This is a genomic window from Flavobacterium covae (assembly GCF_001534645.1).
Lineage (GTDB): Bacteria > Bacteroidota > Bacteroidia > Flavobacteriales > Flavobacteriaceae > Flavobacterium > Flavobacterium covae.
In genome coordinates, this window is the sequence record NZ_CP013992.1 from 3107538 (window position 1) to 3321600 (window position 214063).

163 protein-coding genes, 3 tRNA genes, 1 pseudogene and 1 riboswitch are annotated in these 214063 nt (G+C 31.3%); of the genes and pseudogenes, 89 read left to right on the forward strand and 78 right to left on the reverse strand.

Annotated elements, in window-relative coordinates; translation table 11 throughout:
* Positions 1-118: 118 nt before the first annotated feature.
* From AWN65_RS13660 to tssD (AWN65_RS13695), 8 genes are all read right to left on the reverse strand, one after another.
* Positions 119-484: a hypothetical protein gene (locus tag AWN65_RS13660; protein ID WP_158447622.1), complete on the reverse strand. Its 366-nt coding sequence runs from the start codon at positions 482-484 to the stop codon at positions 119-121.
* A gap of 1 nt (position 485) precedes the next feature.
* Entirely contained in the window at positions 486-4910 is a 4425-nt protein-coding gene (locus AWN65_RS13665; protein ID WP_081078459.1) for a DUF6531 domain-containing protein, read from the reverse strand.
* Positions 4911-4928: 18 nt separating this feature from the next.
* A complete protein-coding gene (locus tag AWN65_RS13670; protein WP_014165943.1) occupies positions 4929-6272 on the reverse strand; it encodes a hypothetical protein in 1344 nt (447 codons plus the stop codon).
* A gap of 6 nt (positions 6273-6278) precedes the next feature.
* Positions 6279-8384: a type VI secretion system Vgr family protein gene (locus tag AWN65_RS13675; protein ID WP_014165944.1), complete on the reverse strand. Its 2106-nt coding sequence runs from the start codon at positions 8382-8384 to the stop codon at positions 6279-6281.
* A 53-nt stretch (positions 8385-8437) separates the two neighbouring features.
* On the reverse strand, positions 8438-8824 hold the full coding sequence (tssD, locus tag AWN65_RS13680) for a type VI secretion system tube protein TssD (RefSeq protein WP_060383639.1): 387 nt from the start codon (positions 8822-8824) through the stop codon (positions 8438-8440).
* Between the two features lie 5 nt (positions 8825-8829).
* Positions 8830-9546, reverse strand: a complete 717-nt coding sequence (locus tag AWN65_RS13685; RefSeq protein WP_060383640.1) for a hypothetical protein — start codon at positions 9544-9546, stop codon at positions 8830-8832.
* Positions 9543-10226 carry a hypothetical protein gene (locus tag AWN65_RS13690; protein WP_060383641.1) on the reverse strand — a complete coding sequence of 228 codons (684 nt, stop codon included), beginning with the start codon at positions 10224-10226 and terminating at the stop codon, positions 9543-9545. Before AWN65_RS13690 ends, AWN65_RS13685 begins: the two co-directional genes overlap by 4 nt.
* 116 nt (positions 10227-10342) lie before the next feature.
* A complete protein-coding gene (tssD, locus tag AWN65_RS13695) occupies positions 10343-10729 on the reverse strand; it encodes a type VI secretion system tube protein TssD (protein WP_060383642.1) in 387 nt (128 codons plus the stop codon).
* A gap of 797 nt (positions 10730-11526) precedes the next feature.
* On the opposite strand from tssD (AWN65_RS13695), the gene AWN65_RS13700 reads away from it, so the two are divergent.
* From AWN65_RS13700 to AWN65_RS13735, 8 genes are all read left to right on the forward strand, one after another.
* A complete protein-coding gene (locus tag AWN65_RS13700) occupies positions 11527-12831 on the forward strand; it encodes a tyrosine-type recombinase/integrase (protein WP_060383643.1) in 1305 nt (434 codons plus the stop codon).
* Between the two features lie 28 nt (positions 12832-12859).
* Positions 12860-13747, forward strand: coding sequence for a hypothetical protein (locus tag AWN65_RS13705; RefSeq protein WP_060383644.1), 888 nt, complete (start codon positions 12860-12862; stop codon positions 13745-13747).
* A gap of 88 nt (positions 13748-13835) precedes the next feature.
* A complete protein-coding gene (locus tag AWN65_RS13710) occupies positions 13836-14120 on the forward strand; it encodes a helix-turn-helix domain-containing protein (RefSeq protein ID WP_158447624.1) in 285 nt (94 codons plus the stop codon).
* Between the two features lie 10 nt (positions 14121-14130).
* Positions 14131-14436, forward strand: a complete 306-nt coding sequence (locus AWN65_RS13715) for a hypothetical protein (RefSeq protein ID WP_060383646.1) — start codon at positions 14131-14133, stop codon at positions 14434-14436.
* Positions 14437-15873 carry a hypothetical protein gene (locus tag AWN65_RS13720; RefSeq protein ID WP_060383647.1) on the forward strand — a complete coding sequence of 479 codons (1437 nt, stop codon included), beginning with the start codon at positions 14437-14439 and terminating at the stop codon, positions 15871-15873.
* A gap of 13 nt (positions 15874-15886) precedes the next feature.
* A complete protein-coding gene (locus AWN65_RS13725) occupies positions 15887-16468 on the forward strand; it encodes an antA/AntB antirepressor family protein (protein ID WP_060383648.1) in 582 nt (193 codons plus the stop codon).
* A gap of 1 nt (position 16469) precedes the next feature.
* A complete protein-coding gene (locus tag AWN65_RS13730; RefSeq protein ID WP_060383649.1) occupies positions 16470-16808 on the forward strand; it encodes a helix-turn-helix domain-containing protein in 339 nt (112 codons plus the stop codon).
* Positions 16809-17332: 524 nt separating this feature from the next.
* Positions 17333-17557 (forward strand): hypothetical protein, encoded by a 225-nt coding sequence (locus AWN65_RS13735; protein WP_060383650.1) that lies wholly within the window; start codon positions 17333-17335, stop codon positions 17555-17557.
* Between the two features lie 222 nt (positions 17558-17779).
* Here AWN65_RS13735 and AWN65_RS13740 read toward each other — a convergent pair.
* Positions 17780-17861 (reverse strand) — tRNA-Leu (locus AWN65_RS13740).
* Positions 17862-18036: 175 nt separating this feature from the next.
* Here AWN65_RS13740 and AWN65_RS13745 point away from each other — a divergent pair.
* Positions 18037-19425 carry a dipeptidase gene (locus AWN65_RS13745; protein WP_060383651.1) on the forward strand — a complete coding sequence of 463 codons (1389 nt, stop codon included), beginning with the start codon at positions 18037-18039 and terminating at the stop codon, positions 19423-19425.
* Positions 19426-19718: 293 nt separating this feature from the next.
* Here AWN65_RS13745 and AWN65_RS13750 read toward each other — a convergent pair whose 3' ends face one another.
* The gene (locus AWN65_RS13750; protein WP_060383652.1) at positions 19719-21977 is read right to left on the reverse strand and encodes a TonB-dependent receptor; all 2259 of its coding nucleotides are present in this window, start codon (positions 21975-21977) and stop codon (positions 19719-19721) included.
* Positions 21978-22070: 93 nt separating this feature from the next.
* Between AWN65_RS13750 and AWN65_RS13755 the strand changes: the two genes are divergently transcribed.
* Genes AWN65_RS13755 through AWN65_RS13765 form a run of 3 tightly spaced genes read left to right on the forward strand, consistent with a single transcriptional unit; the run spans position 22071 to position 25005 of the window.
* The gene (locus AWN65_RS13755; protein WP_060383653.1) at positions 22071-22730 is read left to right on the forward strand and encodes a metal-dependent transcriptional regulator; all 660 of its coding nucleotides are present in this window, start codon (positions 22071-22073) and stop codon (positions 22728-22730) included.
* A complete protein-coding gene (locus tag AWN65_RS13760; RefSeq protein WP_060383654.1) occupies positions 22727-24601 on the forward strand; it encodes an Nramp family divalent metal transporter in 1875 nt (624 codons plus the stop codon). Before AWN65_RS13755 ends, AWN65_RS13760 begins: the two co-directional genes overlap by 4 nt.
* An 8-nt stretch (positions 24602-24609) precedes the next feature.
* Positions 24610-25005 carry a hypothetical protein gene (locus AWN65_RS13765; protein WP_060383655.1) on the forward strand — a complete coding sequence of 132 codons (396 nt, stop codon included), beginning with the start codon at positions 24610-24612 and terminating at the stop codon, positions 25003-25005.
* Positions 25006-25186: 181 nt separating this feature from the next.
* On the opposite strand, the gene feoB is transcribed toward AWN65_RS13765, so the two are convergent.
* The 9 genes from feoB to AWN65_RS13805 form a co-directional block, all read right to left on the reverse strand.
* The gene (gene feoB, locus AWN65_RS13770) at positions 25187-27280 is read right to left on the reverse strand and encodes a ferrous iron transport protein B (RefSeq protein ID WP_060383656.1); all 2094 of its coding nucleotides are present in this window, start codon (positions 27278-27280) and stop codon (positions 25187-25189) included.
* Positions 27280-27516 (reverse strand): FeoA family protein, encoded by a 237-nt coding sequence (locus AWN65_RS13775; protein WP_060383657.1) that lies wholly within the window; start codon positions 27514-27516, stop codon positions 27280-27282. The genes feoB and AWN65_RS13775 overlap by 1 nt, the downstream gene beginning before the upstream one ends.
* Before the next feature lie 769 nt (positions 27517-28285).
* On the reverse strand, positions 28286-28513 hold the full coding sequence (locus tag AWN65_RS15330) for a hypothetical protein (RefSeq protein ID WP_235588329.1): 228 nt from the start codon (positions 28511-28513) through the stop codon (positions 28286-28288).
* Between the two features lie 88 nt (positions 28514-28601).
* On the reverse strand, positions 28602-28820 hold the full coding sequence (locus tag AWN65_RS15335) for a hypothetical protein (protein WP_060383658.1): 219 nt from the start codon (positions 28818-28820) through the stop codon (positions 28602-28604).
* Between the two features lie 3 nt (positions 28821-28823).
* On the reverse strand, positions 28824-29012 hold the full coding sequence (locus AWN65_RS13785) for a hypothetical protein (RefSeq protein ID WP_060383659.1): 189 nt from the start codon (positions 29010-29012) through the stop codon (positions 28824-28826).
* 84 nt (positions 29013-29096) lie between these two features.
* The gene (locus tag AWN65_RS13790) at positions 29097-29636 is read right to left on the reverse strand and encodes a hypothetical protein (RefSeq protein ID WP_060383660.1); all 540 of its coding nucleotides are present in this window, start codon (positions 29634-29636) and stop codon (positions 29097-29099) included.
* A gap of 2 nt (positions 29637-29638) precedes the next feature.
* Positions 29639-32335: a hypothetical protein gene (locus tag AWN65_RS15340; protein WP_235588330.1), complete on the reverse strand. Its 2697-nt coding sequence runs from the start codon at positions 32333-32335 to the stop codon at positions 29639-29641.
* Between the two features lie 61 nt (positions 32336-32396).
* Positions 32397-36017 carry a hypothetical protein gene (locus AWN65_RS15345; RefSeq protein WP_235588331.1) on the reverse strand — a complete coding sequence of 1207 codons (3621 nt, stop codon included), beginning with the start codon at positions 36015-36017 and terminating at the stop codon, positions 32397-32399.
* 77 nt (positions 36018-36094) lie between these two features.
* Positions 36095-37132: a patatin-like phospholipase family protein gene (locus AWN65_RS13805; protein WP_060383661.1), complete on the reverse strand. Its 1038-nt coding sequence runs from the start codon at positions 37130-37132 to the stop codon at positions 36095-36097.
* 367 nt (positions 37133-37499) lie between these two features.
* Here AWN65_RS13805 and AWN65_RS13810 point away from each other — a divergent pair, with 367 nt between their 5' ends.
* Positions 37500-38195, forward strand: coding sequence for a S24 family peptidase (locus AWN65_RS13810; RefSeq protein ID WP_060383662.1), 696 nt, complete (start codon positions 37500-37502; stop codon positions 38193-38195).
* A 292-nt stretch (positions 38196-38487) separates the two neighbouring features.
* On the opposite strand, the gene AWN65_RS13815 is transcribed toward AWN65_RS13810, so the two are convergent.
* The 11 genes from AWN65_RS13815 to AWN65_RS13865 form a co-directional block, all read right to left on the reverse strand.
* Positions 38488-39255 (reverse strand): amidohydrolase, encoded by a 768-nt coding sequence (locus AWN65_RS13815; protein ID WP_060383911.1) that lies wholly within the window; start codon positions 39253-39255, stop codon positions 38488-38490.
* Positions 39256-39264: 9 nt separating this feature from the next.
* Positions 39265-40416, reverse strand: coding sequence for a polysaccharide deacetylase family protein (locus AWN65_RS13820; RefSeq protein WP_060383663.1), 1152 nt, complete (start codon positions 40414-40416; stop codon positions 39265-39267).
* A complete protein-coding gene (locus tag AWN65_RS13825) occupies positions 40379-41542 on the reverse strand; it encodes a tetratricopeptide repeat protein (RefSeq protein WP_060383664.1) in 1164 nt (387 codons plus the stop codon). The genes AWN65_RS13820 and AWN65_RS13825 overlap by 38 nt, the downstream gene beginning before the upstream one ends.
* Positions 41543-41555: 13 nt before the next feature.
* Entirely contained in the window at positions 41556-42128 is a 573-nt protein-coding gene (locus AWN65_RS13830) for a hypothetical protein (RefSeq protein ID WP_060383665.1), read from the reverse strand.
* 11 nt (positions 42129-42139) lie between these two features.
* Positions 42140-42811 (reverse strand): hypothetical protein, encoded by a 672-nt coding sequence (locus tag AWN65_RS13835; RefSeq protein ID WP_145902572.1) that lies wholly within the window; start codon positions 42809-42811, stop codon positions 42140-42142.
* A 45-nt stretch (positions 42812-42856) separates the two neighbouring features.
* A complete protein-coding gene (locus AWN65_RS13840) occupies positions 42857-43570 on the reverse strand; it encodes a hypothetical protein (protein WP_060383667.1) in 714 nt (237 codons plus the stop codon).
* A gap of 24 nt (positions 43571-43594) precedes the next feature.
* Positions 43595-44107, reverse strand: a complete 513-nt coding sequence (locus AWN65_RS13845) for a thioredoxin family protein (protein WP_060383668.1) — start codon at positions 44105-44107, stop codon at positions 43595-43597.
* An 89-nt stretch (positions 44108-44196) separates the two neighbouring features.
* Positions 44197-44958, reverse strand: coding sequence for a succinate dehydrogenase/fumarate reductase iron-sulfur subunit (locus AWN65_RS13850; protein WP_060383669.1), 762 nt, complete (start codon positions 44956-44958; stop codon positions 44197-44199).
* Between the two features lie 93 nt (positions 44959-45051).
* Positions 45052-47061 carry a fumarate reductase/succinate dehydrogenase flavoprotein subunit gene (locus AWN65_RS13855; RefSeq protein ID WP_060383670.1) on the reverse strand — a complete coding sequence of 670 codons (2010 nt, stop codon included), beginning with the start codon at positions 47059-47061 and terminating at the stop codon, positions 45052-45054.
* Positions 47062-47080: 19 nt separating this feature from the next.
* Entirely contained in the window at positions 47081-47911 is an 831-nt protein-coding gene (locus tag AWN65_RS13860) for a succinate dehydrogenase cytochrome b subunit (RefSeq protein ID WP_060383671.1), read from the reverse strand.
* Positions 47912-48049: 138 nt separating this feature from the next.
* Positions 48050-50713 (reverse strand): VPS10 domain-containing protein, encoded by a 2664-nt coding sequence (locus tag AWN65_RS13865; RefSeq protein WP_060383672.1) that lies wholly within the window; start codon positions 50711-50713, stop codon positions 48050-48052.
* Positions 50714-50801: 88 nt separating this feature from the next.
* Between AWN65_RS13865 and AWN65_RS13870 the strand changes: the two genes are divergently transcribed.
* The 4 genes from AWN65_RS13870 to AWN65_RS13885 all read left to right on the forward strand — a co-directional run bounded on the left by AWN65_RS13870 (position 50802) and on the right by AWN65_RS13885 (position 54859).
* Positions 50802-51368 (forward strand): Crp/Fnr family transcriptional regulator, encoded by a 567-nt coding sequence (locus AWN65_RS13870; protein WP_060383673.1) that lies wholly within the window; start codon positions 50802-50804, stop codon positions 51366-51368.
* 115 nt (positions 51369-51483) lie between these two features.
* Positions 51484-52776 carry an aminopeptidase P family protein gene (locus tag AWN65_RS13875; protein ID WP_060383674.1) on the forward strand — a complete coding sequence of 431 codons (1293 nt, stop codon included), beginning with the start codon at positions 51484-51486 and terminating at the stop codon, positions 52774-52776.
* A 196-nt stretch (positions 52777-52972) separates the two neighbouring features.
* Positions 52973-54040, forward strand: a complete 1068-nt coding sequence (locus tag AWN65_RS13880) for a DUF2891 domain-containing protein (RefSeq protein WP_060383675.1) — start codon at positions 52973-52975, stop codon at positions 54038-54040.
* Positions 54041-54076: 36 nt separating this feature from the next.
* A complete protein-coding gene (locus AWN65_RS13885) occupies positions 54077-54859 on the forward strand; it encodes an alpha/beta fold hydrolase (protein ID WP_060383676.1) in 783 nt (260 codons plus the stop codon).
* Here the strand turns inward: AWN65_RS13885 and AWN65_RS13890 are convergent.
* The 4 genes from AWN65_RS13890 to AWN65_RS13905 all read right to left on the reverse strand — a co-directional run bounded on the left by AWN65_RS13890 (position 54856) and on the right by AWN65_RS13905 (position 63620).
* Positions 54856-57615 carry a PD-(D/E)XK nuclease family protein gene (locus tag AWN65_RS13890; RefSeq protein ID WP_060383677.1) on the reverse strand — a complete coding sequence of 920 codons (2760 nt, stop codon included), beginning with the start codon at positions 57613-57615 and terminating at the stop codon, positions 54856-54858. The two genes, AWN65_RS13885 and AWN65_RS13890, sit on opposite strands and share 4 nt — an antisense overlap.
* Before the next feature lie 62 nt (positions 57616-57677).
* Complete coding sequence (locus AWN65_RS13895; RefSeq protein ID WP_060383678.1) at positions 57678-59084, reverse strand: OmpA family protein; 1407 nt, start codon at positions 59082-59084, stop codon at positions 57678-57680.
* A 105-nt stretch (positions 59085-59189) separates the two neighbouring features.
* Positions 59190-60383, reverse strand: coding sequence for a glycine C-acetyltransferase (kbl, locus tag AWN65_RS13900; RefSeq protein ID WP_060383679.1), 1194 nt, complete (start codon positions 60381-60383; stop codon positions 59190-59192).
* 78 nt (positions 60384-60461) lie between these two features.
* Entirely contained in the window at positions 60462-63620 is a 3159-nt protein-coding gene (locus tag AWN65_RS13905) for a UvrD-helicase domain-containing protein (protein ID WP_060383680.1), read from the reverse strand.
* Between the two features lie 176 nt (positions 63621-63796).
* On the opposite strand from AWN65_RS13905, the gene AWN65_RS13910 reads away from it, so the two are divergent.
* Positions 63797-64402 (forward strand): superoxide dismutase, encoded by a 606-nt coding sequence (locus AWN65_RS13910; RefSeq protein WP_060383681.1) that lies wholly within the window; start codon positions 63797-63799, stop codon positions 64400-64402.
* Positions 64403-64516: 114 nt separating this feature from the next.
* Here the strand turns inward: AWN65_RS13910 and AWN65_RS13915 are convergent, their stop codons facing one another.
* Positions 64517-65083, reverse strand: coding sequence for a 5-formyltetrahydrofolate cyclo-ligase (locus AWN65_RS13915; RefSeq protein WP_060383682.1), 567 nt, complete (start codon positions 65081-65083; stop codon positions 64517-64519).
* Between the two features lie 61 nt (positions 65084-65144).
* On the opposite strand from AWN65_RS13915, the gene uvrC reads away from it, so the two are divergent.
* From uvrC to AWN65_RS13930, 3 genes are all read left to right on the forward strand, one after another.
* Positions 65145-66935: an excinuclease ABC subunit UvrC gene (uvrC, locus tag AWN65_RS13920; RefSeq protein ID WP_060383683.1), complete on the forward strand. Its 1791-nt coding sequence runs from the start codon at positions 65145-65147 to the stop codon at positions 66933-66935.
* Between the two features lie 4 nt (positions 66936-66939).
* Complete coding sequence (locus AWN65_RS13925; RefSeq protein WP_060383912.1) at positions 66940-69174, forward strand: patatin-like phospholipase family protein; 2235 nt, start codon at positions 66940-66942, stop codon at positions 69172-69174.
* 97 nt (positions 69175-69271) lie between these two features.
* Positions 69272-70717, forward strand: a complete 1446-nt coding sequence (locus tag AWN65_RS13930) for an amino acid permease (RefSeq protein ID WP_060383684.1) — start codon at positions 69272-69274, stop codon at positions 70715-70717.
* A gap of 369 nt (positions 70718-71086) precedes the next feature.
* Here the strand turns inward: AWN65_RS13930 and lepA are convergent, their stop codons facing one another.
* Positions 71087-72883 (reverse strand): translation elongation factor 4, encoded by a 1797-nt coding sequence (gene lepA / locus AWN65_RS13935; RefSeq protein ID WP_060383685.1) that lies wholly within the window; start codon positions 72881-72883, stop codon positions 71087-71089.
* 801 nt (positions 72884-73684) lie between these two features.
* Here lepA and dusB point away from each other — a divergent pair.
* Complete coding sequence (gene dusB / locus AWN65_RS13940; protein ID WP_060383686.1) at positions 73685-74668, forward strand: tRNA dihydrouridine synthase DusB; 984 nt, start codon at positions 73685-73687, stop codon at positions 74666-74668.
* 76 nt (positions 74669-74744) lie between these two features.
* Here the strand turns inward: dusB and pckA are convergent, their stop codons facing one another.
* The gene (gene pckA, locus AWN65_RS13945; RefSeq protein ID WP_060383687.1) at positions 74745-76370 is read right to left on the reverse strand and encodes a phosphoenolpyruvate carboxykinase (ATP); all 1626 of its coding nucleotides are present in this window, start codon (positions 76368-76370) and stop codon (positions 74745-74747) included.
* Positions 76371-76438: 68 nt separating this feature from the next.
* Entirely contained in the window at positions 76439-76825 is a 387-nt protein-coding gene (locus AWN65_RS13950) for a DUF423 domain-containing protein (protein WP_060383913.1), read from the reverse strand.
* 123 nt (positions 76826-76948) lie between these two features.
* Here AWN65_RS13950 and AWN65_RS13955 point away from each other — a divergent pair, with 123 nt between their 5' ends.
* Positions 76949-78301, forward strand: a complete 1353-nt coding sequence (locus tag AWN65_RS13955) for a saccharopine dehydrogenase family protein (protein WP_060383688.1) — start codon at positions 76949-76951, stop codon at positions 78299-78301.
* Positions 78302-78719: 418 nt separating this feature from the next.
* Positions 78720-79190, forward strand: a complete 471-nt coding sequence (locus AWN65_RS13960) for an Lrp/AsnC family transcriptional regulator (RefSeq protein ID WP_060383689.1) — start codon at positions 78720-78722, stop codon at positions 79188-79190.
* Between the two features lie 67 nt (positions 79191-79257).
* Here the strand turns inward: AWN65_RS13960 and AWN65_RS13965 are convergent, their stop codons facing one another.
* The 5 genes from AWN65_RS13965 to AWN65_RS13985 all read right to left on the reverse strand — a co-directional run bounded on the left by AWN65_RS13965 (position 79258) and on the right by AWN65_RS13985 (position 84789).
* Positions 79258-79956, reverse strand: a complete 699-nt coding sequence (locus AWN65_RS13965; protein ID WP_060383690.1) for a zinc metallopeptidase — start codon at positions 79954-79956, stop codon at positions 79258-79260.
* A gap of 126 nt (positions 79957-80082) precedes the next feature.
* Complete coding sequence (locus AWN65_RS13970; protein ID WP_060383691.1) at positions 80083-81720, reverse strand: S41 family peptidase; 1638 nt, start codon at positions 81718-81720, stop codon at positions 80083-80085.
* 64 nt (positions 81721-81784) lie between these two features.
* On the reverse strand, positions 81785-82534 hold the full coding sequence (gene mtgA / locus AWN65_RS13975; RefSeq protein ID WP_060383692.1) for a monofunctional biosynthetic peptidoglycan transglycosylase: 750 nt from the start codon (positions 82532-82534) through the stop codon (positions 81785-81787).
* Positions 82535-83647: an NAD(P)/FAD-dependent oxidoreductase gene (locus tag AWN65_RS13980; protein ID WP_060383693.1), complete on the reverse strand. Its 1113-nt coding sequence runs from the start codon at positions 83645-83647 to the stop codon at positions 82535-82537.
* Entirely contained in the window at positions 83638-84789 is a 1152-nt protein-coding gene (locus tag AWN65_RS13985) for a sensor histidine kinase (RefSeq protein WP_060383694.1), read from the reverse strand. The genes AWN65_RS13980 and AWN65_RS13985 overlap by 10 nt, the downstream gene beginning before the upstream one ends.
* A gap of 96 nt (positions 84790-84885) precedes the next feature.
* Between AWN65_RS13985 and AWN65_RS13990 the strand changes: the two genes are divergently transcribed.
* From AWN65_RS13990 to aat, 3 genes are all read left to right on the forward strand, one after another.
* A complete protein-coding gene (locus tag AWN65_RS13990; RefSeq protein ID WP_060383695.1) occupies positions 84886-85758 on the forward strand; it encodes a flavin reductase family protein in 873 nt (290 codons plus the stop codon).
* A gap of 15 nt (positions 85759-85773) precedes the next feature.
* Positions 85774-86163 carry a DUF3127 domain-containing protein gene (locus tag AWN65_RS13995; RefSeq protein ID WP_060383696.1) on the forward strand — a complete coding sequence of 130 codons (390 nt, stop codon included), beginning with the start codon at positions 85774-85776 and terminating at the stop codon, positions 86161-86163.
* Positions 86164-86279: 116 nt separating this feature from the next.
* Positions 86280-86918: a leucyl/phenylalanyl-tRNA--protein transferase gene (gene aat / locus AWN65_RS14000; protein WP_060383697.1), complete on the forward strand. Its 639-nt coding sequence runs from the start codon at positions 86280-86282 to the stop codon at positions 86916-86918.
* A 365-nt stretch (positions 86919-87283) separates the two neighbouring features.
* Here the strand turns inward: aat and AWN65_RS14945 are convergent, their stop codons facing one another.
* From AWN65_RS14945 to AWN65_RS14020, 5 genes are all read right to left on the reverse strand, one after another.
* Positions 87284-87427 carry a hypothetical protein gene (locus AWN65_RS14945; protein WP_158447625.1) on the reverse strand — a complete coding sequence of 48 codons (144 nt, stop codon included), beginning with the start codon at positions 87425-87427 and terminating at the stop codon, positions 87284-87286.
* A 151-nt stretch (positions 87428-87578) separates the two neighbouring features.
* On the reverse strand, positions 87579-87845 hold the full coding sequence (locus AWN65_RS14005) for a hypothetical protein (protein ID WP_060383698.1): 267 nt from the start codon (positions 87843-87845) through the stop codon (positions 87579-87581).
* 237 nt (positions 87846-88082) lie between these two features.
* The gene (gene leuS / locus AWN65_RS14010) at positions 88083-90914 is read right to left on the reverse strand and encodes a leucine--tRNA ligase (protein WP_060383699.1); all 2832 of its coding nucleotides are present in this window, start codon (positions 90912-90914) and stop codon (positions 88083-88085) included.
* Between the two features lie 62 nt (positions 90915-90976).
* Positions 90977-91732 (reverse strand): phosphatase PAP2 family protein, encoded by a 756-nt coding sequence (locus AWN65_RS14015; RefSeq protein WP_060383700.1) that lies wholly within the window; start codon positions 91730-91732, stop codon positions 90977-90979.
* A gap of 7 nt (positions 91733-91739) precedes the next feature.
* Positions 91740-92741, reverse strand: coding sequence for a phosphatase PAP2 family protein (locus AWN65_RS14020; RefSeq protein WP_060383701.1), 1002 nt, complete (start codon positions 92739-92741; stop codon positions 91740-91742).
* Between the two features lie 123 nt (positions 92742-92864).
* On the opposite strand from AWN65_RS14020, the gene AWN65_RS14025 reads away from it, so the two are divergent.
* The 4 genes from AWN65_RS14025 (at position 92865) to truB (ending at position 95617) form a co-directional block, all read left to right on the forward strand.
* The gene (locus AWN65_RS14025; protein ID WP_060383702.1) at positions 92865-93740 is read left to right on the forward strand and encodes a cell division protein FtsX; all 876 of its coding nucleotides are present in this window, start codon (positions 92865-92867) and stop codon (positions 93738-93740) included.
* A gap of 72 nt (positions 93741-93812) precedes the next feature.
* Complete coding sequence (locus AWN65_RS14030) at positions 93813-94043, forward strand: DUF3098 domain-containing protein (RefSeq protein WP_060383703.1); 231 nt, start codon at positions 93813-93815, stop codon at positions 94041-94043.
* A 61-nt stretch (positions 94044-94104) separates the two neighbouring features.
* A complete protein-coding gene (locus AWN65_RS14035) occupies positions 94105-94914 on the forward strand; it encodes an undecaprenyl-diphosphate phosphatase (protein WP_060383704.1) in 810 nt (269 codons plus the stop codon).
* Between the two features lie 4 nt (positions 94915-94918).
* On the forward strand, positions 94919-95617 hold the full coding sequence (truB, locus tag AWN65_RS14040) for a tRNA pseudouridine(55) synthase TruB (RefSeq protein ID WP_060383705.1): 699 nt from the start codon (positions 94919-94921) through the stop codon (positions 95615-95617).
* Between the two features lie 200 nt (positions 95618-95817).
* On the opposite strand, the gene AWN65_RS14045 is transcribed toward truB, so the two are convergent.
* On the reverse strand, positions 95818-96447 hold the full coding sequence (locus AWN65_RS14045) for a thioredoxin family protein (protein WP_060383706.1): 630 nt from the start codon (positions 96445-96447) through the stop codon (positions 95818-95820).
* Positions 96448-96595: 148 nt separating this feature from the next.
* Between AWN65_RS14045 and AWN65_RS14050 the strand changes: the two genes are divergently transcribed.
* The 13 genes from AWN65_RS14050 (at position 96596) to AWN65_RS14110 (ending at position 108137) form a co-directional block, all read left to right on the forward strand.
* Positions 96596-97156, forward strand: coding sequence for a DNA-3-methyladenine glycosylase I (locus AWN65_RS14050; RefSeq protein ID WP_060383707.1), 561 nt, complete (start codon positions 96596-96598; stop codon positions 97154-97156).
* Between the two features lie 44 nt (positions 97157-97200).
* Positions 97201-97295: riboswitch (TPP riboswitch) on the forward strand.
* A 55-nt stretch (positions 97296-97350) separates the two neighbouring features.
* A complete protein-coding gene (thiS, locus tag AWN65_RS14055) occupies positions 97351-97557 on the forward strand; it encodes a sulfur carrier protein ThiS (protein WP_060383708.1) in 207 nt (68 codons plus the stop codon).
* 56 nt (positions 97558-97613) lie between these two features.
* A complete protein-coding gene (gene thiC / locus AWN65_RS14060; RefSeq protein WP_060383709.1) occupies positions 97614-99428 on the forward strand; it encodes a phosphomethylpyrimidine synthase ThiC in 1815 nt (604 codons plus the stop codon).
* 247 nt (positions 99429-99675) lie between these two features.
* On the forward strand, positions 99676-100248 hold the full coding sequence (locus AWN65_RS14065) for a thiamine phosphate synthase (RefSeq protein WP_060383710.1): 573 nt from the start codon (positions 99676-99678) through the stop codon (positions 100246-100248).
* Positions 100215-100967 (forward strand): hydroxymethylpyrimidine/phosphomethylpyrimidine kinase, encoded by a 753-nt coding sequence (locus AWN65_RS14070; protein WP_063744162.1) that lies wholly within the window; start codon positions 100215-100217, stop codon positions 100965-100967. Before AWN65_RS14065 ends, AWN65_RS14070 begins: the two co-directional genes overlap by 34 nt.
* Positions 100957-101589 carry a thiamine phosphate synthase gene (gene thiE / locus AWN65_RS14075; protein ID WP_060383712.1) on the forward strand — a complete coding sequence of 211 codons (633 nt, stop codon included), beginning with the start codon at positions 100957-100959 and terminating at the stop codon, positions 101587-101589. Before AWN65_RS14070 ends, thiE begins: the two co-directional genes overlap by 11 nt.
* A complete protein-coding gene (locus AWN65_RS14080) occupies positions 101582-102340 on the forward strand; it encodes a thiazole synthase (RefSeq protein ID WP_060383713.1) in 759 nt (252 codons plus the stop codon). Before thiE ends, AWN65_RS14080 begins: the two co-directional genes overlap by 8 nt.
* A 143-nt stretch (positions 102341-102483) precedes the next feature.
* Entirely contained in the window at positions 102484-103599 is a 1116-nt protein-coding gene (gene thiH / locus AWN65_RS14085) for a 2-iminoacetate synthase ThiH (RefSeq protein ID WP_060383714.1), read from the forward strand.
* Between the two features lie 555 nt (positions 103600-104154).
* Positions 104155-104865: a HesA/MoeB/ThiF family protein gene (locus tag AWN65_RS14090; protein ID WP_060383715.1), complete on the forward strand. Its 711-nt coding sequence runs from the start codon at positions 104155-104157 to the stop codon at positions 104863-104865.
* Between the two features lie 60 nt (positions 104866-104925).
* Positions 104926-106047: a M48 family metallopeptidase gene (locus tag AWN65_RS14095; protein ID WP_060383716.1), complete on the forward strand. Its 1122-nt coding sequence runs from the start codon at positions 104926-104928 to the stop codon at positions 106045-106047.
* Between the two features lie 4 nt (positions 106048-106051).
* On the forward strand, positions 106052-106714 hold the full coding sequence (locus AWN65_RS14100; RefSeq protein WP_060383717.1) for a TIGR00266 family protein: 663 nt from the start codon (positions 106052-106054) through the stop codon (positions 106712-106714).
* A gap of 9 nt (positions 106715-106723) precedes the next feature.
* Positions 106724-107446, forward strand: coding sequence for a TIGR00266 family protein (locus AWN65_RS14105; protein WP_060383718.1), 723 nt, complete (start codon positions 106724-106726; stop codon positions 107444-107446).
* 7 nt (positions 107447-107453) lie between these two features.
* Positions 107454-108137 (forward strand): TIGR00266 family protein, encoded by a 684-nt coding sequence (locus tag AWN65_RS14110; RefSeq protein ID WP_081078461.1) that lies wholly within the window; start codon positions 107454-107456, stop codon positions 108135-108137.
* Positions 108138-108503: 366 nt separating this feature from the next.
* Here the strand turns inward: AWN65_RS14110 and AWN65_RS14115 are convergent, their stop codons facing one another.
* The 9 genes from AWN65_RS14115 to AWN65_RS14155 form a co-directional block, all read right to left on the reverse strand.
* Positions 108504-108953: a GNAT family N-acetyltransferase gene (locus tag AWN65_RS14115; RefSeq protein ID WP_060383719.1), complete on the reverse strand. Its 450-nt coding sequence runs from the start codon at positions 108951-108953 to the stop codon at positions 108504-108506.
* Positions 108954-109005: 52 nt separating this feature from the next.
* Positions 109006-111042 carry a LysM peptidoglycan-binding domain-containing protein gene (locus tag AWN65_RS14120; RefSeq protein WP_060383720.1) on the reverse strand — a complete coding sequence of 679 codons (2037 nt, stop codon included), beginning with the start codon at positions 111040-111042 and terminating at the stop codon, positions 109006-109008.
* A 106-nt stretch (positions 111043-111148) separates the two neighbouring features.
* Positions 111149-112336 (reverse strand): phosphoglycerate kinase, encoded by a 1188-nt coding sequence (locus tag AWN65_RS14125; protein ID WP_060383721.1) that lies wholly within the window; start codon positions 112334-112336, stop codon positions 111149-111151.
* A gap of 101 nt (positions 112337-112437) precedes the next feature.
* Positions 112438-113430, reverse strand: a complete 993-nt coding sequence (locus tag AWN65_RS14130) for a PorP/SprF family type IX secretion system membrane protein (RefSeq protein ID WP_081078462.1) — start codon at positions 113428-113430, stop codon at positions 112438-112440.
* 15 nt (positions 113431-113445) lie between these two features.
* Positions 113446-127653 (reverse strand): T9SS type B sorting domain-containing protein, encoded by a 14208-nt coding sequence (locus AWN65_RS14135; protein ID WP_060383722.1) that lies wholly within the window; start codon positions 127651-127653, stop codon positions 113446-113448.
* Between the two features lie 98 nt (positions 127654-127751).
* Positions 127752-131930, reverse strand: a complete 4179-nt coding sequence (locus AWN65_RS14140) for a PorP/SprF family type IX secretion system membrane protein (protein WP_060383723.1) — start codon at positions 131928-131930, stop codon at positions 127752-127754.
* Between the two features lie 17 nt (positions 131931-131947).
* Complete coding sequence (locus tag AWN65_RS14145) at positions 131948-133357, reverse strand: T9SS type B sorting domain-containing protein (protein ID WP_060383724.1); 1410 nt, start codon at positions 133355-133357, stop codon at positions 131948-131950.
* Positions 133358-133528: 171 nt separating this feature from the next.
* Positions 133529-134812: a hypothetical protein gene (locus tag AWN65_RS14150; protein WP_060383725.1), complete on the reverse strand. Its 1284-nt coding sequence runs from the start codon at positions 134810-134812 to the stop codon at positions 133529-133531.
* 72 nt (positions 134813-134884) lie between these two features.
* Positions 134885-135322, reverse strand: a complete 438-nt coding sequence (locus AWN65_RS14155) for a hypothetical protein (protein ID WP_060383726.1) — start codon at positions 135320-135322, stop codon at positions 134885-134887.
* A 592-nt stretch (positions 135323-135914) separates the two neighbouring features.
* On the opposite strand from AWN65_RS14155, the gene AWN65_RS14160 reads away from it, so the two are divergent.
* Positions 135915-137063, forward strand: a complete 1149-nt coding sequence (locus AWN65_RS14160; RefSeq protein ID WP_060383727.1) for a DNA polymerase III subunit — start codon at positions 135915-135917, stop codon at positions 137061-137063.
* Between the two features lie 4 nt (positions 137064-137067).
* Positions 137068-137451 (forward strand): hypothetical protein, encoded by a 384-nt coding sequence (locus AWN65_RS14165; protein WP_060383728.1) that lies wholly within the window; start codon positions 137068-137070, stop codon positions 137449-137451.
* 44 nt (positions 137452-137495) lie between these two features.
* Here the strand turns inward: AWN65_RS14165 and AWN65_RS14170 are convergent, their stop codons facing one another.
* The 5 genes from AWN65_RS14170 to AWN65_RS14190 all read right to left on the reverse strand — a co-directional run bounded on the left by AWN65_RS14170 (position 137496) and on the right by AWN65_RS14190 (position 147220).
* Positions 137496-138077 (reverse strand): OmpH family outer membrane protein, encoded by a 582-nt coding sequence (locus AWN65_RS14170; RefSeq protein WP_060383729.1) that lies wholly within the window; start codon positions 138075-138077, stop codon positions 137496-137498.
* Between the two features lie 2438 nt (positions 138078-140515).
* Positions 140516-141367, reverse strand: coding sequence for a class I SAM-dependent methyltransferase (locus AWN65_RS14175; RefSeq protein WP_060383730.1), 852 nt, complete (start codon positions 141365-141367; stop codon positions 140516-140518).
* A gap of 94 nt (positions 141368-141461) precedes the next feature.
* A complete protein-coding gene (gene mnmG, locus AWN65_RS14180) occupies positions 141462-143333 on the reverse strand; it encodes a tRNA uridine-5-carboxymethylaminomethyl(34) synthesis enzyme MnmG (RefSeq protein ID WP_060383731.1) in 1872 nt (623 codons plus the stop codon).
* 124 nt (positions 143334-143457) lie between these two features.
* Positions 143458-143880: an rRNA maturation RNase YbeY gene (gene ybeY / locus AWN65_RS14185; RefSeq protein WP_060383732.1), complete on the reverse strand. Its 423-nt coding sequence runs from the start codon at positions 143878-143880 to the stop codon at positions 143458-143460.
* The gene (locus tag AWN65_RS14190; RefSeq protein WP_060383733.1) at positions 143867-147220 is read right to left on the reverse strand and encodes a DUF4175 family protein; all 3354 of its coding nucleotides are present in this window, start codon (positions 147218-147220) and stop codon (positions 143867-143869) included. The genes ybeY and AWN65_RS14190 overlap by 14 nt, the downstream gene beginning before the upstream one ends.
* A gap of 171 nt (positions 147221-147391) precedes the next feature.
* On the opposite strand from AWN65_RS14190, the gene gltX reads away from it, so the two are divergent.
* Together gltX and AWN65_RS14200 are read left to right on the forward strand one after the other, a co-directional pair.
* Positions 147392-148894, forward strand: a complete 1503-nt coding sequence (gene gltX, locus AWN65_RS14195; RefSeq protein ID WP_060383916.1) for a glutamate--tRNA ligase — start codon at positions 147392-147394, stop codon at positions 148892-148894.
* A 113-nt stretch (positions 148895-149007) separates the two neighbouring features.
* Positions 149008-149988 carry an SPFH domain-containing protein gene (locus tag AWN65_RS14200; protein WP_060383734.1) on the forward strand — a complete coding sequence of 327 codons (981 nt, stop codon included), beginning with the start codon at positions 149008-149010 and terminating at the stop codon, positions 149986-149988.
* Between the two features lie 201 nt (positions 149989-150189).
* On the opposite strand, the gene AWN65_RS14205 is transcribed toward AWN65_RS14200, so the two are convergent.
* A complete protein-coding gene (locus tag AWN65_RS14205; protein WP_060383735.1) occupies positions 150190-150945 on the reverse strand; it encodes a T9SS type A sorting domain-containing protein in 756 nt (251 codons plus the stop codon).
* A gap of 91 nt (positions 150946-151036) precedes the next feature.
* On the reverse strand, positions 151037-152725 hold the full coding sequence (locus tag AWN65_RS14210) for a glutamine--tRNA ligase/YqeY domain fusion protein (RefSeq protein ID WP_060383736.1): 1689 nt from the start codon (positions 152723-152725) through the stop codon (positions 151037-151039).
* A 118-nt stretch (positions 152726-152843) separates the two neighbouring features.
* Between AWN65_RS14210 and folB the strand changes: the two genes are divergently transcribed.
* Both folB and AWN65_RS14220 read left to right on the forward strand, forming a co-directional pair.
* Positions 152844-153200, forward strand: coding sequence for a dihydroneopterin aldolase (folB, locus tag AWN65_RS14215; protein ID WP_060383737.1), 357 nt, complete (start codon positions 152844-152846; stop codon positions 153198-153200).
* 57 nt (positions 153201-153257) lie between these two features.
* Positions 153258-153328 (forward strand) — tRNA-Cys (locus AWN65_RS14220).
* A gap of 168 nt (positions 153329-153496) precedes the next feature.
* Here AWN65_RS14220 and AWN65_RS14225 read toward each other — a convergent pair.
* From AWN65_RS14225 to AWN65_RS14240, 4 genes are all read right to left on the reverse strand, one after another.
* Positions 153497-153581: transfer RNA gene (locus AWN65_RS14225), tRNA-Ser, on the reverse strand.
* Positions 153582-153727: 146 nt separating this feature from the next.
* Positions 153728-154393, reverse strand: coding sequence for a GldM family protein (locus tag AWN65_RS14230; RefSeq protein WP_060383738.1), 666 nt, complete (start codon positions 154391-154393; stop codon positions 153728-153730).
* A gap of 102 nt (positions 154394-154495) precedes the next feature.
* Positions 154496-155182, reverse strand: coding sequence for a LysE family translocator (locus AWN65_RS14235; RefSeq protein WP_014165837.1), 687 nt, complete (start codon positions 155180-155182; stop codon positions 154496-154498).
* 111 nt (positions 155183-155293) lie between these two features.
* The gene (locus AWN65_RS14240; RefSeq protein ID WP_060383739.1) at positions 155294-155974 is read right to left on the reverse strand and encodes a head GIN domain-containing protein; all 681 of its coding nucleotides are present in this window, start codon (positions 155972-155974) and stop codon (positions 155294-155296) included.
* Between the two features lie 36 nt (positions 155975-156010).
* Here AWN65_RS14240 and AWN65_RS14865 point away from each other — a divergent pair, with 36 nt between their 5' ends.
* Complete coding sequence (locus AWN65_RS14865; protein WP_145902573.1) at positions 156011-156250, forward strand: hypothetical protein; 240 nt, start codon at positions 156011-156013, stop codon at positions 156248-156250.
* A gap of 77 nt (positions 156251-156327) precedes the next feature.
* On the opposite strand, the gene rnr is transcribed toward AWN65_RS14865, so the two are convergent.
* Positions 156328-158505, reverse strand: coding sequence for a ribonuclease R (gene rnr / locus AWN65_RS14250; RefSeq protein ID WP_060383741.1), 2178 nt, complete (start codon positions 158503-158505; stop codon positions 156328-156330).
* Between the two features lie 811 nt (positions 158506-159316).
* On the opposite strand from rnr, the gene rpiB reads away from it, so the two are divergent.
* The 5 genes from rpiB to AWN65_RS14275 all read left to right on the forward strand — a co-directional run bounded on the left by rpiB (position 159317) and on the right by AWN65_RS14275 (position 162065).
* Positions 159317-159748: a ribose 5-phosphate isomerase B gene (gene rpiB, locus AWN65_RS14255; protein WP_060383742.1), complete on the forward strand. Its 432-nt coding sequence runs from the start codon at positions 159317-159319 to the stop codon at positions 159746-159748.
* On the forward strand, positions 159748-160089 hold the full coding sequence (locus AWN65_RS14260; protein ID WP_060383743.1) for a hypothetical protein: 342 nt from the start codon (positions 159748-159750) through the stop codon (positions 160087-160089). The genes rpiB and AWN65_RS14260 overlap by 1 nt, the downstream gene beginning before the upstream one ends.
* A gap of 1 nt (position 160090) precedes the next feature.
* The gene (locus AWN65_RS14265; protein ID WP_060383744.1) at positions 160091-161005 is read left to right on the forward strand and encodes a cation diffusion facilitator family transporter; all 915 of its coding nucleotides are present in this window, start codon (positions 160091-160093) and stop codon (positions 161003-161005) included.
* An 82-nt stretch (positions 161006-161087) separates the two neighbouring features.
* Positions 161088-161846 carry a hypothetical protein gene (locus AWN65_RS14270; RefSeq protein ID WP_060383745.1) on the forward strand — a complete coding sequence of 253 codons (759 nt, stop codon included), beginning with the start codon at positions 161088-161090 and terminating at the stop codon, positions 161844-161846.
* 27 nt (positions 161847-161873) lie between these two features.
* Entirely contained in the window at positions 161874-162065 is a 192-nt protein-coding gene (locus AWN65_RS14275) for a hypothetical protein (RefSeq protein ID WP_060383746.1), read from the forward strand.
* Positions 162066-162162: 97 nt separating this feature from the next.
* Here the strand turns inward: AWN65_RS14275 and AWN65_RS14280 are convergent, their stop codons facing one another.
* Positions 162163-162765, reverse strand: coding sequence for a trimeric intracellular cation channel family protein (locus AWN65_RS14280; RefSeq protein WP_060383747.1), 603 nt, complete (start codon positions 162763-162765; stop codon positions 162163-162165).
* A gap of 94 nt (positions 162766-162859) precedes the next feature.
* Between AWN65_RS14280 and AWN65_RS14285 the strand changes: the two genes are divergently transcribed.
* Entirely contained in the window at positions 162860-163906 is a 1047-nt protein-coding gene (locus AWN65_RS14285) for a hypothetical protein (RefSeq protein WP_060383748.1), read from the forward strand.
* A 117-nt stretch (positions 163907-164023) separates the two neighbouring features.
* A complete protein-coding gene (locus AWN65_RS14290; RefSeq protein WP_060383749.1) occupies positions 164024-165160 on the forward strand; it encodes an ATP-binding protein in 1137 nt (378 codons plus the stop codon).
* Positions 165161-165199: 39 nt separating this feature from the next.
* On the opposite strand, the gene AWN65_RS14295 is transcribed toward AWN65_RS14290, so the two are convergent.
* A complete protein-coding gene (locus AWN65_RS14295) occupies positions 165200-165460 on the reverse strand; it encodes a DUF1294 domain-containing protein (protein ID WP_060383750.1) in 261 nt (86 codons plus the stop codon).
* 110 nt (positions 165461-165570) lie between these two features.
* On the opposite strand from AWN65_RS14295, the gene AWN65_RS14300 reads away from it, so the two are divergent.
* Both AWN65_RS14300 and AWN65_RS14305 read left to right on the forward strand, forming a co-directional pair.
* Positions 165571-167775 (forward strand): TonB-dependent receptor, encoded by a 2205-nt coding sequence (locus AWN65_RS14300; protein ID WP_060383751.1) that lies wholly within the window; start codon positions 165571-165573, stop codon positions 167773-167775.
* Positions 167720-168601 (forward strand): DUF4249 domain-containing protein, encoded by an 882-nt coding sequence (locus AWN65_RS14305; protein WP_158447627.1) that lies wholly within the window; start codon positions 167720-167722, stop codon positions 168599-168601. The genes AWN65_RS14300 and AWN65_RS14305 overlap by 56 nt, the downstream gene beginning before the upstream one ends.
* Before the next feature lie 32 nt (positions 168602-168633).
* Here the strand turns inward: AWN65_RS14305 and AWN65_RS14310 are convergent, their stop codons facing one another.
* Positions 168634-169971 carry a hypothetical protein gene (locus AWN65_RS14310; protein ID WP_060383753.1) on the reverse strand — a complete coding sequence of 446 codons (1338 nt, stop codon included), beginning with the start codon at positions 169969-169971 and terminating at the stop codon, positions 168634-168636.
* 114 nt (positions 169972-170085) lie between these two features.
* Here AWN65_RS14310 and AWN65_RS14315 point away from each other — a divergent pair, with 114 nt between their 5' ends.
* A complete protein-coding gene (locus AWN65_RS14315) occupies positions 170086-172209 on the forward strand; it encodes a Tex family protein (RefSeq protein ID WP_060383754.1) in 2124 nt (707 codons plus the stop codon).
* Between the two features lie 105 nt (positions 172210-172314).
* Here AWN65_RS14315 and AWN65_RS14320 read toward each other — a convergent pair whose 3' ends face one another.
* From AWN65_RS14320 to AWN65_RS14330, 3 genes are all read right to left on the reverse strand, one after another.
* Positions 172315-174813 (reverse strand): T9SS type A sorting domain-containing protein, encoded by a 2499-nt coding sequence (locus AWN65_RS14320; RefSeq protein WP_060383755.1) that lies wholly within the window; start codon positions 174811-174813, stop codon positions 172315-172317.
* A gap of 590 nt (positions 174814-175403) precedes the next feature.
* Entirely contained in the window at positions 175404-176867 is a 1464-nt protein-coding gene (locus tag AWN65_RS14325; protein WP_060383756.1) for a polysaccharide biosynthesis protein, read from the reverse strand.
* A gap of 3 nt (positions 176868-176870) precedes the next feature.
* A complete protein-coding gene (locus tag AWN65_RS14330; RefSeq protein WP_060383757.1) occupies positions 176871-177827 on the reverse strand; it encodes a CZB domain-containing protein in 957 nt (318 codons plus the stop codon).
* Between the two features lie 627 nt (positions 177828-178454).
* On the opposite strand from AWN65_RS14330, the gene AWN65_RS14335 reads away from it, so the two are divergent.
* From AWN65_RS14335 to argH, 8 genes are read left to right on the forward strand one after another with little or no spacing between them, the layout of a single operon-like run.
* The gene (locus tag AWN65_RS14335) at positions 178455-179027 is read left to right on the forward strand and encodes an N-acetyltransferase (RefSeq protein WP_232533622.1); all 573 of its coding nucleotides are present in this window, start codon (positions 178455-178457) and stop codon (positions 179025-179027) included.
* The gene (locus tag AWN65_RS14340; RefSeq protein WP_060383917.1) at positions 178996-180207 is read left to right on the forward strand and encodes an argininosuccinate synthase; all 1212 of its coding nucleotides are present in this window, start codon (positions 178996-178998) and stop codon (positions 180205-180207) included. Before AWN65_RS14335 ends, AWN65_RS14340 begins: the two co-directional genes overlap by 32 nt.
* The gene (gene argC / locus AWN65_RS14345) at positions 180194-181156 is read left to right on the forward strand and encodes an N-acetyl-gamma-glutamyl-phosphate reductase (protein ID WP_060383758.1); all 963 of its coding nucleotides are present in this window, start codon (positions 180194-180196) and stop codon (positions 181154-181156) included. Before AWN65_RS14340 ends, argC begins: the two co-directional genes overlap by 14 nt.
* A gap of 36 nt (positions 181157-181192) precedes the next feature.
* A complete protein-coding gene (locus AWN65_RS14350) occupies positions 181193-182317 on the forward strand; it encodes an aspartate aminotransferase family protein (RefSeq protein WP_060383919.1) in 1125 nt (374 codons plus the stop codon).
* Positions 182318-182351: 34 nt separating this feature from the next.
* Positions 182352-183299, forward strand: a complete 948-nt coding sequence (locus tag AWN65_RS14355) for an N-acetylornithine carbamoyltransferase (protein WP_060383920.1) — start codon at positions 182352-182354, stop codon at positions 183297-183299.
* A 3-nt stretch (positions 183300-183302) separates the two neighbouring features.
* Positions 183303-184076: an acetylglutamate kinase gene (gene argB / locus AWN65_RS14360; RefSeq protein ID WP_060383759.1), complete on the forward strand. Its 774-nt coding sequence runs from the start codon at positions 183303-183305 to the stop codon at positions 184074-184076.
* Between the two features lie 3 nt (positions 184077-184079).
* Positions 184080-185174, forward strand: coding sequence for a M20 family metallo-hydrolase (locus AWN65_RS14365; RefSeq protein WP_014165814.1), 1095 nt, complete (start codon positions 184080-184082; stop codon positions 185172-185174).
* The gene (gene argH, locus AWN65_RS14370) at positions 185146-186456 is read left to right on the forward strand and encodes an argininosuccinate lyase (RefSeq protein ID WP_060383760.1); all 1311 of its coding nucleotides are present in this window, start codon (positions 185146-185148) and stop codon (positions 186454-186456) included. The genes AWN65_RS14365 and argH overlap by 29 nt, the downstream gene beginning before the upstream one ends.
* Here the strand turns inward: argH and AWN65_RS14375 are convergent.
* Both AWN65_RS14375 and tatA read right to left on the reverse strand, forming a co-directional pair.
* Positions 186453-186914 (reverse strand): Lrp/AsnC family transcriptional regulator, encoded by a 462-nt coding sequence (locus AWN65_RS14375; RefSeq protein ID WP_014165812.1) that lies wholly within the window; start codon positions 186912-186914, stop codon positions 186453-186455. The genes argH and AWN65_RS14375 overlap by 4 nt on opposite strands.
* 23 nt (positions 186915-186937) lie before the next feature.
* Positions 186938-187117: a twin-arginine translocase TatA/TatE family subunit gene (gene tatA / locus AWN65_RS14380; RefSeq protein WP_060383761.1), complete on the reverse strand. Its 180-nt coding sequence runs from the start codon at positions 187115-187117 to the stop codon at positions 186938-186940.
* Positions 187118-187265: 148 nt separating this feature from the next.
* On the opposite strand from tatA, the gene AWN65_RS14385 reads away from it, so the two are divergent.
* The 20 genes and pseudogenes from AWN65_RS14385 to AWN65_RS14485 all read left to right on the forward strand — a co-directional run bounded on the left by AWN65_RS14385 (position 187266) and on the right by AWN65_RS14485 (position 214048).
* Positions 187266-187748, forward strand: coding sequence for a hypothetical protein (locus AWN65_RS14385; RefSeq protein WP_060383762.1), 483 nt, complete (start codon positions 187266-187268; stop codon positions 187746-187748).
* The gene (locus AWN65_RS14390) at positions 187748-189229 is read left to right on the forward strand and encodes a GH3 auxin-responsive promoter family protein (RefSeq protein WP_060383763.1); all 1482 of its coding nucleotides are present in this window, start codon (positions 187748-187750) and stop codon (positions 189227-189229) included. The genes AWN65_RS14385 and AWN65_RS14390 overlap by 1 nt, the downstream gene beginning before the upstream one ends.
* 167 nt (positions 189230-189396) lie before the next feature.
* Positions 189397-193779: a type II CRISPR RNA-guided endonuclease Cas9 gene (gene cas9 / locus AWN65_RS14395; protein WP_060383764.1), complete on the forward strand. Its 4383-nt coding sequence runs from the start codon at positions 189397-189399 to the stop codon at positions 193777-193779.
* Between the two features lie 1099 nt (positions 193780-194878).
* A complete protein-coding gene (locus tag AWN65_RS14400; RefSeq protein WP_060383765.1) occupies positions 194879-195928 on the forward strand; it encodes a hypothetical protein in 1050 nt (349 codons plus the stop codon).
* 33 nt (positions 195929-195961) lie between these two features.
* A complete protein-coding gene (locus AWN65_RS14405) occupies positions 195962-196747 on the forward strand; it encodes a DUF4280 domain-containing protein (protein ID WP_060383766.1) in 786 nt (261 codons plus the stop codon).
* Positions 196748-196765: 18 nt separating this feature from the next.
* Positions 196766-199219: a hypothetical protein gene (locus tag AWN65_RS14410; RefSeq protein ID WP_060383767.1), complete on the forward strand. Its 2454-nt coding sequence runs from the start codon at positions 196766-196768 to the stop codon at positions 199217-199219.
* A gap of 2 nt (positions 199220-199221) precedes the next feature.
* Positions 199222-200091 (forward strand): hypothetical protein, encoded by an 870-nt coding sequence (locus AWN65_RS14415; RefSeq protein WP_060383768.1) that lies wholly within the window; start codon positions 199222-199224, stop codon positions 200089-200091.
* A 433-nt stretch (positions 200092-200524) separates the two neighbouring features.
* The gene (locus AWN65_RS14420) at positions 200525-202015 is read left to right on the forward strand and encodes a hypothetical protein (RefSeq protein WP_060383769.1); all 1491 of its coding nucleotides are present in this window, start codon (positions 200525-200527) and stop codon (positions 202013-202015) included.
* Positions 202016-202023: 8 nt separating this feature from the next.
* Complete coding sequence (locus tag AWN65_RS14425; protein ID WP_060383770.1) at positions 202024-202866, forward strand: SH3 domain-containing protein; 843 nt, start codon at positions 202024-202026, stop codon at positions 202864-202866.
* A 57-nt stretch (positions 202867-202923) separates the two neighbouring features.
* Entirely contained in the window at positions 202924-203328 is a 405-nt protein-coding gene (locus AWN65_RS14430) for a hypothetical protein (protein ID WP_060383771.1), read from the forward strand.
* A gap of 703 nt (positions 203329-204031) precedes the next feature.
* A complete protein-coding gene (locus AWN65_RS14440) occupies positions 204032-205336 on the forward strand; it encodes a L,D-transpeptidase family protein (protein WP_060383773.1) in 1305 nt (434 codons plus the stop codon).
* A 12-nt stretch (positions 205337-205348) separates the two neighbouring features.
* Positions 205349-206521 carry an SH3 domain-containing protein gene (locus AWN65_RS14445; RefSeq protein WP_081078465.1) on the forward strand — a complete coding sequence of 391 codons (1173 nt, stop codon included), beginning with the start codon at positions 205349-205351 and terminating at the stop codon, positions 206519-206521.
* Between the two features lie 335 nt (positions 206522-206856).
* On the forward strand, positions 206857-208197 hold the full coding sequence (locus AWN65_RS14450; RefSeq protein WP_060383775.1) for a C40 family peptidase: 1341 nt from the start codon (positions 206857-206859) through the stop codon (positions 208195-208197).
* Between the two features lie 10 nt (positions 208198-208207).
* Positions 208208-209428 carry a hypothetical protein gene (locus AWN65_RS14455; protein ID WP_145902574.1) on the forward strand — a complete coding sequence of 407 codons (1221 nt, stop codon included), beginning with the start codon at positions 208208-208210 and terminating at the stop codon, positions 209426-209428.
* A gap of 1 nt (position 209429) precedes the next feature.
* Positions 209430-209792 (forward strand): YARHG domain-containing protein, encoded by a 363-nt coding sequence (locus AWN65_RS14460; RefSeq protein ID WP_060383777.1) that lies wholly within the window; start codon positions 209430-209432, stop codon positions 209790-209792.
* Between the two features lie 390 nt (positions 209793-210182).
* Positions 210183-211481 (forward strand): CHAP domain-containing protein, encoded by a 1299-nt coding sequence (locus tag AWN65_RS14465; RefSeq protein ID WP_145902575.1) that lies wholly within the window; start codon positions 210183-210185, stop codon positions 211479-211481.
* A 2-nt stretch (positions 211482-211483) separates the two neighbouring features.
* The gene (locus AWN65_RS14470) at positions 211484-212395 is read left to right on the forward strand and encodes a hypothetical protein (RefSeq protein WP_060383779.1); all 912 of its coding nucleotides are present in this window, start codon (positions 211484-211486) and stop codon (positions 212393-212395) included.
* 55 nt (positions 212396-212450) lie between these two features.
* Complete coding sequence (locus tag AWN65_RS14475) at positions 212451-212735, forward strand: hypothetical protein (protein ID WP_060383780.1); 285 nt, start codon at positions 212451-212453, stop codon at positions 212733-212735.
* Positions 212736-212914: 179 nt separating this feature from the next.
* Positions 212915-213163 carry a hypothetical protein gene (locus AWN65_RS14480; protein ID WP_145902576.1) on the forward strand — a complete coding sequence of 83 codons (249 nt, stop codon included), beginning with the start codon at positions 212915-212917 and terminating at the stop codon, positions 213161-213163.
* 53 nt (positions 213164-213216) lie between these two features.
* Positions 213217-214048 (forward strand): annotated as a pseudogene (locus tag AWN65_RS14485) (IS982 family transposase).
* The last annotated feature ends 15 nt before the right edge of the window (positions 214049-214063 follow it).

Genomic DNA, 214063 nt, shown 5'->3' on the forward strand with positions numbered 1-214063 from the left:
TTATTATTTCATAACTCTCTTTATAAGGGACTCTTTTTTATAAAAAGATCGTAGGAGTAGCACTGCTCAAAAAAAGTTAGATACTATTTGGAGAGAGTACATATTAGCCTCTTTTTTATTAATCAATTGTAACTAAATAATCTTGGGTAAGTTTATCTTTAAAAAAGAATTTATCAAATTCTATGAAATTGTTTAAAAAATCATTAGTAACTATTTCTTTTTCATATTCTGTAGTTTCAAAAGTGTCATACTTAATACTTATAGCCCAATGATAACTTGGTTCACTAATTAAGAAATAGACATCTCCATAATCTTCAATATCTTGTAAAAAATTACAGAACTTTAGATATGTTTTGTTTTCAGAAAAAGATGAATGAAAAAAATCGGTGATTATCGATATGATATATTCTTTATACAGTTCTCTGTTAAAGATTTTCTTTCTATCATTATCTGTTTCATCAATAAATATAAACTCCTTTAACATATTAATCATTACATTTTATGAATTTCGAAAATAATTTTGATGCAGTATCACTATTAATAGTTATTTGTGTTTCTTTTAGTGCTCTTGGAGCTTCTAACCCCCTTAGCACTTTGTCAGGATTTGCTAATTTAGGACCTATCACCATATCATAATCATGTATTAAATCTCCTTTTCGAGCTTTTGTTACAAAATCTGCCCATTCATCATTTGGTGTATCAAAGGTTTTAATTTTTAAATTAGTTAGTTGATCATCAGGAATATCAAATTTCACAATATCTGTCACTCCTCTTCCCATTTTTTCTAATCGTGCGTTATATTTTAAAGTTTCTTCTAAAGATGAGCTGGTATATAAAGCTCCTTTGCCTGATGAATTAAAGTCTAAATTAGGCCTATTTTTTGATAAATCTATCCCATTGACCCTTATTGATTCAGCACCTGCTTTACTCGTTCCATGGAATAATTCAATTAGACCAAATAAATCTACAAATACATTGCAGTCTTTAACAAAAATATAAAATTTAGAGACATTTCCATTATAACGTAGAGGATCTTGAGAGATATAATTTCCAATAGTACAATCGTAATATCGAAACCTGTTGTAATAAAGACCTTCTAATTCGGGGTCTTCATACTGTCCGAGTTGTCTAAAAGGAATAAAGTCTGGGGTTAGATTAATAGGCGAGCTAAAATTGCGTAAACCTCCATAAATATCATAGTCTGTGCTCCATATTAAAGAGCCCTTTTCGTTATAACATTGTAGGGGTCTGCCTATATAATCAGAAATTATACTAAATTGCTCTTCTCCTTGTATTTTAGCACTAGGTACAAAGCTATTTTCTTGGTAAATCCAAGTAACTAAATCCTCTACGGTTTCTTTTTGACTTAGATAAACTTCTCCTAGATCGTTAACAGAAGTTTCTGCCTCCTGCCCTTTTAGATATGTCCACTCATGTAAAAGAACGTTTCCATCCCAAAGATAACGATTTGTTTTTTCATTACAAATCTTTTTTATTCTTCTTCCTAAAGCGTCATATTCCATGGTTACAAGGGTGCCATCGGGTTTTTTTACACTTTTTAGCATCCCGTTGCCATACCAGTTGTATTCCCAATCGCCTCGTTGCCATTGTTGGTTGTTTCTTTCTTCTAGTTCTTGTTTTTCTTTTAATCGGGTGTATTCTTGTTTTTCTTCTTTTGTATAAATACGGTCTGTTTGTAAGTAGTAGGCTAGTTCTCCTCGTTTGGGTTTGGTGTCTGAAATTTCTTCTATAAAGAAAGAAAATCGGGCTGGTTTTTCTTTTTCTTTTTCCTCTTGACGTTTTTGTATTTGTGCTTGTGCTACGTTGCGTTTGCTTTTTAGGCGCAGGTTTCCTTCGGCATCGTATAGGTAGTGCCAGTCTAGGTCTTTTAGGAGTTTGCCTCCTTTGCCATATACGCGGTCTTTTTGTTCTTTGGTTTTATAAAGGTTGCCTACTTCATCGGGTAGTTTGTAGTCGTAGCTTCCGTCTTCGTATTGGGCGGAGGCAAGGTTGCCAAAACGATCGTATACATATTGTACTTGTCCTCCTGTAAGGGCGTTTATGGTTTGTTGCAATCGGTGGTTGGCGTTCCAGGTATAGGTACGATGATAGGTGTCTTTATGTCCTCGGTGTACTTTTTGGGCAATGGGTCTTCCTGCGGCATCATACTGCATACTTAGGGTAAGCCCTCCTGTAATGCTTCGTTCTATTTCTTGTCCTAGGGCATTGTGTTTGAGCTGGGTTTCCCAGGCTTGTTTTTGGGCTTCTTTTAGAGCGGTTGTTTGGGCTGTAATTTTTTCTAAAAGACCTTTTGGGTTATAGGTGTTTTGTACTTGGGCTCCTAGGGAGGAGGTCATCTTGATGCGGTTTCCGTTGCGGTCGTATTCAGAAATGATTGTAAATCCTTGATCGCCCTTGAAGTCACTGGTTTGGGTTTCTTTTATAACGCGTCCCATTTTGTCTCGTTCTAAAAGAATGCTGACATCTTGGTTTTTGGCATGTAAGAGTTGGCCTAGCTTGTTATACGCAAAACTTTCCCAAGTTCCGTCGTTATGGTGGGCTCGTACAATGCGTCCTAGGGCATCGTACTGGTATTCAGACCATCGGTTTTCGGGTCTTTGGGTTCGTACTACCCATCCGTTTGCGTTGCGCTGGTATCTTCTGGTTAGGGCATCAAATCCTTCTTCTTGGGTAATGTGTCCTGCTTTGTTTCTTGTAAAACGGTATTTTTCGTTGTGTTCGTTGGTAATGCTTACCAATTGTTCCATTTTGTCGTAGTCAAAAAATACTTTGGTTTTGTTTTCCTCACGCATTTTAAGACTTCCTAGGGGGGTATAATCAAACTTTATGGTATGATGTTGGTCTTGTGCTTCTATTACTTCATCGTAGGCGTTGTATACGAGTGTTGTAACGTTGTGGTCGGCTCCTTTTATGGAGGTAATTCTACCTAAGATGTCGTACCCAAAGGTTTGTGGATTGCTTCCTGGGCTTTGTGCGCTAATGACTTCTCCACGGTAATTGTAGTCCCATAGGGTAGCATTTCCTTCATGATCGGTAAAGGAAATAAGGTTGTGTTGGGCGTCGTATTCTAGTTTAGATCGGTTGCCTTCTTTGCTTATTTCGCTAATGAGTCCTTTTGGGTTATAATCAAGTTGGGTAATGCCGTTATCGGGTTCTATAATACTGTTAAGGAGGTATTTTTGATTTTTTTTGTAGGTATAGGTGGTTTGATTGCCTTCGGGATCTATTACAATAGATAGGCGTTGTTCTTTGTCGTAAATATATTGGGCTACGCTGGCATCAGGATATACTATAGAGGTTTTGTTTCCAAATTCATCATAGGTATATCCGGTCATGTGGCCTTCTGGGTCTATCTGACGATAGATTTCCATATACTCGGTATATTCGGTAAAATGGCTGTTTCCAAGAGGATCTGTAACTTGGGTTACGAGCTGATTAGGTTCGTAGTAGTAGGTGGTTACGGCTTGGTTAGCATCTCTAACAAGGTTGTATCCTTTTTCAGGAAAATACTCTATCCAGCCTTCTTGCCAACCGCCATCGCCCCAAGTGTGGGTACATTTTGCACCTGTTTTGGTACCGTCGTATTCCCAATAGAAAGTCTGCCCGTTTCGGTCGGTTTTTTCGATCATGAGATGATTTTGGTATTTTATATGGGTGCTTTTTTGCAAAGCATCTGTAATACGAATCATGTTGTGATCTTGGTCGTAGGAATAGGATATTAGTAGGTCTTCTCCTTTTTGATGAATGAGGGAGAGTTGTGTAATGAGTCCTATGCTATTGGTATAGGCTTTTATTTTTCTACCCGCACAGTCTTCTATCATTAGAAGATGGTCTCCGTTTAGATAAAGTCGGGTTGTAAGTCCTGCTTTGTCTATAATTTGGGTCATACGGTATTGGTTATAACCGTTATAATGATCAAAAATATAGGTGGTAAAAGAGGTATGATCAAAAGCTTGGTAATGGTTGGAATAACGGGTAACGGTGATTTTTTCTTGTCTAAGATAAAAATCATCACCTATTTCTAGTAGGGGAAAAGCAACAATTCTGCCATCTTCTAATCGTAATCCTAGGGCTTCTTCTTCTGGAAATAATTCTACGCAACGGTCGTAATTACAATGTACCCCATGTCCTAACCAGCCTTTAAAGGCGGAGTCTGAATACCATTGTCTTTCCCATTTTATGGGTTGAGGCGATGGGATTTCAAAATCGGTTCCTTCATAAAAAACAGCTCCGTTGATAAGATTAATAGGCTCAAATCCTGCTTTACAAAGTAGTTTGCTAAGCGAGTTGGGACCAACGGAATTTTTTAGTAAATGATTGAATGCTTTTTTCCCGTATTTCATTAGGGTACTAAAACCTATACTGGATAGGAGTCCTGTTAAGGCTCCTCCCCAGTCAGGTACATAAGGTCCCCCCACCATCACAGGGGGTCCTGTAGGAATAGGTATAGAAAAAGAGGTTGGGGCAAATAGGGTAGGCGCAAAAGGAATCATCTTTTTGCCAATTTTAGTTTTTCCTAAACTAAGGGAAAGAGGAATTCCTATATCATTACAGGTCATTACGGAATACCCTTTGGGGCTTAATCGGGTTCCGTCTGCATATACATTTTGTGATGAAAAAAAGTTCATACTTTCATGTCCAATAATGGGGGTCATCAACCAAGGAGGCGTAAAGAGAGGGATATGTACTAAGGGTATAATAATACCACTGGTGTCAGAAACACCTCTTTTCATACCATTAACATGTACGGTAGCTCCTACAAAAGGAATGTAGTCTGCTGGATCTATAACAATACCTATATAGGGGTGAAAGGGATTGAAAGGAGGCAGCGTTGTAAAATGAATATCTATACCTATTACGGGTGTAAAGTGATTATCTGCTAATAACATACTTGAAATGTGTTTTTTTTAAGTGTTTTCATAGACTGGTTGGGTAGATGAGGATATTTTTTTGGCATATTCTCTCCACTCTTTACCGTAAATGGATTGCATTCTTTCTTCTATCTGATGTTTTTCAGATGTTGTAATATTTGTACTATTTATATAAAGGTATTTTTCTGTGATAAATGCAAAATTGATAACCTTTAATAATTCGTCCGAGAGGTGGTATCCTTTTTCAAAACTATTTTTGATGATTTTTTGGTATAAATGATTACTGTCATTTTTAATGAGTAGTAGTGCATAAATATTGGCTAAAATCATCTGTTCTATCATTTCAACGTTTTCGGCTATTTGAGCTTGTTTGATAAAGTTTTGTATAGCTTCCTCTTTTTTTCCTGTCATACTGTAATAAGAAGCTTTGTAGGAATAGAGTTGTATGAGTGTGCCTGCTAATTCAGGTTTTTTTTGATAGTTTGCTTCTGCTATTAGAATACCTTTGTCTAGTAAACGTAAGGTTTTAGCATCATCTTTGAATTGAAATAAAAAACCAGCGTAAATCAAATGGGCAGATGCCCAAAAAGAAGGGTCTCCTGTAGATTGTGTTAGGGTAAGCATTTGTTTTCCCCAATAATGTACTTGTTCTTTGTCATTTTTAGATGCGCTTTCGCCTATTTCAAAAAGATACTTTCTGAATTTAACTTGTGGATCGTTGGGATTTCCTTGCGTGGCTAATTCTTTATAAGAACTTGCCATATTTTGATCGGGAACGTCTATTGTGACAGCCAGGGTGTCAAGATTATCTACAAGTTTTGTATGTTTTTCTTTTCCTTTGAAATCAATCAAAAGTATTCCGTAATCCTTAAGGATGGGTGAAAGGAGTTGTTTTATAAAAAGATGATAATTTTCATAATTAGATACTTTTTTAGGAACCAGACTTATAATGATTAGATTCTCTTTTTTGGATTCAAATTTTTTAAAACTTACAAGTAGTCGAATAAAAAAATCTTTCAGTTCATTTGAATTTTTATGAGATATTGTATAAAATTCTTTTTTTAATTCTTCAAATTCTATCCAATTCCAATGAGGATAACTTTGTAAATCTCTATCAAAAGAGGTTATCCATTCGTTTGTAAAATCATAAATGTACTGATTTTCGTTTTCAAAATCAATGGAAAAAAGAAGGAAAGAATCAGGACTTTTGCCATGTTCTGATGCTTCTATTTGAATAAATCCATTAACTAAAATAAAGTCTTCTTGGTAGCATACTAGTTGAAACAACCTAGCTTTGGGTTTGTTTTTTCTGGCATTAGTCCAAAGCTTGGCTATTTTACTTATGCGAACGGCAATAGGGTTGTGTTCGTTGCTTTGCATATTAGGTTAGTTAAGGTTTACAATTCCTCCTTTTACATTGGTCATGGCAGAGCCATTTACGTTAACGGTTGTAGATTCTATAGCTACTTCTGTTTCTCCGTTTATTCCTATTTTAGGTGCTTTTTCTTCAATAAGGGATTCGCTGTTGGTTTTTACAGAGGTGGTACCTGTTATTTCTGCTTCTTTTGTTTCTATTTTTACTTTTACATCGCCGCTAATTACAATTGTACCGTCTTTTGTCATTTTAATTTCTGCTCCTCCACAAGTAAATGTAATGCTTTCATTGGCATTAACAGTGGCATTTCCTGCTCCGTCAAATTTTAAATCAACACTGCCTTTATCGGTAAGGTGTACACTTCCCGCATTATCGTCCATGTGTAATTTGTTTCCGCTGGCTGTTTGCAAACCTTTGATGTAGTTGCCTGATCCGCCTTTGCCTGCGCTAGCTTTGCCATTAAACATGGCTCCAAATACAAAGGGTCTTTCGGCATTGCCATTGTCAAATCCTACAATTACTTCTTCTCCTACTTCAGGAATAATGTGCATTCCTTTGCCCTTTCCTGCATAAGGGGTTACGACTCTTAACCAAGGAGTGGTTAATCCTTTTTTCTTTTGCCAAGGAAATTGGACCTTTATCATTCCTTGTGGGTTGTCATTTTGCATGACAATGGCTGATTGTTCTTCGCAGGTAGGAAAAGCGTCTTCATCAAAGAATGGTGAAATAAAGATATCAGGTATGCCTACAAATTCGTTGTAATATTCACTGCCATCATGGTAATGATAGATTTCAATGATGCGGTAGGTTTCCATGGCTTTGGCATTGATGTCGGATATTTTGGCTTTACCTCCTATTCTTAGTTTGGGATCACGGCTTCTTCCTCTTACTTGCATAGTGTGTTCACGACTTTCTTTCTGACGACGTGCCATTTCTTTTAGATCTTTTTCTACGGTTTGTTGTGAGGTGGCATTAAAAAGCATTTCAGATTTTTTTCGGAATACTTTTTCAGAGGCTTCTATTGCTGCTTGTTGAAAGGGGTTTGTTTTTCGTTGAACGTTGTTTTTTACAGCGTCTGAATCTTTTTCTTTTACTTCGGCTGAAATACTGTCGTATGATAAATATTTGAAAAGTTGAGGTTTGATCATCATTTCAAATTCTATGTCTATTAAATCTATGTTTTCACCTAATTCTATGGTGTCTTTGATTTCGTTTCCAAAAATTAGACTTTGGCCGTCGTAATAAAAGTATTCGCCATATCTGTGGGCTAATCTTTTAATGAACTGGTAGTCTGATTCTTTGTATTGTACACAATACGGAATGGTGTAATCTGTATTGATGTTTTTAGTAGATATTGCTACTTCTCCGTTGTACTCCGCTAGGGCTTGTTTAATGATTTCGTCTAGTTTTTTATTTTCATAGCTTTGGCAATCTTTGCCATTTTCTAATAGTATGCTAGGAGAATGCCCTGTGATGTAGAGTTTTCCATACCCACCTCCTTCGTCTTTTTTATTACGAATATTGGCTATTATTCCGGTAAAAGTTTGTGTAATGCTACCAAAACGATGGAAATTAATACTTATTTTTTTTCCTAATATGTTTTTAGAATTTTCCATTACGTAGCCTTCGAAACTGTCTAGAGAGTCGTCGGGTGTAATGATTGTAAAGATATCATGTTCGTTGGTAAATTGTTTTAAATCAACTGTATATGTATTTTTTGCTAAAAAATCTTTGCCATCTATACGAAGGGTGCAATAAACTAAAGGACTGTCTTTGTCGTTTAAAAAATCATGAAATGTTTTTTTTGAAAAATGTTTTTTAAGGTCATCAGGATGGTTTAATCTTCCTATTAACCCATCGTTTTTTTGGGGATTCTCAAAACTTCCCATTTCCTCTGTTTTTTGATTGTTTAAATAGTGCCCTGCGTTTTTAATAGTGTCTTTGTTGGCTACTAATTGGTTAAATGCGGGGCTGGATAATTGCTCAGAAGCTTTTTGAGTTGCTTCTGTTTCGATGGTTTTTATGGATTCTTGTTTTAGTTGTTCAACAAGTTGTGTTTTAACTCCGTCTAATCCATTTTTTATCGGATTTTTTGAATCTGTATCTTTAAGCGGCATATCCTTAGTTTTTAGAGTTTAATTATGATATCTTTATTGTTAAAAGAAATGAATTATCGCCACTTTTTATCGTGTGATACGCCATTTACGTCAAAGTTCTTAGCAACAATACGAATGGATATTTGTAAGGGCTCTTTGCTTTCTGAAGTAAAATGTTCTTCAAAAAAGATGCAATATCCTTTTTCAAATTGTAATTCTTGCAATTTGCTCATGGCATCTCTACGATAAAATATTATCTTACCGTCTTTTGCTTTATTGTGATCTAACATCCAATCTAGGAAGTCGGGTTTTCCAGTACTTTCAATACGAATAAAAATTTCACCTCCTTGTGGCATTCCTTGAGGTTTACCTGTGTTATCTATTGTTTGTGTAAAATTGTACTTACATTCTAGAATGTTGTACATGTTACCGTCTAATTCTAATTTAGCTAAAAATGACATATATATTAATTTTTAAAATTTTCTATTTTTGTTTGAATCAAACTGTCCTCTTTATAATAATTGCATTGTTTTTCTATCACTTTTCCTTCATATCCAATTAGATATTCATAATGCCAGCCAACTTTTTTCTTGTTTTTAAACCTACCTTCCCAGATAAGAAAATGATCTTTATCATAGTATTTTATATATCCTGTTCCTGTTTTTCCTAAAAAGGATTGGTAAACTTTTTTTCCTTCTTTAGAGAGTACGGTATAATTATTTATAAAACTTCCATTTTGATCTGTTTCAAAGCGTATGTGTAATTTTCCTGTTGGGTAAAAATCTTGTTGTATTCCAACTAAATTATCATTGAGATAATTTTTGTCTTCTATCATTTTATGGGTTTTAGGATCCCATATTTTGGCATTTATTAAATCTCCTTTTTGTGAATAGTTGTATTCTTCATGTATTGTATTTTGATTTGATAGATTTAGATATTTTTGCCATTTTCCAACTTTAATTCCATTGACAATTTTGCCTTGTTCGAAAGACTTTTTATCTGGCTCTATTATTTTAACGAAATGTTCTTGTTTGATTTGTTGTAAACTATCAATAAATAAAGAATCTTCTTTTTGTGTAAAGGAAGAATCAGTATAGAATAAAACGGTGTGTTTTCTTTTTTCTTGCTTACATGCGATTGCTATAGAAAGGAGTAAGAATAATAATAATTTATATGTTTTCAAGGTCTAAAAAATTTGATGTTATCATTATCTATTTCTCTACTTCCCCACCAACTGTTTGCATCGCATTTTTCAGTACCATTGTCAGTAGCTCCTCTTCCAGCTCCTCTGGAACAAAATTCATCGTCTTCAAATAATTGTCCTCTACGTACTTGTGTAACAATTTCTACGTGGGTTCCTCCAAAAGCAACAATGTCTCCTCTTTGTACGTCTTGTTTTTTGACCGATTTTAATTTTTCTCCGTTCCATATTTGTCTAGCGGATAAATATTTGCCATTAGACAGAATATTATAACCTGCCATAAATAAAGCTTCTCCTACAAATAAATTGCAAGACCATTTGGCATCTTCTCCATAAAAAACTACATAATATCCTGATTCCCAATTATTATAAGCTTGTTTTAGGGCAGAATAATCCGAATCGGTTACTTTTTTATCTTTGTCAAATCGTGCTAATAAAAGTAAATATTTTCTTTGGGTCAGGACAAACCAAGAACTGTCCATCCATTTCTTGCTAAATCCATTAGATGTTGAAGGAAAATGAAGAGGTTTTCTTTTGGCATTTGCTAATCCTCCATTTTTTGTTAGGAAATAACCTTTATTTTCATAAAAATCTTTGTAACTATTTATTATGATTTCATCATTGGCTATTCTTTCTGCTTCTCTAGCTATTTTTTCACTCATAATTTTAAAGATTTAAAAAATATCCTGATTTTAACTTTTATTATAACTGATGTATTCAAAAAATTAATGTTTTGGTAAAAAAGAGTAACAAAAACTGTTACTCTTTTTTAATTTTACTATACCCATTCGTTTTCGTAAGCTCCAGAACCTAATTCAATTTTTTTAGCTGAAATAGTAAAGGTTTCAGTTAGTGGATTTACGCCTGTAGAATCAAAGTTTTCTCTGAATTTTACTACGTAAGCTTCTGAGAATTTTAATTCTTTTAGAACAGCATCGCTATCTCTTTTGAAGAATTTTACGCTACCGTCTTTTCTTTCAAATGAATTCGTTATCCATTCAAAGAAAGAGGTATCCGCTGTACCTTCAATAGTTAACTCAATTTTACCACCTCTGGTAACAGTAGAAGGTCTACCTGTTGCATCTGTTTCCTGAAACAGACCATAATTTACATTTAGTACTGTGTACTCTTTTCCTGCTACTGATAGTTTTGTTTTAAATGACATGTTATAATTGATTAAAAAATTACAAATGAAAATACACTTTTAAATAGAGTGTAAAAGGTTGTTATAAAAGGAGGAATATTAGTTAGTTTGTATAAACCAACTTTAAAAAGACTATTTTGGGATTGAAGCATCATTTATATATTTATTTTTAACAATAAAAACCACTTATGGAAACATATACACTCCAAATTTAACAAAATACATTTTAAAAAACAAATTTATTTATATTTAAATTTAAAGATTAATTTCTTTTATATCTAATAATAATATACAAGATCTTCTAATTTTATACTACTTTAATAAGAATAAAAAAAGAATACTTATTATTTTTTAAGATTTTATAACTTGTTTTTTTAATGAAAGATTTTTACTTGACATGATTCTTTAAGCCAAAAACAGAAATACCTAGAAGTTAGCTCAAGACTAGAGGTTATAGCGAATTTTTAGTAAAATTCTTTCTTTTTAGATTTGCAATTTTATATGCCTAATTTATCAAATCCACAGGTTTTGGACTTGATCCTTGATCTCTTGATACTAAATATTGAATAAATTTAAAATAAAAAACCCTCAATCTCTTAAAGATCAAGGGTTTTAGTGCGGGTGATAGGACTAACAAAGCATTAATCTTGTGTTTTTTACAATCTCAATAAATCAATTGAAAATCTATTAAACTTTACTGTTTATAAGGCTTAGCGATAGTTTGCTTAGTTAAGTTAGATAAAGTAAGATAAAAGTAAATATAAAATTTGTTGGCAAAATATCGGCAAAACATTATTTTTGTATTAAACAAAGTAAAGATGAAAGTCAAATATTTTTTAGTTGAAAGTCAAGGCAAACAAAAAAACGCATATAGCAATATTTATATACGTTTTTGGGTAGGTCGTGAGTATGATTTTAAGGCAAATACAAAAATCAAAGTTTTATTTGATAGTTGGGATAACAATAAACAAAAATTAAAACAAAGAGCATCAACAATAAATAAAGATTTAATTAACTCCCAATTAAAAGAATTAGAAAAGGTAATATTTGATAAATGGACTTTAGACACACTTAATAAGTCGAATATCACAAAAGACTGGTTAAAAGATGTAATAAATGTTTTTTTTGGTCGTGCAAAATCAGATGAATTATATAAAATTTACTTTGTAGACTGGGTAGAAAAGTTTATTGACGATAGCCCAAAAAGACTATATAAAGGCTCTCCTATTGCTGAGAGAACGATAAAGCATTATAAAACTACTTTGTACAAAATACAAGGCTTTGAAAGTCATAATAAAGTAAAATTAAGATTTGAGAATATTGATTTAAAATTTTACAGGGACTTTATAGACTATTGCCGTACAGTTGAAAAGCTTGGAAACAACACTATAGGCGGTTATATAACTAACTTTAAAATGTGGTGCAAAAATATAGAGCTGGAGGGATTGCCTATAAACCCACAATACAAACACTCGGAATTTATGGCACTATCAAACAAAACAAAAGACACCTATTTGAATGAAAACGAAATAGATAATATTTATAATTTCAACTTTGACGATTCGGAGCGATTAGATAATGTAAGGGATTTATTTGTAATAGGCTTGCGTACTGGTTTACGAGTATCCGATTTTCTTTACCTAAAGGAAATTAGTATTGAAAAGGGATTTATTGAGATTGAAACGGCTAAAACTGGGACGACTGTAGTAATACCACTACACCCACAAGTTAGGGCTATAATTCAAAAGCGACACGGTCAACTGCCTTACACTATATCGGAACAAAAATTCAATCTTTACATAAAGGAAATATGCAAAAAAGTAGGGATAACAGAAGAAATAGAGGGCGCAAAAATGAACCCCGACACCAAGCGAAAAGAAGTAGGGGTTTATCCTAAGTATGAGTTGATAAGTTCGCACACCTGTAGGCGTTCTTTTGCTACTAATTTATACGGCAAATTACCCAATATGACTATAATGTCTATAACAGGACACGGCACAGAAGCGGTTTTCTTGAAATACATTAAGATTACGAAAAAAGAACATGCCGAAACCCTTAAAAGATTTTGGGCAAACGAACAAGAAAGCCAAGGACTTACAACGGTTTTAAGAGCGGTGAAATAATTTAAAAGAGATTTAAAAGAGGTTTAAAATGGGTGAAAAAATAAACGCTTATTCAACTTTGGTTGATATGGTAAACGAAACAATAAAGGAAAAGAAAATTATTAATTTGGCTTATCCAAATGACGTTTTTCAATTCGCAATCAAAAGTAAAGAGATAATCCAAGGCGTAAACTCTAATATAACACAGAATGGAGAAACAATTAATCCATCACCAATATTAAAAGAGGCAATCAAACAAAAGGAAATATACCAAGTGTCAGGCTCTATCAAAAAAATGTTTGACGATTTTATAACACCCTCATTAATATATAAAAGGATGTTTAATTGGCACGAGGAAATAAAAAGAAATTCTTTAGAATTCGAAAAACAACAAAAAGAATTAAAAGAGTATTGGGTTTATAATCTAATGGTTAAAGAGCTGGAAACAATTAAACAACAATTAGAAGAAAAAACAAAAGAGTTAGAAGACTTTAAAGCTGATTTTAGAAAATTTTACGAACGCTCAAAACCATCACTACCAATACAAGAAAAACAGCCAATTGAAGTTGGAAATTATTCTTTAGAATGTGAACTTAATAAATTTGAGATAATTAGTTTATATGAAAAGTTTATAAAAGAGATATTTGATTGTAGTATTGACGATGCGATGAATCTATTGAGTGAGAAAATAACAACAAAAATAAAAGTAAAAGATAATGTTAAACTTATAGACACTATAGCGTTTTTTAAAGCTTTATACGATTTAAAAATTATTAAAACTGCCCAATGGGCTAATGTTATAGATAAAACAGAATGTATAATTTTCAATAATAAATATATTAAATCAAAACAAATAAAAGATGCTAAAAAACAACTAAAGATGAGTTTTAAGGATATAGATATTAAGAATGCTATTGAAGATAACATAAAAAAGTAAATTATTTTACCCACCACACCCCCCGAAGTGGGTAAGGTGGGGTTTAAGTTAAACAAATATTTGCATATCAAAATTAAACGATATGCAAATGAATGATTTCACCACACTACAAGTACAAGGTATTTCAGCCGAAATACTACTACAAAAATTTGACAGTCTTGAAAGTCAAATAAAAGAACTAAAACAACAATCTCAACCGACTAGCGAAAGACTAATAACAAGGGACGAAACCGCAAAAATTTTAGGGGTTTCTATTGTTACTATTCATAACTGGGTCAAGTCTAACGTATTGAAAGCGTATAGAGTTGGGAACAAGATACGTTTCAAAGAAAGCGAAGTATTTAACGCTTTACAATCTATTAACTGTAAATAATTGTAAAGCTATGAAAACGGAATCCCTTACCTTAAAAATTACTGACAGCTTAGACTTATTGGCTGGTTTTCAATTCCTTTCTACCAAAGAGCAAAAAGAAGCTTTTGTTTTGGTTGTAGATTGCTTATGTGGTTACCCTAAGCCAACTAAAAAAGAATGCCCTGCGCCCGCTCCTGCTCACCTGTTAGGTGCTTATTTATACGTTAGTAACGCCCGAAATGCTTGTAAGTTAGCAAGCTTGGGTTATACCGATAATATTACGGCTAGTTACTTAATTACAGCAAATCTTGAAAACGCTTTAACGCTATTATCATAAATGATTGACGGGGTTAAAATAAAGTGCATAGGCACGGACACAAGCGACTGGGAGCGTTCTCCTTTGCTGAAATTCTGCACTAAGGTAGATACTACCACGGGCGAAATTTTGGCAAAAAATAGAGTCGCTTTTTACCGTGGTTTATCCTTTCATATTACCCCATCGACCATAACAGATAAGAATCATTTATTTATCCGTGGTTCTTTGGCTACTTACTACAACCAAGGCAAACACAATGCCTACGACTTCACCCGTGAAATGTTAATAGAAGTATTAGCCGAACTACAAGAAGAATTTAAAATAAACCCACAAACAGCAGTAATACAGTCGTTTGAATATGGTGCTAACATAGCTACAGAAAAGCCAGTAAAAGCAATCGTAAACGGTTTGCGAGCCTACCAGTCCGACCGCTTTACGATGTTGAAAATAGAGGGTAAACCCAATGGATTACAATTGGATAGGAGTAAAACAGCGGTTAAATTTTACGACAAAGCCAAACAAGCCAATTTAAAAGACTCTAATCTAATGCGTATCGAATACGTGGTTAAATATCATCAAACAGCCGTACAACACGGATTTAATGTATTAGCGGACTTCTTAGCCCTAGAAAAGCTAAACAACCTTAAACCCTATTTGTTGGAGGTTTGGAGAAACACCATTTTTCACGACGACGGTATGCGCTGGCGTGAAATGAACACCAAGCAAAAAGAAAAGATGCTTTACTACTTGGATGCGAACAACTGGGAACGATTTAACAAAGGGCAAAGACAAAAGGCACGGGTAAAATTTAGGGCGTTATACAATATGTTTTGCAGTTCAAAAACTCAGATTGAAATAGGGAATTTATTAAGTGAAAAATTGAACGAATTGGAAGCTAAAAAAGGATACCATTTTCAAAACTTTTCAGATGAATTTGGAAGCCAAAACGAGATGCCAAAAAAGATACCCTTTTCACCTTTAGATGAACTTGAAAAAGGTATCCAAAATACATCCAAAAATGACACACAAACTGAGAGTATAGAATTTCAAAATAATACAACAAAAACAACCCCTAAAAAATGCCTCAAATGTGGGGCAGTTTTGAAGCATAAAAACAGCAATTCAAAATACTGTTCTAAGAAATGTAATAACAGTATTCAAGCAGAAAATAGAAAGATGAAAAGAGAAAATATAAAAACCCTCGAAAATGAGATTTTAAGAACATTAATACAAAACCTCAGCCGTTCAAATTTTGAACTTCTAATTGAATACTCCACCCAAACGGGCACGTATTCCGACCAATTAGAACAAGCAGAAATAAACGCCCCGAAAGAATGGAGCTTAAAAGTAACAAGGGTTACAATATTACAAAAGCCTAAAAACCTCGTTCTAACCAGCTGGAGAGCAAAGAAGCTGATAAAACTAATATCTAAACAAAACAATAAAGTAACAATTTAAAAATCAATATATTATGAATCAATTGCAGATTATCCAAAATGAAGACGGTAAACAAGCCGTACAATGTAGCCAACTTTATAAAGCCTTGGGGCTGGATGCAAATAAATTTTTGCGCTGGACGGCAAAGAATATTATAGACAATCCTTTTGCAATCGAGGGCGAAGATTATATTCTATTATCTAGCCCTAAGGGCGAATTAAGAAACAAAAGGCGTTCCTTAACTCGTCATTATGACGAGATAAACAACTTAGTGACTCCCTTAAACTCCCCTAATGGGAGGATAAGAACACGCAAAAGAACAAAAGACTTTGTCTTAACCCTCGACTTTGCTAAACGTTTGGCGATGATGTGCCGAACTGAACAAGGCGAAAGAGTAAGAAGATACTTTTTAGAATGCGAAAGAATAGCCAAAGAAAAAGAAAGCCTAATAATTGAGGCACTACAAAAGCGATTAAGCGCATACGAACGCTTAGAACAAATAAGACTTGTAAGGCTTGAACTTTTAAAAGAAGTAAAAGAACTTAAAGCGGTTCTAATTACAACCCCGCAACTTATAGACCTTTTAACCAATCAATTAACTTTTAACTTTAACTAAAATGAAACAAGTAAACTACGGATATAACGAAACCCAGCCCACAATGCCAAAAAATAAAGGAGGACGACCATCCACCGAAGCCACTAGCAAGAAAAAAGAACAATTTATAAAACTAATAAAGTCAGGAGCAACGCAAAGGCAGATTTCTATAGAACTCGGGATAAATGAAAAAACAGCGGGTATATGGGCTAAAGAATACCGAGAGGGGGGCAATAGGCTTGACCCTATGGAAACAATGTTTAATCAAAGAATCAAGCTACTACTAAACGACCCTAACGCCTCAATAATTGATATTAAAAACCTTGTAAGTGCATTGAATGATTATAAAAAAGGGATATAGCTTAAAATAAGCAATTCTAAAGCGTTAAAAGTCTTAGGGGGCGGTGTATGTCCAAAATTATTAAAAACCCTCGTAAATAAAGGGCTGACAGGTTTAAAGAAATGATAATAACAGATATTTACTACATTTATTGTACTGCTATCTGCTTGCTTTTATCCTCAAAACTACATAAATGAAGCCCTTTTTTGCTGATTTAAGACAAAAAGAGATGAGTTACTACTACTTTTCTTACTGACTTGTTAATAATAGCTTAGAGGTTCTTATTTTGCCTCACCCGATTTGGGGAGCAAAATATAGAATAACTCATTCCTGAGTAAAACCCAAAAACTAAATTTTTTAAACTTCTCTTAGGTTCTTTTACTGCATTTTCTATATTTGCACCTCCTAAAACTTAATGATTATGAATTTTACACAAACTTCTGCCCGTGTGGTATGGTGGCGGTATTGGAAACAACCGCAAACGCTCATTAAGGCGTTAGGACACCTAACCTATGCGGGTTTTATATTTCCTAAAACTTAATAAAATGAAAAATTCAGAAGTTCCAAGAAAACTAGAGTTTGAATTAGAGCTAAAAAATGCTAAACTCGAGCTTCAACAGACTACTATAGAGAGTTGGAAAGATTTAAGTAACTCTTTGAAGACTTGCAATGAGCTATTAAGAGAAACCTTAGAGCGCAAAGAAAATGAAATAATAAGACTTAAAAGCATACTTAACAACACTAAAAATATAAGATTGGAGCGATTATAAATAAAATTTGTTCAAGATAAAGGCGGTAATCATTTAGTTACTGCTTTTTTTATGCTTAATATTTTGCTTCATAAAATTATGAATCAACAAATGAGGTTTTTTATTTAGTTCAAAATATACTTGAAAAGTTGAGTTTTAGAAATTGTCGGCAAATTGTCGGCAAAAGAAAAAATAAAAAAGCCTTAAAATATTGATATTCAATAGATTAAGGCTTAATGTTTGTGCGGGTGATAGGACTCGAACCTACACGTCTTGCGACACCAGATCCTAAGTCTGGCACGTCTACCAATTTCGCCACACCCGCGAAATTTACAATCTTAAACCTCATCTATTTTGGTTGCTGATTGCGAGTGCAAATATAAGCATATTTTTTAATTGACAAATATTTTTTTTATTTTTTTTGATTAAATTTTTAAAACGTCCTTTTGATTATTTGATTATGCAATTTGTATATTTGACTTTTACTTTATGAACTGAACATGGAAAATATTAAAAAGTACGTTCAAGATAACAAGGAACGTTTTATTAACGAACTAATTGACTTATTAAAAATACCTTCAGTAAGTGCTGACAGTGCTTATTCACAAGATGTAGTTGATACTGCTGATGCCGTAAAGAAGAGTTTAGAAAATGCGGGATGTGATTTCGTAGAACTTTGCGAAACACCTGGTTATCCAATTGTCTATGGTGAAAAAATAATAGATAAAAACCTACCAACCGTATTGGTATATGGTCATTATGATGTGCAACCTGCTGATCCTATTGAATTATGGGACTCTCCTCCTTTTGAACCTGTAATAAAAAAAACGGATCTGCATCCTGAGGGAGCTATTTTTGCGCGTGGTGCTTGCGATGATAAAGGACAAATGTATATGCACGTAAAAGCTTTTGAATACATGATCCAAAACAACTGCTTGCCTTGTAATGTAAAATTCATGATTGAAGGAGAAGAAGAAGTAGGCTCAAAAAGCTTAGGCTGGTTCGTTGAAAGAAACCAAGACAAATTGGCCAATGACGTAATCTTAATTTCGGATACTGGAATGATTTCAAATCAACAACCGTCAATTACTACAGGATTAAGGGGATTAAGTTATGTGGAGGTAGAGGTAACAGGACCAAACCGTGACTTGCATTCTGGATTATATGGTGGAGCAGTAGCCAATCCTATTAATATTCTAACTAAAATGATTGCGTCTTTACATGACGAAAATAATCATATTACAATACCTGGATTTTACGACAAAGTACAAGAACTGTCTACTGAGGAAAGAACGCAAATGGCAAAACGCCCTTTTAGTCAAGAAGCTTACAATGAAGCGTTAAACATAGCTGAAGAATATGGTGAAACAGGATACACCACTAACGAACGTAATTCTATCCGACCTACTTTAGATGTAAACGGTATTTGGGGTGGCTATACAGGAGAAGGAGCAAAAACAGTAATAGCAAGTAAGGCTTATGCTAAAATTTCAATGCGATTAGTACCTAATCAAGATTGGGAAGATATTACCCAATTATTTCAAAATCATTTTGAACGTATAGCCCCAAAATCAGTTAAAGTAAAAGTAACTCCACATCACGGAGGACAGGGTTACGTAACACCAATTGATAGTATAGGATATCAAGCAGCAGCTAAAGCTTATAATGATTCATTTGGTATAGAACCTATTCCTGTCCGATCAGGGGGTAGCATTCCTATTGTTGCTTTATTTGAAAAAGAATTAAAATCAAAAACGATTATGATGGGATTTGGATTAGATAGTGATGCTATTCATTCACCTAATGAGCATTATGGTATTTTTAATTATTTAAAAGGTATTGAAACAATCCCTTTATTTTATAAATATTTTACCGAATTAAGTAAATAATTAAAATTGACTTATATTGTGTAAACTATAGAATAGGAATATTTTTTTGGTATTCAAATTGTCATGTGAAATGTAGTTTGAGGTTTTGTTTCTAATTAAGTCGATTTGTTTGTTTTATGACCAAAATAAGAGTTTTTATAGTACTTAAATATGTTTTAAAAAACAAGAAGACCAAAGGGAATTATTAAAATTTATACCCTGTTTTTGATTGCTTTTCTTCAAAAACAGGGTTTCTTTTTTGAGTAACAAATTTTGAATTAAGAATGAAATCTTAAAAAAACAAGAATTTATTCTTAATTCATGAAATATCTGATTCCTATAAAGCTTCTAATTCCTTGATTAGGCCCATAGACATAAGTAGGATCAAATGTAAGGGAATATGGATTTTCAGGAGTTGCCATTACATTACCATTAATATCATATTGAATATTTTTATCAAAAGGATCATGAGAACGGGCAATGATAAAAGGATTGCCTTTATTGGGAGTCCAGTTTAATAAATTTTTAATTCCTAAATAGATTTCGAGGTTTTTAATTTTATTAATAGTACACTGAATGTTTTGAATACTATAAGTTGATGAATTAGGCTTTCTCGGATCTGTGTCACTTAAAAGAGGTAATTTCATAGGGCCATATATATTTCCTGTGTAGTCAAATGATAAAAACCATTTAGGAATAGCATAGGATATGGACCATGTTCCCGAAAAACGCTCTGTTAATAACTGTCTTTGTTGAATGCCTTTTGCGGTCTTAGATACATCCATAAAAGTAGCTCCTAAACTTACTTTTAGTCCACTACCAAGAATTAGATCAAGGTTACTACTTATTCCTTTTGATTCAGCAAAACCATCTAAATTTTTATATATAATGGCATTTGTATTCGTTTCGTAATCTGGTAAAATGGTATTGGTAAAATAAGTATACCAAATAGAGTTTTCCCAACTAATAAAACTTCCGTTCTTTAAATACCATTTACGCAATACGTTTAAGTTAGCATTGTAGGACTGCTCAGGTTTTAATTTTTCTGTTATAATAATCTCTCTAGCACCTGTTAAGGCTGCATGTTCTTCTGTAAATAAATTTACTACCCTAAAACCTGTTCCAGCATTAATTCTGGCGACTGTATTATTGTTGGGTTTCCATTTATAAGCAAATCTAGGTGTAAAGATATTTTCATGATTTTTATTAAAATCATATCGTGTGCCTAACAATATAGTATGATGATCATTCCATTTTATATCGTTTTGTAAAAAAATACTTGAAATCCAGTTTGTGTTTTCTGAAAATGTGGCGGGTGTATTATCGTCATAAAATTGATAACGTGTAGCGAGTCCAAATAGTAAATAATGTTTTTTAATAACCTTGTCCCAAGTTAATTGTCCAAATCCAATATTTTGTTGTGCTAAATATAATGTTTTGCCATAAGCAGAATTTTGATTATGATTGGTATAAGAAAAATTTATTTTCATTTTTTCTTTTATAGGGAGTTCATATACTCCGAGTATTTCATAGCGTTTGGTATAAATACTTTCACCATATACTTGATCACTTCCTCTAAATGACTTATTCCACTGCATTTCACCACCCCATCTGTCTTCATAAGAATAACGACCCGCAAGTGAAAGAAGTTTTTTTGAATTTCTTTCAAAATTCCACTTTTGAAAAATAGAAATACGATCTTGTAAAGTAACATCTGTAAAATGATCTTTATTATTATCTATTGGATTTGAGTAATTAAAATAATTAATTCCAGTTAATACTGAAATTTTTTTAAGATCAAATTTAAATCCAAAATCTAAATTTGCTTCTCCCCAACTTGTCGAAAACCCATCTAAAGATACTATGGGTACATTTTTAGGATTTTTAGTGATGATATTTATTAAGCCTCCTACCGCTTCGCTACCATACAATGAAGAGGCAGGTCCTTTTATAATTTCTATACGTTCTACTAAAGAATTAGGTATTCCTGAAAGGCCATAAACTGTAGATAATCCACTTACAATAGGCATTCCATCTATTAACACGAATGTGTAGGGACCTTCCAAACCGTTGATATGAATATCTCCTGTGTTACAAATATTGCAGTTGAGTTGAGGTCGAATACCGTTAATATTTTGTAATCCCTCAAAAATATTGGAAACGGGATTTTTTTTAAAGAAAGAAGATTTAAAAACTTCAACAGGTACTGCGCTATCTAGTCGGCTTACAGGTTTTAATGTTCCTGTTACAACAACTTCTTCTATATTATGCTGTTTTTCTTTTATAGCTATAAGTTCGATATTTAATAAAATAGGTATTCCATCTTCTATATTAACTTCTTTTTTGAATTTTTTAAAGTTTTTTTCAATAATTTCTATTTCATATTTCCCTTGTTTTAATACCGAGGTTTTAAAATACCCTATTGAATCTGTTGTTGTAATCTGCTTTTTATTTATTAGAATTTGTATAGAAGATAACGCTAGATTTTCTGTACGCACAATACCTTGTATATAGGCTTGAGAGAAGGTTGTTAGGGAGTAAAAACAAAATATTAATAAGTGGTTAAATTTCATTTTTTTAATTTTAAAAATAATTTTTAGACAAATCTAAAAATTATATTATCTCAAAACAAAATTTATAATTATATTTGTGTAAAATAAATACAAATGACTCATTCTGAAGAGAATTATCTCAAGGTAATATATCATTTAAATGGTGCTTCACACAAAGGAGTTAACACGAATGCTATAGCCTTAATGATAGAAACAAAGGCTTCCTCTGTGACGGATATGTTGAAAAAATTAGCTGAAAAAGGATTAGTAGATTATCAAAAATATCAAGGAGTTAGCTTAACAGATAAAGGATTGCATACCGCTAAGATGATTATTAGAAAACATCGTCTTTGGGAAGTTTTTTTAGTAAACAAACTAGGTTTTGCTTGGGATGAGGTACATGAATTGGCGGAGGAGTTAGAACATATAAAATCTGAAAAACTTACTGATAAATTAGATGAATTTTTAGATTTTCCTGCTTTTGATCCTCATGGAGACCCGATACCTAATAAAAATGGCGAAATTAAATGGACTCATGAATTACTTCTTAGTGAAGCAGAGTTAGCAACCTCTTATCTTTTTGTTGGGGTTAAAAATTCATCAGTAGAGTTTTTACAATACTTAGACAAACAAAATATAGCATTAGGTTCAACGATTAAGATAATAAGTAAAGAAGAATTTGACGCATCACTTCATATCAAAATAGAGGATCGAGACTTAATGATTTCAAATAAAATTGCAGAAAATTTATTCATTAAACTAAAACAATTATGAGTAAATCGTTAGAAGAAGTACACGAAAGTGTATCTATACAAAATAAAACGTCATGGTTTAAACGAACCTTAGCCTTTTTAGGTCCTGCCTATTTAATTAGCGTTGGTTATATGGATCCTGGTAACTGGGCTACTGATTTAGCAGGAGGAAGCCAGTTTGGATACAGTTTATTATGGGTTTTATTAATGAGTAATCTAATGGCTTTGTTGTTACAAAGTCTTAGTGCCAGATTGGGCATTGTAACACAGCGTGATCTAGCACAAGCTTCTCGTGAAACCTATTCGCCTCTTATAAACCTATTTTTATATATATTAGCAGAAATTGCCATAGCTGCTTGTGATTTAGCAGAGGTTTTAGGAATGGCAATTGGTATTAATTTATTGTTTGGAGTTCCTTTGTTGCAAGGTGTTCTGATTACAGTTTTAGATACTTTTTTATTACTATTTTTAATAAATAAAGGCATTCGAAAAATGGAAGCTTTTGTTATAACATTAGTGGCTATTATAGGTTCTTGTTTTGTTTTTGAAATGATATTTGCTGAGCCTGAAATTACAAAAGTAATGAGTGGACTGATTCCTTCTATTCAAAATCAAACTGCTTTATATATAGCTATTGGAATTATAGGAGCTACCGTTATGCCTCATAATTTATACCTTCACTCTTCTTTGGTTCAAACACGTAAATTTGAAAGAAGTAAAGCAGGAATTAAACAAGCTATTCGATATAATATCATAGATTCAACCATTGCATTAAATTTAGCTTTTTTTGTTAATGCAGCCATACTAATTTTAGCAGCGGCCACATTTTATAAAAATGGATTTTATGAAGTAGCTGAAATACAAGATGCACATCAATTATTAGCCCCTGTACTGGGTACTAAATGGGCTGCTTCGTTATTTGCTATTGCTTTAATAGCCGCCGGACAAAGTTCAACTATTACGGGTACATTGGCTGGACAAATTGTAATGGAAGGTTATCTAAATTTGCGTATTCAACCATGGGTACGACGTATCTTAACCCGATTGATTGCCATAGTACCTGCTGTTATTGTTATTACCTTATTTGGTGAAGAGGTAACAGGCAAAATGCTTATTTTGAGTCAGGTTATTTTGAGTATGCAATTGGGATTTGCCATTATTCCTTTAATTCATTTTGTGAGTGATTCAGATAAAATGAATGGTTTTGAAATAAATAAACTTACACAGGTTGTGGCGTGGATTATAGCACTTATTATCGTAGGGTTAAACGCTAAATTAGTCTTTGGAGAAATACAAAACTTACTTCAAGCATATAATAATGCTATTGCTTTATGGGTAACTGTGATCCCTATTTCTGTAGGTTTTGGAGGATTACTTTTGTATATTATATTCAAGCCTTTGCTAAAACCTACATTTACAGAATATAAACATACTACTCATCAAAATATCAATATAGAATTCAATCCTAACCATCCTATTTATAGGAAAAATATTGCTATTGCATTGGATTTTTCAACTGCGGATGAGTTAGCCGTAAATCATGCTATTGAGTTAGGAGGAAAGGAGGCTGATTATACATTAATACATATCGTGGAAAGTGTAGGAGCTATTTTTTATGGTCAACATATAAAGGATCAAGAAACAAAGATTGATAAAAAAATATTAAACAGGTACCGTGATAATTTAGTACAATTAGGATACAAAGTAGAATATCAACTCGGGTTTGGTAAACCAACAAAAGCGATAGCGGATATTGTTAATACAAATAAATTTGATATTTTAGTAATGGGAACGCATGGACATACGGGATATAAAGACATACTCTTTGGTACGACTGTTAATAAATTAAGGCATGCCATATCAATTCCGTTATACATTGTTAAAAAAGAATAAAAGAGTATATGAAAAACACGTTAAATCTATTGTTGTTTGTTATCATTTTGATTAGTTGTGGCAGTAATCGTTCGATTTCCCAAATAGATCAAAAATTAAATCATACAAAAGGAAAGGAGATTGTTTTACAAAAAGTGTTAAATGACTCAAGATGTCCAGAAGGAGTACAATGTATTTGGGAAGGAGAAGTAGTAATACAGGTAGCTTATTTTGAAAATGGGCAAATTAAAGAAGAAAAACAATTTACGTTAAGATCAAATGACCAAGAAGAAATTATAGAATGGTTTCGCTTACATTTGCCTAAATCTAAAAAAACTTTACAAACAGTAAGTGTTTTGCCTCTTAGAAAGAAAAAAGAAAGACAAATTCTCCCGATTGAATATAGTATAATATTAGGATATTAGTGACAATTGCAGTCATTACTACAAGAATTCTTTGGTTTCTTTTTACCAAAGAATTTTTTATATAAATAAGTTATAGCTAAAATTAAGAGCAAAAAAGCAACTATTTCTTGTATCATAAAAATGGTCTCATTAAATTTTTAAATGTTATTGGAATGATGTTTATAGTTCATTTTTTTAATTTTCAACTCAAAACTTGATAGGCAATAAAAGCCACTAGATAAGCAAATCCAGACATAAAAAAGAGCTGTATTGCAGGCCATTTCCAACCATTTGTTTCCTTTTTGGTAATAGCCAAAGTGCTTATACATTGCATAGCAAAAGCGTAAAATAATAATAATGAAACCCCAGTGGCGGTATTAAATAATTTTTCACCTGTATTAGGGTTTATTTCCTCTGCTAAACGATTTTTAACGGTTGCTTCTTGATCTTCAGAATCTCCAATACTGTAAATAGTAGCAAGAGTACCTACAAAAACTTCACGTGCGGCAAATGAAGAAATTATGGCAATTCCAATTTTCCAATCATAACCTAGTGGTTTAATTATAGGCTCTATACCTTTCCCAATTTTACCAATATACGAATTTTCAAGCTTATAGGAAGCAATTTGGTTTTCTAAATCCTCCATAGATTTAGTTTGTTCTGTTATAATCTTTTCGGCATTTTTAAAGTTTTCACCAGGACCATAAGAAGCCAAAAACCATAAAATAATAGATAATGCTAAAATAATCTTACCAGCACCTAACACAAAGGATTTCGTTTTTTCAATTACGTTAATTGCAACATTTTTAAACATTGGCAATTTATAATTAGGCATTTCAATGACAAAATAAGAATTAGAAGGTATATGTAATGATTTATGCAAAACCCAAGCAGAAACAAGAGCCATTAAAAATCCTATTAAATACATTGTCATTAAAGCAAATCCTTGCATATTAAAAACATACAAAATGCGTTCATTAGGAACAATTATAGAAATAATAATAGCATATACAGGCAAACGTGCTGAGCAAGTTGTAAAAGGAGTTACTAATATAGATATTAAACGTTCTTTCCAGTTTTCAATATTTCTCGTGGCCATAATAGCTGGAATAGCGCAAGCAGTACCAGAAATGAGAGGAACTACACTTTTTCCAGAAAGTCCAAATCGACGCATTAGTTTATCCATAATAAAGACTACTCGACTCATATAACCGCTTTCCTCTAGAATAGAAATAAACATAAAAAGAAAGGCTATTTGCGGTATAAAAATAATAATACCTCCTACTCCTGGTATAATACCTTGTGTAATCAAATCTGTCAAGACCCCACTAGGCATTATAAAGGCTACCCAACTAGCTAAAGAAGCAAAAGTATGATCTATAAAATCCATAGGAATACTTGCCCAATCAAAAATAGATTGAAAAATAAGCATCAAAATAAAAAAGAAAATAAAATATCCCCATACTTGATGCATTAGTATACGATCTAAGCGACTACGTAAATCTTTAGCTTGATTAAGATCAATTTTTTGACCTATTTTGAGTGTTTGATTAATGAATTGATAACGTTTGATAGTTTCCTTATGTTGAAGGTGCTTTAACTGATCTTTTGATTTAGTGAATGAAGGATCTGGTAATTCTATACGATCTAAATTAACAAAATTTATATCTTGGGTAATCACTAACCACAACTTGTACAATAATTGGTTGGGAAATGCTTTTTGTAAATCATTAAAATACTCTAGATCAATTTCAGAAGCATTCAAACAAGGTTCTATAGGCAAATTTTTATAATTAATAATTAAATCCTTTAGGTCTTCTATACCTTCTCCTTTGCGTGAACTCACTAAAGCAATTTTGGTTTTAAGTGTTTTTTCCAAGTAAGGAATATCTAATGAAATTCCTTTATAAGACATTCTATCCGCCATATTAATAACTAAGATGGTCGGAATTTCTAAATCTTTAATTTGAGTAAATAGTAATAAATTTCGCTTTAAGTTTTCAACGTCTGTAACAACTATAGCTACATCTGGGTAATCTTTATCGTTTTTATTTAAAAGAAGTTCAATTACTACATTTTCGTCTAATGAACTTGCATTTAAGCTATAGGTACCCGGTAAATCTAATATAGTAGCCTTTAAATTAGAAGCTAATTTACATATCCCTACTTTTTTTTCAACGGTTATTCCTGGATAATTACCGACTTGCTGATTTAATCCTGTTAGTTGATTAAAAACAGACGTTTTTCCTACATTGGGATTACCAATTAAAGCAATGTTAATATTACCAACTTTCATTACTCAATATCAAAAAGGGTTACTTGAATAGCATCAGCTGTTTCTTTTCGAATAGCTAAATGTGAGTCATTTACTAATAAATACAAAGGATCTCCTAAAGGAGCTATCTGTAACAATTGAACTTCATTACCAGGAAGACATCCCATTTCTAATAATTTTAATGGGACACTATCAATATCAAAATCGTCAATTCTTGCTTTTTGACCTTGCCTTAGTTGAGATAGGTTAATCTTCACTTATTTATTTAGATTGAATTAAGATTGTAAAAATAGGAAAATATATTCATCAAAATGCTATAAAAATGATTTGATGAATATAAAACTTAATCTCTTATTTTCAGATCCAGATTCCGTATTAAAAAAATAATTTAATTTTAAGGGATAAATCTTAATTTTTAACGTTAGAAAAAAATGACGTATTTGTTTCGAGTCATCCTTTATAAGCAAGAAAATTACACCTTGAAGATGAATATTTTTTAAAGCAAATATTCATCAAAATTGACTTTTGAGGCTAAAATGGAATAATCTATGACTTTTTCCTCACAAAATACTAACAGGGAATATGGTATTAAATTGATAATCAAAATATTTAATTACGAGTGTTTTATACCATTTAAACTTTAAAAATACTGGATTAAAAGTAAAATTCTCGATATGATTTTTTTCATTTTAAAACAACTCAAACAAACGGTTGAGTATATAATTGAAATCATCGTTAGTTCGAGCGCGAAGCGCATCGAGAATCAACACTCATTTTTATTGCTTTTGTAGAATAATGTCTAAATAAAATGTAGTTTGTCACTACGTAAGGAGGCCCCTCTTAATCAACATTATCTGATTCCTCCCTTTGGTCGAAATAACAAGATTGCGAACTTTTTGGACAGTCTTTTCTTAAGTTAATTAATCTAATATAATGGATTTAGAAATATTAAATTTTACTAGCAATCACCAATATCGTGAATTTGCGGCATAAAAAAAGCTGCCCTTTTAGGACAGCCTCATATTATTAAAATCCTAAATCATCAAAAGGCATTGCAGTGTTAATATATAAAGGTTCGCCACTGTCGAATAAATTTTTTATATAGAGATAGCAATTATTAAATTCATACGCTACTCTCCATAAACTATGCCTCATACGGAATATATAATTTTCTCCTAAAACCTCGTGAACTTCATCATAGCGATGTGCGTCGTGAAAATAGTCTTCATCAGTAAATAGATTTCTATAGTTCACTTTTCTATATTCATCAAGTTTATCGTAGTATTCTTTTGGTACTTTATGCTCTTTTTCTAAAAGTGTACGTAATGTTTTTTCGTAGGCTTCAATAATATTGCCATACGAACCCGCTTCTAAAAAAAAACTCTTTTTTGCCTAAATCTTCTCCAAAAAATGATTTGAAAATTTCTGTTTCTAAATAAGCTTGATCTTGAATTGGACGATTTAGGGTGAGTATTATACGAAATTTCTTAGTTCCATTCATACCTATATTTTGGTAATTTTTTGTCGAAACTAAAACATAATCATTTATTTTTTCTTCCATATATTATTTTTTAAAAGTAAATACTATTTCTTTTAGGTCTTCGATATTTTCAAGTTTTTCAATTAACTTCATTTGTTCACTAGCATCATACAATTCTGCCTTCCCATATCCTTTACTTTTAGCCCATTTTCCTGTAAAAGTTTTTAAAGCAGCTGCTTCAAGGTTTTCCTTGGTAATTGGTTTGCCTAACATTTCATACTTTAGGGTGTGTAAATTTACTGATTCTTCAATCTTTTTATAAACAAAAACCGCCTCTAGAAAGAGACGGTTACATTATTAAAAACCTAAATCATCAAAAGGCATTGCAGTGCTAATATATAAAGGTTCGCCACTGTCGAATAAGCGTTTTATATACAAGTAACAATTATTAAAATTGTAAGAAACTCTCTGATAATCACCTCTCATTTGCAAAACATAATAATCACCTAATATCTCGTAAACCTCATCATGACGATGTGCATCGTGAAAATAGTCTTCATCAGTAAACAGATTTCTATAGTTCACTTTTCTATATTCATCAAGTTTATCGTAGTATTCTTTAGGTACTTTATGCTCTTTTTCTAAAAGTGTACGTAATGTTTTTTCGTGTGCTTCAACAATGTTTCCATAGGAACCTGCTTCTAAAAAAAACTCTTTTTTGCCTAAATCTTCTCCAAAAAATGATTTGAAAATTTCTGTTTCGAAAAATGTTTCATCTTCAAATTTTGGTTTTAAGAATATTGAAGTGAAATATTGTGGTTTTGTTGCCGCTTTCATTCCTTCTGTCTTGTAGTTTTTAGTTGAAACTAATACTATATAATTTATTTCCTTTTCCATATTTATTGCTTAAAAATGAATACTATTTCATTTACTTTTTCAATATCTCCTAATTTTAATAACTCCCGAATTTGATTATCAGCATTATAAAGTTCAGGTTTCCCATATCCTTTACTTTTAGCCCATTTTCCTGTAAAAGTTTTTAAGGCAGCAGCTTCAAGGTTTTCCTTGGTAATTGGTTTGCCTAACATTTCATACTTTAGGGTGTGTAAATTTACTGATTCTCCCCCAGGATAATCTACATAACTACTGTTTTTTTGCCATACCCCAAAAATACCGTCCAATTCTTGTCCTGCATCTTTACTTAAAGCAGCAAACCCATCATTAATAATTGTTTCTCCTAAACTAAGATCTGTCAATCCTGTCTTGTTTGCTTGCAAAGTTGCATTCAAATTAGGTGGTATAAAAATATCAGCATAAAAATACTTTTTATTTTCGATTAAAGGGTAAGTTCTTGAATCTGCAAAATGAATTTCACAACTAAAAATATCTTCTTCAATTTTATCATAAGGAGTCCAATTTTTTTTCCCTAGTTTGAAATCGTGTAATTCATAATAATATTTTCCATTACCTCCACCTCTGAAAAGCTCTCCAACTGGTGTTTCACCAGTTTGCGAATGTAACAGCCTTGTTTTTCCAGAGGCTCTTTCGGCAAAAAAGAAGTTTTCCATTGCTACTTGACCTTCATTTTTATATACATCTAGAGCCTTTTCCATAAACTCTTGTGCGCCTTTCTTACTACCAGAGTAAATTTCAGCACCTTTAAAAAATATGGTTGTAGAAAAAGCACTTTCAATTACTTTTTCTATATAAAATAGGATTTTACGTCCTGTTTTTATAGTATATAATGCTAAAATAGTTTCAGGAAATTGAACATAAAGTACTTTTATAGATAGTGGTTTATATATTTTTGATGTTCCTTTAATGAATTTTACTCCATCTATTGTAGCTTCATAAGGTTCAAGATTAATTTGTTTTGCCTTGATTCTTACTTGAAGTTCTTTTGCTATACCGCGAACATTAATTAAGTCAGAAATCAGTCTTACCCACATCGCATAATGTATATACTCCGTAAGTATTGGATGTCCTTTTTTGAATTCTTTGAACAATGTTGCCCCAAAAGCTACATCTATAGTTACCCCTGTGGCGGCATAGGCTACCCCTAAAGTACTTCCTGCTTCTACTGCCGCGATTATCTCGCCTACTCCAATTAAACAAAAAGCAAGTTGAAATGTGACCTCGGCAGCTAGTATGGCCGTTTCCCAACTTTCTTCGTGATATAATAGATATACGAAGCAGGCAGGTAGCATATACACTTCACCCCCTTTGAGCTCATATTTTTCAATATCCTCGACAGGTGTAAAACTTACAAGATCTAGTGGGTTACAAAGAATTGGTTTTTGTAAATCTTCTTCTCTTATTTTTGATAAAAATGGAGCCGCTTCCGTTGTTTTTGCATATTTTAAAAAAACATTTAATTCAGTAGTAAATTTTATTTTTCTATTTTCAACGTCAAATTCTTCAATGTTATGATTACCAAAACTATGATTATCAAATAATAATTGTCTACCAAATTTTATTGCCTCAGCATACTTTTTGCTAACTTCCCCTTTCTTAATATAAGTCATATAGACACTTGTAATAGTCATACAGACTTTTGAGAAAGCGCCAATTTTTAAATTATTAAGCAAGTGAAATAATTTTCCTTCTTGTTCCAAACAAATTATAATATCAAAAAGATCTTGTTTGTTTGTACAGGTTCTAAACAAAGCTTCCACTATATCTCCGTTTAGTAAATTATCACCAACGCTAAACCTAGGATAAGCAGATTCGTCCTTAGTACAATACATTTCGATGTATTTTAGCCTGTGCTCTTTGCTTAGGTTAAAAAAAGGCGTATCTATAAACCATTTAAATTTAGTTCCTCCAGCAGTCAGATGCTTTTTGACTAAATTTTTCATTTCCTCAATGTTTTTAACTCTACCTTCTGTGAGATCTTTTAAATAGGTTTTATACCATTGTAGTTGTTCGATTAATAATTTTAAGTCTTTTGAGGTATAGTTTTTTTCATTATTATAAATTATACCAAAATAATTATATGGGTCAGCTTTTGAAATTATCCATTCATTATAAGTATGTTTTTCCTCAGCGCGCATTTTAGCAATAGTTCTATTGACTTCTTGCAACAGTTTTACAACCCCTTTTTCCTTTAGATTTACTCTACTTTTTAAAATCTTACTTGTAGCAGTAAAATTACTTTCTTGTTTTGTATTTTGCTCACTTATAATAAATTTATAATCAGCGATAGCATTATTTAATGCTTCAAGGATTTCATTATAATTAAAAAGAAAAGCTTGCTTTTGAAGGTTCAAAATGGTATTTACAACATAATCCTTATAAGTCATCTTACCTTTTATGTTTTTAAATTCAAAAGTATTATCAGATGATAACCTTGTATAAAAGGATGCTGAATAGCCCGTAATCCTTATGTATAATTCGTTTTTACTACCCAAAACATAAAATATCAGTAAATCAGCTTTGTTTTGTTTTTTTAAAAAACTTGGATCGTCATATTCATCTAATAATTTATCTAAACCACTGTAGGATAAAAATTGTAAATAATAGGGAATTGATTCATCATTTTCTAAAGCGTTTTTATTTTTAGTTAATCCTAATGCTTTTATTTTATCTAGTTTCATATTTTTAAGGATTTATTGTTTTAAAAAATGGTGGCTATACACCACCATTCTGTTAAACTATTTAATTTAGAGTACTCTCTGTTTCTTCCCCTCTTGACAGTTTGGCTTCGTCTAATCTGAAACTTGAAGCACCTTCCAACTCACCAGGATTTTCACAATCGGTAGGGTTGTTTTCAGGGAAAATAGGCAGCGGTTGTTCTACTGGTAAGCCGGTTGATTTATCCTGTAAAATAGTCAGTGCTGTAGGGATTTTAGTAATCCAGTATTTACCCTGAGGTTCTCCTACAGGAGCACGCATTTCGTCTGCGATACTCATGTATAGTGGATCACCAATTACGGGTACTTCGCCACCGTTCCAGATTTTTCCAGTAGTCATAAAGAATTGTACGGCATCTTCAAAACCAGGTTTTACCGTTACAATAATTCTTGCTAATCCTGCTTGTAAAAAACTTCTGAATAAAGGGTCTACCGAATTAGAAATATACATTTCTTGCCATTTTTCTCTTTTTCCCCAATAGTAAGGATAAAAAGTATAATCCATAATTTGCCATTCAAACGCCTGTTCCATAAATTTTGCCAATGCAGTATATTTATCAAGATCTTTATCTAAAAGTACTTGAAAGTCTTCCATTTTATCTCCTATGGAAAAACTGGCTCCTAAAGTGCCTATATAATCTTGTAGTAAATAAGCTATACAGTTGTGTTTTAACACATCTTGCTCCATGAAGCGATAAAAGTTACTCATTTGTTCTTTTGCATTTTTTTCTTTTTTCTTTTGTTCTTCATCTAACTTTGCTTGTTCTTCTTGAAATTTTTTATAGGCTTCTTCATAGGCTTTGATTATTGCATTGAAATTTTCGGTTTGCCAAGCTTCTAATTTGTTAGGATTTATTTTTAAATTGAAATACATATTGTATTCAATTTCACCTAAGTTATAACCTGAGTTTTTTAAGCTAAAAGTATCTGATAGGTTTAGGTCATCAATTGCTATTGTTCCAGATATTGTTTCAAACCAAAATTCTTTGTTAATACCATTGCTAAAATCTAAATTAATTCTGCTGGAAGATCCTGAATCTTCTCTCCAATAAGTGAAGTCAATTTTCACTGATTTAGCTACATATCCATCATTTAATTTTATATTTCTTTGATATACAGGACAATTACCTCCATTGTTAAATTTTTCCACAAAAGAATAATGTTGTGTATCTGTTTCTTTTAAAGGGGTCAACTCTACTTTGTAGATTTTAGCCCAATATTCTAATAATTTTCTTGTTGCCTCTTTTCCAGTTGCCATTTTTAATTCTCCTGTGGCATTTCTAGGGTCTACAGGAGTTGTAAGTATTTGACCTTTAGAAACCATAAACGCTAAACGATGCAGCCTTGCTGGTTCTGGCACCATAAATTCAAACATGGTTCTTTTACCATAATTATAAATTTGATTTTTATATTTAATGTCTATCCATCTATATACACCTGAAATGTGTTTAGGTCTAATGCTTTTTGGGTTATTGATTTCAGATACTTTTCCTCTGTTATCAAATTCATGTACATTTGTTTCTGTATATTCTTTGATAATTTTTTGAACGCGTTCTTCTGAAACTCTGCTCACTACTTTTTCCATTGCTTTTTCCGTAATTTCTTGGGACTTCATAACGGCTTGACGAATGCTGTCTTGCTGAGCTGAATTGTTAGCATAACCACCTGTCATTTCAAAATTATAAGCTCCTGTATTATAACTAAATCGTGTATTTGAGGTTATATTTTGTTCTTTCTTAATTTCTTTTGCAATTTCAGTTTGCATATCAGCTCTTGATGTTTTAGAGGTATCTGATAATTTTTCCGATTCTTGATATTTTGAGGTTGTATCTGTAATTTCAGAGTAATCTCTAGAAACGGATGATTTATGTCGTAACTCACTAGCCATTATGTTTTCAATGTTTGAAACTAACCCTGGCACGTAGGCATGAACACTTTGAACTACTTTTAGGTAATCTGCAATACCCACTCTTTTTATACCGAAATTATTTCTTTTAGAGCGAATATTTTCTTTATGAACGGGGGTTAACATTCCTACTTTTCCATCAGAAAACGCAAGTTTATCTATTTGGGCATAATATTCTTTATTATCTGAAAAAATTAGCTCTACTCTAAAATTAGCTACGGATTGAAATTTTCTAACTAAAATGGGTGGAAATATTATTTTTTGATCTTTCCCTTGAATATTGGTATAAATTTCCTCAAAATGTCCTAAATCAGTATCTGCAATAATTTTAGCTTTTACAAGCATGGGATCAAGTTCATAAGTATCAAATAAAAAACTCACAAAAGAACCTGAATCTCCCGAACCAACTGTTGCATGGTATCCAAAAGGAATAATTTTATTATTGTTATTGTGTACTGGAATTGTTGCTCCTTCTAGATTTATGTATTGTTCTTGAACTAATGGTGTATTGTCTAAAATAATTTGATCAAGATTTGATATTTTATCTTGTATTTTTGTTAGTATATCTTCTATGGTTTTTAATGTATCATCTAATTGAATTACATTTTCTCCTAATTGTATTTCTCTACTCGACACATTTTCTGGCTTTAACATGGTCTTTTGAGTTAAGAAAACAGAAGGTTTTGAATTTGTAAAGGATCCTATTAGGGTATCAAATGATTCTGAAGATAGTTTAGTCTTAAATACAGCTAAATCTATTTCATTTTTATATTCAAATTCGTATGGAACAATTTCTATTTTTTTCAATTTATCATATAAAGGCTGTAATTCTTCTTCTGATGCTTTTACATTAATTAATTTATTAATTTCGGATGATACGAGATCTTGTTCTTGAAATTTTAATTGGTTTTGCTCTGCGTAATTACGATATGTTCTCTTATAAGTTTCTTCTCTTTCTTTAAAATAGTCCTGTTGAACGGATTTTAGCTCTAAATCTAATTTTTTGAGTTCTTCTCTTTTATAAATAGCGGTTTGAATCGTTAAATTATTTTGTGCATATAATCGTAGTTGTGTTTGATCAACTCTGGACAACCTAGGATCATTTGTTTCTTCATTTGTTTCTTTAACTGTTTCTTCATGTAAAAACAATTCTTTGGGAATTACTATTTTTCCATTCAAGCTATTTTTTGCAGGATCTTCACCATTTATTTTTACAAATTCTTCGTCTATTTGCATATTTTGCGCAAAGCCTGTGTGAATAGCTTTTAGTATATCGCAAAGAGCTTCTTTTATATAAAAGTTTTTTTGGGTTATTATTTGATAAATTAAATTATCCCAAAGTATTGTTAATTTACTAATGGCTTCTGAGGTTAATCCTCTGTTAGAATCCATCATTTGTTTGTAATAATAATCAGTCTTTTCCCAATCTTGGTCTGTAATTTCTTCTCTTTTTGTAATTTTTCTACCAATAGATAGTAACTGTTCATAATTCTCATTTTTTAATTCTTCTTCTGAATTAAAAGGAATGAATTTTAGTCCTTTTCTTTCAATAAAATCTTCTATTGCCTTAATTTTTGAGGTGTTTTGAGGGCAGTTCATAATTACTTCATCAAAAACTCCTTTTACTACTTTAGGTCTTTGTATGAAGCTTAAATTTTTTATTTTAGTTTCTGTTAATTGTGGGTTTCTTAAACTCACCATTCTAAAAAGCGTCTGTGACGCATCATTTCTTGTACTCATTTTTTATTATTTAAAATTACTAATGAATTATTATTTTTGTTTGTGTTTATGATAGATGGAGGGATAGGCAAAACGGATCATTTGTTTTTCACCAACTTTTTTACTATCTCATCTAGTTTTTCTCTATTTTGGTCTACATAGTACATTCCCGCTTGTATAAGCTCATAAATATTCTTTTCTGTAGTATTATCCATTTCAGGAGAAGCGTTTCGTAATAAAGGGGCTAAGCGATAATAGTTTTTACGGTTACGCGTACCTAATGCCTGATACATTGTGCTTAAATGATAATTAACTGTTTCAGCATTTGAAGACAATAAAATATCTATCAATGGACTAATCCATTTAATTTTACCTGCCTCTTGAAACTTTTCAAAAACATAGGGTTTTAACACCTCTCCAGTTCCAATGGATACAATGATCAGATCTTTAACCTCAGGATAATCTACTTTATTCGGGTTATTAAGAATTTTTGAAAATGGAATTTTACTAGCTTCGGCAAAGGCGCATAAAGCAGGGTTATTAGCATAAACGCCTCCATCAATTAATGTAAATTCTTGACCATACAGTGATTTAATTTTTGCTGGTTCAAAATAGGTAGGAGCTGCGCTTGTGGCTCTACAAACATCTTTTACATAAAAATTTTCTAAATCAGTATGCGCTTCATGACTACAAAAAAACTTAGCTTTTCGTTGATGGATATCATAAGAAGTAATAAGACATGGTTTTATTAGTTTTTTAAGTTCTGTTTTTCCAAAAATAATATCCAGTTCTTTTTCAATATTTTTCTGAGATATTTTTTCATTAAATAGACCAAATGGATTAAATATTCCTTCCCAAAATGAAGTGTTAAATATTTTTTCGCCTTCTTTTTGGTATAAATCCATGGCTTTGTTAACCGAAAATAATGCTTGATTACTATTATCAGGATGTAAAAGAAAACAAGCTAATAACCCTCCTGTGCTACTACCTGCTATTAAATCAAAATAATTTCCAATTTTAGCATTAGGATTATCTTCTTTTTGCAATTGTTCTTCTATATACTTAAGAATAACACAGGTTATAATACCTCTTATTCCGCCTCCATCTAAACTTAAAATTCTTATTTTACTAGACATCTTTTTATCGTTTATCTTTTTTTATTTTTAAAATAGACACAAGAATTCCTATCGGAATAATTCTAGTCTTAAGAACTATCCCAGTACTTTATTTGTTTCATACAATAATTTTTTATACTAAAATGATTTAAAAAACTTTTTGACTTATACAGCTTTTATTCGGTATTTAGACGATTATAATCTTAACAAGTAGATCAAAATCTTTCAACAGTACAAATATATAAGATTATTTTCATAACACAAAACAATATTTAGATTATTTTCTATTTTTAGAAGAAATAAATCAACTTAAAAAAGGTTTATAAGATTTTAAACCACTATGTAAAGATTTTTTTCATATTTTTACCTCAAATTTCACGATTATAGTATGGTTTCAGAACGATTAGGACATTATTTGGATAAAAAAGGAATTAGTTTTTATGCTTTTGAAAACAGTTTAAATGCTGGAAGAGGAAGTATTTCTAAAGCCGTAAAAGAAGGAAAAAGCATTGGTTCAAGTATGCTAGAAAATATTCTTTCATTATACAATGATTTAAATCCTACATGGCTCTTAACAGGAGAGGGAAATATGCTAAAGGATGATGATTTTATCTTAAATAAATCTATCCAAGCTTTTCCTTTAAAAACAGATAATTCTGTTCATTATCAACAAATCCCTTTATATGACATTGAGGCTACAGCTGGTTTAGTTCCTTTATTTTCGGAGTCTTCAAACAATGTCCCATTAGATTATATTTCGATTCCTAACTTACCTAAATGTGATGGTGCTATTTATGTAACAGGTGACAGTATGTATCCTTTACTAAAAAGTGGTGACATTGTATTATACAAGGAAATAAATGATATTCAAAATGAAATATTTTGGGGAGAAATGTATTTGTTAAGTATTGAAATGAGTGGTGAAGAATTTGTAATGGTTAAATACATTCAAAAATCAGAAAACGCAAACTTTGTAAAATTAGTTAGTCAAAACAAACATCACCAAGACAAGGAAGTAGAAATAAGCAAAATAAGAGCTCTAGCCTTAATTAAAGCCAGTATACGAATTAATTCTATGAATTAATCCGATCCCTGTTTTTAAATTTGTTTAATCTAAATTATGCGTTAGACTTTGTCTTGAAGATAGAAGTACACGTTTTTTTATCACAACTATCGTTATACTATATTGAACACAAAAAATGGAGTACTTTTTTTAGATTGAAAGTTATTTTTATCTACACTAAATTTATAATATATAATCTGGGCTTAAAATCAATTAATAAAAATTATACAAAAAGTAAAATTACCAATACCATTTATTACTAAAGTTTCAAACGATGAAGTCTTCCAAAGTCTTTATCTAATTATATATTCTTTTAAGAAATAAGACAAAAAGAATCCTTATCATTCAGAAAATTCAAACGACTTCTTGTGTCCAAAAGTGCTTCTTTATCCAAGGTTACTAATTGCACTTCTGAAGTTTCAAAAGGTTCAACTATATAATTTCCTAGATAGTCAACCACTTGCGAATGTCCTACATATTCCAGTTGACTGCCATCAGTACCTATACGATTAACGCCTATCACATACGAAAGATTTTCTACCGCACGGGCGCGCAATAAAATATCCCAAGCTTGTACTCTTGGTTTCGGCCAACTGGCTACATAAATGAGTACATCATAGTTTTCGACATTACGGGCGAATACTGGAAAACGTAAATCGTAACAAATTTGGAGACAGATTTTCCAGTTTTTATATTCTACAATTACTTTTTCTTTACCCGCAGTAAAAACAGCTTCTTCTTTTGCCAAAGTAAACAAGTGACGCTTGTTGTAATACTGCATACTCCCGTCAGGATGCACAAAAAGCATACGGTTGTAGTAATTCCCTTCTTCTTCAATCACCACGCTTCCTGTAATCGCACAGGCATTTTGTACAGCTAGTGCTTGCATCCATTGCACGGTCGCACCCGTCATGGTTTCGGCAATCACTGAAGGATTCATTGTAAAACCCGTGGTAAACATTTCTGGCAACACGATTAAATCGGTAGCTTCTTGAATGGCATTGATTTTTTCTTCTAAATGCTTTCGATTAGCTTGAGGATTTTCCCAAACTAAATCAGATTGTATTATGGCGATTTTCATTTTCATCACTTAAATTTCATTTGGTTGTATCCATTGTATTCCTGAACCTTTAAAATAATTCAGAATATAAGGTACTGCTGTTTGTGCTTTTTCATGAACATCGTGGAAAAGCAAAATCCCTCTTCGCCACAATAACATCAAACTTATTTGTCTGTCTGCCACTTCCCTAGCGGTGATATGTGTATTCCAATCTTGTGAATCGATATTCCACAAAACCACTTTAGACTGCGTAGCCCCCAAACTTTTAGCTAATTCTTCCGTTCTTTGACCATACGGCGGACGAAAATATACGGGTTTATCAGAGTCGGTCAATTGTTGAATTAAATCACTGGTATACGTAAGTGACGTCTTCCATTCTGCTAATCTCTGGTGTGAAACATGCGTTTTTCCATGCGATGCCAACAAATGTCCTTGATATAAATTTTGAATTTGTTTATCCGTCTGCATTCGTTTTTGTAAGGCGTCACCAAGAACAAAGAAAACACCTTTTTGATGTTGCTCATTGAGCACTTTAACCATCTTATCCGTATTCCCATTTTTTACCGTTGGCCCATCATCAAAGGTTAATAAGAATTGCTTTGCAGGCAAATTAAAACCATTGATTTCATTTTTTGCCATCAACCCTATTTCACTCGTAATTCTAGGATACAGAGAAGCTAAACGACATTGCTCATACAGATATTTATCATAAAAATTCAAACTGGCTTGATACCACGCTTTCAAAGCAGAAGGCATTTTTACTTCTGGATGTATTTTAGCAACATCTTCCCATGTATTGATTTCATTTATTGCAATCAAATCTTGAAGCGAAGCTTTCGTTAACGACTTAAAATTAGCTAGAATGATTTGCTTTGTTTTTGCTTCCCATTCCCGAACGGAAGTCACCGATACTTTTTTCAAATCAAGTTTTTGTTGCAATTCAGCTTCATTAAGTCCTTCATAAACTTTAAATGCTTTTGAAAAAGCTATCATTTCACACTTGGATGCCACATCAAAATTATGCGCACTATGGATAGGATAGGGCCATAAAGCCCTATCTATTTTTGCAATTTTATCGGGTCCGTTACTTGCCAAACAAAAATTCGTCAGCAACAAGAATCCAATAACTATTGTTTTAGCAAGCTTATAAACGTTGTTGTACTCTGCTAATCGCTTTGTCATACACTGGATTTTGTTTGTGTTGTTTAGCCAATTGATAATTTTCTAATGCTTCCTGGAAATGATTTTTCGCTTCATAAATACGAGCAATATTATAATAAGAACCAGCTTTCACCGTATTAGCCATAGCGCCATTAGCTAAGGCAATCGCTTTACGATTTGCCCATAAAGCCTCTGCTTCTCTCCCTGATTTTTGAAATACCAATCCTAAATTACCGTAAAACAATCCTTCTGTAGGATTCAATTCGATAGCATCCTGATAATAACCTATCGCAGTTTCATAATTCCCTGCATGGTATTGTTCTTCACCTCTTTTATTAATTTGTTTTGCGGTTGCAACATCACCGGCAGAAACCACTGTTTGCTGTTCTGAAGGGCGGTATTCACGTAGTATTGAACGTACCCCTTCCCAAGACGAAGCATCTCTATAATCATTAATGTCAACTAAATTTCCATTTTCATCAATGATAAAAGGAATCCAAACGGTTCCTACTTTACCTGCTTGTGGCGTATAGGTTTTGATTAAAGTATTTCCAATGTACACATATACTTTTGCTCTACTGATGTTGGCCAAATTTGCATTATTTGGATTATCCTTATCAGAAAAATTATGCACCGCATACACATACTTTTTACCTTGTAATTTTTTAGAAATAGTGATGGTTTCCGGTCCAAAACTGTCTGTGTCGTCCACGTCTAATTTGGCATTCACCGCATCCATTTGGTAATAACACACGTATCCTCCTTGATAAGACAAGTGCGAATCAATATCCAACGGTCGTTGTCCCCAACTTAACACGATACGCATTCCGTCTAATTCAGTCATAAACGGGCTGATGGCATAAGTTAAACCTCCACAAGGACATTTAGAAACCAAGGTGGAATACCCTTCTTTTTTAATAATAATGGTTAAGTCATTGGTATTTCGAAATTCCTCTGGAATCATCACTTTTCCAGCCGAATTGGTCATTCGTGTTAAGGAAGTTTCACCATTTTTTTGAAAGATAACTTGAGCATTCGGAATCACTTTATCTTTTACCACGGCACTCAACACAAGAATTTCATTATTGTTTTGTGCTAAGAAAGTTTGAACAATAAAAAATAGAGCAATACTTAAAATTTTTTTCATGATTTTTAACTGTTTAATTTGCTTTGTCTAATGTATTCCAAAATGCTAAGAAATCCTTTTTTACCTTTTCGGGCAAAGTCGAAAAATGAGCATCGTATTTTGTTTCTGTAAAATTATCTTCGGCGGTCACCCAAAGTTTGTAAGCCACATTCTTGTAAACAAGTACGCCCCAAACTTTTTGTAATGGACTTTCAGGTCCTGCCTCATTTTCGTCAACTACCAATAACATTTCGGCATTACCATCCTTATCGGCATCGCTATACATCATCCTATTATTAACAAAAGCCAAGGATTTATTTACGGGATGTGTAAATACGGTAGAAAAAGATTTGGTATAGCCTTCTGGAGTTTTGGTGAATTTTTCGATAAAAAGTTCGTCGTTCGCAGCACCAGATTTGTTTTTAGAAACTACCAAAACATTCTCGGTTCGGGTATCATTGATTCCTGTGGCAAACATTTTTCGGTCGCCTTGAAAAGGAAGGTCATTCTTGGTCAGATTTTGTGTAAAAGCACTGACTACAGTGGTTACTTGTGCCTGAAAGGAATTCGTAATCCAGAGAGTAGCCAATAAAAATAGTTTTTTCATTGTTTATTTTTTTAGAAACCAAATTTAAGAATTTGTTGGGCAAAAAGTTCCATAGGGTTTACTTTCTCAAAAGCTAGTTTCAAAGGGGCAAAATTTTTTACTTCAGTTTCTGAGGGCATATCCTCTTTCATGGTATTTACTTGGGTCATTTCAATCTTACCAGTCATCACCTCATAATTAGCGATGGTTTGCCCTCCAGCCCCTGCATGAAAACTTTCCATCGACTTAAGAAATAATCCTCCATTTTCAAATTGAAAAATTATAGTGGTCGTACCTGAAGGTCCCAGTCCCGAAAGCTCCATCATCAACTGATTTTCCTCTATAGATATGGTTTCGGAGTCATAAATTTTATATCCTTCATCACTATATTCAACAGGAAAGACGAGCTCTGACTGCTGGAACAACTGCCTTCCTTTTTCCTTATCACCCAAAAACACTAAGGTCTTTCTAGCCCTAGTATCTTCTTCTATATTTCTGAGCACATAAGCATAATCTTTTAACCCATCCTGATTCAAATCGCCATCACATTCGTACTGAATTTCAAAACCCTCAGGAATATACTCTTGAATGTCATTTTGAATTTGCGGAGGATTAGGGTTTTCTTTGGCTACTTTAGGTTGAGGCTTAGTAACCTCTGCAATGGGTTTATCGTTTTTACAGCTTCCTAGCAAAAAACAAAGCATAGAAATACTGAAAATAGTTTGTTTCATTGTTTAGCTATTTAAAGTTTACGGAAATAGGACTAAAATATCATTCCCTAAATCGTAAGCATACAAATCATCTTTTTCAGCATCATAATACAACCATTTAATTTTAGTCATTCTACCTTCAAAAGAAGTACCTAAACCAATAAGCGTATAGGTTTTACCTTCACGTTCTTGCTGTTCGATGGAATACTCTAACGCATCTCCTGCTTCGAGATGTGCCTTTAATAATTCATTATCTGAATTGGCCACATAATATTCGACCCAGGTATATAGTTGTTTCAAATATTCTTCAGAATATTCATTTTCATTAAACCAATGGTATTTGAACTCTTTTTTGTAAGTTTTACGAAATTGAGACAGTTTTCCTTCCTTCATTTTCTTAAAGGAAACCAACCACTCCGCCAGCTCAGGTGTTTCACCATCACCTGCAATATAAATAGTGTCCATTTTCCAATGCACTTCTACTTTATCACCTCGAAGTAATGTTCTATCGTCGTTAGTATCATTGATAAAACTGTATATTTTAGCATTCTTTCTGAAATTTATCAGCTGGTAATCTCCATCATCATTATAATTAACAAATTCAAAAACATCTGAAAACAACTTAGAAGCTTTCTTTTTATCAGTCTTGGATGATTGCTGTTGTGGTGCTTTTTGTAATGTGGCTGTGTTGTCCTTGCAACTGCACAAACAAACAATCAACAAGGTTACGAATACATTTTTTAGAAATTGCATATATTAGTTTAGTTTTTAGTAAGCTTAATTAGAAGCATTTGATGCTAAAAATGTCTTTACTTTTTCAAAGCTATAGCCCTTTCCTTCTTCTAAAGAACCTGTTTCTTGCACCTTAAGCAATTTACCTGATGCCTCTAAAATCATAAAAACGGGGTAACCGTGTTTTTCTCCTGGATTGCCCTCATATTGACTAAAGAACTTTTCGTTTTTATTCTTAGGAGACCAATTCAAATGATAATACAAATAATTAGTATCAACCAGTTGTTTCAATGTCTCATTTTTATTGATAAAATCATTCAATCGTAAACACCAAATACACCAGTTTCCTCCTACTTGAATTAAGACTTTCTTGTGTTCTTTTTGGGCAACAGCCAGCAATTCTTTTACTTTAAGAGAGGCATCTTCCTCTTCATGATACGGTTTGGCTAAAACCGCTTTTTCCTGTTCCACTTTCTTTTTAGCTTCTGTTTTTTCATCGGTGGTTTGAGCGAAGTTAGCTTGACCTATTAAAAGCAAGCATAGGATTAACTTTTTCATTTATAAAAAATTTTACGTGAATATACTAAAAAAAGAAAACCCTTTCAGTCAAGATAGGCCGAAAGGGTTATAAACTTATGTTAAAGCGATTATTTCAAACTCGCTTTTAAGTATTCACTATTCATACGAGCGATATTTTCTAATGAAATACCTTTTGGACATTCGATTTCACAAGCACCTGTGTTTGTACAGTTACCGAATCCTTCTTCATCCATTTGACGTACCATGTTTAATACACGTTGGGTAGCCTCAACTTTTCCTTGTGGTAACAAAGCATATTGAGAAACTTTTGCCCCTACGAATAACATCGCAGAACCATTTTTACAAGTTGCCACACAAGCACCACAACCAATACATGCCGCAGCTTCGAAAGCTTTGTCAGCATCTACTTTAGGTACAGGAATTGTATTTGCATCAATCGTGTTACCAGAAGTGTTCACAGAAACGAATCCACCCGCTTGTTGGATACGGTCAAAAGCTGTTCTGTCTACTACTAAGTCTTTGATTACAGGGAAGGCTTTACTTCTCCATGGCTCTACATAAATTGTATCGCCATCGTTAAACATACGCATGTGTAACTGACATGTAGTAATTCCAGTGTCAGGACCGTGCGCACGACCATTGATAAACATAGAACACATTCCGCAAATACCTTCGCGACAATCGTGGTCAAAAGCAATAGGCTCTTTCTTTTCAACGATTAATTGCTCGTTTAATTGGTCCATCATTTCTAAGAATGAACTGTCTGTAGATACATTGTTTAATGAGTAATCTACCATTTGTCCTTTGTCAGAAGCTTTTTTCTGACGCCAAACTTTTAATTTTATATTGATGGTTTTCTTTGATGCCATAATTTTATTTTTTAAGTGATTAGTGACTAGTAAAAAGTGATTAGCACAATCTAAACTTCTATTTACTTTTCACTATTTACTTTTTACTATTTACTACTTATAATTACGAGCTGCAATTTTAATGTATTCGTATTTCAACTCTTCCTTATGTAACACCGATTGGTTGATGTCTGCTCCTTGATATTCCCATGCGCCTACGAATGAGAAGTTTTCATCATCACGTAAGGTTTCTCCTTCAGCATCTTGGTACTCTTCACGGAAGTGACCTCCACAAGATTCTTTACGTTGTAACGCATCCATTGCCATTAATTGACCTAACTCCATAAAGTCAGCTACACGTAATACTTTTTCTAGCTCCGTATTCATTTCATCAGCAGCTCCTGGAACATACACATCAGCATAGAACTCTTTACGTAACGCGTCAATTTCAGCAATGGCTTCTGTTAAGCCTTGAGCATTACGTCCCATACCTACTTTATTCCACATAATAAGTCCTAGTTTTTTATGGAAATAATCAACCGATTTAGAACCGTTATTATTTAAGAACGCATTGATTTGATCTCTAACATTTTTCTCTGCTTCAACGAATTCAGGTAAATCAGTAGAAATCTTACCTGTACGAATTTCATCTGCTAAATAGTTAGAAACTGTATAAGGTAATACAAAATAGCCGTCTGCTAAACCTTGCATTAAAGCGGATGCTCCTAAACGGTTTGCTCCGTGGTCAGAGAAGTTAGCTTCACCTGCTACGAAACATCCAGGAATAGTAGACTGTAAGTTATAATCAACCCATACACCACCCATAGTATAGTGTACTGCTGGGTAAATTTTCATTGGGGTTTCATAAGGATTTTCATCCGTAATTTTTTGGTACATGGTAAATAAGTTACCATATTTTTCTTCTAACCAAGCTTTCCCTAAAGTAATGATTTCTTCTTGAGAAGGATTATGATTTCCTTTTGCATAAGCAGCTTGTTTCCCTTTTGCAATTACTTCTGAAGCGAAATCTAAATAAACCCCTTCATTAGTGTCGTTAGCTTCGATACCAAAACCAGCATCACAACGCTCTTTTGCTGCACGAGAAGCTACGTCACGAGGTACTAAGTTACCAAACGCTGGGTATCTTCTTTCTAAGAAATAATCTCTATCTTCTTCTGCAATTTGAACGGGTTTTAATTTACCTTCACGGATAGCTTCTGCATCTTCTTTTTTCTTTGGAACCCAAATACGACCTGAGTTACGTAATGATTCTGACATTAACGTTAACTTCGATTGATTGGTTCCGTGTACTGGAATACAAGTAGGGTGAATTTGTACATAACAAGGGTTTGCAAAATAGGCTCCTTGTCTGTGGATTTTCCACGCTGCCGTTACGTTACTTCCCATCGCATTAGTAGATAAGAAATATACGTTACCGTATCCTCCCGATGCAATAATTACAGCGTGTGCTGAATGTCTTTCAATTTCACCAGTAATTAAGTTACGAGCAATGATACCACGTGCTTTACCATCTACTTTTACTAATTCTAACATTTCGTGACGGTTGTACATTTTAACACGTCCTAAACCGATTTGACGAGATAAAGCAGAATAAGCTCCTAATAATAATTGTTGTCCTGTTTGACCCGCAGCATAGAATGTACGTTGTACTTGTGTACCTCCGAATGAACGGTTGTCTAACATACCTCCGTATTCGCGAGCAAATGGAACTCCTTGTGCCACACATTGGTCGATGATATTACCTGAAACCTCAGCTAAACGGTGTACGTTAGCCTCACGAGCACGGTAATCTCCACCTTTGATCGTATCGTAGAATAAACGGTATACTGAGTCACCGTCATTTTGGTAATTTTTTGCTGCATTCACCCCTCCTTGTGCTGCAATAGAGTGCGCACGACGTGGTGAATCTTGGAAACAAAATGCTTTTACATTATATCCCATTTCTCCTAATGAAGCAGCAGCCGAAGCACCTGCTAAACCTGTACCAACCACGATAACATCGATTTTTGGACGGTTGTTTGGAGCAACTAATTTTAAATTATTTTTATGATTTGTCCATTTCTGAGAAATGTGACCTTCAGGTATTTTAGAATCTAACTTCATATCTTATATAGTAAGCTGATTATTTAACAAAGTGAATATAAACCGGAATGATAGCAAACAATAATGGAACGATGATTGCAAATAATTTTCCGAATGTTTTGATAGCTGGCGTGAATCCGTTGTTAACTCCTAACGATTGGAAAGCACTTTGGAATCCATGTAATAAGTGGAAAGCCAATACAGCCATAGCTAACACATATAAAATAGTAGCAATCAAACCAAAAGAAGGGTTTTTGAAGAACTCAATCGTGATTTTGTGTAAATCTTTGTAGCCTTCACCTACTTTGATGTTTGCCATTTTGTTGTAAATATCTTTCCCATTTTTGATTTCCATCCCTTGTTGCTCTAACAACATTTTGTCTGCTGGGAAAAACTGACCTGCTTGTGTACCAATGATGTAATCTGCTTTTTGCCCCATTTGTTCCACCGTAATGGTTTGTAATGGCATTTCAGAAAAGTGCATTTTAGCCCAAAAGTTTGCCATGTGTGTAATAATAAAAACTAAAATCAAGGTTCCTAAAACCGCCATGTTTCTTGAAGCTAAAGAACTGCTATTTTGAGGATTACTCATAGCATAAGCTACAGGACGTGCTTTTTTGTTTTGAATGGTTAACATAATCCCATCCACAGCATGGAACAAGATTGAAAAATAAGTTACATAAGAAAGTAATTTTACCGCTGGATTGGTAGTCATAAATAACGCATACTGATTAAACTGTAACGCATCGCCAAAGATTAGCTGTAAGTTACCCGCTAAATGACCAGCCAAAAACAAGCATAAAAATAAACCTGTAAGAGCCATCCAGTATTTTTTTGCAATAGATGACTTTAGAAGTGCAGATTTTGCCATAGTATTAGATTGATTGTATAGTTTTATAAAAAATCAAGCAAAAATAAAGGAATTTAGGGGTAAATACAACCCAGTAAATGTTATTTATAATGAATATAAAAAGGAGGTTTTTAAAAACCTCCTTTTTAAAACAGTAATTCATTCAGATGCTATAATTTCTACAATGGTTTCTTCTTTTATTCCCTCTGATTCTAAGATTAGTTGACAATTGGATATGGGTAAATAAAATTGATTATTTTTTGCTTTTGGGATTTTTATATTGGGATCTTTTTTCTTCCATTTTTCAACTATAGATTCTGGCAATTGAAAATTATAATCTATTTTGTTCAATCCTGGCATTGCTTCAATTTCTTGTGAAAAAACAATTTGATTAACGTTATTTTTTAGTTTTAATTCAACTTTTCTTATTTTGTTTGAATAAAACCAAAATTCTGTTTTAGGTTCAAATATCTTTTCCCAATTACTCCAAGCACTTCCCCAGTGTTCGCTTTTAAAAATTGGTTTTATTGGGCAAAGTATAATATCTTTCGCATGTATCTGGTCTTTTATTTGTTGTACTTTTTCTACATTTACTTTGTAAAGTGAACGTCCATGTGTTCCTATAACTAAATCATTTGATTTTTTTTGTAAAACTAGATCATGTATAGCAACTTTTGGCATACCTGATGTAAAATCTTGCCAGACTAAACCTCTATCTAAGGTAATGTATAAACCATTATCTGTTCCTACGTACAGAATATTTTCATTTTTATGATCTTCTATAATAACATTTACTGGACTATTTGGCATATTAGATGCGATAGCTTTCCAAGTTTGTCCATAATCATCTGAAATATAAATCATGGTTGTAAACACATCGTTTCTATATCCATTTAAAGTAGCATATACCCTTTCTTTAGTATGAATTGATGCTACTATTCTTGATACCCAAAAATTTTGGGGTAAAGAGTCGGATATTTTACGCCAACTAGCTCCTCCGTCTTTTGATATATGTATTAAACCGTCATCGCTACCTGTATATAGCAATCCAAATTGTAATTTACTTTCGGATATAGTGGTAATAGTACCAAAAGTTATGTTTCCTTCTTTAGCTCCTTTTGTTAAATCGGGTGAAATAATTTCCCATGTATCGCCTTGATTCATTGAACGATGTAAGAAATTAGAGCCCATATATAGTATATCTTGATTATGAGAAGATAATAAAATAGGGGTTTGCCAATTAAAACGATAAGGTTTTTCCTCTTTATTGGGTTTAGGTGTTATGCTTACTGATTTGTTTTTAGCTCTATCCATTCTTTGGTAATATCCAAATTGAGAACCTGTAATGATGATATTAGGGTTTCTATTATCAATCTGGACTTGCATTCCATCTCCTCCTGACAAAAACTGATACGGATATATCCCTTCTTGTTGCCAATCTAAAGAATGTTTATAATCATTAGGTCCAACCCAAACGCCATTATCTTGTAATCCTCCATATACGTTATAAGGTTCTTGTTCGTCTACATTTACAGTATAAAATTGACCTACTGCTTGATTATTACATTTTAACCAATTTTTTCCTGCATCGTATGAAATATTTACACCTCCATCATTTCCATTAATGATATGATTAGAATTATTAGGATTTATCCAAATTACATGATGATCTGCATGTACATTATCTCCTTGTATGGATCTAAATGTCTTCCCTCCATCTTCGGATAATATTATGGAAACACCTCCTGTAAAAATATGATTTGGATTTTTTTTATCTACCGAAATATTTGCAAAATAATAACCATAGGTATAGAATAAATCATCTATATATTTTTCATTTGTTTTTTCCCAGGTTTTTCCACCATCTTCTGTTTTATATACTTCTGCTCCTATTATCTCTGTTTCTAATAAGGTTTTGTTAAGGTCTTTTGGATTTATGTTTTGTAGACTAGGTCGTTTGTTTTGATTATCTAAAATAGCGTATATAACATTTTCATTGTACGAAGCTAGACCAATACGTCCTATACCTTCATTATGGGGAAATCCGTTATCTCCATTAGTCACACAATACCAAGTGGTGCCTCCATCCGTGCTTTTATAGATTCCAGAAGAGATACCACTACCTGAAAAGTTCCACGCTTTTCTATCACGTTGCCAGACGGAAGCGTATTGAATGGAAAAGTCATTAGGCGCATAAGTAACATCTATAACACCTGATTCATCATTTACAAATAATGTTTGCTTCCAGGTTTTGCCTCCATCGAGGGTTTTAAAAACACCTCTTTCATTATTTTTAGTATATAAATGACCAATAACTCCTACTATAATTTCATCTGAATTATCTGGATTTATAAGAATCTTACTGATATGATGTGATTCTTTTAATCCTACATTTTCCCAAGTTTTACCTTTGTCTTTAGATTTTAACAAGCCTATTCCTGCATAAGAAGAACGAGATGAATTAGCTTCCCCAGTACCTAACCAGATTGTTCCTGATCTCCAATCAACTGATACTGCTCCACAATTTTGTGTTGGAGCAGTATCTAAAATAGGTTCAAATGAGTTTCCATTATTATTTGTATACCAAAGTCCTCCTGAAGCATAAGCCACATAAAACTCCGTTGGGTTTTGAGGATTAACGGCAAGATCCACCACACGACCGCTCATAATAGTAGGGCCTATATTTTTTAAAATAAGCGATTTAAACCAAGAAGTTTTTTCTAATTCTTGTTTTTGTTTCCATGATTTATGAACTTCGTCACTATTTGTTTGTGTGTAAAGAATAGTTGACATAAACAAAAATAAAGGAATATAGAATTTCATTTTTTTATTGTTTTTAAGAATTTGTATAAAATTAATACAATAAACCTTTATAAATTTACAACTTGAAGAAGTTTAACTTTTATAGTCTATGGTTAAAACTAATAAACTACTTACTACAAATGATATTGATTTTTCAGATGTTATAAAACAATTTCAAAGTCATTTCAAACCACTATACTTAAAAAAGAATACGTTTTTTGTGGAACAAAACGAAATCTGTCGCTTTTTTTGTTTTATTACTTCTGGAATCTTACAACATGCTATAGAAATAGATCATGAAGAAAAAACAACTTATTTATCTCTAAAAAATACTTTTACAGCTTCTCTAAAGAGTTTTTTAACCCAAAGTCCTTCTCGAAAGCACATCAAAGCGCTTGTAAACACAGAACTATTGGTTATATCTTTAGAGGATTTTATGAAACTGAAAGAGGAAAATCCTGTTTTTAATCAATTTTATTATGATCTAATCGAAAGACAAAGTTGTCTAATAGATGATTATCGCATTGATTTATTAGCTTTAAGTCCAGAAGAACGATATAAGAAACTTTTAGAAAACGAACCTAAATTATTAAATGAAGTTCCTTTACATTACTTGTCCTCTTTTTTAGGAATTTCAAATAGGCACATGAGTAGAATAAGAAAGAATAGTTTATAAATAGCTGTAACAGATAGTCTTTTTTATAGCTAATATTAAAATTAAAAATTGCGCCATTTGGCTACTTATAAATAAAATCCGTTTGAGTACTTTTGGTTATCTAAAAAACATACAAATGAAATACTTACCAATAAACCGAGAGCTGTACATCAAAAATCGTAAAAACTTTATGGCTCAGATGAAATCAAACGGAGTAGCTGTATTTAATTCTAATGACATCTATCCTGTTAGTGCTGATAGTACTTTACCATTTGCACAACACCGTGATATTCTTTTTTTATCGGGTGTTGATCAAGAAGAAAGTATTCTAGTATTATTTCCTGATGCCCCTTATGAACATTTAAGAGAGATTTTATTTTTAAGAGAAACCAATGAGCATATTGCTATTTGGGAAGGAGAAAAATTAACTAAGGATCGTGCTTTTGAAATTTCAGGGATCAAATCTGTGTACTGGTTACAAGATTTCCATAAGGTATTGAAAGAGGTGATGATGTATGCGGATACAATGTACATTAACACAAACGAGCACTATCGGGCAAGTGTTGAAACAGAAACTCGTGAAGACCGCTTTATCAAATGGTGGAAAAACGAATATCCAGCGCATAAAGTTGAAAAATCAAATCCTATTCTACAAAGATTACGTTCTATAAAAGATTCTATTGAATTAGAATTAATACAAACTGCATGTAATATTACAGAAAAAGGAGTCCGTCGTATACTAGGTTTTGTAAAACCTGGCGTAACAGAGTATGAAATTGAGGCTGAATTTGCTCACGAGTTCTTACGAAACCGTTCTAAGGGTTTTGCTTATACGCCAATCATAGCTTCAGGAGCTAACGCTAATGTATTGCATTATATAGAAAACAACCAAATTTGTAAAGATGGCGATTTATTATTGTTAGATGTAGGGGCTGAATATGCTAATTATTCATCAGACTTGTCACGTACTATTCCTGTAAATGGTCGTTTTACTGAAAGACAAAAAGCTGTTTATAATGCTGTTTTAAAAGTAAAAAACGAAGCTACTAAATTATTGGTTCCAGGTGCTTTATGGAAAGAGTATCATGTAGAGGTTGGTAAAATAATGACATCTGAACTATTAGGCTTAGGTTTATTAGATAAAGCGGATGTGCAGAACGAAAATCCAGATTGGCCCGCTTATAAAAAATATTTTATGCATGGCACCTCACACCACATGGGACTAGACACCCATGACTATGGCTTGTTACACGAACCTATGCAAGCAAATATGGTATTTACTGTTGAACCAGGTATTTATATTCCAGCGGAAGGTTTTGGTATTCGTTTAGAAGATGATGTGGTTATTCAACCATCTGGTGAACCATTTAATTTAATGAAAAATATCCCTATTGAAGTGGATGAAATTGAGAGTTTGATGAATACTTAATTTTTAAATAACAAAAAAGGGAGGTGTCCTAAAAGAACGCAATCTTGTCATCTTGTATTAACAAAGAAAGGCTTGAACGAAGTGAACAAACGAATCACATAGTACTATCCGATCGTAGAAGTGACAAACTAGATGTTAACTTACACTTTTTAGACACCCCTTTTTTTATTTTTACCAAAATAAAAAAGCAATAGAAATGAAATATCTTGGAATTTTACTTATATTCTTAATCCCTTTTTCTTTACATTCTCAAGAAAAATTAACGCAAGATCTAGCTTTAAAGCTAAGTAAAATGCCATTGCATTGCATCAACACTCAATTTCCAAATAAAACTAATCATCTTTCAGATTCTGAGAAAGATGCTCTTTTATTGCCGAAAGATTTACACCCTTCCTTTTATGGTTGTTTGGATTGGCACAGTAGTGTACATGGTCATTGGATGTTGGTCAAACTTTTAAAAGATTTTCCGTCCATTGAAAACAAAAATGAAATAATCAATATTTTAAACCATTCTTTTCAAAAAGATAATATTCAAATAGAATCTGAATATTTTGGAAAATATACTGCTTCAAAAGGATTTGAAAGAACGTATGGTTGGGCTTGGCTTTTAAAATTAGATTTAGAATTAAGCACTTGGAATAACGATTTGGGGCAAAAATGGCATCAGGAATTACAGCCACTTACTCAAAAAATAGTAACCCTCTGGAAAGAATATTTACCCAAACAAACCTATCCTAATCGTACAGGAGTACACCCTAATACAGCTTTTGGATTATGTTTTGCTTATGATTGGGCTCATCACAACAAGGAACATGCTTTTTTAAATTTAATCATTAAAAAAAGCAATGATTTTTATTTAAAGAATATTCAAATACCATCACATTTAGAACCGGATGGTTCTGATTTTTTTTCACCAAGCTTACAAGCTGCTGACTTAATGACTAGAATACTTTCTATAAAAGAATATGAAACTTGGTTGGCAAAGTACTTAACAAAACAGGGTATAGAAAGACTATGCCAATCTCCTACTGTGAGTGATAGGAATGATTACCAAATAGTACATCTTGACGGATTGTCTTTTAGTCGTGCATGGAATATGAAAAAAATTGCCAAAAAATTACCCGATAATAACAAACTAAAGTTGAGGTTAAACACAACTGCTAACCAATTCATCAATAACTCTTTAAAGGTTATTTTTGATGGTGGGTATGGCGGGGAACATTGGTTGGCATCTTTTGCTATTTATGCTCTTTCTATAGAGTAATTAAAATTATAGATACTACTTTACTATTTTTGTAACATGAATTTCATTACTTACAAAAACACAAAAATTGCTTATTCCATTCAAGGAAACGGTTCAACTATAGTTTTACTCCATGGTTTTCTAGAAAATTCAAGCATGTGGGATTTTTACAAAGACGAGTTTTCTAAAGAATATCAAGTAGTTTGTATTGATTTATTAGGTCATGGAAAAACTGAATGTATAGGCTATATTCACACTATGGAGGATATGGCAGAAGTGGTATTTGCTATTTTATCTAGTTTAAGTATTAAAAAGGCAACTTTTGTAGGCCATTCCATGGGAGGATATGTTTCTTTAGCTTTTGCAGAAAAATACGCTGAAATGACAAGTGGTTTAGTCTTATTAAATGCTACAGCTTATGCTGATGATCACGAGCGCAAAATAAATCGTAATAGAGCCATCAAGATGGCACAAAAAGAATACAATTCTTTAATACAAATTTCTGTAGCAAATTTGTTTAGTACGGAAAACAGAGAACAACTTAGTAACGAAATAAACCAAGTAAAATTAGAAGCTCTTAAGACTCCTTTACAAGGTTATATTGCTTGTCAGGAAGGAATGAAAGCAAGAAAAAACCGTGTTAAGATTTTACAAACTGCATTCTATCCTACGTTACTCATTTTAGGTAAAAAAGACGGTATTCTTAATTACGATGAAAGTATTAAACAATTAGAAAATACTTCAACCGAATTAGTTACTTTGCCTGATGGACACATGAGTCATATTGAGAATAAAGGGGTGCTAGGTTCTATCCTAATAGATTTTTTTAAAAAATGTTAAACTATAGTTTCTTCAAAAGCTATTTCTTGATTCAAAATCAATAAAATCAGTTGAATTAATTCTGTTTTAAAACTTTCTAGAATTTCTGTTGTAATCTGGGTTTTAACTTCTTTTTCTACTTTGAGTCCGAAAGGCATAAAACCTGCTTTCATATTTTTAAATGATATAATTCCTACTTCTAAAGGAAATTCATTTAATTCTTTTTGATACATTAAGGCGTAACAGAGTAATTGGATAATTTTCTCATTTTTCAAATCAGTTGTCAAACCATCCCATAAAGTAATTTTAAGCGCGTTGGTTTCAACTTTTCCTGTTTTATAATCAATAATCCTTACTGTATTATTTCGAACCTCTATTCGATCTACATTTCCTGATAATTTGACAATATAGGGTAAACGAGGGTCTTGAATTTCAACTAGCAAAGTGGTTTCTAATTTTAGAACTTTTACTGCATCTCCTTCTTTTATATTCTTTTTTTCTTGTTTGAGAAAATTGGAAATATTTCGTTTAGCCACTTCATAGGCTAATAGATTTTTTCCTTTTTGCACCTCCCCTTCTTTATAAACTGCTTTGAATTGTTTGTAAACCTCATCATCAACAGAAATTAACATTTGTTGTATACTTTCTTCTGTTAGATATTTATCTAAATAAGGTTTATATAATTCCTCCAAAGTCTGATGAATAATAGTACCTAAAGTATTAAGTGCTATATTTTCTTCTACTTCTTCGCTTTCTCGGATTGATAAAATACGTTGAAAATAAAATTGAATAGGATTTCGCATATAAGCGGTTAAAGCAGATGGTGAAAAACCTTTATTGGAAGCAATTTCATATAATCGTTGCATTACTGCTTCTGATTTTTCAATTTTCAATGGTTGATAGGCAATGGTTGGAATTTCGGGTTGCATAGTTTTAAAAACCAACTGATGATTAGGTTGTTTTTCGACTTGTAATTGGGTTATAAATCGACTTTTTTCACCTCCATCTAAACCATCATTTTCTGTGTTGTAGATTAAAAAAATATTTTTAGCACGTAAGATCAAATGGTAAAAATGATACGTATAAATGGCATCTTTTTCTTTAAAGGTAGGCAAGCCTATTTCTCGCTTTACATCGTATGGAATAAAACTATTGGTAGATTTACCAGCGGGAAATTTTCCTTCATTCATAGAAGTGATGATAACTGTTTCAAAATCTAGAACACGGCTTTCTAATACTCCCATTATTTGTAAACCTGACAAGGGTTCTCCTTCAAAAGAAACTTCTGCTAAATCAATTATTTGTTTATAAATAGAGTATAATGCAACTGGTGATTGTACAAAATCATTTTTTTCGCAATAGGAAATCAATTTATTCATTACTTTATAGATGGCATATAAGAATGTCTTGGTAATTTTATCTTCTTGTGTATTATCAGAAAGACATTGTTTTATATGTAATAATATAAGACCTAATCGCTGAGCAATAACCAATGCTTTTCCGTCCCATCTTTCAAATAATAAATTAAATAAATCGGATGAATTAGTATGAAGAGTGAGTAAACGTTCTTGGGTAATAAAAGTAAGATTATTCTTTTTTATTATTTGAATTAAGTCTTTTGCTTTTAAAAAACTCTCAATAATAGGATTTGATAAAATGTCTAGTATATCTTTATAATAAAACACATAACTAGTAGCATTTCGTTGAATAGCATTAGTGTGCATTTTAAAAAGCTTGTTCAATAAAATTTGTATTGGGTTATTACGCGCAGAGTATCCCATTGTAATATTTAAACTTGAAACCTCTTCAGGTAATGAATGCAAGGTGGGAACTAATAAATTTTCATCTCCTAAAACCAAAGCTACTTTATTTAGTGAGTTGGGATCTGTACTTACTATATTTTGAATAATATTAGATACAATTTTAGACTGCCCAATTGATTTTGATGAACCGATGATTTCTATTTTTTTTTCTTGTGAAAACTCATCTATAATCCAATCCAAAGGATTGTTTTTATAATGTCCCCATTGCATTTTAAATTTACGAATGAAGAGACCTGCATCGTGATGTGGATCGTTTAAAAAAACACGATCTATATCCCAAAGAATTTCAGCTTTATCAATGGCCACCAAGTGTTGAATTATTTTTTCTTCTGCTTGATTAAGTGCGTTAAATCCTGCGAAGATTAGTTTTTGTGCTTTCAGTTGTTGCGCAAAAAATTCTAAGTTTTCAACGGCTTCTTTATAAATTAATCCTTGATAACCAACTCCTTTAGACAGGAGTGATTCATAATATTTTTGATAATAATTAGGGACTTTATCCCAAAATAAAATTTGTTTATGAATTAGTTCTGTTTTTTGATTGGGTTCTAAATTCCAACGTTTTAAAACTTCTATTTCTTTTAAATAAGAAAACACATAATTGGGTTTGATCAAATAGCGATCAATTTCGTTAAAATCTTGTAATAGGATTTTGGCCCAATTAGAAAACTGTTCAAAATCTTGTTGTTCATCTATTGGGGTTATTTCAAGATAAATATCATAAAAAGCAAATAGTAACTCAATATTGTCTAGGGGACGGATTCCTGCTAAGTCTTGTATAAATTCTTCAATACTTATAATAGTGGGTGCAAAGGCATATTGGGAAAAATATTGTTTTATTTTGTCTAATAAAAAGACTCTTGCTCTTTTATTAGGTAAAACTATTACAATATTTTCTAAATCGTTTGAATATTTATTAAAAAGGAAAAGAGTTAGCTTATCGAGAAACGTAATCATGCGATAAAAATAAAAAAACGCCTCGAAAATTGAGGCGTTTTTAAAGAATATTATAAAGAAAATTATTTTACTAATTTCACTTCAACTCTTCTGTTTAAAGCTTTGTTTGCTTTAGTAGTGTTAGGAGCTACTGGTTTAGTATCACCATAACCTTCTGAAGTTAAACGATCAGCAGCAATACCTTTAGACTCTAAGTAAGATTTAACAGCTGCTGCTCTTTCTTTAGATAATTGTAGGTTTTTATCTTTTTTACCTACGTTATCTGTATGCCCTTCAATAGAGAATTTAGAGCTTGGGTACTCGTTTAAGATAGCTGACATAGCTTCTAAAACTGGGAATGTTTGTTGTTGGAAACTAGCTTTACCTGTATCGAATAAGATTGTTTTAGCATAGTCATTTAATTTTTTAACAACTTCTTCGCTTACTTCTGGACAACCATTGTTAGCTACAGTACCTTTAACTGATGGACATTTATCGTCTTTATCTAAAACTGAGTCACCATCAGTATCTGGCCAAGGACAACCTGCGTTATCTCTAGGACCTGCTTGGTTAGGACATTTATCTTTGTTATCAGCTACGCCATCACCATCAGCATCAGGACAACCTTGTAAGTTAGCTAAACCTTTAACTTCTGGACAAGCGTCATCTTTATCAGCGATACCATCACCATCACCATCAGGACAACCGTTTAATTCTTTTAAACCAGCTACATCTGGACAAGCATCATCTTTATCTTGGATACCGTCTTTATCTGTGTCAGGACAACCGTTGAATTCTTTTAAACCGGCTACATCTGGACAAGCATCGTATTTATCATAGATACCGTCATTATCTGTATCTTTACCTCCGAATTGGAAAGTTAAACCTGCCATATTTTGGAATACTGAAGGAACATCAACTCTATCAGCAAAAGATTTTTTGTATGTAGTACTAAAAGAAAGACCTACTTGTTCAGTTAACCAAAAAGTTAATCCTGCTCCAGCATTTGCATTTCCTCCAGATGATTTTCCAAAGAAAGTGTATCCACCACCTAAGTGTAAAGATGGATCAAACCATTTTACTCCAATTAGGTTTTTGAAGCTATAACCAATTTTACCATCAATTCCGTAATACATTACGTCTGGATTAGCAACTTGTATAGATTGGTTTCTATCAACATAGTCAAACTTGGTGATTTTGTTAACAGATCCGATTACTCCAAACGACCAGTTTCCTCCTACGTTTCTAGTAACAGATAAATAAGAAACAGATGGAATAATATTTTGGTCTCTGTCAAAATGTCTGAAACCAGCAAATTTATCTAAGAATCCTTCCTTAGAATCAAAAGCTCCCTCTGGTCCAGCACTCGTTCTAGTGTCTACAGAATTCACACCGAATGATATCGCCCATGGATTATCACTGCTCTGTGCATTAGCACCTAGACCAGCAACCATCATCATAGAAACAAAAAGTTTGTTAACATGTTTCATACTAAATTTTTATTTGATTACAATACGTTATTGTCAGCAAATGTAATAGATAGGTACTTAATTACAAAATCTATTTCAAAAAAAATACAGGTATTAGTAATTTTTCTACAGTATTATTTTTAATTCTTTACCTACTTTGATAAAAGATTTTATGGCCTTATCTAAGTGTTCTTTGGTGTGTCCAGCTGATAGCTGTACTCTAATACGTGCTTTATCTTTAGGCACTACTGGATAGAAAAAACCTATAACATAAATACCTTCTTCTAATAATTTATCTGCCATGGTTTGTGACAACTTAGCATCATATAACATAACAGGTACTATTGCAGAATCTCCGTCTATAATATCAAATCCTGCTTTTTTCATTCCTTCTTTGAAATAATTAGTGTTCCATTCTAATTGATCGCGCAATGAGGTATCTTTTTCTAATAATTCAAAAACTTTTAAAGAAGCTCCTACAATGGCTGGAGACAATGAATTTGAAAATAAATAAGGTCTTGAACGCTGGCGTAAAATTTCGATAACTTCTTTTTTAGCTGTTGTATAGCCTCCCATTGCACCACCTAAAGCTTTTCCTAAAGTTCCTGTAATAATATCCACACGTCCCATTACGTCTTTAGCTTCTAAAGTACCTTTACCTGTTTGCCCTATAAAACCTGCCGCATGACATTCGTCTACCATTACCATTGCATCGTATTGCTCTGCTAAATCACAAATTTTATCTAAAGGTGCTACTAATCCATCCATAGAAAAAACACCATCTGTTACGATTAGTTTAAATCTATGACCTGCTTCATTTGCTTTTTTTAACTGTTGCTCTAAATCCGCCATATTGTTATTTTCATAACGATAACGGGCAGCCTTACATAAACGTACTCCATCAATAATAGAGGCATGATTTAAACTATCTGATATGATACAATCTTGTTCACTTAATAAGGGTTCAAAAACACCTCCATTTGCATCAAATGCTGCCGCGTATAAAATAGTATCTTCTGTTCCGTAAAATTTAGCAATAGCAGCTTCTAAATCTTTATGAATATCTTGTGTCCCACAAATAAAACGAACAGATGACATACCAAATCCATGTGTATCTAATGCGTCTTTAGCTGCTTGTACAACTTCAGGATGTGATGATAATCCTAAATAATTATTAGCACAGAAATTAAGAACTGTTTTACCATTTACTGTTATTTCTGCTCCTTGTGGCGAGGTAATAATTCTTTCTTTTTTATACAATCCATTAGCTTCTATGCTTGCTAATTCTTCTTTTAAAAAATCTTTAATCTTTCCGTACATATTTTTAAGTTCAAAGTTTTAAGTACAATGCTGAGATGTATTTTGGTTACAAAAAAATCTTCAACTTTCTTTTTTAAGCTACAAATTTACCACTTCCACCTTTTCACCAACATAAACCAGTGATTTTTTTTCGATTTGATATCCCATTTCACTTAATGCTTTTTCATAATCCAGAAGTTGTTGAATATATTTTGGATGAGGTGTACCTGTTTTATAATCCAACAAAAAAGCTTTGTTTTTATTTATAACTATTCTATCGGGGATATGATTTGACTCGCCTTTTTTTAGAATTGCTTTTTCATTATATACCACAACATCTTGAGTAAAAAAAACTGCTAATTCGGGATGTTCTATTATTTCTGTCAAAGTCGTTTTTATTTGATCTTCTTGTGATTTAATAATCAAACCATTTTCAACGGCTTTAATTAGGGCAAGTTCTATATCATTTTTTGTTTTTATGTACGATAATATTTCATGCAAAGTATTACCAAATTCTATAGCTTCTAGCTGTTTACTTCCCCACATCATAGCTTCTCGTTGAGCAATCTTAATAGCATCTGTATTAATTGTGGTTGTTATAGGCGGAATAACTTCTACTGGATTGACTATAGAATGTGCAGTAGATACTCGTTCTGGATTTCCAAAGTTGTATGATTGTTTTTCTTTATCAAATTCTTCTTGGCTTTCAACATATTCTATAAAAAAGGAAGCTAAAGTATTAGGTAAATTTCCTTGTTTGTTCCGTTCTTTCCATGAGGATATAATATATAATTGCTCTTCAGGTCTGGTTAAGGCCACATAAAGGACATTTATATTATCTAACAAATCTTCTTGTATTTTTTGTTGATATACTTCAAAAGCTTTTAAACCATAATTTGTAACTTTACTAGATTTATCTATCAAGAACTTTTCTACTTCTTTTGTTTCTTCTGGCGCATCTAGCCACATTTTTTCTCGTTTGTTCCGACTGTAATTTTCATCCGCAAAAGGAAAAATAACGACTGGAAATTCCAATCCTTTTGATTTATGTATTGTCATAATCCGGATTGCATTAGCTCCTTCTGATGTGGGTACACTTAACTTGTGCCCATTTTTTTCCCAATAATGTAGAAAATCAGGTATTGAAAATTGATTTTTTACATCTTTTTCTAATACAATATCTAGGAAATACTGTACATAAGCATTGTTTTTTTTTGCAGGAATGCCGTTTAAAATAATGTGTTCAACTAATTCGTATAACGATTTGCGGCGTATATTTTTAAAATCAATTGTTATTTGAAAATCTACTAACCATTTTTGTAATATTTCCTCATCTAATTTTTTTATTCCTTCTGCTATAAAATCATGGATAGGCAATACTGTATTAAATTCTGTAGCTAAGTAATACAATGCTAAGGCTAATGCTTCTCGATCTTTTGTATTGGTAAGATAGCGAAGCATATTTAACAAAAACTGTACTTCCGAAGCTGTTTCGAGTAATAAACTTTCTGAAGAAATAACAGGTATATCTTGTTTGGTTAAATAATTAGCTAACAAAACACCTTTATTGTTACTTCTAACCAAAATAACTATTTCATTATAAGAGTATCCTTTTTGTTGAATTTCTAAAATAGTTTGCCAAGTCTTCTTTAGATACAAATCATCTTGCGAGATTTCTTCCTCATCGTCTAAGTTTATATCTGTTGCTTTAGGTAAAAAATGAATACTTACAAAACCTCCTTTTTTATTTTTAGTTTTCTGAAAACTTTTGTTTTCATATAAGTCTTTATAAGAATCTTCCTCAAACTTGAAAGATAAATGCTTAAAAAAAGCGTTATTAAAGTAAATTATATTTTCGCAACTTCTATAATTGGTATCTAAATCTACTACCCTTTTATCTTTATTACTGAAAGGGTTGGTTTGATGGGCTAAACTGATAAACTGTTCTGCTTTTCCGCCTCTCCAACGATAGATAGACTGCTTGGGATCGCCCACTAGAAGTAACGATCCTCGTACACCTTGCAAATCTTCACTTGAAAGAGCATTATCTATCAAAGGAATTAGATTTTGCCATTGCATTTCAGATGTATCTTGAAACTCGTCTATAAAAAAATGTTTATATTTTTCTCCCAGACGCTCATATATAAAGGGTGCAGGTTGGTTCTGAATTTGTTCATTAATTAATTTATTAAATTCTGCAATTGACAAGATTTGTTGGTCTTCTTGTATACTTTTTAATTGATTACTAACCGTGTTTAATAAAGATAAAGGTGTAATATTTTTTAAAAAAGCATCATATAGATCTTTCTTTTGAAATTGATTATAAATACCTTCTAAGACTTTTAATAATTCAGGAATACAAGATTCTATAAGGGTTTTATCTTTAGCTGCTTTATTAACTTTTATGTCATCAAATTCATGATAGGTTTTATTAGTTGGGTTAAATTTTCCTTCTGCTATTCCCTGTATATGTTTTGGAAAATGTCCTGCTGAAAATGATTTTAAATCAATTCCTTTATTTTCAATCCATTCTAATAATAAAGCTGCTTGACTCTTTGTTTCTTGAAGAATCCTTTCACATTGTTCTAACAAACGATTTCTTAACACTACAAAGTCTTGAATAGACTTATCTTTTAGTAGGGCTATTTCTTCTCGACTGTTTTCATTTGTAATTAATTTTCCTGTATTAAAAATTTCATTAGACACATCCCAAGATTTATCATCATCTGTCTTTTCCATTGTAAAATCAACCAACAACTTAGTTAATTCTGGATCATTACCCGCTTGGGCTACTATGGCATCTACGGCTTCTTGAAGTAAATTATCTGTATCTAAAGAAACCTCAAAAGTTATGGGTAAATTCAAATCAATTGCAAACGAACGGATTACTTTATGTGTAAACTTGTCAATCGTTGAAATATCAAAAGCGGCATAATTGTGAATTAGGTTTTTAATAATTGTTTGTGCTTTTGTTGTAATTTGATTTAGACTTAATCCTGTATCAGCCGCAATGTCTTGCATCAGATCAAGTGTTTTAGGAGCTGGATTATTGCTGGTAAAATCAAAAAGACTATTTACAATTCTGCTTTTCATTTCATGAACAGCTTTATTGGTAAAAGTAATAGCTAGAATATTTCGATACGCATCTTCTTTTGAGGATAATAAAATAATTTTCAAATATTCTTTAACTAGAGTATATGTTTTACCTGCTCCTGCTGATGCGTTATAAATAGTGAAAGCGGAATTTTGTCTAGTCATTTAAAAAAAATTAAAAAGAATATTTTATCTACTCTTAATTTCATAAGCAGATAAAACACTGATAAAAAAGTAGTTAAATACTATTTAGTAAGAAATAAATAATAACTATTTCTTTATCCAAAGTTAATTGATTAATTTTGATTTCAAATTTATTAATTATTTAAAACAATAATATTATGGCATTTGAATTACCGCAATTACCTTACGCATACGATGCGTTAGAACCTCATATTGATGCGAGAACTATGGAAATACACCATACAAAACACCATAATGCTTACACGACTAACTTAAATGCAGCAGTTGCTGGCACTGAATTAGAAGGTAAGTCAATAGAAGAAATCCTGAAAAATTTAGATATGACAAAAGCTGCCATTCGTAATAATGGAGGTGGTTTTTACAATCACAACTTATTCTGGACTGTGATGTCTCCAAATGGTGGTGGAGAGCCTACAGGCGAATTAGCTGAAGCTATTGATTCAGCTTTTGGAAGTTTTGCTGCATTTAAAGAGGCTTTTACAAAAGCAGGTGCTACACAATTCGGTTCAGGGTGGGCTTGGTTATGTGTAAAAGAAGGCAAATTAGAGGTTTGTGCAACAGCTAACCAAGACAATACATTAATGCCAGGTATAGGTTGTGGCGGCACACCAATCTTAGGAATGGATGTATGGGAACATGCTTATTACCTAAACTATCAAAACCGTCGTCCTGATTATATGGAAGCTTTTTTTAATGTAATTAATTGGGCAGAAGTAACCAAACGTTATAACGAAGCAAAATAAAACAAAAAGGGTGTCCGAAAAATCAAAAGTGCACGATCTTGCCTTTCCTAGAAAAGAGAGGCTCGAACGAGGCAAATCAAACAATATTGATTCCTTATTTTTTGGACACCTTTTTTATTTAAATTGTATTACACCAAATGGTGTTACGCAGTAATCTAACATAATATCAGAAGTACTAACATCAGATATTAACTCCTCGGGATCAAAATAAGAAAGTCCTATTTTTATTGTTTCAGGTTTACAAACTGATAAGAATTGATCATAAAATCCTTTTCCATAACCTACACGATTTCCTTTCTTATCATACGCTAATAAAGGCACAAAAACTACATTTATTTTAGAAACAGGAACCTCTATACCTTCTACTGGTTCAGGAATACCATAATCATTCACTTGAAACTGTGTATTATCCGTTAAAAGATAATGAGTCATTTCTCTAGTCTCAAAATTAGATTTAGAAACTACCACTTCTTTATCTCTACCTGATAAAATCTGAAGGATAAATTCAGTATTAATTTCTTTTTGTTTTTCAATAGGTAAAAAAAGATGAAAATACGTTTTATCCCAAATGGGTAAATCTAAACAATGATTAGCTATATTCAAACTATCATTCATAATTTCATCAAAAACAAGCGATTTACGCAATGTTTTATACTTTTCTCGAAGGTCTTTTTTATTCATAAGACAAATTTAACAGAAAATAAATTAAATTTGTTTGTTTTTCATATACTAAACTACCCGTATGAGCTCTTCACTTGAACTTCAAATTCAAACACTACCTGATCAACCAGGTGTCTATCAATATTTTGATAAAGAAGGAAAGATTTTATATGTTGGAAAAGCAAAAAATTTAAAGAAACGAGTTTCTTCCTATTTCACTAAAACACATGATACAGCAAGAATTAATGTTTTAGTAAAAAAAATTACCGAAATTAAACACATTGTAGTTCCAACCGAAACAGATGCTTTGTTACTAGAGAACAATCTGATAAAAAAACTACAACCTCGTTATAACATTAACCTAAAAGATGACAAAACCTATCCTTGGATTTGCATTAAAAATGAAGCTTTTCCCAGAATATTCCCTACAAGAAGAATGATTAAAGATGGATCTGAATATTTTGGCCCTTATACAAGTTTTAAAACAGTAAATACTATTTTAGAACTCATAAAAGAGCTTTATCCTTTACGTACTTGTAGTTATGATTTGAGCCAATCTAATATTAGATCTGGAAAATTCAAAGTTTGCCTCGAGTATCATATAGGTAATTGCAAAGGACCTTGTGAAGGCTATGAAACACAAGTTCGTTATCACGAACAAGTAAATGCTATTCGAGAGATTTTAAAAGGAAATTTTAAAGATTCTTTACGCGACTTCAAAAAAATGATGCAAGAATTGGCTATGAACTTACAATTTGAAGAAGCTCAAAAAATAAAAGAAAAAATAGAAGTTTTAGAAAATTATCAAGCTAAATCAACTATATTAAATCCTAAAATCACTAATCTGGATGTCTTTTCAATTATTTCTGATGAAACAATGGCTTATATTAATTTTTTACAAATATCACATGGTGCCATTGTTCGATCTCATACAATGGAAATTAAGAAAAAATTAGAAGAAACCGATTCAGAGCTTTTAGAATTGGGTATTATTGAACTACGTGAACGTTTTCATTTGAATGCCAAAGAAATCATTGCTCCTTTTGAAGTAAATCTAGGAGATAAAATAACCGTGACTATTCCGAAATCTGGCGATAAAAAACAAATTTTAGACCTTTCAGAACGCAATGCTAAATATTACCGTTTAGATCAACTGAAACAAATTAAAATCGTAGATCCCGAAAGACACACTAATAGACTAATGGCACAGATGCAAAAAGATCTGCGTCTGAGCGTTGAACCCCGCCATATAGAATGCTTTGACAATTCTAACATACAGGGCACTAATCCTGTTTCCGCCTGTGTTGTCTTTAAAAACGGAAAACCTAGTAAAAAAGACTATCGCCATTTTAATATCAAAACAGTAGAAGGTCCCAATGATTTTGCTTCTATGGAAGAAGTAGTCTACAGAAGATACAAACGCCTGTTAGAAGAACAAGAACCCTTGCCTCAACTTATCATTATAGATGGAGGAAAAGGTCAACTCTCTTCCGCTTTAAAAAGTTTAGATGATTTAGGCTTAAGAGGAAAAATAGCTATAATAGGTATTGCTAAAAAATTAGAAGAAATTTTTTACCCTGGAGATTCCATTCCTTTATATCTTGATAAAAAATCAGAAACACTAAAAACCATCCAACATTTACGAAATGAAGCTCACCGATTTGGTATTACCTTTCATAGAGATAAACGAAGCAAAAATGCAATACAATCAGAATTAGAACTAATTTCAGGAATAGGTGAAAAAACAAGAGAAATATTGCTAAAGCACTTTAAAAGTGTAAAAAGAATTAAAGAAGCAACAGAAAAAGAAATTTCTGACGTTATAGGACTTTCAAAAGCCAAAAAAATTCACGACTTTTATGCTAAAAAATAGCTATATGTCTAACCTAAAATCTACTAGTTGTTTGGCAACTATATTCTCCTTAAGGTTCATTGCTTATCTTATTTTTTTTAACACAACTCTTTCCGCACAAGAACTCAACAAAAAACCTAAAATTGGTCTTGTTCTAAGCGGTGGTGGGGCTAAAGGACTCGCGCATATTGGCGCATTAAAAGAAATTGAAAGAGCAGGAATTAAAATAGATTATATAGGAGGTACAAGTATGGGGGCTATTATAGGTGGACTATATGCTTGTGGATATACAGCACATGAACTTGATTCTATCTTTAGCGAAACAGATCCAGACTCTATACTACGAGACAGAATTCCTAGAGATAATCAAACTTTTTATGAAAAATACAACAATGAAGTATATGCTGTAACGCTTCCTTTTCAAAAATTAAGAATATCAGTTCCCAAAGGAATTTCAAAAGGTCTTTACAATTTTAACTTGATTAGCAAATTAACTCATTCATACCGACATATTACGGATTTTAGTTTATTAAAAATCCCTTTCTTATGTATCACTACTGATTTAGAAACAGGTCAAGAAATAGTTTTAAAAAAAGGAAACTTACCATTAAGTTTATCCGCAAGTGGTGCCTTTCCCTCTTTATATTCTCCTGTACAAATAGAAAATCGTTTTTATATAGATGGTGGAGTAACTAATAACTTTCCCGTTGAAGAAGTAAAAAAAATGGGAGCCGATATAATCATAGCCATAGACGTACAAGATAACCTCAAAGATATTGATAACATAAGTGGAGCTACAGGTATATTATCTCAAATATCAAACTTTAGTACGTTACAAAATATTGAAAAGAAAAAACAATTAATTGATGTATATATTAAACCTAATATTAATCCCTATTCTGTCATTTCTTTTGAAGAAGGCAAAGAAATAATCCAAACAGGTGTAGATGCCTGTAAACCTCATTGGGAAAAATTAAAATCGTTAGGCATACACATTCCATCCTTTTCAAAAAAAGAAAAAGAAAACACATTAGATATAAATGGTATAGGCATTGAAGGATCTAAAAACTATACTAGAAGTTATTTTTTAGGAAAACTACGTTTTCTTCCTGAAAACAAAATTACTTACAATCAGTTACAGTCAGGATTAAACAATTTAAACGCTACCCAAAACTTTACCTCTATTACCTATGAATTTATTAAAAATAAAAACAAAGATGATTTAATTATCAATGTTGTTGACAATCCCATAAAGACCTATCTTAAATTAGGTTTACATTATGATAATATTTTTAAATCTGGAATATTATTCAACGTTACACAAAAAAAATTAATTTTTAAAAACGACGTAGGTTCTTTAGACTTAATACTAGGAGATAATACACGTTTTAACCTTGATTATTACATTGATAACGGATACCGTTGGAGTTTTGGTTTTAAAAGCAATTATGATCAATTTAATAGAAACAGCAACATAGATTTCAAAGGAAACGAGCTGATAAATCATATCAAAAGAGATCCCATTGAAATTAGTTACAAATCATTATCAAATAAAACATACCTACAAACAATTTTTGCACAAAAATTCTTAATTGGTGCAGGAATAGAACATAAATATATAGATATAACATCCAATTCAACAGGTACTCTTTCTCCGCAATTAGATAAAAGCCATTATTTGAGTGCAATAGGATTTATGAGATTTGACTCGTTCGATAATAAATACTTTCCAAAGTCAGGTTGGTACTTTTTTGGTGACATTAACAGCATTTTTCATTCATCAAACTATTCAGATGATTTTGAAAAAGCTTCACTATTCATGGCAGATATGGCATACGTAAAAACATTTTGGAATCATTTTTCTCTAAAAATACAATCAGAAGGAGGCTTTACTATAGGAAAAAAACTTAATCATATTAATGATTTTATATTAGGAGGGTATGGATTTCATCATTTTGGAAATTTCAAACCTTTTTTAGGATATGATTTCTTATCAAAAAGTGGAGATAGTTATGTAAAAGGAAGTTTAAGTTGCGATTATATATTTTATAAAAAACATCATCTTAACTTTACTGCTAATTTTTCTAATATAGGAAAAAAAATATTTGATAATGGAGAATGGATTACAAAGCCTGACTATACAGGATATGGAATAGGATATGGATTGGAAACGCTCATTGGTCCCATTGAAATTAAACATTCTTGGTCTCCTGAAACTGCTAAACATTATACTTTTTTCAGTATAGGGTTTTACTTTTAGATTTTATGTTAAAGATTTCTATAAAATTCAATTTTATTGGTTTATTATTTGTAAAAAAGCTATTTTTGAAACGATATAAACCAAACTTTTAAATTTTATGTCTATTTGGAAAAGAAAATCTATTGATCTTTTATTAGCCGAGGCTTCTGACTCAGAAAAAGGTCTAAAAAGAACTCTGTCTTCTGGCGCCTTAGTTGCCTTAGGAATTGGAGCAATTATAGGGGCAGGACTATTTTCATTAACAGGTATTGCTGCTGCTGAAAATGCAGGACCCGCTGTAACTCTATCTTTTGTTCTAGCTGCAATTGGTTGTGCTTTTGCTGGATTATGTTATGCTGAATTTGCTTCAATGATTCCAGTTGCAGGAAGTGCGTATACTTATTCTTATGCTACTATGGGCGAATTCATGGCATGGATTATTGGCTGGGATTTAGTATTAGAATACGCATTAGGTGCAGCAACAGTAGGAGTAAGCTGGTCTCGATATTTTCTAGAATTATTAAATAAATTTGGAATTCATTTACCTCATAGCTTAATATGTTCACCTTGGGAAACTCTAAAATTAAGCGACGGTACAGTCATAGAAGGAGGTGTTATAAATTTACCTGCTGTTCTTATAGTTTCATTACTTTCCTTACTATTAATTAGAGGTACAAAAGAATCCGCAAACTTAAATAACTTCCTAGTAATTTTAAAAGTTACCGTAGTAATACTTTTCATCATATTAGGATGGAATTATATCAACCCTAACAATTACACCCCATATATTCCTGAAAATACAGGAGTAAAAGGTCAATTTGGATGGTCAGGTATTGCTGCTGGTGCCGCAACTGTATTCTTTGCTTTTATAGGTTTTGATGCTGTATCAACAGCAGCCCAAGAAGCAAAAAACCCACAAAAAGGTATGCCAATAGGTATATTAGGTTCTTTAATTGTTTGTACAATATTATATGTTCTTTTTGCACATGTTATGACAGGTTTAGTACCTTATTATGAATTTGCTGGAGATGCAAAACCAGCTGCAACTGCATTTGCTAAAACTCCTTATACATTTTTACAAACAGGTCTTATAGTTGCCGTATTAGCAGGCTACACCTCTGTAATGTTAGTTATGCTAATGGGACAAAGTCGCGTGTTTTACACAATGAGTAACGACGGCTTATTACCAAAGTTTTTCAGCACTATTCATCCTAAATTCAGAACCCCTTGGAAAACAAATATATTTTTCTTAATCTTTGTTAGCATCTTTGCTGGTTTTGTTCCTGTATCTGATTTAGGTCACATGGTAAGTATAGGAACTCTTTTGGCTTTTGTTTTAGTATGTATTGGCGTACTGGTAATGCGTGTTAAAATGCCTGACATTCCAAGAGCGTTTAAAACTCCATTAGTACCATTCGTTCCTATTGCAGGTATTTTGGTGTGTTTGTATTTAATGTATTCATTACCACTTGAAAGCTGGATGCGTTTAGTTATTTGGATGGCATTGGGTGTCATTATATACTTTATATACGGCAAAAAAAATAGTAAGCTTAATAAAGAATAATAAATTTATTTATACCTTTTAAAAACCCAAGTTAAAAATTCTTAACTTGGGTTTTTTATACCCTAATTTTAATTCTATATTACGCATTAGAAATGGATTAGAATCTAGAAAAGCACTCCATTTTTACCTTCCATGCAAAACTATAGCTATAGCACAAAATTTCCGTGCCTTTTTACTTTCTCCTTTTTCCTAATATAAAATATGGGGAAGCAAAAAACACATCAGAATATTAAACACAAATCTTTTAAAATCTCTAAAAGGTCACCAAGATGATTTTATAACTATAATTTACATCCTTCTTTAAAAATCATTAATACAAAAAAAGGCAATCATTTCTGATCGCCTTTTGATTATAAATCATTGTTCTTATTAATCATTTAATTTTAATACTGCCATGAATGCTGATTGTGGAATTTCTACGTTTCCTACTTGACGCATACGCTTTTTACCTTGTTTTTGTTTTTCAAGAAGTTTACGTTTACGTGATATATCACCTCCATAACATTTAGCTGTTACGTCTTTACGTAAAGCTTTAATGGTTTCACGAGCAATAATCTTAGCACCAATAGCAGCTTGGATAGGAATTTCAAATTGCTGGCGTGGGATTAACTCTCTTAATTTTTCACACATTTTTTTACCAATATGATACGCATTATCTTCATGAATTAAAGCAGACAAGGCATCTACATTCTGTGCGTTTAATAATACATCTAAACGAACTAACTTAGAAGTACGCATTCCTATAGGGTGATAATCAAAAGAAGCATACCCTTTAGAGACCGTTTTTAAGCGATCATAGAAGTCAAAAACGATTTCAGCTAAAGGCATATCAAAATTTAATTCAACACGCTCAGGAGTCAAATAAGTCTGATTTGTAATTTGTCCTCTTTTTTCAATACATAAGCTCATAACATTACCTACGAAATCTGATTTGGTAATAATAGTTGCTTTTATAAATGGTTCTTCAACTCTATCTAATTTAGAAGGTTCTGGCAAATCAGACGGGTTGTTCACAATAAATGATGTTTCAGGATCTTTTTTTGTGTAAGCTAAATACGAAACGTTAGGTACTGTAGTAATTACAGTCATATTAAATTCACGTTCTAAACGCTCTTGAATAATTTCCATGTGTAGCATCCCTAAGAAACCGCAACGGAAACCAAATCCTAAGGCTGCTGAACTTTCGGGAGCAAAAACTAATGAGGCATCATTTAGCTGCAATTTTTCCATTGAGGCACGCAATTCTTCATAATCTTCTGTATCTACTGGATAAATTCCAGCAAAAACCATGGGTTTAACATCTTCAAAACCATGAATCATATTAGTAGTAGGTGTTTTAGCATCTGTAATAGTATCCCCTACTTTAACTTCTTTAGCTTCTTTTATTCCTGAAATTAAGTATCCAACATCCCCTGTAGAAACAACGTTTTTAGGAACTTGGTTTAATTTTAAAGTACCTATTTCATCTGCAAAATATTCATTGCCTGTAGCCATGAATTTAATTTTTTGCCCTTTTTTAATTTCACCATTTTTTACTCGGAAAATAACTTCAATACCTCTAAACGGATTGTATACTGAGTCAAAAATTAAGGCTTGCAAGGGCTCTTCTGGGTTTCCTTCTGGAGCTGGAATACGCTCTACTATAGCTTCTAATATTTTATCTACACCAAATCCCGTTTTTCCAGAAGCATGAATAATATCTTCTAACTTACATCCTAATAATTCTACTATATCATCACTCACTTCCTCTGGATTAGCACTTGGCAAATCAACCTTGTTTAAAACAGGTATAATTTCTAAATCATTCTCTAATGCTAGGTATAAGTTAGAAATCGTTTGTGCTTGTATACTTTGTGCCGCATCTACAATCAATAAAGCACCTTCACAAGCAGCAATTGAACGTGAAACTTCATAGGAAAAATCCACGTGTCCTGGCGTATCAATTAAATTTAAGATGTATTGCTCTCCTTTGTAATTGTATTCCATTTGGATGGCGTGACTTTTGATGGTAATCCCGCGTTCGCGCTCTAAATCCATATTATCTAACAACTGTGCTTGTGCTTCACGAGCCGTTACAGTTTGCGTGGCATCTAATAAACGGTCGGCCAAGGTACTTTTACCATGGTCAATATGTGCAATAATGCAAAAATTTCTAATTTTCTTCATCGTTTTTACCTTCCAAAAAATTGCGGAATCTTTAATATGCAAATATAATCAAATTCACATATTTCAACTAGAATTACAAATTCATTTATTAATCCTATCCTTTTCTTTGTGTTTTTATAAAAAATTAGGTATTACCTCTTCTATCATAATTCAATAATAATGTATAAATATAGGCAAAAACATTATTTTCATTTAAAAACACGATGTACAAAAAAACTAATTTATACCATTTCAACTTTGAAATTTCATTATAATACTATTTTTTAACCTTGAGACTGTCCAAAAAGTTCGCAATCTTGTTCATTTCGACCAAAGGGAGAAATCACATAATATTGATTATGAGACTCCTCCTTACGTAGGAGTGACAAACCGCATGCTGATTTAGACACTATTCTACAAAAGCAGTAAAAATTAGTATTGATTCTCGATGCGCTTCGCGCTCGAACTAACGATGATTTCAATTATATACTCAACCGTTTGTTAGGGTTATTTCTAAAATAAAAAAATGTATCGAGAACTTTATTTTTTAATCCAGTATATTTTAAGTTTCAACCTAAACCATATATGTTAGACTTTTTGATGAAAATAAAAAATGAGTGTTTTAAGATTTAAAGTCCTTTTTATCTGCGATAATTTTCTAATACATGATCTAGATTTAAAGACATATAATTCATCTTTAGATCTTCAGATAAATAAATTTAAAATTTAATCTGAATTTTCAAAAAATGCTTAAAACCTAATCACGCTTTAAGTTAAAGTATGTTCTCATTATTTTGTAATTTTGTACCAAAATATAGACCGATGGTTAAAATAGGCAATATAGAGCTACCCGATTTTCCTTTGTTATTAGCCCCTATGGAAGACGTGAGTGATCCTCCTTTTCGTCGCTTGTGTAAGATGCATGGTGCTGATTTGATGTACTCTGAATTTATTTCTAGTGAGGGACTAATTCGTGATGCTATTAAAAGCCGTCAAAAATTAGATATTTTTGATTATGAACGTCCTGTAGGTATTCAAATTTTTGGTGGAGATGAAGAGGCAATGGCCATGAGTGCCAAAATAGTAGAAACCGTGCAACCTGATTTATTAGACATCAACTTTGGTTGTCCAGTAAAAAAAGTAGTTTGTAAAGGGGCTGGTGCAGGCGTTTTAAAAGATATTGACTTGATGGTGCGTTTAACTAAAGCCGTTGTAAATAGCACAAATCTACCTGTAACGGTTAAAACTCGTTTGGGTTGGGATGATCATTCTATCAATATTGATGAGGTAGCTGAACGATTACAAGATGTGGGTATCCAAGCTTTAACTATTCATGGACGTACGCGTGCACAAATGTATAAAGGTCATTCCGATTGGTCACACATTGCACGTGTAAAAAATAACCCACGAATAAAAATCCCTATTTTTGGTAATGGTGATATTGATTCCGCGGAAAAAGCATTAGAATACAAAAATACTTATGGGTTAGATGGTATTATGATAGGTCGTGCTGCTATTGGGTATCCTTGGATTTTTAATGAGATTAAACATTATTTTATTACTGGCGAATTATTAAACTTACCTAATATTGCAGATCGAGTAGAAGCAGCTAAAAACCACTTAACATGGTCTATTGAATGGAAAGGTGAACGTGTGGGAATAGTAGAAATGCGTCGTCATTACACCAATTATTTTAAAGGAGTACCTCATTTTAAGGAGTATCGTAACCAATTGGTTACATTAGATAATTATCAAGATTTATTATTTGTTTTTGAAGAAATTATTGAAAAATATTCTGAAAAATAAATTCAAAAAGTAGGTATGTATTCTAACAAAACGGGCTTTCCTAAAGGAAAGCCCGTTTTGTTAGAAATTTTTTGTTTTATAATTGGGGTCCTGCTTCTACTAAACGTTCTCCTTGTTCATTATCTGTATATTGCACAAAGTTTTTAATAAATCTTCCTGCTAAATCCTCTGCTTTAGTTTGCCATTCTGAGGCATCAACATACGTATTACGGGGATCTAAAATTTCAGAATTAACATCATGTAATGCTGTTGGAACTTCAAAATTAAATACTGGTACAACGGTTGTTTCTGCATTTTCAATAGAACCATCCAAAATAGCATCAATGATAGCGCGTGTGTCTTTAATAGAAATACGTTTACCTGTACCATTCCAACCTGTATTTACCATATAGGCCTTAGCATTGTGTTCTTCCATTTTCTTCACTAATTCTTCTCCGTACTTTGTAGGATGTAAAGACAAGAATGCCTTACCAAAACAAGCTGAAAAAGTTGGTTCTGGTTGAGTTACACCTCTTTCTGTTCCTGCTAATTTAGCGGTAAATCCTGACAAAAAATAATATTTTGTTTGTTCAGGAGTTAACTTAGAAACGGGAGGCATTACACCAAAAGCATCTGCTGTTAAGAATATCACCTTAGTAGCATGACCTGCTTTTGATACAGGAGTTACTATATTATTAATGTGATAAATAGGATATGAAACACGTGTATTTTGTGTTACAGAGCCATCTTTAAAATCAATTTTACCATCAGCATCAACCGTTACATTTTCCAGCAAAGCATCACGTTTGATAGCACCATAAATATCTGGTTCGTTTTCTTTACTTAAATCAATTGTTTTTGCATAACAACCTCCTTCAAAGTTAAAAACGCCATCATTATCCCACCCGTGTTCATCGTCTCCAATTAATTCACGTTTAGGGTCTGTAGATAAAGTTGTTTTTCCAGTTCCTGACAAACCAAAGAATACGGCAACGTCACCATCTTTTCCTTTATTTGCTGAACAGTGCATAGAGGCCATACCTTGAAGAGGTAAATAATAGTTCATCATTGAAAATAAACCTTTCTTCATTTCTCCTCCATACCAAGTACCTCCAATTAGCTGTACTTTTTCTGTTAAATTAAAAGCAATATAAACTTCAGAATTTAAACCATGTGCTTTATAATCTGCAAAACCACGTTTTGAAGCGTTCATTACCACAAAGTCAGGTTCGCCATAATTAGCTAGCTCTTCTTCTGTTGGACGAATAAACATATTTTTTACAAAATGTGCTTGCCAAGCTACCTCCACAATAAAGCGTACTTTTAATCGTGTATTTTCATTAGCGCCGCAAAAAGTATCAACTACAAAAAGTCTTTTTCCTGATAATTGCTCTATCGTATTTTCTTTTAGAGCATTCCAAGTATCAGTACTAATAGGTTTATTATCGTTTATAGCTTTTTCAGAAGTCCACCAAATAGTATCCTCTGTTACGGCATCTTTAACAATATATTTATCTTTAGGAGAACGACCTGTAAACTCACCTGTCATTACATTAACTGCCCCCAATTCAGTTAACTGCCCTTTTTCGTAACCTTCTAATTCAGGGCTTAATTCTTCCTGATACAACAATTCGTATGTAGGATTATATACAATTTCTTTAACGCCACTAATTCCGTATTTTTCTAACGAAATCGTTTTCGTAGGTGGTGTGTATGCTTCCATAAAATTTATGATGTGTGTGTTCAATTTTAACGACAAAAGTATAAATATTATTTAAATAGAGTCACTGTTTAGATTTTTTTTGTGAAAATGTAATAAAATGCCATAAGCCAAGCAGATATTAACAATACTCCTCCTACAGGTGTTATAGGACCCAAGAATTTAAAATTTAAATTTGTAATAGACTGTGTAGACAGAAGAAAAATAGAAACTGAAAAAAACAATATTCCTAGTACCACCAAATTAAAAATTACATTCTTTTGTTCTGGTAAAAACATATTGGTTGTACCTAAAAATAGTAACAAAAAAGCGTGATACATCATATAACGGATCCCTACTTCAAAAGAAATTAGTTGATCTGTATTTAAAACTTTTTTAAGAGCATGCGCTCCAAAAGCTCCCAAAATAATTGAAATTGCACCAAAAAACAAGGCTGTTAATAAAATTTTTCTATCCATTTTTATTAAATTTTTTTTCAAATTTAACATAGTATTCTCAAAAAATTCTATATATTTTATCTATTTCGTTTTTGAAAAAATTACATTTGATTACATTTGTGTAATTTTTTTTACCACACCAAAATGAGAAATATACTAATTATAGGAGCTGGTCGGTCTGCTTCTTCTTTAATAAAATACCTTTTAGAAAAATCTGAAAGTCAAAATTTACATCTTACTATAGGTGATTTATCACTAGAATTAGCACAGCGTAAAACATTAGGACATAAAAATGCAACGCCTATTGCTCTAGATATTCATAATACAAATCAGCGACAAACTGAAATTAAAAAAGCAGACATAGTAATTTCAATGCTTCCAGCTCACATGCACATTGAAGTAGCAAAAGACTGTATTATATACAAAAAACACATGGTTACCGCCTCATATATTAGTGATGCCATGCAAGCTTTAGATGAACAGGCAAAAGAAAATGGTTTAGTATTCATGAATGAAGTAGGATTAGACCCTGGTATAGATCACATGAGTGCCATGAAAGTATTGGATGAAATCCGTGATCAGGGCGGTAAAACAATTCTTTTTGAGTCATTTTGTGGCGGTTTAGTAGCTCCTGAAAGTGATGATAATCTTTGGAATTACAAATTTACTTGGGCACCAAGAAATGTTGTGTTAGCAGGTCAGGGTGGAGCTGCCAAGTTTATACAAGAAGGTACTTATAAGTATATTCCATATAATAAATTATTTCGTAGAACGGAATTCTTGGAAATTGATGGATTTGGACGTTTTGAGGGATATGCTAACCGTGATTCTTTAAAATATAAAAGCATTTATAATTTAGATGATGCTTTAACACTTTACAGAGGAACTATCCGCCGCGTAGGCTATTCTAAAGCATGGGATATGTTTGTACAACTGGGTATGACAGATGATTCCTATGTAATTGATGATTCTGAAAAAATGAGCTATCGTGATTTTGTAAATCTATTTTTGCCATACCATGCTAGTGACTCCGTTGAAATAAAATTACGTCATCAATTAAAAATAGATCAAGACGATGTAATGTGGGACAAACTTGTGGAATTGGACTTATTTAATAGTCAAAAAACATTAGGTATTAAGAACGCTACACCAGCACAAGCTTTAGAAAAAATATTAACTGATTCATGGACATTACAATCAAATGATAAAGATATGATTGTGATGTATCATAAGTTTGGTTATGAATTAAATGGTCAGCTCAAACAAATAGATGCTACGATGGTTTGCATAGGCGATGATCAGACTTATACTGCTATGGCTAAAACGGTAGGTTTGCCTGTAGCAATGGCTACTTTACAAATCTTAAATGGGAATATTACCACACCTGGCGTGCAATTACCAATTAAAAAAGAAGTTTATATACCTATACTAAAAGAGTTAGAGGAATATGGAGTTATTTTTAATGAAAAAGAAGTTCCATACAAAGGATATAATTAATCTACCCTCCTACTTATTTTTAAGTCACCCATTCTTTTCGATGGGTGATTTTTTATATCTAGTTCGCTCTAATTTTATTACTATATCACTGAAATTATACCATTTAAACTTAAAATATACTGGATTAAAAAATAAAATTCTCGATACGTTTTTTTCATTTTAAAACAACTCGAACAAACACGGTTTGTCACTCCGAATGAGGAGTCTCATAATTAATATTATTGATTTCTCCCTTTGGTCGAAATAACAAGATTGCGAACTTTTTGGACAGTCTCAAGGTTAAAAAAATAGTATATGAGGAAATTTCAAAGTTTAAATGGTATTAGATTTTGTTTGTTCATAGAATAATAAAACTAAATAACATTTTATTGTTTTATTTGAAAACAAAAGTTAACTTTAGGTTTTCAATTTTAAATCAATGCGAATAAATCACTTACAAATTGAAATTGACGGTATAGACAAAGAAATCTTGCGTTATTTAATGGACGATGCTCGTAAGCCTATTTTACAGATTGCTAATAAAATAGGAATTTCAGGAGCAGCTATTCATCAAAGATTACGAAAATTAGAGGAAGCTAAAGTCATTTCGGGTTCAAAGTTTATTGTTAATACAAAAGTCTTAGGATATAGCACTATGGCATTTGTAGGAATATACCTAGATCGCGCCGCGCGAAATTCAGAAGCTGTTAAGGAGTTACGTAAAATTCCAGAAGTATTGGAGTGTCATTATACTACAGGTAATTGGAGTATTTTAATAAAGATGATCTGTCGTGACAATGAACATTTAATGCAATTATTAAATACCAAAATTCAATTTATAGAGGGTGTTTCTAGAACTGAAACTTTTATATCCTTAGATCAACAAATAGAAAGACAAATACAATTATAAATTAATAAAAAATGCCTTAAAAGTTTTTTACTTCTAAGGCATTTATAAATCTTTTACTTTTAAAAAATTAATCTCTCCTACCAAATACTTGCATTGCCCAGTACAACATAGAAGCTACTGCACCAATAGCTGCCACTAAATAAGTCCTAGCTGCCCATTTTAAAGAATCTTCTGCCCCTTCATATTCTTGTTGACTTACCATATTTTTGTTTTTTAACCAAGCTAGTGCTCGATTACTTGCATCATATTCTACAGGTAATGTAATTAACGAAAAAGCAGTTGCTATAGTCATTAAAGCTAAACCTATTAAAGCTACAATATATCCTATTGATAATCCTTTAGAAGCAATTCCTAAAATCAAACCGCCCATAATCAACCATTGAGATATAGAAGAGGATACATTTACCATCGGTACCATTTTAGAACGCATTGCTAACCAACTATATGCCGTTGCATGTTGAACCGCGTGACCGCACTCATGAGCCGCTACAGCCGCCGCCGCCGCATTTCTTTGATTATACACTGCTTCTGATAGATTTACCGTTTTATCTACTGGATTATAATGATCCGTTAATCTACCTGGTGTAGAAATTACTTTCACATCATAAATCCCATGATCATGGAGCATTTTTTCTGCAATTTCGGCACCACTTAGTCCATTTCGCAAATGTACTTTTGAATAATACTCAAATTTATTTTGTAAACGGTTACTTACCAACCAACTTATAAGGGCAATACCTCCAAGTAAAATATAATATCCTATCATGATTTTATTTTTTTAATAAAACTACAAATTTTAAGCCATTTTTAAAGAATGTCAAATTGACATTTATTTACAAAAGTAATAAAAGTTCCCCATTTTGATTTCTTATAATAGGCAAACGAATCTTTTTTATTTTAATAAAATTTGTTTGTACTGTACTGAGTTGTTTAACAAATCAGTAGCTTTTCTTATAACGCTATTATTTTTTGCATAGTATTGATAAAGACCTTCTTTATATTGGTACCTTTTGATGAGTTCGTCTTTTAATAAATTTATAATTTCATTTTTATTCTTATCTAATTCTACCTCATCTGTTTTCTGTAAAGCTTGTTGCAAAGCCTCATATTGGGTTTTAATTTGCCCCTCTATTTTTTCTTTTTTAGCTTGTTCTAAAACGGATTTAAGAGCTAAATCGGTTTTAGTATCAAACGAAAATTTTTGTGATTTCAAGTAATTTTTAAATTCACTAAAATCTGTATCTCCTAAGTTTGGGATTGAATTACCTAAATTTGGATGTTTATAATAGTATTGATTAGCATACATAAAAATAGCATCTCCTCTAACTAAAGCATCAGTTATAGTACTCGTTTTACTTTCTTCTAGTTCAATATCAGGTTGAATACCTCCACCATCATATACTGTTCTTCCTTTGCGTGTTTTAAAAGCATTGTAATTTTTTGCATCTGTACGTATAGCTTTACCATTAGCATCTTTTTTTGAATAATCTAATGCTTGAATACAACGTCCTGATGGTGTATAGTATCTAGAAATCGTTACTTTTAGTTGCGTACCGTATGTTAAATCAATAGGACGTTGAACTAATCCTTTACCAAAACTTCTAGAACCTATGATTACTGCTCGGTCTAGGTCTTGTAATGCGCCTGAAACAATTTCACTTGCGGAAGCACTTTTACCATCTACAATGATAGCAAGAGGAATATCTAAATCTACGGGTTGCTTAGATGTTTTGTAGATGTTATTGTGTTTTTCTATTTTAGATTTTGTGGTTACAATGATCTCTCCAGCGGGAACGAATAAATTGCATATATTGACTGCTTCGTGTAAAAGTCCACCTGGATTACCTCTAAGATCTAATATGATTTGAGTGGCTCCTTGATCTTTTAAATTTTCTAATGCTTCGCGTGTTTCGCTGGAAGCTTTTGCATTAAATTGTGAGAGTACGATATAACCTGTTTTAGAGTCAGCCATACCATAATAAGGAACTGCTTTTACATCTATTTCATCTAAAAGTAATTGAGTCGTTTTGAGTTCATTATTTCTTTTATATTGTATGGAAATTTTGGTATTCTTACTCCCTTTGAGTAATTGAGATACATCTTCTTTAAAATCAGAAAGGATGACATCATTAACTTGAATGATTTCATCACCTGCTTTTAAACCCGCTTTGTCTGCAGGATAACCTTTATAAGGTTCACGTATATAAGTTTTACCTTCTTTTCTGGTAATCATGGCACCTATACCTGTATATTCACCTGTATTATTTATTTTGAAGCGAACTACGTCAGCTTCATTAAAATAAACAGTATAGGGATCTAATTCAGCTAACATACTTTTTATTGACTTATCCATTAATTCAGCAGGATTTGTTTGGTCAACATAATTCATATTAACGGTTTTAAATAAGGTTGTAAAAATTTCAATCTGCTTGGCTATTTCAAAAAAATCTTCTTTGAAACTAGCTCCTACAAACAAAAAACCTCCTGCAAGTACAGGTAAAATATATCTTTTTTTTATGGATAGACTCATAATATATGGTTTATTAAAACACTTTATAATTACTTAAAGGAACTAGAAAAATTATCTTTAATTTTTAATATTCTAAAGTTCCTATATGACGCATTACACGAATGGTTTTATTTTTTCTTTTTTCAACATAGTTAGAAGATCCAACGGCTTTGTATTTTCTTGGACTTGGTAATATGGCTGCTATTGAAGCAGCTTCGTATTTTGTGAGGCTTTTAGAGCTTTTGTGAAACCAGTATTGACATGCGGCTTCTGCTCCATAAATACCATTTCCCATTTCGATGCTGTTTAAGTAAACTTCCATAATGCGTTTTTTACCCCATACTAATTCAATCAAAACGGTATAATAAGCTTCTAATGCTTTACGTAAATAACTACGTCCTTGCCATAAGAAAATGTTTTTGGCTGTTTGTTGTGATATGGTGCTTCCTCCTTTTAATTTTTTTCCTTTTAGATTTCCTTTAAATGCTTTATTCATAGCAGAAAAATCAAATCCGTTATGTTGAAGAAAAAGACCGTCTTCGCTAGATATAACGGCTTTTTGCAAATTAAGGGATAGATCATCAATGGGTACCCAATCATGTGAAAAGATAACTTCTTTACCAGCTGCTTTATTTTCTATTGCTCTTATTATCATTAAAGGAGTAAAAGGTACTGGTATGTATTTAAATAAAAATACAAAAGCTATAGAGATTACATTAAAATACAAAAAACACTTCCATAAAAATAATTTAACCTTAGTCATAAAGGTAGACGATGGGGTTTTAGATTTCGTTTTTGTATTTGTTTTGTTATTTATATTTTTTTTTGTTGTCATTTATATTAAATCAGCTAATTCTTGTCCTATTAAACTTCCTATGGCAATACCCATGCCTCCCATTCGTACCCCACAAAAAACATTTGTTGAAAGCGATTTTACTATTGGTTTTTTATGAATGCCTATTCCCATAATACCGCTCCAACGATGAGCAATGGTTACTTTAGTTTGTGGCAAAATTACGGTTTTTAATAATTCTTCCAATTTGTTTTGTATTAAAGCTGTTTGATCCATTGAAATAGTGGTTTCGCCTATAAAATCTAAATTTCGTCCTCCTCCTAATAAAATACGATTGTCTATATTTCTGAAATAATAATATCCTTTATCTAAATGAAAAGTACCCTTTATTTCTAAATTGGGTATAGGTTCAGTTATGAGTATTTGTGCCCGAGCAGGTTTTACTTCACCATTTGTCAGATTTTCAGCAAATCCGTTGGTTGCAAAGAGTAGTTTTTGCGTTTTAAAAGTATACCCCTCTAATTCTACTTCTACTTCATTCCCTAAGTCTACATAATTTTTAACCGTTTGATTATTTAAAATGAGAATATTACTTTCAAAACCTTTTGTTAGTAATGCTTGCATCATTTTACCTGTATCTATTTGTGCCTCAAATGGATTAAAAAGGCTATATTTTTTTATGTTTTTAAAGTTAAAACGATCTATTTGTTTTTCAAAAGTATCTGTTTTAAACAGGGGACGAAGAAGATCATTTATAAATGGCATTTTTTGTAGACAGTCTTCATAACAGTCTTCATTTTCCGATAAAAATAGTTCATACCCCCCATAGTGTTTTAAATCAATAGAAATATCTCCTAAATTTTTACGCAATAGTTGTAAGCCATTCCAACGTTTTTTTACAAGTTGAATAACTTCTTCTTCTGTATGTATTTTTAGATCATCTAGAATCTCTGATAGAGAACCAAAACAAGCGAACCCAGCATTTTTAGTACTAGCTCCTTCTGGGAGTTTGCCTTTTTCTAAAACAAGTATTTTACTGTTAGGAAATCGTTCTCGCAGGCGTAAAGCTGTATGCAAACCTACAATTCCACTACCTACTATGGTAAAATCAACGGATGTAAACCAATTTTTTATTTCCCAGTAACTTAGACGCATTTTTTATAACTAATTTGAAAGATCGTTCCTTTATTAATTTCGGAATGTAAAACCTTTATTTTTCCTTTATGATATTCTTCTACTATACGTTTGGTTAAAGATAATCCAAGTCCCCAACCTCTTTTTTTAGTTGTAAAGCCAGGTTCAAATATTTTTTTGAAATGACTTCTTGGAATACCTTTACCTGTATCGGATATTTTAATTTTAATATGATTATCTTCATCTGCTATCATTATATCTATATCTCCTCTACCTCGCATAGCATCTATAGCATTTTTTACTAAATTTTCTATTGTCCAGCTATGCAATGTAGGATTTATTTTAGCAAACAATTCTTGTTGAGTCGAAAAAAACTGAAATTTTACCTGTCCTTCAAATCGGGAAGCTAAATAATCGTATACTAATTTCGTTTCTTCCACAATATTTTTATTTTCTAAATTAGGTTCAGAGCCTATTTTAGAAAAACGTTCCGTTATGTTTTGAAGTCTAAAAAGATCTTTTTCAATTTCAGAAACGATAGTATCATCTACTTGCTCAGCTTTCATAATTTCGACCCATCCAATTAATGATGAAAGCGGTGTACCAATTTGATGTGCTGTTTCTTTGGCCATACCCGCCCAGAGTTTACTTTGAGCTGAAATTTTATTAGTTCGATAATAATTATAAACTAAAGCACCAAATAAAACAATAATCGTAATCAATGCCATAGGATAATATTTTAGTTGGCTTAATAATGCCGAGTCCATATAATACAAATAGCGACGTTTTCCTTTGTCGTATTCAATATTAATTTTGTTATTAGCTTGTTTAAACTGGAAAATAACATGTTTTGTTTTCTTAGGGCTCTTAAATAAAGCTTCGTCTAGATTGGTAAAACTCAATATACTATCTTTTTCATCTAATAGTATTGTAGGAATGGTTTCATTATTAGTTAATATTTGTAAAGGCAAATCTACTTCTGTTTCATCTGTTGCATTTTGTAATGTTTTTTGAGCCGTAGCCAAAAGTTCCATTTTATGACGCTCTTCTTTTCTAAAAATTTGCATCAAAGTATAAGTATTCCACAAAATAAGGCTAATAATTAGGAAAGAAAATCCTACTAACAGCCAACGAATAGAATTATTTTTATTAGTAAAAATCATTATTTATGCTTAAGAGTCTAAATATAATAAAAGTCTATTTTCTTTACTTTATTTTATAGCTTCTTTTCTTATTTTTGTTTAAAAACCAATTTATAAATGAAAAGTTTCATTCCTACTGAATTATCTACCCCACAAGTTCAGTCTTATTTACAAGGGGCTATTGCGCCAAGACCCATTGCATTTGCTAGTACGATAGATGCACAAGGTAGACCTAATTTATCTCCTTTTAGTTTTTTTAATGTTTTTAGTGCTAATCCTCCTATTTTAGTCTTTTCTCCAGCCAGAAGAGTAAGAGGTAATACAACTAAACATACCTTAGAAAACGCATTAGAAACTAAAGAAGTGGTTATAAATGTTGTAAATTATGATATTGTACAACAAATGTCGCTTTCCAGTACGGAGTATGCTGAAGGAATAAATGAATTTGAAAAAGCGGGTCTCACGGCATTATCTTCTGATCTTGTAAAACCATTTCGTGTTGCCGAATCACCCGTACAATTTGAGTGTAAAGTAAATGAAATAATTTCATTAGGCACAGAAGGAGGTGCTGGTAATTTAATAATTTGTGAAGTTCTAAAAATCCATGTAGATGAAACTATCTTAGATAAAAATGGGATGATTGATCAACATAAAATTGATTTGGTAGCTCGTTTAGGTGGGAATTGGTATTCGCGTTCTAACATGGGTTTATTTGAAGTACCAAAACCTTTGATCTCTTTAGGAATTGGAGTAGATGCAATTCCTAGCTTTATTAAAGAAGATTCTTTTTTTACAGGAAATGATTTAGGTATGCTAGGAAATATAGAAGCTTTGCCAAAAGAAGAAGAAATCCTTATCTTTGTCCAAGAAAACAATTTAATTAAAGAAGCTTTACAGGCTAATAATCTTATAAAGATCAAAGAATTAGCTAAAGAGTATTTAAAAAAACAAGACATACTTTCGGCATGGAAAGTGCTGTTAGCAAAATAATTAATACAAGTTATCATGGAAGTTACAGGAAGAATTAAAATGATTAACCCTACACAAGAGGTTAGTGCATCTTTTAAAAAAAGAGAGTTAGTAGTTACAACAGAGGAGCAATATCCACAACATATCATGATTGAGTTTACTCAAGCAAAAGTAGATGATTTAAATAACTTCCAAGTGGGAGAACAGGTAAAAGTATCAATTAATTTACGTGGTCGCGAGTGGATTAATCCGCAAGGAGAAGCTAAATATTTTAATACCATTCAAGGATGGAGAATTGAAAGAGTTCAACCTATGCAGGCAACACAACCTGCTATGACTCAACAAATGCCTCCAATGCCCGCAGCACAAGCTTTTGAACCAGCTCCTAGTTTCAATGAAGAAGAACATGACGATCTTCCTTTCTAATTTAAAAAACAAAAAAATAAAGACAAAAAGTCATTCAGTATGTAAAATATTTGAATGACTTTTTAGTTTAATAATATCTTTGCTCTTTTTTCCTTTTATTATTTTTCTAATAAATTATGTACTTTATAACTAAAGAATTATATTTTCCACCAATAGAAGAAACATCAAAAGAAGGTGTACTAGCAGTAGGTGGCGATTTATCGCCTGAACGATTATTATTAGCCTATAAAAACGGTATTTTTCCTTGGTTTGATGATAATGATCCTATTTTATGGTGGTGTCCACCTCAGCGTATGGTTTTATTTCCTAATGAATTTAAACCCTCTAAAAGTATGCGAAATGTAATAAATAAAGGTATTTTTAAAATTACTTTTAATACGTGTTTTCGTGATGTAATGATTAATTGTCAACAAATTTATCGTCCAGACCAATACGGAACCTGGATTACAGACGAAATGATAGATTCCTACACATATTTGCATGAAATAGGAAAGGCAATGTCCGTTGAGGTTTGGCTAGGAAAGGAATTAGTAGGTGGATTATATGGTGTAGATATGAATCCTATTTTTTGTGGTGAAAGTATGTTTTCTCATGTGAGTAATGCTTCTAAAGTGGCTTTTATTGCGTTAGTAGATTATCTAAAGGAAAATAAATACAAACTATTAGATTGTCAAATATACAACGATCATTTAGCTTCTTTAGGATGTTATGAAATACCTAGAGAGGACTTTATAACACTTTTAAAAGAGAAATAAAGGGAGTCTATAGAGATAAATCTGGGGTTATAAAATTATATACAAATAAATATTCTACTAGAGGTCTTAAGTAATAAAAAAGGCTGTCCTCAATTAAAAGAAGAAATTCAAGAATATATTAACTATTATACCATTTAAACTTTGAAATTTCCTCGTAATACTTTTTTTAACCTTGAGACTGTCCAAAAAATTCGCAATCTTGTCATCCTATGTTTGCACAGGGAAGTTTTTTGAATATTTTATAAATTTATTTCAACAGAAGAAAGAGAAAGATAAAAAGCTAAATTTTGTCATTGGTCAAAAGACTCTTCGCAATACTAGTTCCTTTCTCTCTCTGCTTTTGAACTTGGACAGTTCATTTAGAGTTATTTGCATTTTTGATTCGCCTTAGGCTTAAATCCTAAAAAATCTCCAATATTTTCTGAATATAATGTATCTAAACTACCATTATTATTTATTTCTTTTGATATTAATTCACATAATTCTATGTCTTGAATTCTAAAATTCAATGCTTTTACATTGTTAATTACATAAGAATATAAAGCTTGGTTATCCCCTTTTACAACACTAGAATTTGGTTATAAGTAAAATCTATATCTTTTCTTCTATTGTTTGAATCAATTATTCTAACAACTTTATCATAAAGAACTTCAGAGTCAATTATCTCAAAGTTATTTTCTTTATGATAAAAAGTTGTTCGTTTGAAGTTTGATTGTCGGACTTATTCCCATTATAAAGAAAATACAATTGATGCTTAATTATAAATCCTCGTTTTGTTAAATCCTTATATTCTTCAATTTTAGATGAAAGATCTTTAGAATTAGGTAATTCATTTCCTTTTAGGAAAAACTCCTCAAAATTATCTTTGAATTTATCTAACTTTCCTTGTTCCTGTTTTTTAGAGTTTTTACATTGAAAAACATACATTATACATTGAAGCCATTTCCTTCAAAATAAATTCCATCAATTCTACCATCTTGATTTAAACTTTTATTATTATCAGGAGTTAAAATTAAAATTTCATTTATAGACTTCATCGAAAGATTTATCTAATACAACTGCAATAGAAAACACTTCAAACGCATCATCAATTGAAATTTCAAATTGTTTAGAAATTTTTTCTAAATACCCTCTAATAAATAAATCTTTCATCCTTCCTAATATTTATCCAACCAAGTTAATAATCTTTCCTGGAACGATAATCACATTTTTAGGTGTATGTCCTTGTAATTGTGCTTGTGTACGTTCATCTTTCATGATGATTTCTTCTATTTGTTCTTTGCTTAAATCTAGTGGTAATTTAATTTTAAAACGCATTTTCCCATTAAAAGAAACTGGATATTCTTTTTCGCTTTCTACTAAATATTTTTCTTCAAATTTAGGGAAAGCTACCGTTGCTATGGAACCTTGGTGTCCTAACGCATTCCATAATTCTTCAGCAATATGGGGTGCATAAGGCGAAATAATTACTGTCAATGGTTCTAAAATAGCGCTATGATGGCATTTTTGTTGCGATAACTCATTCACACAAATCATAAATTGAGAAACCGAAGTATTAAATGAGAAATTCTCAATATCTTCAGTTACTTTTTTGATGGTTTTATGTAACGATTTGTACATATCTGCCGTTGGTTCCTCATTGGTAACAATACTTCCATTGTCATCAAAGTACAATCTCCATAATTTCTTTAAGAAACCATAAACTCCTGTGATACCAGCTGTGTTCCAAGGTTTAGCTTGTTCTAACGGACCTAAGAACATTTCGTATAAACGTAGGGTGTCTGCTCCGTATTCGTTACAAATATCATCTGGGTTGACTACATTATACCAACGTTTTGACATTTTTTCTACTTCGCGACCTACAATATATTTTCCATTTTCAGTAATAAATTCAGCTTCTTTGAATTCAGGGATCCAATTTCTTAATTTTTCTAAATCTATTTCATCTGAAGCATTAACGATATTTACATCTACACGAATTTCTTCTGTTTGATATTCAGATTTTAAATTTTTAGAAACATACTGATTTGTTCCAGAAATTCTGTAAACAATTGCACTCATTCCTAAAATCATCCCTTGATTGATTAATTTTTTGAAGGGTTCTTCTGTAGGTGCAAAACCTCTATCTTTTAAGAATTTGTTCCAAAAACGAGAATATAATAAATGCCCAGTAGCGTGTTCGCTTCCACCTATGTATAAATCGACATTTTCCCAATATTTTAAAACATCTGAACTTGCAAATTCATTTTCATTAGACGCATCCATATAACGCATCCAGTACCAAGACGAACCTGCCCAACCTGGCATAGTGTTTAATTCTAATGGAAATATGGTTTCGTTGTTAATTAACTGATTACTAACTACTGTACACTGCACGCTATCCCAAGCCCAAACCGAAGCGTTTCCTAATGGTGGTTGACCATCTTCTGTTGGTAAGTATTTTTCTACTTCAGGCAAAATGATTGGTAAATGTTTCGCTTCGATCATCTGAGGCAATCCATTTACATAATACACAGGGAAGGGTTCACCCCAATAACGTTGGCGAGAGAATACCGCATCACGTAAACGGTAATTTACTTTGGCTTTTCCTGCTCCTATTTTTTCTAATTCCTCAATAACTTTCTTGGTTCCAGATTTGTAATCTAATCCGTTTAAGAAATCTGAATCTACTAATTCGAAACCAGATTTTTCAGCAAAAGGGCCAGCCTCCCCCGACCCCTCCAAAGGAGGGGAGGTAAGACTGAATATATTTTTAATTGGAATATTAAAATGTTTTGCGAATGCGTAATCTCTTTCATCTCCAATTGGTACTGCCATTACTGCACCAGTCCCGTATCCTGCTAATACATAATCGCCAATCCAAACGGGAATTGGTTCTTTGGTAAACGGATGTTCCGCATACGCACCTGTAAATACCCCCGAAATGGTTTTCACATCGGCCATACGCTCTCTTTCTGAACGTTTTGCCGTTGCTTCAATATAGGCATCTACCGCGGCTTTTTGCTCAGGAGTCGTAATTTGCGCAACCAATTCGTGTTCAGGAGCTAATGTCATAAATGTTACTCCAAAAATCGTATCAGGACGGGTAGTAAATACTGGAATTCTGAATTCTGAATTCTGAATTCTGAATTCAACGTGCGCACCGACCGATTTTCCAATCCAGTTGCGTTGTGATTCTTTCAACGATTCGGTCCAATCGATAGTATCAAGACCTTGTAATAATCTTTCTGCATAGGCAGAAATTCGCATTGACCATTGGGTCATTTTTTTACGAATTACAGGGTGACCACCACGTTCTGAAACACCGTTTACAATTTCGTCATTTGCCAAAACTGTTCCTAAAGCAGGACACCAGTTTACTTCGGTTTCGGCTAAATAGGTTAATCGATATTGTAGCAATATTTTTTGTTGCTCTTCAGAAGTATATGATTTCCAGTCATCAGCCGTAAACACAGCAATGTTATCATCACAAACCGCATTAACATTTGCATTTCCTTCTTTTTCAAAAACAGAAACTAAAGTTGAAATATCTTCGGCTTTATCAGAATCATTATTATACCAGGAATTAAACAATTGAATAAAAATCCATTGGGTGTGTTTGTAATAATCAGGATTAGAAGTACGTACTTCACGATCCCAATCGAAAGAAAAACCTATTTTATCTAATTGTTCACGATAACGAGCAATGTTTTCGCGAGTTGTCTTTTCTGGATGTTGACCAGTTTGGATAGCATATTGTTCTGCTGGTAAACCAAAAGAATCATACCCTTGTGGATGTAATACATTGTATCCTTGATGGCGTTTATAACGTGCCACAATATCAGAAGCGATATATCCCAGCGGGTGTCCTACGTGTAATCCCGCTCCTGAAGGATATGGGAACATATCTAATACGTAGTATTTTGGCTTATCCGAATTATTTGATGCAGCAAAGGTTTTATGATCTGCCCAGTACTTTTGCCATTTGGCTTCGATGTCGTTGTGAAAATATTTCATATTATTTCTTATTTGGGTATAATGCCAAATGATTTTTAGTTTTAAAATAAATAATTAAAAGTTTAATCAAGTTTTCCAATGAAACCTAAACCGTAGGTTTTTTCATTTAAAATAGGATAAGCAATATAGCTCATTCTTTTATCTTTTTTTGTTTGATCCCATTTAAAAGGACTCCAATAATGCACTACAATAGCGGATGCCATTCCTATACCTGCACCTGCAGCAACATCGCCAGGCCAATGACGTGTGTTAGCTACTCGTAATACTCCTGTAGCAGTTGCAAATAAAAAACCAGAGGCTGCATACCATTTATTAGAATCTTTATATTCTAAATATTGAAGCATGGCATTTGTAAAAGCGGTTGCCGCATGTCCTGATGGGAATGAATTTTTAGCAGATCCATCAGGACGTAAGTCTCCTACAGAATTCTTTAATCCGTGTACAATAGCAGCACTGATAGCATTTGAAACGATTTGATTTGTAATTATTTGTTTATATCCGTGCTTACTTTCAATGCCTATGGTTTTACCACCTAAGGTTTGAACAATAGGAATATACTGTATATAATCATCAATTTTGGTACTAAAAGAAGTGCCAAATAATTGATTTTTAAAATCTAATAATTGATTACGCCAAGCTGGATTACGTAAAATAACACCAGATACTATTAATGCAGTAGGAATAATCATTTTCTTCATTTTAAAGGTATCATAATGATCTACCTTTTTTCCATGTATTGTATCTATTATTTGTGCAAAACTAGAAAAAGTGCATAAATAGCTTATTAATATACAATAAATTAATTTTTGTTTTTTCATAATCTATCTAAAAAGTAATGGATAATCCTAATGTTTTAAAACCAGCCTTATTGGAACCAATGATATTCATTTCGTATTTAGGCTTGTTTAATTGTAATCCTATGTTTTTATTTACATCTTTAAATCTTCTTTTGGCAATATTTTTACCAGAAAAATATCCTATCAATAAAGCTAGAGGATAATCTGAAATCCAATGTACTTCACTTTGAACCATCTGAAAACACATACCTGCTATTAATGTATATCCAACAGGTTTAATCCATTTATAATCTGGATAATTGGTCGTAATCACGGTTAAAGCAGACATAATTGTAGTAAGATGTCCAGAAGGCATAGCATCATAATGAGGGGTAGATTTTGAATAGGCTGAAAAACTAGGAAAAGGATTCCAGTCGCCTCCTGGATTACCATTTTCACGTGCAATGAATGGACTTTCGCGTCCTGTAACTCGTTTTAAAAATTGAACATACACCCCTGATAATGCTAAACTTTCTATTAAGCCGCTGGCGGTTGATAACGCTCTATAGTCATTATTAAACAAACCAAAAGTTGTAAATCCAGCTGTTAGTAATATAACTGTAGTACCATTTCCTATTAGATAAAAACCAGCGCCAAGATTTTTAGGGATATTCTGTAACGGCCCAAATTTACCATATATATTATTAGAACTTAATCCTATACGATCCGAAAATTCGCGTGATGAATTTGTGATTGATTGATCAAACGGAACTAAAAGAGCTGTACTTGCAACTGCTCCTCCTAAATACCAAGCATGATCTTTAGCAATAAAGTCTTTGCTAGTAGTAATAAAATCCTTTGGTAAAAAAGTAATGGCATCTAAAATTCGAGGTTTGTTATAAATTCGACTCGTATTTGGATTGATTTGATAAGACTGTGTTTTTTCTTCTGTTTCAAGTTTATCGGTTTTGATTCCTACTAAAGTATCTTTACTTTGACAGAATAAACTTAGATTTAACAGTAAACAACAATAAAAAGCTATTTTTTTCAACTCTTTTAAATTTTTTAAGATTCTTGCAAATTTACATTTATTATAAGAAAGTGGAAACTTTGAGCATTATTAACTTTACATAAAGAAAATCTTTGTTATTTTTACCGCAAATAAATATACTATATGAGTTCATCTTTTGATAAGTTTCAAAAACGTCGATTAATTACATCGTACTTTTCAGTAGTACTAAGTGTTGGTTTGGTACTCTTTATGTTAGGTTTATTGGCGTTATTTATTGTTAATGCTAAAAAATTGTCAAATGATTTTAAAGAAGGTATTACCATGACCGTTTTCTTTAAAGATGATGCTAAGGATACCACATTAACAAAATATGGAGAAATGCTCAAAGAAGCTAATTTTGCCAAAGATTTTGTTTTTATATCAAAAGAACAAGCCGCTAAAGAACATGAAAAAACATTAGGAGAAAATTTTACTGAATTTTTAGGAATGAATCCGTTAAAAAACTCTTTTGATATTCATTTACGTGCTGACTATGTTGAAAACGATAGCGTAGCTAAAATTGAACGTAAACTAAGAGAAAATCCATTAGTAGCGGATATTTTTTATGATAAACAATTGGTAAAAATGGTAAATGAAAATGTTAAAAAAGCTAGTATGTGGATTCTGATCATAAGTGGTTTTTTAACGGTAGTAGCGGTTTTATTAATTAATAGTTCTTTGCGTTTATCCATTTATGCTAATCGTTTTATTATTAAAACTATGCAAATGGTAGGAGCCACGAAATCATTTATTAGAAAACCATTTATATTAAGAAGTATAAAATTAGGTATCATAGGAGCTGGCGTTGCAATTATAGCTTTATTAGCTTTATTGTTTTATATAGATGCTATTTGGCCAACTTTAGGAGTATTTAACGATATATTTTCTATTGTTTTTATTTTATTAAGTGTATTCGGAATAGGAATCTTAATTACTTGGCTAAGTACTTATTTTGCTACACAACGTTTTTTAAATTTAAGAACGGACGATTTATATTAATTTTTTAAATATTAATTTTAGAGTTTAGTCAATCAACTCTATTTGTTAAATTCTAAAATCTATTTTTTTCTTATGGAAAATAAAAAAAATGAATTTCTTTTTGAAAAAGTAAACTATAAATTTTTGCTTATAGGTGTTGCTATTATTGCTTTTGGATTTATATTAATGTCAGGAGGAGGCAGTGAAGATCCCGCTGTTTTTAACCCTGAAATTTTTAGCTTTAGAAGAATTCGATTAGCACCAACTGTCGTTTTAGCAGGTTTTGGTATTGTTATTTATTCTATTTTCAAACAAGATAAATAACTCAATCGTATAATAATAAGTATTATTTACTTTTTATTATTTGTTAATCACTCAATATAAAATGGATTTACTTAAAGCAATTATTATCGCTATAATAGAAGGTCTAACAGAATATTTACCTGTTTCTTCTACTGCTCACATGATTTTTACAAGTTCTTTTTTTGGTATTCAAAACGATGATTTTGTAAAATTATTTCAAGTTTCGATACAATTTGGTGCTATTCTAGCGGTCGTTTTTTTGTATTGGAAAAAGTTTTTTGATTTTACCAAATTTAATTTTTATATCAAGTTGGCAGCAGCTGTTGTTCCCGCTTTAATATTAGGTAAACTATTCGATGATAAAATAGAAGCTGTTTTAGAAAAACCCATCCCAATTGCTTTTGTATTAATAGTAGGAGGTATTATTTTATTATTTATTGACCGTTTTTTTCAAAATAGTCAAATTAATTCCGAAGAAGAAATTTCTATTAAAAAAGCTATCACTATTGGATTTTGGCAATGTCTAGCTATGATGCCTGGTACCAGTAGAAGTGCTGCATCCATAATAGGAGGTATGCAGCAAGGACTTTCACGTCATGTAGCTGCTGAATTTTCTTTCTTTTTAGCGGTTCCCACTATGTTAGCTGTAACTTGTTACTCCGTGTTTTTAAAAACCTACGAACATAGTCAAATGAAAGGCTATGAGTTAATTTTACAATCAAAAGACACTATTACAATGTTTATTATAGGAAATATAGTAGCATTTATAGTAGCCGTATTAGCCATCAAATTATTCATAGGAATAATCAAAAAATATGGTTTTAAACCATGGGGATGGTATCGCATTATTGCAGGAACCCTATTATTAATTTATTTTTCTATTAATAAATAAAATTTTGTATACAAAAGAAGATATATTAAACGGACAAGTTTTACTCATAGACAAACCCCTAACTTGGAGCTCCTTTCAAGCTGTTAATAAATTAAAATACGTATTAAAAAACCGATTAGACTTACCTAAAAAATTCAAAATAGGTCATGCTGGTACTTTAGACCCATTAGCTACTGGTTTATTAATCGTTTGTACAGGAAAATACACCAAAAAAATCCCAGAATTAATGGGGCAAACTAAGGAATATACAGGTACTATAAAATTAGGTGCTACGACTCCTTCTTATGATTTAGAAACGCCTATAAATGCTATTTTCCCAATTGAACATATTACTCCTTTGCTCATAACAGAAACTGTTAAACAATTTATAGGTGAAATAGATCAAAAACCGCCTGTATTTTCTGCCTTAAAAAAAGACGGAAAACGATTATATGAACATGCTCGTGCTGGAGAAGAAATTGAAATTCAAGCGAGAAAAACCACAATTTACGAATTCGAAATAACCAGAATTGCATTACCTGAAATTGATTTTAGAATCAGTTGTAGCAAAGGTACTTATATTCGTTCTTTAGCGTATGATTTGGGCAAAGCATTAGAATCAGGAGGACATTTAACCGCTTTACGACGTACAAAAAGTGGTTCTTATTCAATAGAAGAAGCACTAACACCAGATGTTTTTTCAGAATTAATTCCCAATAATTAATTTTATACTTAAAAAAATAAATAAAAAAATGTTCAAAAAATAAGAGAATTTTATCACTTTCCTAGTTTAAATTAAATAAGGTAAAAGGGTAAAAAATCAGATATAGTATTGTTGAAATTATTTTTTCTTTATAATGACAAACTAAATGTTGATTTCTTAATTTTTGAACATTTACTTTTTTGTAAGTAATTTATTTTAAATTAGTTATATATTTTATTATTTACTAATTCTTCTATATGTGTCATAATAGATATTAACTCTTCCATTGTGCTTTTTCCTTTGTCATGTAAATACCAAAGTTGTAATTCTTTTTTAGCTGTTTGATCTACTACCCCATGTTGAGCCTTATAATTTTTAATTAAATTTGTAGCTCCCTCAGGTCTAGGTCCCCAAGTTGCTTTTAATTCTTGATTTTTATTATCTAAAATGATGAGTTTTGGAATAGCACGCGCATCATTGGTTAAAAAACAATTCATTAAAGGATCGTTTGCATCTCTAAATACAAATCTTAAATTAATTTTATCTGTTACAGAACTTATTTTGTACAAAATAGGTGCTATTTGAGCCACATCGCCACACCAACCTTCTGCTAGTACTAACCATGTATATTCATTTTTTATATTTTTTAATTTTTCCAAAATATCTTCAGGAATCTGTAAAGTTTTATCTAAACGATTCATGCGAGTTTGGTTTAATTGGCTATAATACAGATGATCTTCTGACTGATCATTCCCCGAAGATTTCCCTTGAACTAATAAGTCCGCTACCGATTTTCTATACTCTGAATAGGTATAACTATTTAATAGACCTTGAATAATTTCTGTTTTCATAATAGCTAATAGTTTGTGTGTTTTTTAATATTTACGGAATTATTATTTTTTAATTAAAATAATACGTTATAATATTATAACGTATATATCATTAATACGTAAATTTATATATAAAAAATCATTTTTTTTGTAACAAAAATTACATAATATGAAAAAAAAACGTTGTGACTGGTGTCAAAAAGATAATTTATATCGTAACTACCATGATAATGAATGGGGTAACCCTATTTATGATGATGAAACAATTTTTGAATTTTTAGTACTAGAAACTTTTCAAGCAGGCTTAAGTTGGTATACTATTCTTACTAAAAGAGAAAATTTTAGAAAAGCATTCAATAACTTTGATTTTCAAAAAATTGCAAAATACAGCAATAAAAAAATGGAATTATTAGCCCAAGATTCAGGTATTATTCGCAATAAACTTAAAATAAAAGCTACAGTAACAAACGCCCAAGCCTTTATGAAGGTACAAGAAGAATTTGGAACTTTTTCGAAATATATCTGGGGTTTTGTAGGCGGAAAACCTATAGACAACAAACCTAAAACTTTAAAAGATGTTCCTGCTACAACTGAAATATCAGATAAACTAAGTAAAGATTTAAAAAAACGCGGATTCAAATTCGTAGGTTCAACCGTAGTATACGCCTATATGCAGGCTATAGGAATGGTAAATGATCACATAGAGGACTGTTGGAAAAGGAATAGTTAGTTTAAAATTTAACATTTATAAATTAAAAAATAGTTTACATTTGTCCTGTACTTTAGGGGTGTTTGCATAGCAGGCTGAGATTTTACCCTTTGAACCTGATCTAGTTCATACTAGCGTAGGGAAAAGTAAATGACTTCTTGTATAGTGTTCTTAGCTATGCGTGTAGCCATTCCTAAAGTTTAAAATAATACGGAATGGAACTTATTATCAATCAAGAAAAAAAAATATTTAAGGAAGAAGTACTCACCCTACAAGAACTCCTTGATATCGAATTACCTGACAAACAAAAAGGTATTGCGATCGCTATTGACCAACAAGTTATCCCTAGATCGCAATGGGAAAACACTTCGCTACAATCTAATCAAAAAATAATCATCATTAAAGCTACGCAAGGAGGCTAATTTTTATTTTAAGTTTTAACGAACTTAAAAACTGAAACTTTTCAACCTAAAAAAATATGGAAAATACAATCACAAGAACACCTTTCCCTAATTCAAAAAAGGTGTACATACAAGGAGAAATACACGACATTCAAGTTGCGATGCGTGAAATAACGTTGTCAGATACTAAACTGACAAACGGGCAAGTAGAACAAAATCCGCCCGTAACGGTTTATGATACTTCTGGTGCTTATACAGATCCGAGTATCGAAATTGATGTTCGCAAAGGATTACCTCGTTTGCGCGAGCAATGGATTTTAGACAGAAATGATGTCGAAATTTTAGATGAATTAAGTTCTGAATATGGTAAACAACGTTTAGCCGATGAAAAATTAGATCATTTGCGTTTTGAATATCTTCATCAACCTATGCGTGCCAAAGAAGGTGCTAATGTAACCCAACTATACTACGCTAAACAAGGCATCATCACGCCTGAAATGGAATACATTGCTATTCGTGAAAACCAACGTATTGAACAATTAGAAACAGCACAAAAAGCAATGTGTCATCAGCATGCTGGGGAAAGTTTTGGTGCAAGAACTCCTAAAGGAAAAATTACCGCCGAATTTGTTCGCAGTGAAGTAGCTGCTGGAAGAGCAGTAATTCCAAATAATATCAATCATCCTGAAAGCGAACCTATGATTATAGGGCGCAACTTTTTGGTAAAAATTAATGCAAATATTGGTAACTCTGCGGTAACTTCAAGCATTGAAGAAGAAGTTGAAAAAGCCGTTTGGGCTTGTCGTTGGGGAGCTGATACCATTATGGATTTATCAACTGGTAAAAACATACACGAAACCCGCGAGTGGATTATCAGAAATTCACCTGTGCCTATAGGTACTGTGCCTATTTACCAAGCCTTAGAAAAAGTAAAAGGTGTGGCTGAAGATTTAACTTGGGAAATTTTCCGTGATACTTTAATAGAACAATGTGAACAAGGAGTTTCCTATTTCACCATACACGCTGGAGTTTTACTGCGTTATATTCATTTAACGGCAAATAGGGTAACCGGAATTGTTTCTCGTGGGGGTTCTATTATGGCAAAATGGTGTTTATTTCATCACAAAGAAAATTTCTTATACACACATTTTGAAGACATTTGCCAAATATTAAAACAATATGACGTTGCCTTTTCTTTGGGTGACGGCTTACGTCCTGGATCGATTGCCGATGCTAATGATGCTGCACAATTTGCCGAATTAGAAACTTTAGGTGAATTGACAAAAATTGCTTGGAAACACGATGTGCAAGTATTTATTGAAGGTCCTGGTCACGTACCTATGCATTTGATTAAGGAAAATATGGAAAAACAATTGGAATGTTGTTCTGAAGCTCCTTTTTATACCTTAGGTCCATTAACTACGGATATTGCACCAGGTTACGATCATATCACATCGGGAATTGGAGCAGCTATGATTGGTTGGTTTGGTTGTGCGATGTTATGTTATGTAACACCAAAAGAACATTTGGGTCTGCCGAATAAAAAAGACGTGAAAGACGGCGTAATCACCTATAAAATTGCAGCCCATGCAGCCGATTTAGCAAAAGGTCACCCTGGAGCGCAATATCGTGATAATGCTTTAAGTAAAGCCCGATTTGAATTCCGTTGGGAAGATCAATTTAACCTTTCTTTAGATCCTGATACAGCACGTGAATTCCACGATGAAACACTTCCTGCTGATGCGGCTAAAGTAGCTCACTTCTGTTCGATGTGTGGTCCTAAATTCTGTTCGATGAAAATTTCACAAGAAATTAGAGATACTGCTGTTGAAGAAGGACTTAAAGCTAAATCAGAAGAATTTATTGAAAACGGTAAAGAGATTTATGTCTAGTTATTATTCCATAGAGATACACAAAGAAACCCAGAGATACACAAAGTTTACATAGATTTTGTGTGACTCTGTATAAAAACTTTGTAATACGAGCGAAGCGAACTGAAAAAGAAAACTTTGTGTGACTCTGTGTAAGAACTTTGTGAAACTCTGTGTAAAAACTTTGTAATTCGAGCGAAGCGAAATAAAGAAAAAAACTTTGTGTAACTCTGTGTAAGAACTTAGTGAAACTTAGTGAACCAAAAAAATGATTCTACTATCAACAGAACATATTATAGAAAATGAAATCCAAACCCTGCATCAGTTATTTGAGGCAGGGCTTACTCATTTTCATATCAGAAAACCTAACTACACTTTACAAGAAACAAAAGCATATTTAGAAAAAATTGACACTTCTTTTCATCCATTTTGTGTGGTATATTATCCTGAATTAGTAAATGAATACGATTTGAAAGGAATCCATCAAACTAATCAAAATAGAAATTCGATAGTAAAAAACACAAAAAGTTTATCCACCTCAACGCATAGTATTTCAGAATTTAATGAACTTTATTCGGCTTATCATTATGCCTTTTTGAGTCCAATATTTCCAAGTATTTCGAAAACTAATTATCAAAATCCTGAGATTCTTCATCAAATTGCTCAACGCACAAATTTTAACACGCAACTTATAGCTTTGGGAGGTATTTCAGAAAAAAATATTTCCGAAGTACTTCCATATTTTAACTCGGTTGCCTTGCTAGGTGCCATTTGGTTACATCCTAATCCTATAGAACAATGGAAAAAATGTCAAAACATCGTCCTTTCGTACTCAGTCTAGCAGGCTTTGATCCTTCGGCTGGAGCGGGTGTTCTTGCCGATGTTAAAACATTTGAAATGCAGAAAGTGTATGGATTAGCCGTGATTACTGGAAATACTATTCAAACGGAAGATAGGTTTCTCAAAATGGAGTGGATGGACACTTCTTGGGTAATTGATAGTCTTAATCATCTTGCCAAACAGTATGAGGTACAAGCTGTGAAAATTGGAATTATTCCGAGCTTAGAAACATTGGATACTTATATAAAAACCATAAAACTTTTGTGGCCTAAGGCAAAAATTGTTTGGGATCCTGTATTAAAAGCGACAGCAAATTATGAATTCACTCCGCTTATTTACGATAGTTTACCATCTATTTTAGAACAAGTTGACCTCATCACTCCTAATCATAATGAATTAGACATCTTAGTTCCTCAATCTATAAGCCCTCTAGAAAAAGCTGAGTTATTGGCACAACATACAGCAGTTTTATGGAAAGGAGGACATAATATATCCCAACCAGGAACAGATTATTTGATTATAAGCCATGAAACTCATATTTTAAAACCCTCTACTAACAAAATATATCCCAAACACGGTTCGGGTTGTATTTTATCATCTGCCATCACGGCACATTTAACTCTAGATAAATCACTTCCAGAAAGTTGTAAAAAAGCCAAACAATTTATAGAACAAACATTAAACTCAAATAAAAAATTATTAGCCTACTATGTTACCTAAAATTCAATTTATATCGCAGGGGGAAACGCCTGAAAAGCAACTTAATTCGATTCGAAAAGCCTTAGATGCGGGAATTACTTGGACTCAATTACGTTATAAAAACGCTTCTAAAATTGATGTTTTTAGATTGGCCGAAAAAGTTAAAAAAGAAACAGATCAATATAATGCTTTACTTACCATAAATGATTTTCCTACCATAGCCAAAGCCATAGATGCTCACGGATTACATTTAGGACTTACTGATGGAAGTATTGAGCAAGCACGTGAATTATTAGGTAATGTTAAAATTATAGGAGGTACAGCCAACACTCTTGAAGATGTACAACAACGATTAGCTGAAAGATGTGATTATGTGGGTTTAGGTCCATTACGATTTACTACCACTAAAGAAAAACTAAGCCCCTCGTTAGGTTTTGAAGGTTATAAAAAAATTATCAATACCAGCTCAAATACAGCATTGGTAAAACCCATTTTTGCCATTGGAGGAATAGTAGAAAATGACCTCCCTAAACTATTAGAAATTGGTGTCTATGGCATAGCCGTTTCTGGTTTAATTTATAATGCCACACAACCTAGTCAAATTGTAAAACAACTCAACGAAACACTTTATACGTATGCTTAACATAGGAAATACCACATTTAGCTCCCGATTGTTTGTTGGTACTGGAAAATTTGGTTCTAGTCAAATAATGGAAGAAGCTATTTTAGCCTCTGGTTCAGAATTAGTAACGGTAGCCTTAAAAAGAGTCGATTTTGAAACCGAAACCGATGCCATTCTCTCGCACCTCAACCATTCGCATATTCAATTGTTACCCAATACTTCTGGAGCAAGAAATGCTAAAGAAGCTGTTTTCGCAGCACAGTTAGCTCGCGAAGCGATGGAAACGAATTTAGTAAAACTCGAAATTCATCCTGATCCAAAATATTTACTTCCTGACCCTATCGAAACCTTAAAAGCTACGGAAGAACTTGCTAAACTAGGATTTGAAGTTTATCCTTACATTCATGCCGATCCCGTTTTATGTAAGTTACTTGAAGAAGTGGGAACAGCTGCTGTTATGCCTTTGGGTTCTCCCATAGGAAGTAACAAAGGACTACGAACTATCGATTTTTTAGAAATTATCATTGAACAAAGTAAAGTACCTGTAATTATTGATGCAGGGATAGGTGCACCGTCTGATGCTGCTAAAGCAATGGAATTAGGTGCCGATGCTGTGTTAGTTAACACCGCAATTGCCGTTGCTGGAAATCCAGTAGCTATGGCACAAGCATTTAAAGAAGCCGTTATTGCAGGACGAAGAGCTTTTGAAGCCCAGTTAGCCAATCCGCTAGCGCATGCCGAAGCCTCTAGCCCGTTAACGTCGTTTTTATAAAGGCTGTGCAAAAATTAAAAAATCAACACACCAATTGTCACTCCGACGCAAGGAGGAGTCTCATAATAAATATTATGTGATTTCTCCCACTGGTCGAAATGACAAAATTGCGACCTTTTAGGGCTACCTCATAAAATCTAAAAATTATGACCTTTAAAACTGTATTTGAAAACTATTCTTGGGAAACTGTGGCTAACCGAATTGCTTCGGTAACACATCGTGATATAGAAAACGTTTTGCGTAAACCTAAACGAACCGTCGAGGATTTTCTAACGCTTTTATCTCCTCTAGCTCAAGAGTATTTAGAATCTATGGCGCAACTGGCTCATCAACTCACGCAAAAACGCTTTGGCAAAACCATTCAGCTTTATGCGCCTATGTATTTGAGTAACGAGTGCCAAAATATTTGTACCTATTGTGGTTTTAGCCTTGACAATAAAATCAAAAGAAAAACACTTTCAGATAGTGAAATTCGGCAGGAAGTAGAAACACTAAAAGCTATGGGCTACGATCACGTTTTGTTGGTAACGGGTGAAGCTAATTATACCGTTCACATTGGTTATTTCCTAAATGCTATTGAAGTCATTAAAAACGATTTTGCCAATATTTCTGTTGAAGTACAACCACTTTCACAAGAAGAATACGAACAATTGCATCAAGCAGGTGTGTATTCTGTATTAGTGTATCAGGAAACCTATCATAAAGAAGTCTATAAACAATATCACCCTAAAGGAAAGAAGTCTAATTTCGATTTTAGATTAGAAACGCCAGATCGTGTTGGTAAAGCGGGTATTCATAAAATAGGACTGGGTGTTTTGTTAGGACTAGAAGATTGGCGAGTAGATAGCTTTTTTAATGCCTTACATATTGATTATTTACAAAAGACGTATTGGAAGAGTAAATATTCAGTTTCATTTCCACGCCTCCGACCAGCAGAAGGTATTATTGAACCGAATTTTATAATGGAGGATAAAGATTTGCTCCAACTTATTTGTGCCTACCGCATTTGGAATGAAGATCTGGAAATTTCGATTTCTACGCGTGAAAATGAACATTTTCGGAATCATATTATTCCTATTGGCGTTACTACAATGAGTGCTGGATCTAAGACTAATCCAGGTGGTTATGTTGTCGATCCACAAACTTTGGAACAATTTGAAATTAGTGATGAACGCCCCGTGGCTGAAATTGCGCAATTGATTAATTCAAAGGGTTATCAACCTGTTTGGAAGGACTGGGATAGGGCATTTAGAATTTAGAAATGACCTCTGTGAAACTTTGTGCTTTACTTTGTGAACCTCTGTGTAACAAAAAATAGAATTTACAAGTGAAAAAGATGGATGATGGAAGTCAGAATTTAGAAGTTAGAAATGACCTCTGTGAAACTTTGTGCTTTACTTTGTGAACCTCTGTGTAACAAAAAATAGAATTTACAAGTGAAAAAGATGGATGATGGAAGTCAGAATTTAGAAGTTACAAATGACCTCTGTGAAACTTTGTGCTTTACTTTGTGAACCTCTGTGTAACAAAAAATAGAATTTACAAGTGAAAAAGATGGATGATGGAAGTTAAAATTTAGAAGTTAGAAATGACCTCTGTGAAACTTTGTGCTTTACTTTGTGAACCTCTGTGTAACAAAAAAATAGAATTTACAAGTGAAAAAGATGGATGATGGTACTTCAACACTTCGAGAGCCTCAGTGTCCGTTCAGTAACCGTTGGAATTTGGAAGATGGGTGAAGCTTTGAACTTGAAACTTGAAACAAATAAACCCATAACAATTTTAAAAACCCCCAACGGAGCGAAATATTATTTATGCTTACAATATCAGATTATTTACGTTATTCGAAACATCTTCTTGTGCCTGAAATAGGAGAAGAAGGTCAATTAAAAATAAAAAATGCTAAAGTACTTGTCATTGGTGCGGGTGGTCTAGGTTCTCCTATATTGCAATATCTAACTTCGGCTGGAGTTGGAACGCTAGGTGTAGTGGATTTTGACACGGTGGCATTGCATAACTTACATCGCCAAATCCTTTATACCGAAGCGGATATTGATTTACCTAAAGTCACTCAAGCAAAGATTGCGCTTGAAAAACTAAATCCATTAGTAGAAATTCAAGTATTCAACGAAAAATTAACCCCTGAAAATGCTCCTTCCCTATTTGAATACTTTGATATTATTGTTGATGGTTGTGACAATTTTAATACTCGGTATCTGGTAAACGATGTTTGTGTACAATTAGGAAAGCCATTAGTTTATGGGAGTATTTTTAAATTTGAGGGGCAAATAGCAGTATTTAATCATAACGGAAGCAAACAACTCCGCGATTTATTTCCAGATTCACCCAACCCCGAAGATGTTCCAGATTGTTCATTAAACGGAGTAATTAGTTCCTTACCTGGCATTATAGGTACAATGATGGCACAAGAAACATTGAAAATGATTATAGGTTTGCCTGTATTAAGAAACGAGTTGATTGTTTTTTCAACTTTAAAGTGGGAGTTTCAAAAATTTGAGTTTTAATACTATCTTGAAAATAAATTCAACATAATCTTTTCCTATTTTTGCTAAAAACAGAAAAAATTGAATACATACGAAGCAATATTGATACATCCAGGAGTTACTGGCGGAAGAGTTTCAGGGAACTTACACGTTAAAACTAATGGGATTCTTTTTGAATCTGGTGCAATTAATCATCATATAAGTTTTACTAATTTATCTATTAATGCTGGAGGTGCAGCTAATAGATTTATCTTTTTTTCAGATTCAACTATCAATTCCATTTCTATTTATACCGCTGATAAATCTATTTTAAAAGATAATATCCTAGTATCAAATAATAAATTCAAACAAGAAATCAAAAAATCAAAAAGCACATTAAATGGACTACTTAGAGGGATAATAATTGCTTTAATCATAATTGGATTATTTATCGGTTCTCTTTATTTCCTCAAAGACAAAATGGTAGAAAGTATGGCTAGTCAAGTACCTATTTCTTGGGAAAAAAAGGCTGGTGATAAACTATTTAATACCTTATCATTACAATATCATTTCATAAAAAATGACTCTTTAAAGAATGAATTTATAGAAGTTGCTAAACCTTTATTTAACCAAATTGAAAAAGAAGGCTATAAAGTAGACCTATATTTCGTGAAAGACCCAACAATAAATGCTTTTGCTCTTCCTGGTGGCAAAGTAATTATTCAAACAGGATTGATAGAAAATGCTAAATCTTGGGAAGAAGTTATGGGCGTACTTAGTCACGAACTTTCACACGTTACTAGACGTCATCACATACGAGGAATCATCAATAATTTAGGAATTTTTGCCATTTTATCAGCTACCGTTGGAGACGTAAGTGCCATAGCAGGTACATTTATCAATATGGGTGGCGAATTAGCCTCCTTGTCCAACAGTAGGGATTTTGAAATAGAAGCTGATGAAACGGGCAGAGAATATCTCATAAATGCTAAAATAAATCCAGCAGGATTAATCTCATTCTTTAAAACTTTAGAGAAAGAAGAAAAAACAATTTTAGATTCTACTTCGGTTAAAGATATAGATTTATCTTTCCTATCAACTCATCCAGATACAAAATTCCGAATTGAAAAATTAAAAGAAAAACAAAAAGAAGATAAAACCCCATATCCCTTATTACCTAACACGTTTAATGCTTTTAAAACAAAACTTTTAAACTTGAAATAAAACTATGAGAATTAAAACAGAAGGAAAACCTGCTTTTGCTTATGTGATGGTCGAACTGGAACCAGGAGAGACCATTATTGCAGAATCAGATGCGATGTCTAGTATGTCAGCAGAACTAGATTTAGATGCTAAATTCAATGGGGGATTTTTTGTTGGATTAGCACGAAAATTTTTTGGTGGTGAAAGTCTTTTCATTAACCATTTTACCAATAATACCAGTAAAACACTTTCGTTGCATTTAACTCAAGCTACACCAGGAGATATTGAGATTAAAGAATTAGACGGTACGCAAAGTTACTGCATTCAAAGAGGTTCTTATATTGCATCTGAAGCAGGTGTTAAACTAGGAGTTAAATGGGCTGGCTTAGGTTCATTAATTGGTGGAGAAGGTCTATTCAAACTAGTAGTATCTGGAACTGGAAGAGTAATATTTGGGGCTTATGGTGGTATTCTTGAAAAAGAAATTGACGGAGAATACATCGTTGACACAGGGCATCTTGTAGCGTATGAGCCAGGAATGAAACTTAAACCACAATTATCAGGCGGTATTTTTAGTAGCTTCTTTGGTGGTGAAGGGTTTGTTACTAGAGTAGAAGGAAAAGGAAAAATATATATCCAAACAAGAAATCTATCTGGTTTAGTTTCTTGGATTAACAGACAAATATAATTGGTCACTATGGAAACATTACATACACAAACAGAAGGAAAATCGACTACTTTAAATGTTGATTTACAAATGAGACCAAGTTCTACAGTTGCGGTAATCAAACTAAAACCAGGGGAAGAATTTACTGCCGAAGCAGGATCCATGATTGCTATGAGTCCTAGTATAACCATGACCACTTCAACACAACAAAAAAAATCTGGTGGTTTTTTAAAAGGCCTTAAAAGATTGTTGTCTGGCGAAAGTTTTTTCTTAAATCATTATAAAGCAGGAAACGAAGGCGGAACCGTTTTTTTAAGTACAACACTAGCTGGAGATATGATGGTCAAAGAACTTCGTGGCGAAGGCATCATCGTACAAGGGGGTTCTTATGTGGCAAGTTCCCCAGAGATTACAATCGATATGAGTTTTCAAGGATTCAAAAATTTGATTTCTAAAGAAGGACTTTTTTGGTTAGCAGTAAAAGGACAAGGAACCGTAGTTGTCAATTCTTTTGGTGCTATTTATCCTATCCAAATTGATGGCGAATATATAGTAGATACAGGACATATTGTAGCTTTTGAAGAACACCTAAATTTTACACTAACAAAAGCTGGAAAAAGCTGGATGAGTTCAATTTTAGGAGGAGAAGGATTAGTATGTAAATTTCAAGGTCAAGGAACGGTGTGGGTACAATCTCATAACACGTCAACCTTTGGAGGAATTCTAGGACCTAAACTTAAACCAAGAGGCTAAAAATATTATGGAAACACAAAATAAAGGATTCAAATTTTCAATGGATTGCAAACCAGATTTTGGTTTTGTAACCATCAATATACCCGCTGGAGAAAAATTAAAGGTAGAAGCAAGTGCAATGGCTACTATGGATACTAATCTTGAAATGAAAACAACGCTTAAAGGAGGTTTTTCAAGATTTTTGACAGGAGAGTCATTATTCATCAATGAATTTACGGCAAAAAATGGTTCAGGTGATATTCAATTAGCACCTGCTTGTCCTGGAGATATAGAACACATCTATTTAAACAACGAAACCATCTATATTCAAAATAGTGCCTTTTTAGCCTCTTCGGAAAATATAATTATTGATTCAAAATTTCAAGGTTTAACAAAAGGCTTTTTTTCAGGTGAAAACTTATTTTTAATTAAATGTTCTGGAGAAGGGGATCTTTGGTTTAACTCCTATGGAGGAATCATTCCTATAGATGTAGAAGATGGTTATGTAATAGACACTGGTCATATTGTAGCTTTTACGGAAGGTTTAACGTATGATATAAGCAGAGTGGGTGGTTATAAATCACTTTTCTTTTCAGGAGAAGGATTAGTATGTAGATTTCAAGGAAAAGGAAGAATCTGGATTCAAACTAGAAAAATAACTCCATTCTTGAGTTGGACTTATCCATTTAGACCCAAGGGAAAAAATAAATAATATTTAAGAGGCTGTGCATTTGTACTGCTCCCACAAGTTTAGACAAATTTAATTTTATTTTGATAATAATGAGCTCGATATTTTATCGGGCTTATTTTGTTTAGATGATAATCTGGTCAAAAAAGATTGGTAATTTTTGATTTTAAATTGCTTATAACATTTAAACTTTGAAATTTCCTCATAATACTATTTTTTTAACCTTGAGACTGTCCAAAAAGTTCGCAATCTTGTTATTTCGACCAAAGGGAGAAATCAGATAATGTTGATTATGAGACTTCTCCTTAGCAGAGTGATAAACTGCATATTGATTTATTACTTTTTGGACAGCCTCATTATTTTTATACTTACACAATTTTTTATAGTCTCTTAAAAAGATTTTCTTTTCATCTCTATATGTGGAATATCATCTTCTAAGTATACTTCGGAGGTTTGTATGAAACCATGAGTTTTATAAAACTTGACTAAATATTCTTGTGCTGATATTGTAATATTCTTTTGGTCATAAGCATCTTCTAGTGTATCAATAGCAACTTTCATCAACTCATGACCTAACTTAAGACTACGATATTTAGGAGAAACTACGACTCTACCAATTGATGATTCTTTAAAATAATCGCCTGCGTTAAACATACGACAATAACTAGCTAATTCTCCATTTAAATAACCTAATACATGAATTGCTTTCGAATCCTTTTTATCAATATCCAAATAAGGGCAATTCTGTTCTACTACAAAGACTTCTGAACGCAAGTGTAATATATCATACAATTCGTCTACAGAAAGTTCTTCAAAACGCTTTATTTTAAATTCTTGCATAATTAAATTCTTTTAAAAAATTAAAGGACGCTAATGCGTCCTTTACTGTATGTTAAATTTTTATTTTCATTCCTGGCTGTAGATCATTTTCTTTTATATTATTTTTCTTTCTTAACTCTGCAACCGTTGTGTTGTATTTTTTGGAAATTTTAAATAACGAATCTCCTTTTTGAACTATATAGAGTTTTTGCTCATCAAATGGAAGTTTCTTTTTTGGTAATTCAACTTTAGCCGCAATAGTTTTTTCAATTTTTAGTTGTTCTCCTACTTTAACTTCTTTTGATATTTTATCATTCCATTGCATAAGTTCATCAACAGTTACACCGTAATTTTTAGCAATTTTTACAAAATTATCTCCTTTTTTTACTATGTATAAATCTGTTTGAGTAATTATTTCTTGTTTTGATTCAGTTAATTTTATAACATCACCTGGATTTACCATACCATTTTCAATTTGATTCCATTTTTTCAAATCTGACACAAACAAATGATGTTTTTTAGCAATGGCATAAAGCGTTTCTCCTTGTAAAACAACATGTTCAGAAGGAGCTGCATCAGCGGTTGTATTTAATTCGTTTTTAACTTTTGAATCTTTATAAACCAAATCTGTTATCTTGTTTTTCGGAATATTTCCCACTACATTTAATGTGGTTGGATTGCTTTCTTCTATTTCTTGAACAGCATTTGCAGCAATAGTATTAGATTCATCGTATTTAATACGGATTCTAGATCCTCTTAATAAATGTATTCCTCTTAATCTATTCCATTTTTTTATATCAGCAACTGCTACGTTATATTTCTCTGCTAGTTTTCTTGCATCGTCACCCTTTTTAACAATATGAAATTTCTGTAATAGAGGTTTTTTAGATTCTGTTTTATTAACCAAGCTTTCTTCTGTAACTTTTTCTGTATCAAATATTTCTTTAATAACACGTGGTTTGATTTGTCTTATAAAAGGTCTTTCTCTCTGACTTTCTTGGTGATCAATATAAGCGTAAATTTTTTCTTCATTAGAAGCTAAAATGGCTAATTTCTTTTTGGGCAAACAAATGAAATGGTTCTTACCAGTTACATAAGGAACCACCTTCATTTTATAAGATGGATTTAAAAACTCAATGTCAGATTCAGGCATATCTAATAAACTTGCCAATTGTTTAAAGCTTACCTTTCGTTTCAAAGCGATCGTATCCGTTTCAAAATGTTTTGCTACAGGTTTATAAGGTACTAATCCGTGTTCTTTATGATACTCAAAAATGTACATAGTGGCTAAGAAAGCAGGTACATAACCTTGTGTTTCACGGGGTAATTTATGTTTAATATTCCAAAAATTTTGAAAGCCTCCAGAACGGCGAATAGCTTTACTTACGTTTCCTGCTCCTGAATTGTAGGAAGCTAAAACGAGTTCCCAATCTCCAAAAATTTTGTACATTCCTTGCATATAACGTGCGGCTGCATCGGTTGCTTTAAAGGTGTCTTTACGTTCATCTATATAGGAATCAATTTTTAACCCGTATTGCTTACCTGTTTCGTACATGAATTGCCATAAACCCGTTGCTCCTACTCTGGATACAGCACTAGATCGTAATGCTGATTCTACAATTGAAAGATATTTGATTTCCAAAGGTACATCATAACGAGCCATTGCTTCTTCAAATAAAGGAAAATAAAACTGAGATAATCCCATTAAACGTTCATAAGATCGTTTGCGGTTTTTTAGAAAATTTTTAACTAAGTTTTCTAGTTGTGGATTATATTCAATATTAAAAGGAGACTTTTCATCTAATAAACGTAATCTTTCTTTGAATACATCTGTTGGCAAATCAAAGTCTACTTTTATATTTAAATCAAGATTTTTAATATCTGAAACAATTCCATCAAAAATATCTTGTGTATTAGATAGTTCTTTTATATGTTGATTGTCTATGCAATCTGACGTTTCATTAACTACAAAAGTTCTCTTTATAGAATCTAAATAAGATCGTTTAACTATAAGTTTTGAAACAGAATCCTGTGGAATCTTATTTTGTGCATAAGTTCCAAAAGCAGATACCAGTAAAAATAGATTGAGAGCAAGTTTCTTTCTAATCATCAGCTTTAATTTATTAAATAACTTATTTTCAGCTATTTATATTAGATTTACAAACATAAAACCTAATTTTGATTTACAATAATAAAAAATGTTAAAATTCACTTAATTAATTTAAAATGGCTGCAATTCCGGGTAAAATTCTACCTTCTAGCATTTCTAACATGGCACCACCTCCTGTTGAAACATAACTCATTTTAGGTTCAAAACCAAACTGTTTTACAGCGGCAACACTATCTCCTCCTCCGACTAATGAAAAAGCACCATTTTGAGTAGACTCTGCTATATAATTTCCTAATTCGATCGTACCATTTGCAAAATGTTCCATTTCAAAAACACCAAGAGGACCATTCCATAAAATAGTTTTTGAATTTAAAATAACCTCTTTGATTGTTTCTAACGTTTTAGGACCTACGTCCATTCCTAACCATCCATCGGGGATTGAGTTAACGTTTACTAATTTTGTATCTGCTGTATTAGAAAAAGAATTAGCAGCTAATACATCAACTGGCAAATGAATTTGAACTCCTTTAGATTTGGCTTTTTCAAGAATTTCAAGGGCTAAATCTAGTTTATCATCTTCACATAATGAATTACCAATCTGACCTCCTAATGCTTTAATAAAAGTAAAAGTCATACCTCCGCCAATAATCATGTGATCAATTTTATCTAAAATATTTTCAATAACTGTAATTTTGGAAGAAACTTTACTACCTCCTAATACTGCTGTTACAGGTTTTACACTATTGTTTAAAACTTTATTTAGGCTCTCTATTTCTTTTACTAAAAGAGATCCAAAACATTTTTTATCAGGAAAGAATTGTGCTATTATAGCAGTAGAAGCATGCGCTCTATGTGCTGTACCAAAAGCATCATTTACATAAATATCACCAAAGGAAGCTAATTTTTTAGAAAATTCAATATCCCCTTCTTCTTCTTCTTTATAGAATCGTAAATTTTCTAATAGTAGAACGTGACCTTCTTTAAGGTTCATAACAGCATTTTCAGCAATAGATCCGATGCAATCTGATGCAAAATCTACTGGTTTACCTAAAATTTCTGCTGTTTTAGATACTATATGTTTCAAAGAAAATTCTTGTTGTACTCCCTTTGGTCTTCCTAAATGTGATAATAAAATGACAGATCCCCCTTCATTTAAAATTTTATCAATGGTGGGTTTAGCTGCTTCAATGCGAGTTGTGTCTGTAACATTAAAATTCTTATCTAAAGGCACATTAAAATCAACTCGAATTAAGGCTTTTTTGCCTCTAAAATCAATGTCAAAAATCGTTTTCATTGTGTTATTTTTTTATACAAAAATAAAATAAAAAAGGCTAAAAAATGCTAAATATTGGATCTAGCTATATTTTTAGCCTTTAAAATATTTAAATTAAAGGTTTAATCTTCTGATAAAGAATTTTGAGTACAAGGACAGTTACTGATACCTTGGAAGAAATCCCATCCTAAAGTAATCATGTGTGTACCTGAGTTGTATTTTACCAATTCGTTAGTTGTAACTTGATAAGCATATCCAGCATAAAAACCTCCTTTTTTTAATCCTAACATAGGTCCAATTGATAGTGGTTTCATAGGTTGGTCGTTTAGAAAACGGTAGGTTGCTCCTAACCAAAAATAACCTGTACGTTGGTAATCTATATAACGATACTTAAGATTCATATCTGTTGTAGAACGTCCGTCACTTTCAAAATATTGAACATAAGCGGAAGGTTCTATTTCAGTTCTAGAATCACGGTTTCCTTTAAAAACATAACCTGTATAAAGTTGATAATTACGTAATTGATTAGGTTCTGGTGAAACAGGAAACTTCTTAAGATCTTTTGGTAATAGGTTACTAAAATTTAAATTAATATAAAATTTACTTTTTCTATACAAGAAACCTACGTCAAAATTACTATTATTAATAAAACGATCATTATTTACGCTAACATCAGATGTTTGAAAATTTTCGATTTCGTGTCTAAAATTATTATAATTATAAGACATACCAAAAGAAAAATACTGTTTACTTGGATAATCTAAGATAATATGATGTGCAAATGATAGTTTAGCTCCTATCTGACGGCTATTCCCATTTTTATCATTATAAACGTGAAGACCAATTCCTGATTGATCTAATATGCGCATATCAAAATAAGCGGCCTGATTATTAGGGGCATCTTTAATACCAACCCATTGAAAAAAACCGTTAACACGAATCCTTGCATTATCACCTATCCCAGCATAGGTAGGTGATAAAACAAATGGATTATCTGCTAAATATTGAGTGGCTGCAGGTAGGTGTAACTCCTGAGCAATCCCTGAGGATACTATAGAAAAAGCTAACATTGTAAAAGCTTTTTTTGATTTACTATATAGTGTACGAATTGTCATAACTCAAAAGTTAAATTATCTATAAAGAGTGAAGTGACCTACAAACTCTTTGCCATCATTATTATCTACTTTTATAACATACCAGTAATCACCAGAAGGTAATTCTTTACCATTATATTTACCGTTCCATCTTGCTCCAACTGGTAATGTAGCAATTAGACGACCGTAACGATCATAAACATGTGTTACTAATCTTGGATAAACTGTAGGATCTACACAACCAGGCCCCCAATCATCGTTTTCTCCATTTCCATCTGGTGTCATTACGTCAGGAACGCAAATAGGTATATAAGTTAAACGTTTAGCATCTATATCATTACATCCACTATCATCGGTAACGATTACTTTTATTTGTTCATATTGCTGATAGTAAATAAAAGTATTATTAGATCCTGATTGCATTTGTTGTCCATCTGCAAAGAATGTATACTTATAATTACCTGAACCTCCTGTAGCAACTGCCATTGCAGTATTAAGACCTGAAATACTTAATACAACATCTAATTCATTTAGAGGAGTTACCATGAACGGAGTTGGAAGCACATTGTTATTTGGACATCCGTTTGGTCCTTCTACAAACACGGTATGAAATGCAGGAGCTAAAAACTGGTTCGTATATTTCGGATCAGTAGATAAGAATATATTACTAGTTTGTGCAGGTAAATTATCTAAACTAAATTTATAATTACCAACAAAAGCACCTTTAGCATCTAATTTATTTATTACTTCAATTCGTACCATTGGTTTATTTGTCAATGGGTTACAAGGATAAGTAACATTAATTCCAGGATCAAAACTATCACCAGGGCCTATTATAATATCATAAAGGGCTTTACAATTTGTACCGTTAGAATCTTTAATAGCAATAGAATATTTTTTACCGTCTAATCCATTAAATACATGAGAGTTCACACCGTCTAGATTGTTAATTGGTTCATAAATTGAATCATCAACTTCAACTGGCGGGGTTGAATTATCAAAACTTATTTTGTATTCTTTTGTTACAAAATAAGGTCCTGTACCTCCTTGAATATTTGTAATATGAATTTCTCCTCTATTTTCATTAGCACATATTTCATCTATACCAGTCACAGTACCTTTAAGTTCTGCTGGTGCTGTAATACGTACAGATTGTACTGGTGGATGACATGAAGTAGCAACTGTAAACACATTTATCTCATAAGTGTCTGGTTTTAGATTACTAATTGTAAAAGTACCAGCGGCTAAATCATTGTCGTTAACTGTATAAACTTGTTGATGTGTGTAAGAGCCATCTGCTGAACTAATAGAATATTGTAATTTACGATTATCAATACCTTTTAAGGTTACTACAATTTTTCCATCTCTTTTGTATGAACAAGTAGTCTGAATTCCTTTTAAGTCAAATTTTAATTCAGCTGGTGAACTAATAGATACAGGAGTACTTATAGAAGTACAATTACCACTTCTAACTTGAATTGTATGATTTCCTACTGGGACATCCATAAATATACCTGTAGTATTAGAAATATTTGAAGGTAATAACACATACGTATAGTTTCCTTGTCCTCCGCTTGCATGGGCAACAACTCTAGCTGTGTCATACGAACAATTTACTTTGATAGGTGAAATTGGATCAATCGTAAATGGTGACAAAGTACTGATTGTGTATCCATTTGTTTCAACCCCAGCACAAGCATTTGTATCACGAACATAATATTTATAAGTTATGCCAGCAGCTAAATTATTTAATCTCAAAGGAGAAACGAATGGTGTCCATGGTCCTGATTGAGAATTACTATATTCAAATATACCTGTACCTCCAGTAGCTGTAAGAATTAAACTAGCTTGGCTTGTATCACAAATTTGTGAATTAGGTACTAACGATAAAGATGTTTTTATTTCTTTAGCAGGTAATACATCAAAGAATAATTGCTTAGATGGACAATTAGAAGCGTCATTCACAATAACATAATAACGTCCAGGAGCCAAATTAGTAAACGTATTAGATGCTTGAGGTCCTGAAGTAACTCCTACAGGATTTACATAATGTAAAGTGTAATTATAATCATTAGGAACATTATAACCACCTGTTACGCCTACTACTTGTACTACTCCATCATTTACACCAAAACAACGTAATTGTACTGGTGCAATATTAGGTGCATCAATAATAGCGGGTTTAGATAAATTAACTATCTGATTTACAGAACAACCTTTTTCATCTTTAACTGTTATGGTATAAGCTGAATTACCTGATAATCCAGTAAATATACCTGGAGATAATTGCTGTCCTTCAACTGGTGATATAGTATAGGTGTAATTACCCCAACCACCTGTAGCAACTGTGCTAATAGAACCATCATTACCTGGTGTACAAGTTAATAATCCTTTAGTAGTGGCAATCGTAAGTGCATTGTTCGGTTCGTTAATTGTAAAATTAGACGAGAAAGTACAATTAGGTTTTTTAGCTAAAGTAACATTAAGAGTATAAGTACCAGCAGAAAGCCCATTAATGAGGAGTGGTCCTGCAGTAGCACTATTTCCTACTAAATTAAATCCAGTATTGTTATTTGTAACCGTATAATTAAATTCTCCAGCTTGATTTCCATTACTTAATATGGTATCTACTATGGAAACCTCTGTACTACCTGTAAAACTTCCTTTACAAGTTACATCCTTGGTATTTGCTAATTGTATAGCAAAAGTATTTGGATCTGCTACATAATGTATTTTTTGAACACTACAATTCGTTTTATTGTTAGTAACTGTAACCATGTAGTTATCTTTTCCTAAATTAGTAAAGATACCTGTAGTATTAGTAATAGATGCTCCTGTTCTGATATTAGTTACATTGTAATCATACAAAGGAACTGGTGCACCTGTAGTAGTAACACTTACCGTAATATCCTCACCACTAATACATGTAATATCATTATTTACCACAATATTAGGTCCAGAAATACTAACAAAAGGATTTACATCAACTGTAGCAGTTCCTTTACATCCTTTATCATCATATACATTTATAGTATATTTTCCACCTACTATATCCGTTGTTGAATAGGTTTTTTCTGGACCAAAATAAACTTGCTTACCGTTTAAAACAAACTCATAGTTTACATATTTACCAGAACCACCTGTTACGCCATTAACAGTAATTGAAGCAGCATTAACAGAGTTAGTATTTAGTGTACAAGCAAACTGATTAACAATAGGAGATGGGACAGTCATCACGTCAGGCTGAGAGATTGTAACTTGTTGTTTTACTTTACAATTTCTACCTGAAGTAACTTCAACAGTATAATTACCCGCTGGTAATCCTGTAAATACATTATTAGTTTGTGCTGGCCTCAATTGTTGAGAAGGGAAAACTAAAGCATAAGTATAAATAGGATTTCCATTTGATGGAGCCGGTTCTAAATTTACTGTAATCGTTCCGTTACTATCTCCATTACAGATAGTAGAGGTAGGTAGTATAGAAGCGATCAATACATCATCTGGTTTTTCTAATTTAACTGTAATATTTTTAGTACAAGCAGTAGTCAAATCTCTAACTGTGAAAGTGGAATCTCCAAATGGTAAACCTGTAAATATACCTGTACCATTTACTGTAGCTCCATACGTGTATTCATAATTACCCGATCCGCCAACAGCAGTAAGTGTTATCTTACCATCATTAGCATTACAAGTAGGCTGAGCAACAATAGTAGGATTGATATTTAATGGCGGATATACAATAATTGATTTACTGTCGGTACATCCATTAGCATCTTTTATAGTAATCGTATTATTTCCTATAATTAATCCATTAAAGGTATACGGTGCAATTACATTTACAAATGAGCTAGTTCCATTAGCATTTGTAATACTATAAGTATAAGGAGCTATTCCATCTACAACACTAGTTGCTGTTATTACATAATCTGTACCATTAGAAGTACATTGATTAGCAGCAAACACTGGGAGTGTTAGTACAGGATTCTTATCAGTAGGCAGAATAACTGGCACCTGTGCGATACAATTGTTGGCATCTTTTACATAAGCTATGTAATTACCTCCATCACGATTAAATACGGTGGAAGTTGTCCATCCCACAGAAGCAGCTGTAGGAGCAGGATCAGTAGCTAACGCAACAATATAGGAGTAGGTAGGAGTACCATTATTACCTAAAACTTTAATAATACCTGCTAGAGAATTACAATTATCATTTTTATCTACAGTAGCTGTTATTGCCAATTGTGTAGGAGTACCTACAGTAGCAGAAGCTGTTGTAATATCACACTTAGGAAAGTTATTTTCCTTAATTTTAACTGTATAAGTCCCCGCTGGTAGACCTGATATAGTAAACGGATTGGTTACAGTATTATCAACTATAATACCATTATGTCCAGCAACTATTGTATTAGTATTATCATATAAAGTATACGTATAAGGTCCTGAATACCCTTGAACACTTAATAATAAACTTCCACCAGTAGTATCTCCAAAACATTTTACACTTGCATCAGGTGCTAGAATAGCGGTTAATGTTTTAAATACATTTATTTGATGTCCTATTTGAATAAAACATCCAGTGGTTGCATCTATTACTTGGAAAGTATAAGAACCTGCTGCACTAATTGTAAATTGATTAGCAGTTGGTCCAGCAACCACGTTAGTTGCTCCAAAAGGAATTACTTGGTAAGTATAATTACCTGAACCTCCTGTAGCATTAATACTAATAATTTCATTTTGAGTACAATCAATAGCTTGATTTTTAACTATGGTTGCTCCTAATGGTGTTATAGCATTAATATCAACTTTTGTAGTTCCGATACATCTGTTAGAATCAAACACTCTTATTGTGTAAGAACCACCAGCTGTATCTTGTGTTTTAAATACAGAGCTAGCACCAGATTGTAAAACAACACCAGCCAGTTCAAACTCATAAGTTGTATATATTCCTGTACCTCCTGTAACATTTGTAACTTTGATTTCTGCAGGATTATAAGCATTCGTAGCATTACATGCAAACTGAGTAGCTACAGCGGTAATGTTAATAGGTGTTGGCTCATCTACTCTTACGTTTTGAGTAGCCGAGCAACCTCTTGCAGAAGTTACTGTGACAACATAATTACCTAAAGGTAAACCTACAAAGAGGTTCGTATCTTGTACTCCCACACCGTTTGGATCAGGAGCTATACTATATTTGTACGGTGCATCTGTATTAGTAGTATCTAAATTTACAGTTATACTACCATCATTACTACCTATACATTTAGTATTAGTAACTGTTGCTGCTACGAAAAGAACATCTTTAGCAGGTGCTAAATTTACAGGAACAGTTACTTTACAATTTGTTGTAAGATCCGTTACTTCAAAAGTGTAGTTACCTGGAGCTAAAGAATTAAAAATACCATTTAAATTAGTGGTTCCTGGAGGAGCTATTTGACTATAACTATAGTTACCACTTCCATCATTTGCCTTAATAGTAATCGTACCAGTAGCTGTATTACAAGTAGGAAGTAAGGTAAAATCACCAATTGCTTTTAAAGGTTTTAAAATTGTAACTGTAACCTTATTACCACAATTATTTTTATCTTTTACTTCTACGGTATGTACTCCTGAAGAAAGATTAGAAATAGTAAACGGTGCTGTCTGTGCTTGAAAAGCACCACCATCTATACTATACACATGAGGTGCAATACCAGAAGTTGTAAGTACTACATCAATAGCAAAATTACCCTCAGCAGCACATAAATTATTAACCGTTGCAGAAATAATTGGTTCTGAATCTACATCAACCTTTATGAAATTAAATTTAATACAACCATTAGCGTCTTTTACATATACTATATAATTTTTTCCCTCTAAATTAAATACATTAGATTTATGGATTAATGGATCAAAAGAACTAATAAATGCAGAATTTGTCGTTATAGGATCAGTACCATCTATTACCCCAGTTGCACCAGAATCAACAAATACTTGATATAAGTAAGGTCCTGTACCACCTGAAGCAGCAGCTGTAATAATACCAGCATTAGGTTTACAATTATCATTTGTGCTTGTCAAATCAAGTATTAAATCCGTTGCAGACTCTTTTATTTCATAAGGACCAAATGTCTTTCCACATCCTGCATTTGCTCCATTGATTTCACGTATTAAGATATTATACGAACCTGGTGCTAAAGGATTAATTGAATATGGATAAACAAAAGGCAAATTAATTATTACAGGGGCTCCAATGTTTACATTAGTAGCCGCATTAATTAATTGGTATGAAAACTGAGTAACACCTGCACTTAAATTACTTAAAGTAAATTTAATAGATCCATCAGCAGCACCTCTACACGTCACATTATTAATAACCTGAGATAAAGTAGGATTAATAAACGAAGGTACCGTAGGAGCCGTTTGGAAGTGATAACATCCTGTTGTTGTATCATATACCACTATACTATAAGTAGCCCCTGGAATTAAACCATTAAAAATATGAGAAGCAGCTCCATTATTAGAATTAACAAGAGTAGTTGACCATGGAGCAGCTGGTAAATCAACAATACCAAACTGATAAGTACCTGGACCAATAACTCCTCCTGAAATATCTACTTGTAAACTTGCACCTGTTGCACAAGTAGCCACACCTGTAAAAGTAAATGTTAAATCTGAAGGTGGGCTAGATATAATTTGATTTGGAACTACTTTTGAACAACCATTAGCATCAACTGCCTTTACAGTATAAACACCATAATCAATATTAGGGAAACAAACTGTAGTAGCTAGTGGTAAAGAATTAACAACAATCGGAGTACCTACTTGTACACCTGATGCATCAGTTAATGTAAAGGTAATAGGTAATGTTCCTCCTGTTAAATCTGTATTTACACAAATAGATCCTTTTATATAATTTTTAGTTCCAATATTACAAGCAAGAGGATTAATTTTAATTGTATAATTTAATAAAGCTGGTTCTGTAATACTGAAAGTTTTAGTATCAGTACAAGATTTTGCATCTGTAACAGTAACAGAATAATTACCAGCAGGTAAACCAGCTGTTTGTGTACCATAATTAATACCCGTTGTTGTATTTACAACTGATATAGTATAATCAGGTGTTCCGTTTGTAACACTCCAAGTAAAAGCACCTGTGGCATCACCATGACATTTTACGGTTGGACTAGTTATGTTTAAAGATAAATTAGGTAACGAACGTGGTTTTATATCTAATATATTAGTCTCTATTTGACATCCTTTAGCATCTGTAATACGGAATTTATAAGTACCTGAGTTTGCTAATAAAACAGGATATGTAAAGGTAGAACCTGTAATAGTGCCTACTACGGTGTAAGCTCCACCATTATAACTTACTTCATATTTGCCATACGGTAAATAACCGTTTGAAATACTACCTTTAATAACAGCATCTGGCGTAGCCGTACAATCGTATCCCTTATTTAAAACAATTGTTGCATTTAATTCGCTATTAATTGTTTGTTGGAATACTGTAGGATTTGTACATCCATAAGCATCTCGTACAACTATTGTATAAGTACCTGGAATTAAACCATTAAAAGTATGACTATCAGTAGGCGTATTACTTGGTACAAAAGCCCCTCCATTCAAACTGAAACTATAAGGAGAAATCCCTCCTGAAGCGGATACAACTAAAGATGCTTTGTTTGTATTGTCATAACAAAAATCAGAAGCTCCTGCTAAAGCAATCGTAGGACGATTTGGGTTCGTTAAATTAATTGTTTTCGATACTTGACACCCTCCTGCATCCTTAATAGTTACAGTATAGTTGTTAGCTGGCAAATTACTAAATATATTACCAGTTAAAGTACCCGCAGCAGGACTAATTGTATAGGTATAACCTCCCCATCCTCCAGTAGCATTAACAATGATACTTCCTTGTTTTGTACAAGTAATAGGATCTTTATCTAATGTTGCATCTAAAGCAACTGTAGGTGTTTTTATCTCAAATAAGGTAGTTATCTTACACTTTGTTGTAGTATTAGTTACATCAACTGTATAATTTCCTGCTCTTAAATTGTTTAATACAAAAGGCGATGTAGTTCCTGTACCTACAGAAGGAGTAGGACCTGTTACTACGTATGAATAACCTGTTCCAAAATTTGATACCGATATTTCAACAGATCCTTCAGTTCCATTTAAACATTTAATATCTGATAGAATTCGATTAGATATTGACATATCTGGTAATGGATTGATAGTATATTTTTCAGTATACGTACAATCTTTTGCATCAGTAACTACAAAGGTATAGGTACCCGCAGATAGATTAGTAAAAGCGCCTGTAGTATTTGTTACAGCCGCAGCTACTGGATCTGTTATAGCATACTCTTTTAGAGGTAAGCTACCTCCTGTAACGGTCACTTGTACATTAATTGTTTTAGCAGGACAAGTCATAGAAGAAGTAGGAGTAACCGTTAAATCCGTTGGAGGGGTTAATGGAACTACTACAAATGGAGGGTTAATCGTAAAACGACAACCATTTTTGTCTCTGACTACTATGGTATAAGTACCCGCAATTAAATTACTGAAAACGTTAGATGACTGCCATGTATTACCGTTATTATTACTATACTCAACACCTCCAGCACCATTTTCATTTGGTAACACTGTAACTGTGATAGTAGCATTCGTTTTACACGTGTAATTTGGATTTAGTACAGCTGTAGCCTTTAAAATATTAGGTTGACTAATTGTAATAGTTCCTGTAATAGTACACTGTTTAAGATCTCGAATAATATAATTATATGTTCCTTGTGCCAAACCAGCATAGCTAGTCTGATTAGAGAAACCAGCATTATTAAAGTTAATTTGATAACCACCCGCACCACCAGTAGGAGCAAAGGTAACACTTCCATCCGCTCCTCCATTACAGGTTACAGCTACGGTAGAAGGATTAGCAATTATTGGTACTAATTTTTTAACGGTTACAGTATTCGTGGTTACTTTACATCCTTTACTATCTGTTACTAAAAATTGATATGTAGTATCAGCTAAAACAGGAGGTATTGAGTATTTAAATGGCAAATTAGCTATAGGAGTAGGTACTGCTGGAGTATAATTTACACCTCCATCTGTACTTACTTGATATGAATAATTTGGATAACCATTTGAAATTGCAAGTGTAATTTCTGCATTTGGGTTTGATGGATTACAATCAGCATCTTTTGTTAAAGTAGCTGTTGCTACCAATTGTGCATTAATTTGTTGCGCTGATGTAGCTGCAGTACAACCAAAAGTATCTCTTACTACCACAACATAACTCCCTGGTGTTAAGTTTGAAAAAGTAGCATTATTTTGGAAAGGAATTAAAATAGTTCCTGTATTATTTTCTAATTGATATTGATAACCTGGAGTACCACCTGATGCACTTACTACTATAGTAGCAGCATTGGTTCCATCATAACAAAAATCAGATGTTGCTAGTACTTGTATGGTTGGTTTAGGTGCAATACCAATAGTAATTGTTGCTTTTTGTGTACATCCATTAGCATCTTTTACCACAACCACATAATCACCTGGTGCAACGTTATTAAATTTATTATTTGGTTGATAATTTATAACAGGAACACCCGTAGTAGTTTCTAATTGATACTGATAAGCAGGAGTACCTCCAGTAGCAGTAACTGATACAATAGCACCAGTAGTACAAGTAGCAGAAGTTATATTAGTTTGTACTTGTAATTGAGCTGGTACAATTATGGCTTGTGGTAAATTAAAACTACAACCTGCATTAGCAGCAGTTAAGTCGTATTTTACCAATACAAATCCTGGATATCCAGCTGGAGGAACAGCTATTGTTACAGGAGATGTTTTATAAGATGTCCAAGTAGCACCATTATTCATTGATACTTGATACCCTGAAGTTGTATTAAAATTTTGTGCAGCTATGGTAATTGTAGCATCATTTAATCCTGCACAACTTATGTCTTTATGTCCTGTAATTTGAGCAGAAAAAGCTTGTCCACATGGGATATTTACAGGAATAGTTTTAGTTGCAATACAAGTTATAGGCAATTGATATACTTCTATATCGTCTACAGCAAAATCAATACCGTCTTCTTTTGCAACTTCTAATCTTAGAACAAAATCAAGGGTTGTATTATTTCCTGGGTTTATAGTTTTGTTGTATACTTCCCATTTTTCTGTCTTAGGTATAGCTCCTGTAGAACTAGAAGATAAAGCTACACCTGTAGTATTTTGTAACTCTACTGTTAGAGAAGCATCTGGCTGTGTATTTCCAATTCTTAATAGATTTCTTGCATAAAAACGAACTAGAATTGGTTGATTAGGAATGATATCTTTGATTGTTTTTCTATATAAAACAGCATTATTAGGTATAGCATTTCCAGCATCTACAGCTAAATATCTACCTGGCCTTGCTCCAGTAGTGTGATCTAAAGGAATAGACCAACCTGAATAAGGGTTATTAAGTATAAATTGTGTAATTGTGTATTCTCCGTTACCAAAACGTTTATCGTCATGACATTTCGTAGCCTCTACTTGCGCCTCCCAACAAAAGCCTTTGTTAATACCTGGAGATTCTACATCTGGACCCGATCCAAAATCTTCTTTTAATAAATTACTAAAAGTAGGAGGGTTCGTTAAATTATAATTTACTGTTATAACAGAGTGTCCACATTGAACATTCTTAAACACATTAGAAGTAGGATCATGTGGCGGATTCAATGCTGGTGAGATAGAATAGGTATATGTATAAGCCGTAGAACCATTATTAACCGTAACGGTACTCGTAGCGGAACCATTACAATTAAAGGCAGGTGCAGACGTGTTAATTGTTGGATCAGGAGGAATAGGATCTAAAGTAACCGTCATTGGAAACACACAATCAGCAGCATCTTTAACATAAACAGTATAAGTACCTGGGGCTACTGAAGCTTGATTTACATTAGTCCAACCATTACCAAAGTTGTATAAATAAGATGGTCCAGTAAATGGCTTTCCTCCTTCTACATTTGTGATACGAATAATTCCTTTACCTCCAGTCGTATTACATGCTAATGCCATAACACCTCCAGAAGCAGTTAATGGATTTTCAGGTTGAGAAATCGTAATATTAGGTTCTGTTTTTGTACAAACCGCAGTACCTATGGTATATTGAACTACAGGTGTATAAATACCTGGTGCTAAATTTGTAAACGATGAATTATTAGTAAAAGGAGCACCTCCAGTAATGCTATATCCTAATGTATTTCCATTTGCATTCGTAACATTAAATGTAATGGTACCAGAATTATCATTATAACATTTTACATCAGTATAGCTTACTGTATATACAGGAGCTGGAACTTTTACAACATTAATTTGAGTTGTTTGAGTACAGTTATTAGAATCATATACAGTAATGGTATTAATTCCAGGATTTGTAACAGAAATAACATTAGTTGTTAAAAATGGGGCAGGAGGAGCACTATTCAAATAGAAAAAGTATGGTGCAGTACCTCCAGTTGCTGATATTGTAATTTCGCCATCTGAACATGTGCTTAAAGGTTTTGTTATAGAGGCATTTAATACCAATTGAGCAGGGTTAATTAAAGTAAAAGTTCCATCTTTAGTACAACTTGGAGTGGTAACAATCCAATAGTAAGACAAACCAGGTGTTAAATTATTAAATATATTATATGCCTGTGCCGTAGTAACTGAGTTTCCTACAATTAATCCAGAGGCATTTGTTCCTTGATATAAAGTGTATGTATAAGGACCATCTACTCCTGAAACACCTAAATTAACAGATCCTAAATCTCCATTACATTTAGGTTGTGAAACCGTTGGTAAAACGGATATATTATTAGCTGGTACCTCGATGTTTTTAATAGGAATTTGACAAGAACCAGGAACCGTATTATCTTTTACATTTATTGTGTAATTACCTGCTGTTAATATTTGAAATACAGGATTAACGGTCCAAACACCCAATGTTCCATTTGGTTGTACTAATTGGAATTGAAATTTACCTGTACTATTAACAGGTTTAATAACTGTTATAGAACCTGGGGCACCACATACAGTAGGTAATACTTTAACCTCTGTTTCTGTTAGATTTTTATAAACATTAAAATAAAAAGTTCTTGTACATCCTCCAACAAAAGTATAAATAAGCCTATATTTTCCTTCATTTGAAACAGCGTATTCGTTTGCCTCAACTATTTTATTCCAACATGAATCTGCTGTAACAGGACAGTTCGTTACAGGATTATAGGGACCACAACCTGCTTTAGTTTCATCATATAATTGCCATTCTACTTTTATAGCTCCTGCAATATTAGGTTGTAATAATTTACTATCGTCTTTACCACAAAGATAAATACTAGGAATTCTTTCACCTGAATCAGTACACTGAACAGGAGTAAGACTTTGATCGTATTTAATTAGAGGATTTTCAAGATCTGCTCCGTATAGTTTAACATTAAATGTTTGAACAATAGATCTACAAATAGCATCTGTGCCTGTTACCGTATAAGTTCCTGGTAAATTTACTGTTACTTCTTGACTTGTTTTATTAGGAGTAAAAGTTGCACCTGCAGGACCTGTCCAAACATAATTATCATAATTGTTTCCTGCTTTTAATGTGGTTGTATTACCACAATAAAGAACTTCTGTAGTGAAATTACATTTCTTATCTAAACCAACAATGAAGTTTGTTGAATTTGTAGAACCTACTAAACAATTAGGATCTATTTGAGAATAACTAGGATCATTGTGATTTTCCGCATTATTAATAACACCACTGTATTCAACAAAAGCTTGGTTTTTAATTTCATTTGAGCAAGCTGTTGTAAACTCATCACAAGAACAAGCAATTTTTACCTTGATTTTAATTGAATACTCTGGAGCATCTTTTTTTAGATATGCTTTAGGAATATAAATAAACAACTCCCTAGGATTTGTAGGGTTTTTTTCATATTTCATCGAAGTATTTAATGTCGTATTTGTAGATGTAATACTTTGTAAACTTACATTTTGAGGAAGAATATCCTTTAACAATACGTAATTAGTTCCATATTTATGAGATGTTAAACCTTGTGCATCGTCATTACCTATATTATCAAAATATATATTGTAATTAATTTCATCACATATATCTACGGTTTGATTAGAAATATCTAAACCTGCGTTATTTGTTACATTTTTCCTTAATATGACTCTAGGTCCAATAACATCAACAGCAAAAGCTGTAAAAAAAACAAAGTACTGATCACCATTTGTCCCTAGATTAATAGAAGCTGATGTATCATTATTTTTAATTACAGAATTACTAGGATTATCTACTTTAAAAATACCAGCGTCATAACCTAAGGTATTCCTACTACTAGGTGTTCTACCTGATAAAAGTCCTGAAGGATCAGTTAAAGTACTATTAAAGAAATTTTGTTTATAATCTGAAGTAAATTGGTTGATTTTTCTAAAAGGAGGTTGCATTAATACATTATTAATTTTAAAAAAATCACCTGATATTTGTTGATCTCCTTCTAATGCTCCAAATGCTACCCAAGCTCCTACGTTTCCTGTAGGTATTGTTTTAAATCCACTAACAGGTACATCTAAAGAATTAGTATTATTCAACTTTGTAAACCCATTAAAAGAAGTAATATTTTTAGCTGGCAAATTAGGATTTTCGTATATAACATACAAATGCCATCCTGCCGAATAACCTCCTGTAACCTTACCTTCTGAACAAACGATATTGGCCACAGTATAATCACCTTGAATATCTCCCAATTTATTTAATAAATCAGTAACATCAGCAAAAGCTGCGTAAGGCTTATTTACTTCAGTGGTTTGATTATAGATAAGGGTACCTGATATATCTTCATAAACCGTAGATTTTGGAAGTTTCAATTTAACTTTTTTAATATCTAATGTTGTATTACTATAAATCCCTGCCCAATATAATGCCGCATATTTTACTTTATGACAGGCTTGGTAAGCAGTAGGAATTTTTAATTCAGCTTTACTAGCATTGTAAACGCTTCTATCTGCAGTATCTACATTAACATAAACCATACTAATCCTATCATTAGGTTCATCTCCATCGTATGGCAAAGTTGAGCTCTGCGATAAATTATTATTTCCTATTAATAAAATATCTGCATTAAGACCATTTGTCTGATTGACGACAGAAAAAGGCTTAAATTGTTGTGCAAAGGATTGATGAAATCCTAAGCTCCAGAACAATAAAATACATAAGTAATAACTCGATCTCATAGGGCGTTCGTTTATTATTTAAAAACTAATAAAGTTATATAATTTTATCTTTTTATGAACTTGTTTTAGTAACAAATCACATACAATCTAAAAAATAATTATTTTTCTATTTTAATAATCACCATCTTACCATTATAAGGTTTTTCTCCTTTATTTTTCATAGCTTCATCTGCTTCATTTATTTCGTCATAATGACTACTATAAATGAAATAGGTACCTGTACTTACATCATAAAAGAAATCAATATTTTTTTCTCCTGCTTGAATTGCTTTTTTAATAAAAGCGTCACGTCTTGCTTCATCTTTATGGGTAGCTAATACCATATAAAAACCAGGTTTTTCATTAGCAACATTTTTTACAATTTGCATATTAATCTGATCACTATCTCCATAATCAAAATCAGCTGCTTTATAAGATTGACCTGTTGCGCTTGTACTTGTCTTTATTTGACTTAAGGTTGCGCGATCTTTTTGATACTTTGCTGAAGCATCTTCAAAATTAGCTTTCTTAATACGACGTCTTTTTTCTATCTCTGTTTGAGTTTTAATATCTTCTAATTTAGTAATTAATTGTTTGCTCTCTTCTTCTGATCGAACTTTATCTTGCTTTAATTTTTCTATTGTTTTAAGATACGATTGATTAATTACGTCATTCTTATTTGGTATTTTTTTCAAACGTTCTGCTGCTAAATTCTGATATTCGGCAATAAATTGATCTTGTTGTTTTATATTAAGTGCAATTTCATTTTTTAACGATTCTATAGCTTTATTAGCTTGACTCATACTCTTAAACTCTACTTCTTGAGCAGGGGCTACAATTCCTTTTTCTGAATCATCATTTGCTTTACGCATGGCTATTAATTCTTTTTCTTTCTCAGCCACTATACTTTGGAATTTTTTAATTGATTCCGATTGTAATTTTTGAGAATCCTCTATAACTCCTGATAAATTATCTATTTCTTTATCTTCTGCTGTTTTTGAAGCTTCTTTACGCGCTAATTCCTCTGCTTCCGCTTTTTCCTTGGCTAAACGTGCTGCTTCGGATTTCTCTTTTGCTAGACGATCTTGCTCGGCTTTTTCACGTGCTAGTTCTTCTGCTTTTGCTTTTGCATCTGCTTCCGCTTTTTCCTTAGCTAAACGTGCTGCTTCGGATTTCTCTTTTGCTAGACGATCTTGCTCGGCTTTTTCACGTGCTAGTTCTTCTGATTTTGCTTTTGCATCTGCTTCTGCTTTTTCCTTGGCTAAACGTGCTGCTTCGGATTTCTCTTTTGCTAGACGATCTTGCTCGGCTTTTTCACGTGCTAGTTCTTCTGATTTTGCTTTTGCATCTGCTTCCGCTTTTTCCTTAGCTAAACGTGCTGCTTCGGATTTCTCTTTTGCTAAACGATCTTGCTCGGCTTTTTCACGTGCTAGTTCTTCTGATTTTGCTTTTGCATCTGCTTCCGCTTTTTCCTTAGCTAAACGTGCTGCTTCGGCTTTCTCTTTTGCTAAACGATCTTGCTCGGCTTTTTCACGTGCTAGTTCTTCTGATTTTGCTTTTGCATCTGCTTCCGCTTTTTCCTTAGCTAAACGTGCTGCTTCGGATTTCTCTTTTGCTAAACGATCTTGCTCGGCTTTTTCACGTGCTAATTCTTCTGATTTTGCTTTTGCATCTGCTTCTGCTTTTTCCTTGGCTAAACGTGCTGCTTCGGATTTCTCTTTTGCTAGACGATCTTGCTCGGCTTTTTCACGTGCTAGTTCTTCTGATTTTGCTTTTGCATCTGCTTCCGCTTTTTCCTTAGCTAAACGTGCTGCTTCAGCTTTCTCTTTTGCTAGACGATCTTGTTCAGCTTTTTCACGTGCTAGTTCTTCTGATTTTGCTTTTGCATCTGCTTCCGCTTTTTCCTTGGCTAAACGTGCTGCTTCGGATTTCTCTTTTGCTAGACGATCTTGCTCGGCTTTTTCACGTGCTAGTTCTTCTGCTTTTGCTTTTGCATCTGCTTCCGCTTTTTCCTTGGCTAAACGTGCTGCTTCGGATTTCTCTTTTGCTAGACGATCTTGCTCGGCTTTTTCACGTGCTAGTTCTTCTGCTTTTACTTTTGCATCTGCTTCTGCTTTTGCATCTGCTTCTGCTTTTGCATCTGCTTCCGCTTTTTCCTTAGCTAAACGTGCTGCTTCAGCTTTCTCTTTTGCTAGACGATCTTGCTCGGCTTTTTCACGTGCTAGTTCTTCTGATTTTACTTTTGCATCTGCTTCCGCTTTTTCCTTAGCTAAACGTGCTGCTTCAGCTTTCTCTTTTGCTAGACGATCTTGTTCAGCTTTTTCACGTGCTAGTTCTTCTGATTTTGCTTTTGCATCTGCTTCCGCTTTTTCCTTGGCTAAACGTGCTGCTTCGGATTTCTCTTTTGCTAGACGATCTTGCTCGGCTTTTTCACGTGCTAGTTCTTTTGCTTTTGCATCTGCTTCCGCTTTTTCCTTAGCTAAACGTGCTGCTTCAGCTTTCTCTTTTGCTAGACGATCTTGTTCAGCTTTTTTAAGTTCTAGTTCTTCTGATTTTGCTTTTGCATCTGCTTCTGCTTTTTCCTTGGCTAAACGTGCTGCTTCAGCTTTCTCTTTTGCTAGACGATCTTGTTCAGCTTTTTTAAGTTCTAGTGCATCCGTTTTTGCTTTTGCATTTGCTTCTGCTTTTTCCTTGGCTAAACGTGCTGCTTCAGCTTTCTCTTTTGCTAGACGATCTTGTTCAGCTTTTTTAAGTTCTAGTGCATCCGTTTTTGCTTTTGCATTTGCTTCCGCTTTTTCCTTAGCTAAACGTGCTGCTTCAGCTTTCTCTTTTGCTAGACGATCTTGTTCAGCTTTTTTAAGTTCTAGTGCATCCGTTTTTGCTTTTGCATCTGCTTCCGCTTTTTCCTTAGCTAAACGTGCTGCTTCGGACTTTTCTTTTTCTAGACGATCTTGCTCGGCTTTTAATTTAGCTGCAGCCTCTGCTTTTAGTCTAGCTTCATTGGCCAAACGTTCCTGACGTTGGCGTTCTGCTTCTGATAATGCTTTATTTTTATCTTGTTCAGCTCTTAATCGAGCTTCTATCTCGGCTTTAGCTCTAGCTTCGGCTTCCTCTTTTGCTTTTAGAGCAGCTAGACGATCTTTTTCTGCTTTCAATCGAGCTTCTTGTTCGGCTTTTGCCTTTGCTTCTGCTAATTCTTTTTCTTTTCTTAAGCGTTCTGCTTCTAAACGTGCTTTTTCTTGTTGTTGCTTTAATGCTAACTCAGCAGCTCTTTCTTTCGCTAATTCTTGCGGACTTTTCTTTTTAACAGGAACCGCTTTATCACTTGCTTTTGGATTTGTTCTAGTACTTGCTTTTACAATTGGTCGTTCATCTTCATAATCACCATAACCTCTCAATTTATAGGCTAACGTAAATTCATGAGATAATCCAAAATTAGAAAGATTTCCTAAAGGTTTTTCAATTCCATAACCAACGGATATTTTTTTAGCTAAAATAAATCCAATACCTGCATTTATACCATTTAAATTATCATAGCCTGCTTGAATCCAACCTGCTTTAGGAGCGTTAAAGAGCAATGAAACTCCAAATCCTGAATAAGCTGTTCCTATTTCAGCACGACCTAAAGCAGAAAACTTAGCTTTTTCTAAAATACCATCACGATCTATATAACCTGTATACATGGCGTGTAATCCAAAATTTTTGGCAGGATTACCTTGTACTATTCCAGATGGATTAAAATTGTACAGGAATAAATTATTAGCTACTATACCTATATCAAAAAAGCCTGTACCAAAATTAATTCCTGGATTAATAGAAACTAAAGAGTACTTAGATAAGTTATTCAATATAGTTTCTGGTACATTTGTAATTATTTTTCCTGCATTAATACCACTATTAAGATAAGCTATGTTTAAGCCTAAAGTAAGATTAGAATCTTGAAGAATTTCAAGATTTCTAGCAAAATTTCCTACCATCCCAAATGTAGAATAGATGCTTTCATTGTTTTGAAATAATCCTATTCCATAAGCGTTTAATTCTTGAATTTTTCCTGATAAACTAAAGAAATAATCGGTTCTTGAATTTTCAAACCCAATCCATTTTCTTTTATTGTAAAAACTAATAAAAGATTCATCTTCTCTGACATGACTAAAACTGGGATTAATAATAAATTTATTAAATTTTAAAGAATTTTTAGCTAAAACATCAAATGGTCTAACTCCATTTACTGGTGTTTGACCACTTAGTTCTATTGTAACTAAACTGATTATGAAAAGGCTAAAACTCTTTAATTTCATAGTTTTTAATATGTAATTTATTTAAGAATGGTAATAGACCCTTTTTTTAAAGGGTTACCATCTTTTGAAATAATATAATAATAAATTGGGTTGATATCTTTTACTTCTATAGTTGATTCAGGCCAAGAATCATCATAATTTTTCATTCTAAAAACCTCTTTACCATAGCTATTTAAAATTAGGACTTCTACTGAATCATTTTTATATTCTGTGGGTATAACCCATGTATCATTTTCGTTATTAGTATCATTAGGACTTATAACATTTGGAATATTAACTGATTCTACTCCTTCTATTATTTTAAATTGTATTGTTTTGGTATAAAGACAACTTGGGTCATTTTGTTTGACAATTAATTTATATATACCTTCTTTAAAATTGGTGTCATTAGTAACTGTAAAATTTTGAGTTGTGGCTGTGGGAGTCGACCCGTTTGGTAAAAACCATTCGTAAGTTGGATTTATAGCTGTGGTAGTCGCATTAATATTAATTGTTTCGTTTTTCTTTAAATAATTTATGGATTTAGCATTTATTGCCAAATTAAAATTAGTCGATTCTAGTTTAATTGTATTGGTAGAAGTAGATTCACAAGCAGTACCAGGGCTAATTATTACTTTATAAACACCTGGATCAGCTGTTTTAAAACTATGAGAAGTGGCTCCGTCAATTTTTAAGAAATCTCCGTTTCCTTGTACATCACGATACCATTGATAAGTTTGTCCAGCTGTTGTACTTAAAGTAGTTGGATTACTAGGGCAAACGGTTGTTCCTAAACTAGATGATATAGAGTAGGGAATTGTATTACTAGTAAATACAACATTTACTTCTTGTGAATAAGCTATGAATCCAACTGTACTATTACAATTTCCATAATCTATCTGTACACTATATTTACCTGATTGTGTAACATTTATTTTTGATTCTTTTTCATTTGGCATTACAATTCCATCTTTTTTCCATATATACTGCAATTGTTTATATTGTAGGGGAGAAGGGGCTTTATCACTTATAGTTAAGACACCATTTGCTCCACAAATACTTAAATTACCAGTGCCATCATCTAAGATATTAATTTTATCATTGTAAATCCAATAATAGGCATGAAAGGGCGATGTAGGAGAACTTGTTATAGCTGGTGAGGTAGTTCTTATTCTTAGTTTATATGATTTTCCAGCAGTAGTAGCATTTTCGGGAACTTTAAAAGTAATTTTTCCTGGACTAGTATTGACTTGAGAGGAAAGAATTGTAATGGGTGTTAATTTAGTAAAATCTCCTTCTGGATCAGACATTTCTAAAGTAAAAACATTTCCTGCATTAAATCCATTAAAATCAAAACTAATCGAATAGCTATTAAAATTAGAAGATGCACAAATATTTGCAAAATTTTTAAAAGGAGCATTTACAAAAGCCTGTCCTTTATTTTCCATTGTAAAGAAAAATAAAAAGACGATTAAAAAATATTTGTTAAAAAAATTACGAAATAATGTATGATTCATAAACTTCTAATCTAAATTAAATTTGATCCTAAACTAAATAAATCCACTGGTAGATTTACTGCCAATGGATTTAAAGTTATAATACTATAATCTAGAGATAAATTATTTCCCAGCAGTAAATTTACCTACTTTTAATCTAAAATCTGGAGATTTAGACTCTACTGGGTTAATAAATAACTCAGCATTAGGTGTTTTTTCGTATAGATTTAAAAACTGAGGATTTCCATAAAAATCTTCTAAATCATCATTATTTGAGGAATTAGCTAGGAATATATTTCCTTTACAGTTATTAAAAAATACTTCTGAAAAGCCTATTTTTTTCAATCCTCCAGCTTCTGGATTAATTTCACTATCTAGAATGGTAGCAGGAGCAAATCCTGATATTAAACTTCTTTTCAAACTTAAAGAAGTATTGGCACCTACGAAAACACCTTCTTTTACTAATCCACTAGCAAGATCTAAATCAAAACTTTCTGAGTTATTAACCAAAGTGCAATTCGTTGCGACAACATTGGTAGAAGGTTTTGAGAAATCTGCTTCTTCTTTTTTATCATATCCTACTACATTGATACATCTTGTTCTAGATGCTCCTGAATATAGTGAATGTCTTATTACTAAAGAGTTATCTAATTTAACTTGAGCACCTTGATTAAACTTAAAATCATCTCCAGAAACGCGTAAGGTAACCATATTTTTGAGGCTTGTATCGCCACCTAGTACCTCTATTCCATTTCCTGCTGAAAAGCTAGTCATTATGTGCTCTATCACTGTTTTGTTACCAACTCCAGCTAAAGTTAAAGCGTTGTAATTTTTAAATCCTTTTATTTTTTTTCCTGCGAATTCAATTCTTAAAAAACGTAATACACCAGAATTTGCCATAGGATTAGTTCCTCCGTAGATAGTTTGTGCAGGATCTAAATCATAATTCATGGACGCTACACCACCAAATTTATTAATTGGAGCATCGTTAAGGATCACAAGCCCACCCCAATCTCCTGGTTTTTTCACAGGTTTATTTGAAGTGAATACAATAGGATCTGTTTCTGTTCCATTAGCTTCTAATCTTGCACCTTTAGATATAATTAATGCTCCACTAGTTTCTGCATCCCCTTTTATGATTGTACCTGGTTCAATTGTAAGGGTTACACCTGCTGTCACATACACTGGACCCTGTAGCAAGTAGGTATTTCTTTTTTGTAATGTTTTGTTGGCTGTGATTTTTCCATACAAAATCTCGGTTGCCTCATTGTATTCTGTCTTAGAAGGTTTAAAATCTGTCCAGTTATTTAACCAGTTAGAAGATCCTATTATACCTTTTTCTTGCTGCGCAGTTGCAGTCATTACTGCAAACAAAGCGATCCATTTTAAGTTAAGCAATTTCTTCATGGGGGGTCAAGTTTTTAGAAATTTACGCTAATATAGTAAAATTTTTCTTATTATAATTATTTTTTTAAATTATTATTCATACAATTGATTTAATTCTCGTAACATATTTTCATAATATAAAATAGAGGCTACTAAATTGCCTTTATCGGCGTAAGGAACCATTGTTGATTGAAACGCAATCGTTGAATTAACAAAAGCAACTATGTTTTCTTGTTGTTTATCCAAGGCACTATTATTATCAGAGCTGTCTGGAATACCTACATCTTGCATAGTCATACCTGGTTTGTTAGTTAATGCTAGGTAAGGTAATATGTTTACAAGTACCCTGATTCGTTCTTTGTATAATTCCAAAAGTTGTCCCTTAGGCATACCATCTAATTCACTTTTCTCATGGAACTTTTTAATTGCCGCACCACTAGTACTGATGATACTTTTTGGCTTTTTTGCTTGAGCATTTATATTTCCTACTGCGAAAAGCATAAATAAGCTTAAAAAGATAATTTTCTTCATGGTTATTCTTCTAATTTCAGTTATTAAAGTTCTAATTGTTCAAAAATATACTTTTAAATTGAATTAACAATTTTTTATTTGAATTTGTTAACAATTTTAAAAGCAAACTAAAAAATAAATGCATTCATTTTTAAACCATAGTACCAAAAGCGTGCCAAATTTTATTTTATCATAAAAAAATATCTTTTAACTTTTATAAATTTCACTAGTAGAAGACAATCTCTATTAATTTACGTCAATACAAATATAGCTTTTTTTTAATTATATCTAACAATTTATTTTAGTTATATTTTAAAATTAACATTTTGTGAATTATATTGTTTTTTAAATATGTTTTAAAGTCTAATTATTGTTAAAAAATTAGTTTTTATCTGTGTTTATTTGATCTTTTTTATTAGCTAATATTTGCTATAGTTCTAGATCTTTGCTTTTTTAGGCTTATTTAAGCAGGATGTAGAAAATTATTTTTAATTTATTTATTAAAATCCCTTTAGATTTTATATTCTGAAGTCATGTAATAAGATTTCTTAATGAGTTATAATTTTTATTTTTGAATAAAATTATAATAGAATAAGTAATTACTTTTGCTTTTATGTTATTTAAAGAAATAGTAGGTCACCAACATGTAAAAAATCATTTATTAACTAGTGCTAGCCACGGGAGGGTTCCTCATGCACAATTATTTGTTGGACCAGAAGGTTGTGGCGTATTAAGAATTGCTATTGCTTATGCTCAGTATATACTATGTCAAAATAAAGGATTTGAAAATCAAGGAGGTATAGATAATTGTAATATAAAATTTGAGCATTTTTCTCACCCTGATTTACATTTTGTTTATCCAACGGTTACAACTGAAGATGTAAAATCAAAGCCTAAAAGTTTAGATTTTTTACCACTCTGGCGAGAATTTTTACAAGAAAAACCATACGGTGGTTTGTTTGATTGGTACGATAAATTAGGTGTAGGAAATAAGCAAGGAGAAATTAGGGTAGAGGATGCTTCAGAAATATTAAAATCATTAGCTCTAAAATCCTATGAAGGAGGGTATAAGATTTTGATTATTTGGATGGCTGATAAAATGAATATTGCAGCTTCTAATAAATTACTAAAACTACTTGAAGAGCCTACAGATAAAACACTTTTTATTTTAATTACAGAAAATGAAGAAGACTTATTGCAAACGATTCGTTCAAGATGTCAAGTCATTAATTTTGGAAAATTAAGTGAATCTGCTATCTCTCAGCATTTAGTTGAATATGAAGGAATTGATGAAAAAGAAGCTATGAAGATTGCCCATAAATCACAAGGTAATTATAATAAGGCTTTACAATTAAGTTCTCATCAAAATGAAGATGCTCCATTTGAACAATGGTTTGTAAATTGGGTACGAGCTGCATTTAGAGCGAAGGGCAATGCAAGTGCTATACAGGATTTGATAAACTGGAGTGAAGAAATAGCTAAGCTTGGAAGAGAAAATCAAAAGAAATTTTTGAGTTATTGCATTGAAATATTTCGTCAAGCTGTTTTATTAAATTATCAAGCTGATGACTTAGTTTATTATGAATCTGGTATACAAGGATTTGATTTAAAAAAATTTGCTCCTTTTATTACGGGGCGGAATATACAAGAAATATACAAAGAATTAAATGATGCCATTTATCATATTGAACGTAATGGTAATTCTAAAATTATATTAACTGATTTATCTATAAAACTAACACGTTTAATCCATAAAAATTAATATTATGAACAATCTAGCTAGCTTACTTCTTTTAGCTTTTTTAGCTATTACTTTTCTACAATCAGGATATGATAAATTCATTGATTATCAAGGGAATTTAAATTGGTTAAAAGAACATTTTAAAAATACTTTTTTTGATGGTATGGTATCTATTTCTTTAAATATTTTATTGATATTTGAAATTATAGCTGGTATTCTTTGTATAGTAGGAGGAATAGAATTATTGGTAAACGGAGGCACAACATTTGGAAAATATGGTGCAGTTGTTTCATGTGTAACACTATTAATGCTTTTATTTGGTCAGAGAACAGCCAAAGATTATGATGGGGCAAGAACTATTGTTATTTATTTTATCCCTGCTGTATCTGCTGTTTATATTTTACAATAATTTTATAAAAAAGGGGCAAATACTGTATGTATTGCCCCCTTTTTTTATTTCTTAACTTCTTTATTATCAGCTTCTTTTTTAGGTTCTGTTTTTTTACCTTCTGAAGCATATTTTTCGTTTAAAGCTTTTACAACTTCTTTTGTTATATCATAGCTATCTTTTGCATATAAAACACTTGCTGCATCTCCTGTTCCATATATATAATCATATCCTTTTTTCTTTCCATAATCTTTGATAAAAGTTCTTACTTTTTCAACAACTGAGTCACGTTTGGAACCTCCTTCTGCTTGTAATTGTTGTGCTATAGCTTGTTCTGCATAAGCTAACTGTTGCGAACGTTGTTGTAATTCAGCATATTTTTGTTGTGCCCATGCTTGTCCTTTGGCCATTGCATTTTGTTGGAAATTAGCTTTTTCTGCTTCTAATTTTCTAGCTTCAACTTCTAACTCACGTCCTTTAACTTCTCCTTTTGTTTTGAATTTGTCCTGTAATTCTTTTGCTTCAGTATAATCTTCCATAAGTTTTACAGTGTCTATATAAGCTGTTTTTACCTCTTTAGCTTCGGTTGTTTTATTACACCCTACTACGGCAGATAAAACAACCGCCATCATTACAAGCTTTTTCATTCTATTTCTGATTTTTAATTTTTTGTAAAAGTAAACTTTTATTCTAAAATACTCGATACAAAAAATAAATGAATTAATATCAAAAAATAATAGAAAATAGACTATAAAATTAAAATAGTAAAAACTTATTTAAATAAACTAAATAATAATAATTCTTGATAAAAAACCACTTAAATAAACTCGTTTTAAGCTATTTTAAATCTTTAATCTATAACGAATATACCAACTGAAATAAAAGTTCTTTAAATCAGCTGTAATTAGTTTTTAGGTCAAAATAAAGATTATAAAAGGTATTAATAGTAAAAAATAGTTTTAAAAAAATCCGTTTTTATGTTATTTGTTAATAATTTAAGTAAAGAGGTAATAAATAAGTAAAATTGATAGAAATAAATAAAACTATAAATTGTAGTAATTTTATATTATTTTTTAAAAACAGAATATTTTTAGTTTGTTTTTTTACTAAATGGTTTTAGTAAAAAATTAATGGTGTTTTTTATAAATATTAGAATTTAAAAAATAGTATTAAAACGACTTAAATAAACTTGTTCTAAAGCTCTTTTAAGAGAACAACGATAATACATATTTATAAATAGTTTATAAACTCTTACAATTAATTTAAATAGTATTTAAAAGATAATATGATATAGGAAGTATTCCTTAAAAACGTAACAATCAATTTTAAAGGAAAAAATTAAAATTTCACGTGGAACAAAGTATTTAAATTATTAGGTGAAAAGATTCTTAAAGATTGCTATCTTTTTATTTCTACATACGATAGAAATGACAAGCTAAAAGATTAAGTTACTTTTTTTAGAGATCAGAACTCTTTAAAAAATTAGATTACGGAATTGTAAAAAGATAATTTCATAAGGTTATAAATTTTATAAATTTTCAGCATTCTTCTTTTAATCTTTATAGATTCATAATAACTATAATCTTGAGATTTTTAAAACAACTTAAAATTAATAAATAAAAATCTGTAGTAAAAATTCATTACGAATAATGATGGTTTTAAATATGAGGAGGACTTTTTATCATTTTACCCTTTTATATTCATAATAAAATACATCATGAAATCAAAAATAAAACAGGGTTGATATATTTAAATAATTAATTAACATATAAAATTATTCTATAAAAAAATTCCACGTGGAACAAATAGCATAAAATTCTTTTTTTAGATAATGTGAATATAAAATCTTATTTTGAATTTCACGTGGAACATTTTATAAAAATAACCATAAAAATCCTTTTTTGAATGAAAAAAGTTATTTTTTGAATAAAAATAGAGTTTTTTAGAGTAAAGAGTAAAGAGTAAAGAGTAAAGAGTAAAGAGTAAAGAGTAAAGAGTAAAGAGTAAAGAGTAAAGAGTAAAGAGTAAAGAGTAGAGAGTAGAGAGTAAAGAGTAGAGAGTAAAGAGTAGAGAGTAAAGAGTAGAGAGTAAAGAGTAGAGAGTAAAGAGTAGAGAGTAAAGAGTAGAGAGTAAAGAGTAGAGAGTAAAGAGTAGAGAGTAAAGAGTAGAGAGTAAAGAGTAAAGAGTAGAGAGTAGAGAGTAGAGAGTAAAGAGTAGAGAGTAAAGAGTAGAGAGTAAAGAGTAGAGAGTAAAGAGTAGAGAGTAGAGAGTAGAGAGTAGAGAGTAGAGAGTAGAGAGTAGAGAGTAGAGAGTAGAGAGTAGAGAGTAGAGAGTAGAGAGTAGAGAGTAGAGAGTAGAGAGTAGAGAGTAGAGAGTAGAGAGTAGAGAGTAGAGAGTAAAGAGTAGAGAGTAAAGAGTAAAGAGTAGAGAGTAAAGAGTAAAGAGTAGAGAGTAAAGAGTAAAGAGTAGAGAGTAAAGAGTAGAGAGTAAAGAGTAGAGAGTAAAGAGTAGAGAGTAAAGAGTAGAGAGTAAAGAGTAGAGAGTAAAGAGTAAAGAGTAGAGAGTAAAGAGTAGAGAGTAAAGAGTAAAGAGTAGAGAGTAAAGAGTAGAGAGTAAAGAGTAGAGAGTAAAGAGTAGAGAGTAAAGAGTAAAGAGTAAAGAGTAAAGAGTAAAGAGTAAAGAGTAAAGAGTAAAGAGTAGAGAGTAAAGAGTAAAGAGTAGAGAGTAAAGAGTAGAGAGTAAAGAGTAGAGAGTAAAGAGTAGAGAGTAAAGAGTAGAGAGTAAAGAGTAGAGAGTAAAGAGTAGAGAGTAAAGAGTAGAGAATAAAGAGTAGAGAGTAAAGAGTAGAGAGTAGAGAGTAAAGAGTAAAGAGTAAAGAGTAAAGAGTAAAGAGTAAAGAGTAAAGAGTAAAGAGTAAAGAGTAAAGAGTAGAGAGTAAAGAGTAGAGAATAAATCAGTTAAAATTAAAACTAAGTCTTTTAAAAAAATAGACAAGAGGCATAAAATTCACACTATAAAAACTAGAATACAAATAAGAAAAGCAAATCAATTGATTCGCTTTTCTGTATTAAATTATTTATTTTAATTAATCATCATTCTTTATGATATAAATATGAGAAGAAAACTCTTTTTTAGCACCAGCTTTAATATTTGATTTTAATCCAATCCAAAAAGCTTTTAAAAAATTCATTTTACCTGTTTTATATTTCTCAGATAAAAGTGAAACATAAAAACTATCAAAAATCATAGGGTGAATTTGAGTGATTTTCATCTTATTTTTACCAAATAATTTTTCCATGCTTTTTTTAGAAAAATGCCATAAGTGTCTAGGTACATCATAAGCTGCCCAATATTTCCCATAATATTCTGCATCATAGGATTTATAATTAGGAACCGCAATTACTAAAGTTCCATTAGGTTTTAATAAACGTTTTAATTCTTGAATTTGTTCTTCTAAATTAGGTACGTGTTCTAAAACATGCCACATTGTAATAACATCTACGGAACGCTCGGATATTGATTGGGTAGTATCTACTAATTCTATTCCTTTTGATAAAGCTAAATTTCGAGCGTTGACATTAGGTTCAAATCCCTTTGTTATCCAACCTGCATTTTTTGCAGTAACTAAAAAATCGCCCGTTCCAGCACCTATATCTAGAATAATTCCTTTTGTTTTATGAATACTACTAACTAGAGCTACTTTTTTTATTAAAGCATAAGATTTCACTAAATGGTATAAACGTTCAAATAAAGAACGTTTACCATCTGTATGCGAAATATAGTCTTCACTTTCATAATAAAACCCTAAACGTTCTAAAGAGGGTTGAGGATCCGTTTTTAATAATTCCGTTTCAGGATCTAATAATAAATTAAAATTTTCATTAGAAACGGAATGATCTTGTACTTTTATATAACTATTTTGTTCTGAAAAATTCATTTGTATAATAAAACTTTGGTTTTAAAAGAATATTTAGTTTTTAAAAAAGTTCCACGTGAAACAAAATATCCTTTTGTTTTGATTTTTTAAAAGATTATCTACCCATATAAACTAACATAACAGAAATATCATTAGGGGATACACCGCTAATGCGTGATGCTTGTGATATAGTAACTGGACGTATTTTTTTTAGTTTTTCACGTGCTTCATAGGATAAAGATTTCAATTGATCGTAATCAAAATTATCTGGAATACGGATATTTTCTAGACGATGCAATTTTTCAGCATTAGCTCTTTCTTTTTCTATATAGCCTGAATACTTAACTTGTATTTCTGATTGTTCTATAATTTCTTGATCTAAATCATTAGAATCTACATATTCTTTAACTTTTTCGAATTTCATCATATCCTCCATTTCTATCTGAGGTCGAGAAAAAATTTTAAACATTTTATCTCCTTGGGTAATAGGAGAACTTAGTTTAGATTCTAAAATAGGATTTGCTTCTTTTACAGAAACAGATGTTTCTCTAAAAAAAGCAACCATTTTTTCAGCTTCATTAAATTTATATTCCATTCGTTTTAATCGTTCTGAACTTGCCAGACCTATTGCGTGTGATTTAGGTGTCAAACGATAATCAGCATTATCTTGACGAAGTAAGGTTCTATATTCTGCACGAGATGTAAACATACGATAAGGTTCTTCTGTACCTTTCGTTATTAAATCATCTATTAACACACCTATATAAGCCTCATCTCTTTTTAATATAAATTCTTCTCGATTTTGTGCTTTTAAAGCAGCATTTATACCCGCCATTAAACCTTGAGAAGCTGCTTCTTCATATCCTGTAGTACCATTTATTTGTCCTGCAAAATACAAACCTGAAATTATTTTCGTTTCAAGAGTATGTTTTAATTGAGTAGGAGGAAAGTAATCATATTCTATTGCATATCCTGCTCTAAAGAATTTTACATTTTCAAAACCTTCTACTGAGCGCAATGCTTTAAATTGAACATCCTCAGGAAGGGAAGTAGAAAATCCATTTACGTAAACTTCAACTGTATTCCAACCTTCTGGTTCAACAAAAAGTTGATGGCGATCTTTATCGGCAAAACGGTTAATTTTATCTTCTATAGACGGGCAATAACGAGGACCTAAAGATTTAATTCTACCATTAAACATAGGAGATCGATCAAAACCTTCACGCAACAATTCATGCACTAAAGGAGAGGTGTAAGTCATATAACAATCACGCTGTTTTACCAAAGACTTTGTAGAATCGGAAAAAGAAAACTTAGCTGGATTTAAATCTCCTGGTTCTACACGCATTTTAGAATAATCTAAAGAACGACCATCTACACGAGGCGGTGTACCTGTTTTCATACGACCTGCTTGAAACCCTAAACGAACTAAATCTTCGGTTATACCATAAGAAGCACTTTCACCAGCTCTACCACCTCCAAATTGTTTCTCACCAATATGAATCAAACCATTTAAAAAAGTACCATTTGTTAGAACAACTGTCTTAGCGTAAATAGACAATCCTATAGCAGTTTTAACCCCTATCACACGTTCTTTTTCAGTAATTAAACCAACAACCATTTCTTGATAAAAATCAAGATTAGGTGTTTGCTCTAACATCAAACGCCATTCTTCTGAAAAACGCATACGATCACTCTGACAACGCGGAGACCACATTGCGGGTCCTTTGGATTGATTTAACATCTTAAACTGAATTGCTGTCTTATCAGACACTATACCAGAATAACCTCCTAAAGCATCAATTTCACGAATAATTTGCCCTTTTGCAATTCCACCCATAGCTGGATTACATGACATTTGCGCTATATTCTGAAGACTCATCGTAATCAACAAAGTCTTAGAACCTAAATTAGCAGCTGCAGCCGCAGCCTCACAACCAGCATGCCCAGCCCCTACAACAATTACATCATAATTCTCTACAAACATTATATATCTTTAAAATAATTATTTTATATTTTCTTTTTTTAAACTGTTTCACGTGAAACAGTTTAAAAAAAGAAAAAGTTCCACGTGAAACAAATTTTATTTGTTTCACGTGGAACTAAAGTTATTAATTATGTTTCACGTGAAACATCTTTATTTTTTCATCTTCTTTTGAGCGCATTATTTCTTCTTCTATAGGGTTTTTATCTTTATATCCACAATAATGTAACACTCCATGAATAACAACTCTTTTTAATTCTTCTTCAAAAGAAATACCTAAATTACTAGCATTTTCTTTTACACGGTCAATAGATATAAAAATATCACCAGCAATTAAGCCTTCTTCTGTGTAATCAAAACTTATAACATCTGTGTAGTAATCATGGTCTAAATATTGTTTGTTAATCTCTAATAAATATTCATCATCACAGAAGATGTAATTAATTTCGTTTAACTCTTTATTCTCTGATTCTATAACAGATTCAATCCACTCTGTATAAGCTATCTCATTATCTAACAAGAAATTAGTTTCATAATTATAATTTATCATTTTGCTTAAAATATTCTTGAATACGTTTATTAAATTGCGAGCGCAAAGGTAAGCTTTGTCTATTTAATATTTCTATACTATTTAAATATTCTTGTAACTTTTGTGGTAGGGGAGAAGAGGTGTTTTGAAATTCTCTTTTATTAGTAATCCCTTCTCTTTTATTATCTTGGTTTTGTTCTTGTGCTGCTTCCTGTAATTTTAATAGTTCGTATTTTAATTGCAATGCTTTTTGTACTAACTGTTGATTGAATCCTTTAGTTATTAATTGTTTTTCTAGCTGTTTCATTTGATCTATAGCATTCTGTCCTTGTACTCCTAAACCTTGTTTGTTTAATTCTTTTTCTAAAGCATCTCGTAATTGTTGCTGCTCTTTTAAAATACCTATAATATCTTCTGCATTCCCTTCACCATTTTCACCTGAATTATTTTGTTTTGAATTTCCTCCTTTAGAATTTGAATTTCCTTGAGTACCTGACTTGTTACCTCCTGCTTCTTTCCCTTCACCTTCGCCATTACCAGAGGATCCAGAAGAGCTAGGTTTTTGTGATTTACCTTTTCCCATTTTTTTCATTAACTCTTCTTGTTTCATAATAATATCTGGTAATTGCATACCCGAGCCTTTTCCTTTTCCAAGACTAGGAGTGCCTTGCCCTGATCCTGACATAGACATTTGCATATTATCTAAAATATCAGCTAATAAATTAGCTAAATTATTAGCACTAGTAAAAGTGTATTGTTGGCTAGACATTCCACGTGATATTTGATTTTCTGTAAAGTATTCTATTGATTTATCTAAATTATAATAAATAGTACCTATTTCTTTGGTTACTTTTTCTCCAATTTTAGGGTTACGTAATGACATGGTAAATAGACTATCATCTACATGCTTAAATTGATTTTTTAAATCTTGTTGTGTTTTAATCTGCTTAGAAAATGAAGAAGATGAACCATTAATACTTTTAAAATTATTCATTAACTTTTCTTCTGAAAAAGAAAATTCAAGTAGGTTATCTACAATTTGTCTAAGCATTTTTATATCCTCACTCATTTGTTCTTTATCACCACCTTGCATCTCCTTTTCAATTGATTGTACCATCTGACGCATTTTACGCGATGCACTTTTTTGTTTAGCAGCAGCCTTAGAATTATTTTTAGCTTTTAATTCGTTACTTGCATTCTTCATATCAGCATCAATGCTTTTTTGTTTTTCATTATCAGAAGGTATTGAAAGTGGTTTTTTTAATTCTTTATTTTTTTTATCTAAATCACTTAATTCCTTTTGCAAACGATCAAAAGAATTATTTAACTCTTCTTGTTGCTTTTCATTATTATCTTTACTGTTGGATAACTCTTCTTGTTTATCAGCTAATCTTTCTAGTTTATCTACTAATTCTTTTGCCTTTTGTTCAATATAATAGCGTTTCGTTAGTTCAACTAACTGTTCTAAACTTTTAGTTTGATTCTTAGATTTTTGCTGAAATTTTTCTATTTTATCGAATAGTTCTTCATGCTGTAATTTTTCGTTTAATTCTTTTAATTCATCTAATAATTTTTTATTTTTATCTAAATCTTGTTGAACATTATCTAAGCGTTTTTCTAATTCTTCTTTTTTAGGATCTTTAGAAGTTGGCTTAAACTGATCTAAATTTTCTTTTATTTTTTCAGCGTAATTTTTTAATATTTCTTCTTGTTGTTTTTGACGTTTGATAAAATCATTTACTTTCTGTTGTTCTTTATAGTCTAATTCTTTTTTTTCTTTTCCTACTTGTTGTAGCTTTTCTAATTCTGATTGTTGTTTATCTTGTAGTTTTAAAGATTTTGAAAGACTATTAATATGATCATTTTGTTGTTGCAAAAATTCTTCTTGCTTCTCTTGTTCTGTTGATTCACGATGAGAAAAAACAGAAGACTTAGAAATCTTAAAACCATTTAAAGCATCATTATCTGAAATTTCAAAATAATATTCATACTGAACTCCTGCTTTAATAGGAAGGGAACTAGGAAAACTAAAAACAAATTTATCATATATCCCTTGTTTAAATGATAAGGTTCCACGTTTTGCTTCATGTACTTTTCCTTTAGGATAATAAACAATACTTAAACGATGAAATCCGTAATCATCCGAAATTTGACCTACTACGTAAGGTTTAGAAATATGTAAACTATCAGGTGTGTTATCAATTTTAATAGTTGGATATTGATCTTTAATAACATTTAAAGAATAAGTTAATTTTTCGAAGTTTTTAACTGATTTATTTGAAGTAACTATTTGATAATCTGAATTTTGATTGATTTTTTTAACTAAGATAAAACTATTATTCTGCCTATTAAAATGATCTAAGGACTTATTTATATTCATTTGAACTAATTCGGTATATTGAGCCTTAATAGTCCAAGTTATAGTAGTTCCTTCAGGAATAATAGCATTGCCAGTACCTCTAATTAATTCAGATTTTTTACCTAAATAACTTGGGAAATTTAATACCATTTGAAAATGGGTAATAGCAGGAATAGAATTTACTTTTAAATAGTAGTTTTTACTAATTACTTCATTTGATTGAATGTAAAATTTTATATCAGCTAAGGGGTTTTCGAATGTGTATTTAAAAATACCTGGGGCAGTATTTTCCATAAAATATTGCTCATTTCCTATAACAATAATTGCTTTGTCTGGATTTACTTTACCTTTCGAAAAAACAGTTAAAGTAAAATCTTTATTTTGTTGTGTTACCAATGAATCTTTAATAAATAATTCAAATGGAGCAGGAGGGGAGAAGTGTTTATTATAATTAACAACACGATTCATACCTTGAGCCAAATATTCTTCTTTCCCTAAAATCATAAAAAATAAAATAATCAGAAAAGGAATTAATGCTAAAGGAATATATTTTTTATTCTTTTTAAAATCTATTGCCTTTGTAAAAGGTATAGGTTGTAAACTTTTTGCTTTTTGATCTATAGAAGCTAATAATAATTCGGATTGATTAGCATCTTTTACTAACTGTAAGAAATTAACTAATTTATCATTTACTTCATTAAAATGTTTGCCTATTATAAAAGAAGCTTGTTCATAACTCAATCCTTGTTTAAGCTTAAATAATTTAAATAAGGGAATGATTATAAAACGAATTAATAAGAAGAATTCTACTAGAATAAACAATCCAAATAAAATACTTCTTCCAATAGGTTGTAACCAAAGAAAATATTCTATAAAGTTGGTAATTAAAAAATAGAGCAAACCTAATCCTATAAAAAATAAGCTACCACGAAGCAATTCATTGGTATAATATTTCTTAATAAAACTTTCTAACTTAGCAAATATGAGTTGTTTTGATTCCAAAATTAAATACTTTAATTATAACCTATAAAGTTAGTAAATTATCAAATACAATAGCAATACTCAAAATCAAACAAATATGTAAAGAGTATGATGTATCTTTGTAAAACACATTGCCTCTTAACTAGACTCAAAATGATGCTTTGTGTAATAAATAACAAAAACAATAAAAAAATGTCAAAGCCAGTTAGAGTGCGTTTTGCACCCAGTCCAACAGGACCTTTACATATAGGCGGTGTAAGAACAGCCTTATTTAATTATTTATTCGCTAAAAAACATAACGGGACATTCTATCTACGAATAGAAGATACAGATCAAACTCGTTTTGTTCCTGGAGCAGAAGCTTATATTTTTGAAGCTCTAGAATGGTTAGGAATAGCTCCCGATGAAACGGTAGGGAAAAATGAAAAATTTGGTCCTTATCGCCAAAGTGAACGTAAGCCAATATATAAACAATATGCTGACGAATTAATTGAAAAAGGATGGGCTTATTATGCTTTTGATACAGCTGAAAAACTGGATGAACTAAGAAAATCCGCAGAAACTAATGGTCAAACTTTTATATATAATCATACCGTTCGAGAAGCTTTAGATAACTCCTTAACCTTATCAAAAGAAGAAATAGAAAAACGCATAGCTAATGGTGATGCTTATGTAGTACGTTTTAAAACTCCTGTTAATCAAATATTAGAATTAAAAGATATTATCCGTGGGGATATAAAATTTGATACTAATCTATTAGATGATAAAGTATTATTTAAAAGTGATGGTATGCCTACTTATCACTTAGCTAATATTGTTGATGATCATTTAATGGCAACTTCACATGTCATTCGTGGTGAAGAATGGTTACCATCATTACCATTACACGTGCTATTATACAAAGCCTTTGGTTGGGAAGCACCTGAATTTGCACACTTACCATTAATATTAAAACCGGTAGGCAATGGCAAATTATCAAAACGTGATGGTGATAAAATGGGATTCCCCGTATTCCCATTAGAATGGAAAACAGAAGAAAATACTTCTATGGGGTATCGTGAAAATGGTTTCTTCCCAGAAGCTGTAGTAAATTTCCTTGCGTTATTAGGTTGGAATGATGGTACAGAACAAGAAATCTTTTCATTAGAAGAATTAATAAACAAATTTGATTTAGCACGTGTAAATAAATCGGGAGCTAAATTTGACCCTGAAAAAAACAAATGGTTCAATCATCAGTATTTATTAGGGAAAAGTGATAACTCACTAACTAATAGTTTTGCTAAGGAATTGGAAAAAAGAGGGATTACAACTTCCTTAGATTTAGAAAGAATTGTTTCCTTAAACAAAGAACGTGCAAATTTTGTAACTGATTTATGGGATCTAACTGATTATTTCTTTGTAGCCCCTACATCTTATGATGAAAAAGGTTTAAAAAATTGGAAAGAAGAAACTCCTGAATTATTAAACCAATTGATTACTGTTTTAGAAGGAATTTCAGATTTTACAAGTGCAACTATCGAAACATTAGTAAAAGAATGGTTGACAGCTAATGAAATTGGGATGGGTAAAGTAATGCAACCCTTCCGATTAAGTTTAGTAGGAAAAATGATGGGACCCCATTTATTTGATATTGTAGAGATTCTTGGAAAAGAAGAAACTATTAAACGTTTAAAAAGAGCTATAACAAGTATATAAAAGTATAACCCTCAGCAAATGCTGGGGGTTATACTTTTATAAATCAAAATAATATATGTAAAAAAGTTCGCTTACACATATAAATAAATATTTAACAAACTAATTTTTTTATTATGAACTCATTATTTATTCTTTTTATCTTCTTTGGATTTATTTTATTAATATCATCCTTCTTCACTGTAAAACAACAAACCGCTGTAGTGGTGGAACGTTTTGGTAAATTTAATAGCATTAGACAATCTGGTTTGCAAATTAAAATTCCAATTATTGATCGTATAGCTGGACGCGTAAATTTAAGAATACAACAACTAGATGTGGTTATTGAAACTAAAACAAAAGATAACGTATTTGTTAAAATGAAAGTTTCAGTACAGTTCAAAGTAATTCAAGAAAAAGTATACGATGCTTTTTATAAATTAGAATATCCTCACGATCAAATTACCTCTTATGTATTTGATGTAGTTCGAGCAGAGGTACCTAAACTTATTTTAGATGATGTTTTTGTACGTAAAGATGATATTGCCGTAGCTGTAAAACGCGAATTAAATGAAGCAATGACTACTTATGGATATGATATTATAAATACTTTAGTTACTGATATTGATCCAGATATACAAGTAAAAAATGCTATGAACCGTATTAATGCTGCTGATCGCGAAAAAACAGCTGCTGAATATGAAGCAGAAGCACAACGTATTAGAATTGTGGCTAAAGCTAAAGCGGAAGCAGAAAGCAAACGCTTACAAGGACAAGGTATTGCAGATCAACGTCGTGAAATTGCACGTGGCTTAGTAGAAAGCGTAGATGTATTAAATAAAGTAGGGATTAATTCACAAGAAGCCTCCGCACTTATTGTGGTAACTCAACATTATGATACTTTACAAGCAATTGGTAGTGATACCAACTCTAACTTAATTTTATTACCTAACTCACCACAAGCTTCAACCGATATGTTAAATAATATGGTAGCAAGTTTTTCAGCAAGCAATCAAGTAGGAGAAGCTATGAAATTAGGTACCAAAAAGAAACAAGAGCAAGCTAAAAAGTTTCTAGAAGAAAATTTTGGAGATCATAACTCTGAAGAAAATGTTTAAAAAATAAAAAAGTGGTCAAATGACCACTTTTTTATTTTAAAGCTTTTTAAGAAACTATTATACTAATAGTAATAAAATCACCTTATCTATTTTTTTTTATTGCTTAAATTAAAAATATAAAAGCCAAAATAATAAAATAAAATCTATTAATTTTTAAAAACAATAAAAAAAACCTATAATAACAAAAAACTATTAAAAGTATTAATTCTTAATAATTTTCATAATACTTCTTTTATCGCTTTCAAAAAACACATCTAAAAAATAATGTCCTTCCTCTAACTTACTAATATCAATCGAAGAAAAAGAATAAGGCAATTCTAAAGTTCTTCCATTAATATCATAAGAAATAACTTTTTTAATTTTTTCTGCAGTATCTACAAAAACATTTGTTTGAGCAGGATTAGGATAATGACTAACTGAAATAGATTTAAAATTTTCAGTACCTAAAGTTTCACCTACGTTAATACTCTGACCAGGTACATTATTATAAGCATAACTTTTAAGAGTAATAACTCCATTAGCCGTACTATTAACTAATAACCAACCATAATATTTAACCCCAGAAATTTTGAAAAAACATCCAATATAAGAATCTCCTATGGGAAATTTTTCATTTGGATTAGCCCAATTAGGATTAATATAAGCATCACCTTGTGCATCAAAACTACTTGAATTTGAAATAGTTGAACCAAGTGCTAAAGATTTAATAATATCCCAACCATGACCACTAGCTAAAGTGCCTGTAACAATAAAATTAACATCTGCAGGGTTAAATAAACTTCCTACAGAACCTCCCATTTCTTGAAAGCTAAACTCTGGAATCGCATCATTATTAAAATCAATATCAAGAGATACATCAGGTGTAAATGTAAAATCAGCTATATCACGAACAATAATATTTGCTTGTGATTGTACATACATAAAAAAGCAAAAAATGCCAGAAGTAATTTTTTTCATAGATTAACATATTAAATTAATGATATTAAAAGTAATAAAAAAAGAGCTCAATTTAATCATTAAGCTCTTTAAAAAATAAATATTTATTTAACTATTCTTCTTTACTTTCAACCTTTGCCCAAGTGTCTTTCAAACCAACTGTTTTGTTGAAAACAAGCTGATTTTCAGTAGATTCCTTATCTACACAGAAGTAACCTAAACGTTGAAACTGAAAATGTTCTAATTCCTTTGCACTAGCTAAACTAGGTTCTAAATATCCTTTGATAACGGCTAAAGAATTTGGATTAATAAACTCTTTAAAATCAACTTCTTTGTTACCATCTGGATTTTCATGCGTAAATAAACGGTCATAGACACGAACTTCAGCTTCAATTGCATGATTAGCTGATACCCAATGAATAGTTCCTTTTACCTTACGTTTAGAAGCCTCTGTACCACTACCTGAACGCGAATCTGCATCATACGTCGCATGAATTTCTATAATATTACCTGCCTCATCTTTAATAACAGACTCCGCTTTAATGATATACGCATTTTTTAAACGTACTTCTCCATCTAATTTCAAACGGAAAAACTTTTTATCTGCCTCTTCTTTAAAGTCCTCTCTTTCAATATATAATACTTTAGAAAAAGGTACTTTTCTAAAAGTCAATACTTCTTCTTCAGGATTATTTTCAGCTTCTAACCATTCTTCTTGCCCTTCAGGATAATTAGTTATTACCAATTTTACAGGATCTAGAACCGCCATAACACGTGGGGCAGTCTTATTTAAATCTTCACGTACACAGAACTCAAGTAATGAAACATCAATCAAATTCGTACGTTTAGCAATACCAATCGTTTTAGCAAAATTACGTATCGAAGCTGGTGTATAACCACGACGACGCATCCCAGAAATGGTACTCATTCGAGGATCATCCCATGCAGTTACATGTCCTTCTTGTACTAATTGTAACAATTTACGCTTTGAAACTACCGTATGTGATAAATTTCTACGAGCAAATTCACGTTGTTTTGGACGTGTTTTTGAACTATCATAAATGTTATTTAAGAACCAATCATATAATTCACGGTGAGGCAAAAATTCAAGTGTACAGAACGAATGCGAAATCTGTTCCATATAATCACTTTCTCCATGTGCCCAATCGTACATAGGGTAAATACACCATTGATTAGCCGTACGATGATGATGCTCGTGCATTATCCGATACATCAACGGATCACGCATCAACATATTAGGAGATGCCATATCAATTTTGGCACGTAACACATAAGAACCATTAGGAAATTCACCGTTTTTCATACGAGTGAATAAATCTAAATTTTCTTCTACAGATCGGTCACGATTCGGACTATTTACTCCAGGTTGCGTAGGCGTACCTTTTTGTTTTGCCATTTCTTCAGATGACAAATTATCAACATAAGCCTTGCCATTTTTGATTAAAACAACAGCCCAGTCATATAATTCTTGAAAATAATCTGAAGCATAACATTCTTTATCCCACTGAAAACCAAGCCATTCTACATCACGCTTTATCGCATCAACATATTCTTGTTCTTCTTTAGAAGGATTAGTATCATCAAAACGAAGGTTAACGGGCGCGTTATAATCTAATCCCAAACCAAAATTCAAACAAATAGCACTAGCATGTCCAACATGCAAATAACCATTAGGTTCTGGTGGAAAACGGAAACGCAATTTATCTTGTGACAAACCATTTTTTAAGTCTTCTTCAATGATTTGCTCTATAAAATTCAAAGATTTTTCAGTATTCGACATGGTAATTTTTATACTTTTGACAAAGATAGAAAAAAGAGTTTATAAGTTGTCTTGTTTAGTAGGTTTAGAAGACCAACCTTACATTATAAACTTATAAAATCTTAAACTTTTGAACAAAATGGGAATAATACGATTAAAAAATATACGAACCTTTTCGAATCACGGATGTTTAGTAGAAGAGAGTAAAATAGGGAGTCATTATAGAGTAGATTTAGAAATCGAAGCTGATTTAACTCAATCTGCACAAACTGATAAACTTGCAGATACCGTAGATTATGTACATTTAAACAAAATTGTGGTAGAGGAAATGGCTATTCGTTCGGAATTATTAGAGCATGTAGCCCAAAGAATTATTGACAGAACACTAAATGAACTACAATTAGTGGAAAAAATAACCGTAGAAGTAGCAAAAATTAATCCACCAATAGGCGGTGATGTTCAAGAAGTTAGTATTTTAATAACAAAAAAAAGATAAACTTTTAATCAGAAAGCTTTTAAAATATAAACTTTTGATTATATTTGCATCCGCAATGGCGTCGTGGCCGAGCGGCTAGGCACCGGTCTGCAAAACCGTCTACCCCGGTTCGAATCCGGGCGATGCCTCAAAAACCTTCCAAGAAATTGGGAGGTTTTTTTTATATCTTCACATTTCAACTTCTTTTTTAATATAGGATAAAAAGAAAAATTTGACTTGATCCTTCATCCGTAATTTAGAAATTTATATAAAATAAAAAAGGCCTGATTACTCAGACCTTTTTTCCTTTTGGCTTGCGGAGAAAGAGGGATTCGAACCCCCGGACCTGTTACAGTCAACAGTTTTCAAGACTGCCGCATTCGACCACTCTGCCATTTCTCCAGTATATCTCGCTCTACTTCCGTATTGCGAGTGCAAATATAAGACAGTTTTTTATATTTACAAACTACTTTTAGCATCTTATTTATAAAAATATTTTAAAAACAATATAACTATCTAAAAAATAGTGTATTATACTCTTAAAAAAATTAGACTTTTTTAATTTTTATAACGGGAGTTTTGGAAATAGCTAAATTTAAATCTGATAAAAAAGTAATTTTATGAATTTGAATTAATGTAGCTTTATCTTTATTTAATATAGCTTCATACACATCTGCTGGAATTTTATTTCCTTTGATTTCAAAACTATCTAGGAATTCACCTGCCATATTAGTCAAATGCAGACGAAATCCTGTAACCGTAATACTATAGTCTAATAAAAAATCAATTAATTTGAATGTAATTTCTGCATTTAATAATTCTTTGGTAGGAATTTCTAAGACACAATCACTATTAATACATCCTTTTTGATTAACTAACAAAGCGGCCAAAGGCAAATCTTTTACTCTCAAGGTATGTTCTTCAATTACTTTTGTACTATCAGAGGTGTTAATTTCCACAAATACTTTCGTTTCCTTGCCATTTTTAGGTTGAAGGGTATAGTTACCATCAGAAGACTGAAAAAGTGCCTCTCCTTTAATTTTAAAAGGTTTTGATTCTTTTACTTGAATAGAAATTGGATTGGGAATCCCTTTGTATACAATATTTAATTTATTTAATCCTATTAAAGAAAGATTGGGTTTAGAAGTAGTAATAGAATCATTTTGACTGTAAATAACAACAGGTAAAAGAATTAGAAGTAATAATTTTTTCATATTTGTTTATTTTTAGATTAGGGGTTTTATTGGGCATGAAATTACCAAAAATAAAATAAGTATTTTGAATTTTAATTATACAAAAAAAGAGTAATGGAAACATTACTCTTTTTCTATTTTCTCAATTGTATCTTTTACAAATTGTTTATCAGAAGGAAACCAACCTTGGGCTAACAGTATGGCTCCAAAAATTATTAATAGTATAGAACTGACTTTTTTGATTTTAATAATATTAGATGGAGTTAGTTTAGAACGCAATTGTTTTGCAGCTAATATTTTACAGACATCTGTAGTTAAATAAGAAAGTATAACAGTTGTAAAAAACCAAAAAACATTTGAGCTATCCATTTCTAAACGAGGACCAAAAGTAATGATGATTAATAACCAAAATCCTAGAACTCCAATGTTAATAAAGTTTAATAAAAAACCTTTTATGAATAGACTTATATAGTTTTTCTTTATTAAATCTACAACTTCCTCATCTTCTTCTATATTTTTACTGGCTTTGTATAATTTGGCATAAGAAATAATACCATAAGCTAACATGACAATTCCTCCAAAAATAAATAACGCAGGATCATCTTTTAAACTTTGAATCAAACGATAACTTCCTAAATAAGCCAGACCTATAAAGAAGATATCTCCAAGAACAACTCCTAAATCAAAAAACAAAGCGGCCCTAAATCCTTTTGTTATACTAGTTTCTAATAAAACAAAAAAAACAGGACCAATCATAAAGCTCAGGAAAATACCTAAAGGAATTCCGTTGCTTAAAATATATTGTAACATAAATTAACTGCTAGAATTAATTGGCAATTTAATTCTATATTCTTGAAAAATCTAATTTTTAGTAATTTTAAGAAAATTTTATTTCAAAAGATCTATTAATCAATATAGTTTTTATTGGTTTTTATCTCTTCGTATCGTAATATTTCCACCAAAAATGGTTTTTTCATTTACTTGCTTAGGTTTACCATAAATAGTAATATTTCCTCCAGCTCTTGCTTTAGCATCCACCACATCATAGGCTGAAATATCAATTTGTCCACCCGCATTTACGGTAACCGTAGCTTGTTGTGTAACACAATTTTTAGCTTCTAAAATGCCACCCGCTGTAGAAACTGCATCTATAGTTTGTGTTTTTCCACCTAAAGTAACTATACCACCGCTACTGGTTTTGACATTAATTTTAGAGGCTTCGACAGCTAATTCAACTTTACCACCTTCTTTAGCAATAATATCAAACATAGCTGATTTTAAAGTAGCATCACTAGTAACTAAACTTCCTTCATTGGCTTCAACCGCTTCTAAAGCTTTGAAATACACCGTAGCGGTAATAGCATCGCCTTTTAACATTTTGCCAAAAGGCATACGTACTTTCAATTCTCCATCTTTAGTAACTAATTCAACTGCTTCAGAATTCGTTCCTTTTAATTCAATTTTGGTTTCAGTAGCGGGAACCAAATGAATTTCAATTTGGTCAAAACCCGTTACTTTAGAAATGGTTCCAAGAGATTTACTGGTTTGTGCACTCATCACACTTACAGCAAATAACGAAAAGGCTATTACATGTTTTTTCATAATTATATAAAAATCAACAATGTAGACAAAAGAAAAATGATTAATTCAATAACATTTAATTTGCTTCTTGATTTAATGATTGCTTTTAAAACTAAGTCAAAAGCAATCAAACCCAAGGCAAGAAAACCAAAAATTATTTTTCCTAAAAAAATAAAACCTTTACCACATCCACCTACTTTTCCTTCAGGATTTATAAAAATTATAAACAGAAAAAATAGAAATGCTAATATGTTAAAAACAGAAATATTCTTCTTTATAAAATTTATTATCATTTAAAATTTTGTATTATTTGAAAAATTGGCTTCATACTTCTGTTCAAAACTGCTACTGAACACTGAATACTGAATACTCATTTAATTTCTTCTAATAAAATGATAATCCAATTGTTTTTTCACTAAGTCAGCGTTTTTCACTTTTACCCAAACTTCATCCCCTAACTGCAACAAATCTTTAGTCACTTGACCTACTAAAGCATATTGTTTTTCATCAAACGTATAATAGTCTTCTTTTATTTCACGAATGCGAATCATTCCTTCACATTTGTTTTCAACAATTTCTACATAAATTCCCCATTCTGTTACACCAGAAATCACACCTAAAAACTCTTGGTCTTTGTGGTCTTGCATGTATTTCACCTGCATATACTTGATAGAATCGCGTTCGGCATTGGAAGCACTATTTTCCATATTTGATGAATGCACACATTTTTCTTCATAAGCTTCTTCATCAGCACTTTTAGCTCCATCTAGATATTGCTGTAGCAAACGGTGTACCATAACATCTGGATAACGACGAATAGGCGAAGTAAAATGTGAATAATAATCAAACGCTAATCCGTAATGACCAATATTTTCAGTAGAATACTTAGCTTTACTCATGGTTCGGATAGCTAAAGTATCCACCATATTTTGCTCTTTTTTCCCTACTACATTTTCTAACAAAGTATTCAACGATTTAGAAATGGTATCTTTTGATTTGAAATTCAACGAATACCCAAACTTAGAAATTACGCCTTGTAAATTCATTAACTTATTTTCATCTGGTTCATCGTGAATACGATACACAAAAGTTTTCTTTTGTTTACCAATGAATTCGGCTACCTTTCTGTTGGCTAACAACATGAACTCTTCAATTAAATGGTTAGCATCTTTAGCGATTTTAAAATAAACCCCTACAGGCTCATCGTTTTCATCTAATTTGAATTTGACTTCAACTTTATCAAAAGAAATAGCACCGTTGTTCATACGATTTCTTCTTAAAATTTTAGCCAATTCATCTAATTTCAAAGTCGCTTCGACGATAGCATCAGGAACAATGTAGGTTTCTTCGGTCAATGAAATTTCAGCAGGAATAGTATTTCCTTTGGTTTCAATAATATGTTGCGCTTCTTCATAAGCAAAACGCTGGTCAGAATAAATTACGGTACGACCAAACCACTGGTTCACCACTTGCGCTTTTGCATTGATTTCAAAAACGGCAGAGAACGTATATTTTTCTTCATGCGGACGTAACGAACAGGCAAAATTACTCAAGACTTCTGGCAACATAGGCACCACGCGGTCCACCAAATACACTGAAGTAGCACGCTTGAAAGCTTCATCATCTAAGATAGTCCCTTCCTGAACATAGTGCGAAACATCGGCAATATGAACCCCAATTTCATAGTTTCCATTTTCTAAAATTTGGAAAGAAAGAGCATCATCAAAATCTTTTGCATCTTTAGGGTCTATCGTGAATGTCAATACATTACGCATATCACGACGCTTGGCAATTTCTTCGGCTTGAATAGACGTATCTAACTTTTTAGCATAGGCTTCAACTTCCACAGGGAAATCATAAGGCAAACCATACTCAGCAAGAATGGCATGAATTTCTGTATCATGTTCTCCAGGACGACCCAATACTTTTTCAACACTTCCAAAAGGAGAATCTGCTTTTTTAGGCCAATCTTCAATTTTAACTAAAACAACATCACCATCTTTAGCTTCACCCATTTTTTCTTTGGGAATAAAAATATCCGTGTACATTTTTGGGTTAGCAGTAGTTACAAAAGCAAAATTCTTTTGCACATCAATCACTCCCACAAATTCCATACGTTCACGTTCCAAAACTTCAATCACTTCAGCTTCGGGACGTTTGCCTTTACGACGGTTGTACACATACACTTTTACCTTATCGCCATGCAAGGCATGATTCAAATTAGCGAAAGGAATAAACACATCTTCCTCAAAATCTTCGCATAGCAAATACGCACTTTTACGTGCAGTCATATCAATAATGCCTTCGTAGTAATCCTGACTCTGCGCTTTTACGATATATTTTCCAGGTTCAATTTCTAAAATCTGTTTTTTAGAGGCTAGGATTTTTAAATCCTTTATAATTTCATTTCTACTTTTGGTATCATCTACATCTAATCGGGACGCTATCTGCTTGTAATTAAAAGGCTTATTAGGCTCTTTAGAAAGCAGTTTCAAAATTTTTCCCGAAAAGTCTTTCACCCCTTTACTAAATCTTCTAGGCTTTTTACTCATCTTCATTTTTTAAATATCGCTGAAAATTACAAAATAGTATTCAGTTATCAGTAACTAGTCATCAGATTTAAAAAAAATATAAAGTTTAACAGTTTTAATTTTTTTCTAAAATCAAGAGTTTTTAACAATAACTAAAAAAATAGAAAAGAAGATTTTTTAAAAAAATAAAATTTGATGGTTATGATAGTGTGTTAATAAGACTTAAAACTTTTTAAATTTTGTTTTGTTTATTGAGTTTTACGGAGTTATACAATGATATTAACAAGTTTTTGAAAGGTTAAAGAGTTGTTTTATAGTTAATTATATTAGTTTATTAACAGTTGTTAACATATATATTTTAGTTTCTTTTTTTGAAAACTTAGGTTGTTAATAGTTGTTAATAACTGTGAATATCTATTGAATAATTTTCCAAAAAGTCACCGAAACTTTTCTTGCATAATTAAAACTGATTTTGGATTATGAAAAAAATCTTTAGAAGTCAAAAAAAGTTTTATTTTTCTCTTATTACTTATTAACAATTTTTATTAGACTGCAATCCCTTGAAAATCAAGGCTATTTTTTGGTTTGTTAACAACCTAAAAATTCTTGTTTTTTTAAGTTTATAAATCCTTGAAAAATAAGGTTTTAAGTTATTAACTGTTTTGTTAATAACTGTATAATGTATTGAAAATTAAGTAATTATAATTTAATCAACATCATTTTAAGGAATAGTCATTCTATATAGTAATAAAAAGATTTCATTTTATTTCGATGCGTTCTCTTGATACATATTAATATGTATTTTTGTACTATAAATACAAACAACACACTTATGATTATTTCAATAGGAAACGACCATGCTGGTCCTGATTATAAAAATGCTATTGTACAATACTTAGAAAACAACGGTCATACGGTTATCAATCATGGTACCGATGCTTTTGATAGCGTAGATTATCCTGATTTTGGTCACCCTGTGGCTTATGATGTAGAAAGCAAAAAAGCCGATTTTGGTATTGTGATTTGCGGAAGTGGAAACGGAATTTCGATGACAGCTAACAAACACCAAGATATTCGTTGTGCTTTATGTTGGACGGTTGAAATTGCTGAATTAGCGCGTCAACATAACGATGCAAACATTATTAGTATACCAGCGCGTTATACTTCAATTCCTCAGGCTGTAGCAATGGTGGAAACATTTTTAGATACGCCATTTGAAGGGGGTAGACACGCCAATCGTGTGAAGAAAATTGCTTGTAAATGATGAATAATATTGAAAAACTTTCCGATAATCAATTAATTGAACTTTTTAAATCAGATGCTATTGATAAGGATTTGAAAAGTAAAATTATACTTGAAATTGATAGGAGAGATTTAGAAAAAATAGAAGTAAAAGAACATAATTTTACATTTACTGAAAAAGCATTTATATTTTTAACAAATTATTTTCTCTATAAATTTCATTTACTGAAGGCTAATCAACTACTAATAAATGGAGATAAAAAAGCCTATAAATTATATTGGAGAATTTTTTCTTTTGGTGTTGGTTTTAGTTTTATTTTTTTATTGTTGATTGCTAAATTTTATTTAAGAAAATTTGTCTAAAATGTCTGATAATCACAACCATGTCCATATCCATAAGCACGAAGTAGAAGGGAAGAACCTTGTTTTTTCGATATTGTTAAACCTGTTAATAACTCTGGCGCAAGCTATAGGAGGGATGTTATCTGGAAGTTTAGCATTGATTTCAGATGCTTTACATAATTTCTCTGATGTGCTTTCTTTGGTTTTTAGTCTAGTGGCGCATAAATTATCCAGAAGGAAAGCTTCGATTGACCAAACTTTTGGTTACAAACGTGCGGAGTTAATTTCGGCTTTTGTCAATGCCATGACCTTGTTAATTGTTGCTATCATATTAGGAGTAGAAGCCGTGAAGCGATTTTTTCATCCCGAACCTATTCAGTCTAATTTAGTCATTTGGTTAGCCTTGTTAGGTATAGTTGCTAATGGGGTATCTGTTTTGCTTTTACAAAAAGATGCCGAACACAACTTAAACATGAAATCAGCTTATTTGCATTTGTTAACAGATATGATGGCATCAGTTGCGGTTTTAGTAGGTGGATTATTAATGAAGTTTTATGGTTGGTTTTGGGTAGATAGTGTACTGACTTTGTTAATATCAATTTATTTAATTTTTGTTGGTATCGATTTATTAAAATCTTCTACTAAAATGTTGATGTTATTTACACCTGAAGAGATTGATATCAAAGCCATTGTTCGCGAAGTACATCGAATTCCTGGGGTAGGGAAGTTGCATCACATCCATGTTTGGCATTTGAATGAAGAAGAATTGCATTTAGAAGCTCATTTAGACTGTGCAGAAGATATTAAAATGAGTGAATTTAATGATTTATTATTTCAAATTGAAGTGCTTTTATTTGAAAAATTTGGTATCAATCATATTAACATTCAACCAGAATACAAAAAAGCCGACCCAAAAGAATTTATAGTTCAGGATTAGATAAAAATTCTTTTCTTTCAAGTTTCACCATCAAATTTTTAATTTTAGATTTGTTTTAAATAAACAAACTAATTATTAAAAAATGAAAAATAGGGAAGAATTATTTAAAAAAATATTATCTGATTTAAAAAACAAACAAGATGTTTGTGAGGAGTTTAAATATATAGGGACAGGAAATCCGTTTTCAAATATTTTAATAATTGGCAAAGAGGCATCTATAATTAGAGAGATAGATGAGGAGCAATACAATAAAGAAATTTTAGAAAACTTTAAAGATTGGAATAATCTTAGAGATTTTAATTCTGATAAAATAAAGGAAAGAGATTTCCAAAATTATTCACCATTATATCCCTATAAAGGTCAAATGCTTACCATAAATGATGGAAAAAATTTTGGAACCAGTAAAACTTGGATGAATTATCAAAAATTAATTAATTTCATTTTTAATGACCTAGATAATAAATCAATTAATTTTCACGAGTACTCATTTTTAACAGAAGTAAATTCGACTCCAAGTAGAAAAACGAAAGATGCAAAAACAGACTCTATACCGTTTAGAAAGAAAAATATTTTGTCATCAGATTTTTTTAAAGATTTTTCTGTTGTAATTATTTCTGGGGTTGGATATTTTGAGATTTCTGATGGTTATAATGAAATTGAGAAAATTTTTGACGTAAAATTTTTAGAAAAAAGATATGCCAATACAAATAACAACACTCAACCATTTTGGGTTCATACAAGTAAAACAAAAATTGTAATAAACACACACCAATTAAGTATTGGAATTTCTGATTTGCTATTGAAAGAAGTAGCTAGTGAAGTGAGTAAGTTTTTGAAATAAGAATTAATAACTGCAAAATACATAATTATGGCTGTATATAAATTAAAAGCAAAAGGAAATTATGGAAATATGTCTAAAGGATATGAATTTCAAGTTAATTCTACATCAATTCCTACACCAAATGTGAATGATATTGAAAAAGAGATTGAACGATTAGGTTTTAATTCCCAAGCTAAATCATATAAAAGTCCTGGAAATTTTGAAATTAAAAAAGTTTGAAAATTACACCAAAATCCAATCTGAATTTTAAAAAGAAGTCCTTAAAGTGTTTATAGTTCAATATTAAAATAAGAGGATGCTCTACTAGCATCCTTTTTTATATAATGGGTAATTGTAATTTTCTTCGAATCGCATAAATTCGAATCGCGGCGGTGATAAACACACTTAAAATCATACTGGTATCGGATTGCATTTTGTAATTTACCATTATCAAATACAAACCACCTCCTATTATGCAAGCTGTGGCATATAATTGTCCTGGTTTTAATAAGGCGGGTACTTTGTTGCAAAGCACATCACTTAATAAACCACCAAACGTAGCTGTAATCATTCCCATAATTAGTGCATAACCATTAGGAATAGCATTTCTTAATGCTACTTGTATGCCTACTACTGTAAAAAGCCCAATACCAAAAGCGTCAATCCAAAATATTAATTTTTTTATTAAGCTTGAGTTTAATTTAAAAAAGAAAGCTATAATAGTTGAGGTTAGTACTATTATAATAGCTACATTATCATTTACCCAATTTACTGGACGTATACCTATTAATAAATCTCGTAGAGTACCGCCTCCATACGCCATACAGAATGCCAATACAGATGCACCAAAAATATCAAAACGTTTAGTCCGTGCTTTTAGTACACCCGTTACGGCAAAGACAAATACACCCGTATAACTTATAATTTGTAAGGTATCCATACTCAATTTTTTTGCAAAGATATTGCGGTTTTCCCCAATTTATTGCTGTATATTTACTTATAACAATGTAGAAATTTTTCGTGATTTTTTGTGTATGACTTCAGAAAAACCTTTATTTAAAAAAAAATATTATCCAATTAACAATTTATTGTATGATTATTTAGAAAAATACAAAAGGTTAACCAAAACGAGTGTGTTTTATGAAGATTTATTGCGATTTCAAGGTTCTGTAGTGGTTTATGATACTAAAGGAAAAGATACTTTATGGATTAGGGTTTATTATAATGAATATGAAAAGAATGAAATAGATTTTAGTCTTAAAAAGATTTATACATTACTACATTCAGATGGAGATGAAAGTAAAATACAATTCTTAAATGTAGACCATATAGACTTTTGTACTTTTGGTAATTCTAAACCATTTAGGATAAAAGTTAGAAATATACTAAATGATAATTACACCCATTTTTATGTAAAAAAAGCAGATGCTTCACGTATTTTTGGACTAGAATTAGAAGATATAATTTCTCCTAATCGAATTAATTATTTAGTATTTAAAGACACACTTATAGAAGAACATATTGTGGGAATTCCAGGTGATATTTTTATAAAGCAACATTTATCAAATTGTTCTGAATCAGAAAAAGCTCAAATTGCTAAAGAATTTGTAAAATTTAATGAACGCTGTATGATAGGACTCTTGGGTGATATGCGTTCATATAATTTTGTAGTAATTCCTATTTATGATTATGATCATTTGGTTTTTAAAATTCGAGCTATTGACTTTGACCAACAATGTTATGAAGGAGATTTTAAATTATATAAACCTCATTTGTTTAAAGAAAATTTTCAATTTAGTAAATTGGTAAGTGAAAAATTAGAAGTTAATTCTATTGAGCAATATCAAAATGAAGAACGTTCAATTATGGTAAAAAGAATGGTAGGTTCTGAAGAAAGATTGAATGATTTGTTGCAGGCAATGAAATCTATGCAGTTATCTACTATTGAAAAACTAGAACGGTTGAAAAAGGAAATATATCTATTTACTCATGATATGCAGTTTAAAAAAGCCAACTCTATGGGAGAGGTAATAGAATCAGCCTTGCTATTTTTAAAGCGAAATTATAGAGGAAAATTTTAATAAATTATGTTAATTCCGTCAGTTTATTGACTTAATTTATATTAATTCCGTCAGTTTACTGACGGAATTAATATTTTTATTAAATTTGTATTTATAAATTTTAATAAATATAGCCTTATGAATTACATTAAAAGAGCCGTATTTGATGATTTTAATAATTATTTACATCCTAATAAAGTACTGATTTTGTTGGGTGCAAGACGTGTAGGTAAAACCCAACTTATAAAAAAATATGTAGAAGTTACAGATGAAAAGGTGTTACAACTTAATGGTGAAGATAAAAATGATGCAAGACTTTTAGAAGAAAGAACGTTTGAAAACTATAAAAGATTATTACGAAATATTAATTTATTAGTAATTGATGAAGCACAAGCGATAGAGGAAATAGGATTGATATTAAAATTTATTGTTGATACGATTGATGGAATAAAGGTGATTGCAACAGGATCATCTATGTTTGACTTAAATAATAAATTGGGTGAACCTTTGGTTGGAAGAAAAAATACTTTGTATCTATACCCATTGTCTCAGATAGAATTTTCGGAATATGAAAATTATAAAGAAACAGTTGAAAATCTTGAGATGCGATTAATTTATGGAGGCTATCCAGAGTTAACGCACTATGAATCATGGTATGACAAACAAAAGTATTTACGTGAAATTATAAATTCATATTTATTAAAAGATATATTGGTTTTTGATGGTATTAAAAACTCTAATAAAATTTATGATTTATTAAGGCTTATTGCTTTTCAAATAGGGAAAGAGGTTTCTTTACAAGAATTAGGTAAGCAATTACAATTATCTAAGAATACAGTAGAGCGTTATTTAGATTTATTGACTAAAGTATTTATTGTTTTTAGAGTAGATGGTTTTTCACGTAATTTAAGAAAAGAAATTACTAAAAGTAGTCGTTGGTATTTTTTTGATAATGGTATTCGTAATGCTATTATTGGAAATTTTAATACATTACAAAATCGTATGGATATAGGTGATTTATGGGAAAATTATCTGGTTTCTGAGCGTTTAAAAAAACAAATTTATCATAAGTTATATAAACAAAATTATTTTTGGCGTACTTATGATCAGCAAGAATTAGATTGGCTTGAAGAAAGTGCAGATAATTTAGCTGGATATGAGTTTAAATGGAATGAAAATAAGAAAACAAAAATTCCAACGGCTTTTGCTAAAGCATATCCTGATGCTACTTTTGAAATTGTAAATAAGAAAAATTACTTAGATTTTATATTATAAATTAATAGCCTTTTTTGAATGAAAAATTAAGAAAGGCTATTATTTCAGTAAAAAGTAAATTCCTATTACGTTGGCAATAAATATAATTGTGAATCGCCAAATGAAACTTATTTTTGAAGTTTTGTGTTTAAATATAAACATTCCTAATAAACTACCTATAGCACCTCCTATTAATGAGATACTTAATAAATCTTTTTCAGATATGCGTCTTTTGTTTTTTATAGCTAATAATTTGTCAATTCCGAAGAGTATTAACGAAAGGATATTTACAATTAAAAGGTAAGTAAGAAACATTTTCATTAAATCAGAATTTTAAAGAATCCAAAAGTAGTCATAATACTTATATTTGTTAGTTAAATTTTTAAATACTATAATCATTGAAGCCTATCTTTTTATACTGTATACTATTTTTGAATACGTTTGTTTGGACTCAAAATACTTTTAAAATAAATGGAAATGTAAAAAATATAAATAAAAAGGGAGTTATTGCATTGGTTACATTTACTATTAAAGGTTTTGATAAAACTATTGTAACTGATAGTTTGGGTAATTTTAATTTCAAAATAACAGATGATAAAATAAATATTAAAATTGAAGCTGAAGGTTATATAAATTACGAATCTGATTTTAAAATTACTGAGGATACTGATTTAAATATTATTTTAAAAGAGAATAAGAAAATTGATGAAATTATTATTACAGAGGATAAAAGGAAAACATTTTTTAAAAATGATAAGAATTTTTTAAAATTAAATGTATCTCAATTGAGCGATTTGCCTTCTTTAACTGGTAGTATTGATGTTTCAAAGATTTTGCAATTAACTCCTGGTGTTCAAAATTCAGGTGATATTAACGGATATTTGTATGTTAGAGGAGGAGATGCTGGGCATTCTATTTTTAAATATAATGATGTACCAGTGTATGGATCAGCTCATTTGTTTGGAATATTTCCTTATTATAATGCTTTTCATATAGGTGAATTAATGTATGATAAATCAAATTTAAGTTCTGTTAATGGTAATATACTAGGGGCTTACATTAATACTAAGAGTAATATTATGAGTATTGATAAGGCAAGTTTTCAGGTTAATTTAGGTTTGTTAGCTTCTCAGTTTAATATTAAAATACCTTATAAAAAAACTGTGTTTTCTTTATCTTATAGAAAAACTTATCTAGATGATTTTCTTAAATTAATTAATGTTAAAAATGAAGTAAATTACAGTTTCGAAGATATTAATTTTTCTTATCTACATAAAATGAGTAATAAATCCAAGCTCATTTTTGATTTTATGACAAGTAAAGATAAATTAAAATATAACAGTGAAGAGTTATTTGCTGATATTAATCTAACTTGGAAAAATTATATTGCTGCTACTCAGTTCCAACATTCTAAAAATGAAAAATTTAAATTTACTGCAAACGCATATTTTTCTAAGAGTCTATCTTCAATGAATATACTTCAACATGATTTATCTATAAAAGTAAATACTTCTATTACTGATTTTAGTTTAAAGAGTAATATTATTTACAATATTTATAAAATTAAATCCGAAATAGGATTAAGTTATAATAATTATACAATTTCACCTTATAATTTAATTTTGGCTAATTTTGGTTTTACACCTAAAACAAAATATGAGAATATTAATTCTAATTTATTTTCAATCTATCAAGATTTTAATTTTTTTATAACAGATAATATCAATCTTAAATCGGGAATTCGTTTCAATTACTTTAATCACTCTAGTTCAAATAAGTATTCCTTTGAGCCTAAGTTAGGTATTTATTTTAATGAAAAAAGAAACACAAATTATTATATTACTTTGGCTCAAAAAAGTCAACATTTAAGTTTAGTTACCACTTCTAGTATTGGAATTCCAACAGATTTTTGGGTTGCATCAGCAAATAATATCCCTTTTCAAAAGTCAAAAGAAATTTCTTTTGGTATAAACCATCATTTCAATAAAAATATTGTTACGAATTTTGATTTATTTTACAATGAAATGAAAGATTTATTAATTTATCCATTTGCTCTTTCTCAATTTAATGAAGCCTCTTCTATAGAAAAAGATATTTTCATAGGAAATGGTAAAGCTTATGGTTTTGAGTTTTTATTGAAGAAAGAAAATGGAAAATTTAAAGGTTGGATGAGTTATACTTGGAGTAAATCATTAAGAAGCTTTCCAAGGATTGATGAAGGTAGTAATTTTTACGCCAAATACGATAGAAGACATAATTTTACAACAATTATAACTTATAGTTTCACTCCAAAATTTGTGATAGGTTTTACACAAATACTAAGTTCTGGGAACCGTTTTACTTCTGCAGATCAGATATATTTTGTAAATAATGTTCCTGTAAAAGAGTATAACGAATATAATAAAGCACAGCTTCCTTTTTATAACAGAACAGATTTTTCTTTTAATTTTTGGATTATGAAAAATAAAAGAAAGGAAAGCAAAATTACTTTAAGTGTTTATAACTTATTTAATATTGAAAATCCAGTATATCAATCAGTCAATTTTGAAAAAAATGAAGAACAATTATCCATTACAAAAAATGATAAAGTATTTTACAAAATTTTACCTTCGATTAATTGGTATTTTAAATTTTAGTTTAAAAATTACTGTATTGGTGTTTTCTTTTTATTCTTGTCAAGACAATCTAAACGATACTAAAGTTTCAAAACCTAAATTGATTGTTGAAGGTTGGATTGAAGAAAATGGTGTGGCAAATGTAATTTTATCAAAAAGCATACCCACTAATACTAATTTTAACCAAAATAATATTGATAAATATTTTTTAAGGGCAGCCAAAGTGACTGTTTCAGATGGGATAAATACTGAAATATTACATCTAAAAATGGTAAATGGGTATATTCCTCCTTTTATTTATACAGGAGAAAATATAATAGGTAAAAAAGGATTTACTTATACCTTAACGATAGAGTTTGACGGACAAGAATTAAGAGCTGAAACAAGTATTCCTGAATCTGTACCTATAAAAGAACTAAGTATTGAAAAAATAGATGATTTTAAAAGAAAAATAGGAATAGAGTTTATAGATCCTGATAACAAAAATTACTATCAAATAGGAACTAGAATAGTTGGAAAAGATTCATTATTTATCCCTACTTTATACGGAACAATTGATGACGAAACGTTTATTACAAAAAAAGTAAAATTAAATTTATTAAAAGGGATTCAATTTTATCCAGTAGAAAATACCGAAACCTATTTTCCTTCAGGTAAAATTATAGAAATAAAATTAAGAACATTAGAAAAAAAGAGTTACGAATTTTGGAACAGCTGGCAAAATGATGTTTTAAATGGTCAAAATCCATTGTTTCCAGCCACTTTTAATCTAAAATCTAATATAAAAGGAGGCTTAGGAATTTGGGCTGGTTATGGTGCTGATGTAAAGATAATAAAAATAAAATAGTATAAAAAAAGCTGTCAAAGACAGCTTTTTATTTATTTATTTAAAAAAGTTATAAAATCTTCTATTTGATTTTTTAAAGTATCAAATCCAGTAGAAAAATACACATTCATTGCAACTACTGAATTATCATCAAATTTTAGATAATATTTGACATCATATCGCTCAACTTTTTGATAAACTGTTCCCATACTATATTCCCATGTTCCATTTCTCCAAACAAAAGGCGTATTACCTGAGGATACGAGTTCAGATTTTGCTACAATACTAGCAATTTTATTTTTATCCTTTTTAGAAACTAAAACTAATTTGCTATGTTTATTATAAAGTTCAGCTTTTAAATCGCTTATCTTTTTACTTTTTTCATTAGATTTTATATAATAATCAGATGAAAAATAATTAGGTTTAGGAATACTGCTTTCAGCTTTTTCAAGTTCTGTCGTAGTAGTTTCAATATCACTTGATCCTAAAATAGCAAAATCATCTAGAATAGTTATCAAAGTATTTGCCTTACCATAATCTGTTGATGAAGAATTATGATTATTTAAAAACTGATCAATGTTACCATTTGAATCAAAATTATAACCTAAAATAGATTTACCATTATTTGTTAATAAAGCACTAGCAATTGATGGAGAACTATTTCTATTATTTTTGATTTCTAAAGCATAACCATCGTTTAATGTTAATTTTAAATTAGATGTTGTAGGAATATGATTGTTGTTATTGTATGTATTTACAACACTAATATTTCCAGAATCAACACCTTTTATTTTAATTGTAGCATCAACAGTTAAAGGTAAATGAATTTTATCTAGTACTTCATTAGATATTAGAACTGGAACCATATTTCCTATATTCGGATCATACACCCATTGATAACGTTTTGGAGTATCAATTATATTAACTTTAATAGGAGAAGGCGTTGCGTTTAAAACTATTTCAGCGTCATTAGTAGTTCCTGAAATTTTAGAAGGATACCTAAAAGTTAAGTTATTTGTTGAAACTGTTTTTTCCCATCTTTTAACAGTATTATTCCAAGTGTATATACCAAAAACATCAGACACATTAAAGACATCACTTATACCATTATTATTACCACCACTTAAGATATCAATTCTATCAATTTCCAATAATTTATCTAGATTTTGAATGGCTTCAATAGTTGAAGATGTTTTTGTTTTTTCAAACTCTGAAACAGTTGCTTTTGCTTCTGTTTCTAATTTCAATTTTTTTTGTTCTGAAGTTAAGGAAGAATAAGGTGCATCCAATAAACCAGTTACTGATACTGGAGTTTCCTCAATGACTTCTTCGTTTTTTGAACAACCAAAAAGTACCTGTAAGGCTAGTAGCCCTAAAAAAATTTTTTTCATGAATAGTTTATTTAATTATGCAAAAATAAATTTTTAAATAAAAAAACAAAGCCCGAATTTTAAATTTTAAATTTTTTAATTTATATGGTATTTTAGCACTCTTATTTTTACAAAATGACAAACATTGACTTTATACTAAAAGGAGTTCAAACGACTCCAAAAAATATCCAAAATACACTTGAATTACTTTTACAAGATTGTACGATTCCTTTCATAGCTCGTTACCGAAAAGATACCACTGGTAATTTGGATGAGGTGGTTATTGAACAAATCGCAAAACTAAACAAGCAATACGACGAAATCGTAAAGCGAAAAGAAAGTATTTTAAAATCAATCGAAGAACAAAATGCTTTAACACCTGAATTGAAATCAAAAATCGAAAATAGTTTTGATTTGCAGGAAATAGAAGATTTATACCTTCCTTACAAAAAGAAAAAGAAAACGAAGGCTGATACAGCACGTGAAAATGGATTAGAACCATTAGCAAAAATAATCATGTCGCAACGTAATGATGATGTCGAATTTTTAGCATCGAAATATTTAAATGATAAAGTTGCCAATGAAGAAGAAGCCCTTCAAGGTGCCCGAGATATTATTGCCGAATGGATTAACGAAAATATTTTTATTCGTAAAAACTTACGCCGAATGTTTCAGCGCAAAGCAGAAATTACTACCAAAGTGGTTAAAACCAAAAAAGACGACGAAGCGGCACAAAAATTTTCTCAGTATTTTGATTGGGCAGAACCCATAAGCAAAGCACCTTCACATCGTTTATTAGCCATGTTAAGAGCGGAAGCTGAAGGTTTTGTTAAATTGAATGTAGAAATTGAAAAAGAAGAAGCTATTTCATTCATTGAAGATAATATCATAAAATCGAATAACGATACCACCCAACATTTGGAACTAGCAATCAAAGACAGTTATAAACGCTTATTAGAGCCCGCTATTTCAAATGAAACCTTACAGGAAGCTAAAGAAAAAGCAGACATCAAAGCAATTGATGTATTTGCAGGAAACTTGAGTCAGTTGTTATTAGCGCCTCCTTTAGGTGAAAAACGAATTTTAGCCATTGATCCAGGTTTTAGAACAGGTTGTAAAGTAGTTTGTCTAGATGAACAAGGCGATTTATTGTACAACGAAACTATTTTTCCGCATGCGCCTCAAAATGAAACAGCAATGGCGATGAAAAAAATAAAATCGATGGTAAACGCTTATAATATTGAAGCGATTTCCATTGGTAATGGAACGGCAAGCCGTGAAACCGAATTTTTCATTAAAAAAATTGCCTTTGATAAGCCTGTTCAAGTATTTGTGGTGTCAGAAGCAGGAGCTTCGGTATATTCAGCATCAAAAATTGCAAGAGACGAATTTCCTAATTATGATGTCACCGTTCGTGGTGCCGTTTCTATTGGACGCCGTTTATCAGATCCTTTAGCCGAATTGGTTAAAATTGACCCGAAATCTATTGGTGTAGGGCAGTACCAACACGATGTGGACCAAACCAAGTTAAAAGAAGAATTAGATACTACGGTCGTGCGTTGCGTAAACTCGGTTGGGATTAATATCAACACAGCGAGTAAATCCTTGTTGAGTTATGTATCTGGAATAGGCGAAAAAATGGCTGAAAATATTGTCAATTACCGTTCAGAAAACGGTGCTTTTGAAGAACGAAGCCAATTGAAGAAAGTCCCTCGCTTAGGAGACAAAGCGTTCCAACAAGCAGCGGCTTTTATCCGAATTAAAGACGGAAAAAACCCATTAGACAATTCGGCAGTACACCCAGAATCATACAAAATGGTCGAAAAAATGGCCAAAGATTTAGGAATCAAAGTAGCCGAACTAATTGGAAACAAAGAAAAAATAGACAAGATAAAACCTGAAAATTACACTACGCCTGATGTTGGAATTTTAGGAGTTAAAGATATTTTAAAAGAATTAGTAAAACCAGGGCTAGACCCACGTAAAGCGGCCAAAGTTTTTGAATTTGACCCGAATGTAAAAACCATCGCCGATGTGCGCAGCGGAATGATTGTACCCGGAATTGTAAATAACATTACAGCTTTCGGTTGTTTTGTCGACATCGGAATCAAAGAAAGCGGACTCGTACATATTTCCCAACTCAAAGAAGGCTATGTTGCCGATGTGAATGAAGTAGTCAAACTCCACCAACACGTACAAGTTAAAGTCGTTGAAGTGGATGAAGCTAGGAAAAGAATCCAGTTGACGATGATATTGTAAATTTTTAAAAGAGAGTTAAGGCTCTCGAAACCACTGTAAAAAAACAAAAATCCCAATTTTCAATAACGATCGACTAATCAAATTGGAAATTGGGATTTTTTTAAGTTATTCCTTAATAAACTTTTTAATTATTTCTTCTTTATCCGTTTTGATTTTGATTATATACAATCCTGATGGTAATTCAGAAACATTTATAGTTTCATTTATATCTTCATGTACAACCTTACCTTCTAAATTTAATATTTGGATAGAAGAGATGGAAGAATCATTATCTAAATTAATGTTTAAAATATTACTAGTTGGATTTGGAAAGATAGAAATATTCGTTGTTCTACTTAGTTTAAAGTTATTACTTTCCTCCTCTTTTGCAACAGAAATTTTAGGTGAACTAGAATTATTATATAAACTTACCAAGTAAGCGGTATTTATAGAATTTTTGTAGTTATTAAAATTACCTGAAACTAAAATTTTTCCATTGCTAATAGGAGTAATAGATAAAACGGAATTATTAAAACCATTTTCTGTAATGAATGTACTATCTTTAGTTCCATTAGAGTTTAAACGGATAATATAATTTTCTTGATTTTCGTTAAAACTGGTAAAAGACCCTCCAACAATAATTTTTCCATCCGTTTGTATTAGCATAACAGAAGGTGAACTGTTAAAACCAGTTCCAATGTTAAATGTTGTGTCTATAGTACCATTTGTATTTAATCTTACAAAGTAATTTGCACTAGAATTGTTGAAATTAGAGAAATAACCACTAACTAAAATTTTACTATCAGCTTGTAAAGTAATATTGTTTACAGCACTATCAAAACCAGTACCAATATTAAATAACGTATCTTTAACCCCATCTGCTTTTAATCGAATTATATTTTTTTCAGCTTCATCATTGTATGAACTAAATTCACCTCCTACAATTAAATTTCCATTAGGTTCTAAAGCCATTGTTAATACATCTCCATCAAAACCAGTACCTGTGTTAAAAGAAGTATCAATGCTACCATTAGAATTTAGTTTAATAATTCGGTTTGCAGTAACTTCATTATATTTTGTAAATTCACCACCTAAAAATATTTTTCCATCAGGTTGTAAAAGAATAACATTAATATTTCCATCAAATCCAGTTCCTGTATTAAAAGTTACATCCTTAGTTCCATCAGGGTTTAAACGGATAATATGATTTTCTGTAACTCCTTTGTAAGTACTAAAAGACCCTGCTACAATTAATTTCCTATCTGGTTGAACTACAATTACTGATACATTTTTATCAAACCCATTTCCTACATTAAAAGATCTATCTTTAGATCCATTAGGATTTAAACGGATGATATAGTTTGATAAATTGTTTTTATAACGTGTGAAATGACCACCTAAAACTATTTTTCGATCCTTTTGTTCTACTGCGGTTAGTATAGTTTTGTCAAAACCAATATTAGGGTTAAAGTTTAAATCAAATGTTCCATTTGTATTTATTGAAACTATATTATTAGCTGAATATCCTTGACCATAAATAGTGAAATATCCTCCTGCTATGATTTTTCCACAAGGAAGAAGTGAAAGACAAATAAGGCTTCTTTTACAGCTTCCTGTACTAAAATCAAGGTCTTTTTTTCCATCAGGATTTAAACGAATTATATTAGTTTCTAAAGGACCAACATGTACATACGGTTTTCCTATTACAGCTATTACAATTTTTCCATCATTTTGGATAGCTAATGATCTTATAGCACCATCAAAAACTACATCTGTATCGAAAGTTCCGTCTTTTGATCCATCATTATTTAATCGAATTAAATATTTTTGAGAAATACCATTAAAATTCTTAAAATTTCCTCCAATAATAATTTTACCATTAGTTTGTATGGCAATAGAGTTAATTGTACTATCAAAACCACTACCATTATTAAAACTGTTATCTTTTGTACCATTTGCATTGATACGTATAAAATTATTTACAGTTTGACCTTTGTATGTTGAAAATAAACCAGTAACTAAGATTTTTCCATCAGCTTGAAGAGCCATATCAGTTACTAAATTATCAAAACCTGTATTTGTTACAAATGAAGTATCGCTAGAACCGTTACTATTTAGCCTAGCTATTTTATTTTGAGTAGTCCCATTATAAGTGTTAAAATTTCCCCCAACAATAATTTTTCCATTAGGTTGTACGAGGATTTTAGTTACACTAGCATCAAATCCAGATCCAATTATAAAACTATTATCTTTAGTTCCATTACTATTTAGTCGTATAATTTTATTTTGATTTACTCCGTTATAGGTGGTAAAATGTCCTCCTATAAGTATTTTTCGATCAGGTTGTACAGCAATACAAGTTATGTCATCATCAAGAAGTATTGTCGTAGAAAAAGATGGGTCTATTGTACCATTGCCATTTAATCGTACTATTTTTTTTACCAGTTGTCCAGAATATTTATGAAAAGTACCCGCTACAAGTATTTTTCCATCAGGTTGTACAGTAATAGTACTTACAGTACCATCAAATCCGTTTATTGAACCAAATTTTTGCGCAATTTGTCCAGGATTTTGCGCATTGCCAATAAGCGTAAAAAACATCAAAAGATATAAATATTTTCTCATAATTTTTATTTAAATATCCAAATTAGATAAATAAGCTTACAAAAACAAGCACCTTAAATTAAAATATAAACATCTATACAAAAACGAGTCAAATAAAGTTAATTTGTAAAAATATGTTTAATAATTAAGTTTATTGTAAGGATAAAAAGAGTAAAAAACAAAAAAAATACATTTTTTTAGATTAAATATTATTTTGATACCATTTAAACTTAAAATATACTAGATTAAAAAGTAAAATTCTCGATCTGTTTTTTTCATTTTTAAAACAACTCTAACAAACGGTTGAGTATATAATTGAAATCATCATTAGTTCGAGCGCCAAGCGCATCGAGAACCAATACTAATTTTTATTGCTTTTATAGGATAGTGTCTAAATCAACATACAGTTTGTCACTCCTACGTAAGGAGTGAGTCTCATAATTAATATTATGTGATTTCTCCATTTGGTGGAAATAACAAGATTGCGAACTTTTCGGACAGTCTCAAGGTTAAAAAATAATATTAAGAGGAAATGTCAAAGTTTAAATGGTATAACTTATAATAGAAATTTTACATAAATAAAAAAATCGTTCCTAAGAACGATTTTTTTATTATTTGATAACCTTGTGTTTAAAACGATTATTCTTAAACATTTTATAAAAAATAATATTTAAAGTTAAGTAAACTAATAATATTATAAATGTTATGAAGGGAGTTTGTTCTTGGTAAGGAATATTTAAAATTACTATAAAAAAGATTATATTCAAGCAAATGATTTGTAAATAGCTCTTACTGAAAGGAAGTATATTATATTTTATATATACATAATAAGTTTTAAAAATATTATATAATACAATAGAAGTAGTAGAACTGATAGCAACACCTAATAAACCTAACTCCGTAAATTTTAAAAAATAAATAACTATAGCTAAATTTAGCAATAATAAGATAGCTACTATAAATAAATTAAATTTAAAATATTTAGAATAAGCAATAATTTCACTGTTAAAACCTGTAGCCACGTTACTAAAAGCTCCTAAACATAGAATCCAAATAATAGTTTCTATATTTAAAAATTGATTATGAGGATCTAGTGTAATTTTTATATACGGTAAAGCAATTATTATAATACCTATAAATATTAAAGAATAAAAAGAGGCATGATAGGTTGAATTTTTATACAATCGACTTAATAAATAGATTTTCTTTTTTAACAACAATTTTGAAATAGCCACTCCATAAATAGCATTTATCCCTGTAGCGTGCATAAAAATAATAGAAGTTAATGTTGTTAAAATAGAATACAAACCATTTTCGCTCATTGACAAATAACTAGGAACAATGATACTATCAATCTTGTTTATTAACAATAAAGCAAAAGAACCTAAAAAACTAAAAAAGCAATATTCAAAAAACTCTTTTATGCTTACTTTTTCAAATAGAAAATAATATTTAAGAGAAAAGTTAGTATTACTATCTTTAGTTACATAAAAGTGCATAATAAATGTTAATACCGCATAACAAAGAACATAAAGTAAAAGCAATTCATTGTTAGGTATAACTTTTGTGTAGTTCAAGTAAAAAAGAATAGGTAAAAATAAACGAGGAGCAACCTTCTCTAAAATTATCAAAAAACTCACCTTATTATATATGATAGAAACACTTTTTGTTAAATCTATCAAGGCTAAAATTAAACCCAAAATAAGACCAAATTCGTAATAAACAATTTTATTAAAAGGATTAATTTTATTTAAAATAACAAGTCCTGTAAAAAATAGAGAAAAAATCCCTACTGATATTAGTAGGGAAGTTCCATGTAATTTAGGAACATGAAACTTCTCGAAATAAGGTGTAAATTTTACTAAGCCTTGTGCTAATCCAAAAAGAAAAAAAGGAAAAACAAAATAACCAATTGTCTCTATATACTTAATTTCACCCAATATATTAAGTGATTTAGGGAATAGAAAAAAACCAGCTATTATACTTAGAAACAAACCTAAATAGTTTGCAGTAGAATACCAGTAGAGTCTTACTTTTCTACTGTTGTTAAGGATCTTTGGGGCTAAAAAACACATGATTTACAAATTGAAATTAAAAAGTTTACCTAACCAACTTCTTTTTTCAGCACTTTTAATAGAATCTCGTCCCGTTATAATAAGATTCTGAATATACTCGTCCATCGTACGATTACGTTCTTCTAAGAAATTATTCAAGAATAAAATACCACTTGACTCTCCTTTTTTAGCTTCTATTATTTTAATTTCTTCGTATAAAGGAATGATAAACTTAGCTAAAATAGCATTGTTCACTCCAGATAATTTAACAGTAATATCCATTATTTCATCGTCAACTATAGTAGGTATAAAATCCGCAACAGCCCAAACGAATTTACCGTTATAAGTAACAAATTTTAAAATTTTAGTAGTTCTTTCAGCTTCTTTATTATTTTCAAGTATTAGTCTCTCAATAGCTTTTGGAATATCAGGATGAAGAATCGAATTAAAGTTTTTACCCATCAAGTCTTTATTTTCAAAGCTTGATACCTCTGTAAAAAACGCGTTTACATATTCTATCTCGTTATTTGGTAATATTTTTATTACTAACGTATTGCTTTTATCCCAAGGAGCAGCATCATCTAGTAACTTAATAGGTATCTCTCTTTCCACTACTTTTGTAACACCTACATTTAATTTTGTTTCTGCCTCATTTAAAAGGGTTACAATTTCTTGTGAAGTATTAGAAAGATCTACAAACAATTCTTCCGCAATTGCTTTATTACCTTGTTTGTTTTCAATATAAATTTCTTTAGCAAGTTTATGAAGTTTAACGTGCTTTACATCAAACTTTTGTAGTTCTTCCAATTCTCCAAACTCATCCCGACCTTCTGATTCAAACCATTTTCCCAAACGGCATTGCAAGTGTGATACAATTTCACTTTCGACTAATTCCACCTTACCGTCTAATAGGTCTCTCATTTTATGCATCCAACCTAAATGGTCCAAACGTGCTTGTTCGAAGCTAATTTTCATTTTCATATCAAGTAAATATTTAGTTTTTTAGTACAAAAATAATCATTATAAATATTGTCTTAAAATCTTTAACCTAGTTTTATTATAAATTCATTAAACAGGTTATTTGATGTTATTATAATCAAAATTTACTCAAAAAAAACATTTGTTTAAATTAAATATATTTTAAAAATAGTTTAAAATTATATTTGTTTTTTATTTAAATTATGATTTAAAAAGATAATTTATTTATAATTTTCTCAAATTAATGAAAAGAAATTAAATAAAATTAATTTTAAAAAAAATAATTTTATTTTTAAAAACAAACTAGCTTTTTTAAATCCAATATTGTATATTTTAATAACTTTTGGTGATTTAAATATAAATAACTTCTTCTAATACTTCTTTTTATAACATTTTGTTTTGCATGAAAACATGTTTCGAACTTTAAAATAAGACCAATAGTTTTATTGAAATCTATTTTACAGCATAACCTCTATTTCTAGAATATTAACATCAATGGAATATCATACATTATAAATTAATTAAGTGTAATTATTTATTTTTATTGTTTTTAATAGATAAAAAATTTAATTAAATATAATAAATAGATATTATATCTTTTTATTTGTATATTTGCGCAAAAATTAATCTATGTTTAGTATTCAAATTGCAAATAATAACCATATTCACTTTGCCCAGACGATATGCGATGAGATGGAAGCATCAGCGAAAGTGAGAGGTACGGGTATTGCAAAGCGATCGGCTGAATACATTATTGAAAAAATTCAAGAAGGAAAAGCGATCATTGCTTTGACAGAAAATAAGGAATGGGCTGGGTTTTGTTATATCGAAACCTGGCAAAATGAAGAATATGTGGCGAATTCGGGATTGATTGTATCACCACAATTCCGTCAGAGCGGATTGGCACGAATGATCAAATCTAAAATTTTTGAATTATCACGAACCAAATACCCCAATTCTAAAATCTTTGGATTAACCACTGGTTTAGCTGTGATGCGAATCAATTCGGAATTAGGTTATATGCCAGTAACTTATTCGGAATTAACTACCGATGAAAAATTCTGGAAAGGTTGCCAGAGTTGTGTGAATTTCGAAATTCTGCAAAGTAAAAATTATAAAAATTGTTTGTGTACAGCCATGCTGTATGACACTAATATCAAAGAACAAAAAAATGCAAAAAAAGAAAATAGTATTAGCGTATAGTGGTGGTTTAGACACAACCTATTGTGCGGTGTATTTGAGTAAAATTGAAAATTATGAAGTGCATGCCGTAACAATAAATACTGGAGCGTTCGATCAGAAAGAGATTGCAATTTTAGAAGAAAAGGCATTGCAAAGTGGTGTGGCATCGTATATATGCATTGATGTACGCAAGGAATATTATGACGATTGCATTAAGTATCTAATTTATGGTAACGTATTAAAAAATGGAACATATCCTTTAAGTGTCAGTGCGGAAAGAGCGGTTCAGGCAAAAAGCATTGCCGAATATGCCATCCAATTGGGAATTCACACGATTGCTCATGGAAGTACAGGAGCTGGTAACGACCAAGTGCGTTTTGATATGATTTTTAATCATTTGTTGCCTAATGTGGAAATCATTACACCAATCAGAGATAAAAAACTGAGCAGAGAAGCGGAAATCGAATTCTTGAAATCACATGGTGTAAGCTTCAATTTCGAAAAAGCGGTGTACAGTATTAATAAAGGATTGTGGGGAACTTCTGTAGGAGGTAAAGAAACGTTGACTTCGTATCAAAGTTTACCGGAAGAAGCATGGCCAACACCAGTTTCGGCTACTGAATCTGTAGATATTACATTGAGTTTTAATGAAGGCGAACTGATTTCAGTAAATGGACATTCATTTGAACATCCGTCTATTGCCATTGAATATTTACAGCAAATGGCACAACCTTTCGGAATTGGAAGACACATTCACGTAGGAGATACGATTATAGGGATTAAAGGAAGAGTGGGTTTTGAAGCCGCAGCTCCAGAATTGATTATCAAAGCTCATCATTTACTGGAAAAACATACGTTGACCAAATGGCAATTATTCTGGAAAGAACAATTATCAAGCTGGTACGGTAACTGGTTGCATGAGGGCCAAATGCTGGATCCCACCATGAGAGATATAGAAGCTTTTTTGGCCCACACTCAAAAGACCGTTAGTGGCGAGGTGTACATTACCTTGCATCCGTATAGATATGAATTGAACGGGATTGAAAGTCCGTTTGATTTAATGTCGGCAAAATTCGGGTCATACGGTGAAATGAACAACGGCTGGAGCGGCGAAGATGTAAAAGGATTTACAAAAATATTCGGCAATCAAACCTCGATTTACCATCAGGTTACTAAAGAATTGAGTGATGCAAATAATTAAAGCCGGAATTATTGGTGGAGCTGGTTATACAGCTGGAGAATTACTCAGAATCCTGATTAATCATCCGCAGGTGGAAATTGGGTTTGTGCATAGTAAAAGCAATGCTGGGAAGTTCATTTATGAAGTGCATGATGATTTGTTTGGTGATACCGATTTGAAATTCTCTGAAACGTATCATTCTGATATCGATGTGGTTTTTTTATGCGTCGCGCATGGTGAAGCTAAAAAGATAGTGACTGAATTTTCATCTTCGGTTAAGATAATCGATTTAAGTCAGGACCATAGAATTGCGGCTAATCATTTTTTTGTTTATGGTTTGTCAGAATGGAATAAAACAGCGATTCAAAATGCAAATTATGTTGCGAATCCGGGTTGTTTTGCAACAGCCATTCAATTAGCGTTGCTGCCTTTGGCCAAAGCAGGTTTACTGAGTGGTGATGTGTATGCTTCGTGTACAACAGGATCTACAGGTGCCGGTCAATCATTGACCGAAACTTCGCATTTCAGTTGGAGACAGAATAATTTGTCGGTATACAAAGCTTTTACACATCAGCATCTAGCAGAAATTAATCAAAGCGTACAGCAAGTTCAGCAAGTGTATTCGGGCAACCTACATATTTTACCGCAAAGAGGTTCTTTTACTAGAGGTATTTTGGCTTGTATCACGTTAAAATCAAATCAGTCTTTAGAACAATTGCAATCGTTATTTGAAGAAAAATACAAGCAGGAATCTTTTGTGTTTGTTTCACCTAAAAACATTCATTTGAAACAAGTGGTGAATACCAATAAATGCCTGCTGTATCTGGAAAAAAACGAAGAGGATGTCATGATCGTGAGCGTAATTGATAATTTATTGAAAGGAGCTTCAGGACAGGCGGTGCAAAATATGAATCTGATGTTCGGTTTACCCGAAACAACAGGGTTAAAATTAAAACCAAGCGCATTTTAAATTATGGACACAATAACTATAAATAACCCAACACAAATGAATCTATTCGATGTGTATTCGGTTTCAGATATTGAAATTGTGAAAGCACTAGGTTCGGACTTATGGGACAAAAACGGAAAACACTATTTGGATTTATATGGCGGTCATGCCGTAATTTCCATTGGTCATACGCATCCTCATTACGTTTCAAGCCTTACAGAACAGTTGCAGAAAATTGGTTTTTATTCCAATTCGATTGTGATTGACCAGCAGAAACAATTGGCAACAAAATTAGGCCTACTTTCGGGCTATACTCATTATCAGTTGTTTTTGTGCAATTCAGGTGCAGAGGCAAATGAAAATGCCTTCAAATTGGCATCTTTTCATAATGGAAGAAAAAAAATAATCGCTTTTAATAAGGCTTTTCATGGTAGAACATCATTGGCCGTTGCAAGTACAGATAATCCTGCAATTGTAGCACCAGTGAACGAAAACAAAAACACAACTTTTTTACCATTAAATGATAGTAATGCTTTTGACCAAGCCGTAAACGATGAGGTGTGCTGTGTCATTATTGAAGGAATTCAAGGCGTTGCCGGTATTCAGATTCCAGAGCCTGCATTTTTACAACATGTGGCGCAAAAGTGTAAAACACTAGGTATTGTTTTGATTTTGGATGAAGTGCAGTCGGGTTACGGAAGAACGGGGAAATTTTTTGCCCATCAACATGCGGGAATACAGCCCGATATTATTACTGTGGCGAAAGGAATGGGCAACGGATTTCCTATAGCTGGTGTTTTAATCGCACCGCATATTCAGCCAAAAAAAGAAATGCTGGGAACCACTTTCGGAGGAAATTATTTGGCTTGCGCTGCTGGATTAGCAGTTTTAGAAGTGATTGAAAAGGAAAACCTAATGGAGAATGCCCAAAAAATGGGAGAGTATCTCATAGAACAATTGCAAAACATTCCAAATATCAAAGAAATCAGAGGCATGGGATTGATGATAGCCATCGAATTGTATGAGCCTTGCGCAGCTGTACGTAAACGATTATTGGACGAATTCGGAATTTTTACCGGAACCGCGAGCAATAAAAATACCCTGAGAATTTTGCCTTCATTGGCAGTGACGAAAAAAGAATTGGACGAATTGTTACAAGCTTTAAAGATTATTTTGAAGTAAAACGTCCTGATTAGAAATGATTAATGAAAGAGAAATGAAACATTTTACATCAGTAAACGATATTGAAGACCCCATGGCTTTAGTGAAAGAAGCCATAGAATTAAAAAAAACAGAAAGAATATCTCAAATAGGGAAGAATAAAACCATCGGATTGTTATTCTTCAATTCGAGCCTGAGAACTAGAATGAGTACGCAAAAAGCCGCACAAAACCTAGGAATGGAAGTGATGATTCTTAATGTAAACAACGATGGTTGGGCACTGGAATTTGAAGAAGGAGCCGTGATGAACGGAAAAACTGTGGAACACATTAAAGATGCAGCTGCTGTAATGGGTTTGTATTGTGATATTCTAGCCATTCGTTGTTTCCCCAATCTGGAAAATAAAGAAGAGGATTATGCCGATAAAATTATCCATCAGTTTATGCAATATGCTAAAGTCCCAGTGGTGAGTTTAGAATCGGCAACAAGACATCCGTTACAAAGTTTGGCGGATATGATTACAATTCAGGAATACAAAACCAAAGAGAAGCCAAAGGTGGTGCTGACTTGGGCGCCACACATCAAACCGATTCCGCAGGTGGTAGCCAATTCGTTTGCCGAATGGACTTTGTCCAGTGGTTATGATTTGACTATTACACATCCTGAAGGATATGAATTGAGCGAGGAGTTTACAAAAGGCGCAACAATCGAATTCAATCAGGAAAAAGCATTACAGGATGCCGATTTTGTTTATGTAAAAAACTGGTCTTCGTATACCGATTACGGAAAGGTTTTACCTGTTACAGAAAACTGGATGTTAACTAACGAAAAATTGGAAGTAACCAATTCAGCAAAAGTGATGCATTGTCTGCCAGTGAGAAGAAATGTAGAAGTATCGGATGAGGTTTTGGACAGCGAAAACTCGTTGATTCTACAACAAGCTGAAAACAGAGTATATGCGGCTCAAACGGTATTGAAAAAAATAGTGGAATCTAATTTTTAAGCTATGGTACACGTAATAAAAATTGGCGGGAATATTATTGACGATGCAATAAAATTAGATGATTTCCTTAACAGATTTGCTAAGTTGGATGGACCAAAAATTTTGATTCACGGTGGCGGAAAATTGGCTACCAGTGTAGCAAAGAATTTGAATATTGAACAACAAATCATCGACGGTAGAAGGATTACTGATGCTGAGACTTTAAAAATTACTGCGATGGTCTATGCCGGATTGGTAAATAAAACCATTGTGGCTAAATTACAGTCAAAATCATGCAATGCCATTGGATTAAGTGGTGTAGATGGAAATTGTATTCAATCGGCAAAAAGAAATCATCCAACTATTGATTACGGTTGGGTAGGTGATGTGGAAAGTATTCATGCTGGTTTTTTGCAAAATCTTATAGACAATAGAATTGTACCCGTTATCAGTCCAATTACCCACGATGGAAAAGGTAATTTATTAAATACCAATGCCGATACTATTGCAACCGAAGTAGCTATAGCACTTTCTGAAACGAACGAAGTGAATCTTAGATTTTGCTTTGAAAAATTAGGGGTGTTGACAAATCCTGAAGTCGATGGTTCATGGTTAAGAAAGCTCGATAAGAAAGAATATCAATCTTTAAAAGAGGCACAAATTATTTCAAAAGGAATGCTCCCTAAATTGGAAAATGCTTTTAAAGCGAGTGAATCTAAAATAGCGAAGGTCGAAATCTGTCATGCCGATTATGCTAGTGAACAAGGCGAGTCGTTTATTGGAACTTTAATAGTATAAAGAATGGAACAATTACAAAAAGAAGCATTGGAATTGCTAAAAAAGTTAATAGCGACACAATCGTTTAGTAAACAAGAAAATCATACGGCTGAAATTCTGAATGATTTTTTTGTTCAAAAAGGGATTCTTACTAATCGATTACTACATAATGTTTGGGTAAAGAATAAATATTTTGACGATTCAAAACCAACAATTTTACTAAATTCACATCACGATACGGTACAACCAAACAAACAATATACTAGAAATCCTTTTAGCCCAGATATTGAAGACGGGATTTTATATGGTTTGGGAAGTAATGACGCTGGTGGACCACTGGTTTCTCTAGCGGCCTGTTTTTTGCATTTTTATGACAGACAGGATTTGCAGTTCAATTTGATTTATGCAGCCACCGCAGAAGAGGAAATTTCTGGAAATAACGGAGTGGAAATCGTTTTACCAGAATTAGGAAAGATGTATTTTGGAATAGTGGGCGAACCTACCAAAATGGATATCGCTATCGCAGAAAAAGGACTTTTTGTGATTGATTGTATTGCCCACGGAAAATCAGGACATGCCGCTAGGGAAGAAGGAGAAAACGCCATTTATAAAGCGTTGAAGGATATCGAATGGTTTCGAACATTCGAATTTCCAGAGGAATCGGAAATGCTGGGTAAAGTCAAGATGTCGGTAACTATTATCAATGCGGGTGTACAACATAACGTGGTTCCAGAAAGATGCCAGTTTACAGTAGATATTAGAACCACCGATAAATACAATAACGAACAAGCTTTGGAAATTATCAAACAGCATGTGGATTGCGAAGTCATTCCGCGTTCGACTCGTTTGAATCCTTCATTTGCTCCAATAGAGCATCCAATTGTGCAAAGTGGTATCGCATTAGGAAGAGCTATTTATGCTTCACCAACCACTTCAGATCAGGCGTTGATGAGTGGTTTTCCAACGTTCAAAATGGGACCAGGCGATTCGGCAAGATCACATACAGCCAATGAATATATTTATGTGGAAGAAATCAACAAAGGCATTGCAATCTATATTGAAATGCTAGAAAAATTTAATACGATAGACTATGAAGTTGTGGCAAAATACATCAGATAACGTAAAAACTTCCATTTCAGCAATGGTGGAACAATTTACGATAGGCCAAGATACTATTTGGGATTTATATTTGGCAGAAGCTGATATCAAAGGTTCTTTGGCTCATACATCTATGTTGCATGAAATAGGATTATTAACTACTGAAGAACTAAAGGAAGCCCACGAGGGGTTGCAATCCATTCTGAAAATGGTACTTGATAAGTCATTTGTAATTGAAGAGGGGGTAGAAGATGTGCATTCCCAAGTCGAATTGTTACTAACTCAAATGAAAGGAGAGGTAGGAAAAAAAATCCATGCCGGTCGTTCCAGAAACGATCAATCATTGTTGGATATTAAGTTGTTTCTAAAATCAGAATTGAAACAAATTGTCGAAAAGACCGAAACTGTTTTTAATACTTTGATTGATTTGAGCGAGAAACACAAAAACGATTTGCTGCCAGGCTACACGCATTTTCAATTAGCAATGCCTTCCTCTTTTGGTTTGTGGTTTGGCGCTTATGCAGAAAGCTTAAGTGATGATTTAGAACTGATTTTAGCGGCCTATGCTATGGCTAATAAAAATCCTTTAGGATCTGGTGCTGGTTATGGTTCTTCTTTTCCTTTAAATAGAACATTCACCACCTTGCTACTCAATTTTGAATCGATGAATCATAATGTGGTCTATGCTCAAATGACGAGAGGAAAAATGGAAAAAACAACTGCTATGGCTTTATCTGGAATAGCAGCTACACTCACAAAATTTTCAATGGACGTGTGTTTGTACATGAATCAACATTTCGGATTTATTAGTTTTCCTAAAGAATTAACCACAGGAAGTAGTATCATGCCGCACAAAAAAAATCCAGATATTTTCGAATTGATTAGAGCCAAATGCAACAGAATTCAAGCTTTGCCTAATGAGCTAACGTTATTGACTAACAATTTACCCTCGGGGTATCACAGGGATATGCAATTAACCAAAGAATGTTTATTCCCAGCGATTATTACCTTGAAAGAATGTTTAGACATGCTTCAAGTAATGTTAGAAAATATTACCATTAAGCAAAACATTCTATCAGACGAAAAATATTTGAATCTATTCACGGTTGAAGCCGTTAACGAATTGGTTTTATCCGGTATTCCGTTCAGAGAAGCCTATAAAATAGTTTCAAAACAAGTGGAAGAAAATCAGTTTATCTATAATTATGAAACGCTAAACCATACCCACGAAGGAAGTATTGGTAATTTGCAAAATGATAAAATCAAAGAGGAGTTTATTAAAAAGAAAAAGAAAATGATTTAATCCTCAGCTAAATAGTAAGAAGTTTCATTTTTCACCATACTCATCACAATATTACTGTGATATTGTCCAATGTTTGGAATATTGGCTAATTTATTCACTACAAAATTATTGTAAGCATCAATATCTGTAGTCGCAATTTTTAACATATAATCGTAAATACCTGAAAGACTAGTAACTTCTAGTATTTCAGGCATTTTCATAACTTCATCCTCGAAATTTTTTAAATGCTCTCGAGATTGTTTTTTTAGAGTGATATTGCAATACGCAAAAAGTTTGATACCTACTTTTGAAGGATTAAGGATAACAGCACTTTTTTTAATAACACCAGACTCTTGAAGATGTTTAATTCTTTCATAAGTAGGGGTATAAGAAAGACCTACCATAGCCGCAACATCTTTCACAGAAAGTGTACAATCTTGTTGTAAAATATTAAGAATTTTTGCGTCTATTTTATCCATAAAAAGAAGGTAAATAGTAGTATTTACTCCTTAGTTTCTTCTTCTTTTTTTGGTGCAGTAGTATCTTCTCCCTTAGAAGCTTTTTTGAATTCATTCAATCCACTTCCTAAACCTTTCATTAATTCTGGAATCTTTTTACCTCCAAAAAATAAAAGTATTGCTGCAATAATTAATATAATTTCAGTTGGACCTAATCTTCCCATGTTTTTAAAAATTGTGCAAAATTTGCATTTAAATTATACTGCAAAGATAATAAAGAAAAAACTCAAATGTAATTTTTAACGAATTATTATTCGTATAATGAAGAGCCATTCTATTTTCCTATATTTGTAGTACGTATAAATTGAGTTTATGACGATACTTAAAAGATTCAAACGCAAAGAATTTCTAGATAAGATAATAACAAAAAGACGTTTAATTATCTTAAATGAAGATACTTTTGAAGAGCAATTTTCACTTCGATTGACTATATTAAATGTTTTTTTATTAGCTACTATTGGTGCCATTTTTTTAATTTCTATTACTACTTATATTATTGCATTTACACCTTTACGTGAATATATTCCAGGATATTCATCAACGGAGTTAAAAGAAAAAGCATTAATGTTAGGTTTAAAATCTGATTCATTGGATTTTGAAATCAAAAAGAATAATGCTTATATCGAGTCAGTAAAAAAAGTGTTAACAGGCGATTTAGAATATGCTAAAGTAAACAAAGATTCTATTTTAGCTTCTGATTACGTAGATCCTTCGGAGTATGACATGAAAGTGTCTGAAGAAGAAAAAGAATTACGAAAACAAGTAGAAGAAGCTGCGAAAAAAGATAGTAAATAATGTCGATTAAAAGTATTGGAGCAAAACTATTTGCCTCCTTCATTCATCATAAAACACAAAATTGGGCAAATAACCCTATTAAAACCCAACAAAAAGTCTTTGAACAGTTACTTCAACAGGCAAAAAATACCCAGTTTGGTAAAGATCATCATTTCGAGCAGATAAAATCATTCGAAGATTTTGCTAAAAATATTCCTGTACGAGATTACGAGGAATTACGTCCCTATGTAGATCGCGTAGTCAACGGAGAAGAAAACATTCTTTGGAAAGGAAAACCACTCTATTTTGCTAAAACTTCTGGTACAACCTCAGGAGCAAAATATATTCCGCTAACAAAAGAATCTATGCCGTATCATATAAAAGCAGCTCGTAATGCTATTTTAAGTTATGTACATGAAACAGGTAAAGCTGATTTTGTAAACGGGAAAATGATTTTTTTGCAAGGGAGCCCAATTCTGGAAGAAAAAAATGGGATTAAACTGGGTCGATTATCAGGAATTGTGGCACATTTTGTACCAAAGTATCTTCAAAAAAATCGCATGCCATCATGGGAAACAAATTGTATTGAAGATTGGGAAACCAAAGTCAATGCTATTGTAGAAGAAACGTTTCACGAAGATATGGCGGTAATTTCTGGAATTCCATCTTGGGTACAAATGTATTTTGAAAAACTTTCTGAAAAAGCTAAAATGCCAGTTGGTCAGGTTTTTAAAAACTTCAATTTGTTTATTTACGGTGGCGTAAATTACGAACCCTACCGTGCAAAATTTGAAAATTTAATTGGGCGAAAAGTAGATGCTATAGAATTATTTCCAGCTTCCGAAGGTTTTTTCGCGTATCAAGATTCTCAGAAAGAAAAAGGAATGCTTTTGTTGTTGAATTCTGGAATTTTTTACGAGTTTATAAAAGCAGATGAGTTTTTTACAGAAAACCCTAAAAGATATACCATTGGAGAAGTCGAATTAGGTATTAATTATGTCTTGATTATTTCTACCAATGCAGGACTTTGGGCTTATAATATTGGTGATACGATTCAATTTACCAGTTTAAAACCCTATAGAATAATAGTTTCAGGACGTATCAAACATTATATTTCAGCTTTTGGAGAACATGTTATAGGTAAAGAAGTAGAAAGTGCCTTACAAGAAGCTATGGAAGGGACATCTGTTCGAGTAAATGAATTTACTGTAGCTCCTCAAATAAACCCCGTGGAAGGCTTACCCTATCATGAATGGTTGATTGAATTTGAAAACGAACCCCAAGATTTAAAAGCTTTTGCCTTGAAAATAGATAAAGCGATGCGGAAACAAAACGTGTATTATGATGATCTAATAACAGGTCATGTGCTAAAAAACCTTGTAATTACTGGGGTTACAAAGAATGGTTTTCAAGAATACATGAAATCTATTGGCAAATTAGGCGGACAAAATAAATTGCCTAGGTTATCTAACGACAGGAAAATAGCAGATTTTTTTAAATAAAAAAGCCTCCTGATCATAGGCAAGAGGCGACCTAAATGTTTTCACAACGGAATAATCCTTATTGTGAATTGCTTTCAAATTTTGTTGTACGAATATACAATTTTTTGATTAAAAAAAATAGTTTTAGTTTATTTTTTATAATAATATTGTTATAAATAATTAAACTAATGACAAAATTTAACTTAGGATTAGATATAGGCACCAATTCTATTGGTTGGGCTTTAGTAAATGAAGATTGTGAAAACAAAAAAGGTAAGATTTTAGCAGCTGGTAGTAGAATTATACCTATGACACAAGATATTTTAGATAAGTTTGGTTCAGGAGCAGCTACTGAAACACAAACGGCTTTACGTACAGATTATCGTAGTAAACGAAAATTAATACAACGTTTTTTATTAAGAAGAGAGCGTTTACATAGGGTTTTAAACGTACTGGATTTTTTACCGAAGCATTATGCCGAAAGTATTGATTTTGAGAAATATTTGGGCAAATTTTTACCTAATACAGAACCCAAGTTGGTATATAACCAAAATCAATTTATTTTTCAAAACTCTTTTTTTGAAATGTTAAAAGAATTTCAAGAAAAGCATCCAGAGTTATTTCTAAATAATCAAAAAATCCCGTATGATTGGACTATTTATTATTTACGAAAAAAAGCATTAAGCCAAAAAATAGAAAAGGAAGAATTAGCTTGGTTATTACTACAGTTTAATCAAAAAAGAGGGTATAATCAGTTAAGAGATGAAGAAGAAGAGAATACGCCTGATAAGCTGGTAGAATTTTATTCTTTAAAAATTATAAAAGTTACAGCGGATGAAGCCAAGGAAGGAATTAACAAAAGATGGTATAGTATTAATCTAGAAAATGGATGGATATATAGACGAGAAAGTAAAACTCCTTTATTTAATTGGGAAGGAAAAACAAAAAATTTTATTGTTACTACTGATTTAAATCAAGACGGTTCAATAAAGAAAGATAAAGAAGGAAAAGAAAAAAGAAGTTTTAGAGCTCCTAGTGAAGGAGATTGGACGCTACTTAAAAAAAAGACAGAAAAAGAAATTTACGAATCAGGAAAAACTCTTGGAACCTATATATATGATGCGTTGCTTAACAATCCTGATCTTAAAATAAAAGGAGCTCTTATAAAAACTATTGATAGAAGTATTTATAAAGAAGAACTTCAACAAATTATTAATAAACAAAAAGAATATCATTCAGAGTTAAACAATTCTAAACTTTATAAAGCTTGTTTAGAAGAATTATATCCTAAAAATGAAATATATAAAAATGAACTAAAAAATAAGGATATAGCGTACCTATTTATTAATGATATTTTATATTATCAACGTCCATTAAAAGCACCAAAATACAATATTGGAAAATGTAGCTATGAAAGTCGTACATTTAAAAAAGAGGATAAAAAAATTACAGAGTTTATACCAGCAGTTGCTAAATCACATCCTTTATTTCAAGAATTTCGTTTATGGCAATGGATAAAGAATCTAAAAATATACGAAAAATTAACTAACGATAATTATACGGATTTTTTTCTTACTAACGAACGAGATATTGAAAAGCTTTTTGATTTCTTATGGAATAAAAAAGAAATAGATCATAAAGGAATATTAGAATACTTAATAAAGACAAAGTTTCCTGATCTAAAACCAAAACAAGTTAAGAGTAAGGTAAAAGAATATCGTTGGAATTATATCTATGATCATGAAAAAGATGAATCTAAGAACTATCCTTGTGGTGAAACGTATTTTTTATTAAAAAATAAATTAGATAAAATTACTAGTATTCAAGACGATTTTCTAAACAAAAAAAGACTTGAAAACCTTTGGCATATTATTTATTCTGTAACAGATAAAAAACAATATGAAAAGGCTTTAGCAAAGTTTGCACTTAAAAATCAACTTGATACGAAATCTTTTGTAAATACCTTCAAAAGAATTCCTGCTTTTAAAAATGATTATGCCATTTATTCTTTAAAAGCAATAAAAAAATTATTGCCATTAATGCGAGTAGGAAAATACTGGAATTATGATGATATTGACCCAATCACCAAACAAAAAATTCAATGTATTATTACAGGTGAAGAAAATGATACGATTTCTACTTTAGTTAGAGAAAAAACAAATCATTTTTCTAACGAAAATGATTTCAAAAATTTATCACTTTGGTTAGCAGGATATATAGTATATAATAGTCACAACGAAAGCTCTGAAATTGAAAAATGGAAATCACCTCAAGATATAGACACCTTCTTGAAAAAGTTTAAACAACATGCTTTAAGAAATCCTATTGTAGAGCAAGTCGTAACTGAAACCCTTCGAGTAGTAAGAGATATATGGTTAAAAAAAGGCCAAGGTAAGAAAGACTTTTTTAACGAAATACATATAGAATTAGGAAAAGATTTAAAAAATCCAGTTGATAAACGTAGAAAAATATCAAGTACCAATTCTAAAAATGAAACAACTAATATTAGAATAAAAGCACTTCTTAAAGAGTTGCTTAAAGAAGGTATTGAAAACATAAAACCTAATTCACCTAAGCAACAAGAAATTTTAAAAATATTTGAAGAAGGTATTTTAAACTCAGGAATTGATATAGAAGAAGAGATTATAAAAATTAGTCAAATAGCACAACCCACCAAAAAACAATTACAGTATTATAGAAATTGGTTAGAACAAAAATACATATCACCTTATACGGGTCAGTTTATTCCCTTGAGTAAGCTATTTACATCAAAATATGAAATAGAACATATTATACCTAGAAGCAAATATTATGATGACAGCCTATCAAATAAAGTAATATGTGAAACAGAAATAAATAGATTAAAAAATAATCAATTAGGATATGAATTTATCAATAATCATGAAATACGCGAAATTACTTTAGAAGAAGGCAAAACAATAAGATTATTAAGTCCAAAACAATATTTAGATTTTGTTACTACATATTATGGGAAAAATAAAGCAAAAAGGGAAAATCTTTTATTAAAAGAAATTCCAATACAAATGATTGAAAATCAGTTGAATGATACGCGTTACGTAAGTAAATATGTAATGCAATTATTATCTAAAATAGTTAGAAAAGAAGATGGAACAGACAATGGCACAAATTCTATAAACATTTTATCTGTTTCTGGAAAAATAACCAGAGTACTTAAAACAGATTGGGGGCTTAATGATGTTTGGAACGATTTATTATGTTATCGTTTTGAACGATTAAATAAAATTACAAATACAAATTTGTTTACAACGTATAGTGAACAAAAACAAAAAATAATACCTATAGTCCCTGATCAATATGCAAAAGGATTTCATAAAAAAAAGCTAGATCATCGTCATCATGCTCTAGATGCTATTCTAATTGCCTGTATTACCCGTAATCATATTAATTATATGAACAACCAAAATATACAGGGTGAAAAACTTAAAAATTTTAAAATAGACAAACATAACTATCATGAAATATTTCAAAAATCACGATTGGATATGAGAGCTCAATTATGTGAAAAAAAATACAATGATCATGATTCAACAAAATATACTTGGGTCTTCACAAAACCTTGGGCTGATTTTACTGAAAACATCAAAGATACTTTAGAATTTATTATTCCATCTTTTAAACAAAATTTAAGGATTATAAATAAAACCGTAAACTACTACGAAAAGTATAACGAAAATGGAAAAAAAGTAAAAGTAAGGCAAACTAAAGGAGATAATTGGGCTATACGAAAACCATTACATAAAGAAACCATTTCAGGAAAAGTACATTTGTTGTATAAAACACCAGCAAAAGGAAAAATCTTAACAGCTACGCGTAAGGTGTTAGATAGTAGTATGGATTTTAAATCTATTGAAAAAATTACAGATACAGGAATTCAAAAAATACTCAAAAATTATTTAAAATACAAAGAAAGCCCTGAATTAGCTTTTTCTCCAGAAGGTATAGAAGAACTCAACATAACGATAGCAAAATATAACGATGGTTTTTATCATAAACCTATTTATAAGGTGCGTATTTATGAAGAAGGAGTAAAGTTTCCTTTAGGAAATAGAGGCAATAAAAAAAATAAATATGTAGAAGCCGAAAAAGGAACTAATTTATTTTTTGCCATTTATAAAGACCAAGAAAATAATCGTTATTTCGAAACAATTCCTTTTAATGACGTTCTAGAAACATTAAAGAAAGGAATGTCCGCAGTGCCAGAAAAAAATCAAGAAAAAAATACTTTAGTCTTTGCATTATCACCACAAGATCTAGTATTCGTACCTACATTAGATGAAATAGAAAATCCAGATATTGTAGATTTTAGGAATTTAACAAAAGATCAAACCAATAGAATTTATAAAATGGTTAGTTCCTCCGGAAAACAATGTTTTTTTATTAAAGCTGAGGTTGCTACTTCTATTGTAAATAAAATGGAATTTACGACTTCTAATAAAATGGAAAACTCCATTGAAGGTATTCAAATTAAATCAAACTGTTGGAAACTAAAATTAGATAGATTAGGTACTATTACAAGAGTAATCAAATAACCCCCCGTTCTACCTACCTCGTTTGATCTATTTAAAAGTAAAGGGCAAACAATCCTCTTGTTTGTCCTCATCCTCAGTCTGAAAAGTACATTTTATCTTTTAAAAAACTTCATTTTTAATACCATATTTTAATAAGAATCAAGAGTGCAAAATAATTTATCAAAGACATAAGCAAGCATACAAAAAAACGCTGTAGTGCATTATAAATGATTAGTACATAATAGAAATATAGTACAGATAAAATTTTTGAACCTAAAAAGACATTTCATTTTTTGTCCTCAATATAGTAAAATCATATCTGTAAGAAAGAAATATATGAATTTTCTTCTATCGTAAAGTTTAGAATACGATTTGTATTTAACTTTTGATTATTATATGCAAAAGGCTAGGCTTTGCTATCTAAACCTCATTGGAGGTTGATTTTATTTCTCGGTATTTGTTTTATAAGAAAACCATTCTTAGTGGTGATTTGATCAAGAAAATGAAAAGTATTTAATTCCTCATTTTTATTGGAATTCTAACTCATTATGAAAAAATCAAAATTTGAAAGCAATTCACAACAAATAAAAAAACTGATTAAAAGGGTTTTAAGCTGTGAAACAGCGCAAAGATACAAAAATTTGAGAGCAATTTACAACTGTAATATCTGTTAAAAAAATCATAATATAAAGCGTAATTTCTTACAAAAGTATAAAAAATAAGTTACAAAACAATTTTTTAAAATAAAATTATATTTTTTAACACTTAAAAATAACAAAATATTAAAAATATTTTTTTGATACACTATAAATCCTGTCTTTGATGTCACACAAAAATCTATTATAAAATATACAAAACATTTAAAATAGTAAAAAAAATAAACTCCATCGTCATAAAAGCTCATTGATTACTTTTTATTTTCATATAATTTTTTAAATCATAAATTGTTATATATTGACTGAATAAATTTATAAAAAACATATTTGTAAATAAAAAAATAAGAATTAAATTGCATTTAATAAAATAACAAGAATATTATAGTTTAGTGTAATTATTATAAAATTGTTAGTAAAATAAATAAGTAAATGTTATTATATTCTGTTTTTATATTTTTAAACTTATGAACATCAGTTGGTCTGTACACGTAGTACAAAAAGGAGATACCTTAGAATCAGTAGCAGAAGAATTAGGAATTAGTGGCAAATCACTTCGAGAGTATCACAATACTTATTGTGAGTTAAAATATTTGATAAATTATAATGATCTAAAAGGAATAAAAGAACTAATCTTACCCTCTACACAAGAAATTAAAGAAATCAAAGAAACAGAAAAAAAAGTAAGAATCCTAAGTAGCTTACCGTTGTACTACCTACCCCAAAATTTTCATAAACCCAGTTATGATATAGAAGAAACAATAGAAACATCATCAAAAGAACCCTTTACAGTAAGCTATAAGACGACCCTAAAAACTACAAAAGAAAAAGAAGGAACCATAATATCGTTAACAAACAGCCATTTTCAAAAAGAAGAAGAAACCCCAGAAGATAAGATCTCTACATTAGCCATAGCCTGTATAAATGCAATATACCCGATAGAATTTATTATAAATCCTGGAGGTCAGATAATAAACATAAAAAATCATCAAGAAATAATAAACAAATTTAAAGAAAGAAAATTAGACCTTTTAACCTATTTTTCAGGTAAAATAAATCAAACTTATATTGATACGTTTGAAAAAACTTTAACAGACAGAAAAAAAATTCTAAAGAGTTATTGTTCAACCTTATTATACCAAGTTCTTTTCCCCAATATGAGTTGGTTTAGTACAGAAGAAAAAAAAGACTATTTTTATTTTCAACCCAATTCATACAACGTAGAAAGTGCAGTTATAACACAACATGATTTTGAAAACACAGACTATATAAAAACCATTGTTGCATCAAGTTATGAAGAAGGGAGCACATTTGAAGAAATATTACGTAAAAAAGTTATAGAATATTCCCAAACTACAATAGATCCCCAAGAAGAAGATCTATCAAATTGGGAAGGAAGCATAAGTTTTACCTATTACACCTCCAAAAAAAACAAACAATTACTAAAAGCAGAAGCCGAACTTAAGATAAAAAACAACCAAGAAATATATGTAAAACATACCCTAAAAATAAATTAAACAAAACAAACAAACAAAACTAAACAACTATATATGAAAAAATATAGAGTACAAAAAGGAGACACGCTAAATTCCCTAGCTGAAAAATTTGCTATAAAAGACGGAGCCCATCTTCGAGCATTTCACAACCTATATTGTCCTTTAGAAGACTTATTAGGGGCAGAAGTAGTAGCAGGAAAAGAACTCCTAATAGCAGAGGAATCCCCTTATATAAAAGAAAAAAACAGCCCATCTGAAAACCCTCAAAAAACATCAGAAGTAGCGGTATCCAAGAGTTCAGAAGAAACAACAAAAAAAGAAACAAGTCCAAGTCAATCCTCATCAAGTTCCACAGCACATGAAGGCAAACACTTTGTAGTCCAAAAAGGACAATGCCAATGCGACCAAGGTTTTGAATTTCCATCCTTTAAAGTAACGAGTCATAACAAACACTATTGGAACGATTCGGAAGGAGAATCAGATTACCTAGCCGTAACTGAATCAGACATACAACTAAACCCATCAGCACAACCCTTTGGACAATGCAAACTAAAACCCAGCTCCGGAGGTTATTTGCCCTGCTCTTTTGCAGCAGCCGGAAAATGGAGTAAAACCTACGACAAAGTAAAAATTTTAGACAAAAAATGCGTTACCGAAATATCCGAATTAAAGTGCAGTACAGGAGGTAAAATAACGATTTTAAAACACGGACAACAAAGTCAAAGCAGTAAAAGCCAAGTAAAAAAAGCCAATCCACGAGAACAACATTTATACAACCCCATTATGAATTTTGAAGAATTTCAAGAAGAAATCAGCAGTAAAAACAACGAAGCTTGGTAATAAAAACACAGATTTATAATGAAAAAAGGCATATCCGCAATATCAGGAGTAACCTCGCCGACAGTAGGCGAAAAATACACCTATCACATATCCGAATGGTACCCTAATACCCCGATATCCGAAAGAGAACAAGCAAAGGTTACCTGGGAACTATTCAAAAAAAGAAGCGATGGTAGATTTACCACCACCCATATTAAGAAAAAAGGAGACAGCAGTTTTACCTTTGGCGAATCCTCAGTAGGAGAGACCTACCGATTAGAAGGGTATTTATACCAACCCGAAGGAGGCGGATTAATCATAACCCCCAAAGCCAGCAAAATCCCGAAAATCTGCAAAGTAGACCTAAACTACGTAGACGATAGCAAAGGCAGTGTTTTTAGTTTTACAGAAAAACTACGAGCCAAAGCCCATTGCATAAATATGTTTAACAAAGAAGTCCTATTTACCTTATGGGAAGACGATGCAAAAGGCAGCGGACACAATACAACCAACCAACTCATTGATACCAAAAAAGCAAAAGTAGACCTATACGGAGATGCAGAAGTAGACTTTATGCTAACCAAAGCATTAATGAAAAAAGCCATGGAAGGCGAGACAGACATACGAGAACTAGAATTTTATGTAACAGTAGAATATTACAAAACCAAAAAACACACAACCTCAAACGTAGAAATAAAAAATCCATCCCCCACAGAAAATAAAAAACCATCACAACCCACGGCAATTAAAAAAGCCAAAGGTTCTCCGGCAGAGCACAAACCTAGGAGTAAAAAAGAAGAGAAAGGAGTATTTAGAAGCATTTCAGAAACCATAGACGAAATATGGGATTGGGCAGAAACCCAAGGAACCGCTCAAAGAGACAAACCCCACACCATTGAAATCCCCGAAGGAAAAAGCCCTGCTGTTATAGGAAAAACGAAGGTGGAGAGAGCATCATCTAGGGGTACAGATTGTGGTGAGAGATATTGTATCAAAAAAGGAGATAAAAGTGAACTCATACGAGAAATTAATATTCGTTTAGCTGGTTTTGGTGGAAATGTTCCAACGGATGAATTCACAGAGCGTACTGAAAAAATGATTAAGCAATTTCAACGTGATTATATGAAAGTTCCTGAAACGGGAAAGGTTTGTGGTAATGTGTTGAGAGCGATTGATGATTTTTCTACTAAGTTTGATATAGGTGTAACTTTTTGGAACCAATTAAAGTGTAGTTGTTCAACCAAAGGGCAACAAACAACTTCTAAGCTAAGAAAAATAAAAGAATTAAACAAATGCACTGGTTTTGGCGATCATACAGGAAAAGGAACATATAAAGATACACCCCATAGTGAAGCAAATCATAATTATGAATATCCAGGAATACATAGAAGTTTGCTTTTTGGAATCAAAGCATTGAAATTTTATTTTAGCAAACAAACAATGTACACTATAGATCTTATATCATCTGGATACAGGTGTCGTTTCAAAAATTACAATACGACAAATCATCAGGGAAAAGCAATTGATATTCAGTTTAGTGAAAATTCCGAACCAATCAGATATGAGAACAAAAGTAACTTGCCAAAACTAAGAGATATAAGAGATGAATTTTATATAAAGTATTTAGGTGCTCAGAAAAATTGGCCAGACGAGGATAAATTTTCAATAGAACCAATTGATTTATTGTATGATAAAAAAGGAAATGTTAGATATGATCATACATTTAGTTGGATACATATTGATGTTAGAGAATTTAAATCTATTTATCTTGATGACAAATACTTTTGCAAAGACTCTAATGGTTTAAATGGAAAAAGTATAGTGCTTTTAGCTCAAGAGTTAGGTTTTAAAAATGTATGTAACTGCTTAGCGTCTTTCACAATAAAGAAACCCCAAGCAAACAATTCAAATTGTACAACTTGTAAAATATTTGAAAAAACCCGATACGAATTTTATGAAGAATTTGGAAATACTGCAATAAAAACAGTAAAAAATTTTGGGAAGTCAAATAAATTTAAAGGGTTATATATGGTCGCTCAAAGACGTCAAGAAAATGGTTTTGATAAAGAAGTTCCAAACAACAATCCAATGAATATTAAAGGGAAAGGGGATTTAGGAAGTAAAGCTTATAATACACATGAAGAAGTAAATGGTAAAAAAATACCTATTAAGGATGGATTTGCAAATTTCTCAAGTGTGGAGAAGGGATTTATGGGATATGTTGATTTGTTAAAAACAAATTACAAAGAAGCTTATGTGGCAATTATGGACGATTCTAAAACTATTGATGATTTTTTAATAGGATTGCAAGACAAAGGAAAATTAGGTTCTTTTGCTACTGCAAGTAATTATAAAATATCTGTAAAAAATATTTTCAAAGGTGTAGTGCGCGACTATCAAAAATGGCTCGAGTGCAAACTTAAATGCCAATCTTATTCATCAAAGATTGAAGAAATCAAAAAAGACATTGAATTATTAAATAAATTAAAATAAATATGAAGAAATTATTCATTCTTAGTTCATTTTTACTTCTTTTCATAAACTGTAAAAAGACAGAGGAAAAAAAACAAAGCAATATTAATAAATTTCCAATTTCCAATAATTGCAATTTAAATCAAGCACAAAATGAAATTTTAGGATTAAATGAAGTTGTAAAACAAAATCACTTCATTGATTCTATATCTAATCATAAAAAAGGTATATCGCTAATGTCTGACAGTTTAGTTGTAGAAAATAAAACATTTTATCAAATTAAAACTGGTTATAATTCAGATATTAGATTTGAAACATACTTTACTTTTAATGTAGAAAAAGGGAATTGCGAAAATATTAAAGTATTAGAACCTATAGAAGGAAATATGATTTCGTTATCTGAATGGAGAGAATTAAATAATTCTAATAACATTCAAAATAATACAATAAGTGCTTCAGAAATGGTAAATCTCCCTTTTAATTTTGAAGAAATGACTAAATTATGTGGGAACAATGAAAAAAAGTGCAAAGAAAAATATCCATTTTTGGAAGGTAATGAATTAGAGAACGTTAAAAAGTTGATTTCAGGAAATTCAGAAGATAGTCCTGATAAAATTTTTAAAATCAACAATGGTAACTTGGACTTCAAAAATTATATATATTGTACATATGGTGATTCTGATTCACAAACATTAATATCAGTAAGAAATGATAAAATAATTTCAAGCGCATCTATAGGTTACGCTATGCCTGAGAATGAGAGCTATCAATCTTTTGTTTTTGAAAAGGATTTATCAATAGTTGTTTATGATATTAAATATAATACATTAACAAAAAAAATATTGGAAAAATATCAAGTAAAAAAAGACGGCACAATACTTAAGACTAAGTAATCTATTACTAATTTTGACAATCAATAAATAGTCTATCTTTTTAAGATAATAAATAAAAACGGCTCAACGCCGTTTTGTACTACACGCTCCTTTACAAACTAAAAACCAATTGGGGACATAACTGAGATAGAAGAAGGAAAATGGCAACATTTTCCTTGCCCCACAGGTATATAACCTTAAAAAGAAGACAAGAATTTGTGCGGAAAAAGGAGCGATATTACAAAACCAATACACACAACCTCAAACGTAGAAATAAAAAAGTAAAGATTTTCCGGCAGAGCACAAACCAAGGAGTAAAAAAGAAGAGAAAGGAGTATTTAGAAGCATTTCAGAAACCATAGACGAAATATGGGATTGGGCAGAAACCCAAGGAACCGCTCAAAGAGACAAACCCCACACCATTGAAATCCCCGAAGGAAAAAGCCCCGCTGTTATGGGAAAAACGAAGGTGGAGAAGAAAGAGAAATTTAAACCTGTGATAGGAAATGGCGAAGAAGCAGTAATATACATAACCAGTGAAATTGCAACTGAAATAGAAGTGGATAAAAATGGTGATATTGTTTCTTATCCTGATTTTGGAGGTTATAATGGAATAGAGGAGCATATAATAGACAATAAAATTTATTGTAAAAAAATTAAAGTAAAAGGAAAAGTAAAAAGTGCATTTCCTACGTACAAAGCCTATATTTATAGAGGTAATACAGTTGGTGAAGCAGTAAAAAAACTTAAACAAGATATAAAATTCAATACTCATGAAAATGCTGAATCGACAGTTTTAGAAGTGGCAAGGCATACAAAACGTAACAATCTCAACTATGGGGATGGTGGTCCAATACCTCCCAACGTAATTGATAAACTTTATCGTTTAAAATACAAGATTGGAACAAACGATAGTGGAAAAACAAGTTATAGATATAGAATTGTTGACAATATTCCAAGAAATTTTACAAAAATAAAAGATTTCAAAAATGAATATCAAAATGGAGATATGTCTCTAGGTAATAGAAGTTCCATTTCAATTGATCCTTGGGATTCTCGTACACTAATTGGTTGTATAGGCATAAGAGGTGTCAAAGGAGCTTATCATTCAAGTTTTACGGCTTTAACCGTCGAGCAGAAAAAAACTTACAAAAATAAATATCATTGTATTAATAATTACTTAGAAACAATTATACCAGAATTAACAGGAATTTATGGTAGACGAGGATATTCCAGCACAGATGATATTGCAGTAGCTGAATCAAGTTACACAAAAGAAATAAATACTTACGTTTTAGTGGATTTATTACCTGAGATAAACAGCTGTAAATGTAAAAGTTTAGATCCTCCTGTGAAGAAAAGAGAGGATTTTTACAATTCATTTGGAACTAAAACTATTGACTATATTACAAAAAAATCTAATGCAAATAAATTTAAAGCATTATATATGGTAGCACAACGACGTCAAGAAAATGGTTTTACAAAAAATGTTATAGGAAACAATCCAATGAATATTAAAGGGAGTGGAGATTTAGGTCAAGTTGCAATGGATACTCATGAAACATTAAAAAACGGGAAGTACGTGTCTGTGAAAGGAGAGAAATTTGCCAATTTTTCATCTGAGGATGCTGGTTTTAAAGGATATATAGATTTGTTAGAAAGTAACTTTAATGATGCATATAAGTCTTTATTTGATGATTCTAAAACCATAGATGATTTTACAACTGGATTAGAAGACACAGGAAAAAATGGACCATATGCAACAGGAAAAGCACAGGGAGGATTAAGTGCAACCGACGATTATAAGAAAAAAGTAAAAGAATTATTTGAGGGTGTTAAAAAAGATTATATAAAAATTTACGAATGTAAACTATGCAAAGAAAAGGATTCTAAAAAAAAGGAAGAAATTAAAAATGATTTAGAGTTATTAAAAAAATTAAAATAAAAATACAGATGAAAAAACTTATTTACATATTATGTATTGTAACAAATATCTCTTGCAAAAATGAAAATTCTAATGATACTAAAAAGATCGAAGTAAACCCAAAAGAAACCATAGATAGCATTAACAAAACAAATAATAATAACTTAGAAATGAATAATAACCTGATTAGTTTTGGAGAAATTTTCGATGAAGGAATCACAAAATTTTCTCCTAAAGAAATTGAAAAGCCTTTTACCGAGGAGCAAAAAGAATTTAAAATAAAATTAAATAAATTCGAAAGCCAAAATAAAAATTTTGAACCAGATAATTTGCTTCGACTAATTAATGATAAAACTTTCGAACATAGGGAATATAGTATAGATAGTGAATGGTTTAATTATTTTGTGAAAAAATATAATTTGCAAAATAATTTAAAAAAACCTCTAGAATCTGCAATTAATCAAGAAGATTTTAATGTTGTAAAAATTATACTGAATTATGATTATAAAATATCAAAACAAGAATTAAAATTAGCTACTGAATCTTATGAAAATTATTTATCAAATAAAAGAATTATAGATGAAAAAAACGGAATAGGTGAAGACGGAGAACCAATACCTTACGAAATCAAAAATTCAAAAGCTACAGAAATTCTTAGTTTATTAAGAAAAGAATACAATTATTATATTTATGACAAGGATGGTTCATGTAATCTAAGAGATGACGCTATGTCAGCAGGGTTTATAATCGGTCAAGTTAAATCTGGTGAACATATAGACATAATAAATAATGAAAATCAAGATTGGTTATATATAAAAACAAAAGACAACAAAGAAGGATATGTTCACAAATCAAGAATTGTATCAAAGTAAATAAAAAAACAGCTATTATGTCGTTTTTTCTCTACATTCTTATAAACTAAAAAGACAATGAAAAAATTCATTTATCTAGCACTAATAGTTACGTGTTTTTCTTGCAAAAAAGATAATGATACAACAAATAATTCGCACGATTCAAATAAGGAAGACACATCTAAACTTAATAATCAAGAAAGTAACAGTTTAGAAAATCAAGAAAGTTCGATTGAATTTGGCAATTTATTCAATGAAGGATCTCAAATAAATTTTACTCCAAATGATATAGAATCGACAAAAAACAATGAAATAAAAGAATTTGGAAAAAAGCTAAAACTATACGAAAAGAAATACATTTTAGAGGAAGGATTGGATGGTAGTATGCTTGAAGATTTAATTAATAATTCTACATCCATTGGTTGTAATAGATATGTTAACAGTAGTTGGTTAGCATATTTTTTAAACAAAAAAACAATCTAGAAATTTTCTATGATGATTTAATAAAAAAAGCAATTACTCAAGAAGATTTGGATGCTGTAAAAACAATAGTTCAACTTAATTATATAGTTTCAAAAGATTTACTGCAAATTGCGAATGATACAAAACTACAGCAAAAATTGGAAAAAATGAAAAAAGTAATGTTGATACCTATTTAATTGAAGAATCTAAGATTGATGAAATTATAAAATTTCTTAATCTCAAATACAAGTCTAATAAAATTTATGATAAAGATGGATATACTAATTTAAGAGAAAAAAATCAACTAATTCAAACGTAGTGACTAAAATTAATTCGGGTGAAAATATTAAAGAAGACAAGGATTTGTACAGAAAAAGGAGCGATATTACAAAACAAAAACACACAACCTCAAACGTAGAAATAAAAAAATAAAGGTTCTCCGGCAGAGCACAAACCAAGGAGTAAAAAAGAAGAGAAAGGAATATTTAGAAGCATTTCAGAAACCATAGACGAAATATGGGATTGGGCAGAAACCCAAGGAATCGCTCAAAGAGACAAACCCCACACCATTGAAATCCCCGAAGGAAAAAGCCCTGCTGTTATAGGAAAAACGAAGGTGGAGAAAAAAGAGGAAAAGAAAGCAGTAGGTAAATGCCCTAATTGAGATAAGGACATAACCGTAGCTGAACTTAGACAAATATTTTCACAAGCGGATCAAATAACCTTGACTAAAGTAGCAGCAACCTATAATAAGTATATGAAAGAGCTTGGTATGAACACTTGCTGGAACAAAGCTCATTTCTTTGCTCAAGCACTTATAGAATCTGGCCCTAGCTTACATGTAAGTGGAGGCGAAAACTTTAATTGGTATTGGGAAATTTTAATTACCACATTTAGTGCTTTTCAAACATCCGAAGGTAAACAAAATGCTAGAATATGGGGAAGACCTAGTATTAAACCAAAATTACCAGGTGTAACATTAGAAAATCAAAAGAAAATTGCTAACTGGGCATATAGTTATAAATTTAGTAAAGGTAAAGAAATAGGAAATACTCAAGACAATGATGGTTGGAATTTTAGAGGAAAAGGATTATTACAACTAACTGGAAGAACCGCATATGAATACGCTAACACCTATACTAAAAAAGAAGGTGTAGATATCATTAGAAATCCCGATTTAGTTGTATCTAATACATCTATCGCTGTTCTATCTTCTATGGCATTTTGGAAATGGAAAAATCTAAACACTAAGGCAAATCTTACTAAAGATGTCATCGGGAAAATTTGTTCAAAAGTGGGTAATGACGTAGCTATAAAAGATGAAAATGGAAACCCTTCCACAAACCACAAAGAGAAAAAGAAAATGTTTGACAAAACAACATCAAGAGTCTTTAAAATTGAAGAATGTAAATTAGGTAAAGCAAGTGATGTAAAAAATATCTTTGAAACATATGACAAAAAATACAAGGCCGAATCTAATACTTGTTACATAGATGTTATCGTTCCTAGTGATAGACGTAAAGAGGGATTATTTATTTTTTTCGACAATACTGGTATTATTCAAAAGGGATATGCTTTAGCTATGGGAACAAAAAACAACGCTATTTTAATACCTGAAGGAAAAGGAAGTACTCCTACTGGACTATGGTCATCTTGGTATGAAAAGGTTCATATTGGTGAATCAAGTTATGGAGATTATGGTCTAATAAAAGTAAGCGGAATAAGTGGTGATGCTTTAAAAGCTACTAATAAAGGTAGAGCTGGAATCGCAATACATTGCGGTCATACAGTTGGGAATAGTAAAAAAGAATATAATGACAATGGAGCATTAATGGTTACTTATGGTTGTGTAAGAGTTTATAATAAAGATATGAAAGAATTAGTACAAAATTATAAGAGTAAGAGTTCTAAAAAAATATATGTTTATGTAGAAGAAACAAATGATATAGAAAAAGCTTATGAAAAATATGGTATGACTTCTGATTCTAAAGACTATTTAAGAACCTATTCCAAGAAAGCAAAACAATAATTAAAAAAAAACATGAAAAAAATACTATTTCTAAGTCTTATAATAATGTCAATAATAGGCTGTAAGGATAACAATTTAAGTAAAAAAAACTCTGAGACAAATTCAAATAATATGAATAAAAAATACGAAGATACTCTTTATAATAATTATGCTCCATTGATGGTAAAATTTCTTAAGGATGAAAATTTTAAAACTTTAGATAATATTGAGTTTAAAAAAAGAATACAAGAGTTATTTGGTGTAGATATTGATGAATCGGAGTATGATGATGTTAATCCAAGATTAAAAGGAGCAGAAACAAATATTCACAATATCTATAGTATTATGAGAAAAGATAATTTTATAGATTTTTACATTTTAGATAGGGGTAAAATTGATGGCGCAGGTGATCCACTTAAATCAATGCTTACTGATGAAAGAAGTAATGAAGATAATTTTATTCTGTATAATAAACTTTTATTAAATGATGACATTTCTGTATTAAGCTACATTTTAAATGACAAAACTTCACTAGAAGATATCTATGTCTATTTTAATTATGAAAAAAATGAATCTATTAAAAATAAATTAATTTCAACTTTAAAAGACATAGATGATTATCCTGTTGAATTTAAAAATTCATTAATATGGTATAATGACATAAATAAAAATGAAAATATAAGAAAAAATACACTTGCAGAAATAGGCAAAAAGAAACCAGACTTTTTATTTGACTTAACTAGTTATGTAATTTCAAATAGAGAAACAATCAAAAAGCCATTTAACGCATATGCTGACAAAGCCATAGCAACTTTAATAAGTATTCAATTAGATTTATCTACTGGAGATTTTGTGTCAGGGAATAAAGGATATGCACTTTTAAACAATATGTTTGTTCAAAATCCATCTATGAAAGAAATTTTAAAAAAACAGTCATATTTTGACTTTGAAAATGTAAAGAAAGCCAGTGAACACTTTGAAATGAATAATGGTGAGGAAAACACCGATGAATTGTATTTAATTAATGACAAAGATGGTTACACTAATTTAAGAAAAGGTAAAAATGCAAATTCAGAAATAATCACAAAACTTAATAATGGTAGCGAGTTATATGTTTTAGACAAAAGCGACAAAGATTGGTGGTTGGTTGTTACACCAATAGGTGAACAAGGTTATGTACACAAATCAAGAATTGTATCAAAATAAGTTAGAGGCTATCCTAAAATTATTGGATAGCCTCTTGTAACATTTTCCTTGCCCCACAGGTATATAACCTTAAAAAGAAGACAAGAATTTGTGCGGAAAAAGGAGCGATATTACAAAACCAATACACACAACCTCAAACGTAGAAATAAAAAAGTAAAGATTTTCCGGCAGAGCACAAACCAAGGAGTAAAAAAGAAGAGAAAGGAGTATTTAGAAGCATTTCAGAAACCATAGACGAAATATGGGATTGGGCAGAAACCCAAGGAACCGCTCAAAGAGACAAACCCCACACCATTGAAATCCCCGAAGGAAAAAGCCCCGCTGTTATAGGAAAAATGAAGGTGGAGAAAAAAGAGGAAAAGAAAGGAGGGTGCTTTTGTAAACAAGAAGAGAACCAATTTTATTGGAGTGATAAATTAACTTGTGACCAAAGAAAAAAAGTGCTTGAAGTTTGTCAAGAACTTTGGGGAGAAAAAAATAAAAAAGAAAAAGCGAGCCAGCTAATGTCTATAATGTACATTGAGACAAATAAAACATTTAGCCCCTCAGCTGATAATGGTATAGGTTTCTCAGGCTTAATTCAATTTAATGATGCAGCAGCTAAGGGAGTAGGTACAACAAGGGCTGAATTAAAGAAGATGACTTTTATAAAACAAATGGATTATGTAAAAGCTTACTTTATGAAAAGAAAAGATGAGCTAAATACTATGACAGATATGTATTTATTAGTAATGAAACCAAGTGCTGTGGGAAAAGGTAATGATCCTAATTATGCTGTTTTTGATGAAAGCATAAGTGTTCCTGATGGAGATGGTAGTAAAACAAATGCAGCGCAGCGCCAAATAAATATAAATAGAGAACCTTGGGTAACTAAGTATGGATATTCATCAAATCCAAAATTTTTAACAGAAAAGGGAGAAAAAGAAAAACGGAAAAAATGGGTTTACACTAGACAAAAGTATGAAAGTAGACCTGGTTTTATAGGAGGAAAAACAACAATAAAAGAAATTGAACAGGTTTTAAAAGATGAAGGATTTTATTTAGGTAAAAATCATATTTTTAAAGGAAAATGTATTGATGAAAAAGAAATTATAAGTAATAATAAAGAACGTGCCCCTTGGGTAGATGTTGCATTCGAAGAATTCGAGAAATACAAAGGGATAACAGAAAAAGAAAGCCCGTTAAAGGAAAGAATTTCTGAATATTTTAAACTTTCAGGTTCTCCAAGTTTAACTTACAAAGATGCTTGGTGTGCTACATTTGTTCATTGGTGTTTTCAACACACAGAATATAAAGATACAAATGAAAAAGGAAATGTAGGAGCATTTGATTGGGCAGAAGAGGGAAATTTAAGAATTAAAGGAAATTCAACAAAAGATGGCTGGATAAATGGAGAGAAAAGTGAAGTTTTCGTTGGAGCAGTAATTGTGTTTTCTTTCTCTCATGTTGCTATAATTGTAGGAGAGAATAAAACAGGTGAAAAATATATATATTTAGGAGGTAATCAAGGTTCAAAAGTAACAGGAGGACAAAAAATTTGTTTGGGTAGTGCTTCAAAAAATAGTAAAGACATTTTCGCGATTATGAAACCAAAGAATTATAATCCTAAGGAAAATGAAAAAAAATTACCTGTTTATGACGTTGAAGAAGAAAATTCTAATAGTTCATCAAGATAAAAAAAATAAAATGAATAAAATAATAAAATTTTTAATCCTATTAGTTACTTTTCAATTTTTGAACTGTAAGAATAATAATACAAATAAAGATAGTGAAATCCAAGATTCAAATATTTCTGTAAACAAAATAAAAATGATAGAAGATATATTAAATAAACAATTAAAAAAAGGAGCGAAACAATATCTAGATGAGGCAGGTGTAGAACTACCTAAAAATAGCTTTGATATGAATGATTTAGAAGCTTGTTCAAATTTAGAATCAACCCTTTTAGAATCAAATAAATTTAAGAGATTAACGGAAGAAGAATTTTCAAATAAAATAAAATTAATATTCAATAGGACTATTGATTTTAAGTCAGATAAAAAAATATTATATTTTAATTTTTTTGATATATGTGATAGAAAATTAAATTTATTACCTATAAATAACATTGATAATAAAGGAGTTTATGTTAGTAAAGCGCATAAGTTAATTTTTGATTTTCATTATTTACCAGAAATTATAGATTATAAATCACTATATCCTAAACTTTATCAAGAAGAAAAAAAACTCCAAAAATCATTCAAAAATAAAAATGGAGATAATTGTAGTATAGAATATTGGTATGAAATTAATGATTTAAAAATAGAACAGGAAATCAATAATAAAATAACGATTAATCGTAATAAATATTTATTCAATGACAATAATGAATCATTTGTATGGTTACAAAAAAACGATAAATACTTTTTAGAATCTTTAGTAAAAACTTTCGGATATGTAAAAGACAAACAACTGTTAGAATTTGTTTTTGACAACCAAAAAATCATAAAAAATTCAAATATTGAAGAAATTAATAAATTATTATGGCATAAAACCTGTGATGAAAAATTAGTTTTTCATAAAGAAACTCTAGACATAATTAATGAAAAAGAAAATAAAAAAGAATATTTTAATTTTTTAAACGATGAATACTTAAGATATATAGACAAAAGTGAGTTGCCTATTTCTGAAAAAGCAGAGATAATTGCCAATATTTTAAATTTTATAGCCTTAAACACTAATGATTATGATCCATTTTCGAATATGGTTTTTTTTGCACAAAACTTTGATGGAGGTAGAAAAACTGAAGGAAAATATTCAAAAGAATTTATAAAACATAATTTTTATAATTTAAAAGACTTTAAAAAACAATGGGAAGAATCGAAAATTGATGGAGACGGAGTAGCTTATCCAGGAAATATTGAGTAATATGAAAACATTATTTTTACATATATCTTTTTTCGTATTAATTATTTCAAACTATTCGTTTGACTCAGAAAGCAATATTTTAAAATCTGAGCAAAAGGATTTTTATGCTGAAGGACAAGGAAAATACCCTGAGGGATCAGAAAGAGAATTAATATTCTCAGAACTCCAAAAGTTTACAGCATTTGAAATAAGAATTATTAAAAATGAAATTTTCGCTAGACACGGATACATTTTTAAAAGTAAAGATTTAGCAACTTATTTTGGTAAACAAAAATGGTATAAACCTCTTTACAAAGATGTTACAAGTAAATTGGCTAAAATAGAAAGAAGAAATATTTCATTTATTATCGAAAATTTCGAATAAAATAAAATTTATATTTTTAATTCAAACACTCCTTTACAAACTAAAAACCAATTGGGGACATAACTGAGATAGAAGAAGGAAAATGGCAACATTTTCCTTGCCCCACAGGTATATAACCTTAAAAAGAAGACAAGAATTTGTGCGGAAAAAGGAGCGATATTACAAAACCAATACACACAACCTCAAACGTAGAAATAAAAAAGTAAAGATTTTCCGGCAGAGCACAAACCAAGGAGTAAAAAAGAAGAGAAAGGAGTATTTGGAAGCATTTCAGAAACCATAGACGAAATATGGGATTGGGCAGAAACCCAAGGAACCGCTCAAAGAGACAAACCCCACACCATTGAAATCCCCGAAGGAAAAAGCCCCGCTGTTATAGGAAAAACGAAGGTGGAATATCCGAAAAACAATACAAAAACCCATTGTATTTGTAAACAGTATGATTTGATATGGGGTAATAAAGTGAGTTGTGATTTTAGGAAAAAAGTTGTTCAAATTTGTGTAGAATTATGGGGAGAAAGTAAGAAAATTGAAATGGCTAATGGATTAATGACGGTGATGAGAGTTGAAACTTCTTCAACATTTTCAGCTTCAAAAATTGAATTAATTAGCTACACAGATAAAAACGGAAAAAAAAGAAAAAAATATGGAGGTCTCTCAAATGATAGCATACTTAAACTAGATAAAAATTTTAGTGGAGCTGTAGGATTAATTCAATTTACAAAAGCAGCAATTGATGCCTTAAACAAAGAAAACTCATTAACTTTAACAAAAAGAAAATTAGCATTAATGACTAATATTGAGCAATTGGATTATGTAAAAAAATATTTCCAATTATATGATTGGCACAAAAAGATAAAAACACCAGAAGATATTTATCTACAAGTATTTGCTCCTATTGGAATTAACAAAGATGACGATTTTGTTCTATATCAGAGATTTAATAATCCAAAAAACAAAACAGAAGAACAAAGCAATAAAAATTATATTGCTAACAAAAGTGTTGATGAAGAAAATAATAATGATGGTAAAATACAACGCTCTGAAATTTTAACAAGATATAAAACAAGTTTTACTGAAGGCTTACAAAGTAAAGAGAGTGATTTTAAATGTGGATTAATTAAAGAAGAAAAGAAAATTGATTCGGAGGCTGGTGTCTTAGAAGATTTGAAGCAATTGGTTTCAAAACATATCCCATATAGTCAGGCTGGAGTAAGAAATTCAATGTCTGAAAAAGGATTAAAAGCATTAGATTGTTCAGAAACAGTAGCCATATACTTATATAAGTTAGGCATTACAAATGATGTAAAACTTCTATCAACACTGAATATGACTACCCAAAAAGATTTTAGAACAGCGATTGGTTCACAGAATATTGATTTTGTAGCAAATAGCCAAAACGATGACTTTAAACCCCAAAACGGTGATATTTTTGTTTGGCGAAGAAGCGATGGAGTTGGTCATACCGGAATTGTATATGACTATGATGTGAGATCCGATTTAGTAACTATTTTAGAAGCAATTGGTAAAAGAGGTAGTGCAGACGAAGCAACAAATAAAAATAATGGAGGTGATTCTAAAACAGAATGTTCAAGAGTAGCTGTTTATAAAAGAAAAGGGAAGGCTTTAAATTTACACAAAGGTTGGAAAGGTTATTTCAGACCTAAGAATTACACAAAAAAACTATAATTATGAATAAAATTAAAATCTTATTAAAAATCTTTTTAACAACAATACTAATCATTTCTTGCAAAAAAAATGATTCCAAAAATGATTCTTTTTCAGACCAAAACAAAGACATTGTTACAGATACAATAACAAATGTAAAATCTTTTGAATTTGATGATATACTAAAATGTGGAGAATATACAAATAATGGCGATTATCTAACAATTCCAGATAATGGTTGCATTTATAAAGCAGATGCTAAAAATAATTTTGGAAATATTGGAATTTATTTAATTCCAAAACCATCTAGTAAATTAAGTTTCGAGGATGAAAACATAGAGACTAAAGTTAATAAAATGACAGTTCCTGATTTAAAACTGAATTTTGAAATTTTTATTTTCCTAATCGAAGCTAAATATCTAGATAATAGCAAAAAATTAGATATTCCTTATTATCCAAAATTTCCATATAAAGAAAATGTTTTTAAGTTTGGTAGCACAGGATGGGAATTAATAAAAACTATAGAATTTAAAGATGAATCTGATGGACGGTATGGTGAATATGTAAATAAAATTCTATTTTCAAATAAAGTTTTAGCTTCAAAAGAATTTTCATTAGAAGGTGATTACTTTATTAAAACTAAAGTAGCATCCGTTGAAACTGGCGATCCAATTGATATAACTTTCAATTTTAATTTTTCTAAAAGTAATACTATCTTGAGTATTGGAACTTCAAACTCAATGGAAGCTTACTGTGAGGGAGAGTATTCAATTAGTCAAAATAATGAGAACTTGAAATTGAACTATATTGGAGAAGGAATTTGTACACAAAATAAAGATGAAAGTGCCTTTTTTATTAAAAAGGAGAACAACAAAGTTTATATTAAAAGTGAACGTTTTTATGATAATATTTGGCAAGAGTTTAAAAGAAAATAAAATTTGAAATATCATAAAGCCGTTTTACAACCATTATTAAAATAAATTTAGTAAAATGAAAAAAAATATTTTTTATTCAGTATTACTCACTATAACATTTTTTAGTAGTTGTAAAAAAAGTGAGAAAATAAACAATGAAAAAGTTAACCCTAGTCAAAGCCAAACCACAAATCTTAGTATTGGTGATTCGATTATTGCAAATAGCGGATTTGTTGATGAACTTAAATCTATTTCAAATCCACTAGACAGAAAAAAACTACTGAAAAAAATTAGTTTTGATTATGAAAAATATTCTAGCTGGGATTACAAAAAAATGAAGAATTCAAAATTGATGAATTAAGTATTCGATTATCAAAAAATACTCAAACTAACCCTGATGCTGACATTTTTATAAGTATAGAAGTTGCTACTTATAAGAACAAAAGTAAAGTTGATTCAAAATTCATCAATATTGAAGAAAATTATGCAGAAGCTTTGGTAGCAAAAAAACAATATTTCTATATTAATGAAAACCTAAATTTGTTTCTATTATCAATAATTGAAGATGAAGAAGGGATTAAGATAGAGTCTTATTCACAATTTTCTATAGAGCCAAATGGAAAATTTGTTCTTTCTAAAAATCAAAAATTTATCAAAGATAACATTCAAGATACTAACGACATATCAGACAATGATAATCATTTTAATGGGAGTTATCAATTAGAAATAGTAAATAAAGATAATTTAAAAACAACTTTTAAAATAAATAATTCAAGTTGCTATTTATAAAAAACAAAGCAAAGGTTAAGTAATTTTGTTTTGCGAACCAAAAAACAACACCAATGCTTTGCAAAGACAAAATTATATCAATTTTTTGTTTAATTGATGATATTTTAAAAGGAATTAATCATCAAGATGATATAAGAAGAAAAGTAAGTGATAGTGAAATCATTCTGACAGCCTTAGTTTCATCGACTAGTTTTTATGGAAATCATGATTCAGCTATTCGATTTATGAAACAATATGGATTTATTCCAGATATATTAGATAAAAGTAGATTTAACAGAAGGTTACACAAAATTGGATCAATCCTATATGAGTTATTTGAGATTATAAGTTCTTATTTTAAAGATATTTGTTGTGAGATGCAATATATAATAGATTCATTTCCAGTAGCATTTTGTCATAATATGCGAATTGCGAATTGTAAAATTGTTAGTGGTAAGAAATGGAGAGGTTATACAGCAAGTATGCGAAATTATTTTTATGGAGTTAAAGTACAATTACTTACCACAAAAAATGGAATCCCAATAGCTTTTCATTTTACACCAGGGAAAACTGGAGATGGAAAGGCTATTGGGAAAATGATTGATAAATTGCCAGCTGAAGCATCAATATACGCTGATAGTGCTTATACAAATTATAAATTAGAAGATTTTGCTAAAGAAGAAAAATGTATTTTATTGAAAGTACAGCGAAAATCAAATTCAAAAAGATTTGATACTGAACAACAAAAAAATGAAAAATTAAAAATGAGAAAAAAAGTAGAAACCACAATAAGTGACATTAAAAAATTATTCCCTAGAACAATACATGCAGTCACATTAAATGGATTCCTTATAAAACTAACATTATTCGTTTTTTGGACTCCAATTAAATAAGTCGATTAACTAGCAACTTGAATTAACT

What these genes read in the sequence shown, in the direction of transcription:
- thiC (WP_060383709.1), top strand. Translation starts at nt 97,614, where the DNA reads ATGGAAAATACAATCACAAGAACACCTTTCCCTAATTCAAAAAAGGTG.
- AWN65_RS13895 (WP_060383678.1), bottom strand. Translation starts at nt 59,084, where the DNA reads ATGAAACATGTTAACAAACTTTTTGTTTCTATGATGATGGTTGCTGGT.
- argH (WP_060383760.1), top strand. Translation starts at nt 185,146, where the DNA reads ATGAAGTTGTGGCAAAATACATCAGATAACGTAAAAACTTCCATTTCA.
- AWN65_RS13950 (WP_060383913.1), bottom strand. Translation starts at nt 76,825, where the DNA reads ATGGATAGAAAAATTTTATTAACAGCCTTGTTTTTTGGTGCAATTTCA.
- AWN65_RS13665 (WP_081078459.1), bottom strand. Translation starts at nt 4,910, where the DNA reads ATGTTATTAGCAGATAATCACTTTACACCCGTAATAGGTATAGATATT.
- AWN65_RS14430 (WP_060383771.1), top strand. Translation starts at nt 202,924, where the DNA reads ATGAAAAAATTCATTTATCTAGCACTAATAGTTACGTGTTTTTCTTGC.
- AWN65_RS13785 (WP_060383659.1), bottom strand. Translation starts at nt 29,012, where the DNA reads ATGTTAGGCAAACCAATTACCAAGGAAAACCTTGAAGCAGCTGCTTTA.
- AWN65_RS14305 (WP_158447627.1), top strand. Translation starts at nt 167,720, where the DNA reads ATGATAAAGTATTTTACAAAATTTTACCTTCGATTAATTGGTATTTTA.
- AWN65_RS14025 (WP_060383702.1), top strand. Translation starts at nt 92,865, where the DNA reads ATGAGTTCATCTTTTGATAAGTTTCAAAAACGTCGATTAATTACATCG.
- AWN65_RS13865 (WP_060383672.1), bottom strand. Translation starts at nt 50,713, where the DNA reads ATGAAATTCTATATTCCTTTATTTTTGTTTATGTCAACTATTCTTTAC.
- AWN65_RS14420 (WP_060383769.1), top strand. Translation starts at nt 200,525, where the DNA reads ATGGGAAAAACGAAGGTGGAGAAGAAAGAGAAATTTAAACCTGTGATA.
- feoB (WP_060383656.1), bottom strand. Translation starts at nt 27,280, where the DNA reads ATGAAAGTTGGTAATATTAACATTGCTTTAATTGGTAATCCCAATGTA.
- AWN65_RS14385 (WP_060383762.1), top strand. Translation starts at nt 187,266, where the DNA reads ATGACGATACTTAAAAGATTCAAACGCAAAGAATTTCTAGATAAGATA.
- AWN65_RS13815 (WP_060383911.1), bottom strand. Translation starts at nt 39,255, where the DNA reads ATGAAAATCGCCATAATACAATCTGATTTAGTTTGGGAAAATCCTCAA.
- AWN65_RS14100 (WP_060383717.1), top strand. Translation starts at nt 106,052, where the DNA reads ATGAGAATTAAAACAGAAGGAAAACCTGCTTTTGCTTATGTGATGGTC.
- AWN65_RS14120 (WP_060383720.1), bottom strand. Translation starts at nt 111,042, where the DNA reads ATGATTAGAAAGAAACTTGCTCTCAATCTATTTTTACTGGTATCTGCT.
- AWN65_RS14475 (WP_060383780.1), top strand. Translation starts at nt 212,451, where the DNA reads ATGAAAAAAAATATTTTTTATTCAGTATTACTCACTATAACATTTTTT.
- AWN65_RS13875 (WP_060383674.1), top strand. Translation starts at nt 51,484, where the DNA reads ATGAAATACTTACCAATAAACCGAGAGCTGTACATCAAAAATCGTAAA.
- AWN65_RS13710 (WP_158447624.1), top strand. Translation starts at nt 13,836, where the DNA reads ATGAATGATTTCACCACACTACAAGTACAAGGTATTTCAGCCGAAATA.
- AWN65_RS13925 (WP_060383912.1), top strand. Translation starts at nt 66,940, where the DNA reads ATGTCTAACCTAAAATCTACTAGTTGTTTGGCAACTATATTCTCCTTA.
- AWN65_RS13755 (WP_060383653.1), top strand. Translation starts at nt 22,071, where the DNA reads ATGACTCATTCTGAAGAGAATTATCTCAAGGTAATATATCATTTAAAT.
- argC (WP_060383758.1), top strand. Translation starts at nt 180,194, where the DNA reads ATGCAAATAATTAAAGCCGGAATTATTGGTGGAGCTGGTTATACAGCT.
- AWN65_RS14340 (WP_060383917.1), top strand. Translation starts at nt 178,996, where the DNA reads ATGCAAAAAAAGAAAATAGTATTAGCGTATAGTGGTGGTTTAGACACA.
- dusB (WP_060383686.1), top strand. Translation starts at nt 73,685, where the DNA reads ATGGTTAAAATAGGCAATATAGAGCTACCCGATTTTCCTTTGTTATTA.
- AWN65_RS14390 (WP_060383763.1), top strand. Translation starts at nt 187,748, where the DNA reads ATGTCGATTAAAAGTATTGGAGCAAAACTATTTGCCTCCTTCATTCAT.
- AWN65_RS14080 (WP_060383713.1), top strand. Translation starts at nt 101,582, where the DNA reads ATGCTTAACATAGGAAATACCACATTTAGCTCCCGATTGTTTGTTGGT.
- AWN65_RS14405 (WP_060383766.1), top strand. Translation starts at nt 195,962, where the DNA reads ATGAAAAAATATAGAGTACAAAAAGGAGACACGCTAAATTCCCTAGCT.
- AWN65_RS13820 (WP_060383663.1), bottom strand. Translation starts at nt 40,416, where the DNA reads ATGACAAAGCGATTAGCAGAGTACAACAACGTTTATAAGCTTGCTAAA.
- AWN65_RS13870 (WP_060383673.1), top strand. Translation starts at nt 50,802, where the DNA reads ATGGTTAAAACTAATAAACTACTTACTACAAATGATATTGATTTTTCA.
- AWN65_RS13855 (WP_060383670.1), bottom strand. Translation starts at nt 47,061, where the DNA reads ATGAAGTTAGATTCTAAAATACCTGAAGGTCACATTTCTCAGAAATGG.
- AWN65_RS14365 (WP_014165814.1), top strand. Translation starts at nt 184,080, where the DNA reads ATGGAACAATTACAAAAAGAAGCATTGGAATTGCTAAAAAAGTTAATA.
- AWN65_RS13970 (WP_060383691.1), bottom strand. Translation starts at nt 81,720, where the DNA reads ATGAGTCTATCCATAAAAAAAAGATATATTTTACCTGTACTTGCAGGA.
- AWN65_RS13735 (WP_060383650.1), top strand. Translation starts at nt 17,333, where the DNA reads ATGAAAAATTCAGAAGTTCCAAGAAAACTAGAGTTTGAATTAGAGCTA.
- AWN65_RS14320 (WP_060383755.1), bottom strand. Translation starts at nt 174,813, where the DNA reads ATGAGAAAATATTTATATCTTTTGATGTTTTTTACGCTTATTGGCAAT.
- AWN65_RS13765 (WP_060383655.1), top strand. Translation starts at nt 24,610, where the DNA reads ATGAAAAACACGTTAAATCTATTGTTGTTTGTTATCATTTTGATTAGT.
- tssD (WP_060383639.1), bottom strand. Translation starts at nt 8,824, where the DNA reads ATGTCATTTTTAGCTAAATTAGAATTAGACGGTAACATGTACAACATT.
- AWN65_RS13985 (WP_060383694.1), bottom strand. Translation starts at nt 84,789, where the DNA reads ATGATTTTTACTAATAAAAATAATTCTATTCGTTGGCTGTTAGTAGGA.
- rnr (WP_060383741.1), bottom strand. Translation starts at nt 158,505, where the DNA reads ATGAGTAAAAAGCCTAGAAGATTTAGTAAAGGGGTGAAAGACTTTTCG.
- AWN65_RS14175 (WP_060383730.1), bottom strand. Translation starts at nt 141,367, where the DNA reads ATGAATTTTTCAGAACAAAATAGTTATATAAAAGTACAAGATCATTCC.
- AWN65_RS14265 (WP_060383744.1), top strand. Translation starts at nt 160,091, where the DNA reads ATGTCTGATAATCACAACCATGTCCATATCCATAAGCACGAAGTAGAA.
- AWN65_RS14165 (WP_060383728.1), top strand. Translation starts at nt 137,068, where the DNA reads ATGAACAATCTAGCTAGCTTACTTCTTTTAGCTTTTTTAGCTATTACT.
- ybeY (WP_060383732.1), bottom strand. Translation starts at nt 143,880, where the DNA reads ATGATAAATTATAATTATGAAACTAATTTCTTGTTAGATAATGAGATA.
- AWN65_RS15340 (WP_235588330.1), bottom strand. Translation starts at nt 32,335, where the DNA reads ATGAAACTAGATAAAATAAAAGCATTAGGATTAACTAAAAATAAAAAC.
- AWN65_RS14035 (WP_060383704.1), top strand. Translation starts at nt 94,105, where the DNA reads ATGGATTTACTTAAAGCAATTATTATCGCTATAATAGAAGGTCTAACA.
- AWN65_RS13880 (WP_060383675.1), top strand. Translation starts at nt 52,973, where the DNA reads ATGAAATATCTTGGAATTTTACTTATATTCTTAATCCCTTTTTCTTTA.
- AWN65_RS14280 (WP_060383747.1), bottom strand. Translation starts at nt 162,765, where the DNA reads ATGGATACCTTACAAATTATAAGTTATACGGGTGTATTTGTCTTTGCC.
- AWN65_RS13745 (WP_060383651.1), top strand. Translation starts at nt 18,037, where the DNA reads ATGGAAAATATTAAAAAGTACGTTCAAGATAACAAGGAACGTTTTATT.
- AWN65_RS14160 (WP_060383727.1), top strand. Translation starts at nt 135,915, where the DNA reads ATGTTATTTAAAGAAATAGTAGGTCACCAACATGTAAAAAATCATTTA.
- AWN65_RS14410 (WP_060383767.1), top strand. Translation starts at nt 196,766, where the DNA reads ATGAAAAAAGGCATATCCGCAATATCAGGAGTAACCTCGCCGACAGTA.
- AWN65_RS13825 (WP_060383664.1), bottom strand. Translation starts at nt 41,542, where the DNA reads ATGAAAAAAATTTTAAGTATTGCTCTATTTTTTATTGTTCAAACTTTC.
- AWN65_RS14240 (WP_060383739.1), bottom strand. Translation starts at nt 155,974, where the DNA reads ATGAAAAAACATGTAATAGCCTTTTCGTTATTTGCTGTAAGTGTGATG.
- aat (WP_060383697.1), top strand. Translation starts at nt 86,280, where the DNA reads ATGTACTTTATAACTAAAGAATTATATTTTCCACCAATAGAAGAAACA.
- AWN65_RS13660 (WP_158447622.1), bottom strand. Translation starts at nt 484, where the DNA reads ATGTTAAAGGAGTTTATATTTATTGATGAAACAGATAATGATAGAAAG.
- kbl (WP_060383679.1), bottom strand. Translation starts at nt 60,383, where the DNA reads ATGTACGGAAAGATTAAAGATTTTTTAAAAGAAGAATTAGCAAGCATA.
- AWN65_RS14050 (WP_060383707.1), top strand. Translation starts at nt 96,596, where the DNA reads ATGAAAAAAAAACGTTGTGACTGGTGTCAAAAAGATAATTTATATCGT.
- AWN65_RS14030 (WP_060383703.1), top strand. Translation starts at nt 93,813, where the DNA reads ATGGAAAATAAAAAAAATGAATTTCTTTTTGAAAAAGTAAACTATAAA.
- AWN65_RS13675 (WP_014165944.1), bottom strand. Translation starts at nt 8,384, where the DNA reads ATGCCGCTTAAAGATACAGATTCAAAAAATCCGATAAAAAATGGATTA.
- AWN65_RS14295 (WP_060383750.1), bottom strand. Translation starts at nt 165,460, where the DNA reads ATGAAAATGTTTCTTACTTACCTTTTAATTGTAAATATCCTTTCGTTA.
- AWN65_RS13730 (WP_060383649.1), top strand. Translation starts at nt 16,470, where the DNA reads ATGAAACAAGTAAACTACGGATATAACGAAACCCAGCCCACAATGCCA.
- AWN65_RS14445 (WP_081078465.1), top strand. Translation starts at nt 205,349, where the DNA reads ATGAAAAAAATACTATTTCTAAGTCTTATAATAATGTCAATAATAGGC.
- AWN65_RS13860 (WP_060383671.1), bottom strand. Translation starts at nt 47,911, where the DNA reads ATGGCAAAATCTGCACTTCTAAAGTCATCTATTGCAAAAAAATACTGG.
- AWN65_RS14105 (WP_060383718.1), top strand. Translation starts at nt 106,724, where the DNA reads ATGGAAACATTACATACACAAACAGAAGGAAAATCGACTACTTTAAAT.
- tssD (WP_060383642.1), bottom strand. Translation starts at nt 10,729, where the DNA reads ATGTCATTTAAAACAAAACTATCAGTAGCAGGAAAAGAGTACACAGTA.
- AWN65_RS15345 (WP_235588331.1), bottom strand. Translation starts at nt 36,017, where the DNA reads ATGAGTACAAGAAATGATGCGTCACAGACGCTTTTTAGAATGGTGAGT.
- AWN65_RS14865 (WP_145902573.1), top strand. Translation starts at nt 156,011, where the DNA reads ATGATTAATTCAATAACATTTAATTTGCTTCTTGATTTAATGATTGCT.
- AWN65_RS13905 (WP_060383680.1), bottom strand. Translation starts at nt 63,620, where the DNA reads ATGACTAGACAAAATTCCGCTTTCACTATTTATAACGCATCAGCAGGA.
- AWN65_RS13840 (WP_060383667.1), bottom strand. Translation starts at nt 43,570, where the DNA reads ATGCAATTTCTAAAAAATGTATTCGTAACCTTGTTGATTGTTTGTTTG.
- AWN65_RS14200 (WP_060383734.1), top strand. Translation starts at nt 149,008, where the DNA reads ATGAACTCATTATTTATTCTTTTTATCTTCTTTGGATTTATTTTATTA.
- AWN65_RS14335 (WP_232533622.1), top strand. Translation starts at nt 178,455, where the DNA reads ATGTTTAGTATTCAAATTGCAAATAATAACCATATTCACTTTGCCCAG.
- AWN65_RS14355 (WP_060383920.1), top strand. Translation starts at nt 182,352, where the DNA reads ATGAAACATTTTACATCAGTAAACGATATTGAAGACCCCATGGCTTTA.
- AWN65_RS14115 (WP_060383719.1), bottom strand. Translation starts at nt 108,953, where the DNA reads ATGCAAGAATTTAAAATAAAGCGTTTTGAAGAACTTTCTGTAGACGAA.
- AWN65_RS14110 (WP_081078461.1), top strand. Translation starts at nt 107,454, where the DNA reads ATGGAAACACAAAATAAAGGATTCAAATTTTCAATGGATTGCAAACCA.
- thiS (WP_060383708.1), top strand. Translation starts at nt 97,351, where the DNA reads ATGGAACTTATTATCAATCAAGAAAAAAAAATATTTAAGGAAGAAGTA.
- AWN65_RS14135 (WP_060383722.1), bottom strand. Translation starts at nt 127,653, where the DNA reads ATGAGATCGAGTTATTACTTATGTATTTTATTGTTCTGGAGCTTAGGA.
- AWN65_RS14425 (WP_060383770.1), top strand. Translation starts at nt 202,024, where the DNA reads ATGAAAAAACTTATTTACATATTATGTATTGTAACAAATATCTCTTGC.
- AWN65_RS13705 (WP_060383644.1), top strand. Translation starts at nt 12,860, where the DNA reads ATGGGTGAAAAAATAAACGCTTATTCAACTTTGGTTGATATGGTAAAC.
- AWN65_RS13725 (WP_060383648.1), top strand. Translation starts at nt 15,887, where the DNA reads ATGAATCAATTGCAGATTATCCAAAATGAAGACGGTAAACAAGCCGTA.
- AWN65_RS13700 (WP_060383643.1), top strand. Translation starts at nt 11,527, where the DNA reads ATGAAAGTCAAATATTTTTTAGTTGAAAGTCAAGGCAAACAAAAAAAC.
- AWN65_RS14070 (WP_063744162.1), top strand. Translation starts at nt 100,215, where the DNA reads ATGTCAAAACATCGTCCTTTCGTACTCAGTCTAGCAGGCTTTGATCCT.
- AWN65_RS14130 (WP_081078462.1), bottom strand. Translation starts at nt 113,430, where the DNA reads ATGACAATTCGTACACTATATAGTAAATCAAAAAAAGCTTTTACAATG.
- AWN65_RS14155 (WP_060383726.1), bottom strand. Translation starts at nt 135,322, where the DNA reads ATGAAGAAAATTATCTTTTTAAGCTTATTTATGCTTTTCGCAGTAGGA.
- AWN65_RS14005 (WP_060383698.1), bottom strand. Translation starts at nt 87,845, where the DNA reads ATGTATGTTTTTCAATGTAAAAACTCTAAAAAACAGGAACAAGGAAAG.
- cas9 (WP_060383764.1), top strand. Translation starts at nt 189,397, where the DNA reads ATGACAAAATTTAACTTAGGATTAGATATAGGCACCAATTCTATTGGT.
- AWN65_RS13915 (WP_060383682.1), bottom strand. Translation starts at nt 65,083, where the DNA reads ATGAATAAAAAAGACCTTCGAGAAAAGTATAAAACATTGCGTAAATCG.
- AWN65_RS14350 (WP_060383919.1), top strand. Translation starts at nt 181,193, where the DNA reads ATGAATCTATTCGATGTGTATTCGGTTTCAGATATTGAAATTGTGAAA.
- mtgA (WP_060383692.1), bottom strand. Translation starts at nt 82,534, where the DNA reads ATGACAACAAAAAAAAATATAAATAACAAAACAAATACAAAAACGAAA.
- AWN65_RS14270 (WP_060383745.1), top strand. Translation starts at nt 161,088, where the DNA reads ATGAAAAATAGGGAAGAATTATTTAAAAAAATATTATCTGATTTAAAA.
- gltX (WP_060383916.1), top strand. Translation starts at nt 147,392, where the DNA reads ATGTCAAAGCCAGTTAGAGTGCGTTTTGCACCCAGTCCAACAGGACCT.
- AWN65_RS14170 (WP_060383729.1), bottom strand. Translation starts at nt 138,077, where the DNA reads ATGAAAAAGCTTGTAATGATGGCGGTTGTTTTATCTGCCGTAGTAGGG.
- AWN65_RS14460 (WP_060383777.1), top strand. Translation starts at nt 209,430, where the DNA reads ATGAAAACATTATTTTTACATATATCTTTTTTCGTATTAATTATTTCA.
- leuS (WP_060383699.1), bottom strand. Translation starts at nt 90,914, where the DNA reads ATGAAATATTTTCACAACGACATCGAAGCCAAATGGCAAAAGTACTGG.
- thiE (WP_060383712.1), top strand. Translation starts at nt 100,957, where the DNA reads ATGTTACCTAAAATTCAATTTATATCGCAGGGGGAAACGCCTGAAAAG.
- AWN65_RS14310 (WP_060383753.1), bottom strand. Translation starts at nt 169,971, where the DNA reads ATGAAAAAAATTTTTTTAGGGCTACTAGCCTTACAGGTACTTTTTGGT.
- AWN65_RS14375 (WP_014165812.1), bottom strand. Translation starts at nt 186,914, where the DNA reads ATGGATAAAATAGACGCAAAAATTCTTAATATTTTACAACAAGATTGT.
- AWN65_RS13890 (WP_060383677.1), bottom strand. Translation starts at nt 57,615, where the DNA reads ATGATTACGTTTCTCGATAAGCTAACTCTTTTCCTTTTTAATAAATAT.
- AWN65_RS13995 (WP_060383696.1), top strand. Translation starts at nt 85,774, where the DNA reads ATGGAAGTTACAGGAAGAATTAAAATGATTAACCCTACACAAGAGGTT.
- lepA (WP_060383685.1), bottom strand. Translation starts at nt 72,883, where the DNA reads ATGAAGAAAATTAGAAATTTTTGCATTATTGCACATATTGACCATGGT.
- AWN65_RS13850 (WP_060383669.1), bottom strand. Translation starts at nt 44,958, where the DNA reads ATGGCATCAAAGAAAACCATCAATATAAAATTAAAAGTTTGGCGTCAG.
- AWN65_RS14290 (WP_060383749.1), top strand. Translation starts at nt 164,024, where the DNA reads ATGAATTACATTAAAAGAGCCGTATTTGATGATTTTAATAATTATTTA.
- argB (WP_060383759.1), top strand. Translation starts at nt 183,303, where the DNA reads ATGGTACACGTAATAAAAATTGGCGGGAATATTATTGACGATGCAATA.
- AWN65_RS13720 (WP_060383647.1), top strand. Translation starts at nt 14,437, where the DNA reads ATGATTGACGGGGTTAAAATAAAGTGCATAGGCACGGACACAAGCGAC.
- pckA (WP_060383687.1), bottom strand. Translation starts at nt 76,370, where the DNA reads ATGGAAGCATACACACCACCTACGAAAACGATTTCGTTAGAAAAATAC.
- AWN65_RS13810 (WP_060383662.1), top strand. Translation starts at nt 37,500, where the DNA reads ATGGTTTCAGAACGATTAGGACATTATTTGGATAAAAAAGGAATTAGT.
- mnmG (WP_060383731.1), bottom strand. Translation starts at nt 143,333, where the DNA reads ATGTTTGTAGAGAATTATGATGTAATTGTTGTAGGGGCTGGGCATGCT.
- AWN65_RS13965 (WP_060383690.1), bottom strand. Translation starts at nt 79,956, where the DNA reads ATGATAGGATATTATATTTTACTTGGAGGTATTGCCCTTATAAGTTGG.
- AWN65_RS13715 (WP_060383646.1), top strand. Translation starts at nt 14,131, where the DNA reads ATGAAAACGGAATCCCTTACCTTAAAAATTACTGACAGCTTAGACTTA.
- AWN65_RS13885 (WP_060383676.1), top strand. Translation starts at nt 54,077, where the DNA reads ATGAATTTCATTACTTACAAAAACACAAAAATTGCTTATTCCATTCAA.
- folB (WP_060383737.1), top strand. Translation starts at nt 152,844, where the DNA reads ATGGGAATAATACGATTAAAAAATATACGAACCTTTTCGAATCACGGA.
- AWN65_RS14125 (WP_060383721.1), bottom strand. Translation starts at nt 112,336, where the DNA reads ATGAAAACGATTTTTGACATTGATTTTAGAGGCAAAAAAGCCTTAATT.
- rpiB (WP_060383742.1), top strand. Translation starts at nt 159,317, where the DNA reads ATGATTATTTCAATAGGAAACGACCATGCTGGTCCTGATTATAAAAAT.
- AWN65_RS14260 (WP_060383743.1), top strand. Translation starts at nt 159,748, where the DNA reads ATGAATAATATTGAAAAACTTTCCGATAATCAATTAATTGAACTTTTT.
- AWN65_RS13790 (WP_060383660.1), bottom strand. Translation starts at nt 29,636, where the DNA reads ATGGAAAAGGAAATAAATTATATAGTATTAGTTTCAACTAAAAACTAC.
- AWN65_RS14400 (WP_060383765.1), top strand. Translation starts at nt 194,879, where the DNA reads ATGAACATCAGTTGGTCTGTACACGTAGTACAAAAAGGAGATACCTTA.
- AWN65_RS14275 (WP_060383746.1), top strand. Translation starts at nt 161,874, where the DNA reads ATGGCTGTATATAAATTAAAAGCAAAAGGAAATTATGGAAATATGTCT.
- AWN65_RS14315 (WP_060383754.1), top strand. Translation starts at nt 170,086, where the DNA reads ATGACAAACATTGACTTTATACTAAAAGGAGTTCAAACGACTCCAAAA.
- AWN65_RS14205 (WP_060383735.1), bottom strand. Translation starts at nt 150,945, where the DNA reads ATGAAAAAAATTACTTCTGGCATTTTTTGCTTTTTTATGTATGTACAA.
- AWN65_RS14330 (WP_060383757.1), bottom strand. Translation starts at nt 177,827, where the DNA reads ATGAAAATGAAAATTAGCTTCGAACAAGCACGTTTGGACCATTTAGGT.
- AWN65_RS14325 (WP_060383756.1), bottom strand. Translation starts at nt 176,867, where the DNA reads ATGTGTTTTTTAGCCCCAAAGATCCTTAACAACAGTAGAAAAGTAAGA.
- AWN65_RS13990 (WP_060383695.1), top strand. Translation starts at nt 84,886, where the DNA reads ATGAAAAGTTTCATTCCTACTGAATTATCTACCCCACAAGTTCAGTCT.
- AWN65_RS13955 (WP_060383688.1), top strand. Translation starts at nt 76,949, where the DNA reads ATGAGAAATATACTAATTATAGGAGCTGGTCGGTCTGCTTCTTCTTTA.
- AWN65_RS14015 (WP_060383700.1), bottom strand. Translation starts at nt 91,732, where the DNA reads ATGAAAAAACAAAAATTAATTTATTGTATATTAATAAGCTATTTATGC.
- AWN65_RS14230 (WP_060383738.1), bottom strand. Translation starts at nt 154,393, where the DNA reads ATGAAAAAATTATTACTTCTAATTCTTTTACCTGTTGTTATTTACAGT.
- AWN65_RS13930 (WP_060383684.1), top strand. Translation starts at nt 69,272, where the DNA reads ATGTCTATTTGGAAAAGAAAATCTATTGATCTTTTATTAGCCGAGGCT.
- uvrC (WP_060383683.1), top strand. Translation starts at nt 65,145, where the DNA reads ATGAGCTCTTCACTTGAACTTCAAATTCAAACACTACCTGATCAACCA.
- AWN65_RS14450 (WP_060383775.1), top strand. Translation starts at nt 206,857, where the DNA reads ATGAAGGTGGAGAAAAAAGAGGAAAAGAAAGGAGGGTGCTTTTGTAAA.
- AWN65_RS13805 (WP_060383661.1), bottom strand. Translation starts at nt 37,132, where the DNA reads ATGTCTAGTAAAATAAGAATTTTAAGTTTAGATGGAGGCGGAATAAGA.
- AWN65_RS13760 (WP_060383654.1), top strand. Translation starts at nt 22,727, where the DNA reads ATGAGTAAATCGTTAGAAGAAGTACACGAAAGTGTATCTATACAAAAT.
- AWN65_RS13980 (WP_060383693.1), bottom strand. Translation starts at nt 83,647, where the DNA reads ATGCGTCTAAGTTACTGGGAAATAAAAAATTGGTTTACATCCGTTGAT.
- tatA (WP_060383761.1), bottom strand. Translation starts at nt 187,117, where the DNA reads ATGGGAAGATTAGGTCCAACTGAAATTATATTAATTATTGCAGCAATA.
- AWN65_RS13690 (WP_060383641.1), bottom strand. Translation starts at nt 10,226, where the DNA reads ATGAGTGAAAAAATAGCTAGAGAAGCAGAAAGAATAGCCAATGATGAA.
- AWN65_RS14090 (WP_060383715.1), top strand. Translation starts at nt 104,155, where the DNA reads ATGCTTACAATATCAGATTATTTACGTTATTCGAAACATCTTCTTGTG.
- AWN65_RS14235 (WP_014165837.1), bottom strand. Translation starts at nt 155,182, where the DNA reads ATGTTACAATATATTTTAAGCAACGGAATTCCTTTAGGTATTTTCCTG.
- AWN65_RS14065 (WP_060383710.1), top strand. Translation starts at nt 99,676, where the DNA reads ATGATTCTACTATCAACAGAACATATTATAGAAAATGAAATCCAAACC.
- AWN65_RS15335 (WP_060383658.1), bottom strand. Translation starts at nt 28,820, where the DNA reads ATGGAAGAAAAAATAAATGATTATGTTTTAGTTTCGACAAAAAATTAC.
- AWN65_RS13960 (WP_060383689.1), top strand. Translation starts at nt 78,720, where the DNA reads ATGCGAATAAATCACTTACAAATTGAAATTGACGGTATAGACAAAGAA.
- AWN65_RS14470 (WP_060383779.1), top strand. Translation starts at nt 211,484, where the DNA reads ATGAATAAAATTAAAATCTTATTAAAAATCTTTTTAACAACAATACTA.
- AWN65_RS13845 (WP_060383668.1), bottom strand. Translation starts at nt 44,107, where the DNA reads ATGAAAAAGTTAATCCTATGCTTGCTTTTAATAGGTCAAGCTAACTTC.
- AWN65_RS14210 (WP_060383736.1), bottom strand. Translation starts at nt 152,725, where the DNA reads ATGTCGAATACTGAAAAATCTTTGAATTTTATAGAGCAAATCATTGAA.
- AWN65_RS13835 (WP_145902572.1), bottom strand. Translation starts at nt 42,811, where the DNA reads ATGCTTTGTTTTTTGCTAGGAAGCTGTAAAAACGATAAACCCATTGCA.
- AWN65_RS14415 (WP_060383768.1), top strand. Translation starts at nt 199,222, where the DNA reads ATGAAGAAATTATTCATTCTTAGTTCATTTTTACTTCTTTTCATAAAC.
- AWN65_RS13750 (WP_060383652.1), bottom strand. Translation starts at nt 21,977, where the DNA reads ATGAAATTTAACCACTTATTAATATTTTGTTTTTACTCCCTAACAACC.
- AWN65_RS14455 (WP_145902574.1), top strand. Translation starts at nt 208,208, where the DNA reads ATGAATAAAATAATAAAATTTTTAATCCTATTAGTTACTTTTCAATTT.
- AWN65_RS14285 (WP_060383748.1), top strand. Translation starts at nt 162,860, where the DNA reads ATGACTTCAGAAAAACCTTTATTTAAAAAAAAATATTATCCAATTAAC.
- AWN65_RS13830 (WP_060383665.1), bottom strand. Translation starts at nt 42,128, where the DNA reads ATGAAAAAACTATTTTTATTGGCTACTCTCTGGATTACGAATTCCTTT.
- AWN65_RS13910 (WP_060383681.1), top strand. Translation starts at nt 63,797, where the DNA reads ATGGCATTTGAATTACCGCAATTACCTTACGCATACGATGCGTTAGAA.
- AWN65_RS13670 (WP_014165943.1), bottom strand. Translation starts at nt 6,272, where the DNA reads ATGCAAAGCAACGAACACAACCCTATTGCCGTTCGCATAAGTAAAATA.
- AWN65_RS14045 (WP_060383706.1), bottom strand. Translation starts at nt 96,447, where the DNA reads ATGAAAACAGAAATTATTCAAGGTCTATTAAATAGTTATACCTATTCA.
- AWN65_RS14145 (WP_060383724.1), bottom strand. Translation starts at nt 133,357, where the DNA reads ATGGAAAATAAAGGACAGGCTTTTGTAAATGCTCCTTTTAAAAATTTT.
- AWN65_RS14150 (WP_060383725.1), bottom strand. Translation starts at nt 134,812, where the DNA reads ATGAAGAAATTGCTTAACTTAAAATGGATCGCTTTGTTTGCAGTAATG.
- AWN65_RS14140 (WP_060383723.1), bottom strand. Translation starts at nt 131,930, where the DNA reads ATGAAATTAAAGAGTTTTAGCCTTTTCATAATCAGTTTAGTTACAATA.